The 230,686-nt window shown below is 48.2% G+C and carries 225 protein-coding genes, 5 tRNA genes, 2 other RNA genes and 1 pseudogene (2 of these 233 only partly in view); 71 read left to right on the forward strand and 162 right to left on the reverse strand.

The genetic code is table 11. The annotated features are described in order from the left end of the window. The 4 genes from HH196_RS05585 to nfuA all read right to left on the reverse strand — a co-directional run. Positions 1–631 carry the beginning of a SurA N-terminal domain-containing protein gene (locus HH196_RS05585; protein ID WP_169451174.1) on the reverse strand. It extends 1,223 nt beyond the left edge of the window, so only the first 631 of its 1,854 coding nucleotides appear in the window; it begins with the start codon at positions 629–631; its stop codon lies beyond the left edge, outside the window. Between the two features lie 109 nt (positions 632–740). Further along, positions 741–1,016 (reverse strand): HU family DNA-binding protein, encoded by a 276-nt coding sequence (locus HH196_RS05590; protein WP_248276826.1) that lies wholly within the window; start codon positions 1,014–1,016, stop codon positions 741–743. A gap of 125 nt (positions 1,017–1,141) precedes the next feature. Continuing rightward, a complete protein-coding gene (gene lon / locus HH196_RS05595) occupies positions 1,142–3,574 on the reverse strand; it encodes an endopeptidase La (protein WP_169451175.1) in 2,433 nt (810 codons plus the stop codon). Between the two features lie 128 nt (positions 3,575–3,702). Next, complete coding sequence (gene nfuA / locus HH196_RS05600; protein WP_169451176.1) at positions 3,703–4,299, reverse strand: Fe-S biogenesis protein NfuA; 597 nt, start codon at positions 4,297–4,299, stop codon at positions 3,703–3,705. Positions 4,300–4,435: 136 nt separating this feature from the next. On the opposite strand from nfuA, the gene HH196_RS05605 reads away from it, so the two are divergent. Genes HH196_RS05605 through HH196_RS05615 form a run of 3 tightly spaced genes read left to right on the forward strand, consistent with a single transcriptional unit; the run spans position 4,436 to position 7,593 of the window. Next, a complete protein-coding gene (locus HH196_RS05605; RefSeq protein ID WP_169451177.1) occupies positions 4,436–5,602 on the forward strand; it encodes a cation:proton antiporter in 1,167 nt (388 codons plus the stop codon). Positions 5,603–5,611: 9 nt separating this feature from the next. After that, positions 5,612–6,964, forward strand: a complete 1,353-nt coding sequence (rlmD, locus tag HH196_RS05610) for a 23S rRNA (uracil(1939)-C(5))-methyltransferase RlmD (RefSeq protein ID WP_169451178.1) — start codon at positions 5,612–5,614, stop codon at positions 6,962–6,964. Then, on the forward strand, positions 6,961–7,593 hold the full coding sequence (locus HH196_RS05615; RefSeq protein ID WP_169451179.1) for an RluA family pseudouridine synthase: 633 nt from the start codon (positions 6,961–6,963) through the stop codon (positions 7,591–7,593). Before rlmD ends, HH196_RS05615 begins: the two co-directional genes overlap by 4 nt. Before the next feature lie 89 nt (positions 7,594–7,682). Here the strand turns inward: HH196_RS05615 and purC are convergent, their stop codons facing one another. The 3 genes from purC to dapA are packed head-to-tail and all read right to left on the reverse strand — an operon-like array spanning position 7,683 to position 10,659. Next, positions 7,683–8,393, reverse strand: a complete 711-nt coding sequence (purC, locus tag HH196_RS05620) for a phosphoribosylaminoimidazolesuccinocarboxamide synthase (protein ID WP_169451180.1) — start codon at positions 8,391–8,393, stop codon at positions 7,683–7,685. 40 nt (positions 8,394–8,433) lie between these two features. After that, a complete protein-coding gene (bamC, locus tag HH196_RS05625) occupies positions 8,434–9,771 on the reverse strand; it encodes an outer membrane protein assembly factor BamC (protein ID WP_169451181.1) in 1,338 nt (445 codons plus the stop codon). 12 nt (positions 9,772–9,783) lie between these two features. After that, positions 9,784–10,659, reverse strand: a complete 876-nt coding sequence (gene dapA / locus HH196_RS05630) for a 4-hydroxy-tetrahydrodipicolinate synthase (RefSeq protein WP_169451182.1) — start codon at positions 10,657–10,659, stop codon at positions 9,784–9,786. Between the two features lie 155 nt (positions 10,660–10,814). On the opposite strand from dapA, the gene bcp reads away from it, so the two are divergent. Beyond that, a complete protein-coding gene (gene bcp / locus HH196_RS05635; RefSeq protein ID WP_371807835.1) occupies positions 10,815–11,264 on the forward strand; it encodes a thioredoxin-dependent thiol peroxidase in 450 nt (149 codons plus the stop codon). A 22-nt stretch (positions 11,265–11,286) separates the two neighbouring features. On the opposite strand, the gene HH196_RS05640 is transcribed toward bcp, so the two are convergent. Continuing rightward, positions 11,287–12,354: an AI-2E family transporter gene (locus HH196_RS05640; RefSeq protein ID WP_169451183.1), complete on the reverse strand. Its 1,068-nt coding sequence runs from the start codon at positions 12,352–12,354 to the stop codon at positions 11,287–11,289. Positions 12,355–12,357: 3 nt separating this feature from the next. After that, positions 12,358–12,597 carry a sulfurtransferase TusA family protein gene (locus tag HH196_RS05645; protein WP_169451184.1) on the reverse strand — a complete coding sequence of 80 codons (240 nt, stop codon included), beginning with the start codon at positions 12,595–12,597 and terminating at the stop codon, positions 12,358–12,360. 157 nt (positions 12,598–12,754) lie between these two features. On the opposite strand from HH196_RS05645, the gene HH196_RS05650 reads away from it, so the two are divergent. Next, positions 12,755–14,164 carry a M48 family metalloprotease gene (locus HH196_RS05650; RefSeq protein ID WP_169451185.1) on the forward strand — a complete coding sequence of 470 codons (1,410 nt, stop codon included), beginning with the start codon at positions 12,755–12,757 and terminating at the stop codon, positions 14,162–14,164. 14 nt (positions 14,165–14,178) lie between these two features. Here HH196_RS05650 and nadA read toward each other — a convergent pair whose 3' ends face one another. From nadA to HH196_RS05690, 8 genes are all read right to left on the reverse strand, one after another. Then, on the reverse strand, positions 14,179–15,189 hold the full coding sequence (nadA, locus tag HH196_RS05655) for a quinolinate synthase NadA (protein ID WP_371807852.1): 1,011 nt from the start codon (positions 15,187–15,189) through the stop codon (positions 14,179–14,181). Between the two features lie 116 nt (positions 15,190–15,305). Further along, entirely contained in the window at positions 15,306–15,989 is a 684-nt protein-coding gene (gene queC, locus HH196_RS05660) for a 7-cyano-7-deazaguanine synthase QueC (RefSeq protein WP_169451187.1), read from the reverse strand. Between the two features lie 21 nt (positions 15,990–16,010). After that, positions 16,011–16,811, reverse strand: coding sequence for a tol-pal system protein YbgF (ybgF, locus tag HH196_RS05665; protein ID WP_169451188.1), 801 nt, complete (start codon positions 16,809–16,811; stop codon positions 16,011–16,013). Further along, positions 16,811–17,323 carry a peptidoglycan-associated lipoprotein Pal gene (gene pal / locus HH196_RS05670; protein ID WP_169451189.1) on the reverse strand — a complete coding sequence of 171 codons (513 nt, stop codon included), beginning with the start codon at positions 17,321–17,323 and terminating at the stop codon, positions 16,811–16,813. Before pal ends, ybgF begins: the two co-directional genes overlap by 1 nt. A 130-nt stretch (positions 17,324–17,453) precedes the next feature. Further along, a complete protein-coding gene (locus HH196_RS05675) occupies positions 17,454–18,302 on the reverse strand; it encodes a Tim44 domain-containing protein (RefSeq protein ID WP_169451190.1) in 849 nt (282 codons plus the stop codon). A gap of 19 nt (positions 18,303–18,321) precedes the next feature. Further along, complete coding sequence (locus HH196_RS05680; RefSeq protein WP_169451191.1) at positions 18,322–19,224, reverse strand: DMT family transporter; 903 nt, start codon at positions 19,222–19,224, stop codon at positions 18,322–18,324. Positions 19,225–19,236: 12 nt separating this feature from the next. Further along, the gene (locus tag HH196_RS05685; protein ID WP_169451192.1) at positions 19,237–20,925 is read right to left on the reverse strand and encodes a TrkA family potassium uptake protein; all 1,689 of its coding nucleotides are present in this window, start codon (positions 20,923–20,925) and stop codon (positions 19,237–19,239) included. 3 nt (positions 20,926–20,928) lie between these two features. Continuing rightward, the gene (locus HH196_RS05690; protein ID WP_169451193.1) at positions 20,929–21,312 is read right to left on the reverse strand and encodes a DUF6394 family protein; all 384 of its coding nucleotides are present in this window, start codon (positions 21,310–21,312) and stop codon (positions 20,929–20,931) included. 157 nt (positions 21,313–21,469) lie between these two features. On the opposite strand from HH196_RS05690, the gene HH196_RS05695 reads away from it, so the two are divergent. Further along, positions 21,470–24,211 (forward strand): insulinase family protein, encoded by a 2,742-nt coding sequence (locus HH196_RS05695; RefSeq protein WP_169451194.1) that lies wholly within the window; start codon positions 21,470–21,472, stop codon positions 24,209–24,211. Between the two features lie 49 nt (positions 24,212–24,260). Here the strand turns inward: HH196_RS05695 and sbcB are convergent, their stop codons facing one another. Further along, a complete protein-coding gene (sbcB, locus tag HH196_RS05700; protein WP_169451195.1) occupies positions 24,261–25,706 on the reverse strand; it encodes an exodeoxyribonuclease I in 1,446 nt (481 codons plus the stop codon). 89 nt (positions 25,707–25,795) lie between these two features. Between sbcB and HH196_RS05705 the strand changes: the two genes are divergently transcribed. After that, complete coding sequence (locus HH196_RS05705; RefSeq protein WP_169451196.1) at positions 25,796–26,215, forward strand: YchJ family protein; 420 nt, start codon at positions 25,796–25,798, stop codon at positions 26,213–26,215. Between the two features lie 761 nt (positions 26,216–26,976). Here HH196_RS05705 and phbB read toward each other — a convergent pair. Together phbB and HH196_RS05715 are read right to left on the reverse strand one after the other, a co-directional pair. Then, entirely contained in the window at positions 26,977–27,726 is a 750-nt protein-coding gene (phbB, locus tag HH196_RS05710; protein WP_169451197.1) for an acetoacetyl-CoA reductase, read from the reverse strand. 252 nt (positions 27,727–27,978) lie between these two features. Beyond that, positions 27,979–29,313: an MATE family efflux transporter gene (locus tag HH196_RS05715; protein ID WP_248276827.1), complete on the reverse strand. Its 1,335-nt coding sequence runs from the start codon at positions 29,311–29,313 to the stop codon at positions 27,979–27,981. A gap of 90 nt (positions 29,314–29,403) precedes the next feature. On the opposite strand from HH196_RS05715, the gene HH196_RS05720 reads away from it, so the two are divergent. Beyond that, entirely contained in the window at positions 29,404–30,120 is a 717-nt protein-coding gene (locus tag HH196_RS05720) for a 16S rRNA (uracil(1498)-N(3))-methyltransferase (RefSeq protein ID WP_169451198.1), read from the forward strand. On the opposite strand, the gene ampD is transcribed toward HH196_RS05720, so the two are convergent. Beyond that, on the reverse strand, positions 30,091–30,696 hold the full coding sequence (gene ampD, locus HH196_RS05725; protein ID WP_169451199.1) for a 1,6-anhydro-N-acetylmuramyl-L-alanine amidase AmpD: 606 nt from the start codon (positions 30,694–30,696) through the stop codon (positions 30,091–30,093). The genes HH196_RS05720 and ampD overlap by 30 nt on opposite strands. Positions 30,697–30,762: 66 nt before the next feature. Here ampD and nadC point away from each other — a divergent pair, with 66 nt between their 5' ends. After that, a complete protein-coding gene (nadC, locus tag HH196_RS05730; protein ID WP_169451200.1) occupies positions 30,763–31,602 on the forward strand; it encodes a carboxylating nicotinate-nucleotide diphosphorylase in 840 nt (279 codons plus the stop codon). A 489-nt stretch (positions 31,603–32,091) separates the two neighbouring features. After that, a complete protein-coding gene (locus tag HH196_RS05735) occupies positions 32,092–32,268 on the forward strand; it encodes a hypothetical protein (RefSeq protein ID WP_169451201.1) in 177 nt (58 codons plus the stop codon). A gap of 189 nt (positions 32,269–32,457) precedes the next feature. Here the strand turns inward: HH196_RS05735 and HH196_RS05740 are convergent, their stop codons facing one another. Next, positions 32,458–32,811, reverse strand: a complete 354-nt coding sequence (locus HH196_RS05740; protein ID WP_169451202.1) for a hypothetical protein — start codon at positions 32,809–32,811, stop codon at positions 32,458–32,460. A gap of 330 nt (positions 32,812–33,141) precedes the next feature. After that, positions 33,142–33,253 (reverse strand): annotated as a pseudogene (locus tag HH196_RS11525) (prepilin-type N-terminal cleavage/methylation domain-containing protein); the annotation flags it as partial. Positions 33,254–33,527: 274 nt separating this feature from the next. On the opposite strand from HH196_RS11525, the gene pilB reads away from it, so the two are divergent. Both pilB and HH196_RS05755 read left to right on the forward strand, forming a co-directional pair. Then, complete coding sequence (pilB, locus tag HH196_RS05750; protein ID WP_169451203.1) at positions 33,528–35,255, forward strand: type IV-A pilus assembly ATPase PilB; 1,728 nt, start codon at positions 33,528–33,530, stop codon at positions 35,253–35,255. An 11-nt stretch (positions 35,256–35,266) separates the two neighbouring features. Next, positions 35,267–36,502: a type II secretion system F family protein gene (locus HH196_RS05755; protein ID WP_248276828.1), complete on the forward strand. Its 1,236-nt coding sequence runs from the start codon at positions 35,267–35,269 to the stop codon at positions 36,500–36,502. A gap of 64 nt (positions 36,503–36,566) precedes the next feature. On the opposite strand, the gene yacG is transcribed toward HH196_RS05755, so the two are convergent. The 23 genes from yacG to HH196_RS05870 all read right to left on the reverse strand — a co-directional run bounded on the left by yacG (position 36,567) and on the right by HH196_RS05870 (position 62,943). Continuing rightward, positions 36,567–36,773 (reverse strand): DNA gyrase inhibitor YacG, encoded by a 207-nt coding sequence (yacG, locus tag HH196_RS05760; RefSeq protein ID WP_169451204.1) that lies wholly within the window; start codon positions 36,771–36,773, stop codon positions 36,567–36,569. Between the two features lies 1 nt (position 36,774). Then, entirely contained in the window at positions 36,775–37,371 is a 597-nt protein-coding gene (gene coaE, locus HH196_RS05765; protein WP_169451205.1) for a dephospho-CoA kinase, read from the reverse strand. Then, positions 37,364–37,771 carry an 8-oxo-dGTP diphosphatase MutT gene (gene mutT, locus HH196_RS05770; protein ID WP_169451206.1) on the reverse strand — a complete coding sequence of 136 codons (408 nt, stop codon included), beginning with the start codon at positions 37,769–37,771 and terminating at the stop codon, positions 37,364–37,366. The genes coaE and mutT overlap by 8 nt, the downstream gene beginning before the upstream one ends. 25 nt (positions 37,772–37,796) lie before the next feature. Then, positions 37,797–39,011, reverse strand: coding sequence for a bifunctional glutamate N-acetyltransferase/amino-acid acetyltransferase ArgJ (argJ, locus tag HH196_RS05775; RefSeq protein ID WP_169451207.1), 1,215 nt, complete (start codon positions 39,009–39,011; stop codon positions 37,797–37,799). A gap of 785 nt (positions 39,012–39,796) precedes the next feature. Beyond that, positions 39,797–42,541 (reverse strand): preprotein translocase subunit SecA, encoded by a 2,745-nt coding sequence (gene secA / locus HH196_RS05780; protein WP_169451208.1) that lies wholly within the window; start codon positions 42,539–42,541, stop codon positions 39,797–39,799. 204 nt (positions 42,542–42,745) lie between these two features. After that, a complete protein-coding gene (gene lpxC / locus HH196_RS05785) occupies positions 42,746–43,660 on the reverse strand; it encodes a UDP-3-O-acyl-N-acetylglucosamine deacetylase (protein WP_169451209.1) in 915 nt (304 codons plus the stop codon). A 99-nt stretch (positions 43,661–43,759) separates the two neighbouring features. Next, positions 43,760–44,908, reverse strand: a complete 1,149-nt coding sequence (gene ftsZ / locus HH196_RS05790; protein WP_169451210.1) for a cell division protein FtsZ — start codon at positions 44,906–44,908, stop codon at positions 43,760–43,762. Between the two features lie 100 nt (positions 44,909–45,008). Next, on the reverse strand, positions 45,009–45,884 hold the full coding sequence (locus tag HH196_RS05795; protein ID WP_169451211.1) for a cell division protein FtsQ/DivIB: 876 nt from the start codon (positions 45,882–45,884) through the stop codon (positions 45,009–45,011). A gap of 27 nt (positions 45,885–45,911) precedes the next feature. Next, positions 45,912–46,859, reverse strand: a complete 948-nt coding sequence (locus HH196_RS05800; RefSeq protein WP_169452330.1) for a D-alanine--D-alanine ligase — start codon at positions 46,857–46,859, stop codon at positions 45,912–45,914. Then, positions 46,859–48,301 carry a UDP-N-acetylmuramate--L-alanine ligase gene (gene murC / locus HH196_RS05805; protein ID WP_169451212.1) on the reverse strand — a complete coding sequence of 481 codons (1,443 nt, stop codon included), beginning with the start codon at positions 48,299–48,301 and terminating at the stop codon, positions 46,859–46,861. Before murC ends, HH196_RS05800 begins: the two co-directional genes overlap by 1 nt. Next, positions 48,298–49,377, reverse strand: coding sequence for an undecaprenyldiphospho-muramoylpentapeptide beta-N-acetylglucosaminyltransferase (gene murG, locus HH196_RS05810; protein ID WP_169451213.1), 1,080 nt, complete (start codon positions 49,375–49,377; stop codon positions 48,298–48,300). The genes murC and murG overlap by 4 nt, the downstream gene beginning before the upstream one ends. Then, positions 49,370–50,611 (reverse strand): putative lipid II flippase FtsW, encoded by a 1,242-nt coding sequence (ftsW, locus tag HH196_RS05815; protein ID WP_169451214.1) that lies wholly within the window; start codon positions 50,609–50,611, stop codon positions 49,370–49,372. Before ftsW ends, murG begins: the two co-directional genes overlap by 8 nt. Continuing rightward, positions 50,608–51,963, reverse strand: a complete 1,356-nt coding sequence (gene murD / locus HH196_RS05820; protein WP_169451215.1) for a UDP-N-acetylmuramoyl-L-alanine--D-glutamate ligase — start codon at positions 51,961–51,963, stop codon at positions 50,608–50,610. The genes ftsW and murD overlap by 4 nt, the downstream gene beginning before the upstream one ends. A gap of 12 nt (positions 51,964–51,975) precedes the next feature. Then, complete coding sequence (mraY, locus tag HH196_RS05825; protein WP_169451216.1) at positions 51,976–53,058, reverse strand: phospho-N-acetylmuramoyl-pentapeptide-transferase; 1,083 nt, start codon at positions 53,056–53,058, stop codon at positions 51,976–51,978. Further along, complete coding sequence (gene murF / locus HH196_RS05830; RefSeq protein ID WP_211160755.1) at positions 53,052–54,422, reverse strand: UDP-N-acetylmuramoyl-tripeptide--D-alanyl-D-alanine ligase; 1,371 nt, start codon at positions 54,420–54,422, stop codon at positions 53,052–53,054. The genes mraY and murF overlap by 7 nt, the downstream gene beginning before the upstream one ends. Continuing rightward, on the reverse strand, positions 54,419–55,927 hold the full coding sequence (locus HH196_RS05835; protein ID WP_169451217.1) for a UDP-N-acetylmuramoyl-L-alanyl-D-glutamate--2,6-diaminopimelate ligase: 1,509 nt from the start codon (positions 55,925–55,927) through the stop codon (positions 54,419–54,421). Before HH196_RS05835 ends, murF begins: the two co-directional genes overlap by 4 nt. Then, a complete protein-coding gene (locus HH196_RS05840) occupies positions 55,924–57,633 on the reverse strand; it encodes a penicillin-binding protein 2 (RefSeq protein ID WP_169451218.1) in 1,710 nt (569 codons plus the stop codon). Before HH196_RS05840 ends, HH196_RS05835 begins: the two co-directional genes overlap by 4 nt. After that, on the reverse strand, positions 57,626–57,979 hold the full coding sequence (ftsL, locus tag HH196_RS05845) for a cell division protein FtsL (protein WP_169451219.1): 354 nt from the start codon (positions 57,977–57,979) through the stop codon (positions 57,626–57,628). Before ftsL ends, HH196_RS05840 begins: the two co-directional genes overlap by 8 nt. After that, positions 57,976–58,914: a 16S rRNA (cytosine(1402)-N(4))-methyltransferase RsmH gene (rsmH, locus tag HH196_RS05850; RefSeq protein WP_169451220.1), complete on the reverse strand. Its 939-nt coding sequence runs from the start codon at positions 58,912–58,914 to the stop codon at positions 57,976–57,978. The genes ftsL and rsmH overlap by 4 nt, the downstream gene beginning before the upstream one ends. A 10-nt stretch (positions 58,915–58,924) precedes the next feature. After that, complete coding sequence (gene mraZ / locus HH196_RS05855) at positions 58,925–59,380, reverse strand: division/cell wall cluster transcriptional repressor MraZ (RefSeq protein WP_169451221.1); 456 nt, start codon at positions 59,378–59,380, stop codon at positions 58,925–58,927. A gap of 423 nt (positions 59,381–59,803) precedes the next feature. Further along, on the reverse strand, positions 59,804–60,763 hold the full coding sequence (locus HH196_RS05860) for a D-2-hydroxyacid dehydrogenase (RefSeq protein ID WP_169451222.1): 960 nt from the start codon (positions 60,761–60,763) through the stop codon (positions 59,804–59,806). Positions 60,764–60,791: 28 nt separating this feature from the next. Beyond that, the gene (locus tag HH196_RS05865; RefSeq protein ID WP_169451223.1) at positions 60,792–61,943 is read right to left on the reverse strand and encodes an aldose 1-epimerase family protein; all 1,152 of its coding nucleotides are present in this window, start codon (positions 61,941–61,943) and stop codon (positions 60,792–60,794) included. Positions 61,944–61,956: 13 nt separating this feature from the next. Continuing rightward, positions 61,957–62,943: a 2-hydroxyacid dehydrogenase gene (locus tag HH196_RS05870; RefSeq protein ID WP_169451224.1), complete on the reverse strand. Its 987-nt coding sequence runs from the start codon at positions 62,941–62,943 to the stop codon at positions 61,957–61,959. A gap of 130 nt (positions 62,944–63,073) precedes the next feature. Between HH196_RS05870 and HH196_RS05875 the strand changes: the two genes are divergently transcribed. Next, entirely contained in the window at positions 63,074–64,711 is a 1,638-nt protein-coding gene (locus tag HH196_RS05875; protein ID WP_169451225.1) for a SulP family inorganic anion transporter, read from the forward strand. Between the two features lie 40 nt (positions 64,712–64,751). On the opposite strand, the gene rnpB is transcribed toward HH196_RS05875, so the two are convergent. Then, positions 64,752–65,106, reverse strand: an RNA gene (gene rnpB / locus HH196_RS05880) — RNase P RNA component class A. Between the two features lie 55 nt (positions 65,107–65,161). Then, positions 65,162–65,989, reverse strand: coding sequence for a 16S rRNA (cytidine(1402)-2'-O)-methyltransferase (gene rsmI, locus HH196_RS05885; RefSeq protein WP_169451226.1), 828 nt, complete (start codon positions 65,987–65,989; stop codon positions 65,162–65,164). A 42-nt stretch (positions 65,990–66,031) separates the two neighbouring features. Here rsmI and HH196_RS05890 point away from each other — a divergent pair, with 42 nt between their 5' ends. Genes HH196_RS05890 through HH196_RS05905 form a run of 4 tightly spaced genes read left to right on the forward strand, consistent with a single transcriptional unit; the run spans position 66,032 to position 69,470 of the window. After that, a complete protein-coding gene (locus HH196_RS05890; protein WP_169451227.1) occupies positions 66,032–67,906 on the forward strand; it encodes a penicillin-binding protein activator in 1,875 nt (624 codons plus the stop codon). A gap of 26 nt (positions 67,907–67,932) precedes the next feature. Then, on the forward strand, positions 67,933–68,295 hold the full coding sequence (locus HH196_RS05895; protein ID WP_169451228.1) for a YraN family protein: 363 nt from the start codon (positions 67,933–67,935) through the stop codon (positions 68,293–68,295). A gap of 9 nt (positions 68,296–68,304) precedes the next feature. Further along, positions 68,305–68,892, forward strand: a complete 588-nt coding sequence (locus HH196_RS05900) for an SIS domain-containing protein (protein WP_169451229.1) — start codon at positions 68,305–68,307, stop codon at positions 68,890–68,892. A 5-nt stretch (positions 68,893–68,897) separates the two neighbouring features. Then, on the forward strand, positions 68,898–69,470 hold the full coding sequence (locus tag HH196_RS05905; RefSeq protein WP_169451230.1) for a BON domain-containing protein: 573 nt from the start codon (positions 68,898–68,900) through the stop codon (positions 69,468–69,470). A 55-nt stretch (positions 69,471–69,525) separates the two neighbouring features. On the opposite strand, the gene HH196_RS05910 is transcribed toward HH196_RS05905, so the two are convergent. From HH196_RS05910 to aceE, 12 genes are all read right to left on the reverse strand, one after another. Next, on the reverse strand, positions 69,526–69,990 hold the full coding sequence (locus HH196_RS05910) for a ClpXP protease specificity-enhancing factor (RefSeq protein WP_169451231.1): 465 nt from the start codon (positions 69,988–69,990) through the stop codon (positions 69,526–69,528). Positions 69,991–69,993: 3 nt separating this feature from the next. Continuing rightward, entirely contained in the window at positions 69,994–70,626 is a 633-nt protein-coding gene (locus HH196_RS05915) for a glutathione S-transferase N-terminal domain-containing protein (protein WP_169451232.1), read from the reverse strand. Positions 70,627–70,721: 95 nt separating this feature from the next. Beyond that, on the reverse strand, positions 70,722–71,495 hold the full coding sequence (locus HH196_RS05920; protein ID WP_169451233.1) for a cytochrome c1: 774 nt from the start codon (positions 71,493–71,495) through the stop codon (positions 70,722–70,724). After that, positions 71,495–72,751 (reverse strand): cytochrome bc complex cytochrome b subunit, encoded by a 1,257-nt coding sequence (locus tag HH196_RS05925; RefSeq protein ID WP_169451234.1) that lies wholly within the window; start codon positions 72,749–72,751, stop codon positions 71,495–71,497. Before HH196_RS05925 ends, HH196_RS05920 begins: the two co-directional genes overlap by 1 nt. Then, positions 72,751–73,347 (reverse strand): ubiquinol-cytochrome c reductase iron-sulfur subunit, encoded by a 597-nt coding sequence (petA, locus tag HH196_RS05930; protein WP_169451235.1) that lies wholly within the window; start codon positions 73,345–73,347, stop codon positions 72,751–72,753. Before petA ends, HH196_RS05925 begins: the two co-directional genes overlap by 1 nt. Positions 73,348–73,638: 291 nt before the next feature. Next, a complete protein-coding gene (gene rpsI / locus HH196_RS05935) occupies positions 73,639–74,031 on the reverse strand; it encodes a 30S ribosomal protein S9 (protein WP_169451236.1) in 393 nt (130 codons plus the stop codon). Between the two features lie 14 nt (positions 74,032–74,045). Then, complete coding sequence (rplM, locus tag HH196_RS05940; RefSeq protein ID WP_169451237.1) at positions 74,046–74,477, reverse strand: 50S ribosomal protein L13; 432 nt, start codon at positions 74,475–74,477, stop codon at positions 74,046–74,048. Positions 74,478–74,773: 296 nt separating this feature from the next. Then, positions 74,774–75,883: a cell division protein ZapE gene (zapE, locus tag HH196_RS05945; protein WP_169451238.1), complete on the reverse strand. Its 1,110-nt coding sequence runs from the start codon at positions 75,881–75,883 to the stop codon at positions 74,774–74,776. 67 nt (positions 75,884–75,950) lie between these two features. After that, a complete protein-coding gene (locus tag HH196_RS05950) occupies positions 75,951–76,658 on the reverse strand; it encodes an LrgB family protein (RefSeq protein ID WP_169451239.1) in 708 nt (235 codons plus the stop codon). Between the two features lie 52 nt (positions 76,659–76,710). Further along, positions 76,711–77,055, reverse strand: a complete 345-nt coding sequence (locus HH196_RS05955; RefSeq protein ID WP_169451240.1) for a CidA/LrgA family protein — start codon at positions 77,053–77,055, stop codon at positions 76,711–76,713. A 172-nt stretch (positions 77,056–77,227) separates the two neighbouring features. Then, positions 77,228–79,168, reverse strand: coding sequence for a dihydrolipoyllysine-residue acetyltransferase (gene aceF, locus HH196_RS05960; RefSeq protein WP_169451241.1), 1,941 nt, complete (start codon positions 79,166–79,168; stop codon positions 77,228–77,230). A gap of 39 nt (positions 79,169–79,207) precedes the next feature. After that, a complete protein-coding gene (gene aceE, locus HH196_RS05965) occupies positions 79,208–81,865 on the reverse strand; it encodes a pyruvate dehydrogenase (acetyl-transferring), homodimeric type (protein ID WP_248276829.1) in 2,658 nt (885 codons plus the stop codon). A gap of 347 nt (positions 81,866–82,212) precedes the next feature. On the opposite strand from aceE, the gene HH196_RS05970 reads away from it, so the two are divergent. Next, complete coding sequence (locus tag HH196_RS05970; RefSeq protein WP_169451242.1) at positions 82,213–83,112, forward strand: AEC family transporter; 900 nt, start codon at positions 82,213–82,215, stop codon at positions 83,110–83,112. Between the two features lie 22 nt (positions 83,113–83,134). Further along, positions 83,135–84,391 carry a glycerate kinase gene (locus tag HH196_RS05975; protein ID WP_169451243.1) on the forward strand — a complete coding sequence of 419 codons (1,257 nt, stop codon included), beginning with the start codon at positions 83,135–83,137 and terminating at the stop codon, positions 84,389–84,391. Positions 84,392–84,501: 110 nt separating this feature from the next. Here HH196_RS05975 and HH196_RS05980 read toward each other — a convergent pair whose 3' ends face one another. The 12 genes from HH196_RS05980 to gyrA all read right to left on the reverse strand — a co-directional run bounded on the left by HH196_RS05980 (position 84,502) and on the right by gyrA (position 97,883). Then, positions 84,502–84,792, reverse strand: a complete 291-nt coding sequence (locus tag HH196_RS05980; protein WP_169451244.1) for a helix-hairpin-helix domain-containing protein — start codon at positions 84,790–84,792, stop codon at positions 84,502–84,504. Between the two features lie 213 nt (positions 84,793–85,005). Further along, positions 85,006–85,734 (reverse strand): orotidine-5'-phosphate decarboxylase, encoded by a 729-nt coding sequence (pyrF, locus tag HH196_RS05985; protein WP_169451245.1) that lies wholly within the window; start codon positions 85,732–85,734, stop codon positions 85,006–85,008. A 1-nt stretch (position 85,735) separates the two neighbouring features. Next, complete coding sequence (gene lapB / locus HH196_RS05990; protein WP_169451246.1) at positions 85,736–86,917, reverse strand: lipopolysaccharide assembly protein LapB; 1,182 nt, start codon at positions 86,915–86,917, stop codon at positions 85,736–85,738. Then, positions 86,917–87,219 carry a LapA family protein gene (locus HH196_RS05995; protein WP_169451247.1) on the reverse strand — a complete coding sequence of 101 codons (303 nt, stop codon included), beginning with the start codon at positions 87,217–87,219 and terminating at the stop codon, positions 86,917–86,919. Before HH196_RS05995 ends, lapB begins: the two co-directional genes overlap by 1 nt. 8 nt (positions 87,220–87,227) lie before the next feature. Continuing rightward, positions 87,228–87,524, reverse strand: a complete 297-nt coding sequence (locus HH196_RS06000) for an integration host factor subunit beta (protein WP_169451248.1) — start codon at positions 87,522–87,524, stop codon at positions 87,228–87,230. A gap of 58 nt (positions 87,525–87,582) precedes the next feature. After that, on the reverse strand, positions 87,583–89,265 hold the full coding sequence (gene rpsA, locus HH196_RS06005) for a 30S ribosomal protein S1 (protein ID WP_169451249.1): 1,683 nt from the start codon (positions 89,263–89,265) through the stop codon (positions 87,583–87,585). A 24-nt stretch (positions 89,266–89,289) separates the two neighbouring features. Then, positions 89,290–89,988, reverse strand: coding sequence for a (d)CMP kinase (cmk, locus tag HH196_RS06010; protein WP_169451250.1), 699 nt, complete (start codon positions 89,986–89,988; stop codon positions 89,290–89,292). A 3-nt stretch (positions 89,989–89,991) separates the two neighbouring features. Beyond that, on the reverse strand, positions 89,992–92,199 hold the full coding sequence (locus HH196_RS06015; RefSeq protein ID WP_169451251.1) for a prephenate dehydrogenase/arogenate dehydrogenase family protein: 2,208 nt from the start codon (positions 92,197–92,199) through the stop codon (positions 89,992–89,994). Next, positions 92,199–93,299 carry a histidinol-phosphate transaminase gene (hisC, locus tag HH196_RS06020; protein WP_169451252.1) on the reverse strand — a complete coding sequence of 367 codons (1,101 nt, stop codon included), beginning with the start codon at positions 93,297–93,299 and terminating at the stop codon, positions 92,199–92,201. The genes HH196_RS06015 and hisC overlap by 1 nt, the downstream gene beginning before the upstream one ends. A gap of 12 nt (positions 93,300–93,311) precedes the next feature. Next, positions 93,312–94,112, reverse strand: a complete 801-nt coding sequence (pheA, locus tag HH196_RS06025) for a chorismate mutase (protein ID WP_248276830.1) — start codon at positions 94,110–94,112, stop codon at positions 93,312–93,314. A gap of 2 nt (positions 94,113–94,114) precedes the next feature. Next, positions 94,115–95,194 (reverse strand): 3-phosphoserine/phosphohydroxythreonine transaminase, encoded by a 1,080-nt coding sequence (serC, locus tag HH196_RS06030; protein ID WP_169451253.1) that lies wholly within the window; start codon positions 95,192–95,194, stop codon positions 94,115–94,117. 25 nt (positions 95,195–95,219) lie between these two features. After that, positions 95,220–97,883, reverse strand: a complete 2,664-nt coding sequence (gene gyrA, locus HH196_RS06035; RefSeq protein WP_169451254.1) for a DNA gyrase subunit A — start codon at positions 97,881–97,883, stop codon at positions 95,220–95,222. 167 nt (positions 97,884–98,050) lie between these two features. Between gyrA and ubiG the strand changes: the two genes are divergently transcribed. From ubiG to HH196_RS06050, 3 genes are read left to right on the forward strand one after another with little or no spacing between them, the layout of a single operon-like run. After that, positions 98,051–98,767, forward strand: a complete 717-nt coding sequence (gene ubiG / locus HH196_RS06040; RefSeq protein WP_169451255.1) for a bifunctional 2-polyprenyl-6-hydroxyphenol methylase/3-demethylubiquinol 3-O-methyltransferase UbiG — start codon at positions 98,051–98,053, stop codon at positions 98,765–98,767. Next, positions 98,764–99,441, forward strand: coding sequence for an HAD family hydrolase (locus HH196_RS06045; protein WP_169451256.1), 678 nt, complete (start codon positions 98,764–98,766; stop codon positions 99,439–99,441). The genes ubiG and HH196_RS06045 overlap by 4 nt, the downstream gene beginning before the upstream one ends. After that, a complete protein-coding gene (locus HH196_RS06050; protein ID WP_169451257.1) occupies positions 99,434–100,198 on the forward strand; it encodes a YciK family oxidoreductase in 765 nt (254 codons plus the stop codon). The genes HH196_RS06045 and HH196_RS06050 overlap by 8 nt, the downstream gene beginning before the upstream one ends. An 87-nt stretch (positions 100,199–100,285) precedes the next feature. On the opposite strand, the gene HH196_RS06055 is transcribed toward HH196_RS06050, so the two are convergent. From HH196_RS06055 to HH196_RS06090, 8 genes are all read right to left on the reverse strand, one after another. Beyond that, entirely contained in the window at positions 100,286–100,726 is a 441-nt protein-coding gene (locus tag HH196_RS06055) for a YcgN family cysteine cluster protein (RefSeq protein WP_169451258.1), read from the reverse strand. Continuing rightward, positions 100,726–101,013, reverse strand: a complete 288-nt coding sequence (locus HH196_RS06060; RefSeq protein ID WP_169451259.1) for a YcgL domain-containing protein — start codon at positions 101,011–101,013, stop codon at positions 100,726–100,728. The genes HH196_RS06055 and HH196_RS06060 overlap by 1 nt, the downstream gene beginning before the upstream one ends. Then, the gene (gene rnd, locus HH196_RS06065; RefSeq protein WP_169451260.1) at positions 101,007–102,194 is read right to left on the reverse strand and encodes a ribonuclease D; all 1,188 of its coding nucleotides are present in this window, start codon (positions 102,192–102,194) and stop codon (positions 101,007–101,009) included. The genes HH196_RS06060 and rnd overlap by 7 nt, the downstream gene beginning before the upstream one ends. A gap of 1 nt (position 102,195) precedes the next feature. Further along, the gene (recR, locus tag HH196_RS06070) at positions 102,196–102,798 is read right to left on the reverse strand and encodes a recombination mediator RecR (protein WP_169451261.1); all 603 of its coding nucleotides are present in this window, start codon (positions 102,796–102,798) and stop codon (positions 102,196–102,198) included. Positions 102,799–102,800: 2 nt separating this feature from the next. Further along, on the reverse strand, positions 102,801–103,127 hold the full coding sequence (locus HH196_RS06075) for a YbaB/EbfC family nucleoid-associated protein (protein WP_169451262.1): 327 nt from the start codon (positions 103,125–103,127) through the stop codon (positions 102,801–102,803). A 28-nt stretch (positions 103,128–103,155) separates the two neighbouring features. Further along, positions 103,156–105,303 carry a DNA polymerase III subunit gamma/tau gene (gene dnaX, locus HH196_RS06080; protein WP_169451263.1) on the reverse strand — a complete coding sequence of 716 codons (2,148 nt, stop codon included), beginning with the start codon at positions 105,301–105,303 and terminating at the stop codon, positions 103,156–103,158. A gap of 99 nt (positions 105,304–105,402) precedes the next feature. After that, positions 105,403–105,499, reverse strand: an RNA gene (ffs, locus tag HH196_RS06085) — signal recognition particle sRNA small type. Positions 105,500–105,553: 54 nt separating this feature from the next. Then, positions 105,554–106,171, reverse strand: coding sequence for a LysE family translocator (locus HH196_RS06090; RefSeq protein ID WP_169451264.1), 618 nt, complete (start codon positions 106,169–106,171; stop codon positions 105,554–105,556). A 58-nt stretch (positions 106,172–106,229) separates the two neighbouring features. On the opposite strand from HH196_RS06090, the gene HH196_RS06095 reads away from it, so the two are divergent. Then, positions 106,230–106,769, forward strand: coding sequence for a DUF2058 domain-containing protein (locus HH196_RS06095; protein ID WP_169451265.1), 540 nt, complete (start codon positions 106,230–106,232; stop codon positions 106,767–106,769). Between the two features lie 6 nt (positions 106,770–106,775). Here HH196_RS06095 and alr read toward each other — a convergent pair whose 3' ends face one another. Together alr and HH196_RS06105 are read right to left on the reverse strand one after the other, a co-directional pair. Further along, positions 106,776–107,843 (reverse strand): alanine racemase, encoded by a 1,068-nt coding sequence (alr, locus tag HH196_RS06100; RefSeq protein WP_169451266.1) that lies wholly within the window; start codon positions 107,841–107,843, stop codon positions 106,776–106,778. 2 nt (positions 107,844–107,845) lie between these two features. Continuing rightward, positions 107,846–108,235 carry a RidA family protein gene (locus tag HH196_RS06105; protein ID WP_169451267.1) on the reverse strand — a complete coding sequence of 130 codons (390 nt, stop codon included), beginning with the start codon at positions 108,233–108,235 and terminating at the stop codon, positions 107,846–107,848. A gap of 102 nt (positions 108,236–108,337) precedes the next feature. Here HH196_RS06105 and HH196_RS06110 point away from each other — a divergent pair, with 102 nt between their 5' ends. Next, the gene (locus HH196_RS06110; protein WP_169451268.1) at positions 108,338–109,093 is read left to right on the forward strand and encodes a TlyA family RNA methyltransferase; all 756 of its coding nucleotides are present in this window, start codon (positions 108,338–108,340) and stop codon (positions 109,091–109,093) included. A 42-nt stretch (positions 109,094–109,135) separates the two neighbouring features. On the opposite strand, the gene ftsZ (HH196_RS06115) is transcribed toward HH196_RS06110, so the two are convergent. From ftsZ (HH196_RS06115) to HH196_RS06125, 3 genes are all read right to left on the reverse strand, one after another. Next, entirely contained in the window at positions 109,136–110,347 is a 1,212-nt protein-coding gene (gene ftsZ / locus HH196_RS06115) for a cell division protein FtsZ (RefSeq protein WP_169451269.1), read from the reverse strand. 66 nt (positions 110,348–110,413) lie between these two features. Beyond that, on the reverse strand, positions 110,414–111,694 hold the full coding sequence (ftsA, locus tag HH196_RS06120) for a cell division protein FtsA (RefSeq protein ID WP_169451270.1): 1,281 nt from the start codon (positions 111,692–111,694) through the stop codon (positions 110,414–110,416). Positions 111,695–112,261: 567 nt separating this feature from the next. Next, positions 112,262–112,618 (reverse strand): hypothetical protein, encoded by a 357-nt coding sequence (locus tag HH196_RS06125; protein WP_169451271.1) that lies wholly within the window; start codon positions 112,616–112,618, stop codon positions 112,262–112,264. Positions 112,619–112,678: 60 nt separating this feature from the next. On the opposite strand from HH196_RS06125, the gene HH196_RS06130 reads away from it, so the two are divergent. The 3 genes from HH196_RS06130 (at position 112,679) to HH196_RS06140 (ending at position 114,758) form a co-directional block, all read left to right on the forward strand. Beyond that, positions 112,679–112,990, forward strand: a complete 312-nt coding sequence (locus tag HH196_RS06130; protein WP_169451272.1) for a hypothetical protein — start codon at positions 112,679–112,681, stop codon at positions 112,988–112,990. Positions 112,991–113,037: 47 nt separating this feature from the next. Then, the gene (locus HH196_RS06135) at positions 113,038–113,688 is read left to right on the forward strand and encodes an O-methyltransferase (protein WP_169451273.1); all 651 of its coding nucleotides are present in this window, start codon (positions 113,038–113,040) and stop codon (positions 113,686–113,688) included. A gap of 110 nt (positions 113,689–113,798) precedes the next feature. Next, positions 113,799–114,758 carry a methylenetetrahydrofolate reductase gene (locus HH196_RS06140; RefSeq protein WP_169451274.1) on the forward strand — a complete coding sequence of 320 codons (960 nt, stop codon included), beginning with the start codon at positions 113,799–113,801 and terminating at the stop codon, positions 114,756–114,758. Here the strand turns inward: HH196_RS06140 and HH196_RS06145 are convergent. From HH196_RS06145 to HH196_RS06165, 5 genes are read right to left on the reverse strand one after another with little or no spacing between them, the layout of a single operon-like run. Further along, complete coding sequence (locus tag HH196_RS06145) at positions 114,755–115,129, reverse strand: translation initiation factor Sui1 (RefSeq protein WP_169451275.1); 375 nt, start codon at positions 115,127–115,129, stop codon at positions 114,755–114,757. The two genes, HH196_RS06140 and HH196_RS06145, sit on opposite strands and share 4 nt — an antisense overlap. A gap of 2 nt (positions 115,130–115,131) precedes the next feature. Further along, positions 115,132–116,451, reverse strand: coding sequence for a deoxyguanosinetriphosphate triphosphohydrolase (locus HH196_RS06150; RefSeq protein ID WP_169451276.1), 1,320 nt, complete (start codon positions 116,449–116,451; stop codon positions 115,132–115,134). A 58-nt stretch (positions 116,452–116,509) separates the two neighbouring features. Further along, entirely contained in the window at positions 116,510–117,895 is a 1,386-nt protein-coding gene (locus HH196_RS06155; RefSeq protein ID WP_169451277.1) for a deoxyribodipyrimidine photo-lyase, read from the reverse strand. Positions 117,896–117,936: 41 nt separating this feature from the next. Next, the gene (locus tag HH196_RS06160) at positions 117,937–118,581 is read right to left on the reverse strand and encodes a ChrR family anti-sigma-E factor (RefSeq protein ID WP_169451278.1); all 645 of its coding nucleotides are present in this window, start codon (positions 118,579–118,581) and stop codon (positions 117,937–117,939) included. Further along, entirely contained in the window at positions 118,578–119,186 is a 609-nt protein-coding gene (locus tag HH196_RS06165; protein ID WP_169451279.1) for a sigma-70 family RNA polymerase sigma factor, read from the reverse strand. The genes HH196_RS06160 and HH196_RS06165 overlap by 4 nt, the downstream gene beginning before the upstream one ends. Positions 119,187–119,324: 138 nt before the next feature. On the opposite strand from HH196_RS06165, the gene HH196_RS06170 reads away from it, so the two are divergent. The 4 genes from HH196_RS06170 (at position 119,325) to HH196_RS06185 (ending at position 123,331) form a co-directional block, all read left to right on the forward strand. Continuing rightward, entirely contained in the window at positions 119,325–120,671 is a 1,347-nt protein-coding gene (locus tag HH196_RS06170) for an NAD(P)/FAD-dependent oxidoreductase (protein ID WP_211160757.1), read from the forward strand. Beyond that, positions 120,668–121,462, forward strand: a complete 795-nt coding sequence (locus tag HH196_RS06175) for a DUF1365 domain-containing protein (RefSeq protein WP_169451280.1) — start codon at positions 120,668–120,670, stop codon at positions 121,460–121,462. Before HH196_RS06170 ends, HH196_RS06175 begins: the two co-directional genes overlap by 4 nt. After that, entirely contained in the window at positions 121,449–122,684 is a 1,236-nt protein-coding gene (locus tag HH196_RS06180) for a cyclopropane-fatty-acyl-phospholipid synthase family protein (protein WP_169451281.1), read from the forward strand. The genes HH196_RS06175 and HH196_RS06180 overlap by 14 nt, the downstream gene beginning before the upstream one ends. Before the next feature lie 74 nt (positions 122,685–122,758). Beyond that, complete coding sequence (locus tag HH196_RS06185; protein ID WP_169451282.1) at positions 122,759–123,331, forward strand: DUF3833 domain-containing protein; 573 nt, start codon at positions 122,759–122,761, stop codon at positions 123,329–123,331. Here HH196_RS06185 and HH196_RS06190 read toward each other — a convergent pair. Genes HH196_RS06190 through HH196_RS06200 form a run of 3 tightly spaced genes read right to left on the reverse strand, consistent with a single transcriptional unit; the run spans position 123,300 to position 125,127 of the window. Then, positions 123,300–123,719, reverse strand: coding sequence for a nuclear transport factor 2 family protein (locus HH196_RS06190; protein ID WP_169451283.1), 420 nt, complete (start codon positions 123,717–123,719; stop codon positions 123,300–123,302). The genes HH196_RS06185 and HH196_RS06190 overlap by 32 nt on opposite strands. Beyond that, the gene (locus HH196_RS06195) at positions 123,716–124,453 is read right to left on the reverse strand and encodes an SDR family NAD(P)-dependent oxidoreductase (protein ID WP_169451284.1); all 738 of its coding nucleotides are present in this window, start codon (positions 124,451–124,453) and stop codon (positions 123,716–123,718) included. The genes HH196_RS06190 and HH196_RS06195 overlap by 4 nt, the downstream gene beginning before the upstream one ends. Next, complete coding sequence (locus HH196_RS06200; RefSeq protein ID WP_169451285.1) at positions 124,450–125,127, reverse strand: DUF6134 family protein; 678 nt, start codon at positions 125,125–125,127, stop codon at positions 124,450–124,452. The genes HH196_RS06195 and HH196_RS06200 overlap by 4 nt, the downstream gene beginning before the upstream one ends. A gap of 77 nt (positions 125,128–125,204) precedes the next feature. On the opposite strand from HH196_RS06200, the gene HH196_RS06205 reads away from it, so the two are divergent. After that, on the forward strand, positions 125,205–125,753 hold the full coding sequence (locus HH196_RS06205) for a peptidylprolyl isomerase (RefSeq protein WP_169451286.1): 549 nt from the start codon (positions 125,205–125,207) through the stop codon (positions 125,751–125,753). Here the strand turns inward: HH196_RS06205 and HH196_RS06210 are convergent. Genes HH196_RS06210 through HH196_RS06235 form a run of 6 tightly spaced genes read right to left on the reverse strand, consistent with a single transcriptional unit; the run spans position 125,750 to position 131,516 of the window. Further along, complete coding sequence (locus tag HH196_RS06210; RefSeq protein ID WP_169451287.1) at positions 125,750–127,960, reverse strand: heavy metal translocating P-type ATPase; 2,211 nt, start codon at positions 127,958–127,960, stop codon at positions 125,750–125,752. The genes HH196_RS06205 and HH196_RS06210 overlap by 4 nt on opposite strands. Before the next feature lie 20 nt (positions 127,961–127,980). After that, positions 127,981–128,427 (reverse strand): YiiD C-terminal domain-containing protein, encoded by a 447-nt coding sequence (locus HH196_RS06215; RefSeq protein WP_169451288.1) that lies wholly within the window; start codon positions 128,425–128,427, stop codon positions 127,981–127,983. Beyond that, positions 128,420–128,980 carry a nitroreductase family protein gene (locus HH196_RS06220; protein ID WP_169451289.1) on the reverse strand — a complete coding sequence of 187 codons (561 nt, stop codon included), beginning with the start codon at positions 128,978–128,980 and terminating at the stop codon, positions 128,420–128,422. Before HH196_RS06220 ends, HH196_RS06215 begins: the two co-directional genes overlap by 8 nt. Positions 128,981–128,992: 12 nt before the next feature. Continuing rightward, positions 128,993–129,817, reverse strand: a complete 825-nt coding sequence (gene queF / locus HH196_RS06225; protein WP_169451290.1) for an NADPH-dependent 7-cyano-7-deazaguanine reductase QueF — start codon at positions 129,815–129,817, stop codon at positions 128,993–128,995. Beyond that, positions 129,817–130,590 (reverse strand): ABC transporter permease, encoded by a 774-nt coding sequence (locus tag HH196_RS06230; RefSeq protein ID WP_169451291.1) that lies wholly within the window; start codon positions 130,588–130,590, stop codon positions 129,817–129,819. Before HH196_RS06230 ends, queF begins: the two co-directional genes overlap by 1 nt. After that, positions 130,590–131,516: an ABC transporter ATP-binding protein gene (locus HH196_RS06235; protein WP_169451292.1), complete on the reverse strand. Its 927-nt coding sequence runs from the start codon at positions 131,514–131,516 to the stop codon at positions 130,590–130,592. The genes HH196_RS06230 and HH196_RS06235 overlap by 1 nt, the downstream gene beginning before the upstream one ends. A gap of 55 nt (positions 131,517–131,571) precedes the next feature. On the opposite strand from HH196_RS06235, the gene HH196_RS06240 reads away from it, so the two are divergent. Next, on the forward strand, positions 131,572–132,018 hold the full coding sequence (locus HH196_RS06240) for a PA2817 family protein (RefSeq protein WP_169451293.1): 447 nt from the start codon (positions 131,572–131,574) through the stop codon (positions 132,016–132,018). 39 nt (positions 132,019–132,057) lie between these two features. Here HH196_RS06240 and HH196_RS06245 read toward each other — a convergent pair. From HH196_RS06245 to HH196_RS06270, 6 genes are all read right to left on the reverse strand, one after another. Continuing rightward, positions 132,058–132,133 (reverse strand) — tRNA-Gly (locus HH196_RS06245). A gap of 4 nt (positions 132,134–132,137) precedes the next feature. Further along, positions 132,138–132,213, reverse strand: a tRNA-Glu gene (locus HH196_RS06250). 15 nt (positions 132,214–132,228) lie between these two features. Then, a tRNA-Gly gene (locus tag HH196_RS06255) sits at positions 132,229–132,304 on the reverse strand. 3 nt (positions 132,305–132,307) lie between these two features. Further along, positions 132,308–132,383 (reverse strand) — tRNA-Glu (locus HH196_RS06260). 149 nt (positions 132,384–132,532) lie between these two features. Then, positions 132,533–133,375 (reverse strand): pirin family protein, encoded by an 843-nt coding sequence (locus tag HH196_RS06265; protein ID WP_169451294.1) that lies wholly within the window; start codon positions 133,373–133,375, stop codon positions 132,533–132,535. A gap of 19 nt (positions 133,376–133,394) precedes the next feature. After that, the gene (locus HH196_RS06270) at positions 133,395–133,982 is read right to left on the reverse strand and encodes an FMN-dependent NADH-azoreductase (RefSeq protein WP_169451295.1); all 588 of its coding nucleotides are present in this window, start codon (positions 133,980–133,982) and stop codon (positions 133,395–133,397) included. 114 nt (positions 133,983–134,096) lie between these two features. Here HH196_RS06270 and HH196_RS06275 point away from each other — a divergent pair, with 114 nt between their 5' ends. Continuing rightward, complete coding sequence (locus HH196_RS06275) at positions 134,097–134,975, forward strand: LysR family transcriptional regulator (RefSeq protein ID WP_248276831.1); 879 nt, start codon at positions 134,097–134,099, stop codon at positions 134,973–134,975. On the opposite strand, the gene rmuC is transcribed toward HH196_RS06275, so the two are convergent. Then, complete coding sequence (gene rmuC, locus HH196_RS06280; protein WP_169451297.1) at positions 134,972–136,363, reverse strand: DNA recombination protein RmuC; 1,392 nt, start codon at positions 136,361–136,363, stop codon at positions 134,972–134,974. The two genes, HH196_RS06275 and rmuC, sit on opposite strands and share 4 nt — an antisense overlap. A 121-nt stretch (positions 136,364–136,484) precedes the next feature. Between rmuC and HH196_RS06285 the strand changes: the two genes are divergently transcribed. Continuing rightward, positions 136,485–137,510: a Gfo/Idh/MocA family oxidoreductase gene (locus HH196_RS06285; RefSeq protein WP_169451298.1), complete on the forward strand. Its 1,026-nt coding sequence runs from the start codon at positions 136,485–136,487 to the stop codon at positions 137,508–137,510. 21 nt (positions 137,511–137,531) lie between these two features. Here the strand turns inward: HH196_RS06285 and HH196_RS06290 are convergent, their stop codons facing one another. Both HH196_RS06290 and HH196_RS06295 read right to left on the reverse strand, forming a co-directional pair. After that, on the reverse strand, positions 137,532–138,149 hold the full coding sequence (locus tag HH196_RS06290) for an L-threonylcarbamoyladenylate synthase (protein ID WP_169451299.1): 618 nt from the start codon (positions 138,147–138,149) through the stop codon (positions 137,532–137,534). Between the two features lie 9 nt (positions 138,150–138,158). Continuing rightward, positions 138,159–139,004 carry a PHP domain-containing protein gene (locus HH196_RS06295; protein WP_169451300.1) on the reverse strand — a complete coding sequence of 282 codons (846 nt, stop codon included), beginning with the start codon at positions 139,002–139,004 and terminating at the stop codon, positions 138,159–138,161. 86 nt (positions 139,005–139,090) lie between these two features. Here HH196_RS06295 and HH196_RS06300 point away from each other — a divergent pair, with 86 nt between their 5' ends. The 4 genes from HH196_RS06300 (at position 139,091) to HH196_RS06315 (ending at position 141,219) form a co-directional block, all read left to right on the forward strand. Then, positions 139,091–139,642 (forward strand): septation protein A, encoded by a 552-nt coding sequence (locus HH196_RS06300; protein ID WP_169451301.1) that lies wholly within the window; start codon positions 139,091–139,093, stop codon positions 139,640–139,642. Between the two features lie 10 nt (positions 139,643–139,652). Next, positions 139,653–139,952, forward strand: coding sequence for a YciI family protein (locus HH196_RS06305; RefSeq protein WP_169451302.1), 300 nt, complete (start codon positions 139,653–139,655; stop codon positions 139,950–139,952). 153 nt (positions 139,953–140,105) lie between these two features. Continuing rightward, a complete protein-coding gene (locus HH196_RS06310) occupies positions 140,106–140,705 on the forward strand; it encodes an OmpA family protein (RefSeq protein WP_169451303.1) in 600 nt (199 codons plus the stop codon). Positions 140,706–140,793: 88 nt separating this feature from the next. Then, positions 140,794–141,219, forward strand: a complete 426-nt coding sequence (locus HH196_RS06315) for a DsrE family protein (protein ID WP_169451304.1) — start codon at positions 140,794–140,796, stop codon at positions 141,217–141,219. Positions 141,220–141,398: 179 nt separating this feature from the next. Here the strand turns inward: HH196_RS06315 and purL are convergent, their stop codons facing one another. Beyond that, a complete protein-coding gene (gene purL, locus HH196_RS06320) occupies positions 141,399–145,301 on the reverse strand; it encodes a phosphoribosylformylglycinamidine synthase (RefSeq protein WP_169451305.1) in 3,903 nt (1,300 codons plus the stop codon). 101 nt (positions 145,302–145,402) lie between these two features. Between purL and mltF the strand changes: the two genes are divergently transcribed. Further along, entirely contained in the window at positions 145,403–146,836 is a 1,434-nt protein-coding gene (mltF, locus tag HH196_RS06325) for a membrane-bound lytic murein transglycosylase MltF (RefSeq protein WP_169451306.1), read from the forward strand. Here the strand turns inward: mltF and tadA are convergent. The 7 genes from tadA to guaB form a co-directional block, all read right to left on the reverse strand. Further along, a complete protein-coding gene (gene tadA / locus HH196_RS06330; RefSeq protein ID WP_248276917.1) occupies positions 146,799–147,278 on the reverse strand; it encodes a tRNA adenosine(34) deaminase TadA in 480 nt (159 codons plus the stop codon). The genes mltF and tadA overlap by 38 nt on opposite strands. A gap of 110 nt (positions 147,279–147,388) precedes the next feature. Continuing rightward, entirely contained in the window at positions 147,389–147,691 is a 303-nt protein-coding gene (locus HH196_RS06335; RefSeq protein WP_169451308.1) for a hypothetical protein, read from the reverse strand. A 141-nt stretch (positions 147,692–147,832) separates the two neighbouring features. Further along, positions 147,833–148,321, reverse strand: coding sequence for a hypothetical protein (locus HH196_RS06340; RefSeq protein ID WP_169451309.1), 489 nt, complete (start codon positions 148,319–148,321; stop codon positions 147,833–147,835). A gap of 110 nt (positions 148,322–148,431) precedes the next feature. Continuing rightward, entirely contained in the window at positions 148,432–148,977 is a 546-nt protein-coding gene (locus HH196_RS06345) for an NnrU family protein (RefSeq protein WP_169451310.1), read from the reverse strand. Positions 148,978–149,026: 49 nt separating this feature from the next. After that, the gene (gene gndA, locus HH196_RS06350) at positions 149,027–150,547 is read right to left on the reverse strand and encodes an NADP-dependent phosphogluconate dehydrogenase (RefSeq protein ID WP_169451311.1); all 1,521 of its coding nucleotides are present in this window, start codon (positions 150,545–150,547) and stop codon (positions 149,027–149,029) included. 63 nt (positions 150,548–150,610) lie between these two features. Next, the gene (gene guaA, locus HH196_RS06355) at positions 150,611–152,191 is read right to left on the reverse strand and encodes a glutamine-hydrolyzing GMP synthase (protein WP_169451312.1); all 1,581 of its coding nucleotides are present in this window, start codon (positions 152,189–152,191) and stop codon (positions 150,611–150,613) included. 88 nt (positions 152,192–152,279) lie between these two features. After that, on the reverse strand, positions 152,280–153,749 hold the full coding sequence (gene guaB / locus HH196_RS06360; RefSeq protein ID WP_169451313.1) for an IMP dehydrogenase: 1,470 nt from the start codon (positions 153,747–153,749) through the stop codon (positions 152,280–152,282). Positions 153,750–153,907: 158 nt separating this feature from the next. On the opposite strand from guaB, the gene xseA reads away from it, so the two are divergent. Genes xseA through HH196_RS06380 form a run of 4 tightly spaced genes read left to right on the forward strand, consistent with a single transcriptional unit; the run spans position 153,908 to position 157,510 of the window. Beyond that, complete coding sequence (gene xseA, locus HH196_RS06365; protein ID WP_169451314.1) at positions 153,908–155,257, forward strand: exodeoxyribonuclease VII large subunit; 1,350 nt, start codon at positions 153,908–153,910, stop codon at positions 155,255–155,257. Beyond that, positions 155,254–156,078 (forward strand): M23 family metallopeptidase, encoded by an 825-nt coding sequence (locus HH196_RS06370; protein WP_169451315.1) that lies wholly within the window; start codon positions 155,254–155,256, stop codon positions 156,076–156,078. Before xseA ends, HH196_RS06370 begins: the two co-directional genes overlap by 4 nt. A 43-nt stretch (positions 156,079–156,121) precedes the next feature. Beyond that, on the forward strand, positions 156,122–156,739 hold the full coding sequence (locus tag HH196_RS06375; protein ID WP_169451316.1) for an FKBP-type peptidyl-prolyl cis-trans isomerase: 618 nt from the start codon (positions 156,122–156,124) through the stop codon (positions 156,737–156,739). After that, positions 156,740–157,510, forward strand: a complete 771-nt coding sequence (locus tag HH196_RS06380) for an alpha/beta fold hydrolase (protein ID WP_169451317.1) — start codon at positions 156,740–156,742, stop codon at positions 157,508–157,510. It begins immediately after the preceding gene. Between the two features lie 40 nt (positions 157,511–157,550). On the opposite strand, the gene bioD is transcribed toward HH196_RS06380, so the two are convergent. Genes bioD through bioB form a run of 5 tightly spaced genes read right to left on the reverse strand, consistent with a single transcriptional unit; the run spans position 157,551 to position 161,955 of the window. Further along, positions 157,551–158,231, reverse strand: a complete 681-nt coding sequence (bioD, locus tag HH196_RS06385) for a dethiobiotin synthase (RefSeq protein ID WP_169451318.1) — start codon at positions 158,229–158,231, stop codon at positions 157,551–157,553. After that, positions 158,228–158,995 carry a malonyl-ACP O-methyltransferase BioC gene (gene bioC, locus HH196_RS06390; RefSeq protein WP_169451319.1) on the reverse strand — a complete coding sequence of 256 codons (768 nt, stop codon included), beginning with the start codon at positions 158,993–158,995 and terminating at the stop codon, positions 158,228–158,230. Before bioC ends, bioD begins: the two co-directional genes overlap by 4 nt. Before the next feature lie 2 nt (positions 158,996–158,997). Continuing rightward, on the reverse strand, positions 158,998–159,702 hold the full coding sequence (locus HH196_RS06395) for an alpha/beta fold hydrolase (RefSeq protein WP_169451320.1): 705 nt from the start codon (positions 159,700–159,702) through the stop codon (positions 158,998–159,000). Beyond that, positions 159,695–160,903 carry an 8-amino-7-oxononanoate synthase gene (gene bioF, locus HH196_RS06400; RefSeq protein ID WP_169451321.1) on the reverse strand — a complete coding sequence of 403 codons (1,209 nt, stop codon included), beginning with the start codon at positions 160,901–160,903 and terminating at the stop codon, positions 159,695–159,697. Before bioF ends, HH196_RS06395 begins: the two co-directional genes overlap by 8 nt. A gap of 2 nt (positions 160,904–160,905) precedes the next feature. Next, positions 160,906–161,955, reverse strand: a complete 1,050-nt coding sequence (gene bioB / locus HH196_RS06405; protein ID WP_169451322.1) for a biotin synthase BioB — start codon at positions 161,953–161,955, stop codon at positions 160,906–160,908. Positions 161,956–162,048: 93 nt separating this feature from the next. On the opposite strand from bioB, the gene HH196_RS06410 reads away from it, so the two are divergent. The 7 genes from HH196_RS06410 to HH196_RS06440 all read left to right on the forward strand — a co-directional run bounded on the left by HH196_RS06410 (position 162,049) and on the right by HH196_RS06440 (position 167,862). Then, positions 162,049–162,741 carry a ComF family protein gene (locus tag HH196_RS06410; RefSeq protein ID WP_169451323.1) on the forward strand — a complete coding sequence of 231 codons (693 nt, stop codon included), beginning with the start codon at positions 162,049–162,051 and terminating at the stop codon, positions 162,739–162,741. 116 nt (positions 162,742–162,857) lie between these two features. Continuing rightward, positions 162,858–163,568 (forward strand): tRNA (N6-threonylcarbamoyladenosine(37)-N6)-methyltransferase TrmO, encoded by a 711-nt coding sequence (tsaA, locus tag HH196_RS06415; protein ID WP_169451324.1) that lies wholly within the window; start codon positions 162,858–162,860, stop codon positions 163,566–163,568. Positions 163,569–163,610: 42 nt separating this feature from the next. Next, positions 163,611–164,573 (forward strand): SLAC1 anion channel family protein, encoded by a 963-nt coding sequence (locus HH196_RS06420; protein WP_169451325.1) that lies wholly within the window; start codon positions 163,611–163,613, stop codon positions 164,571–164,573. A 49-nt stretch (positions 164,574–164,622) separates the two neighbouring features. Beyond that, the gene (locus HH196_RS06425) at positions 164,623–165,936 is read left to right on the forward strand and encodes a DASH family cryptochrome (protein ID WP_169451326.1); all 1,314 of its coding nucleotides are present in this window, start codon (positions 164,623–164,625) and stop codon (positions 165,934–165,936) included. Continuing rightward, positions 165,936–166,079 carry a DUF2256 domain-containing protein gene (locus tag HH196_RS06430; protein ID WP_169451327.1) on the forward strand — a complete coding sequence of 48 codons (144 nt, stop codon included), beginning with the start codon at positions 165,936–165,938 and terminating at the stop codon, positions 166,077–166,079. Before HH196_RS06425 ends, HH196_RS06430 begins: the two co-directional genes overlap by 1 nt. After that, a complete protein-coding gene (locus HH196_RS06435; RefSeq protein ID WP_169451328.1) occupies positions 166,076–167,620 on the forward strand; it encodes a cryptochrome/photolyase family protein in 1,545 nt (514 codons plus the stop codon). The genes HH196_RS06430 and HH196_RS06435 overlap by 4 nt, the downstream gene beginning before the upstream one ends. Positions 167,621–167,673: 53 nt before the next feature. After that, a complete protein-coding gene (locus tag HH196_RS06440; protein WP_169451329.1) occupies positions 167,674–167,862 on the forward strand; it encodes a hypothetical protein in 189 nt (62 codons plus the stop codon). Positions 167,863–167,884: 22 nt separating this feature from the next. Here the strand turns inward: HH196_RS06440 and HH196_RS06445 are convergent, their stop codons facing one another. Next, positions 167,885–168,829 carry a ketopantoate reductase family protein gene (locus HH196_RS06445; RefSeq protein WP_169451330.1) on the reverse strand — a complete coding sequence of 315 codons (945 nt, stop codon included), beginning with the start codon at positions 168,827–168,829 and terminating at the stop codon, positions 167,885–167,887. Between the two features lie 50 nt (positions 168,830–168,879). After that, positions 168,880–169,758 (reverse strand): LysR family transcriptional regulator, encoded by an 879-nt coding sequence (locus HH196_RS06450; protein WP_169451331.1) that lies wholly within the window; start codon positions 169,756–169,758, stop codon positions 168,880–168,882. 112 nt (positions 169,759–169,870) lie between these two features. On the opposite strand from HH196_RS06450, the gene HH196_RS06455 reads away from it, so the two are divergent. From HH196_RS06455 to HH196_RS06475, 5 genes are all read left to right on the forward strand, one after another. Then, a complete protein-coding gene (locus HH196_RS06455; RefSeq protein WP_169451332.1) occupies positions 169,871–171,370 on the forward strand; it encodes a CoA-acylating methylmalonate-semialdehyde dehydrogenase in 1,500 nt (499 codons plus the stop codon). 81 nt (positions 171,371–171,451) lie between these two features. Next, on the forward strand, positions 171,452–172,336 hold the full coding sequence (locus HH196_RS06460) for a DMT family transporter (RefSeq protein WP_169451333.1): 885 nt from the start codon (positions 171,452–171,454) through the stop codon (positions 172,334–172,336). Between the two features lie 477 nt (positions 172,337–172,813). After that, positions 172,814–173,743, forward strand: a complete 930-nt coding sequence (locus tag HH196_RS06465) for a TauD/TfdA family dioxygenase (protein WP_169451334.1) — start codon at positions 172,814–172,816, stop codon at positions 173,741–173,743. Further along, complete coding sequence (locus HH196_RS06470) at positions 173,740–174,210, forward strand: MarR family winged helix-turn-helix transcriptional regulator (protein ID WP_169451335.1); 471 nt, start codon at positions 173,740–173,742, stop codon at positions 174,208–174,210. Before HH196_RS06465 ends, HH196_RS06470 begins: the two co-directional genes overlap by 4 nt. Positions 174,211–174,244: 34 nt before the next feature. Beyond that, positions 174,245–175,030, forward strand: coding sequence for a class II aldolase/adducin family protein (locus HH196_RS06475; protein WP_169451336.1), 786 nt, complete (start codon positions 174,245–174,247; stop codon positions 175,028–175,030). Between the two features lie 79 nt (positions 175,031–175,109). Here the strand turns inward: HH196_RS06475 and HH196_RS06480 are convergent, their stop codons facing one another. The 4 genes from HH196_RS06480 to HH196_RS06495 form a co-directional block, all read right to left on the reverse strand. Beyond that, the gene (locus HH196_RS06480; protein WP_169451337.1) at positions 175,110–176,306 is read right to left on the reverse strand and encodes a CynX/NimT family MFS transporter; all 1,197 of its coding nucleotides are present in this window, start codon (positions 176,304–176,306) and stop codon (positions 175,110–175,112) included. A gap of 84 nt (positions 176,307–176,390) precedes the next feature. Continuing rightward, positions 176,391–177,602: a 4-hydroxybenzoate 3-monooxygenase gene (pobA, locus tag HH196_RS06485; protein ID WP_211160843.1), complete on the reverse strand. Its 1,212-nt coding sequence runs from the start codon at positions 177,600–177,602 to the stop codon at positions 176,391–176,393. Positions 177,603–177,718: 116 nt separating this feature from the next. Then, positions 177,719–178,609 carry a helix-turn-helix domain-containing protein gene (locus HH196_RS06490; RefSeq protein WP_169451339.1) on the reverse strand — a complete coding sequence of 297 codons (891 nt, stop codon included), beginning with the start codon at positions 178,607–178,609 and terminating at the stop codon, positions 177,719–177,721. Between the two features lie 33 nt (positions 178,610–178,642). Continuing rightward, on the reverse strand, positions 178,643–179,107 hold the full coding sequence (locus tag HH196_RS06495) for a MarR family winged helix-turn-helix transcriptional regulator (RefSeq protein WP_169451340.1): 465 nt from the start codon (positions 179,105–179,107) through the stop codon (positions 178,643–178,645). 245 nt (positions 179,108–179,352) lie between these two features. On the opposite strand from HH196_RS06495, the gene HH196_RS06500 reads away from it, so the two are divergent. Genes HH196_RS06500 through HH196_RS06520 form a run of 5 tightly spaced genes read left to right on the forward strand, consistent with a single transcriptional unit; the run spans position 179,353 to position 185,481 of the window. Then, entirely contained in the window at positions 179,353–180,123 is a 771-nt protein-coding gene (locus tag HH196_RS06500; protein WP_169451341.1) for a crotonase/enoyl-CoA hydratase family protein, read from the forward strand. Between the two features lie 16 nt (positions 180,124–180,139). After that, complete coding sequence (locus tag HH196_RS06505) at positions 180,140–180,907, forward strand: 3-hydroxyacyl-CoA dehydrogenase (protein WP_169451342.1); 768 nt, start codon at positions 180,140–180,142, stop codon at positions 180,905–180,907. Positions 180,908–180,931: 24 nt separating this feature from the next. Further along, the gene (locus HH196_RS06510) at positions 180,932–182,704 is read left to right on the forward strand and encodes an acyl-CoA dehydrogenase (protein WP_169451343.1); all 1,773 of its coding nucleotides are present in this window, start codon (positions 180,932–180,934) and stop codon (positions 182,702–182,704) included. A 33-nt stretch (positions 182,705–182,737) separates the two neighbouring features. Further along, entirely contained in the window at positions 182,738–184,588 is a 1,851-nt protein-coding gene (locus HH196_RS06515) for a feruloyl-CoA synthase (RefSeq protein ID WP_169451344.1), read from the forward strand. Between the two features lie 11 nt (positions 184,589–184,599). Beyond that, positions 184,600–185,481: an amidohydrolase family protein gene (locus HH196_RS06520; protein WP_211160758.1), complete on the forward strand. Its 882-nt coding sequence runs from the start codon at positions 184,600–184,602 to the stop codon at positions 185,479–185,481. 59 nt (positions 185,482–185,540) lie between these two features. Here the strand turns inward: HH196_RS06520 and HH196_RS06525 are convergent, their stop codons facing one another. The 5 genes from HH196_RS06525 to HH196_RS06545 all read right to left on the reverse strand — a co-directional run bounded on the left by HH196_RS06525 (position 185,541) and on the right by HH196_RS06545 (position 192,628). Continuing rightward, complete coding sequence (locus HH196_RS06525) at positions 185,541–187,145, reverse strand: ABC-F family ATPase (protein WP_169451345.1); 1,605 nt, start codon at positions 187,143–187,145, stop codon at positions 185,541–185,543. Between the two features lie 105 nt (positions 187,146–187,250). After that, the gene (locus HH196_RS06530; RefSeq protein ID WP_169451346.1) at positions 187,251–187,790 is read right to left on the reverse strand and encodes a DUF2889 domain-containing protein; all 540 of its coding nucleotides are present in this window, start codon (positions 187,788–187,790) and stop codon (positions 187,251–187,253) included. A 153-nt stretch (positions 187,791–187,943) separates the two neighbouring features. Further along, the gene (locus HH196_RS06535; RefSeq protein ID WP_211160759.1) at positions 187,944–188,939 is read right to left on the reverse strand and encodes an ATP-binding protein; all 996 of its coding nucleotides are present in this window, start codon (positions 188,937–188,939) and stop codon (positions 187,944–187,946) included. A 44-nt stretch (positions 188,940–188,983) separates the two neighbouring features. Next, on the reverse strand, positions 188,984–189,952 hold the full coding sequence (locus tag HH196_RS06540; protein ID WP_169451348.1) for a hypothetical protein: 969 nt from the start codon (positions 189,950–189,952) through the stop codon (positions 188,984–188,986). 168 nt (positions 189,953–190,120) lie between these two features. Then, positions 190,121–192,628: a PAS domain-containing sensor histidine kinase gene (locus tag HH196_RS06545; protein ID WP_169451349.1), complete on the reverse strand. Its 2,508-nt coding sequence runs from the start codon at positions 192,626–192,628 to the stop codon at positions 190,121–190,123. A 233-nt stretch (positions 192,629–192,861) separates the two neighbouring features. Between HH196_RS06545 and bioA the strand changes: the two genes are divergently transcribed. Next, positions 192,862–194,160 (forward strand): adenosylmethionine--8-amino-7-oxononanoate transaminase, encoded by a 1,299-nt coding sequence (gene bioA / locus HH196_RS06550; protein WP_169451350.1) that lies wholly within the window; start codon positions 192,862–192,864, stop codon positions 194,158–194,160. Positions 194,161–194,164: 4 nt separating this feature from the next. Here bioA and HH196_RS06555 read toward each other — a convergent pair whose 3' ends face one another. Beyond that, on the reverse strand, positions 194,165–195,337 hold the full coding sequence (locus HH196_RS06555) for an MFS transporter (protein WP_169451351.1): 1,173 nt from the start codon (positions 195,335–195,337) through the stop codon (positions 194,165–194,167). 100 nt (positions 195,338–195,437) lie between these two features. On the opposite strand from HH196_RS06555, the gene HH196_RS06560 reads away from it, so the two are divergent. Then, complete coding sequence (locus HH196_RS06560) at positions 195,438–195,869, forward strand: thioesterase family protein (protein ID WP_169451352.1); 432 nt, start codon at positions 195,438–195,440, stop codon at positions 195,867–195,869. 3 nt (positions 195,870–195,872) lie between these two features. Further along, positions 195,873–196,472, forward strand: coding sequence for a glutathione S-transferase N-terminal domain-containing protein (locus HH196_RS06565; RefSeq protein ID WP_169451353.1), 600 nt, complete (start codon positions 195,873–195,875; stop codon positions 196,470–196,472). A gap of 3 nt (positions 196,473–196,475) precedes the next feature. Here the strand turns inward: HH196_RS06565 and dnaB are convergent, their stop codons facing one another. The 12 genes from dnaB to HH196_RS06625 all read right to left on the reverse strand — a co-directional run bounded on the left by dnaB (position 196,476) and on the right by HH196_RS06625 (position 206,007). Continuing rightward, positions 196,476–197,852, reverse strand: a complete 1,377-nt coding sequence (gene dnaB, locus HH196_RS06570) for a replicative DNA helicase (RefSeq protein ID WP_169451354.1) — start codon at positions 197,850–197,852, stop codon at positions 196,476–196,478. A 430-nt stretch (positions 197,853–198,282) separates the two neighbouring features. Continuing rightward, positions 198,283–198,729 carry a 50S ribosomal protein L9 gene (rplI, locus tag HH196_RS06575; RefSeq protein WP_169451355.1) on the reverse strand — a complete coding sequence of 149 codons (447 nt, stop codon included), beginning with the start codon at positions 198,727–198,729 and terminating at the stop codon, positions 198,283–198,285. Positions 198,730–198,815: 86 nt separating this feature from the next. Next, the gene (gene rpsR / locus HH196_RS06580; RefSeq protein ID WP_169451356.1) at positions 198,816–199,046 is read right to left on the reverse strand and encodes a 30S ribosomal protein S18; all 231 of its coding nucleotides are present in this window, start codon (positions 199,044–199,046) and stop codon (positions 198,816–198,818) included. A gap of 23 nt (positions 199,047–199,069) precedes the next feature. Next, entirely contained in the window at positions 199,070–199,483 is a 414-nt protein-coding gene (gene rpsF / locus HH196_RS06585) for a 30S ribosomal protein S6 (RefSeq protein WP_169451357.1), read from the reverse strand. A gap of 137 nt (positions 199,484–199,620) precedes the next feature. After that, positions 199,621–200,028 (reverse strand): OsmC family protein, encoded by a 408-nt coding sequence (locus HH196_RS06590; protein WP_169451358.1) that lies wholly within the window; start codon positions 200,026–200,028, stop codon positions 199,621–199,623. A 10-nt stretch (positions 200,029–200,038) separates the two neighbouring features. Then, positions 200,039–200,848 (reverse strand): indole-3-glycerol phosphate synthase TrpC, encoded by an 810-nt coding sequence (gene trpC / locus HH196_RS06595; RefSeq protein WP_169451359.1) that lies wholly within the window; start codon positions 200,846–200,848, stop codon positions 200,039–200,041. Continuing rightward, positions 200,848–201,873, reverse strand: a complete 1,026-nt coding sequence (gene trpD / locus HH196_RS06600; RefSeq protein ID WP_169451360.1) for an anthranilate phosphoribosyltransferase — start codon at positions 201,871–201,873, stop codon at positions 200,848–200,850. Before trpD ends, trpC begins: the two co-directional genes overlap by 1 nt. Positions 201,874–202,076: 203 nt before the next feature. Then, entirely contained in the window at positions 202,077–202,742 is a 666-nt protein-coding gene (locus tag HH196_RS06605) for a phosphoglycolate phosphatase (RefSeq protein ID WP_169451361.1), read from the reverse strand. Further along, positions 202,742–203,416: a ribulose-phosphate 3-epimerase gene (gene rpe / locus HH196_RS06610; RefSeq protein ID WP_169451362.1), complete on the reverse strand. Its 675-nt coding sequence runs from the start codon at positions 203,414–203,416 to the stop codon at positions 202,742–202,744. The genes HH196_RS06605 and rpe overlap by 1 nt, the downstream gene beginning before the upstream one ends. A gap of 60 nt (positions 203,417–203,476) precedes the next feature. Next, on the reverse strand, positions 203,477–204,286 hold the full coding sequence (djlA, locus tag HH196_RS06615; RefSeq protein ID WP_169451363.1) for a co-chaperone DjlA: 810 nt from the start codon (positions 204,284–204,286) through the stop codon (positions 203,477–203,479). Further along, positions 204,287–204,970: an N-acetylmuramate alpha-1-phosphate uridylyltransferase MurU gene (gene murU, locus HH196_RS06620; RefSeq protein ID WP_169451364.1), complete on the reverse strand. Its 684-nt coding sequence runs from the start codon at positions 204,968–204,970 to the stop codon at positions 204,287–204,289. It lies immediately after the preceding gene. Then, complete coding sequence (locus tag HH196_RS06625) at positions 204,967–206,007, reverse strand: aminoglycoside phosphotransferase family protein (protein ID WP_169451365.1); 1,041 nt, start codon at positions 206,005–206,007, stop codon at positions 204,967–204,969. The genes murU and HH196_RS06625 overlap by 4 nt, the downstream gene beginning before the upstream one ends. 160 nt (positions 206,008–206,167) lie before the next feature. On the opposite strand from HH196_RS06625, the gene lptD reads away from it, so the two are divergent. The 5 genes from lptD to apaG are packed head-to-tail and all read left to right on the forward strand — an operon-like array spanning position 206,168 to position 212,316. Further along, positions 206,168–208,831 (forward strand): LPS assembly protein LptD, encoded by a 2,664-nt coding sequence (gene lptD / locus HH196_RS06630; RefSeq protein ID WP_169451366.1) that lies wholly within the window; start codon positions 206,168–206,170, stop codon positions 208,829–208,831. Continuing rightward, positions 208,818–210,113, forward strand: coding sequence for a peptidylprolyl isomerase (locus HH196_RS06635; protein WP_169451367.1), 1,296 nt, complete (start codon positions 208,818–208,820; stop codon positions 210,111–210,113). The genes lptD and HH196_RS06635 overlap by 14 nt, the downstream gene beginning before the upstream one ends. Continuing rightward, on the forward strand, positions 210,113–211,111 hold the full coding sequence (gene pdxA, locus HH196_RS06640; RefSeq protein ID WP_169451368.1) for a 4-hydroxythreonine-4-phosphate dehydrogenase PdxA: 999 nt from the start codon (positions 210,113–210,115) through the stop codon (positions 211,109–211,111). Before HH196_RS06635 ends, pdxA begins: the two co-directional genes overlap by 1 nt. Continuing rightward, the gene (gene rsmA, locus HH196_RS06645) at positions 211,108–211,917 is read left to right on the forward strand and encodes a 16S rRNA (adenine(1518)-N(6)/adenine(1519)-N(6))-dimethyltransferase RsmA (RefSeq protein WP_169451369.1); all 810 of its coding nucleotides are present in this window, start codon (positions 211,108–211,110) and stop codon (positions 211,915–211,917) included. The genes pdxA and rsmA overlap by 4 nt, the downstream gene beginning before the upstream one ends. Positions 211,918–211,929: 12 nt before the next feature. Beyond that, positions 211,930–212,316, forward strand: a complete 387-nt coding sequence (apaG, locus tag HH196_RS06650) for a Co2+/Mg2+ efflux protein ApaG (protein ID WP_169451370.1) — start codon at positions 211,930–211,932, stop codon at positions 212,314–212,316. Positions 212,317–212,375: 59 nt separating this feature from the next. Here apaG and HH196_RS06655 read toward each other — a convergent pair whose 3' ends face one another. Continuing rightward, positions 212,376–213,200: a DUF72 domain-containing protein gene (locus tag HH196_RS06655; RefSeq protein ID WP_371807836.1), complete on the reverse strand. Its 825-nt coding sequence runs from the start codon at positions 213,198–213,200 to the stop codon at positions 212,376–212,378. An 81-nt stretch (positions 213,201–213,281) separates the two neighbouring features. Here HH196_RS06655 and HH196_RS06660 point away from each other — a divergent pair. After that, a tRNA-Met gene (locus HH196_RS06660) sits at positions 213,282–213,358 on the forward strand. 460 nt (positions 213,359–213,818) lie between these two features. On the opposite strand, the gene HH196_RS06665 is transcribed toward HH196_RS06660, so the two are convergent. The 16 genes from HH196_RS06665 to paaX form a co-directional block, all read right to left on the reverse strand. Beyond that, on the reverse strand, positions 213,819–214,115 hold the full coding sequence (locus tag HH196_RS06665) for a hypothetical protein (RefSeq protein WP_169451372.1): 297 nt from the start codon (positions 214,113–214,115) through the stop codon (positions 213,819–213,821). Positions 214,116–214,117: 2 nt separating this feature from the next. Beyond that, the gene (locus HH196_RS06670; protein WP_169451373.1) at positions 214,118–214,378 is read right to left on the reverse strand and encodes a MoaD/ThiS family protein; all 261 of its coding nucleotides are present in this window, start codon (positions 214,376–214,378) and stop codon (positions 214,118–214,120) included. Then, the gene (locus HH196_RS06675; RefSeq protein WP_169451374.1) at positions 214,353–215,729 is read right to left on the reverse strand and encodes an NAD(P)/FAD-dependent oxidoreductase; all 1,377 of its coding nucleotides are present in this window, start codon (positions 215,727–215,729) and stop codon (positions 214,353–214,355) included. Before HH196_RS06675 ends, HH196_RS06670 begins: the two co-directional genes overlap by 26 nt. A 92-nt stretch (positions 215,730–215,821) precedes the next feature. Continuing rightward, positions 215,822–217,669 carry an aldehyde ferredoxin oxidoreductase family protein gene (locus HH196_RS06680; protein ID WP_169451375.1) on the reverse strand — a complete coding sequence of 616 codons (1,848 nt, stop codon included), beginning with the start codon at positions 217,667–217,669 and terminating at the stop codon, positions 215,822–215,824. Between the two features lie 11 nt (positions 217,670–217,680). Continuing rightward, entirely contained in the window at positions 217,681–218,151 is a 471-nt protein-coding gene (locus HH196_RS06685) for a 4Fe-4S dicluster domain-containing protein (RefSeq protein ID WP_169451376.1), read from the reverse strand. Between the two features lie 180 nt (positions 218,152–218,331). After that, positions 218,332–219,390: a peptidase M42 gene (locus HH196_RS06690; protein ID WP_169451377.1), complete on the reverse strand. Its 1,059-nt coding sequence runs from the start codon at positions 219,388–219,390 to the stop codon at positions 218,332–218,334. A 25-nt stretch (positions 219,391–219,415) separates the two neighbouring features. After that, a complete protein-coding gene (locus HH196_RS06695) occupies positions 219,416–219,682 on the reverse strand; it encodes a hypothetical protein (RefSeq protein ID WP_169451378.1) in 267 nt (88 codons plus the stop codon). Next, the gene (locus tag HH196_RS06700) at positions 219,679–220,467 is read right to left on the reverse strand and encodes a DUF3530 family protein (RefSeq protein ID WP_169451379.1); all 789 of its coding nucleotides are present in this window, start codon (positions 220,465–220,467) and stop codon (positions 219,679–219,681) included. The genes HH196_RS06695 and HH196_RS06700 overlap by 4 nt, the downstream gene beginning before the upstream one ends. A 102-nt stretch (positions 220,468–220,569) precedes the next feature. Continuing rightward, positions 220,570–223,857, reverse strand: a complete 3,288-nt coding sequence (locus tag HH196_RS06705; protein WP_169451380.1) for an ATP-binding protein — start codon at positions 223,855–223,857, stop codon at positions 220,570–220,572. Positions 223,858–223,933: 76 nt separating this feature from the next. After that, positions 223,934–224,566: a leucine efflux protein LeuE gene (leuE, locus tag HH196_RS06710; RefSeq protein WP_169451381.1), complete on the reverse strand. Its 633-nt coding sequence runs from the start codon at positions 224,564–224,566 to the stop codon at positions 223,934–223,936. Between the two features lie 18 nt (positions 224,567–224,584). Then, positions 224,585–225,349, reverse strand: a complete 765-nt coding sequence (locus HH196_RS06715; RefSeq protein WP_169451382.1) for an NRDE family protein — start codon at positions 225,347–225,349, stop codon at positions 224,585–224,587. Between the two features lie 23 nt (positions 225,350–225,372). Further along, positions 225,373–226,752, reverse strand: a complete 1,380-nt coding sequence (locus HH196_RS06720; protein WP_248276832.1) for a ribonuclease J — start codon at positions 226,750–226,752, stop codon at positions 225,373–225,375. Positions 226,753–226,761: 9 nt separating this feature from the next. Further along, on the reverse strand, positions 226,762–227,979 hold the full coding sequence (locus tag HH196_RS06725; protein WP_169451383.1) for a multidrug effflux MFS transporter: 1,218 nt from the start codon (positions 227,977–227,979) through the stop codon (positions 226,762–226,764). A 102-nt stretch (positions 227,980–228,081) separates the two neighbouring features. Beyond that, positions 228,082–228,552, reverse strand: coding sequence for a peptide-methionine (S)-S-oxide reductase MsrA (gene msrA / locus HH196_RS06730; protein WP_169451384.1), 471 nt, complete (start codon positions 228,550–228,552; stop codon positions 228,082–228,084). A 21-nt stretch (positions 228,553–228,573) separates the two neighbouring features. After that, positions 228,574–229,125 (reverse strand): DNA-deoxyinosine glycosylase, encoded by a 552-nt coding sequence (locus HH196_RS06735; protein ID WP_169451385.1) that lies wholly within the window; start codon positions 229,123–229,125, stop codon positions 228,574–228,576. Further along, positions 229,115–230,041 carry a phenylacetic acid degradation operon negative regulatory protein PaaX gene (gene paaX / locus HH196_RS06740; protein ID WP_169451386.1) on the reverse strand — a complete coding sequence of 309 codons (927 nt, stop codon included), beginning with the start codon at positions 230,039–230,041 and terminating at the stop codon, positions 229,115–229,117. The genes HH196_RS06735 and paaX overlap by 11 nt, the downstream gene beginning before the upstream one ends. Positions 230,042–230,217: 176 nt before the next feature. Between paaX and paaG the strand changes: the two genes are divergently transcribed. Beyond that, positions 230,218–230,686, forward strand: the 5' portion of a protein-coding gene (gene paaG / locus HH196_RS06745; protein ID WP_169451387.1) for a 2-(1,2-epoxy-1,2-dihydrophenyl)acetyl-CoA isomerase PaaG. 323 nt of this gene lie beyond the right edge of the window; 469 of the gene's 792 nt are visible here — the first part of the coding sequence; the start codon lies at positions 230,218–230,220; the stop codon falls past the right edge of the window.

The following is a 230,686-nucleotide window of genomic DNA, read 5'->3' on the forward strand; positions in this document are numbered from 1 at the left end:
CTTGAACATCTGAGTCAGCAATATCGACTTTTTGATCAGCAGCTAGCGTAATTACTCGTAGATCACGCGTTTGGGTATTAAGCGCAAGCAGACGATCTAGCTCAGCATCCGTCATAAACGATGATTCACTGTATGCGCCACGCACCTGGTTAACCATCGTTTCACTGCGCAGCAGTTCACGGTAGCTTAGTGGCGTAAAACCTGCACTACGAAGAGCCAATTCGAACTGATCGCGATCAAAACGGCCGTCGCGCTGAAAATCTTTTGTAGTCACAATAATCTGATCTAACAACTGATCAGAGACAAATAGCCCCTTCTCTTCAGCATCAGCGACCTGCAATGTGCGATCGATTAGATTTTCAAGAACAACTTTACGTAGAAGCACATCATCAAGCAGTGCTGGATCAGCTTTATCACCCATCTGTGATAGAACCTGACGACGTTGAAGTTCAACAGCACGGAAAAGCTCACCCTTCTCAACAGCCTTACCATTTACTTCGGCTGGAGGCGGTTCAGCGGTTGCTAAACCTACAAGTGAGTCGACACCCCATAGGGCAAATACAACAATAATTAAACCGACAAGAATCTTCGCGATGATACCCTGCGAATTGTCGCGCATAGATTGCAACATGAGTGGTTGTCCTTTGAATTAAAAAAAGCGCATTCGGTGAATGCGCTTTTTTTGTAAGGCTATCTCAGTGGATGTACGAGAACGTACGCGCCTTACTGAGTAAAACGTATTACTTATTTACTGCGTCTTTCAGAGCTTTACCTGGCTTGAAAGTTGGCAGAGTAGCCGCAGCGATCTGGATTGGTGCACCAGTCTGTGGGTTACGGCCAGTGCGTGCTGCACGTGATTTCACAGTGAAAGTACCGAAGCCAACTAAAGCAACTGAGTCGCCTTTAGCTAGTGCTGCAGTTACTGCTTCTAGTGCTGCATCAAGAGCACGACCAGCTGCTGCTTTTGGAAGATCTGCTGATGCTGCGATTGAATCGATTAGTTCAGATTTGTTCACGTTGTTCCCCTTTGGAAATATGTAGTGATATTTGTTCTTTTACTGGTTAAGCACCTGTGGAGTATTTATACCAACTGTATTTCCTAGGTGTCAACAACTGAAACCTAGAAAATACGCGGTTTCGACTAATGTGTACTGATTGACTCCCCAGTCAATTTCTCTTTTGTTGTTTCAGACGCAAGCTCTTTAACCTCACTTTCAGTTAAAGGCTTAGGTTGTTCAACTAGAGCTACACTCAAAACCTCATCAATCCATTTAACTGGAATTATGCTGAGATCTGCTTTGATATTGTCAGGAATCTCTTTTAAGTCGCGACGATTCTCTTCAGGAATCAATACAGTTTTAATGCCGCCACGGTGCGCTGCCAAGAGCTTCTCTTTCAAGCCTCCAATAGGTAAAACCTGGCCACGAAGAGTTATTTCGCCTGTCATTGCCACATCAGCTTTAACTGGAATTCCTGTAAGGGCAGAGACAAGAGCAGTACACATACCGATACCCGCACTTGGGCCATCTTTAGGGGTAGCCCCTTCAGGTACGTGAATGTGAATGTCACGCTTCTCATGGAAATCACTAGCAACCCCTAGGCTAGAAGCACGATTTCGTACCACTGTCAGAGCAGCCTGGATAGACTCTTTCATAACATCGCCCAGCGAACCAGTCAGAACCTGACGTCCTTTACCTGGCACAACTGCACTTTCAATCGTCAGGATGTCACCGCCAACTTGAGTCCAAGCAAGGCCTGTAACCTGGCCCACCTGGTTATGCTCTTCAGCACGACCGAAGTTAAATTTATGAACACCTAGGTAGTTCTCGAGGTTTTCTGAAGCAACCGAAACAGTTTTAGCTGCGATCTCTCCAAGAGAGATCTCTTTTACCACCTTACGGCAGATTTTAGAGATCTCACGTTCCAAGCCACGCACACCAGCTTCGCGAGTGTAATAGCGGATCATGTAGGTGATCGCGCTATCTTCGATCGTCAACTCACGCTCTTTCAAGCCATTCTGTTTGATCTGCTTAGGCACCAGGTAACGACGCGCAATATTATGCTTCTCGTCCTCGGTGTAGCCAGGAATACGGATAATCTCCATACGATCAAGAAGTGGGCCAGGAATATTCATCGAGTTAGAGGTACAGATAAAGAGTACTTCAGAGAGATCGTAATCAACCTCTAGGTAGTGGTCGTTAAAGGTACTGTTCTGCTCTGGGTCAAGCACTTCAAGTAGCGCTGAAGATGGATCACCACGGTGGTCCATACCCATCTTGTCGATCTCATCGAGCAAGAAGAGTGGGTTTTTCACCCCAACTTTAGCCATCTTTTGAACTAGCTTACCCGGCATAGATCCAATGTAGGTGCGGCGATGACCACGAATCTCTGACTCATCACGCACACCACCCAAGGCCATACGGATATATTCGCGATTCGTCGCTTTGGCGATTGAACGCCCTAGCGAGGTTTTACCCACACCTGGAGGCCCTACAAGACAAAGAATTGGCCCACGTAACTGGCGTACACGCTTCTGAACCGCTAAGTATTCGAGGATACGCTCTTTTACCTCTTCAAGACCGTAGTGGTCCTGATCAAGAATCGTGCGTGCACGCTTCATATCAAGACGCACTTTAGAGCGTTTATTCCAAGGTACCTGCAACATCCAATCGATGTAGCCACGAACAACGGTCGCCTCAGCGCTCATCGGTGACATCATCTTAAGTTTATTAAACTCTGCGCGCGTCTTATCAAGCGCATCAGCAGGCATACCAGCCTCTTCAATGCGACGAGAGAGCTCATCAAGATCGCTACCGCCAGACTCATCAAGATCACCTAGCTCTTTCTGAATCGCCTTCATCTGCTCATTCAGATAGTACTCACGCTGACTCTTCTCCATCTGCTTTTTGACACGAGAGCGAATCCGTTTTTCTACTTCAACAAGATCGATCTCAGACTCCATCAGTGACATCAGATGTTCGAGACGCACTTTAGCATCAAGCATCTCAAGAAGGGTCTGCTTCTGATCAAGTTTTAGGGACATGTGAGCGGCGATTGTGTCAGCCAAACGACCAGGCTCATCAATATTATTTAGAGAGGTCATCACCTCTTGAGGAATCTTCTTATTGACCTGGATGTAGCGCTCAAACTGCTCAAGCGCCGAGCGTTTGTAGACATCTGACTCTGCATTGTTAACCTCTTCGACATCCAGCACTCGAAGGTGAGCCGCGTAGTGCTCTGACTCTTCAAAAAAGCTATCTATCTGTGCACGGTACTCACCTTCGACAAGCACTTTTACGGTACCGTCAGGGAGTTTAAGCATCTGCAGTATTGTCGCCACTGTGCCTGTAGAGAAGAGATGATCGAGTTTAGGCTCATCTTCTGAAGCACTGCGCTGAGCCACTAACAGAATCTGCTTATCTCTTAGCATCGCTTCTTCAAGCGCTTGAATAGATTTTTGACGACCAACAAAGAGTGGGATAACCATATGTGGGTATACCACTACATCACGCAGCGGCAATACCGGTAAATCTATCACTCTGTTATCTGTGTTCTGATCTTGATTATGATCCATACAAGGCCCCTCAAAACTCTAAATAGGCTAATGCTTTAACTATGGGGTTAATTTGATTTATTACAAGCTTATTAATGACAATTTTTTGATCCCAAAAACAGATAACGCCTCATGTGAGGCGTTACTGACTATTTAAAGTAAGCGTTGTCTGTATGCGAATGGTCGGTAACATCTCGGACACCCACCAAGCCTGGCACTCGCTCTATTAGGGTCTTTTCAACACCATCTTTAAGTGTCATATCAACTGCACTACAACCCTGACAACCACCGCCAAATCGAAGAATTGCGATGTAGCCGTCATCAGTCTCAACCAGCTCCTCCAATTTCACCTCGCCACCATGTGATGCTAGACCAGGATTGATATCCGAGTAGAGAATGTAGTTAATCTGCTCATTCATTGGGCTGTCAGCAGAAACCTTAGGGACCTTTGCATTAGGTGCTTTAATCGTCAGCTGCCCCCCCATGCGATCAGTTGCATAGTCGATGAACGCTTCGTCTAAGTAAGGGATGCTATTTCGCTCGATGTAGAATTTGATCTGTTCAAAATCCATAATCTCATCTTCACCATTCACCTCTTCAGGTCGGCAGTAAGCAAGACAGGTTTCTGCGTAGCTTGTGCCTGGCTGAGTCACAAAAAGACGAACCGCCATGCCCTCAACATTCTGCTTAGCTAGTAACTCGGCAAGATAACCCTGCGCGCCCTCTGTCACATCGATATTTAACATTCTCAGATAACTCCAAAAAACACTTTTGACCTATGGAAGCTAGGATACCCTGTTCCTATTTCCGAGTAAAACACTCAATTATTAATATTGGTTCTATTTTTGCTACAATAGAGCCTTCTAAACCGAGGCATTTTTAATGTTTGAGCACAGCCTGTTTACCTCTTTCTTTTTGATCTTCTCTGGCGCGGCTGTACTTGCCTCTATCGCTCTATTTACGCGACAACCTCTACTTGTGGCATATATAGTCCTAGGTGCCCTATTTGGCCCTTATGGCCTTGAATTGGTCACCGATACCAACCTACTTTCGGATATCGCCCATATCGGCATCATCTTTCTGCTTTTCCTACTTGGCCTGGATATGCAACCTAGCCATCTCATTCATATGCTCAAGAAAGCGACACTTGTAGCAGTTGGCAGTTCAATAATCTTTCTAGGTCTTGGATTCGGCGTTGGCATAGGCTTTGGATTCACACAGTCTGAGTCGGTCATGATTGGCGCAGCAGTCATGTTTTCAAGCACCATCATAGGCATCAAGTTACTTCCAACGACTGTGTTACACCATCGGCACACAGGTGAACTAGTGGTAGGACTATTACTGCTTCAGGATGTCATCGCGATACTGGTGCTATTAATGCTCAACAGTGGCAGTGGCGGTGACCCTCTGATTAGCTTCGCGAAATCGGCTATTGCGCTTCCTGCTATGGTGATTCTTGCTTGGCTAGGTGTTCGTTACGTGATTCTGCCACTACTAATGAAGTTCGACCGTTTCCACGAGTATATCTTTCTAGTAGCTATCGGCTGGTGCTTGGGTATGGCCGAAGCGGCTCAACTAGGGGGACTATCAGCAGAGATGGGAGCATTTATTGCAGGTGTAACTCTCGCTACCAGCCCGATATCTCAATATATCGCCACTAGCTTAAAGCCCTTGCGCGACTTCTTCCTGATACTATTTTTCTTCTCAGTTGGCGCAAGTTTTAACTTAGAATTGATACCTCTTATTGCGATACCTGCCGTCGTTCTTACTTTGGCTATTCTAGGTGTTAAGCCAGTCGTCTTCTGGGGATTGCTACGTAAGATTAGTGAATCAAAAAATACCGGTTGGGAGATCGGTTTCAGACTTGGTCAGATATCAGAGTTCTCGCTACTCATCGCCTACCTCGCTTTTGACTCAAAGATGATTGGCATCGAAGCGTCCCACCTCATTCAAGCTACGGCTATTTTGAGCTTTTTGCTATCCACTTATATTGTGATTTTTAACTACCCTACCCCGATTGCCATCAAAGACGCTTTGAGACGCGATTAAGGACTCTTCATGAATCAAAGACGTATCCGTTATGGCGGCCTAAAAGCTAAGAGAACATCTTCTGTCACAAGCAACCTACCAGATCAGATAGAAATCAGTGGGCTCTCCATAGAGGGTCGTGGTACGGCACGAATCGATGGCAAGCTCATTTTTGTCAGTGGTGCCCTCCCTAACGAGACCGTTTCAGCAAGGCTTGAGAAATCAGACAAGCGCTTTGATGAGGCAGAGGTTGATGAGATTTTTACCGCATCAGACAATCGAGTAACGCCGATATGCAAACACTACGAGAACTGCGGCGGCTGTGACCTACAACATCTCGAGACACTAAAAGCGGTTGAGCTGAAACAGGAGCAGATTCTTTCAATCCTTGAACGCCAAGCGAACCTCACTCCTAAAACAGTTGATGCGCCGCTTCTCAGTACTAAAACATCTGGCTATCGCAGAAGCGCACGAGTAGGAATCAATCAACGTGAAACTGGCGAGTTACTGATAGGTTTTAGACGCGCTGCGAGTAACAAACTGGTCAACATCGACCAGTGTCCAGTTTTAACCGAGCGGATGAACGAATTTCTCTCTGCACTGCGAGAAACGCTTACCCCTTTCGACAAACTGAAGATGCTGACCCATATCGAGCTGGTCGATGGCGACACCGGGTTAAATGTTGAGATTAGAGCCACCAAAGGACTTAGCGATGAACTTCGCCTTGCACTCACAGAACTCGCCAAGTCAGCCCAAACCAACCTACGTATAGCGCTAGATAGCCAGACCGTCGAATTGAACCGTTGCTTCGAGCCTAGCTATCAACTGAATGAGCAGTCACTTAACCTTGAGTTTGATACCACTGACTTCCTGCAGGTGAATGCAGAGGTCAACCAACAGATGATCAATCGTGCATTGGAGTGGCTGAAACCAATAGACACTGACCAGGTGCTCGATCTCTTTTCAGGGTTAGGGAATTTCAGCCTGCCCTTAGCTCAGATCTGTGCTGGGGTTACGGCAGTAGAAGGTAGTGCCAAGATGGTAGAGCGATCTCTAAGCAATGCTCGCCTCAATGGCATCGATAACATTGAAGCCTACAAAGCAGACCTGAGTCAGGTTACACCTAGCGTGCATTGGTTAAAGAGGTCATATGACTTGATTGTTATAGACCCGCCAAGAACTGGCGCTGCAGCCATCATACCGGCGCTTGAACAGCAAAAACCGAGAGCGCTTCTATATGTTGCTTGTGACCCGATGTCATTAGTAAGAGACTCGCAGTTGCTTGTAGCACAAGGATACAAACTAAGTCGTTTAGCTGTTGCAGATATGTTCCCGAATACCCACCATATAGAGACTCTGGCGCTTTTTGAGGCGAACCGATGATCAAGGCGCACTTTGTCGATGAGTCGATGCTGATTCTAGAGAAGCCGGAGGGTATGCTATCTGTTCCAGGGCGAGGTGAAGATAAACAGGAGTGTCTCTGGAGTCATGCGTTAGAGCAGTGGCCAGATGCTCTGATTGTACATCGCCTAGATTGTGCCACCTCCGGCTTGATGGTTTTGGCACGCTCTAAAGAGGCACATAGAAACCTCAGCATACAGTTTCAAAACAGAGTCCCTTTTAAACGCTACGCGGCACTGTTAGATGGGGATTTAGGCAGAGAAGATGGCTGGGTAAATCAACCTATGCGCTGCGATTGGGAGCGTCGTCCTATTCAGATCATCGACCATGAACAGGGTAAAAACGCACTCACCTTCTATACAAATCAGGGGCTTGAGAACTATAAGGGTCGCACTGTGACCCGTGTATCACTCTACCCCATTACTGGTCGATCACACCAACTGCGTGTTCATGCACAATTTTTGGGGCATGCGATTATTGGGGATCACTTCTATGCACTAGAGGATGCAAAGCAGATCGCAAACCGACTCATGCTGCATGCTGATTTACTTGAACTAGAACATCCAGTCACTGGCGAGCGTTTAAGCTTCACCTCACCCGCCCCCTTTTAAACGCTAACTTTTAAAAACAAAACGGCGCTCAAGAGCGCCGTTTAGATGATTTTTAGCTATGGTCAGTAGCTACAAGTGGGTACTAAATCTTAGAACTGAATACCAAGACGACGACCCACCTCTTCGTAGGCTTCGATAACACCGCCTAAGCCTTGACGGAAACGGTCTTTATCCATCTTTTCACGAGTCTCTTTGTCCCATACACGGCAGCCATCCGGAGAGAACTCATCGCCAAGAACCACTTCGCCATTGAAGATACCAAACTCTAGTTTGTAGTCGACTAGCAACATTCCTGCATCAGCAAACATCTTCTTAAGGACTTCGTTCACCTTAAAGGTCAGCTCTTTAGCACGCGCCAACTGGTCTGGTTTAGCCCAACCAAAGGTCTCAACAAGAGACTCATTAACCATAGGATCGCCCAACGCATCATTCTTCAGGAAAAGCTCAAAGGTTGGTGGAGTTAACTCCATACCCTCTTCAACACCCAAACGACGCACAAGTGAGCCCGCTGCAATGTTACGAACAACACACTCAACCGGCATCATTTCAAGGCGCTTAACAACAGACTCATTATCAGAAACGAGCTTCACAAAGTGAGTTGGTATACCAGCATCTGCCAACTTCTGCATAATGAATGCGTTAAATTTGTTGTTGACCATACCTTTACGGTCCAACTGCTCCATCTTCTTGCCATCGAATGCCGAGGTATCATCTCGGAACTCCAATACCATTAGATCTGGATCGTCAGTTGTGAATACCGACTTCGCTTTCCCTGCGTATAGCTCTTGACGCTTTTCCATTTAAATCTCCAATCCGCCCATACTCTATAGGCTGAAATAACTATTTAAGGTGATCTTTGATCGCCCAAAGTAACTCTTCTGCACCCTGCGCATTTGCCGCTTCACCCTTTTCATCTTTAACAGACAAGAGAACCCCTGAGCGGGCGCGGTTGAAGTGCAACTGATAACGTTTGTAAGTATAGGTATCGCCATCGGCATTAGTGCGCTGCTGATTGTCTTGACCGAAGACATAGACAACTCGACCACCCATCCAAACTTTAAAGCCTTCCATATTCTGTAGCTCTTCTTGAGTTGGCTCAGCGCCCACAACTATAGCATCAGGATCGGAGCTATAAACTACATTCTCTTTAACCGCTTTTGGCTCTTCGCTACCAGGGAATTTAATCGTAATTGGGCCAGTCTCTCTCGCACGCAACCACTCTAGGAAACCCTTAGGCTCCTCTTTAATCACTGAGTGTTTGTAAGTGAGGTAGATAACACCACTCTCCTGATCACGAGTACCCACATCGATACCTGCAGTATCAAGTGAAGCATTAACAAGATCCCAAGCCTCATCACCCGATGCACGAACGTTCAACAGCGGCTGATTGCGTGAATCCATACCCATCTGAGCAGTTGGACCCTCACCCTTCTCGAACTTAGAGAGAGTAGGCGCAGTCGCACTAATATCGCCACGGCTAAGGTAGTTAAGCATCGCGAACATAATCTCGTTTGAGTAATCGAGTTCAGTTGCGTCCTTACTCCAGTTCACTTGATCTTTATCGCCACTCAATGGAATCTGCGCTTGTTGCAAACTGATTGCGGTTCTTGCGGTGTTTTCAGGATCAGGGCGCAAACGAACACGCAGTTTATTCAATGAGGGTTCATTAGCTTCAGAGTTGAACTTAAGATTATTGAGCAAACGTTGAAGGTAACTAAGATCTTCACCCTCTACGCGAATCCATTCAGACTCCATCACACCTTCACGTGGGTCTGAGGTCTCAAGTTTGATCTCTGCATCACTCCAGAATGGCTGTAGTTCACGCCAAACAAGATCAATAGGCTCATCAACGATGATGACACGATCACCCTCTAGCGGACGAATTGAAGCGCGATCATTACCTTCCGCTGCGAAGAAGAACTCTGGACGCGGAGCCTCTGGTACAAGTTCTGCAGAGGCAACAAGGGATTCATTGATCTGAGGTACAGTCAGGACATCCTGAGTAGACTTAGCATCTAACTCTGCTGGAATCTCAAGACGCTTACCAGCTTGCGCATACGCATACTCCTGACCACGGTCACGAATGACCCCATTCTCACCGTAGATTGGGTTATCTTTGACAGCACAACCTGTGGTAACAAGAATGGCAGTTGCCAGAATCGGAAACTTAAGTTTCATGGGCTCTCCCTATTAGAGTAGACCGGTAGCCTTTAGTGCTTCGATCACCACAGGGCGATTAGCTTCAGAAAGTGGCGTCAGTGGTAGACGGATGCCAGGACCAATTAGACCCATCTCATGCATCGCCCACTTCACTGGAATCGGATTCGACTCAACAAAGAATTTGGTGTGTAGTGGCATCAATTTTGCCTGCAGTGCACGTGCTTCATCGAAGTTCTTATCAAGACCTAGCTGACAAAGTTTGCTCATCTCTCCTGGAGCCGCGTTAGCAGTCACAGAGATATTACCGTGACCACCCAGAAGAATTAGCTCGATCGCAGTTGCATCGTCGCCAGAGTAGATAGCGAAGTCAGCAGGTGCGTTATCGATCAAGAATTTAGCGCGATCTAAATCACCCGTCGCCTCTTTGATGCCGACGATGTTTTTCACTTCAGCAAGACGCAGAGTCGTTTCAGGCAGCATGTCGCAGGCAGTACGGCCTGGCACGTTGTAGAGAATCTGCGGAATATCGACAGCTTCAGCAACCGCTTTGTAGTGAAGGTAGAGACCCTCTTGAGTCGGCTTGTTGTAGTAAGGCGTCACTAATAGACAAGCATCTGCTCCCGCCTCTTTTGCACCACGAGTCATCTCGATCGCTTCACGCGTTGAGTTAGCGCCAGTACCAGCAATAACAGGAATACGACCTGCACAACGTTTTACAACATGGCTTACCACTTCAAGGTGTTCATCGTAATCGAGTGTTGCTGATTCGCCAGAGGTACCCACCGCAACGATTGATGCAGTGCCCTGTTCAATGTGCATATCGACAATTCGGTCAAGTGCAGCCCAATCAACATCACCGTTGTCATGCATAGGTGTAACCAGTGCTACTAGACTTCCAAGAATCATTAAATCACCTTTTTAGGTAGAGCCAGCTAAGCGTCGTAATCGCGACATACCACTTGTTAGCTGATAATTAAAATTTCAAGCGAAACATTTTAAACGAATTAGGGTTAATATTCGTAGTAGTGAAGAGACTTTTTATCGATCTTTTAGGAGAAATTATGCTCGAGATAGGAAAACCCGCTCCAGATTTTGTTGCCAAGGATCAAAATGGTGAGCAGATCACACTGAGTCAGTTCAAAGGCAAAAAGGTGATTCTCTACTTCTACCCGCGTGACAACACACCTGGATGTACGGCACAAGCCTGTGATCTTAGGGATCACCAGACTGAATTAAATGCCAGCAACTATGTAGTTATTGGTGTGAGTACTGATTCAGAATCTAAGCATCGCAACTTTATCGAGAAGTACGATCTCCCTTTTCCACTGATTGCGGATACTGAAAATGCTGTTCATGAGCTCTATGGCACTTGGCAGCTGAAAAAGAACTATGGCAAAGAGTATATGGGAACGGTAAGAACCACCTTCGTCATTGATGAAGATGGCAACCTTGAGAGCATCATTGAGAAGGTTAAGACCAAAGAGCACAGCGCTCAGATTTTAGGGGCGTAAAGCCTCTCCCTCCAACCGCCTCTTATGCAAGAGGCGGTATATCCTCAGACTTAGGCCAAGCATTCACAATAGACTTAACAAGCGTCGCCAATGGAATAGCGAAGAAGACGCCCCAGAATCCCCAAAGACTGCCAAATACCAGTACAGAGACAATGATTGAAACTGGGTGCAAGTTAACCGCTTCCGAAAAGAGCAGTGGCACTATGACGTTGCCATCAATCGCCTGAATAATGGTGTAGGCCACCATCAGGTAGATAAATTGATCGCTCCATCCCCACTGAAAGAAGGCAATCAGTGCAACTGGCAAGGTAACTATCGCGGCGCCGATGTAAGGTATTAACACTGAAAGCCCTACAGCCAAAGCTAAAAGCGCTGCATAGTTAATATCTAGAATGACGAACGCGATGTAGGTTGCAACACCGACGATAACAATCTCTATCGCCTTGCCTCGGATATAGTTAGCCAACTGCATATCCATTTCCGCCCAGACTTGACGAATAACTGGACGATGATCAGGAAGGAAGGCTGTCCACCCTTTGATCAACTTGTCACCATCAAGCAGGAAGAAGAGAACCAACATGGGTACCAACACAAAGTAGATAAGAACAGTTAATACACCTGTTAAGGAGTTCAGTGAGAAGTTAAATACCCACTGACCAAGCTTACTCGCTTCACTAGCCGCACCACCGATGATGCTTCTAATCTGCTCTGCCGTAATAAATTGCGGATAGGCGTCAGGCAGTAACATCAATGTCTTTTGAAGCTGGCCAGCCATACGCGGCAACTCATTAAAGAGGTTGACCAACTGAGTCCATACAAGTGGCAGAATAATTAAAAACAGAGCAGCAACGACCCCTGTAAACAGAGCGAACACTATGAAAGCCGAGGTTTTATGGCCGACACCCAAGTCGCGCAACTTCTCCAAACCGCCCTGCATCATAAAGGCGAGAATTAGACTGGCAAATACTGGGATCAGCGCACTGCCGAGGTACCAAATCGTTAAGGCCGCAGTGAAAAGCAGAACAAATAGCAGGATAGCCTCTTCATTAGAGAAGTAGCGCTGTACCCACTTACTAAAAATTTTCTGCATCGATTAATCGCCTCTTCGCAGTAGGTGAATATAGACCTGATCGATCTCAACCGTAGAGATCAGTTCATGTGATGATAGATCAGCGTACGCCTTGAAGTCTCTGACAGAACCAGCGTCTGTTGCCCTAACTTCAAGAACTTGCCCAGGCTGTAGCGCATGAAGCGCCTGCTTTGCCTTCAACAATGGAAGAGGACAACTTAAACCCGTTGCATCTAGGCTTTTATCAATCTGAATCTCTGTCATACTTAGTTCAGGTATAAATCGTTAAATACTCGCCGCAATGTAACCGATTCAATCGATAAAGGCTAATTCAGCTAATATGCAGATTCTCCGAACATTTCTAAGCTGCAAGCAAATAGGTAGCGCACTATTCAATAGCACTCTATTAAGCAGAGCACTTTTGACTACAGTTCTAATTGCTGCGCCATCTAGCCAAGCACTAGACCTGCAACTCCCTGAGATCGGCAGCGCAAATAGTTCAGATATTCAATTTGAACAGGAGTATGAGCTTGGCCAAGCCTGGGTACGATTAATGCGAGCACAGGCTGACCTGCTCAATGAGCCGATCATCGAGAGTTACCTCCGCGATCAAGTGTGGAGCTTGGTTCCCTACTCAGAGTTACAAGATAAGCGCCTAGAACTGTTGGTAATTGATAACTCAGAGATCAACGCCTTCGCTGCCCCTGGAGGGATAGTAGGTATCAACGGCGGACTTCTATTGGCTGCACAACATGAAGCGCAACTGATGTCGGTGATTGCCCATGAGTTCGCCCACCTTAGCCAACGCCACTTTGCTCAACAACAGAGTGCTGCAGAAAAACGCCAACCTCTGGTTCTTGCTGGAATCGTTGGCAGCATCTTGCTATCAGGAATTAGTGCTGATGCCGGTGCGGCAATGTTGCATGGCACTGTTGGAGCTACCCAAAGCCTTGCTCTAGCCTACAGCCGACAGCACGAGACCGATGCGGATCAAACAGGCATGCGAACTCTGGCTAACGCTGGTTACGATCCACAGGCGATGCCACAAATGTTTGCTCTACTAGCGAGTGCGAATCGTTTTAGTAGCGATAACCTACCCGAATTTCTTCGTACCCACCCAGTGACACAAGCTCGCATAGCGGACTCAACCAACCGAGCACTTGCCTACCCTATTGCCAACTACAAACAGGAAGATAGTGATCGTTTTCTTATAGCAAGAGCACTCACCGCGATCTATTACCAGAGTGAAGAGCAACTCGTACTAGAGCAGGATAAGGGCGAGGATCCGAATAACTTTCAAGGGCTGATTCGTTTCTTTAAAGCGGTCAAAACTGGAGATAGTGAAGCTGCAGACCAACTATGGCAAAAGCTCGCGTCACAATGGAGTAGTCATCCCTGGGTAAAAATTGTTCGTATTGAACAGCTTTCAAACGAGAAGCGTTGGCAAGAAGCAGCGGTGATTAGTGAAGAGCTATTAGCACTCTATCCTGGTGACTATGCTGTGCGACGAGCTGCAGCGAAACTCGCATCAGATAACGGAGATCTTAGCCGTGCCACTCAGATTTACAGAGACCTGATTCGAGACGACCCAACTAATACACAGCTGTGGTACAACCTAGCCGAGCTATATGGGTTGCAGCAAAATCTGGTACAACTACACCGTGCGCGTATAGAGTTTTTTGCTCTGCGCGGCGAGTATGATTTAGCGCTTAGACAGATCGAGTTTGCCCGCCGTGACGCTCGACGCAACGAAGGACAACTCGGTTATCTGCAACAGCGCGAAGGTGAAATCAAAGAGCTACAGAAGCAGATGGATAAGCTGCTCAACTAACTCAACCTATATAACTAGCCAGCCTGAAAACTAAGCATGCGCTGCAGAGGACGCAGTGCATCGATACGTAACTGCTCGTCTACATGCACTTCATCCTTACCTTCACGAAGTGCAGAGAGAATATTCTCTAGTCCATTCATCGCCATCCACGGACAGTGTGCACAACTACGACAGGTTGCACCTGAACCACCCGTAGGCGCCTCAATAAACTGCTTACCCGGAGCTGCTTGCTGCATTTTATAGAAAATACCGCGATCAGTCGCAACGATGAAGGTAGAGTTTGGCAGAGTCTGCGCAGCTTTAATCAACTGACTTGTCGAGCCAACAGCGTCCGCAAGCGCCACGACCGATTCTGGAGACTCAGGGTGGACAAGAATTGCTGCATCAGGGTAGACCTGCTTAAGGTCCAACAAGCCTTTCGCTTTGAACTCTTCGTGGACAATACATGCGCCATCCCAAATCAGCATATCAGCGCCAGTCTCTTTTTGAACATAACCACCTAGGTGCTTGTCTGGTGCCCAGATAATCTTCTTATCTTGGTCTGCAAGATGCTCAACTACCTGCAGGGCAATACTCGAAGTCACTACCCAGTCAGCCCGCGCTTTAACGGCTGCAGATGTATTTGCGTAGACCACAACCTCATGATCCGGGTGAGCATCACAAAAAGCACTAAACTCTTCTACAGGACAACCAATATCCAGAGAACAAGTCGCCTCTAGGGTCGGCATAAGAATACGTTTCTCTGGACTCAATATTTTTGCAGTCTCGCCCATAAAACGAACACCCGCCACTACTAAAGTGGACGCAGAGTGGTTTGCACCAAAGCGCGCCATCTCAAGCGAGTCTGATACACACCCACCGGTCTTTTCAGCTAGCGCTTGAACCAGTGGATCTGTGTAGTAGTGGGCAACCAGACAGGCATCACGATCTTTAAGCTCTTGCGTAATCTGCTCTTCAAGATCAGCTATCTGGGCAGCACTTAAGTCAGTCGGCAAATGCTCCTGAGCAAAGTGTTCCTGAATCATAATTCGCTGTTCTAGATCGGCTTTAGTACGCATAACAACCTCAAAAATATTGAAGGCGCGATAATAGCACACCCTAAATTCATGAAAACAAAAAAGCGCCTTTCGGCGCCTTAAACTTAGTTCTGATAACGAGTTGGATCAGGCACGCCTGAATCAGCAAAGCCCTTAGCCCTTAGGCGACAACTGTCACATCGACCGCAAGCACGACCCTCTTCATCGGACTGATAGCAAGATACTGTTAGAGAGTAGTCCATACCCAATTTGTGGCCTGCTTCAATAATTTCAGCTTTGGTCAGATCGATAAGTGGCGTGACAATTTTGAATGGTTCACCCGTCACGCCATTGCGCGTTGCAAGATTAGCCATCTGCTCGTAGGCTGCAATGAATTCTGGGCGACAATCTGGGTAACCAGAGTAATCAACCGCATTGACACCAATAAAGATCGCATCAGCATGCAAAACCTCAGCCCAGGCCAACGCCATAGAGAGAAAGATCGTATTGCGGGCTGGTACATAGGTGATTGGCACACCCTCAGTTTCACCTTCTGGCACTTCAAGTGAGGCGTCTGTAAGAGCAGAACCACCAAATTGAGCCAGATCGAGATTAAAGACCCGGTGCTCTTTAACACCGATCGATTCACAAACTGCTTTAGCAGCATTCAATTCAGTTACGGCACGTTGGCCATAGTCGAAACTGAGTGCATAGCACTCGTAACCTTGAGATGCAGCAATCGCAACGACAGTTGCCGAATCAAGACCGCCCGAAAGCAGTACTACCGCTCGTTTGGTAGATGTACTCATATCAAAAAAGTTCGCTTGGGTTTAACGAGGTTTGTAGTTACGTGCCAGACCAGCTGCTGAGCTAGTTGGATACTCATCAAGCAACATCTGGAAAGCGAGCGCTTGACCAGTAGCATCACCACGACGATCCTTTACAACACCCAACTTGTAGAGTGCATCGGGACGTTTACGATGAGCGGGAAACTGGCTAACAACCGATTCAAAAGCGAGCTGAGCAGCTTCTAGCTCCTGCTGTGCCAATTTAACTTCACCAATCCAGTAATAGGCATTGGCTAGATTGTCACTCTCAGGGTAGAAACGAATAAACTCTTGAAAGGCAGCAATAGCTTCATCGAACTTGCGTTCACGCACCAAACCAAAAGCGTTCTGATATGCCGTCTTATCATCAACAGTAGGAACTGGCACAGGCTCAGGTTGCACAGGCTGTTGAGCAACAACCGGCTGATCAACCACCGCTTGGCCAATCTGCTGATCGGTAATTGGCTGTTCCGTGACTGATGTATCAGTTACACCTGTTACCGAAGACGGAGAGTCACTAGCGACTGCATCAGAAGGTGCCGAAATAGGCGAATCACCCTGCTGCAAAATCAACGCACTAAGACGACGATCAACATCACGGTAACGGTCCAACTGGTCTTTTTCCAAGTTTTGCAAACGATACTGCTGAGTTTCAATTTCGCCGCGTAACTGGCGAACTTCAGCCTGAAGCTGCTGAATTAACAGAACCAATTCACTGTTAGCTGACGCGCTGTGGTTAGCCGCAGAAACAGGACTGCTGGCAAAGCCAGCAGTCATTAGAGCGATTACAAGTGCTTTTTTCATTAGCGGCTTGTGTAGCTCAACTCAACGCGACGGTTAAGCGCCCACTCAGATTCAGTGTGACCAAGCATTGCTGGCTTCTCTTCACCGTAAGAGATAGTTTCGATCTGGCTGCTGCTAGCACCGTTAACCATCAGTAGACGAGCTACTGCATTAGCACGCGCTTCACCTAGAGCGATGTTGTACTCACGAGTACCGCGCTCATCAGCGTGACCTTCAAGACGAACAGTCGCACTTGGGTTATTAGCTAGGTATTTAGCGTGACCTTCAAGATCTGCGAAACCTTCCTGTTTAACAACAGACTGATCAAAGTCGAAGTAGAAAACAGTACGTAGCTTAGCAACATCAGACCATGCAGCGCCTGCAGCCACAGCTGAAGTGCCAGCGCCCTGTGCATTAGCACCATTTGCAGCGCCATCAGCACCACCGCCTGTTGTTGTGCTGGTAGAACTACAACCAGCAAGCGCTACTGCTGCAGCTAGAGCTGCTACTCGAGTCAATTCGATTGCGCGCATTTTCATACTCCTGAATTCGAAATTATTAGGTAAAAGTTACTTTAGAACTTAGTACGCTTAACCTATATGTAGTTGCGTGTAAATTCAAGGTAACGAATAAAAAAGTTATACATTTCAGTGATTTTAAGGATTAGTACTGCTCTATTCCGACAATAAACCAGTCCCCACCTACACTCTCCTTAGCTCGACATAGATGCCAAACCTCAGAAAATTCAGTCGCGTCTGATTTACCATCTTCACGAATCCAACCGTGAAACAGCATACTCACAACAAACTGATCTAAATCCTCTTGGAAGTTACCCAACTCCGCAATCACCGAAACGACCTCAGTATTCTGAACATCCGGCAACATTTCACGATTCTTTTTAAGTGAAACCAGCAGTTCTGGCGAAGTGTAACTTCCTATTTCACTCCAGTCCTGACGATCCCAAGCTGACTGTAGTGTTTTAAAGTGAGCCTCAGCACCAGCAACAAATGCTTTTGCGTCGAACCAATCTGGCGTCTCGATATCAACTTGCTGAAGACCTGCTGAAAGCCCACCCCAGCCATCTGAGGATAGAACTGCCTCACTGTTACGTGCCATCGGTATCTCTGGTGGTGCCTGATGTGCACCATATCCGCCCGCCATAGCAGGAGCTCTTCGCCCGCCAAAAATGCGAACTAGCATAAAGATCACGAGAGCAATTAATAGGATATCCATTAACTGGATCCCCTCAAAAGCGCCACCAAACAGCATTGCACCCAAAAGACCACCCGCTAGCATGCCACCCAGCAAGCCACCCATTGAAGGCTTAGCACCCTGCGTAGGTTTTGAGCTAGCTGTTGTTGCACTCTTAGATGGAGTTGGAGCTGGCGCCACTTTTTTCGGCATAGAGTAGCTTTTACCCAGACTAAAACCGCCTCCGAAGCGTTTTGCCTCTGCAAAGTTGGGTGCTGAAATGAGTGTGATCGCCATCAAGAGGCTGAGCAGATACTTCATCTGTTCTCCGTAGATAATTTTAGGTTTTGCTTGTTTGAGCTCTGGCAGCAAGTACGCGCGGTACTATAGCAAGCCAGATACCCAATATGATCATTGAAATTCCGACCAGATGGTACCCGTGAATCGACTCGTTTAAAACGATCACTGAGAGAATTGCACCAAATACCGGCATCAAGTAAATAAATAGCCCAGAGGTTGCCGCGCCTAGCTGCGCAACACCGCGATTCCAAAAGCTGAACGAGAGAATCGAAGGGAAGATTGCAATGTATACCATCAATCCCCAGATCGATGAGGTTAACTGTGGGATATGCAGCCCACCTTGCTCGACCAGCATGAAGGGGGCAATTGAGAGTGTACCTATCAAGACAGAGAGGCCAAAGAAGGTGAAAGGCTCCAACCCTTTCGGCATGTAGCGCAGGGTCACTGAGTAGATTGCCCAATCAGCGACAGCCACTAAAACCCACAGATCTCCGGGGTTTAGATGCAAAGTCATCAAACGTGCAGGCTCACCCTGAGTTATAAGTGCAACCACCCCTATAACCGATGAGATAATGCCTAGCCACTGCAGTGTAGAGACGCGCTCTTTAAAGAAGATACGGCTCAACAATAGAATCAACACTGGGATAAACGCATGAAGAAGCGTCACGTTAGTTGCCGTGGTTGTCTCAACAGCAAGGTAAATAAGCGTGTTAAAGGCGCCCACACCCGTGATCGATAGCCACAGAAGTATCGGAACATTTGACCGAATTATTGACCATTGACGCTTAGCTACCGGCAACCAAAAGGGCATCACGATCAAAAAGGCAAAACCCCAGCGCAAAAATGCGGTCATGAACGGGTCTGTCACATCAGCAACACCTCGCACCAGAACAGAGTTTGTCGCCCAAAAAAACGTTGTTAAAACCAATAATAGATAGGGCATCTGTCGCCTTAATTAACCTTTTAAAAGATTGAGTAGGAATCCCCTACTCGGTTCTGTGCCGTCAACTAGGTACTGCAACGAACGGCCGTTCTCGAATGCCCAACGCTGGTCTCGAATGGCATCCAGAGTTCCACAAAAAAGAATCTGATCTCCAGCACTAAGCTCAAGCAACTCGCCAGGTTCAAAGAAGAGCTCTTCACCACGTTTCACTAGCAGCGGTAAGAGACTTAACATCTTACTTCTATCCTCAGGCGATTTAGTGAGCGATCTAAGGTTCAAAGTACCACCCGTTTCCAAATACTTAATCACCGCTGGCGTCGACTCAACATCAAGGGTGACAGCCCGGCTTTCAACAACCTCATCGCCAACACAGTTAGCGATACGCTGAATTAATTCACGTGCATCCACCTCATCGAGCAGCATCGCCTGCTCAATAAACTCTGCAAGCATTGGGGTTCTCAGGTGCGCCAAAATACGTGTCGCAATAATACGCGCAGGCTGCATAACGAAATCACTTTTTGAGCGCTCGAATATAAGCTCATTGCTCGCAAGATTCTGCCTAACCACAGTCATCAGTTTTGGATTGAGCTCACGGGCAGTCATGATGATTGAGAGGTTATCCGCATCATTTCCGGTACCGGCGATAATACCCACGGCACTCTCAATACCTGCCGCTCGCAGTGTATCAGCCTCAGTCCCAACTCCGACAACACCCTTTGATTCCATATTGTGGTGTTCACCGATATGTGGGTCGACAATCGTTATTTCGGTCTCATTGCTGCGCATCGCATCAACAAGCGCACGCCTAAACCGACCATAGCCGCACAACACCCAACGGCCCTGCTGATGACGGTAAGCACTGGCTAGAGAGCGGTGTTCGGGATAGATCAACCAATCAACAATAAGATGTTTTTGTGGACTATGTGCTGCTAATCCAAGGTACTCTGCAAACTGTCTAAAGGGGTCGACTATAAGATCTGTACCAAAGGATGCGAGGTTAGCAGTCGTCGTATCATTTTCACTGCGACTTACCATCATACGGTTCGGGTGCAGCAACTTACTTGATATAGAGATTGCTAAGTTAACGTTATCATCATTCGTTAACGCTAATACCCCCTGACACTGGGGATGCTGTAATCCTGCCAGATCCAACGTATCGGGCAGAGAAGCATCTGCACAAAGACCCAATGCTGGCGTCACTAACTCCTCAAGCTCCAGACTGTCGATTCGCTCCTGATCTATATCAAGCACCACTGTTCTATAGCCTTGAGCCTCTAAACCTGCGACTACATCACGCCCGGTGACTCCATAACCACAGATGAGATAAAAGGGTTCTCTGATAGAGCGAACCTGGTGTGCAAAACGTCGCGCTCTGAGCAGGCGAATAAAACCCTGATCCTGCAAAACACTCAACATAGAGCCTATGGCATAGAGCCAAGCGATCACCGTGGCGTAGATACAGAACATCGTCCAAATACGCTGGGCATCAGTGAACGGATATGGAATCTCACCAAAGCCGATGGTAGAGCCCATGAATGAGACAAAGTAGAAGGCGTGGAAGAAGTCCATCTGCCAGGGGTTACCCTGATCATCCATACCTGGAATCAGCACAAATCCCAATACAGAGATAGCGTAAACCGCAATCAACACCAACAGCGGCATGCGCAGCCGCCTTAGCAGAATGTAGACTAGGGTATTCATCTCTTAGCGACGAACCGAAGCTGTCTCAACAACCAAGAGCACCACTGAAACCAAATTTGCGACCAGAGCTCCAGCTGCCAGAGAAACTACACTCGCCATCGTGTCACCAGTTAAACCCAAGGCAGATATTTGGCCAGCGTACCCCCACACAAGCGCTGCACCAATAAGCTGAAGATCCGCCACTAAACTTGTAGCCAACATTAGAGCACCCACATGACTGCGATCACCAAACTTCAAAACAGTACAGATTAGGCTAACTACAATCGCCAAAAACAGCTCAATCACCTCATGGTGATTTGGGTTATCGATATCCCCCATGACAAAGCCAACATTGAGAGTCAGCGCCAGCACTATAAAAAACCCAAAAATCACCTTATCGCGGTTCATTGATCTCTCCTAGGGGTCAATAAAATCTAAACTCTTGCCGGAAAATCCGGTTCTTGCTTAAGCTATTCGTCAGCTAACTAATAGAAGCTACCTTTACCAAGCTGCATATGCCAAGCTAACTACACTCAAGAGTATATTTCCAGAGGAATAGTCCCAAGTGATTAATAAATCGATTCAATCTTTGCTGTTTGTCATCGGTTTGCTGATTACCCCAAGCTTACTAGCCGATGTTATTAAAAGCGAAAATGACACACGCGAATACCGCGTAATTACACTAGATAACTCGCTACAAGCGCTCCTTATTTCAGACCTAGAGAGCGATAGAGGCGCCGCCTCGATGAACATTCAAGTAGGCAGTAATGCAAACCCTAAAGATCGTGAAGGGTTAGCCCACTTTCTAGAACATATGCTCTTTTTAGGGACAGAGAAGTACCCAGAGGCTGACAGTTACCCGAAGTTTATTGATGGCAATGGCGGAAGCCACAACGCCTTTACCGCCTATGAAAACACCAACTACTTTTTTGATGTCAAAGCGGATGTACTTCCTGAAGCTTTGGATCGTTTTTCACAATTTTTTATCGCCCCTCTTTTTACTCCCGATTATGCCGATCGCGAACGCAATGCCGTCCACTCTGAGTTTGAATCTAAGCGTCTTGAGGATGGCAGACGAATCTATGTAGCGAATAAGTTAGCGATGAATCCAGAGCACAACTGGACACAGTTCGCAGTCGGCAATTTAGAGACATTGCGTAACGACCCAAAAGACCCAATTGAATCTGACCTTATCGACTTCTTCGATCGGTACTACTCAGCCAACCTTATGACACTGGCTGTTTCAGCCCCAATGCCTCTGGATGAGATTGAAGCACTGGTGGTGAATAAATTTAGTGCTATTAAAAACAGCAACGCAACACCATTCCAAGATGGTGTGCCTCTCTACACAGCTAAACAACTCGGCAAACAGCTCGATGTCAAAACACTGAAAGAGCTGAACCAGTTACAACTGACCTTTGCTATCGATCCGCGCAAGAGTCAATGGCGAACCAAACCACTCTACTTCATCGCTAATCAATTGGGTTACGAGGGTAGTGGCTCTCTGCTTTCCTACCTTAAAGATCAAGGATGGGCGGAGTCACTGGGTGCCTATGTTGGTATGGATCAACCAGAGCAAGCCACTTTTGATATCAACCTAGCACTCACTCCAAAGGGGATGGCTGAGTATCAAACGGTGATCTCTTCTGTTTTTTCAGCGATTGAGCTAATTCGTCAGCAGGGCTTAAAACCTGAACTCTACTTAGAACAACAGAAGCTGGCAGAGATCGACTTTAGGTTTCAACAGGGGGGCGAACCTATCCACCAAGTGATGCGTCTATCACAGATGTTGGCAGAGTACCCCGAAGAGGAGTTGCTACGTGCACCCTACCTGTTTGAAAGGTTCGAAGCCGATCGTATTAACCACTATCTAAACCAACTCATTCCGGAAAATCTGCTTATTGGCCGTTACAGTAACTCGCTTGAGACTGACTCAATCGAGCCTCGCTACCAGATCGAGTATCAGATCAAAGATATTACAGATGAACAGAAAGCGTTATGGGGAAGTGCTGGACTGATTGATGAGTTGAGCATTAAACCTCTGAACCCCTATGTCGCGACCAACTTTGAGCTACTACCAGCTCAAGTCAGTGACAGTGAAATACCAGAGCTGATTATTGAAAATTCACTGATTAGCAGTTGGTACCTTCAAGATAATCAGTTTAAGCAGCCTCGAGGGGGCATCAACCTAGCCATTCTGTCACCAAATCCGATCAATTCAGCTAAAGCATCTGTCTCTAATAAACTTTTGACTGCAATGCTGAATGAGCAGTTGAATGAACCGCTTTACGATGCTGCCCTAGCGGGACTGGGTGCAGAGCTCTATAGCCATATGCGCGGATTGTCCGTCAAAGTTTCTGGGTACTCCGACAAACTGGATACTTTAATGGAAACAGTGGTTGATGCACTCAATTCACCGCTCAATGATGTGGCACTTTTTGATCGTCTAAAACGCGCAACCAAAGAGGAGCTCAGCAACTCTCTTAAAGATAAACCTTACAACCGAACCTTTGCTGCCCTATACCAAGAGCTGCTGCCCGGTTGGAGTGTTGAGGATCAACTCAGTGCGCTTGAAAAACTGACATTAAACGATGTGCTTGTTCAACGAGATAGTTTATTGAATGAAGGTGAGCTGCGCCTTCTCACTCACGGAAATTTAACGAAAGAGCAGGCTAACAGTTTAACCAAAAAGGTAATCAATGCCTTTACTTCAATGGAGTCGGTAAAGGTTGCGAGGTTAAGTGCAAAAACAGTTCCTGAAGGAGACCTATTCACACAAGTTGCGGTGAAGCACACAGACAGCGCTCTTTTGCTCTATTTGCAGAGCGACGACGACTCTTCGCGTGCAGACGCAGAGGTCATTCTCTTAAATGAGATTCTAAGCACACCCTTCTACACTCAGCTAAGAACAGAACAACAACTCGGCTACATTGTATTTAGCAATTATCTGCCTATCGCGGATCGCCCGGGAATAGCTTTGGTTGTTCAATCACCTACAGCCAATAGCGAAGAGCTACAAACAGCCTATAAGCAATTTATTGCAGAATGGCGCCAGCAACTACCCAGCAAACTTGAAGCTGAGATAGAGGATTTTAAAGCGAGTGTCAGAGCACGTATCGCGTCGCCTTCGAAGCGTTTAAGTGAAGAGACCGCCCGACTATGGCGTGAAATTGATCGGGACAACAGCCAGTTTGATAGCAAAGAGAAACTTCTTAAAGCAGTCAATCAGGTAAATAGTGAAGATTTGATCAAACGAATAGATCAGTTGCTCAACCACAAACTGTGGATAACGACGGTGTCATCTTAATATTTGAGCAGAATAGGTGTCTGGCATTAGCCTGACACCTAAAGAAGAGTTACATCTCCATCGGGTAGATAGATTCGGCATAGAGGGCGACCTCCTCTAGTAACAGCCTCTGATCATCAGTCGTCTCTGGCGACATACCGATACGGTTAAGCTCATCGTAGAGCGCCTCCATTGTTAGATGCCCGCCCTCACCTTTTATCAACTTAGCAAAGCGATACTCCTCCCAAGCAAGTTGCTCATCATCATTGAGCGTTTCAGGAAAGTTTCGAGCTTTGTAGCGAAGCAACATCTCCTCTAAACGAGGGTCTTGAAATGGCAACTGCAGATCGACAAGCTGTTCGCTTGAGGCTGTGCGCACACGCTCTATCAGCTTACGGTCCTCTGGAGAGAAGAAACCACCAGAGTAGATCTGTAAATCTGGGTCCGATTGCGATGGTGGATTATCGGTGTAGATCTCCATCAACTTGGCAACCAAGCCCGGTTCATTGCGCAATAGGGCTAAATGAGCTCGGCATAAGTCACCATCTATCTGGAATCGCTGCGGCTCATCACCGCGTAACATATTGGCAGGCGCGACAATGGGACAACGGTTAGCATGAATCAACTTCATACCTAATATAGGCGTGTTCTCATCTCGCTGATCACGTGGTAGATAGAGAAGCTCTTTAATCTGATCTGCAGAGAGATTAAAAAGCGGAGCCGGATCAACACGAAGATCCCAAACAATGGTCGCGTTCTTGTTGGTTGGGTGGGGAGCCAAAGGTGCAACAACCGCCATATTGCCCAATTCCACAGGATACTTAGAGGAGATATGTAAAACCGGCTTCATCGAGATTGTATCTAGCATCGCCTGTACAGACTGCTTAGAGCGGTTTTTCATCACATACTCAAAGAGTTTCGGTTGAGCCTCTTTTACCAGCTTCGCCATAGCAAGCGTTGCATAGACATCGGAGAGAGCATCATGAGCGTGGCCATGAGCGATCCCATTAGCTGCGGTAAGATCTTCCAAACGAAGGCTCGGCGTTCCATCCTCATACTCAGGCCAAACAATCCCCTCAGGACGCAAAGCACGCGTTAGACGCAACATATCGATAATATCCCAACGCGAACAGCCGTTTTGCCATTCGCGAGCATAGGGGTCATAAAAGTTGCGATAGAGAGTGTTACGCGTCACCTCATCATCAAATCGGATGGAGTTATAACCGACCCCACAGGTGCCAGGTCGTGAAAGTTCTGCGTGAATACGCGCAATAAATTCCGCTTCACTCACCCCCTCTTGAAGCGCTTTCTGCGGTGTAATTCCGGTAATCATGACAGCCATCGGATGCGGTATGACATCATCACTAAGGCGTGCGTAAAACATCACAGGCTCTTCAATAATATTGAAATCAGCATCTGTACGAACACCCGCAAACTGCAGAGGCCGATCTCGCTGAGGATCGGTTCCACTGGTTTCATAGTCGTGCCAAAAAAAAGTCTCTGCCTGCGCAGCCATGTTTCGCATCCTGAGCTTAAAAAAGGGATAATTCCTAAGATTAGCAGGCCAACTCAAGTATGGCTAAGTAAGTTATTAGGAATTTTCAAATGATCCACGACAATGTCGACACTCTCTGCCCATGCGGAAGCCAATCCAGCTACGCAACTTGCTGCCAGCCCTATCATGCTGGCATCGCTATTGCCCCTACCGCTGAAGCACTCATGCGCTCACGCTACAGCGCCTTTGCTGTAGGCGCAGTTGATTACCTAATCGACTCCCTAGCACCCGAACGTCGCTCACCCGGTGAGGCAAAAATGCTTGCCGCAGAGCTACGTTCAACTAACTGGGTGAAACTTGAGATCGTTGATACGGCTGATGGCAAGGAACAGGACCAGAGCGGTCAAGTGGAGTTCAACGCCCACTTCGAAACCTCCGATGGCCAAAAAGGGTGCATACACGAACGATCAAACTTCCGCCGTAATGATGGGAAATGGGTATATGTGGATGGGGATGTTGAGATCGTTTGATCTTCTCAAACTGATAAGATTTTTTGATCAAGAGAGAACATCCCGCATTAGCGGGACATTGTTACTTTTCGCTTGCCCGAAAAGTAACCAAAAGGGGCACCCCCGCTACTTCGGCCTTCGGCACGTTGCGCGCGAAGCGCTTTTCCTGAAGCCAATTCCATACTTCACAGAGTCGACATCCTGTCTCCGCTGCTCATCGCTGACTTCCTGTCAGCGCTGGAATTAACTTTTAACCGGAAAAGCACTCCGTGCTCACTCTCATCCGAAGGGGGATATTGGGACTCTGTAGATTCAATGTGCCGATTTTTGATTTTGTAGGAGGCTACCCGTAGGGTCGCCGACACTCTTGATCACCATCCCTTTGAGAAGGTTCCTAAAGGTAATAAATCGAATTACGCTGCAGATGTCCACGTCCGACTGAGAGCGAGCACGGTGCTATTTTTCGGTTAAGAGTTCATCAGGCTGAGGCCATGGACGGCCGAAGAGCACAACGGAGGCAGGATGCCGACTTTGTGCGATCCTGATGGGCTTCAGAAAAATAGTATCGAGCGCAGTATGCCGTAGGCCGAAGGAGCGTGGTCAGTTTTTGGGTACTTTTTGCTGACCAAAAAGTACCAATGGCCAGCTTTCAGCTGAGTATTCGCTCTTAAGCTCTTTGGCTCCTTGGCTCCTTGGCTCTTTGGCCTTTTAGCTTTCAATGCAAAAGAAACATAAACAAAAAAACGCACCAAAAGGTGCGTTCTTTAGAAAAGGCGAAAGCCTTAGTACATGTGTAGACCACCGTTTACAGAGAAGTCCGCACCGGTCATGTAACCAGACTCTTCATCTGCGATGAACGCTACTGTACGACCGATCTCATCCGGGGTACCGAAACGACCAACAGGGATAGTCGATGTAATCTTATCCTGAATAGCCTGATCGATTTTAGCAACCATCGGCGTGAAGATGTAACCAGGAGACACCGTGTTAACAGTAATACCCTTAGATGCTACTTCCTGCGCTAGCGCTTTAGTGAAACCGTGGATACCGGCTTTAGCAGCTGAGTAGTTAGCCTGACCAAACTGACCTTTCTGAGCGTTTACAGAAGAGATGTTGATGATACGACCGAAGCCTTTCTCAAGCATTGGGTTGATCACTAGACGAGTCATATGGAACATTGAGTCCAGGTTGGCAGAGAGTACTTCATCCCACTGTTCCCAAGACATTCGCTTGAATTGACCGTCGCGAGTAATACCTGCGTTGTTAACGAGTACGTCAACAGTACCACCAGTTAGACGTTCAACAGTATCGATACACTCTTTACACGACTCCGCATTCGTTACATCGCCGTAAGCCACTTCGAAGTTGTAACCATCTGCGCGCTGTTCTTCCTGCCAAGCTTTCGCTTTTTCATGGTTACCGCCTGAGTTGTAGCCTGCGACTACTTTAAAACCAGCATCCGCCAATTTACGACAGATACTTACACCCAAACCACCGGTACCACCTGTAACCAATGCGATCTTCTGTGTCATCTTTACCACCCTTGTAGTTGTATGCGGCCATCATGGCCTTCCCTTTCTTATAAAGCATTTAGCTTTGGCTATTTTGGATTTCTGCCAATTTAGATAAACACTTTTCTCGAGTTTCAACTCGGATAACCTTGTTTTACGCGCCTTTCCGACTTGTAACAATAGTCCAGAGGTCTAATAAGTACAGCAAAATAGGTCAAACCTCCTTAAAAGAGTGTTTAAACTTTAGAGAGTGTAGATGAAGATTTAGTGAAATCAGAGGCGTTTAAGCGTGCGAAGCACCCAAAACCACGCCAGCGCAGCGGTTAGCGCATTCGCAACAACGAGACCTACAAACATACCCTTCAACTCAAACATCTGACTGCCTAACCAGCCCAGCGGTACATAGAGAATGAATAGACGAACAATACTTATCCGCATCGCCCGATAGGGTTTATGAAGTGCATTGAAGGTTGAAGAGCTTAAGAAGGTGGTCGCCTGAAAACCGAAACCTAAGGGGACAATCAATAACCACAATACTAACCAGCGCCCTACTTCAGGATCTTCGGTAAAGAAGATCACAAGAGAACCTGCCGCCAAAGCTAAAACCAAATAGATCACGAACTGCCAGATCAACGCAAAGAGCACCGCATCGCCATAAGCACTGGTAACACGCTCGAATCTCTTTGCTCCAAAGTTTTGACTCACAAAAGGTGGCAAGGTCATGGATAGCGCTAAACAGACTAGCAGGGCTAGTGATTCTATTCGAGCACCAACCCCATAGGCTGCAACTGCTGCAGGACCATGTGTAGCAACAACAGAAGTCAGCACAGCATTTGCGACCGGTGTCATCATATTAGAGAGCGCCGCTGGGAGGCTTATGGTCAGCACTGATCGCCAGTTATTGATCAGCTCAGCAGGGTCTAACCAAGTCAGCAACAATAAACCTTTTTTGGATTTCAGTATCCAGAGTGATAAAGCGGCCGTGGCAGCCCAAGCCAAAAGACTCGCAACTGCAGCACCTTGGACTCCAAGCGCAGGGATCACTCCCCAACCAAAGATAAACAGTGGATCCAAGACGAAGTTGAGAATTGATGAACCCAGCATAATTGCAGCAGAGGTGCGGGTATCACCCAAGGCACGATAAGTACTGTTGCACACCATGTTGAGGACCATAAAGATCGAGGCAAAAAACCAGACCGCCATGTAGGAATCAATGAATGGCAGTAGGTACTCAGGCGCCCCCATCAGCGTCACGATGGGGATTAATAAAAACTGTCCGATTAATCCAACTATTGCAGTGATTAACACAGCCATTAGTAGGTTATCAGTCGCTAAACGTGGGACCCTCGCCTGTGCACCACTACCAATCAATCTAGCCAAAGTAGCGGAGGTACCCACACCCAAGCCGATTGCTAAGCTGGTAATGGCAAAGCTTATTGGGAAGGTAAAAGAGAGTGCTGCCAGCGGCCAGGTCCCAAGACGTGCCACAAACCAAGCATCCGCCAAGTTGAATAGCATCAAGCTAATCATGCCAAACATCATCGGTAGCGTCATACGTACCAAGGTTGGGCGAATAGGGTCGTTAATAAGATCGGCTGCTCGAGACATGGCCGAACTATACCCTAAAGTTAGGAATATGCCTGCTTGCCAACTCAATTATTGATAAACTTCACCGCAAATCGAGCATGAGCAGACACCTTGAACCTACTTCTGATAGAAGCAACCGACTACATCGATACCCATCAAGTTCGGATAACCGGGCGCAGACTTGCGCATATCCGAGATGTGCACCAAATTGAAGTTGGTCAGTCCTTGCGTGCCGGTGAGTTAAACGGTTTGATCGGAACTGCCCAGCTACAGAACATCGGTGAGCATGAGGCGATATTTAATCTAACCCTCACTGAACAGGCGCCTAAGGTGCTACCAGCGACGGTCATTTTAGCGATGCCAAGACCTAAGATGTTTAAACGAACGTTACAAACGATGGCTGCGATGGGAGTAAAAGAGATCTACCTGATTAACGCCTACCGTGTTGATAAGAGTTACTGGTCGACACCGCTCTTAAGCGAAAGTGCCATCCATGAACAGCTAACATTGGGCCTTGAGCAAGCGGGTGACACCCTACTTCCCAAGGTGCATATTCGTAAACGTTTCAAGCCGTTTGTAGAGGATGAACTACCTCAACTCATTAGCGGCAAGCGCGCATTAATAGCACACCCTTATAATGCAAAAGAGTGTCCAGAGCCATCATTGGAAGAGAGTGTTATAGCTATAGGGCCCGAGGGTGGCTTCATCCCCTACGAGGTCGATATGATGCAGCAGCAAGGGATGGAGCCTATTCACATTGGCCAACGGATCCTTAGAGTGGAGACCGCAGTGCCTGTTTTACTGAGCCGACTCTTTCCGATTCAGTAGCGGGGAACCTGCGAACATAGATCTCAAATAACCCCAATCAAAGAGTGGGCCAGGATCTGTCTTACGCCCTGGTGCAATGTCAGAATGGCCGGTAATGCGACTCGATGTGATCTCAGGATAACTGCGCATCAACGCCCGAACGATTGAAGCCAGCTGTTGATACTGAACCTCAGTGAATGGCTGACAATCGGTTCCTTCAAGCTCAATACCAATCGAGAAGTCGTTACAGTTCGCACGGCCATCAAAGGCAGAAACACCTGCGTGCCAAGCGCGCTTATCAAAAGGGACAAATTGCACTACCCGCCCGGTGCGTTCGATAAGCAGATGCGAAGAGACCTCAAGACTCTTAATCTCCTCAAAATAAGGGTGCTGGCTAGGGTCGAGCTGATTACAGAAAAATTGTTCGACACAACGACTATCAAACTCTCCCGGCGGCAAGCTGATGTTATGAATCACCAACAGAGAGATCTCTTGGGATGGCCGTTCATTAAAGTTTGGCGAATCTATCTGCTCAGCACCATTTAAACGGTGAGTAGATAGGTCGACTGAAAAAATGTTGTCGTTTGTGATCGCCATTTAACTTATCTGCATTTTTCGCTGTAGAATACACGCCACACAAATACTACCTGAGACCCTGCCACCATGCTAACGCTAGAGAGTTTAACTCCAATCATCGAAGCGAATGTCCGTAACGCACTTCTGGAAGATGTCGGCACGGGTGATGTAACAGCAGAGCTAATTCCGGCAACGAACCAAGCTAAAGCGCAGATCATTTCTCGCGATGAAGCAGTCATTGCAGGCATTGCATGGGTAAATGAGGTATTTGCTCAGGTCGATCCGTCGGTGGTTGTTACCTGGAAGGTGACCGATGGAGAAAGTGTAAAACCCAACACGGTCCTATTTACACTAGAGGGTCCTGCGCGCAGCCTTCTCACAGGAGAGCGCGCAGCGCTTAACTTCCTTCAAACACTCTCAGGCACTGCAACCATCGCAAAGAGCTATGCCGATAGGGTTGCAGACACCAACGTCCGCCTGCTAGATACACGCAAAACCATACCAGGCCTTCGCCTAGCGCAAAAGTACGCCGTAACCTGCGGCGGTTGCTATAACCACCGGATCGGCCTCTTTGATGCCTTTCTAATCAAAGAGAACCATATCCTTGCAGCAGGCGGCATCAACAACGCCATCTCTCAAGCGCGCTCCAACCACCCAGGCAAACCGGTCGAGGTTGAGGTAGAGAGCTTTGATGAACTGAACCAAGCACTAGAAGCAGGCGCGGATATCATCATGCTCGATAACTTCACACCCGAGTCGATGGTTGAGGCGGTGAAACACGTCAATGGACGAGCTAAGTTGGAAGCGTCAGGCAATATTACTGATGAGACGTTGCTGATGTATGCAGAGACAGGGGTTGATTACATTTCGATTGGTGCTCTGACTAAACATTGTCGGGCTATAGATCTATCAATGCGACTACTTTGAGTTACCCCCTAATGGGGGGCTGACCTGCGGTCTGACCCCACTTTATCTGCGTCTTCCAACATTTCTTTTTTACTCCTTCAAGATCAAAAGCGAATACCCCGCTTTTACGGGATATTGGTACTTTTTGGTCAGCAAAAAGTACCCAAAAACTGACCACGCTCCTTCGGCCTACGGCACACTGCGCTCGATACTATTTTTCTGAAGCCCATCAGGACCGCACAAAGTCGGCTTCCTGCCTCCGTTGTGCTCTTCGGCCGTCCATGGCCTCAACCTGATGAGCTCTTAACCGAAAAATAGCACCGTGCTCGTTCTCAGTCGGACGTGGACATCTGGCGCGTAATTCGAAATCGACACTCGTAACGATATATCTACAGAGTGCCAACATCCCCCTTCGGATGAGAGTGAGCACGGAGTGGTTTTCCGGTTAAAAGCTAATTCCAGCGCTGACAGGACGTCAGCGATGAACAGCGGAGACAGGATGTCGACTTAATGCCATGGATGGCATGTATTCCGTTAATGCAGGAGCAATTAACGGTCTATGAAGAATGGAATTGGCTTCAGGAAAAGCATTTCGCGCGCAACGTGCCGCAGGCCGAAGGAGCGTGGTCAGTTTTTATAACCATGGATGGTTGGTATACCGAAAATGCAGGACGCAATTTTCGGTGAGGTTACTTTTCGGGCAAGCGAAAAGTAACAATGGTCAGCCTTTGGCTGAGTATTCGCTTTTGATCTTAAAAAAGAATCTGGAACACGCTGGGAAACTTACAAATCACCTAAGTGATTTGATCGCGGCTTACCGCTACGCGTTAATTCGCTCCTACAGTCGAGCTACGTAGCCAGCTAATTGAGCAGTCATCAGTGGCTACAGATCGCACCACCGATTTGCACCCACTCATCATCATTCTGAATCTGCAGCACATCGAAGACTTGCACCTCAGCAGGAACGATATTGAAGCTATTGAGGATCTCACAAACCTTCATCGCATCGGCACCACGGTTCTCACCATTTGGTAAAACACCCACTGCAAGAATATGCCCCTTCTCCCACCAAACGGGTTTTACAGGAAAGGTTGGATCTTTGGCTAATTCAGCTTCAACTTGGGCACGAGTTTCAGGTGTCACTTCACTCTTTTTCGACTCAAGGTAGTAAGTCACGACAACAGAAAGGACAACAAGGATAAGAAAGGTTAAACGCTTAGAGAACTTCACAGAGATACCTCAAATCAAATTGAGGTGTGTTTGTAGCATTTGAGCGAGAAGTCGTAAAGACGACAAAAGAAAAAGGCCGCTTTCACGGCCTTTAAAAAAGAGGGGACTATCACTCATCCCACTTGGTAAGGGTACATGTACCTGAATCACCACAACTTACATTACCACCATCAGCAGTTGATACCGAGAAACTAGCTGTTGCAGATGAAACAGTGTCAGCTGCACAAGAACCCAAAGAAACAATCGCTGCTGATTCACCTTGTGAAACTTGTACCACTCGCACGTTAGCAGCTCCCTTAGACTCTGCCAAACATGCTGAATCATTACTATCTTTAACGTAATCCTGATAAGCCGGCAACGCGATTGCAGCCAAAATACCGATGATCGCAACAACAATCATCAACTCGATTAGGGTAAAGCCCTTTTGCATTTTCTTACTCATGTGTATATCTCCTGAGTGTGAAATTTTATCAGCGTCGATTCAGTCCCAATGCTTTAGCAACGCCTCTGCCCCCTAATCGGGAAACAGAACTCCTTTTCTTCGTATTAAGAATAGACGCAAATTTGGGTTTAGCAAGAAACAAATTAAAAAATGTGTAAAAGTTTAAGAAAACATTCAGAAACACCGGCTTAGCTCAATTTTTTGGTCTATAAATAGATGTAACAGAGTCAAAAATTTGCCATAGTGCAGATTATTATGTTTATCAATTTAGGAGATGGGCTTGCAAGCATCTCAGCCACTACTGAATGGACTCGCAAAAAGACTGGTGAATACCGGTGTTATTGATAGTGAAGCAACTAAACGTGCACTCAGTGAATCCCGTGCCGCGCAGAAGTCCTTTATATCCTATCTGATTGAGAAACGTCTTATCAGTGCCCGTCGAGCTGCTGTTGCGGCATCTGATGAGTTTGGCCTGCCGATTCTAGATCTAGACTCGTTTATGCTCGACGCCATTCCTAAAGAGTTGATCGACGCCAAACTTATCGCTAAGCATCAGGTTATTCCGCTCATTAAACGCGAAAACCGTCTCTATGTTGGCATCTCTGACCCAAGTAACATTCGCGCCCTCGATGAGCTTCGATTCAGTACTGGCATTCCAACTGAAGCCGTGATTGTTGAAGAGGATAAACTGACTCGAAAAATCGAGCTGTTGATCGACTCTCAGGATGATGGCACAGCAGCGCTTGGAGACCTTGCTGATAGCGATCTGGATAACCTCGAGCTGGGTGATACCGAGCGCCGCACTGAAGAGGATAGCGTTGCAGATGCTACCTCTGATGCGCCAATCGTTCGATTTGTTAATAAGGTGCTACTCGATGCAATCAAGAATGGGGCATCCGATATTCACTTTGAACCCTATGAGAAGAGCTATCGCGTACGTTGTCGTATCGATGGCATTCTGCAGGAGGTGAGTAACCCTCCTATCAATCTTGCTGCCCGCCTCTCTGCTCGTTTAAAGGTGATGTCGAACATGGACATTGCGGAGCGCCGTGTGCCGCAAGATGGACGTATCAAACTCAAAGTTTCCGCTAAACGCTCTATCGATTTTCGTGTGAATACACTTCCTACTCTATGGGGTGAGAAGATCGTACTTCGTATTCTTGATCCAACCAGTGCCACCATCGGGGTTGATGCGCTTGGCTTTGAGCCTGAGCAGCGCGAACTCTTTATGAGTGTACTGCGCCGCCCGCAGGGGATGGTGTTGGTTACGGGGCCTACCGGTTCAGGTAAAACGGTTACTCTCTATACTGGCCTAAATATCCTCAACGAAGAGGAGCGCAACATCTCCACCGCTGAGGATCCAGTAGAGATTAACATGGAGGGGGTAAACCAGGTCCATGTTAATCCAAAGGTTGGACTGACATTTGCTGAGGCCCTACGCGCCTTCTTGCGACAGGACCCTGACGTAGTCATGGTCGGAGAGATTCGTGACTTAGAGACCGCCGAGATTGCCATTAAAGCAGCGCAGACGGGCCACATGGTGTTATCTACTCTGCATACCAACAGCGCACCAGAGACACTGACGCGCCTTCGTAACATGGGTGTTGCCTCGTTTAACATCGCCACTTCCGTTACGCTGATCATTGCTCAGCGTCTGGCACGCCGTCTCTGTAGTAGCTGTAAAACTCAGGTTGACCTACCTCGCGCAACACTGCTTGAAGAGGGTTTCACAGAGGAGCAGCTAGAGAAACTGACGATCTTTGAACACAACCCTGAGGGGTGTCCTCGATGTAACCGCGGTTACCGAGGACGTGTCGGTATTTATGAGATGTTGAAGGTATCGCCAGAGATAGCCGAGTGCATCATGAACAACGGTAATGCTATCGAGATTTTAAAAGTCGCAAAATCTGAAGGCTTTGCTACTTTAAGAAGTGCAGGTCTTCGCAAGGTGGCAGCAGGTGTCACAAGCCTTGAAGAGATGAATCGAGTTATTAAAACCTAAGGTCTAAGCAGTTGGTATCAACTAAAGCGAAACGTAAAGAGCAGATCTATACCTTTAATTGGACCGGTAAAGACAAGGCCGGCAACCAGAGCAAAGGCAAGGTGGATGCTCGGGACATCTCAAGCGCAAAGGTCATTCTGCGCCAGCAAGGGATATTGCCCCAGAAGATCAGCAAAGAGAGTACATCGCTATTTTCTGCCAAAACCAAGCCTATAAAAGCTGTAGATATCGCCTTCTTTACACGCCAGATGGCTACTATGATGCGCTCTGGGGTACCGCTTCTTCAGGGGTTAGATATCGTCGCCCAAGGGAGCGAAAAAGATAAGCTTAAGAAGATGATTTACGATATACGCTCCGAGGTAAACGGCGGTATCGACCTATCTTCAGCGCTAGCCAAATATCCAGAGCACTTTGATGACCTCTATGTTTCATTAGTCGCGGCGGGTGAGCAGTCTGGTTCTTTGGAGGCTATGTTAGACCGACTCGCAACATACAAAGAGAAGACCGAAGCACTTAAAGCAAAAATTAAGAAAGCGCTCACCTACCCTACAGCAGTCGTTATCGTTGGCCTACTAGTTACAGCTATTCTTCTGGTGAAAGTCGTACCAGTATTTGAAAATGTCTTTGGTAGCTTTGGCGCAGAGTTACCTGCATTTACACTATTTGTCGTCAATCTCTCAGAAATTGCACAAACCTATTGGTTCTATGCTCTAGTGGCGATTATTGGTGGTGGGTTCCTATTTAAACGGCAAATGGTGAAGTCACAGAGTTTTAGAGAGTCTGTTGAGCGCATGAGCCTAAAGATCCCAGTGATCGGTGGCATCTTACACAATGCAGCAATCGCCCGCTTTACCAGGACACTCTCCACCACCTTTGCGGCAGGTGTACCACTGGTCCAGGCCCTTGAGTCCTGTGCCGGAGCATCAGGCAATGTGGTCTATCGCCAATCGATTATGCAGATTCGTAATGGTGTATCAGCGGGCCAATCACTTAAGAACGCAATCACCATGACAGGCGTCTATCCGATGATGGTAGTGCAGATGGTATCTATAGGTGAAGAAGCTGGCTCACTTGATCAGATGTTGGATAAGGTGGCTGAGTTCTATGAAGCGGCGGTAGATAACGCCGTGGACAATCTATCCAGCCTCCTAGAGCCCCTTATCATGGTGGTACTGGGAACCTTGGTTGGTGGACTCGTTATTGCGATGTATCTTCCTATCTTCCAACTAGGCAATGTAGTTGGCTAGCGGATCCGGGGTCAGAGTAGTCTAATACCTTCGGTATTAGACTACTCTGACCCCATATATTTATTTAATGCCGAGTCGGCGTATGCTCAAACTCATTAGGATCCATGCCTGAACTGTAGTCATCCAGTGTAGGTTCAACAGGCACCTTATACCCTTCAGATGCCCACTCACCGAGATCAATCAGCTTACAGCGTTCAGAACAAAATGGACGATAGGGATTATCTGTTGAGTAGGTTACTGACTTTTCACAAGTCGGACAGTTCACTTTCATCTTAAATCCTAGTCTGTAATTGTGTGTATAGATCACTGATCTTCTGCTGTAGATCCTCTAACGAACCACTGTTTTCAATGACATAATCGGCCTGAGCAAGTCGTGAGCTGCGCTCCATTTGGGCCGCTAAAATAGCTTCAACCTGTGCCGCACTCACCCCATCTCGGGCAAGCGTACGAGCACGCTGAACTTCCACAGGCACATCGATCACAAGGGTCGAATCGACGTTTTGGTATTGGCCAGATTCAAAAAGCAGGGGTACCACCAAGATAGCAATCTCATTTGGTGCCTTTTTAGCACGCGCTATGGCTGTCTCTCGGATAGCAGGGTGAAGTAACGACTCCAACCAGCGTCGCTCTTCTACATCAGCAAATACAAGTTCACGAAGTGCACTTCTATTGAGTGTATGGTCTGAATTGATAACATCTGGGCCAAAGTGCTTCTCGATTTCATCTAAAGCAGGGGTACCTGGCTCGACGACTTCACGGGAGATCTGATCGGTATCGATTACCGCCGCACCCAAGAGTGCAAAGGTATCAGCAGCGGCACTTTTTCCACTCGCTATACCGCCAGTTAAACCTAGAATAAACTTAGCCAAGGTTTTCACCTATGTAGTTTTTGAAGGCCTCAATAATTGGCAAATTTGCGGCAGGAAAGGTGTATGAGTCGATATCGGAGTGCACAATCCAACGTACCTCTTGACCCTCTCTACCCTCGGCTTTGCCACTAAATTCCGTGACTACCCAAACATCTAATACAACCGATTTATCTAAGTAATCGTGACTCACTTTAATCAGAGGTTTTGCCGCTAGAGTTTTAATACCAAGCTCTTCGAAAAGTTCTCTATCGAGCGCAGTAAGAATCTCTTCACCAGCTTCCACTTTGCCACCAGGAAACTCCCACAATCCGCCCTGATGTTTATCATCTGGACGCTTAGCGATGAGGAGTTCACCTTTGGAATTTAAAATAGCAGCAGCGGTAACGAGAACTTGTTTCAAACCCTAGCCTTGAATTAGATGGCGATTAAGAGCGGTAATCGGCGTTTATAGCGACATACTCTTTAGAGAGGTCTGTCGTCCATACCGTTTCAGAGACTGCACCACGATTCAGCACAACATGAATGAGGATATCCTCCTTATTCATCACAGCCTGCCCCTGCTCTTCAGTGTAGCTCTTAGCACGACCACCGTTCTCGACTATACATGTCTGATCTAAGTAGATTTTGAGTGCATTAAGATCAAGATTTTCGACCCCAGCACGGCCAACACAAGCAAGAATACGACCCCAGTTAGGGTCACTCGCAAAGAGTGCCGTTTTAACGAGCGGTGAATGTGCGATGGTGTAAGCAACATCCAGCGCTTCTTGCTGAGATGCAGCGCTGTCGACACGGATTTCGACAAACTTAGTCGCACCCTCACCATCACGGACAATCAGTTGAGCAAGCTGCAACATGATGCGATTTAGAGCAGCCTCAAACGCAACTGCTGCCTCTGATCCTTCAAGGATATCCACACCTGATGCTCCGGTTGCAACAAGTGTACAGCTATCATTGGTTGAAGTATCACCATCAACAGTAATACGGTTGAATGATTTTTCAGTCACCTCTGACATCCACTTCTGAAGAAGCGGCTGCGCAACTTTGGCATCTGTAGCAACATAACCCAACATAGTCGCCATGTTAGGTTTGATCATACCTGCACCTTTAGAGATACCGGTAATTGTGATGGTTTTACCGTCGATCTCAAGCTGCTCACAAGCCGCCTTAGCACGTGTATCAGTCGTCATGATGCCCCAGGCAGCGTCCATCCAGCTATCTTCTTTAAGGTCAGCTAGGGCGGCGTCAAGTGCACCAACAATCTTAGCCACCGGAAGTGGTTCTCCAATTACGCCGGTAGAGTAGGGCATTATCTGTTCTGCACTCACACCTGCGCGCTTTGCAAGCTCTTGCGTAGTTTCGATAGCATCAGCCATCCCCTGCTCACCAGTACCTGCATTGGCATTACCGGTATTGGTCAAAAGGTAACGGACGCCTCCTTTAGCCATATTCGCTTTAGCCAAATGGACAGGCGCTGCGCAGAACTGGTTCTTGGTGAATACACCCGCAACAGATGCCCCTTCAGGAATCTCCATAACAACAATATCACGACGCCCAGGACGCTTAATGCCCGCACTAGCGATACCAATTTTAAAACCAGCAACAGGATGAAGAGTAGGCAGAGTATCTGGACCGACAGCCATGGGAGAATCCTTAAAGATATGAAGTAATCTCGATATTTTAAGGGGTTTATGATGTTTTTCACAGAGCTATATCAGTCTAGATTTTGCGTTAATCTACGAATGCTTTTAGATGCGGAATTCTGATGAATTTTAAAAAGCGAATACCCAGCTAAAAGCTGGCAATTGGTACTTTTTGGTCAGCAAAAAGTACCCTCACCGAAAATTGCGTCCTGCATTTTCGGTATACCAACCATCCATGGTTATAAAAACTGACCACGCTCCTTCGGCCTGCTGCACACTGTGCTCTCTCTCAGTCGGACGTGGACATCTGGCGCGTAATTCGAAATCGACACTCGTAACGATATATCAACAGAGTGCCTATATCCCCCTTCGGATGAGAGTGAGCACGGAGTGGTTTTCCGGTTTAAAGTTAATTTCAGCGCTGACAGGACGTCAGCGATGAACAGCGGAGACAGGATGTCGACTTAATGCCATGGATGGCATGTATTCCGTTAATGCAGGAGCAATTAACGGTCTGTGAAGTATGGAATTGGCTTCAGGAAAAGCGCTTCGCGCGCAACGTGCCGAAGGCCGAAGGCCGAAGTAGCGGGGGTGCCACGCTGATGGCCATGGATGGCCGGAATACCGAAAATGCAGGACGCATTTTTCGGTGAGGTTACTTTTCGGGCAAGCGAAAAGTGACAATGTCCCGCTTTAGCGGGATATTCGCTCTAAAGCTCTAAAGCAATTATAAAAAGAGACAAAAAAGGCCGCAAAAATGCAGCCCTTTAGATCGTGTCAAAAACTTAACTTAGCTTCCCGTGACACGCTTTATACTTCTTACCTGAACCACAAGGACAAGGTTCGTTACGGCCTACTTTGTCGCCTTCACGAACGAAGGTCGCTGGCTGCTCTTCACCTTCAAGGCCTGAAGCATCCGACTCACCGCCCATTCCAGAGGCATCATCGTGTTTGAAGTCCATCGTCTGACTCGCAGCTGCTTGCTGGCGTTGACGCTCCATCTCTTCAACCTCTTCTGGCGAACGAACTTTAACGTGACTGATAATACGTACAACGTCGGTTTTGATGCTCTCAAGAAGATTCTGGAAGAGTTCAAACGATTCACGCTTGTACTCCTGTTTCGGGTTCTTCTGTGCGTAGCCACGTAGGTGAATACCACGACGAAGTAGATCCATTGTCTGTAGGTGCTCTTTCCAAAGCGAGTCTAGGACTTGAAGCATCACCTGCTTCTCGAATAGACGGAAAGATTCAGTGCCGACCATCGCCTCTTTCTCACGATAGAGGGCAACGATGTTCTCAAGAATTCGCTCACGAAGAGTCTCTTCGTATAGGCTCTGATCATCATCTAGCCACTTCTGAATCGGCATCTCAATCGCAAATTCACCCTGGATAGCCTCTTCAAGACCTGCAATATCCCACTGCTCGATCAGCGACTGTGGAGGGATGAAGGTACTGATGATGTTATCAACCACTTCAGCTCGAATTGCGTCAATCGTCTCTGATACATCATCAGAGGACATCAGTTCATTACGCTGATCATAGATCACGGTACGTTGATCGTTTGCGACATCATCGTACTCAAGGAGCTGTTTACGGATATCAAAGTTACGACCTTCAACCTTACGCTGCGCTTTCTCAATAGCGTTACTTACCATCTTATGCTCGATCGCTTCACCCTTCTCCATACCAAGCGCTTTCATCATGTTGCGAACACGATCCGACGCGAAGATACGCATAAGGTCATCTTCAAGCGATAGGAAAAAACGTGATGAACCTGGGTCACCCTGACGACCTGAACGACCACGAAGCTGGTTATCAATACGACGTGATTCATGACGCTCTGTACCGATAATGTGAAGACCACCCGCTTCGAGTACCGCTTCATGGCGCTGCTGCCAATCAGCTTTAGCTTCCGCAATCTGCGCTTCAGTTGCATCAGCGCCTAGAGCTTCAAGTTCAACCTCTAGTTTGCCGCCCAACATAATATCGGTACCACGACCTGCCATGTTGGTAGCAATAGTTACAGCACCTGGACGACCCGCTTCTGCGATAACACCCGCTTCGCGCTCATGCTGTTTAGCGTTCAATACGTTGTGCTTGATACCTGACTTCTCAAGCATCTGAGAGAGCATTTCAGAAGAGTTAACAGAGGCGGTACCCACAAGAATTGGGCGACCTGTCTCTTGGCAATGTTTCACCTCTTTCACAATCGCTTCGAACTTATCTTCGATTGAAAGGTATACAAGATCGTTGTAATCAATACGCTGAATTGGACGGTTAGTTGGAATAACCACAACATCTAGACCATAGATCTGACGAAGCTCGAACGCTTCAGTGTCAGCCGTACCGGTCATACCCGAAAGTTTATTATAGAGACGGAAGTAGTTCTGGAAGGTTGTAGATGCGAGCGTCTGGCTCTCCATCTGAATCTGAACGCCCTCTTTAGCCTCAACCGCTTGGTGAAGACCTTCTGACCAACGACGGCCAGGCATGATACGACCTGTGTGCTCATCGACAATTACGATTTGACCACCCTGAACGATATAATCGCGGTCACGAACAAATAGGTTGTGGGCACGCAGTGCAGCTAGGACATGATGCAGTAGTGTTAGGTTTGCTGCAGAGTAGAGGCTATCACCCTCAGTCAGAAGACCCGCTTCGATAAGCATCTCCTCTACTTTTTCGTGACCAGCTTCAGTCAATTCAACAGTACGGTTCTTCTCATCGACATGGAAGTGCTCTTCAATAACCTGTGACTCATCTTTGACATCAATCTCACCTTCAAACTGAGTCAGGTGTGGAATCAATGTATTGATAGCGAGATAGGTTTCAGAGCTGTCTTCAGCTGGACCTGAAATAATTAGCGGGGTACGTGCTTCATCGATAAGGATTGAGTCAACCTCATCGACTACAGCGAAGTTAAATTCACGCTGTACTTTGTCAGCCAAACTAAAGGCCATGTTGTCACGTAGATAGTCAAAGCCAAACTCGTTGTTAGTACCGTAGGTGATGTCACAGGCATAGGCTGCACGTTTCTCTTCACCGTTTTGGTTTGATACCACCACACCTACTGAAAGACCTAGTGCTTCATAGAGGGGACGCATCCACTCGGCGTCACGACTTGCCAGGTAATCGTTGACGGTAACGACGTGAACACCCTCACCCGGGATTGCATTGAGGTATACCGCAAGAGTTGCTACCAGTGTTTTACCCTCACCGGTGCGCATCTCGGCTACCTTGCCGTCATGCAGCGTCATACCACCGATCATCTGCACATCGAAGTGGCGCATTCCCATGACACGTTTAGATGCTTCACGACAGGTTGCAAAGGCTTCAGGAAGAAGCTGCTCCAACGACTCACCATTCTCATGGCGCTCACGGTACTCAAGCGTCTTTGCTTTGAGTTCGTCATCACTTAAAGCTTCTAACTGAGCTTCAAGTTCATTGATCTGTTTAACGACCCGCCCCATGCGTTTCAGTTCACGATCGTTTTTGCTTCCGAAGAGTTTTTTAAATATTGAGGTCAGCATGGTTTGGTCATCTACAGTAAAACGGTTCTATTCTTTATGGGGACGTTGAGGCATAAATCAACGGACAGCGTCCACTTTTTGTTTTTAAATTGATTGCCATTTTGTCGGTACATTCTAAATACAAACAGGTATAGCAGATCTAAATTCACACTAAAAAAAAGGGCCGATTCAAATCGGCCCTATCTTATACCACAGATCTTAAGATCAAACAGCCGCTGCAGGGCGTTGGTATGAAATTGGTGCTTTGTGCTCGTCAGTTTCAAAGGTCACGATCTCCCATGCGCTTTGATCTTCAAGCAGCGTACGTAGCAGGCGATTGTTCAGGAAGTGGCCTGATTTATCACCATAAAATTCACCGATGAGGCTTTTACCTAACAGATAAAGATCGCCAACAGCATCTAGAATCTTGTGTTTAACAAACTCATCTTCGTAGCGAAGACCATCTTCGTTAAGAATACGGTAGTCATCCACGACAATGGCGTTATCAAAGCTGCCACCTAGAGCCAGGTTTTGAGAGCGAAGGTATTCGATATCACGCATGAAGCCGAAAGTACGGGCACGCGCCACCTCTTTAACAAAAGAGGTACTAGAGAAATCAAGTGCTGCGTGCTGATTACGATCTTCAAATACTGGGTGGTTGAACTCGATCTGAAAGCCAACTTTAAAGCCATCAAAAGGTAAGAATTTTGCAGTTTTACCGTCGTGCTCAACCATCACCTCTTTAAGAATACGGATGAACTGTTTAGGCGCATCCTGTTCTTCAATACCTGCAGACTGCACGAGGAAGACAAAAGGAGCAGCACTACCATCCATGATAGGCACCTCTTCTGCGCTAAGCTCTACGTATGCATTATCGATACCTAAACCTGCAAGTGCAGATAGAAGGTGTTCTACGGTTGCAACACGAGCACCATCTTTAGAGATATTGGTAGAAAGAGTGGTATCCGAAACGTTATGCGCTAGAGCTTGGATCTCAACCACAGGATCTAAATCTACTCGGCGAAAAACAACACCCGTATTGATCGGGGCAGGACGCAAGGTTAGATATACCTTTTGACCTGAGTGAAGACCAATACCTGTAGCTTTAATACTGTTTTTGAGAGTGCGCTGCTTAATCATCCGCTGTGGTATTCCACTTATCATGGTTATTAACAGCACACTATAAAGCAAAAGCTAGGTTGTTCCTAGCTAATGCCTGAAAAAATATTCAGCTAGCGTTCAGCGTCTCGCATAGGTTGGGATATCAAGGTAATCAAGGTCCATATACGGATCTTCCTTAACCGGTTTATGCAGAAGAGCTTCAACACAACGCGGTTTTAGAATCTCTGGCAACTCAAGATTATCCAGGTTCAATTTAGGCTTAGCCTGTACATTGTCAACGACGACTGTCGGCTGTACCTGAATAGTTTCACGAGCACTCAAACCTGTCGCAACAACAGTCACTTTAACTCGATCTTCGAGGCTAGGATCTATCACCGTACCCACAACCACCGTGGCGTCATCGGCTGCATATTCAGCGATCAAATCCCCCACTTCGGCAAACTCTCCCAAACTTAGATCATCATTGGCTGCAATATTTACCAATACACCGCGTGCACCTTTAAGATCCACACCTTCTAAGAGAGGACTATTAATCGCTTGCTCGGTTGCAAGAGCCGCGCGGTTATCGCCTTTAGCAATTCCAGTACCCATCATCGATAGGCCCGACTCTGACATCACCGTGCGCACATCAGCGAAGTCGACGTTAATCATACCTGGACGAGTAATTAGGTCAGATATACCTGATACTGCACCGTTTAAAACTTCATTGGCAGCTGCAAAAGCTTTCAAAAGACTTGTTTTAGCACCAAGAACATCGAGCAATTTTGCGTTTGGCACGACAATCAACGAATCAACCACTTCACGCAATTCAGCAATACCCTGCTCCGCGATGGCCATTCGTTTCTTACCTTCAAATGGGAAAGGTTTGGTTACCACAGCCACAGCCAGTGCTCCCACCTCTTTTGCAACTTCAGCTACAATAGGTGCGGCACCCGTTCCAGTTCCACCACCCATACCAGCGGTGATGAAGACCATATCTGCTCCGTCAAGGGCTTCACGAATCGCTTCACGACTCTCCAGTGCTGCTTCACGGCCTACATCTGGATTAGCTCCAGCACCCAGACCATTGGTCGTATCACGTCCAATATGAAGTGGCGCACTTAAACCGGTTTTGGTTAGGGCCTGTGCATCGGTATTGGCACAGATAAACTCCACACCTTCCATAAAGCTCGTACGCATGTGCGCAACAGCGTTACCGCCACCGCCACCAACGCCGATCACTTTAATGCGAGCACCTTCTGCCGCTTGATCAATTAATTGAAACATCTTCTCTCCCCCTTCGGCTCGCCTCCCCAGGCAATCCGATTGAATATTTGCAATACACTCCCAGATTCTTATGACTGGGTCGTGCGAATTAACTTAGGATTTACGAAGCTTTAGCCCCGTTTCCCGAACTCTTTTTCCATTTAACTGCCACACCATTGGTGTAACGAATATCGACTTCATCTATCTCTTCAGCTCGGCTCATTAATTGCGCTTCATAGACCTGGATAAAGCGACGCAATCTCGGCATTAGATCATCACGACCCGCTACCACTTTGACACCGTTATTTAGCTTGAGTGTCCATGCACCACGAGGTTCTAACTCGAGTCCTGCTAACTGAATTCCTGATCGAATAAATAGCGAATTTAGATCTCTAAACTGTTGCATTACGCGAACCGTTTCGTGTGATGGCCCTGTCAGTACAGGTAGCGTTTGATACTCCTGCAAACGCTCTGGCCAGAAAATATCACCCTGATGGTTAAGCAATCCCCGCGTTCCCCAACGAGCAACCGGAACCTCTTCAACTAGATCGATTCGTAGTGCTGGCGGCCAAGTTCTAGTTACATGTGCATCGTTAATCCAAGGCTCCTCTAAAAGTCGCTCTTGAATCTGCTGTAGATCAAGATCTAGAAGTCTTGCATCAATATTTCCAGCCACCTGTGCAGCCACTGCATGCTTACTAATGTGTCGTGTTGCACCCTCTACAGCGACAGTTTGTATCGGCTGATTGATCCAACCGCGGTACTCACGCAATGCACTTAGCATCAGTGCCAAAATGACGCCACATACTGTAACAACCAACAATGGACGCCAGATCCACTCGCTCTCTAGAGCTACGTTAGCTTCTACAAAAATGTCAGCGCCTTCGAAGAGAATAGGCTCATTGGTTTTAACGCTTCTCTTGGACACGCGAGACTCGTCAACAGCAACTTCAGTTGCAGGTGCAGGCTCTTTTTTCCAAGGAAAGTTAAATTTCATCTATCAACTCTTACAAAAGCGCACTTATCAACATTCAGAGCTCTTTGAGCCCAACAAAATCTCGACACAGAGCTCGCTAAAACTTAGTCCTGTCGCTTTAGCAGCCATGGGTACCAAACTGTGGTCGGTCATACCAGGAGCTGTGTTCACCTCTAGCAACTGGAACTGACCTGCTTCATCCATCATAAGATCGATTCGACCCCAACCTTGGCAGCCAATTACTGCAAATGCCTCTTCAACTAGGCGCTGCATCGCCTCTACTTGCTCGGCAGTTAAGCCTGTATCAAAAAGGTATTGAGTATCATTCGCCTGATACTTGGCATCAAAATCGTAAAAGGCATGTGAGGTCACAAGGCGAATCACTGGCAGTGCACGCCCATTCAACATTGCCACTGTAAATTCAGGGCCATTCACCCACTGCTCGGCTATAACGCGGCTGTCGTAACGAGATGCCTCTTGAAAGGCCTTTTCTAACTGCTCAGCAGATGTCACACGGCTCATACCAATACTAGAGCCTTCATTAGCAGGCTTAACCATGAGTGGCAGCCCTAGATCCTCTGCGATCTGGGCAAAGTCGCTATCGGGGCAGAGTGATGCATAACCCGGTGTTGGAAGGCCTGCACCAATCCACAACTGTTTAGTACGCATCTTATCCATGCCCACGGCGGAGGCAGCCACACCACTTCCTGTGTAGGGTTTGTTTATAAGTTCGAGTGCTCCCTGTAACTGGCCATCTTCACCGCCAGGTCCATGCACAATCAAAAAGGCACGATCAAACTCTGTCTCAATAAGCTGTGACAAGGGGTTAGCACCCTCACCGGTCAGATCCAGTGCAAAGGCATCTACACCTGCCTCTAAAAGCCCTTTCAAAACTTCAGCACCGCTTCGAAGAGAGACCTCACGCTCAGCTGAGTTGCCGCCCATGATCACGGCCACTCGACCGAGGGATTTAATTTCGTTCAATTGGTAACGCATCATTCAGCTCCTTCTGAAATCCACTGTTCACGCAGTTGATGAGCAAGGGTGGTAATGTTACCTGCCCCCTGTGTCAGCAGTAGATCACCCGGCTTAAGAAGCGCTTTAAGCTCTGAGCCGATCATCTCGGTATTTTCCACAAAAATTGGCTCTTTACCTCGTTGGCGAAGACTGCGGCACAAAGAGCGCGTATCAGCACCAGGAATGGGATCTTCACCGGCTGCATACACATCCAGCAACAACAGCTGTTCTGGGCGCTGTAACACCTGTACAAAATCTTCGTAGAGATCACGTGTGCGTGTGTATCGATGTGGCTGATAGACCATCACCAATCGACGTCCAGGCCAACCCTCTTCAATCGCGCTTATAACCGCTTGCACCTCTCGAGGGTGATGTCCATAGTCATCAACAAGAGTCACTGAGCCACCCTCAACTGGCAGTTCACCCAACACCTGGAAGCGACGTCCTACACCTTCGAATTTTTCAAGGGCACGACAGATTGCACCATCATCAATCTCTTCGTCAGTAGCAACGGCAATAGCCGCTAAAGCATTAAGAACGTTATGACGGCCAGGCATATTCAGGCAGACATTTAATTCACTCAAACCATTAGGGCGACGCACTTTAAAACAACTCTGCAGGCCATTCTGTTTCAAATCGTAGGCAACAAAATCTGCATCCTCACTGAAACCATAAGTCAGCATCGGACGACCAATATCAGGCATTAACTCACGAACAACTGGGTCATCCGCACAGAGGACAGCCAATCCGTAAAATGGGAGGTTCTGGAGGAATCGTATAAATGTCTGCTTAAGCTTGCCGAAGTCACCTTCGTAGGTCTCCATATGATCGGCATCGATATTGGTGACAATTGCAACCATCGGCTGCAAGTGAAGGAATGAAGCATCAGACTCATCTGCTTCAGCCACCAGATAGCGACTACGGCCAAGCTGTGCATTGGTTCCGGCACTCGTCAAACGTCCGCCTATAACAAAAGTTGGGTCCTGGTTAGCTTCAGCCAAAATCGATGCAACCAGACTTGTCGTGGTCGTTTTACCGTGGGTACCAGCAACCGCGATACCATGACGGTAGCGCATCAACTCTGCCAACATCTCGGCACGGCGTACAATCGGAATCAGTAACTCTTTTGCACGTGCCACTTCTGGGTTGGTCTTATCCACTGCAGTTGATGTGACTAGTACATCGATTCCTTCAATATTCTCTTCAGCATGACCGATAAAGATTTTCGCACCGAGAGATTTGAGGCGATTCGTCACTGCTGATTCACGAATATCAGAACCAGAGATTGTATACCCTTGGTTTAAAAGTACCTCTGCGATACCGCACATACCGACACCGCCAATACCCACAAAGTGAATACTGCGAATGCGACGCATCTCTGGAACTTCGTACTCTGTACGGTGACCTGCTTTAGGGCTCATTTCGCCACCTCCACACAAATTCGAGCAACCTTTGCTGTTGCACTAGGCTTACCCTGCTCTCTAGCTCGCTCAGCCATAACAGCTAGATGCTCGCGAGAGCTATGTTTATCAATCCACTGAGCTAGACGCTCAGCGCTCAAATCTTTCTGTTGAATCAAATCTGCAGCACCCGCATCAACTAGGTACTGAGCATTAGCCGTTTGATGATCATCAACGGCATGTGGAAACGGAATAAACAGTGCTGGCACACCTGCAATCGCAATCTCTGAAACGGTCAAAGCTCCCGCTCTACAGATAACAAGGTCTGCCCAAGCGTAAGCCTCATCCATCTTCTCGATATAGGGAACAACACGCCCAGTTAAGCCAAGTCCCTCATATCTTTTAGCTGTCGCATCAAAATGGTTAGGGCCCGTTTGATGCCAAACCTCAGGACGTACTGACTGTTCAATTTGTGCAAGAGCTTGTGGCATCACTTCGTTAATTGCTTGGGCGCCCAGACTTCCACCAACCACAAGCACTTTAATTGCGCCAACATGCTGACTAAAACGCTCTTGAGGACTCTGCATCTGCAAAATAGGACCGCGTATTGGATTACCAACAATCTCCCCCTGAACCCCATCTTTAAAAGCATTCGGAAAAGCTTGCAGAATGCGTGACGCAAAGCGGCGCGACAGAGAGTTTGTCATTCCAGCAACAGCGTTTTGCTCATGTATGACGAGAGGGGTTTTTGTCAGCCAAGCTGCAAATGCGCCAGGCCCAGAGGCAAAGCCACCCATACCTAACACAACATCTGGCTTAACCTTACGAACAACTTTGAAAGCCTGCCAAATCGCTCGGGTCAAATTGATAGGAGCCATCAGAAGACTGAGCTTACCCTTACCTCGGAGCCCCTGAACTGCAATTGCGTGAAGTTTGATACCAGCTTCAGGAACGACACGATTCTCGATACCGCGAACGCTGCCGAGCCACTCCACAGCATGTTGTTGATCACTAAGTAGATCCGCTACTGCCAACGCAGGATATACATGGCCTCCAGTACCGCCGGCCATTATGAGAATACGCTTAATGTTAGACATTCAACGCTCCTCCACTCCAACGTGCCCAAAAGCGAGACCAACGAGTCACCTTAGGTTGCACACCTAGGCGTTCGCGCTTCAATTCAAGATCTACGCGTTGCACGATTGCAATCATGGCAGCGCAGATAACAAGTGAGGAGCCGCCGTAACTCATAAGCGGCAGTGTCAGACCCTTGGTTGGCAAAGCACCCACGTTCACACCGATATTAATCATCGCCTGGCCCGCCAAAATAAATGCAAAACCGTAAGAGATGTAACCCATGAAAAAGCGCTGTTGTTTCTCTGCCTGACGGCCGATCAAGAACATCCGTGCGATAAGAACCACGTAGAGCAGTACAACAATCATTGCACCAAACAACCCCAACTCCTCAGCCAATACTGAGTAGACGAAGTCCGTGTGTGCTTCAGGCAGATAGAATAGTTTTTGGATACTGTTACCTAACCCAGCACCAAACCACTCTCCACGACCGAAAGCGATTTGTGCTTGTGATAGCTGATATCCTGCCCCATAAGGGTCGGCCCAAGGGTCTAGGAAGTTTTGTAGACGCTTCAATCGATACTCTTGTGTAACCGCGAGCGCGCCTACTAGGGTAGTTACGATACTGACTACCGTTACAAGCTGGAGTAGACGCATACCGCCCAAGAAGATCATCCCCATCACAGTGGCTGTGATGACGACAATTGAACCGTAGTCAGGCTCTAGATAGAGAACAAACAGATAGAACGCCAAAGGAATAGCTGGTTTCACCACACCCGCCCAGGTAGAGCGCACTTCATGCAGACGGCGAACCAAGTACCCTGAAATGAACATCACCATACATACTTTGGCAACTTCCGATGCCTGCAGGTTAAAGCCACCTAGACCAATCCAGCGACGGCTACCATTTACCTCACGACCGATGCCAGGAATCAAAACCACAACCAAGAGCAGAAAACCGATCACAAGCAGCCAAACAGAGAATCGCTCCCAAATATGAATAGGAATACGAACAACGAACACGGCAACCGCGATAGCCAATAGAACGAAGAAGCCATGTCGGAAGATAAAGAAGAATGCACCACCAAAGTTCTCAGCGGCAACATCCATAGAAGCTGAAGAGATCATCACCAATCCAGTCAGCATAAGCGCCAACGTACTGATCAACAGCAATGGATCAAATGGCAGAGTTCCTTGCGGTACACGTAGTTCAGTTGGAAGCTCAAACTGCGGAAGTTTTGGGAGCGATAGCTTCATTTAGCCACCTCCGAGACAGCAGCAACATACTGTCGGCCGCGATCTTCAAAACCCTTGAACATGTCAAAACTTGCACAAGCTGGAGAGAGCAATACTAGATCTCCGGCACACGCTTGCTCGTTAGCAACTCTGACAGCATCTGTGATCGACTCTGCAAATAGAGTGTTTTCAAAAGCGAGGTCATTAGCAAGCAGGTTTGCATCTTCGCCAATTAAGATAAGTGATTTTAGGTAGCGATCTGTTGCCGCTTTGAGTTCTCCAAACTGCTGACCTTTCGCCTGCCCGCCTGCAATTAAAATCAACTTAGCGTCATCTACTAGAGTTTCACCCAAGCCTTGTACAGCGGCCAGAGTAGCTCCCAAGTTTGTCCCTTTAGAGTCGTTAAACCAGGCGACACCATCGGTTTCAGCTACCCACTGACAGCGATGTTCGAGACCAGCAAAATTGCGCAGCGTCGACAACATGGAGTCCAGATTGAAACCTTGCGAAGCACCTAAAGCCAAAGCGGCAAGCGCGTTGGCTTCATTGTGTGTACCACGCATCTTCATCTCAGATACCGCCATCAGAGGCTTTGCACCTAGCGCTAGATAACGCTCACCATCTCTCTCTAAAATTCCATATTGTTTAAGATCGGGCGCGCTCAAGCCGAAAGTGACAACTGTGGTAGTTGAAGGAACTAGCGGACGTGTCAAAGGATCATCACGATTAACTACCGCAGTGCTGCAGTGACGGTAGACACGCTGCTTAGCTTGGTGATAGTCAGCCATACCCTGATATCGATCCATATGATCTGCCGATAGATTCAATACCGTTGCAGCTGACGGTCGAAGATCGTGTGTCGTCTCAAGCTGGAAGCTCGAAAGTTCTAAAACGTAAAGTTGCGCTTCAGGTTTTGCCAACAGATCCAAAACTGGGATACCGATATTGCCGCCAATTTCACACTGAATACCTGCATCATTGGCCATCTGACCAACGAGAGTTGTCACTGTGCTTTTCCCGTTAGATCCCGTAATGGCAACGATTGGTGCTTTCACTTCACGCGCAAAGAGATCGATATCTCCAATCAAACGGGCGCCAGCATCCTGTGCACCTCGTATCGCAGGCTGATCTTTTGCAACACCGGGACTAATCACCAACTCGGTTGCCTGAGATAACCATGCGTTATCAAGCGGGCCAGTTTTGAGCTCAACCTCTGGGAACTCTGATCGGAATAGATCGAGTGCAGCACCCTCGAGACGCGTATCACAGGCAGCAAAAGACAAACCGCGCGATGTAAGATAGCGCGCAATGCTTTGGCCCGTTTGTCCAACACCAATAATGATGCGGAACTGATCGCTCGTAATGAGTGACACTCTCTCTATCTCCTATCGAATCTTCAACGACGCAAGGCCGATCAGAACAAGTACAAAAGTGATGATCCAGAAGCGGACAATGACACGCGGTTCCGGCCAACCTTTCAATTCAAAGTGGTGGTGAATAGGAGCCATTCTGAAGATACGACGACCCGTCAGTTTAAAAGATGCAACCTGCAAAATAACTGAGACGGTTTCCAACACGAAAATACCGCCCATGATGAATAGGATCAGCTCTTGGCGAACAATGACAGCCACCACACCCAGCGCTGCACCGAGAGCCAACGCACCTACATCCCCCATGAAAACCATCGCTGGGTAGGTATTGAACCAAAGGAAGCCAAGACCAGCACCGATGATTGCCCCTAGGAAGATAATCAGTTCACCGGAACCTGCGATGTAAGGGATATTTAGGTACTCAGCAAATTTCACGTGACCGGTTAGGTATGCAAAAATTGCCAGAGCACCAGCCACCATAACCGTTGGCAGAATAGCTAGCCCATCCAATCCATCCGTTAAGTTGACTGCGTTTGAGCTACCTACAATGACAAAGTAAACGAAAGGTATGAACAGAATACCTAGTGTAATGGCAGTATCTTTTACGAATGGAATAAGAAGCGCCGTCTCCTCTGGGGTATCAGCAACCCAATAGAGAGCAACTGCAGCCGCTGCACCACCCACTGATTGCCATAGATATTTCCAGCGAGCAGGTAGACCACGAGAGTCTTTTTCAACGACCTTGCGCCAATCATCAACCCAGCCCACAGCACCAAAGACCAGTAGCACAAAAAGAGTGATCCAAACATACGGGTTTGCAAGATCCGACCACAACAGTGTACTGGTTAGAATCGCAAGGATAATTAAACCACCACCCATGGTTGGAGTTCCAGCCTTACTGAGGTGCGATTCAGGACCATCATTGCGAACCGCTTGGCCAATCTGTTTTATCTGTAATTTTCTAATCAGATAAGGTCCCATCAGCAGAGCCATCGCCAAGGCCGTTAAGACTCCCATGATGCCGCGCAGTGTGATGTAACGGAAAACGTTAAAGCCACTGAAGTACTGAGACAGGTAGTCAGCTAAATAGATCAACATGCTGTTTCTTCCATATTAAGCAGAGCTGTAACGACACGATCCATCGCTGCGCTCCTTGAACCTTTTACTAGAATTGCGCTGTTCGGCGGAATATCAGCCAACAGCGCTCGAATTAACTCTTCCTGAGAGTCGTAGTGATTAGCACCAATACCAAAGGCATCAACGGCGTAGGCCATCAACCTGCCCACTGCGTAGAGCGATGAAACACCATGAGCTGCAGCGTATGCTCCGATCTGAGCATGTAGCGCTTTCTCTTTAGCGCCTAGCTCTGCCATATCCCCTAACACCAGCAAGGTGGCACCCTTTAGATTCTTAAGTGCATCAATTGCGGCACGCATGGATGAAGGGTTAGCGTTATAAGAATCATCAATCAGGCGCACACCATTCGAGAGCTGATGCACTTGCAAGCGACCCTTGAATCCACGATAGGTTTCAACCGCGGCGATACCCTTTTCAATCGGAAGCTCGAGTGCGTACCAAGCGGCAAGGGCGGCAAGGGCATTAGCGACCATGTGACGTCCCATCACGTTTAATGAGATTGGGTAGATTTGACCATCAACAGCAAGATCAAAACCAAAGCAGCCAGCAGCATTTGCCGATAGAATGCTCGCCTTCAAATCAGCATCTGCATCGATCGCAAACGTCACAGCGTCACGATTTAACTCTGATAACTTCTTGAGCCAAATTTCAGCAAAAGGCGAATCAGCATTAACAACTCCAGTACCACCTTCAACTAAGCCCTCAAAAATCTCGGACTTAGCTTGGACAATGTTCTCAAGTGAACCGAAGCCATCAAGATGCGCTTCAAGTGCATTATTAAGAATCGCAACCTGCGGCTGGGTAGCCGAAACAGTATGAGCGATCTCTCCGACAGCGCTCGCGCCTAACTCAATCACTGCATACTGATGAGCTGGAGTAATATCTAAAAGGGTTAATGGCGCACCAATATCGTTATTCAAGTTGCCTTGGGTAGCGAGTGTCTCCCCCAAGCCACCAAACATAACAGCAAGCATCTCTTTAACGCTGGTCTTGCCAGCACTTCCGGTCACTGCAACAACATTTCCAGCGAAGAGTGAACGATTAAACTGGCCTAATTTTGCTAGCGCTGCACGGGTATCAGTAACAACCAATTGCGATGCGCTTGTCGAAGATCGCGCTGACACAACTACTGCTTTGACACCAGATGAGACTACTTGGTCAACAAACTGATGCGCATCGAAACGCTCGCCCTTCAGAGCAACAAAAAGATCACCCTCTTTAGCGATGCGACTATCAGTGATAACACGATCAACTTGCTGATCCGAACCAACAAGTTCTGCACCAATGAAATCAGCTAACTCATTTAGAGAGAAGGTTCTAATCACAACCAACCTCCCGCCGCCAATGCACGTCTAGCTTGAGCCTGGTCAGAAAAAGGCAGGCGTTCGCCATTAATCTCTTGATACTCCTCATGCCCCTTACCAGCCAGCAGGACGATGTCACCCTCATTCGCTGCCGCAATTGCCAGGTCTATCGCATCGGCACGGCCGAGCACTTGCTTAACCGATTCCTGCGAAGCAAAACCAGTCATGATCTGATCGACGATAGCCTGCGGGTTTTCAGTACGTGGGTTATCACTGGTCACCCAGACTGAATCAGCATAAGAAGCGGCTACTTGTGCCATGAGGGGACGTTTACCCTGATCCCTATCGCCACCACAACCAAACAGCACACTAACAGCGCCATCTTTAAGATGCTCGCGACAGGCAAGCAAAGCCTTTTCAAGAGCATCTGGGGTGTGTGCGTAATCAACAATTACAATTGGTCCCTGCTTAACCTCTATCAACTCCATACGACCTGGAACCGATTTCAATTGAGTTGCAGCACGCTCAATATCACTGATTTCGAATCCAAGAAGTTTCAATGAGGCAACTGCCAACAGAAGATTGGCGACGTTAAAACTGCCCATGAGTGGAACATCCAAGCGTGCGATTTCACCCGCCAAATTGAACTCAAGAGATAGACCATCTGGACGAAAGGCATGGCTAGCCAGATGCGCCCAGGCGCTCTGATTCGTGGTTGAAAAACCCACTCGCTGCTGTTCAGTCGATTCATCTAACAGTGCCTGCGTAACCAGATCATCGGCATTTACTATTTGTAGTGGCACTGCATAGTCACGGAACAGCCTAGCTTTTGCTGCCGCGTACGCATCCATAGTGCCGTGGTAATCAAGGTGATCACGGGTAAGATTTGTGTAACCAACGAGATCAAACGCGACCTGATCGATACGCCCTTGTTCAATCGCGTGGCTAGAGACCTCCATCACCACATGAGTTGCACCTTCAGACCGAAGCGTTGCCAAGGTTCTCTGAAGGAGAACAGGCTCCAAGGTGGTATGTGAAGAGCTCTCTAGCTGACCTAAAAAGCCAATACCTATAGTGCCAAGCAATGCTGCTTTTTCACCCATAGCAGTCAGTAGTTGCACCATAAAATGAGCGGTAGACGTTTTACCATTGGTGCCTGTAACACCAACAACAACCATAGTTTGGGAGGGTGAGTGATAGAAACGATCAGCCAAAGCAGAGAGTGAAAGCGCTTCGTTATCCCATGCTATAACAGGGGTAAGGTAACCCTGCTCTTTTAACTCAGCCTCAAGCAGATTTGCACTCTCTTCATTACCCTCAAGCAGGATCGCCTTCGCGCCCTTGCTTGCAGCTTGCATCGCAAACTCTGAACCTGAGTATTTAGCACCCTGACGCGCAATAAACAGCGAGCCATCTTGTGATTCACGTGAGTCTTGTGAAAGCGCATTTACTTCAACGTCAAAACTCCTTAGGCCGAAAGGCGCAAGGAGCTCATTGATATTCCAGGTTAGATTCAAGTGACTCATTTTGCCGCCACCTGAAGATCTGTCTGTTGCCAATTATCTGGCGGTACGTTCATCAACCGCAACACACCACCCATTACCCTCGAGAACACTGGGGCCGCTACTGCACCACCGTAATACTCCTGTCCTTTAGGGTTATCGACCATTACTACCATAACAATACGTGGATCGCTGATCGGTGCGACTCCCGCAAAAACAGAGATATAGGCGTCATCATCATAACCACCTGCAACAGCCTTATGCGCAGTACCCGTTTTACCACCAACGCGATAACCTTCAACCGCCGCTTTTTGTGCAGTACCTATAGGACTAACAACGGTTTCCATCATCGCTAGCACATCATTAGCAACAGTTTCTGGCATTACGCGCTCACCACGCGGCGCCTCTTTTAACTTAAATAGGGAGACAGGGTATTTGATGCCACTATTGGCAAACGGAATGTAGGCCTGAGCCAACTGCAATGGAGTAACAGATAGACCATACCCATAAGATATAGTTGCACGCTCTACCATCTGCTTTTCACTAAGGTAAGGCAGCACACCCGAACGCTCACCTGGAAAGCTCGTATTAGTAGGCTGTCCAAGACCGAAGTTATACATAAGATTACGTACCGCATCAGGCTCCATTGAGAGAGCCAATTTGGTAACACCTACGTTGCTCGACTTGGTAATAATACCGGTCATATCTAGCTCACCGTAGTTTCGGTGGTCGCGAATAGAGGCACCCTTAACACGTATATAACCTGGTGATGTATCAAGCACATCATCAAGCTTGTACTGACCGCTCATGAGAGCCGCAGCAACGGTGATAGGCTTCATTGTTGAGCCAGGTTCAAAAATATCAGTCACTGCACGATTACGCAGGCCGTTCGGATCAAGATTGGCACGATCATTAGGGTTGTAAGATGGCTGATTAACCAGAGCCAAAACTTCACCCGTGCGGGCATCTAAAACAACCGCCGATGCCGCATCCGCTTTATGGGTTTGTACCGCATCTTTCAGCTCACGGTATGCAAGATACTGCAATCGCAAATCGATGCTTAGCTGCACTTCATCGCCAGGTGCTGCATCCTGCAATGACTGAAGGTGTTTAATCGTTCTACCCTTGCGATCCTGCAGTACTAGAGCACGACCTGGCTCACCATGCAGCGATTCATTCAACGCAAGCTCCAGCCCCTCTTGCCCCTCACCATCGACGTTCGTAAAACCCACAAGATGCGTAGTCACTTCACCTGCTGGGTAGAAGCGATGGAAGGTTTGATCAACATGAATACCGCGAATATTGAGTTCATCCACACGCTCTGCCAATTCAGGGGTCACCTTACGTTTTAAATACATAAAGCGACGCGTTGCGTTGTCACGCAAAGAGGCGTTCAAAGAGGCCGGGTTTATACTGAGGATTCTTGCTAATTGCTGAAGGTTTGCATCCTGTAGATCTGTCTCTTTAGGATCTGCCCAGATGGTGGCTACAGGCGCGCTTACCGCTAGCGGCTCACCGTTACGATCACTAATCAGACCACGATGTGCTGGAGTAAGGCGTGTACGAATCGAACGCGCATCACCCTGTTTCTGAAGGAATGCCTGTTCTGCTGTGTAGAGAGAGACCATTTTCGAGACAATCGCGCCAGAGACCAAAACCAAAGCCCCAAATACGATCCAGAGGCGCCAACCTTTTGCCGCCTGTGTCTGCACGATGGCCTCTTCACTCATGAATAGCCAACCTTATCTCTTTAGGCTGCGGTATCTTCATATCAAGCTTTTGGGCTGCCAAAACTTCGACACGGTTATTTGCACCCCACGCAGACTGCTCAAGGAGCAACTGCCCCCACTCAATTCGCATCTCATCACTTTGCCGCAGCAGTACTTGATACTGGTTGAATAGGCGTCGGTAGTCGTAGGCCGTATAAATAACAGCCATAGATGAGCTCAAAATAAATAGCGTTAGAAGAAACCCTGAAACCAGCGGTGCGAAGAGCTGCCCCATCTCAACCATGGGTAGATCAGCCTCAACTGACTTCTCAGCCGAGAACTTAGGAAGAGAAACACCCAATTTCATTTGAGCTTCTCCGCTACACGCATCACCGCAGAACGAGAACGCGGATTATCACCCACCTCCTCTTTACCTGCTTTAATTGCCTTACCAATCGCTTTCAAGCGCTGATTGAGCATATCTTGGGTAACAGGAATTCCTGGCGGAAGATGTTCATCCCCCTTAACGTAGGTACGGATGAATCGTTTAACAATGCGATCTTCTAGGGAGTGGAAGCTGATCACAGCTAAACGACCACCAACCGCAAGCACCTCAAGGCTTTGATCAAGCACCCGCTCGACATCCTCAAGCTCACGATTGATATGAATACGAATCCCTTGAAAGGCACGAGTGGCGGGGTTTTTGCCTTTCTCCCACTTAGGGTTCGCTTCAGCGATAATTGATGAGAGACGAGCTGTTGTGGTAATTGGGGTTTGCTCTCTCTCACGCACAATTGCAGCCGCCATGCGACGACCAAAACGCTCTTCACCATAGGTAAAAAGCACATCTGCAATCTCTTTCTCAGTAGCACTATTCACCCACTCAGCAGCACTCTGCCCCTGAGCAGTATTCATGCGCATATCTAGCGGGCCATCGTGCTGAAAACTAAAACCACGCTTAGGATCATCGATCTGGGGCGAACTCACACCCAAATCCATCAACACACCATCAATTTGACCAACTAGACCGCGCGCTTCAATAAACTGCTCTAGCTCCGCAAAAGATCCATGCTCAATTGAGAAACGCGGCTCATCTGCAAAGCGCTGATGAGCGAAGGCGATCGCCTCGGGATCTTTATCAATGGCAATCAAGCGTCCTTGCGGGCCGAGACGATCAAGAATAAGCGCACTATGGCCGCCGCGACCAAAGGTACAGTCAACATAGATTCCATTAGGATTTTGTACTAGAGAATCGACCGCCTCATTTAGGAGGACAGTGATGTGTTTGAACTGATCACTCACCGTACCGCTCCTATAGCGACAGGGTTAGCAGATCTTCCGGCAAAGCAACCGCTTCATCGTTCTCTGCAAGATAGAGATCACGAGCACTATTCCACTGCTCTTCACCCCAGATCTCAAACTTACGCCCCTGCCCAAGAAGCACCAACTTCTTGTCCATCTGAGCGTATTCACGAAGAGGTTGTGGTAACAATAGGCGGCCGCTCGAATCCAGATCAATATCAGTCGCATGACCAATCAAAAGACGCTGAATTCGGCGAGCCGCCGGGTTAAAGCTAGGTAAGGCATCAATCTTCTTCTCAATCGCTTCCCATTCAGGAAGAGGATAGAGAAGCAGACAACGAGTCTCTGTATCGATAGTAGCTACTAATTGATTCTCGCAGCAGTCTGCAATCTGATCGCGATAGCGTGCCGGCAAAGCCATGCGCCCTTTCGCATCCAGATTGATTTTATTGACTCCACGGAACATTCACTACCACTCCTGTCAGTGACGCCTCGGAGGGTGATCTATGCCACCACTCCCGTGAAGAACTTGCTCCCCCAGCTCATTCTCCACATTGACCCACTTTAACCCACTTTTTACCACTCATCGCCACTATAGCTCCACAAACAACAGTTTGCAACTATCGTTTTGTGGACTGAGCGCAGGTAGAAAGACGAATCAATCGCGGCTTAGCGATAACGCCAATGAGCTCATACCTTGGGACTACGGAACAAATTTAAAACGAAGCTCGACTGTAGGAGTGCATTACCCAAAGGGTAAGCCGCGACTAACTAGCCAAGGCGAGTTGCCTGTCTTGCAGCTTTTCCAGAGAATGATGTGACATATAAAGAAGATGGCAGACTTAAAGCCTGCCATCTTCTTCTACAAATTTGATATTAGAATCAGAGATCAACAAACCAAATTGCTTGGCTCACCTTTATTGAAGTTGTTGATATGAGAAATCACCTGATCCCAAAGCGTCTGCATAGCCTCTTCACTAGCCCAAGCAACATGAGGTGTCACTATGACATTTGGACGAGTCAGTATTTTATGGAACGGGTGATCATCACTAATCGGCTCACTGGTTAAACAGTCGAATCCAGCCGCTGCTATTTGATCGCTCTCAATCGCATCAACCAGCGCTTGCTCATTAACCAAACCGCCACGACCTGCATTTATAAGAATCGGCTTACGATCCATCTTAGCAAACTCGGTAGCTCCAATAAGATCACGAGTTTCCGGTGTTAATGGACAGTTGAGGGTAATGACATCACTCTCTTTTAAGAACTGTTCAAAAGCCACATACCCAGCAGGCGGGGTATCCATCCCTTTACGACCAGCATAGATGACACGCATACCCAACGCCTCACCCAAACGACCGATCGAACTACCAATAGCACCTCGCCCAACCACACCCAGAGTAGAACCGGACAAATCTTTAATTGGGTGATTAAAAAAACAGAATTGCGCAGCTTTTTGCCACTCGCCCGCGATCACATCTTCTCGATAGGGAACAATCGAACGACGCAGTGCAAACATCAACGCCAGCACATGCTCGGGAACTGTATTTACCGCGTAACCACGAACATTGGATACCACAACACCCAGCTCACGACAGGCCTCAACATCAATCACATCGTAACCAGTTGCAGCTACAGCTATCATTTTAAGATTTGGCAACCGCTCTAACGCTTCGCGCCTAACAGGCACCTTATTAGTGATCGCAATCGTAGCGCCAGCAAGGCGCTCTACCACCTGATCTTGCTGAGTACGATCATATTCAATCCAGTCATGATCAAATTCTGGACGAGTGATATTGACCGTTGGGCCCAGCGTCGATCGATCCAAAAAGACAACTCTAAAACTCATATCACCCCCTGACTCAAAAAATCTCAGTTCAACCTAAATCAACAATAGGATCCTGAAGCAGACGGGCTGTTCCAGTCGCCTGTAAGACCTCGATTTCAGAAATACCCTTAGAGACCGACTCTGAATCAACCAACATTTCAAAACGCAAAGAGAAGCGTTTAGTTTCGCCAGCAGCAATCGTTGGCACCAATCCTAACTCACGCTGCAAAGAACGGTTGTAAGCAAAACTTGTACCCGGCTCCAAACCAACTACATACCCCTCTTTTAAGGTATCGGTATTCTTCCAAAGGGTCATCACAGGAAGGGTTTCAGTATCAAAACCCACCTTAATAGCCTTATCCTTGGATGCACCGTGCAACATAGCCCAGCCCCACCCATCCTTATCAGAGAGAGGCTTGATATTGAAAACTTGCTCGCCAAAATCCAAGGTCGGCGCAGGCATATCACTCCAAGAATCCAAGCCCTCAGCCGCATCACGATTAAATGGTGACAGCTCCTCATGAGCAACAAGGACCTTAGCCCCCTCTTCCAGCAGAGGTGTACCAAAGTTGTTGTGATAGATAACCTGATATTCAGAGCTGTAATCACTGCGGTTCGTTAATTCATCAACAAGTTCTATGCAATTAGAGCCAGGCGTGATGTGCAGATGCATCCAAACTTCAAAATCAGTGCGCTTAAAACAACGCTCATCAACACGGCCTGACAAGGTCACCCGGTAAGGCGGAGTATCTTCCACATGCAACCTTACTATTGAGGCGGGAGTATTTTGAATGCGACCATGCAGAGTTAACATCTCACCCTGATCTGAACCACTGTGCCCGGCCCACTGGTAACCACAACGAGTTACCATCTCATTGAAACCTTCCAACCAACCAGTACCGTTAAATGCCTCAAGATTGATGAAAGCTGGGTTAACAATCTCTTTAACAGGGGAATCCCAACCGAAGCGAACCCCAGCATGACAAGCATCAATTACACCCATGCCCCGCGTTGGCGATACGCGCAACGAAGTTTGGCCAACTTGAATCAGAAGAAGCTCACTACCCTCCTGCTTTCCACCAACGAGAGCCAACTGATGAAAACTAAAGCGACCTGGAAAACCCGAAGGCAGATCCTTCTCTGTTAGCGTTAAATCTGTAAGTGCAAAATTCTCTTCAGAATTTCGAATCAGCCATTCCATTGCTTAAATGTTCCTAAAGACTATTGGGGCATTCATTACCCCCAAAAACAGCCTGAATATTAGACGCGCTTATTGATGCAATATTATGCAACGCCTCTTGAGTTAAAAATGCCTGATGGCCTGTAATAATCACATTGGGGAAGGTGGTCAGCCTCATCAGTTGATCATCGGTGATGATCTGGTCTGAAAAGTCCTCAAAGAAGAGATCGGCCTCCTCTTCGTAGACATCGATAGCCAAGCCCCCTAGACGTCCATCCTTTAGTGCACCGATGACAGCAGATGTATCTACAAGCCCACCTCGACTGGTATTGATAAGCATCGCTCCACCCTTGATATTGGCAAGAGCACTATGATCAATAATGTGATGCGTTTGCGGACTAAGCGGGCAGTGAAGTGAGATAAAATCAGACTCACTTATCAACACCGAGAGATCAACATACTCAACCCCAATATCCAGACACTCTGATGAAGGGACTGGATCATACGCGAGCACCCTACATCCAAACCCACTTAGTAGACGACAGAAGACAGTACCGATCTGCCCCGTTCCAATAACACCTACCGTTTTTCCATGTACGTCACGCCCAACTAATCCATCAAGTAGAAAATTACCTTCTCGGACACGGTTATAGGCTTTATGAAGGTGGCGATTTAGAGAGAGCATTAATGTTAGTGCGTGCTCAGCTACAGCGTAAGGTGAGTAGGCAGGCACGCGCACAATAGCAATACCTAGCTGATGCGCTACTTCCAGATCTACATTATTGAAGCCTGCACATCGAAGCGCCACAACCTTCACATCAAGAGCGACCAGCCGCTCTAAACATGCGCTATCGAGCGAATCATTTACAAAGGCTAAAACTGCAGCACTGCCTTTAGCTAGCTCAGCAGTTTTAACGTTTAGATGAACCTCTTCAAACGCCAGATCAATACCCGCATTAGTGAAAGCTTGCTCTAAATAGAGCCTCTCATCTTTACGGGTACTAAACACTGTCGCTTTCATTTTTATTCCTTAATGACTCTGCAAAGCTTAAGCGCAACCGAGACATTTCGCTACTAAAGATTCGTTGCGAATTGCAAAACCAAGGAGTAGCGTAACTCCACACAGAAAATAGGTAGTTAGAGCAATCAACATGCGCCTTAATTTCAACAACCTTCAATCAGACCTCTTCGGCGGTATCACTGCTGCTGTGGTAGCACTTCCGCTCGCACTCGCATTCGGCGTCTCATCAGGTGCAGGTCCACTTGCAGGTCTGTATGGCGCAATCTGTGTTGGTTTCTTTGCCGCACTCTTTGGTGGCACAGCGACGCAAGTATCAGGCCCAACCGGTCCAATGACTGTGGTTATGGCAGCCACGTTCACCCAATTTGCAGCATTGGATCCAGAGAATGGTATCAGTATGGCCTTCTCTGTCGTAATGCTTGGCGGCCTATTCCAGATACTTTTCGGCTACTTACGACTTGGCAACTATATAACGCTCGTGCCTTTCCCTGTGATCTCAGGATTTATGACCGGCATTGGCGCGATCATTATTTTGATTGAGCTTGGCCCCCTGCTCGGACATGAGAGCGCATCGAGCGTTAAAAGTGCGATCACTCACCTCCCGGAACAGATCGCATCACTAAATGGTTGGGCGTTACTTCTTGGCCTGGGGTCACTACTCATAATTTTTGGCTGCCCGAAATCGATTGGTAAACGCATACCACCAGCACTCCTAGCACTGATTTTGGGTTCAGTCGCATCAATACTTATGCCGGCTGACGCCCAACTCGCCGTCATCGGTGCAATCCCAACTGGGTTACCAGAGTTTCACTTACCTACCTGGCAGTTTGAACACCTTCAGGCAATGGTCTCAGCCGCAATTGTTCTGGCAGCACTGGGCTCTGTCGATTCACTTTTGACATCACTTGTAGCCGACAGCATGACCAAAACCCAACACAACTCTGACAAAGAGCTCATTGGTCAGGGGATAGGTAATCTAGTATCTGGTTTTGTTGGCGGGCTGCCTGGGGCTGGCGCCACTATGCGAACAGTAGTAAATATTCGCGCTGGCGGTAAAACCCCTATCTCAGGAGCGACTCACGCAGTCGTTCTACTGTTAATCGTCATGGGACTTGGCTCGCTTGCAGAGTCGATTCCTCACGCTGTATTGGCAGGCATATTACTCAAAGTCGGCATAGATATTATCGACTGGCCATTTATCGCTCGTCTGCATCGAGTACCACTACTGGTATCGTCACTGACACTTTTGGTGTTCGGTCTAACGGTATTCGTAGATCTCATTACCGCGGTACTGGTGGGGATGTTCATCGCCAATGTCATCACTGTAAAACGCTTAACAGAGATTCAAGTTGCCGGCATTCAAGATCTTTCAGAGCCCGAATTTGAACATACGCTTGGTCCTGTAGAACGCTATCTACTTAAACGCGAGCAAGGTCGCGTTGCACTTTATGCTTTCCACGGCCCTTTCAGCTACGCATCAAGCAAAGGGATTCGCATTCGCCTATCACGCAGGACAGATGCAGAGATCGTCATGCTCGACCTTACTGAAGTGCCGATGGTGGACGTTTCGACAGCGCTTGCAATTGAAGAGATCGTTACCGAACAACTTGGTCAGGGTCGTCAGGTTGTAATCATTGGAGCGAACAGCAGTGTTCGTAATGTCTTTGATCGACTCGACCTTCCAAAACGCCTAGGTGAAAATAGCATCTTTTCAACACGCCAAGATGCTCTTCGCGCTTACAGCGAAAAAGTAGACATTAGAAAGTAAAAAACCGCAGCTCGCAAAAGCTGCGGTTTTTTTTATTAATTAGATGAGCTCACCGGTAAGCCGGGTTCTGTCGTGGACAGTCATTCATCTAGGACTAGGATCACTCCTAGCCTCAAGCGACCTACCCGGACCTAGCGTGGGCCACGCCTAACAGGTCCCTATTTGGTCTTGCTCCGAGTGGGGTTTACCATCGCCGTGGAGTGTTGCCACCCACGCGGTGCGCTCTTACCGCACCATTTCAACCTTACCGGCAATCTTACGACTACTTAGGCGGTATACTTTCTGTTGCACTTTCCGTCGGCTCTCACCGCCCAGACGTTATCTGGCACTTTGCCCTATGGAGCCCGGACTTTCCTCCCCTTCACAAGTGAAGCGGCGACTGTCTAGTGAACTCGGCGAGAAGCATAGCACAGAGCAAATATCTCTACCTATGGTTAGTTACAGAAAGTTTTAGCCGATAAGATGTTGATAGAGCTCTTTTTTATTAGCGCCAGTAATATCAGCTGCCAACGCTGCCGCTTTTTTTGGCGGCAACTCCGCAGCTAACAACTCAAGAACACGGATTGCATCTTGCGTGAGAAGAGTCTCAACAGGTGCAGCACCCTCAACAATAACAACAAACTCACCTCGCTGCTGGTTAGCATCAGCCAACATCCACTCAATAACCGCACCAAGGGTATCGGTATGAATGGTCTCAAAGGTTTTAGTAAGCTCACGCGCTACACAGACACGACGCTGATCACCTAAAGCCTGCGCCATATCTTTTAGAGAGTCGACAATTCGGTGAGTAGACTCATAAAAAATAAGCGTCTCCTGACGATCTGCCAACGCCTCTAGCGCTTTAACCCTAGCGCCACTTTTTGCGGGCAAAAAACCGATGAATGAGAATCGATCAGAGGGCATCCCTGACGCACTTAGAGCTGCAACAAAGGCACAGCAGCCAGGAACTGGAGAAACCTCAAACCCAGCCTCTTTAACTGCGCGAACCAAAACAAATCCGGGGTCCGAAATAATTGGGGTGCCGGCATCAGAAACTAGCGCAACACTCTCACCTGCCGCCAGACGATCTATAATTAGCGAAGCACGTTGACGTTCATTGTGATCATGTACTGAAATCAGATTTGCTTTAATGTTAAAGTGCTGTAAGAGTTTACCTGAATGGCGAGTATCTTCAGCTGCGATTAAATCTACCTCTGCGAGTATCTGTTGTGCTCGCGGCGAGAGATCACCAAGATTTCCGATTGGTGTCGCTACTACATAAAGCCTAGGCGAAGACATATTGATATCCATCTGAAAAGTGTTAATTGCGTGAACTATAACATGAGCAAAGGGATCAAGCTGGTATCTGGTGTTGCGTTGCTATCTTTGGCAATTGCAGGTTGTACAGTCCAACCTAACAACACTACGAGCAACAGCACAAAAGAGGCATCGGTTACCCAACCAAAAAGTGCCGCAGATTATCTACTTCTCGCGATCCAAGAGAGAGGCAACAAAGCGGTAGAACTACGCCTAAAAGCTGCTGACATACTTATTCGCGAGAAACGTTTCACTGAAGCCGCAAACTCCTTAGCGGTTATCAATATTGCCGGCATTACACCAACACTCGCCTTCAACGTTGTGGCAACCCAAGCTAATTCACTACTCGAAAAAGGTGATGTGGTTGCAGCACTCAATCGCATGACAGACCCAGATCTACCCAAGCTATCAAATGCACAGAGTGCAGAGTTAGCGCTATTAAAAGCCAAAGCGTTTGAGCTACAAAAGAACCCACTTAGCGCAGCACTAGTATTAAGCGATACTGACAAGAATCTAGCCCTTGATCGGCAACATGATATCCACAATCGAATCTGGTCACTTTTAACCCAGGTCGACACAGAGACGCTGGTCGCCTCAAGTTTTGCAAACTATGGTTTCAACGCCCAAGGCTGGATAGAGCTAGCCTTAGCTATGCAACAAAATCACGACCTTGCCAGCCAGCAAGCGGCAATTGAAAAGTGGTTAACACTCTGGGCGACCCACCCGGCCAAGCTTAACCCACCCGATCTTTTAGCTGCTTTAATTAGTGCAGACTTAGTTACGGCAGAACGCATCTTGGTCGCACTCCCTTTCAGCGGCGCACTTAAAGAGCCAGCTCGCATCATAAGCGAAGGCATTATTGCCGAGTTGAAGTTACGCGAGAGCAAAGGGTTAACTGCTCCAGAGTTGCAGATGATTGATACGGAGCAGTTAAGCTCCGCAGATGATTTGGTCAAGCACGCCGAGGCGATGAAAGCAGATTTAGTCATTGGCCCCTTAAGGGGTAAATTGATCGATCAGCTCGCAAAACGAAATGATCTGGCAATCCCATTTATCAGTTTTAACCAAACTGATCTCACCACTGACAACCTTTTTGAGTTAGACCTAGGCTCCGACCAAGATATAAACGAGGTTGTTGCTCGCGCCTCGATCGAGGGACACAAACAGTTTGCGCTAATCACCCCTGCAGCAACCTGGGGCGCACGACTCGCCGATGATTACAAAGCAGCTATCGAAGCCTCTGGAGGAGAGATCATTACGGCCCTGAGTTACGAAGTTAACCCTGAACTCTCTAATCAGGTTTCAGCACTTCTAAATACCGATAAGAGTGCTGGACGACATAAAGCCATACGCGATGCGCTCGGTGAAAAAGTTGAATTTGATGAGCGCCCGCGCCGCGATATAGATGCGATACTCATCACAGCGCTACCTAGTGATGCACGCCAAATTGCACCAATGATCGCCTTTCACTTTGCCGGCGACTACCCGATCTACGCAAGCTCACATCTGTTTCAGGGTGATTTTAATCCAAGTCGTGATGTCGACCTAAACAATGTCCAATTTGCAGACATTCCTTGGTTAGTCAATCCAACCGGTGAACTGAATCGTTCACTAACACTGGAACGCCCAGACACAGCATCTCGTTTAGGACGCCTTTATGCGTTGGGATCTGACGCAGTTAGAGTCTACCCCTACCTAACGCAGCTTAAGAGCTCTCCATTAGTGACCATTCAAGGTGAAACAGGCGCATTGAGCTTAACTTCAACTAACCGTTTCAAACGTACACTCACCTGGGCAAAATTTGAGCAAGGCACTCCCCTATTACTAGGCGCCCCTAAAATACCCGTTGAGCCCCTTAGTCTTCAATCTGAGCAAACGAGTCAAACTGAACTAAACTGATATCCATAGCATTCAAGGAGGAGTGCATGGATAGAGCAAAAATTGGCAGCGAAGCCGAACATCAGGCTGAACACTTTCTTAAGGCACAAGGGCTTAAATTGATAGCTCGAAATAGCCGATCACGATTCGGTGAAATCGATCTGATTATGCAAGCCAACTCAACCCTAGTGTTCATCGAAGTTCGCAAGCGCACACACCGTAAATATGGCGGTGCAGCTGCATCGGTAGATTTTAGAAAACAGCGGAAATTGATCCAAACAGCAAGGTTTTGGTTAGCTAATAATTACCGATATCAAAACCACAACTGTCGCTTTGATGTGATTGCTATTGAATCTAATGGCGAGATCCCTCGCTGTATATGGTATAAAGACGCCTTCAGACCAGAATAGTCGATCAGTATGGAATTGGAAGAGCGCATCATTAACCAGTTGCACACCTCACTTGGTGTCAGCGCACAAACTATAGAGCACTATGCACCGATCATTGCCGATGCATCAGAGCTACTTATGCAGTGCTTAATGGCTGAAGGCAAAGTCCTTACAGCCGGCAATGGTGCTGGCCAGTCCCTAGCAAGCTACTTAACAACGCTTCTAATGCAGCGATTTCGCCATGAGCGCCCCGGCCTACCGGCCCTTACCCTAGGCTCAGACATGGGCCTTACTAGCGGTACTGCAGAGGAATCTGGTTTTGTAGCTTCCTACGCTCGACAGATACAGGCATTAGGCCAGCCGGGTGACCTACTGGTATTAATATCCTCTTCAGGTAAAGACCGTAACCTTGTTCAAGCTATTCAAGCTGCGCATGAACGTGAAATGTCTGTGATTGCGATTACAGCTCGAGATGGTGGCGACGTCACTTCCCTGCTTGTACCTCAAGAGATTGAGATATGCATACCCGCCGATGATGAACCAGCTATCCATCTAGCGCAGATGCTAACGATTCACTGTTTAATTGATCTTGTTGAATTCCAACTTTTCGGAGCCTAACCAGCATGAAAAAACTGTTTATTCCACTACTTGTTACCTCTACTCTTCTTACAGGCTGTTCACAAATTGTCAGCTCGGCACGCGAAGAGCCAATTCGTGAAGACTTAGGCAATCGCACCCTGGGTAATGTCATCGAAGATGAGGCGATTGAGCTTAAGGTCATGGTTAACATCAGCAAAGGCTCTGCACCACTTGCTCAATCACATATCAATGTAGATAGCTTCAATGGACAGGTACTGCTGACAGGCCAGGTTCCAAATGAGAACGTGCGCCAAGAAGCTGAACAGGTTGTAAGTCAGACCCGCGAAGTAAAACGCATTCATAACGAACTTGAAGTTGCAGGCCCTACATCAACCATCGTACGTAGCAACGATATCTATCTAACAAGCCGCGTTAAGCTAAAGCTACTCGCTGATAAGAGCGTAGAGGGCATTCGCATTAAAGTGACAACAGAGAACGGCGTTGTGTACTTGATGGGCTTAGTGGGCCAAGAAGAGGCAGATCGTGCAATTGAGTTGATTCGTGAAGTACCTGGCGTGCAGCGCATTGTTAAAGTGTTCGAATACGTACCACTTTAAATTCAACTCACTAAAAAAGGGCCTGACGGGCCCTTTCTTTATTTAAGTCAGAGTACTACTTCACTACTCGCAAACCCGGACGATTAAATGCTTTAGGCTTAGACTCAGTTTTAGAGTCAGAATTAGCCACAGTAGTTACACCTTCATCCCCATCACCGCCATTATGCGCGCGCTCAAGAGCTAAGTTTAATGGCTCAGCACCTGGCTCCATGCCGAATCCCATACCAACACCACTCTCTCTTGCGAATATTGCAAGGATGGAGGCCATCGGAAGATAGACTGCGGTTGGCTGACCCGCAAAGCGAGCATTAAAACTGATTGCTTCGTTATCAATGTGCAGATCACGAACAGCACCAGGGGCAATATTCAGGGTAATCTGACCATCGTTAACAAACTGCTGCGGCACATCGGTATCTTTAACCAACGAATCAACAGCAACATGAGGTGTGAGGTCATTATCCAAGAGCCACTCATAGAGGGCTCTTAGAAGGTATGCACGACTTGGCGTGATGTCTGACACGTCTTACTCGCGGATTTCGCGCTCAGCTTCAGAGAGCGACTCTTGGAATGCTTCACGATCAAATAGGCGATCCATGTAAGCCAGAAGGTGCTTACACTGCGCTTCTGGAAGCTCGATCCCCATCGCTGGCAAACGCCATAGAATTGGAGCAATGCAACAATCAACAAGAGAGAACTCTTCACTCATAAAGTAAGGCTTCTCTGCGAAGATTGGCGATACAGCTACAAGACTGTCACGAAGCTCTTTGCGAGATGTCTCAATCTCATCTTCAGATGCTTCGCCACGCAGAATAATATCTGCATGCTTAGACCAATCACGCTGAATACGGTAGATGTATAGACGGCTCTCCGCACGTGCTACAGGATAAACCGGTAGAAGTGGCGGATGAGGAAAACGCTCATCTAGGTACTCCATCATGACGCTAGGCTCAAAAAGCACAAGCTCACGATCAAGGAGGGTTGGAAGGCTGTTGTATGGATTCAGTGCAGCGACATCCTCTGGCAACTCTTCATCCTGACACTCTACGATATCAACCGCTACGCCCTTCTCAGCAAGAACGATGCGAACGCGATGACTGTATTGATCGCTACCATCAGAGAAAAAGGTCATTGAAGAACGTTTAGCAACCACGCCCATCTAGTACTCCCAAAATTTACTTATCTATAAACGAAAAAAATCTACGCGCCTCAACTGAAGCGCGTAGAAGTTGTAATGTAGCAGAAACGGTGCTTTTAGTGTACGTCTTTCCAATATTCTTTCTTCAGCGCGAATGCTACGAAGAAGAATAGGAATAGGAAAATAAGTACTTTAGTACCAAGACTTTCAGATTCAGCACGAGATGGCTCAGCCACGTAAGCCATGTAGTTCACGAGATCGTATACAACCTTATCGAACTCAGCTGGGTCAAGTGCGCCCGTACCCTTATCAACCGAAAGACAACCCGCTTTCTGTAAACCTGTCAGAGGATCGATGTCACCCGCTGTTCCCTTATGAAGAAGCTCTTCATGCGAACAACGAAGTGAAACCTTACCCTGAAGGTCTTCAAGAACGTTTGGCATACCAACGTCTTTGAACACAGCGTTGTTTACACCCCATGGACGCGAAGAGTCTTTGTAGAAACTGCGTAGGTACGTGTAAACCCAGTCTGCGCCACGAAGACGAGTTTCAAGAGTTAGATCTGGTGGTGGGTTACCGAAGAAAACTTTTGCATCAGCCGCTGGCATTGCAATAGTCATCTGTTCACCGATCTTCTTATCACCAAAGATAAGATTCTCTTCAACTAGGTTTGCTGGAATACCGATATCCGTAGCTGAACGCTCGTAACGCTGGTATTGAGCTGAGTGACAACCCATACAACGGTTCACGAATGTCGCCATACCACGCTGCAATGAAGCAGTGTTAGTGCGGTCCAACTCGATATGATCTAGAGGCATAGCTGCACCACCTGCTGCAAAAACAACAGACGGTACCAGTGCCAAAACGATAGCAATCAATGACTTTTTCATTAGCCTGTCACCCTTTCTGGAACTGGTTTAGTTTTCTCCATGCGTGTGTACCATGGCATCAACAGGAAGAATGCAAAGTAGAGCGCAGTACAGATCTGCGCCACAAGCGTACGACCTGGAGTTGCTGGAATAGCACCAAGCACACCAAGAATCACGAAACAGATCGCGAATACAAGCAACCAAACTTTAGACAACCAGCCTTTGTAGCGGATTGACTTAACTGGACTACGATCTAGCCAAGGCAGTACGAATAGGATTGCAATTGCCGCACCCATTGCTACTACACCCCAAAACTTAGCATCAAGACCAAATAGCGGGAATGTGATCGCACGAAGAATCGCGTAGAACGGCGTGAAGTACCATACCGGAGCGATGTGATCTGGTGTTTTCAGCGGGTTCGCAGGTTCAAAGTTTGGCTTCTCTAGGAAGTAACCACCACCCTCTGGGAAGAAGAATACAATCGTACAGAAGACAAAGAAGAAGACCACAACACCAACAATGTCTTTAACAGTGTAGTAAGGGTGGAATGGGATACCATCGAGTGGAATACCGTTCTCATCTTTCTTATCTTTGATCTCAACGCCATCTGGGTTGTTTGAACCCACTTCGTGAAGCGCGATGATGTGGAGAACCACAAGACCTAGAATCACGATAGGTAGCGCAACAACGTGCAGTGCAAAGAAACGGTTTAGCGTAATACCAGAGATCAGGAAGTCACCACGAATCCACTGCTGCAGATCTGGACCAATCACCGGAATTGCGCCGAAAAGCGATACAATTACCTGCGCACCCCAGTATGACATCTGCCCCCATGGAAGTAGGTATCCCATGAACGCTTCAGCCATTAGAGCTAGGTAAATTGTCATACCGAAAAGCCATACAAGCTCGCGCGGCTTACGGTACGAGCCGTACATCATGCCACGGAACATATGCAGGTAGACAACCACGAAGAAGGCAGATGCACCGGTAGAGTGTAGGTAGCGAAGTAGCCAGCCATACTCAACATCACGCATGATGTATTCAACAGATGCGAACGCACCCTCTGCAGATGGGTTGTAGCTCATTGTTAGCCAGATACCTGTTACGATCTGGTTAACCAGAACAAGTAGCGCTAGTGAGCCAAAGAAGTACCAAAAGTTAAAGTTTTTTGGTGCGTAGTATTTAGCAAGGTGATCGTCCCACATAGCGGTCGCTGGGAAACGATCATCGATCCAACCCATGAAACCTGGGTTACCCTTATTGCGTGAACCAGCCATTATGCAGTCTCCGTATCTACGCCGATAACAAGCGTGTTGTCGTCATCGTATTTGTGAGGCGGAATCACCAAGTTAGTTGGTGCAGGAACGCCTTTGAACACACGACCAGAAAGGTCGAAACGAGAACCGTGACATGGACAGAAGAAACCACCCAACCAATCAGCACCTAGATCTTCTGGAGCCACTTCTGGACGGTAAGATGGCGAACATCCCAAGTGAGTACAGATACCAACCATAACCATAAACTCTGGACGCAATGAGCGTGCAGCGCTTGATGGCACGTAATCCGGCTGCTGAGGTTTCTCAGAGCTTGGATCCGCTAGGCGATCGCTAAGTTTTTCTAGATTTGCCAGCGCTTCCGCAGTACGACGTACAACCCATACAGGTTTACCACGCCACTCTACGATCATCTGCTGACCAGGCTCGAGCTTACTGATATCCGCTTTTACAGGTGCGCCAGCAGCTTTTGCTTTTGCACTCGGATTCCAGGAAGCGACGAAAGGAACGGCTACTCCGACTGTACCCACTGCACCCATTGCAGATGTGGCACCAATCAGAAGCTTACGCCGGCCTTTATTCACGCCGTCATTGCTCATCAACTACTCTCCCTAATATCGCCCTTCAGAGGGATCACCTCATCGAGACGGAGCGAAATGAAACAGAACTTCCGTTTACGAAGGGTCTAAATCAATACAATTTAGCCCAGGTAATTGGCGCAGAATGATAAAGAAATAGCCCTATTTTTTCAATGTAGATAAGCTGATCTGAAGCAGCTAATAGTCTTACTTACTGTGAATTTACGATACCAATATCTCATAACGATATAACAAAAAAGCCCAGACTCTTTCGAGGCTGGGCTTTCTTTTGCTGCAATGCAGCGAAACGGATTAACGTTTCGAGAACTGTGGACGTTTACGTGCTTTACGTAGACCCACTTTCTTACGCTCAACTTCACGAGCGTCGCGAGTAACGAAACCAGCCTGACGTAGTGAAGGACGTAGAGTCTCATCGTACTCCATAAGAGCGCGAGTGATACCGTGACGAATCGCACCAGCCTGACCGAAGCCACCGCCGCCAGTTACAGTCACGTATACATCGAACTTCTCAGCAGTTTCAGTCAACTGAAGTGGCTGCATAACGATCATACGTGCAGTTTCACGACCGAAGTACTGCTCAAGAGTACGGTTGTTAATTGAGATAGAACCAGTGCCTGGACGTAGGAATACGCGAGCAGTGGAAGTTTTGCGACGGCCAGTGCCGTAGTACTGAGTAGAAGCCATTATTCGCTTTCCCCTTAGATAGTCAGTTCTTTAGGCTGCTGAGCAGTGTGCGGGTGGTTAGCACCAGCGTACACTTTCAGTTTGCCGTACATCGCGCGGCCTAGCGGGCCTTTTGGAAGCATGCCTTTAACAGCTAGCTCAATAGTGCGCTCAGGGAAAGTTTCGACCATCTTCTGGAAGTTAGCTTCCTTAAGACCGCCTGGGAAACCTGTGTGACGGTAGTACATTTTGTCGTTACGCTTGTTACCAGTTACAGCAACTTTTTCAGCGTTAACAACTACGATGTAGTCGCCAGTATCAACGTGCGGAGTGTATTCCGGCTTATGCTTGCCGCGTAGACGACGAGCGATTTCAGTTGCTAGACGACCAAGAGTTTTACCCTCTGCGTCAACAACGTACCAGTCGCGTTTTACTTCGGCTGGTTTAGCACTAACAGTGTATGACATTGTCTTTTTCCTACTATAAGTCTCGAATCAAAATCGAGGATGAATTCCGACTTACCTTATAATTATTCGTTGTGTGGTAATCACAACCTTCATTCCGCAATTAGCGGAGCGCGGATTATACAGGAAATTAAACGAGAAAAACCAGCTTAAATTTCAATTATTCCTGGGTAAATAGAAGCGTTGCTTTCAGCTCCGGAAAGACGCCAAGAGAGTCGTGTCAGGCTGAAGCCAGACACAGGGACAATGCAGATAGAACACACCGGTGACAGGCCTTCAGCCCCTCAACCGCTATAGAATTACGCTCGATGCTCGCGAGCAAGGTACTCAGTCGACTGCATCTCTAGCAGACGACTCTTAGTACGCTCGATCTCAAACTCGAGACGTCCCTCGGTGTATAGATCGTAGATAGAGACCTCCGCCGAGATGATCAACTTCACGCCACTGTCGTAAAATTCATCAACAAGGTTAATAAAACGACGAGTCGCATCATCTCGCGAGCGCCCTAGCTGCGGCACATTACTAATCAACACTGCATGGTAGAGCTTAGACAATTCAATGTAGTCGTTCTGTGAACGAGGACCTTCACACAACACAGAGAAGTCGAACCAGATCACATCTTCACACGCTTTGCGTGCGATTAGCATTCGGTTATTCACCTCGATAGCGATATTCTCTTCTAACTCTTCTAGATCAGGTGCCAAGCTATTAAAGCTGCGCTCCAACGAGAGGTCCGCCTCCGCATCTAGAGGATAGTGGTAGAGTTCAGCCTGCTCTAATGCACGAAGTCGGTAATCGATACCGCTATCAACATTAACCACTTCCGTAAAACGGTTAAGTAGCGCGATTGCGGGTAAGAAGCGAGCACGTTGCAAGCCATTCTCATATAACCCATCCGGAACAATATTCGATGTCGCCACCAAACTAACACCACGTTTAAACAGCTCTTGAAGCAGACTTCCCAATATCATCGCATCGGTAATATCAGTAACAAAGAACTCATCGAAACAGATAACCCGTGCCTCTTTTGAGTACTTTTCAGCAATCACAGGCAATGGGTTTTTTGTTCCATCCAATGCTTTCAGTTCAGCATGGACACGCTGCATAAAACGGTGAAAGTGGGTGCGCATTTTTCGTTCAAATGGCAGGGTGTCATAGAAGGTATCCATGAGGTAGGTCTTACCGCGACCAACACCACCCCAAAAGTAGAGACCTTTAACCGGCTCAACCTCAGTTTTAGAGATCTTCTCTTTAAGACGGCCAAATAGGCCTGCTGATGGCTTAGACTCAACGGCTACAAGCTCATCATAGAGACGCTGCAGATGGTTTACTGCCATCTCTTGCGTTGCATCATATGAGAAGTCGTCGCGTTCCAAGTCCTTTTTGTAGCGCGCTAATGGTGTGGTCATCTGAAACTACCCTAGATTAATCCCTCAGGAGGCGGGCACTTTACTTCTCTTAGCCAAGGATTTCAATTCACCCAACGCCTACCATTATCGGCAACAGGAATGCTGTAAATAGACCAGTCAGACCCATCGCCAGACCCGCAAATGCGCCAGCAACCGCACCCACCTCGAGCGCAACAGCCGTTCCAAAGCCATGCGAGGTAAGCCCAAGGACAAATCCTCGAGTCGCTTGGTCTTCAATTTTTAGATATTTCAAAACAACCGGCACCATCATAGATCCGCTCACACCAGTCACTAAAACCAATGCAGCAGAGAGCGACGGCAGCCCGCCAATTTTTTCAGCGATACCCAAAGCGATGGGTGAAGTCACAGATTTAGGCGCTACCGACATCATGGTCTCAAAGCGCGCACCAAGCAGCCAAGCTATCGTCACGGCCGATATTGAGGCCACTACCGCCCCAGTTGCACAGGAGAAGAGAATCGGAATCCAACGACGCTTAATCTCATCAAAGTGCTCATACATGGGAATTGCCAACGCCACGGTCGCAGGCCCAAGTAGAAAGTGAATAAACTGAGCACCCGAAAAGTATGTCTCATACTCAGTATCAGTGATCAGTAGCAGTGAAATAAGCACAACCATACTCAACATCACAGGATGCAAGACAGCAGCTCTATTTAAGCGCTGATAGATAGCATTACTGATTGTAAACACTGCCAGAGTTACAACAATCCAAAGCAGTGGACGGGCCGCAAAATAGACCCAAAAGTCAGTTGTCATTAACATACCTAAACCCTCTATGCCCTCTACACGTTCAACTTACCTGAGACTCTTAACGCTTTACCGCTCTCATTAACCAACGAAACATCAATGCAGTCACTACTGCCGCTAGCAAGGTACTGAAGATTAAAGCCAGTAAAATGATCCACCACTCCTTTGCTAGAAGATCAAAGTGCAGCACCAGCCCCACTCCTGCAGGTACAAACAACAGTGAAAGGTTAGTTAATAACCCACTAGAGACATTTCGAACTGAATCAGGAATACGCCCAATTAGAAGCAATCCAATCAACAGAAACACCAATCCAAGTACTGGCCCAGGTAGAGGAAGACCGAGCAACACAACAATCAACTCTCCTATCAACTGGCAGCCTAAAATAATTAGAAAACCCAGAATCATCACATCCCCCATTAAACTGTATAAAAATGACTTTAATAACTAACAACCTAAATATCAGCCTAACACAAAGGTTAAATCCAAATTGTGAAATGCATTTCGCATTACGAATCTTTAAGGCAATAAAAAACCCCGCTCGCTTTCGCAATACGGGGTTCTTAGTTCTAACAAATAGTTAGAGTAGAAGACGGCGAATGTCTGATAGAAGACCATTCAGCTCAGTCAGGAATCGACCCGCATCACCACCATTGATAGCACGGTGGTCGTACGACAAGCAGAGTGGAAGCATCAAGCGAGGCTCAAACTCTTTACCATTCCAACGAGGTTGAATATCCGCTTTAGAGACACCCAAAATAGCGACTTCAGGAGCATTAACGATTGGTGTAAAGCCTTTACCACCGATACCACCAAGACTTGAGATTGTAAAACACGCACCCTGCATCTCATTTGGTTTCAGCTTGCGATCCTTAGCCTTACCTGCCAACTCGTTTGCCTCATTAGAGATCTCATAAACGCTCTTCTTATCAGCATCTTTGATAACAGGCACCATCAGACCATTAGGCGTATCAACTGCAATACCGATATTCACATATTTCTTGAAGACAATATGCTCACCATCCGCATCAAGTGACGCATTAAACTTCTGGTGACGCGTTAAACAGATCGCCGCAGCTTTGATGAGGAATGGAAGCGGAGTGAGCTTAACGCCCTGCTTCGCTGCTTCATCTTTCATCTCTTTGCGGAATGCTTCAAGTTCAGTGATATCAGCATCATCAAATTGAGTAACGTGCGGAATGTTGAGCCAGCAACGAGACATATTGTCACGAGTAACCTTATCAATCTTGCTGAGCTTAACCTTCTCGATTTCACCAAACTTGCTGAAATCAACAGCAGGAATAGCTGGGATACCGCTACCACCTGTTACCGCACCAGAAGGTGCAGACTCAAGTTTCTGCAACGCACCCTTAACGTAGTTCTGCACATCCTGCTTGATGATACGACCCTTACGACCCGTACCTGGAACCTTAGCAAGATCAACACCAAACTCACGCGCGATAGCACGCACAGCCGGGCCTGCATGAGCTGATTTGTTGCGCTGATCCAACGCAACCAGATCCGCCACAGGGGCTGCCGCCTTAGCAGGAGCTGCTGCAGGTGCAGTAGGTGCAGCTGCCGCAGTAGCAGCCGCAACAGGTGCTGAAGCAGTAGCTGGAGCAGAACCTACAACTTCCAACTCAATAAGAAGATCGCCCTCATTCACCTTATCCCCCTCTTTAATGAGAAGAGATTTAATGACGCCACCCTTAGGTGCAGGCACTTCCATTGATGCTTTATCAGTCTCAAGAGCAATCAGACCATCGCCTTCTGCTATGGTATCACCCACTTTCACCATCACCTCAATGACATCAACATCCGTTGCGCCACTTAGGTCTGGAATAAGAACTTTCTCAACACCACCCGCTACAACAGGCGCTGCTGGTGCTGCACTAGCAGCAGGTGCAGATTCAGCTACCGGCGCAGCCGCATCCGCATCCGCAGCAGAACCCGCAACTTCTAGTTCAAGCAACAGATCACCCTCATTCACCTTATCTCCCTCTTTTATAGAGATCGATTTGATGACGCCAGTCGCTGATGAAGGAACCTCCATTGAGGCCTTATCAGTCTCTAGCGTAATGAGGCTATCGCCTTCTGATACGCTATCGCCAACCTTAACAAGCACTTCAATGACATCGACATCTGAAGCACCACTTAGGTCAGGAATAAGAACAGTTTCAATACCGCCAGACACTGCAGGGGCAGCAGCGACCTCAGTAACAACTGGCGCTGTTTCAGCGGCAGCAGGCGCAGCCGCTTCAGCAGGTGCTGGTGCAGCCGCATCGCTAGAGGTGATCTCCATTAGAAGATCACCTTCGTTAACAGTATCACCCTCTTTAATAGCAAAAGAGACGATAGTTCCACTGTACGGAGAAGGCACTTCCATAGAAGCCTTATCCGTTTCCAGTGTAATGAGGCTATCGCCCTCAGCTACGGTGTCACCAACTTTAACCAGCACCTCAATAACATCAACATCTGATGCACCGCTTAGGTCTGGGATCGTTACAGTAATTGTGCTCACGATTATCTCCTTACGAATCCTTCCGAGTTCTCAACCTGATTAGACAGTCCAAGGTGCTGGAGCATCTGGGTTGATGTTGAACTTCTGAATCGCATTCGCAACAACCGAAGCCTCTACTTTGCCCTCTTCTTGAAGGGCTTTAAGAGCTGCAACTGCAACGTAGTAACGGTTCACCTCAAAGAAACTACGAAGTTTTGCACGTGTATCTGAACGACCAAAGCCATCAGTACCCAAAACCTTATAGTTACGTGGAATGTAAGCACGTAGCTGCTCAGCATACATGCGCATGTAGTCCGTAGAAGCAATTACTGGACCTTCATGGCCTTTCAACTGCTGCTGCAGGAAGCTTTCACGTGGTTCTGCTTCAGGGTGAAGCATGTTCCAACGAGCAACCGCCATAGCATCACGTGTCAATTCGTTGATTGATGTTGTGCTCCAAATATCAGCTTCAACACCAAACTCTTCACGCAGTATTTCTGCACCAGCAATAACTTCATTCAGGATTGAGCCACAACCAAACAGCTGAACGCGTTTGTCAGACTTCTTACCTTCTTGGAACAGGTACATACCCTTAACGATACCCTCTTCAGCACCTACAGGCATTTCTGGGTGCTGGTAGTTTTCGTTAAGCGTTGTAACGTAGTAGAACATGTTCTCTTGATCCTGGTACATGCGACGCATACCGTCCTGTATGATCACTGCAACTTCATAACCAAAGGTTGGGTCATAAGAGATACAGTTAGGGATCATTTGAGCCATCAGATGGCTATGACCATCCTGGTGCTGCAGACCTTCACCGTTCAGTGTGGTACGGCCAGATGTTGCACCAATCAAGAAACCACGTGCCTGTGAGTCACCCGCAGCCCAAGTTAGGTCCATAACGCGCTGGAAGCCGAACATTGAGTAGAAGATGTAGAACGGCACCATGGTGCAGTTAGAGTTAGAGTAGGCAGTTGCACAAGCCAACCATGCAGAGAATGCACCTGACTCGTTAATACCCTCTTCAAGGATCTGACCTGATTTACTCTCTTTGTAGAACATGATCTGATCGTGATCGTGCGGTACGTACTTCTGACCTTCAGAGGTGTAGATACCCAACTGACGGAACATACCCTCCATACCGAAGGTACGTGCTTCATCAGGCACGATAGGAACAATACGCTCACCCACATTCTTGTCTTTAACAAGCGCACTCAACACACGGTTAAGTGACATCTGAGTTGAAAGCGAACGCTCGCCGCTTGATTTAAGCTGACCTGCAAATGCTTCAAGAGCAGGCACTTCAAGTTTTTCAAACTCAGTACGGCGTACTGGGTAGAAACCACCAAGACGTTTACGTGCATCAAGCATGTACTTCATCTCTGGCGAATCAGGAGCCGGACGGTAGTATGGAAGCTCTTTAAGCTGATCATCAGCAACAGGAAGATTGAAGCGATCACGGAAATCTTTAAGATCTTCTAGCGCCACCTTCTTCATAGAGTGGGTGTCGTTTTTCGCTTCGCCAGACTTACCAGTACCGTAACCTTTAACGGTCTGAGCAAGAATGACAGTAGGCTGACCTTTATGTTCAACAGCCGCTTTGTATGCTGCATATACTTTGTATGGGTCGTGGCCACCACGGTTAAGGTTCATGATGTCCTGATCAGACATATCCTTAACCATTTCAAGAAGCTCTGGGTATTTACCGAAGAAGTGTTCACGAGTATAAGCACCGCCGTTGGCCTTCATATTCTGAAGTTCACCATCGACGACCTCATCCATGCGCTTCTGAAGAAGACCATGAGTGTCACGCTCAAATAGTGGATCCCAATGACGGCCCCATAGACACTTGATTACGTTCCAACCCGCACCACGGAATACAGACTCAAGTTCCTGAACAATCTTACCGTTACCACGAACAGGGCCATCGAGGCGCTGTAGGTTACAGTTAACAACGAAGATAAGGTTCTCAAGACCTTCACGGCCTGCAAGAGAGATAGCACCTAGTGACTCTGGCTCGTCACACTCGCCATCACCCAGGAATGCCCAAACTTTACGATCACCACGCTTAACAAGATCGCGTGCCGATAGGTAGCGCATTACGTGCGCCTGGTAGATAGCCTGAATAGGACCAAGACCCATAGATACAGTTGGGAACTGCCAGAAATCGGGCATCAACCAAGGGTGTGGGTAAGAAGATAGACCATTACCATCCACTTCACGACGGAAGTTATCTAGCTGCTCTTCAGTTAAACGACCCTCAAGGTAGGCACGCGCATAAATACCTGGCGCAATGTGGCCTTGGAAGAAGACCATGTCAGCATCCTGCTCGCCTTCATTACCACGGAAGAAGTGGTTGAAACCGATATCGTAAAGCGTTGCAGATGATGAGAAAGAGGAGATGTGACCGCCCAATGCATCTTCATTGTCATTGGCACGCATAACCATCGCCATAGCATTCCAACGAATGAATGAACGCAGACGACGCTCCATAAAGAGATCGCCAGGAAGTGGCGCTTCATCTTTAGGTGAAATAGTGTTGCGGTATGGGGTAGTCAGTTCAGAACAGTTCTGCACACCTAACTCAGCCGCTTTAGCGCCAAGTTTTTTTAGAAGATAAGCAGCGCGTTCGCCACCCTCTTCACGTGCAACTGATTCAAGTGCCTGTAACCACTCATCCGTTTCAATTGGATCGATATCTTCAATGATGTCGTTCACGTCATCTCTCCCTATGTGCTCACCGGATCCGTCGGTGCCTAATCGTATGGAATTAAATTTGAGCTCTTCAATCGCCTTATGGGCAGAGAGCTTTCTACTACTTAAGTAGCTACACTACACAGACGCACCAATATAGTCCACAAATATTACACATTTATACGACAACAGTAGCACTATTACGACATTCGTGTAGTTTGACTACGGAATAGTGAAAGTTTTTACGCACATGCAAAAAGAATAAGCGTTGAAAACTAACTTAATTTTTCGTTATATGAAAAACCAAAGCTTTAAAGGCCACCCCGCTTCTCGTATGCTTACCCCATAAATCCATTTCCTTGGCCAACCTCATGACCGACAGCACTGTTCTTCTCTCATTAATGGATCGCGTATTTGCGACGGTATTCCCCATTATTGCCATCGTCACTGTCGGTTACCTATACGCAAGAAAGCATGCGCCAGATATGGCGGTGGCCAATCGTATCAATATGGACATTTTTCTACCTGCGCTGATTTTCAGTGTTATGGCGGGTAAGAATTTTGACCTTTACGCCCACCTTGATCTGGCACTAGGTTCGGCAGTCATGGTACTAGGTGCAGGCCTGGCCATGAAACCAATCGCTGGATTACTAGGTGTTCACCCTAAAACCTTTGTCCCACCGATGATGTTCAACAACTGTGGCAACCTCGGCCTACCGCTCGCATACCTTGCATTTGGTGATGCAGGACTCTCAGCTTTTGTGGTTATGTTCCTGGTCAGCAACCTCATGCACTTCAGCCTTGGCATTCACATAGTTAATGAGAATGCCAAACTAAGTTCACTTGCCAGCAACCCAATAGTAATAGCAACCTTTGTTGGTCTTGGCTGGGCTGTGCTTAAACTGCCACTGCCAAGCTGGCTTGCGACCCCCATAGACATGGTTGGGCAAATCTCAATCCCACTGATGCTGTTTGGACTTGGGGTTCGCATGATTACTGTCGACATGAGCAATTGGAAAATCGGGCTTTATGGCGCCATTTTCTCACCGCTGAGCAGTCTAATTTTCGCCCTACCTTTCGCTTACATTATGGATCTATCAGCTGAATACACCGCGTACATTGTGCTATTCAGCGTATTACCACCGGCTGTGCTTAACTACATGTTCTCAGAGCGATATAACCAAGAGCCGCAAGTCGTTGCTTCGATAGTATTAATTGGCAACATTGCTAGCCTGGTCATTATTCCAGCCACACTCTTCTTTATCCTGTAGCAAAGGTCATAAAGGGTAAATAATGGATACAAAGCAGTTTTTAACAGAGCTTTTCCGAGCTGCAGTGACCGCTGCGGATCCCATGCAGACCCTTGCATCGGCACTACCAGAAAAACCCAACAAGCGAATTTTGGTTATTGGCGCAGGCAAAGCGAGCGCTCGAATGGCTGAAGCGGTTGAAGCTCATTGGGGACCTTGTGAGGGGCTGGTGATTACACGATACGGATATGCACGCCCTTGCAAGGGTATTGAGATTGTTGAAGCTGCCCACCCTGTTCCAGATCTTGCAGGACTTAAAGCAACCAATCGTATTTTAGAGCTTGTAAAAAGTGCTGATGAGAACACCTATATCCTCGCTCTAATTTCAGGCGGCGCGTCCGCCCTTCTCACCTCTCCAGCAGGGAGAATCACACTTGAGGAAAAACAGAAACTCAATAGTGATCTACTCGCCAGCGGGGCCCCTATTACTCAGATGAATATCGTTAGAAAACATCTAAGTAATGTTAAGGGTGGACAACTCGCAGCTGCTAGCTACCCAGCTGAGCTACTTAGCCTGATGATCTCTGATATACCAGGCGATGACCCTGCATTCATAGGCTCCGGTCCAACTGTTGGAGATAACTCAACAGTTGAAGATGCAAGAGCGATACTTGAAAGGTATAAGATTGAGATACCAAGCTCAGTTGAAGTAGCGCTCTCAAAACCGAGTGGAGTCGTTAAAACTTCAGACAAGCGCCTTAGCAAAACAACCAACCTAATCTACGCAGCACCCTCACAATCTCTTGCCGCAGCCAAACAAGTTGCCGAGCAAGCGGGGTGTGAGGTCTCAGTATTAGGCGATGATCTTGAAGGCGAGGCACGTGAGCTTGCTATTGCACAGATCAAACTCGCCAAAGATGTGGCAGTAAAACCTATGACTCGCCCAGTGCTAATTCTTTCAGGTGGCGAAGTTACGGTCACTAAACGTGGAAGCGGCATCGGTGGCCCTAATGCAGAGTACACCTTAGCGGCGGCGATTGCGGCAGATGGTCACCCACAGATCCATGTACTTGCCTGTGATACCGACGGGGTTGATGGTGCTGCAGAAGTTGCTGGTGCATACGCTGGACCGGAGACCCTAGAGAAGGCCAGAAGTGCGGGGATTAGTGCAGAGCAGGCACTAAATAACAACGACGCACACACTTTTTTTGCCGCCATTCAGTCTCAGATAATCACAGGTCCAACTCTGACGAATGTGAACGACTTTAGAGCGATATTGGTTATGCCGAAGGGAGCATAAACCAGAGGTTGGAAGGTGCAAGACTGTAGGGTCAGACCGTTGGTCTGACCCTGGTAGTTGCTAGGTGGCTTAGAAATGGTGCCTGACTCCGGTCTGACACCTAATTCGCCTTAGTTAGCCTGACCGTTCTCTAGCATGATGTTTTCAAAATTCTTCTCAAGGGTCGCCAAGCCGATACCACGAACGGAGGTCAGTTGCTCCTTGGTCGCAAACGGCCCATTGGCATCTCGGTAGGCAACAATCGCTTCCGCTTTAGATTGACCGACACCATCCAGCGCCTGCGCAATCTCAACTGCGTCAGCACTATTAATATTTACAGGAAAGCCGGCCAAGGCAGAGATAGAAAATAGACCACCGATTGCAGCCGAAAGAAGTTTAGTCGTTAGGGTTTTGCTGTTCATAAATGAACCTCCATGTCTTATTAGAAATGAGAGCAATCCTTACTCTCACTATTCAAACTAGACCATAGATTCGAAATTCGCCAAAAAATATTTATATTTTTTTGTACGAAGCATCGAGTCTGGCTTCAGCCTGACACGACACTAGCAGCGGTTATTCGAGATATTTGTACTTAGAAAATGGTATCAGGCTGAAAGTCAGACCCTTAAGGGTGCTTAAAGAGAAGCAGTCAGCGCCGCATCCACCTCAGCCTGCACAGCAAGTGCTGCGGCTTTAGGATCGGTAGCACCCGTAATTGGACGACCAACAACCAGATAGGTACTACCGGCAGCGATTGCATCCGCAGGAGTCATAATACGACGCTGGTCGCCCACCTCTGATCCAGCAGGACGAATTCCTGGAGTGATGAGCTGGAAGTTATCACCAGCAAGCTGACGAATTGCAGAGGCCTCTTGAGCCGAGCAGACAACACCATCCAATCCAGAACGCTCAGTCAATGCCGCTAAACGCTTAACCTGTTCAATAGGCTCAATGTCCAATCCCATCTCAGCAAGATCTGATCGTTCCATACTAGTTAGAACCGTAACGGCTATCAGGGAGGTTCGCGCAGGTCCGACTGAGCGTTTCTCAACCTCTTCACGAGCAGCTTCCATCATACGACGACCACCACTTGCATGCACGTTCACCATCCACACACCTAGCTCAGCAGCAACACCACAGGCCTTGGCTACCGTGTTAGGTATATCGTGAAACTTAAGATCAAGAAACAACTCAAAACCTAGACCTTGAAGACGCTCTACGATCGATGGACCACAGCGAGTAAATAGCTCTTTACCGACCTTCACTCGTGAGATAGCTGGATCAAGACGCTGCGCCATAGCAATAGCAGAATCGGCATCTGGGTAATCTAGAGCCACAATCACGCGTTTATTATCTTCAATCATCTTACTCACCTTCTAAACCTTGAATCGGGCGGATACTACCCCATCGCTTACAGGATGGACACTGCCAAACTAAATTACGCCCTGAATAGCCACAATGGTGACAACGATAAACGGGTTTCGACATCTCAAGTTGCTGTGTCAAACTTCTGAGATTAAGTAGACTTTCCCGCGCGCTCGCTGAACCATGCTCAATATGCATATCAATAAGTCGGTTAAAACCCTTAACCGAAGGGCGCTGCTTAAGTGATTCAGTAATGAACAGACCCGCTGCAAACACACCTTCACGATCACGTTTAAGCTCAGCTAAAGCGAGCATCACACTTGTTGAGGGTGCTTTGCGCATCAAACCGCTTAGGTAACGTTGCAGATGAGACTCCTCGCCCAACGCTTCGTAACAGCGACGCAGTGGCGTAAGGGTCTCGGGAATAAACATCGCCTCTTGATCTGCGACAGACTGAAGCGCCTGAATTGCCTGGCGCCATTGCGCCTGCTGCATGTAGACACGCGCTAGCATCAAGTTTGCTCGAACACATTCACTATCCGTCGTAATTGCAGTCTCTAGCGCCTTTACAGCTGAATCAAAATCACTAGAAGCAAGATGTTGCATTGCAAGTTCACAATGGTAGTGAGCTAACTCAGTCGTCAATTGCTTACGCTCTTTGACTGGCAGAGTGTCTGCTGTAACGAGAGCCTGGCTCCATTCACCCTCTTGCTCGTAGAGTCGAATCAATAGAGTTAACGCACGAAATTTCAGCTCAGGATAATCACTTTGTAGCGCTAAAGGACGAGCCGCATCTTCTGCTCTATCGAGGAGGCCCAGTGCAAAGAAATCACGGGCAAGCGCCAATTTGACGCGCTGGCGATCATAAACACTTAGGTCTGATCGCTGCAGCATCTTCTCGTGGATACTCACTGCACGCTCTATATCACCTTTGCGGCGCAATAATTTTGCGAGCGCTATGTGTGCAGGGAGGTTATCAGAATTGACCTCTAGGGCCTGAATGAATGACTCAATCGCCTCCTCTGTACGGTTATCAATAAGGTGATCAAGACCTGAAAGATAAGCCGGAGGCAGCGATTGATTACGACGTAATTTACGGTAGTGACGAAAACTTAAGTACCATCCCAACGCGATGGCAACCAAGAAAAGCGCCAGAAGCATTAGCGAAGAGCTGGTGGACATCAGGTAACTTTGTGCGCCTCGTTCTGAAGCGTCTCCAGTTTTTGTTCAGCAATTCGTTGTTTACGGTTACTGCTCATCAAACGGGCACGCAAAGAGAGTGAACGCGCACTGGTCAGCACCATACCAATTAACACACCAACCACCAGAGTTGAGATAAGCCAGATAGATAGACTCGCTTCCGGTAATTTAATCCACACAAGATCGATGACGACAGGCGTTGTGTTGTGGATCGTGAATAGCACCCCTGTCAAAAGAACAGCAAGTGCCAAGAGGATGGTAATGAGGAGTTTAATTGCTCGCACACTAACCCCTAGCGTTCATCTTTGAGACTGGCATTAACCTGCTCACGCAGCTCTTTACCAGGCTTAAAATGGGGTACATATTTAGAACCTAAAGAGACAGACTCACCCGTTTTAGGGTTACGTCCCACTCGAGGTGCTCGGTAATGGAGAGAGAAACTTCCAAACCCACGAATTTCGATGCGTTCACCATCTGAGAGCGTGTCAGCCATGTGGTTTAGCATTATCTTCACGGCCAATTCCACATCCTTAACTGAAAGCTCAGGATGCCTCTCAATTAGGCGTTCGATTAACTCAGATTTTGTCATACCCTCTCCCATCCATTAGGAACTGAGAGATAGCAACGCTATCTCTCATATTTGAAGGTTAATCCTTCTTGCCCATCTGCTCTTTGATAAGATCACCGATGGTCGTTGGACCTGCAGTTTCTTCAGTCTGGTTCTGTTGAACCGCTTTCATAGCTGCTTGCTGCTCTTTAGCTTCCATCGCTTTGATCGACAGGAAGATAGAACGGTTACGACGGTCAACACTATGAACCATAGCCTCAACAGAATCACCAACAGAGAGCTCAGCACTTAGATCTTCTGTACGCTCACGCGCAAACTCAGAAACTTTCAGGATTGCCGTCAAACCCTCAGCAACTGAAATCTCAGCCTGGCGAGCATCAACAGCGACAACGTCACCTTTGATCACAGCACCCTTCGCATTCGACTCAGCGAAATTTGTGAATGGATCTGAAGCCAGAGCCTTAATACTCAAAGAGATACGCTCGCGCTCAGCGTCAACCGACTGAACAACCGCTTCAATGGTATCGCCCTTGTTGTAAGCCTTAACAGCCTCTTCACCCGCTACATCCCAAGAGATATCAGATAGGTGAACTAGGCCATCGATACCGCCATCTAGGCCGATAAAGATACCAAAGTCTGTGATTGAGCGGATGTTACCTGAAACCTTGTCACCTTTTTTGCAAGTAGATGCAAAAGCGTTCCATGGGTTTTCACGGCACTGTTTGATACCCAAGGAGATTCGACGACGCTGTTGATCAATATCCAGAACCTGAACTTCAATCTCTTCGCCAACCTGAACCACTTTAGATGGGTGGATGTTGCGGTTAGTCCAATCCATTTCAGAGACGTGAACTAGACCTTCAACACCAGGACCAATCTCAGCAAAACAGCCGTAATCAGCCAACTTAGTTACACGTGCCTGAACACGCTGACCCACTGCGAAGTTTTCAATTGCAGTTGTCCAAGGATCAGACTCAAGCTGTTTCATACCAAGAGATACGCGTTTCTTCTCTTGATCGTACTTAAGTACTTTGACATCGATCTCATCACCCACATTCAGTTTTTCGCTTGGGTGTTTAATACGCTGCCATGAGATGTCGGTAATGTGTAGAAGACCATCTACACCACCTAGATCGATGAAGGCACCGTAGTCTGTAAGGTTCTTGACGATACCTTTCAGAGTCATACCCTCTTCCATCTGTTCAAGAAGCTTATCGCGCTCTTCGCTGTTAGCCTCTTCGAGAACAGCTCGTCGCGATACTACGATATTGTTAGTACGCTCATCGATCTTAACAATTTTGATCTCGATGTCCTGACCTTCAAGGTGACTTGTGTCACGAAGAGGACGACTATCAACCAAAGAACCTGGTAGGAAGGCACTTAAACCGTTAACTGTAACTGTTAGACCACCACGAACTCGACCACTGACGCGACCAGAAATGATCTCGCCCGCTTCGAAGGCTTTCTCAAGCACAACCCAAGCTTCGGCACGTTTCGCTCGTTCACGCGAAAGTTTTGTCTCACCAAAACCGTCTTCCAACGACTCTAGTGCAACCTGTACTTCATCACCTACAGCAACCTCAAGTTCGCCCTTAGCGTTCTTGAACTGCTCAATAGGAATTACGCCATCCGATTTGAGACCGGCATTAACAACAACAAAGTCGTTTTCGATCCCAACAACAGTCCCGGTAATAATTGAACCCGGGTTCATGTTGACCTGTTCTAGACTCGCTTCAAACAGATCGGCAAAGCTTTCGCTCATGGTCTAAGCCTCAGTTAATGAGTATTAGCGCAAGCCTTTATGGCGTGCCTCTTCTAACACTCTGTTCAGTACCTCATCGATAGTCATCGCTGTACTATCGAGTATTATTGCGTCATCAGCAGGGCACAAAGGGGCAACTGCTCGATTCATATCGCGATCATCACGCGCACGGATGTCGCGCAAGATATCTTCAAGGCTAGCACTGAGCCCCTTATCTATCAACTGCTTATAGCGACGATCTGCACGCACCTCGGCAGAGGCGTCAAGATAGATCTTCAAATTTGCATCTGGAAACACCACTGTACCCATGTCGCGACCGTCGCCTATAAGACCTGGTGCGATCGCAAAATCTCGCTGTCTCTGCAGTAACGCTTCACGCACAGGACCGAGCGAGGCAACCTTGGATGCGTCGTTACCTACCTGCTCTGCACGAATTGCGTGAGTGACATCCTCACCCTCGAGAAGAATCATCCCTTCTGAATTTTGGTCACTCGCCACAAAGCGAACATCCAAATGAGCGGCAATGACCTGCAAGGCTTCAACATCATCCATTGGCACGCCATGGTGAGCTGCAGCTAGAGCTGTTAAGCGATATAGCGCTCCGCTATCAAGCAGACTCCATCCTAAACGCTGAGATAAGAGTCGACAGATAGTACCTTTACCCGATCCACTTGGGCCATCAACTGTAATCACTGGCACCTTGTTTTCACTCTGCAGGGTCATCCACTACTCCTTAATTAACCGTATTCCGACGCGTCGAGCCTGTTCTAGATGCTCAGGAAACGCCGTACTTAAACTGCGACAGCCGGAAATCTTCACGGAACGATCAAACTTTAAGCTCACCATCACAAGTGCAAGCGCTAAAATTGGATGCTCACCCGCATCAAGGTTGACTGCACTCCAGGCTTGAACCGGCGCTATGTTAACTTCTGATTCTGTCATTTCGATGTCAGCGCCAGCAGATCGCAATTGCTCGACTGTTATCTTCAGTAATTCCAACTGACGAACCGGTAAGCGATCGATACCCAATAGATGCGATTCACTCTGGGCGCAACACATCGCGACCATTAACAGCGGCAGCTCATCACCCACACCAGCCAACTCACTACTCAAGCAATCGATGCCTTGCAGTGTTGCTGAACGCACTTCAAGGTCAGCAACCGGCTCACCATTACTGTTGCGCTCATTGTGAGGGACAAGGTGCGCACCCATGCGTGACAAGAGTCGTACGGATGCCATTCGCGTAGGGTTAACGCCCGCGTTCTCAATCACAAGATCAGAACCCTCTGTGATTAAACCGCCAAGGGCAAATGCCAGCGCAAAACTTAAATCCGCAGGAATCTGGACACAACTGCCTAAAAGACGATTATTGATTGGCAGTGATAGGTTGCGACGATCACGCTCAAGCTTCACACCAAAACCCTCAAGCAGGCGTTCGGTGTGGTCGCGCGTTATGTTCGGCTCAATAATTTCAAGCGGCTGATTAGCTGACATCGCAGCCATAATCAACGAGGCCTTAACCTGCGCACTTGAGTGAATAGGTGCGAAGCTGAACGCCTTCAGCGTTTGATTGCCATTGATGTGAATAGGCAAACAACCCAGATTGGACTCAATGCTAGCTCCCATCTCTCTCAAGGGCTCAATCACGTCATTAAACTGCTGTTGAGAGAGGATCTCACTTCCAGTAATAACTGAATTAAATGGCTGCGCTGCCAAGAGACCAACAAACATACGAAGAGAAGTTGAAGAGTTACCAAAATAGAGCGGACCTGAAGGTGCCTGCAAACCGTGCAAACCTACACCATAGACACGAACACGCCCCTGATGCGGACCCTCTATGACAACACCCAGATCACGAAATACCTGAATTGTTGCCAAGCTATCTTCGCTCTCGATAAAACCATCAATATCAGAAACACCCTCAGCGATTGCAGCCAACATCACGGCACGATGGGATATAGATCTATCACCAGGTGTTCGAATAGAGCCCTGTAGCATCTGAGTCGGTGTCGTTGAAAAGGTCGCTGGTACATCGCCTTTTAACTCAGCATAGCCCGCGCGTTCAAGAACACGAGAGAAGTGCTCACGAGACACTTTGGCACGGGTAAATATTCCAGTAAGTGTCTGGCTATCGCCCTGGGCAACTGCTTCCCTTAACTGGGCGACACCCGCTGTAAAACGATCAATCTGCTCAAGTAACTGATCTTTATTTGCAAAGCAGACATCGTGCCACATGGTCGGGTCACTTGCTGCTATGCGAGTAAAGTCTCTAAAGCCGCCCGCTGCATAGCGAAATATATCGGTACTCTCAGCTTCAGCGGCTAGGGTATCCACTAGCGAGAAGGCCAAAAGATGAGGGAGATGACTGGTCGCCGCAAGCACCTGATCGTGACGCAGCGGGTCCATTTGAACCACCTCAGCACCCATCGACTGCCAAAGTCTTGCAAGCGCGATAGTCGCCTCTGAATCACTTCGTTCGGTGGGTGTCAGCAATACTTTACGATGATTAAACAGGTCTACGATTGAAGCGGCCACACCACTCTTCTCAGTTCCTGCAATCGGATGGCCTGGAACAAACCCAGCAGGCAAAACAGGCCAAATTTGACGAGCCGCATCTACGATATTGAGTTTAGTACTACCCACATCACTGAGAATTGTATCTTCACTCAACCAGGGCGAGATTTGAGCCATGACCGTCTCAATCGCTTTTACCGGCACGGCTAACATCACCAAATCAGCCGCCTTTACCCCTGACTCCAAGTCAGTCGCGACCTCATCTACAACCTCCAAAGCGAGTGCTAGATCACACTCCTCCTTATTGAGGTCAAAACCGATCACACGCTCTACCTGCGGCAAAAGGCGTGCAGCTCGAGCAAACGAGCCACCAATCAACCCTAAACCGACAACTAAAATAGTGCGTGTAGAGAAACTCATTAGCCCAACACCTTCTCCAGCGCCGTTAGGAATCGGTCATTTTCAGACTCCAATCCAACACTGACACGTAAATGGTTAGGCAACTTGTAGATACCAACAGGGCGCACGATGACACCCTCACGTAACAGAGCTTCATAAACAGGCATCGATGGCTGCTTAAGATCAATCGTAATGAAGTTGCCCTGGCTAGGTATAAACTCGATTCCCAACTTAGAAAGCCCAGCAGCTAACTGAATCAAGCCATCACTATTAACTTGGCGACTTTTAGCCAGGTATTCCGCATCATCCAGTACGGCCTCTGCAGCTGCTAACGCCGCAATATTGACGTTAAATGGCTGACGAACACGATTCAAAAGATCTGTAAGCTGTGTCGATGCATAGGCAAAACCTAAACGCAGACCCGCCAAACCCCATGCTTTGGAGAAGGTACGCGTCACGATCAAATTGCTAAACTTTGGAACAAGCTCAAGACCATCCGGCATGTTTTCAGCCGTTAAATACTCAGTGTACGCCTCATCCAATACCACTATCACCGACTCAGGAACCTTAGCCATAAACGCTAACAACTCAGACTTCGTAAAGACTGTACCGGTTGGGTTATTTGGGTTTGCGAGGTAGATCAGACGTGTCTTTTCATTGATCGCTGCCGCCATCGCATCCAGATCATGACCGTAGTTAATGGCAGGAGTAATCACTGCTTGCGCACAACACGCCTGCGTCACAAGCGGGTACACAATAAACGCATATTCAGAGAAGATAACCTGATCCCCTGGGCGAACAAAGACGCGCGCAATCAACTCAAGCAGGTCATTAGAACCATTGCCTAGGGTTAATTGGTCATTACTAAGGCCGTACTTAGCGGACAACACAGATTTCAACCGATGGCCCGATGCATCTGGGTATAGCGTCACTTCAGACAGTGCTTCTCGAGCTGCAGCTAGCGCTTTTGCACTTGGTCCCAGTGGGTTCTCATTACTAGCAAGCTTAATGCTATTCGTGATTCCCAATTCGCGCTCAAGCTCTTCAATTGGCTTACCCGCTTGGTAAGGGCTTAACTGCTGAACACCGGAAACCGCTAACTCAATTTGATCACAGGCCATAACAGATGCCCCTTAAATAACCGCTCGTGGAAATGAGCCTAAGAAATGGAAAGAGATATGATCACCTAAGTCTGCAAGCTTCGATGATAACGCCTGCTCAGTTAGGTAATTAGAAAACTCAATGTAAGTAAGATCACCAGTCGTGACATGTAGATCGAGATCATCCAGGTTCGACAACTCAATCGAGCTAATGCCACTTATAATCGCTGCACTCTTATCAACACCTGATGGGCTAATATCTTGCTGACCCAATACGCGATATTGGCGATCGGCCAATTCAACTTCACCGACAACATTAAAGGGATGGGCAGTTAGAAGAGCGAGGAGATTAGAGCTCTTATCAACACTTTCGCTAACTGAGCTTAACTCAACTAACGCATAGTGGAGTTCACCATCAGCCAATGCATTGAACATCACAGAGGCATTCGAAAATGAGATAGGAGTAACTGAATGACCAAACTGCTTGAGGGCAGCTGCTTCTGACTCACAAGCCAAAAAGCCGATATTCATGGGATGCTCATGTGCCAAACAGACTGACATCACCTCGCGAAATAGGCGAGCTATCTCTTTACCTGGCAACGGCCCCTCGTTACGCTCCATCGCGCGACGCAAAACCTGCGCCTCACGCTCTGGACGGTAAAATACTGGGGAGTCAGCGCCAAACGCATGTTTGATATCAGCCACACGCTGAGCACATTCAGCACGACGATTAAGCAGTGTTTGAATCTGCAGATCGATAGCGTCGATCTCAGCACGGACACGCCCAAGAGCTTGCTCTTGGGTATCTCCATCAAACAACTTAACAGAGCTCACTGTTAGCCTCGACGCTGCTCAAAGTCACGCATGAAGTCGATAAGTGCATCAACCGCGGCTTCAGGTACGGCGTTATAGATACTTGCACGCATACCACCCACAGAGCGATGGCCCTTAAGGTTGAGCAGACCAGCCGCTTCAGCTTCAACAAGGAAAGGCTTATCTAACTCAGCATCAGCCAAGGTAAATGGAACGTTCATGACCGAGCGGTTATTAATCGCCACTGGGTTAGCGAAGAAGTCACTCGCATCAATTGCAGCGTATAGTTTTGACGCTTTGCGACGGTTAACAACTTCAATCGCAGACAAACCACCCTGAGCTTTTAGCCACTTGAACACTAAGCCAGATAAGTACCATGCAAAGGTTGCCGGCGTATTGTGCATAGAATCTTCAGCAGCATGAACAGCGTAGTCATACATTGTAGGCGTGCCCGCTAGAGGAGCTCCAAGCAGATCTTTACGAACAATGACAACCGTAATACCAGCAGGACCAATATTTTTCTGGGCGCCGGCGTAGATCAAACCAAACTTAGAGACATCCACGGGTGCAGAAAGAATGTCTGATGACATATCAGCAACAAGTGGCACAGCACCTGTATTAGGAATGTAATCGAACTGTACACCACCGATAGTCTCATTGGTTGTGTAGTGCAGATATGCAGCACCGTTAGGTAATACGATATCCGACTGCTCTGGTGCACGAGTAAAATTACCCTCTTCAGTCGAGGCAACAACCTCTACATCCGCGAATAATTTTGCCTCTTTAATAGCCTTCTTAGACCAGACACCGGTATTGACGTATGCCGCTTTACCGCGTGAGGCCAAGTTCATTGGCACCATAGCAAATTGGCTAGTCGCACCACCCTGCAGGAACAGGACAGCGTAATCGTCGCTAATACCCATTAGCTCACGAAGATCCTGCTCAGCAGTTTCAGCAACACTAATAAATTCGGCACTACGATGGCTCATCTCCATAATAGAGAGACCTTTGTTGTGCCAATCAAGCATCTCTGCCTGAGCAATTTCCAACACTTCGGTTGGCAGCGCAGCTGGACCTGCGCTGAAGTTAAAAAGACGACTCATTTTCTAAATCAAATCCGCCTAATGATTACTCTTCTTCCGAATCATCAGCCGCGTCGTCTTCACCTTCGACCGCATCTGTTGCTTCTTCATTAACAACTGGAGCCTGTGCACCGTTATCGCCTTCACCCTGAGCTTCAGAACCTTCTAGCTCTTCATCCTCTTCAGGCTCCTCGATACGCGCCAAACCAATCAACTTCTCATCATCTGCAACCCGAATCAGACGAACACCTTGAGTGTTACGGCCAAGTGAAGAGATCTCAGATGTACGGGTACGAACCATGGTGCCCTGATCCGAGATCAGCATCACGTCGTCACCATCAAATACTTGAACAGCACCAGCCAGTGGACCGTTACGATCTGTGCACTGCATAGCAATGACACCCATACCGCCACGCCCACGAAGTGGGAAGTCTTCAGACTTGGTCTTCTTACCGTAACCCTTATCAGAGGCAGTAAGGATCGCACCATTCTCTTGCGGAATGATTAGCGAGATAACAGATGCTTCGCCATCGACCTTAATACCACGCACACCACGAGCTGTACGGCCCATTTCACGAACATCATTTTCATGGAAACGGATCGCTTTGCCAGCAGAGCTTACAAGCATGACGTAGTCGTCACCGTTTGTTAGCGCTGCACCGATCAGACGGTCACCTTCAATGATATCCAATGCAATAAGACCTGTGCTACGAGGACGTGCGAATGCAGACAGGCGAGTCTTCTTAACGGTACCGTTAGCTGTCGCCATGAAGATACAACGCTCATCATCAAACTCTTTAACCGGCAGGATAGTACTAATACGCTCACCTTCGGCCAACGGCAGAATATTCACCATTGGGCGGCCACGTGAAGTACGGCTCGCCTGCGGAATTTCGAACACACGCAACCAGTAAACTTTACCGAAGTTGGTGAAACAGAGGATGGTATCGTGACTATTGGTTACCAATAGGTGTTCAACAAAATCTTCCTCTTTGATCGAAGTCGCAGCTTTACCCTTACCACCACGACGCTGCGCTTGGTAAGCAGTCAACGGCTGGGTCTTAGCGTAGCCACCGTGAGAGATGGTCACAACCATCTCCTCTTCTGTGATCAGATCAGCGATTGTTAGATCCTGCATCGAAGCGATAATTTCAGTGCGACGATCATCAGCGTACTCAGCAACTAGCTCATTAAGCTCTTCGCGAATCACTTCCATTAGACGCTCGTGCGAACCAAGAATCTCTAATAGCTCAGCGATGCGATCGATCAGCTCACGGTACTCTTCAATCAGTTTTTCGTGTTCTAGACCGGTTAGACGGTGTAGACGCAACTCAAGAATTGCTTGAGCCTGTGCAGGTGATAGGTAGTAAGAACCTTCGCGCAGACCAAATTGAGCTTCAAGACCTTCTGGACGACAAGCATCTTCACCAGCACGCTCCAACATATCGAGCACCTGACCAGGCTGCCAAGCAGTCGCAATTAGCGCCTCTTTAGCATCTGCAGGCGTTGGAGAGCGTTTGATCAACTCGATTACAGGGTCGATATTCGCCAGCGCAATCGCCAAACCTTCCAAGATATGACCACGTTCACGAGCTTTACGAAGCAGGTAAACGGTACGACGAGTAACAACTTCACGACGGTGACGAATGAAACACTCGAGCGCAGATTTCAGATCAAGTAGACGCGGCTGTCCATCAACAAGAGCAACCATGTTGATACCAAACACGCTCTGCAATTGCGTCTGAGTAAATAGGTTATTAATTATGACATCCGGCACTTCACCACGGCGAAGTTCGATGACGATACGCATACCATCTTTATCGGACTCATCACGCAGCTCGCTGATACCTTCGATCTTCTTCTCTTTTACAAGCTCTGCGATCTTCTCAATCAGACGCGCTTTGTTAAGCTGGTAAGGAATCTCGGTGATAACAAGCATTGGACGACCCGTTTTAGGGTGGTCCTCGACATGGTGTTTAGCACGCACGTAGATACGGCCGCGACCTGTACGGTAAGCCTGCAGAATACCCGCACGACCATTAATAATACCGCCTGTTGGGAAATCTGGACCCGGGATAAACTCAAGCAGCTCATCAATCGTTATATCTGGATTGTCGATCATCGCCAGACAGCCACGTACCACTTCACCTAGGTTGTGCGGTGGGATGTTGGTGGCCATACCAACCGCAATACCCGCCGAACCATTCACCAAAAGGTTAGGTACACGCGTAGGCAATACCGCAGGAATTTTCTCAGTACCGTCGTAGTTATCAACGTAATCTACGGTCTCTTTATCGAGATCAGAAAGAAGCTCATGCGAGATCTTCTTCATACGGATCTCGGTGTAACGCATTGCTGCTGCAGAGTCACCGTCTACAGAACCGAAGTTACCTTGACCATCAACAAGCATGTAGCGCATCGAGAAATCTTGCGCCATACGTACGATGGTGTCGTAAACAGCACTATCACCGTGCGGGTGGTATTTACCGATTACATCACCCACCACACGTGCAGATTTTTTATAGGGTTTATTCCAGTCGTTGCCGAGCTCATTCATGGCAAAGAGCACACGGCGGTGCACCGGCTTCAAGCCATCTCGTGCATCTGGAAGCGCTCGCCCTACGATTACACTCATTGCGTAATCAAGGTACGACTGCTTCAGCTCGTCTTCAATGTTAACTGGAAGTACTTCTCTAGCTAGGTCACCCATTCGCTGGCGTTCCTTTTCGTCCGTAAATTGCACCGCCACCCGATGCAAAAAAATATCATGCAATCATAACACAAATTTTTGAATCAAATCAGCTTTTGGGGGTTATCCAAAGGGGTGATAAACTATTGAAAATTAAATAGCGCCAAACTTCATTTCGGTAGAGATTCATGACCCAAAACGCGAACCAAAATATCGACCCATCTGAGATCGCAAAATTTGAAGAACTTGCCTCACGTTGGTGGGATAAAGAGAGCGAATTCAAACCACTGCATGACATCAACCCACTGCGTGTTGGCTTCATCGATCGCTACGCAGATCTAGCTGGAAAAAAAGTTCTCGATGTTGGCTGTGGTGGCGGCATCCTCTCCGAAGCGATGGCACATCGTGGCGCCGAAGTTAGCGGCATCGACATGGGCGAAGCCCCACTTAAAGTAGCCAAACTGCATGGCTTAGAGTCTGGCGTAAAGGTAAATTACAGCCGCATCACCGCCGAAGAGTTTGCAGCAGAGAACCCAGAGAGCTTTGATGTTGTAACCTGCATGGAGATGCTAGAACACGTTCCAGATCCCGCTTCAGTCGTTCAGGCTGTTGCCGATCTAGTAAAACCCGGCGGCAAAGTCTTCTTCTCGACCATCAACCGCAACCCTAAAGCTTATCTATTTGCCATCTTAGGTGCTGAACGACTACTTAAACTGGTTCCACAAGGAACGCATGATTTCAAAAAGTTTATTCAACCGGCAGAGCTCGCTAACTACATGCGCGCTGCGGGTCTTGAGATTGATAAGCTGGCAGGCATGACCTACAACCCAATGACCAAGGTCTATGCACTGGATGATCACGATGTCAGCGTTAACTACCTGATAGCAGCGCATAAACCAGCATGAGATCTGCGCTATTTGATCTAGATGGAACCCTGTTAGACACAGCTCCTGATTTCTACAGAATAATTTGCGAGCTGGCTGAGCTGTATCAGCAACCGACACCCCTTTACCAGGAGATACGACAAGTTGCATCGAATGGCGGTCGTGCCATGTTGACGCAAGCCTTTGGCGATCAATTCTCACGAAATGAAGAGAGCTGGCTGAACGAGTTTTTGAACCGCTATCGCGAAAGCCCCGTGAAAGATGGCACCCTATTTGAAGGCTTCAAAGAGGCTCTCGAGTGGCTGGAAACCCAACAAATACCCTGGGGCGTAGTGACCAATAAGCCGCGCTCAATGACAGACAAGGTACTGGAGCAGTTAGGTCTTACCGAGCGCTGTTCTGTTTCGATTTGTCCTGATGAGGTAAAACTAGCTAAACCCGACCCTGAGGGAATCCTTCTAGCCATCGACAAAATTTCCGCATCTACAGCACAAACACTCTACTTCGGCGACCATGTTCGTGATATCGAAGCGGGACGCCGAGCAGGTGTAAAGACGGTCGCTTGCAGCTTTGGCTACCTCGCTGAAGGCGAAGATACAGCAAGCTGGAGTGCCGATTTCACTTTAGAAAAATCTGCCGATTTGAAAACCTTTTTAATCCAACATTTTGACCAACAAGGGAGTGCAGATGTTTAACTACACCGCCCCAAATGACCTACTTAAAGAGCGCATCATTCTAGTTACCGGTGCCGGTGATGGGATTGGTAGAGCAACCGCGCTAGCGTATGCAAAAACCGGCGCAACCGTCATTCTGCTCGGCCGCACTGAAGCCAAATTAGATGCTGTTTATGACGAGATTGAAGCTGCAGGCGGCGCACAACCAGCCATCATTCCAATGGACTTAGATAGTGCAACTGAACCAGACTATATCGAACTATCAAATACTCTCTTTGATACCTTTGGCCGCTTAGATGGTGTAGTCCACAACGCAGGGGTTTTAGGTGCTCGCACCTCAATTGAGAACTACGACCCAATTACTTGGGAGAAGGTGATGCGCATCAACCTGACCGCACCCTTCATCATGACCCAAACGTTGCTACCACTACTGCGACGCTCTGAAGATGCATCCATCATCTTCACCTCATCAGGTGTTGGCAGAAAAGGGCGTGCTTACTGGGGTGCTTACGCAGTATCTAAGTTCGCCACTGAAGGCTTGATGCAGACCCTTGCTGATGAGATTGAAAACGAGCCGAACCTGCGAGTTAACGCTATCAACCCAGGCGGTACTCGCACCCCAATGCGCGCATATGCCTACCCAGCCGAGGATCCATTCAAGCTTCCAACACCTGAAGAGATTCAGCCGGCCTACCTATTTCTAATGGGACCCGATAGTAAGCAAGTGAATGGCCAGTCGATCGATGCCCAGGGCGACATGTCAGCTTCACAACTCTAAAGCCCAAAAACAGAAGATCCCTCATCAAGAGGGATCTTCAAACTGTGCTTAAAGCACGCACTCAACCTGTAACACCCTATAAGCAGCTCAATCAGGCTCTACTACGTAATCGATCAACTCATCCTCTGTGATTTCGTTATCTTTCACTTCGTAGTAGTTCAACACTGAAGCGTCCGCTTCAATGACACTACGAGGATTTCCCGAGACAAGCGGATGCCATTGAGGTAGCTCATGCCCCTCAAACACCAAACGATAAGCACAACTTTCAGGCAACCAGTGAAAGGCCTCAACATCTTGCGGACGAAGCTTTACACAACTTGGCTGGCGGGTTGAACGATTCTCGTAATCGGTACATTGGCAGTTATCCGTATCTAAAAGATGACATACAACCGTGGTGTAGAAGACCTCTGCAGTGTCCTCATCTTCAACTTTGTGAAGACAACAGAGAGCACAGCCATCACAGAGAGATTCCCACTCGTCGTGACTCATCTGCTCTAACGACTTACTGCGCCAGAAAACTTCAGACATTAACGGACACCTGTCGAAGGACGGTTCACATGGATATCCAGCATATAGTCCTCTTTAGGTGGCGGCATTTGCAGGTAGAAACCGCGCTCTTGAATACCGTTCATCACCTTTTCGCTATCAGCACGCGCCAATTTACGCTCTGCTGTTAGCGGCATATCCATCACATGAGACGGTGTTCCAAACATCTCGCGCAACTCTTCAGGGACACGTTCTAAGCCATCACGCTTATCGACATAGAGATACATCTCATCTTTTTTAGGGCTTCGATAGATGGAGCAAATTAGCATTTCGACGTCTCGTCCATTTCATTAAAAATTTCAATCAATTTATCGCCAACCAGAGGTCTGCGCCAACCCATCAAAGTGGATGGCAACTCGTAAAAACCGGTCAACTTTTTAGAGCGAATTACCGCATCGATATCTCGTTTACGTATCAACAGATCCGGTAGGATATTCTGCTCTTCCGCTACTTGCGCACCTAGAGCACGAGCCGCTTTTGTATAGGGTTTCAGCCTTGGCGGAATCGGGTAATCGATTGGCTTTGGCGGCTCCATTCGCGCTAGTGCAGCGGCTTGTAATGTACAGCGCAGTATCTGCTGATCATGATGGATCATCACATACTTAGTAATACCTTTAATTTTAGCCAACTGACTTTTATTACGTGGCCAGTGGACAATCAAATCTTGCAGGACATCATTTGACATTAAGCGATTGCGTGGCATATCCATGATACGAGCTGTTTTTTCACGCCAGATGCAGAGCTCTCGCAGACCAGCGATCTGTACATTGTCAAAATGCGATAACTGGGTAAAGCGACGGTAGTACTCGCGAATAGCGGTATCGTCATCAGCGATAGCATTCAACTGCGCCACACTCTCCTCTTCCATCCACTCCAAACGACCCAACTTCTCTAGTTCACGATCTAAGATCTGAACCACCTCAGCGAGGTAGACCACATCATATGCAGCGTAGAGTTTTTGACTATCCGTCAGCGGACGTTGCAGCCAATCAGAACGGGTCTCCCCCTTATCTAGATCAACATCAATAGCGCGCTTAATAAGCTTCTGAAGACTCATTGTAAGCCCCCAACCCGCCAAAGCAGCTGCAATCTGGGTATCGTAAATACGAACAGGCTTAACATTTAAAAGTCTGATGAACAGCTCTAGGTCTTCACTTGGGGAGTGGAGGACTTTAATCACATCCTCCGAGGTCATTAGCTTCTTTAACGGGTACCAGATGCGAATGGCAGAGGGATCTATCAGATATGACCTCTCTTGATCCGCAACTTGAATAAGACCAGGATGCGCCCAGTAGGTCGTGGTTCTTACAAACTCTGTATCCATAACCACGAGGGGCAGTTTGCGCCAACGTGCACAGTGCTCTTGCAGCGCATCATCTGAATCAATCCAAATAGGATTTTTTGCTGATTCTCTTAGTTTTTCGAAGTTATATCCCTGTAGATCGATCAAACTATCGCTCCATCTGACGTCGCCCAGCTAGCGCATGCGCGAGCGTCCCGCCATCGACAAATTCTAACTCACCACCCACAGGTACACCGTGCGCTATGCGACTCACTTTAATATCCAGCGAGCGAAGCTGCTCCGCAATATAGTGAGCAGTAGCTTCACCCTCGACCGTTGGGTTGGTTGCAAGCACAAGCTCCTCAACCTCACCCTGAAACACACGATCAAGGAGCTGATCGATATTGAGGTCTTCTGGTCCGATACCGTCAATTGGTGAGAGGTGGCCTCCAAGAACAAAGTATAGACCGGAATATCCACCTGTTTGCTCAATTGCCATAAGATCGATTGGCGATTCAAGAACACAGAGCGTCTTTCTATCACGTGCAGCGTTATCACATATCTCGCAGACAGTCTCTTCAGAGAGGGAGTGACACTGTTCACACTCACCAATCCCAGTAGCCGCATCCGAAAGCGCACCACTTATTTGAAGCGCAGCATCACGGTCGCGCTCCAGTAAATGTAATGCCATGCGCTGTGCCGTTTTCGGGCCAACACCAGGTAGACGACGTAGCGCCTGTATTAGCGCTTCAAGCTTGGGAGTGAGTGACATAATTAGAACGGCATCTTAAAGCCAGGTGGCATACCCATACCCTGAGTAATCTTACCCATCTTATCTTGGGTGTTGCTCTCAACCTTACGCACTGCATCGTTAATAGCCGCAGCAATTAAGTCTTCAAGGATCTCTTTATCCTCTTCCATCAAAGAGTCATCAATCGAGACACGCTTAACATCGTGACGACCGTTCATAAGTATAGATACAAGACCTGCACCAGCTTCGCCAGTCACCTCAGCGCGAGCAACCTCCTCCTGCGCTTTTTGCATCTCTTCCTGCATCTTTTGGGCATGTTTCATGATATTGCCCATACCGCCTTTAAACATCTAACGATCTCCTAATAAAGTTGACCCATCATGGGGCCGATAAAATTGAACCTCGAGGCTCGACTGACAGCTCATCCAACTCACCATCAAAGGCCTCAATTAGCTCTTTGACTTTTGAATCTTGCTGCAAATGACGAACAGCCGCTATGCGTCGCTCCTCAGCACGTCGAATACGGTAGTTAACCGGCGTCTCACGGGACTGCTCAGCCAACTCAAATTGAACCACAACCGGCTCACCAAAGTAGCTATTCAGCGCATCACTGATACGCTGTTGATGACTCGCATTGAAAAGCGCCTCTTGCTCTGCTGTGTAGTGAAAACGCAGCTCATTACCTCGAATCGACTCCAGCGACATTGCCTTAGCCAAACTCTCTGTCATTCCAGTAAGACCCAGAGCACCTACTAACAGCACCCACTGATCTAATGCAAAGCTCGCAAGGGAGAACTGACTCTCCGCAACCACAGCATCTAAACGCTCACTTACCACCTCTTGATAAGGCTGGGCTTGCACCGGTTTTTCAACAGGGCGCTCAAAGGGAGCAGACACAAGAGACTGCTCAACCTCTTCAACTTCTGGCAGGTCATAGGTTGCAAGCGGGGTCTCTTCACCGAAAAGATCGACAGCGGTTTCAGACTCAACAACCTCAGTTTCCAACAGAGGCGTCTTGTCATTCACTGGCTCTTCAGGCTCAGAAGCAACAGCTTCTAGTGCAGCACTATCAACCTCTACTGGAGTAAGATCTTCATCGGACTCCAGCGAAGCCGATTCGGCCTCCTCTGAGTCAGCTTCAGACTTTTTTAGCGAATCTTCCTCATAGGCACTCGGCGGCACATCTTCCCAAGGTGGAGGGTCGTAAGGCGCCGAATCCATAGAAGCAGGCATGACCGACTGCTCACTTAGAGCATTAGTTACTGCAGTGTTCGCTTGCTGTAGCTCTGCATCAGGTTGCGCATTTGCAATAGGCTGTACAGACACAGCAGGCGCAGCTGTTTCGACTGGAGCTGGTGCTGGGGCAGAAGTTGCAACGACTGACTGAACGGCAGCCGAAGCTGAGTCAGCTGAACTTGGTGGTGGATCCAATGGACGCTGATCTGCAGGTCGGAAGGCCAGCATACGAAGAAGCGTCATCTCCAACGCTTCACGTGGATTAGGATTCATCGGTAGATCTTTGCGGCCCGTCAACGCAATCTGGTAGTAGAGCTGAATCTCTTCAGCACGGACTCGCTGCGCTAAAGACTGAACCTGCTGCTGATCGCCTAGACTGTTATCAATCGCTTCTGGCACAACCTGACAAACAGCAACACGATGCAGAATCGAGATCATCTCAGCCAGCACCCCACCGAAATCAGGCGAAAACTCGGCCATAGCTGCGATTCGATTAATAATGCCTTTACCATCTCCAGCAACCAACGAATCAAGCAACTCAAAGACCAAACGGTGATCGATGGTGCCTAACATAGCGCGCACATCATCTTCACGGAGCGAACCTGAACCAAAGGCGATAGCCTGATCTGTAAGACTCAATGCGTCACGCATCGAGCCCTCAGCAGAGCGCGCAATCAGCCACAGGGAAGCGTCATCGAATGGGATCTTCTCTTCACCTAAGACAAATTGAAGATGCGAGACGATCTTCTCAGGCGCCATATTCTTCAAGTTGAACTGCAGACAGCGACTTAGGATAGTGACCGGTAGTTTCTGCGGATCAGTTGTCGCCAGAAGGAATTTGATGTGCGGCGGCGGCTCTTCCAACGTCTTCAACAAGGCGTTGAATGACGAGGTCGAGAGCATATGCACCTCGTCTATCAGATAGACTTTGTAACGACCTTGGGTCGGAGCATATTGAACATTCTCAAGCAGCTCTCGAGTATCTTCTACCTTAGTGCGCGATGCTGCATCGACCTCAATCAGATCGACAAAACGTCCCTCAGCAATTTCGGTACAGGCACTACACTTACCACAGGGTTCAGAGCTAACACCCTCTTCACAGTTCAGCGCTTTTGCAAAGAGACGTGCGATCGACGTTTTACCGACACCACGTGTGCCAGTAAAAAGATATGCATGGTGCAAACGGTCTTCATCAAGAGCGTTAACCAACGCTTTAAGCACATGCTCCTGCCCCACCGTCTCAACAAATCGACGAGGGCGCCATTTACGTGCTAATACCTGATAACTCATCCTATCCCCAATGGTCGGAAAAATTTTAACCCGATACTAACATTTATCGCGTGACAGGGAGAGTCTAAGAGAGGGAAAAATTGCCAGAAATGGAGATGGCCCTACCAGCCACATCCCGGCACATGATTTGACTGCTGTGGCTGCTCCCTTCCGGGCCTGACCAGGTTCACAATCTATCATTGCGGGAGGACCAATAGAGCCACCACAAATAACCTCAAAGAGGAGCACGAAGTATAAGCACCCCAAGGCGCTATTGCAAACCTCCGTAGACCATAACAGCTGCCAATAACACCAAGGCGATCGCCATACCTCTATTCACCTGTCGCTCATATCGCTGCAACAGATCTAAGCTCTTTCTGGAGCTAAGCAGAAGCGAAACGATAATGTACCAACTGGTATCTGTCACCCAAGGGGTCACGACAAGAAGGGACTGAGTTGCAAAGTCTGCATTACTTCCGACAAATGGCGAGAAGATCGCGATAAAGAAGAGCATGAGCTTGGGGTTAAAGGTAGCAATGACTGCCCCATCTCGAATTGCCTGCCAATAGGTGGTTCTGGCACGCTGCTCTGGATCGATCTTCATCGTGCCACTTTGCCAAGCACCGCGTGCCATATTCAGCAAATAGAGGACAGCCACAACGGTTAACAACACCTCCATCCAAGGCAGGGCTGATAGAAGCTGACTCAACCCAATAACTGTGAGTAGCGCCCAGCCACCTACCATAGCACCATGAGAGATAGCCGTTAGTACGCCATGTACTCGCGACCCATTCAACGCCTGGTTAATAACCACCAGAAGACTAGGACCTGGCGACACCGCACCCAAGGTACAGACCAACGCCAATGTTAACCACTCAACTAAGCTCACACATACCTCACTCAAATGATAGAATCGCGCTAGTTTAAGTTTTATCAGAGCAGGTGTCATGGCAGGTTCACTAAAAGACCAACTTTTGAAAGCAGGTTTAGCCAATAAACAGCAGGCTAAAAAAGCTTCAATTGAGCAGCGCAAAGAGAAAAAAAATATTTCTCAGGTTTCACTGGAAAAAGCAGAAAGTGAAGCTAGACTAAAAAAACAGCGCGAAGAAAAAGCTGCTCAAGATCGTGCACTCAACCAAGCACGTGACACCGCGGCACACGAGCGCGCTATTGATGCCCAAGTAAAACAACTCATTGAGCATCACAAAATCAGAATTAGTGATAAGGCAGAAACGAAGTACCAGTTTGTCGACGGGACTGCCATCAAACAGATTTGGGTCGATTCGGCGCATGTAACACAACTCGTTCGATCTCAAATAAGAATCGCCAGGGACGGCGATCAATACTCACTGATTCCTGCCATCGTAGCGGCTCGTATTGAAGAGCGCCGCCCAGAGAGAGTTATTCCACTCTCCAGTGATCAACAGACTAGTGATGAAGATGACCCATATGCTGACTACGTCATACCTGATGACTTAATGTGGTGATTGGAATCAATCAAGATATTGCCGTGGCACTCGCGCGGTTAAACCTGCAAACAGGGTGTAATCAATGGTGCCACAGCATTGCGCTACTCGATCAGCGATTAACTCAGGTCCAAACATCACCGCTTCAGAGCCAATTTGAACATCTGAAATGTGAGTCACATCGGCTGTAATCATATCCATTGAAACTCGACCAACAATTGGAGCCTCCTGTCCATTAATAAGCACAGGAGTACCGGGGGCTGCATGACGAGGATAACCATCAGCGTAGCCTACAGCCAAAGTCGCTATTCGATGTGTACGTTCAGCAGTAAATGAAGCGCCATATCCAACCGACTCACCCGCCTCGATATCACGAAGCGCAATGACATCTGTACGCAGTCGCATTGCAGGCTGTAAATCACCTAAACCACGAACACTTGGGGTACCACCATAGAGAGCAATACCCAAACGCTGCCAGCTATTTTCAGGAGCAAGAGCTGTAAAAATTGCAGCAGAGTTAGAGAGACTCGTTAAACGAGATGACGGCAGATCAAAACGCTGTTTAGCCTCAAAATTCTCCTCTCGCTCTGGATCATCAGCACAAGCAAAATGAGTCATAACAACCACCTCCGGCATACCGGAGATCGACTCAATCCGCTGGATAAAAGAGGCAACATCAACAGGATTAACACCTAATCGATGCATACCTGTATCTACCTTTAGCCACACCAGTGGGCGATAGGAGCCTTGAAAATCAAATGAGCTCAACCAGGCAAGCTGATGTTCTGAGTGAATCACCATCCATAGTTGATGCTGCTCCACTAGGGCCAACTCAGATTGTTCAAACACTCCTTCCAATAGCAAGATCGGCAAATCAATACCTGCTAAACGAAGCTGAAGCGCCTCTTCAATAGAGGCAACACCTAGCGCATCTGCAAGACCCACTAGGCTGTTAGCCACCTCCACTGCACCATGTCCATAAGCATTCGCCTTAACAACCGCCATCGTCTTGGCAGCAGGATTCGCATGCCTAGCAAGGGCGAGATTATGGCGAATAGCCTTAAGATCTATCTGTGCAATTAGAGGTCTAGACATAGTTAGTCAGCAATCACCATGACACCATCAATTTCGATATCAACTGACTTAGGCAGCTCTTTTACAGCAAAGGCTGCACGTGCCGGATAGGGCTCATCAAAGTAACGCGCCATCACCTCATTAACCTTAGCGAAATGGCTCATATCTGAAAGAAGAATCGTTAGCTTCACTACATCGTTAAGATTACCACCCGCTGCGTCGGCTACAGCTTTAAGGTTTTCAAAAACACGTACAGCCTGCGCTTCAAAGCTCTCCGTCACCAACTCCATTGTTTCGGGGATCAAAGGAATTTGACCTGAAAGGTAGACGGTATTACCCACTTTCACAGCTTGCGAGTAGGTACCGATGGCTGCTGGAGCATTAGGTGTAGAGATAGTACTGCGGTTAGACATGCCTTATTCCTTAACAATGTGACATAAAAGATGTTTGCCATTATCGCAGTAATCTCGGCTCTGACAAGTTATCATTGCGACGGCTAATAGGAATCAAACGACATGAAACGTATCGACCAACTCCTCGTTGATAAAGGGCACTGCGCTAGCCGTGCACAGGCTCAACGCGTCCTTAAAGAGGGTCGCGTCTTAGTAGATGATTGCAACATCACTAAAGCAAGCACCAAAGTCAGCGAAGAGAGCAGCATTACGATAGCGTTTGATGAGAGCGATCAGTACGTGTCTCGCGGCGCATTGAAACTAAAAGGCGCCACGGAGATTGCACAGCTCGATTTTACCGACCTATGCGCAATTGATGTCGGGCAGTCCACCGGTGGTTTTACAGACTACCTATTGCAGCACGGAGCTCAGTTCGTGTTGGGTATTGAGGTAGGTCACGATCAACTAGCAACTTCACTTAAAGATGATCCACGCGTGCTATGTATAGAAGGCTATAACGCACGAAACCTTGAACCCAACCTGATAGAACACTCACCGACTAAGCGGTTTGATATTGCGGTAATGGATGTCTCATTCATCTCACAGAAACTGATACTACCCGGCCTATGCGCTCTGCTTGATAAAGGCGCTAGACTCATCACATTGGTAAAACCTCAGTTTGAGCTGGGCCCTGAACATATAGGAAAAGGCGGCATTGTTAGATCGACTAACTTATATGGGACGCTAGAGAGAGAATTCAAAACTCTCGTTAGTGAGCTTGGTATGCGTGTTGAGCACTATATCGAGAGCCCGATAAAGGGCGGGGATGGCAATATTGAGTTTCTACTCATTGCAATAAAAGACCCGCTACCCCACTAGGGGGAGCGGGAAACCTGGACGGTTTAAAAAGGTTTGCTAGGCTTAATCAGCCTGGCGACGAAGAAATGCTGGAATATCTAGGAACTCCATATCGTCTGTTCCGGTTTTCTTATGAACGACAACCTCTTCATCTTGAGCCATTTGCGCTTGTTGCGCCTGACGGTTACGGATAACCGTTGGAAGCTCTAGCTGCGAGAAGTCTGAAGGTGCTGGAGCAGGAGCAGTACGCACTTCGACCTGTGGCGAGCCAGTTGTCACATCAGAGTTCACAACGCGCGCGCCGCTCTCCATCTGCTGCGCTTTAGCAAGACCCGTAGCAACTACAGTCACTTTAAGCTCTTCAGTCATATCAGGGTCGATTACAGTACCAACAACGATGGTCGCATTTTCAGAGGCGTACTCTTCGACGATCTCACCCACTTCAGCAAACTCGCCTAGGCTCAGATCCATACCCGCTGTAATGTTTACCAGGATACCGCTCGCACCTTTAAGATCAACATCTTCAAGAAGTGGCGACTTAATTGCAGCTTCAGTCGCTTCACGAGCACGCTCATCACCGCGCGCGAAGCCTGTACCCATCATCGCCATACCCATCTCAGACATCACAGTACGAACGTCTGCAAAGTCGACGTTGATCATGCCTGGGCGGATAATGAGATCTGCAATACCTTGCACAGCCCCTTTAAGAACATCATTCGCCTCACCGAACGCCTTGATCAGACTGGTATTTTTGCCAAGTACTGGAAGCAGTTTTTCGTTTGGAATGATGATTAGAGAATCAACCTGTTCTTGAAGCTCACGGATACCCTCTTCCGCAATCTTCATACGTTTTTTACCTTCGAACGGGAAAGGCTTAGTCACGACAGCTACGGTAAGAATACCTAGCTCTTTAGCAACTTCTGCAACGATAGGTGCAGCACCCGTTCCAGTACCACCACCCATACCAGCGGTGATAAAGACCATATCAGCACCGCGTAACGAGTTAGCGATTTGATCACGATCTGACTGTGCAGCTGAGCGCCCTACATCTGGGTTAGCTCCAGCACCAAGACCTTTAGTCATGTCGCCGCCAATGTGAAGCACGCTACTGGCCGTCATACGACCAAGCGCCTGAGCATCTGTATTTGCACAGATAAACTCTACACCCTCAACATCAGAGGTCACCATGTGGCTAACAGCGTTACCGCCACCACCACCGACACCAACTACTTTAATTACTGCGTTTTCGTTTGTATTTTCTACTAACTCAAACATATCTTCCTCCAGGATTTTAATTCAGTAGGGCCGATCTACGCCGGTTACTACCACTTTGCCTCAGGGTTAAAAGTTACCCTTTAGCCAATTCTTAGATCGAGTAAACCAACTCTCTTGATCACTCTTCTTAGCTTTAATTCGTTTCTCAGGACGATGCTCGGTCAACTCGTCCTCATCTAGATCAAAATCATCTACTTGGCTTGGCTCAAACTGCTGGGTAAGTTCATTGTCAGCAGCGTACAGAAGCAGACCAATAGCTGTCGCATAGATTGGGTTTGATAAGAGATCATCCACTCCGCCAACTCCATCAGGGCGAGCCAAACGAACCGGCATGTGGAAAATCTCTTCAGCCAACTCAACAGCACCTTCCATCTTTGATGTACCGCCAGTCAAGACAATTCCCGCCGCTACAAGATCTTCATAACCACTACGACGAAGCTCAGCCTGCACCAATGTAAATAACTCTTCGTAGCGCGGCTCAACCACTTCAGCCAAGGCTTGGCGCGATAGATCACGGGCTGGACGGTCACCAACACTTGGGACCTTAATCATCTCTTCTGGCTTAGCTAACTGAGCCAGCGCACACGCGTATTTCATCTTGATTTGATCAGCGTGCTGCAAGGGAGTCCGAAGCGCCATAGCGATATCATTACTCACTTGATCGCCTGCGACTGGGATAACTGCGGTATGACGGATAGAGCCCTGAGTAAAGATAGCGATATCTGATGTACCACCACCGATATCAACCATGCAGACACCAAGATCTTTCTCATCATCAGTCAATACTGAGTAACCCGATGCAATCTGCTCTAACACAACAGCATCAATTTCAAGACCACATCGACGAACACACTTTTCAATGTTTTGTATCGCGTTGGTAGCACCTGTAATAAGGTGAACTTTAGCTTCGAGACGTACACCAGACATACCAAGCGGCTCTTTGATGCCCTCTTGGTTATCAATTAGGTACTCCTGCGGAAGAATGTGCAGCACGCGCTGATCTGCCGGAATCGCAACTGCCTGCGCCGCTTCAATGACACGTTCTAGGTCGCTATCTGTAACCTCACGACTCTGCAATGCAACAATACCGTGTGAGTTTTGACTTGCGATATGACTACCAGAGACACCCACACTAACAGAGTGAATCTTACAACCAGCCATCAACTCAGCTGCCTCAACAGCTCGCTGAATAGACTGTACGGTAGACTCAATGTTTACGACCACGCCGCGTTTCAGACCGCGAGAAGGATGCGAACCTACACCGATGACTTCAACGCCACCATCAACACCCACTTCAGCCACCATACAGACGACTTTTGATGTGCCGATATCCAGTGCGACGATCATTTTTGAATCCACGTAGGTGTCTCGCTCTTAACTTAGGCTATTTTTTAACCAGACCAACTAAAACACTATCTGATTTATTTTAATTACTAGATCAATTATTAACCATTTGGACAAATTAAATCAATAAAACTTTATAAAAAATAGGGATGTATTTTAAACACGAATAAATATAGATTATTCATTAAATATCAATATTTTAATCAACACAACATCATGTCAATTAAGAGTATTTTTAATTTAAAATTTTCAATTTTTCTGAACAAAAAATCAGCGATTAATCAAAATTAAATCTTGAATAAACAGGAAGCAATCAAAATTCAATTTTGAATAAACGCAATATGATCAATATTTAATTTTGATTATATTCACACATCAACAGCTGTGTAAATTTGGAGAGCGACTGACTGGATAGACCCAGCCACCGAACAATGAACTCAAACCGAAGTTACCGTAACAGGCTTTAGCCTGTTATCGGCTCTACAGAGCAACTTCCAGATATAAGAATAATATTAGAGTGCGGATGACTGGAAAGACCCAGTCACCGAATAATGAACTAATGACGGGCAATTATGGCCAGTAGTAGTAGAGTGATACTGCGGCGAAAATTGTAAGCGGCAATGTAAGAAGCAGTGATTTCACAGGACCTAAGATGCGCGCCAACAACAACTGATGCACAACAGGAAATGAGATGAAGATAGAGCTCAAGGGTATTGACCAGTGCAAGGTTAAGAAACCAAATGCCATAGCCCCAACCAGAGTAAGTGCAGCGATATTGCCCCCCATGATCATCATCACAAGGTTATTTCGCTTCTGAAGCCAGTCTGGGCGATCCTCTTCTGCCATCTTATTAATGGCCCCGACACTCAAAGCCGCAGACATTGAAACTAATCCTGAAAACAGAAAGATGTATAGCGCTTGGTTCATAGTTATAATCTCCTTTTCAATAATTGTACGAGTAGCTCTCCTTGAGCTCCAGAAAAGACGATGAAATTACGAAAATTTTCTGCAATTGCGATCGCTATAACCGCTCTTTCCAACTCAGCTCTAGCGCTTAGTGATGAAGGGGCGCATTGGGTTTGTGAAAGTGAAGAGCTCTATCGCCAGCTTTTAAGCAGTCGTCTCTACGGCGTTGGTAAAGAGCCTGAGAAAGGGTGTAGAACTCTCCCTACAGGTATTCAGATCAAAGAGTACTCTTGCGTGACCAAGGATCTTAAACTCTGCCAATACAGCTGGACAGAGAACGACGAACAGCTGCTCATGTGGGGCAGTGCAATTATTTCGACGCTAGATAAATAACGGACCTCTTAATACTTACGGAACTCTTGATAGATACGGAACTATACATGCCAGACTTTCTTGTAGACGAACAGGTTGAAGACTACGCCTTTCTGAACACCACCGCTGAACCAGAACTACTTCAGGAACTAATTGACCAAACCAACCTAAACATGGGTTGGCCCCAGAAGCTCTCAGGGCGATTAGTCGGCAGAACGCTCAAAATGCTTGCAGCGATTCACCAACCTAAACGCTGTTTAGAGATAGGTATGTTCACAGGATACTCTGCCCTCTCAATTGCAGAAGGTATGCCGGAAGATGGTAAGCTGGTCTGTTGCGAAACCAACCCTCGCGCCATCGAATTTGCCAAAACTTTTTATGAGCGCAGTAAACATGGCAGCAAGATTGAAGTTGTCTTTGGCCGTGCACTGGATACGCTAGAAGAGCTTGACAAATATATCGATGGCCCGCTCGACTTCACGTTTATTGATGCTGATAAGCGCAACTACTACAACTACTACACCAAAGTGAAAGAGCTCACCCGTCCTGGTGGATTAATTGTTCTAGACAATGTGCTCTGGTCAGGCAAAGTACTGCAACCCGAATCTGAGATTGATGATGCCTTGGTAGAAACTAACCTCCTGATCGCTGAAGACCCAGAAGTTGAGAACGTTTTTCTAACAGTTCGCGACGGGGTAAATGTCGTTCGAGTGCTGTAGTGAGTTGAACCTGCTGCAACTTTATATCAATTATTTTCACGACGAATTTCATTCTAATGAAATTCACTCATGTTTATAATAGATTCCTAACTTAAGAATATGGAACAACGATGACCTGCTCTCTTCACGACAAATTGATCGGTAAATCACAGGGTGTATATGTGATCGGCACCACTCCACCAAAAGTGGGAACTGAAGATGCCGTCATGTCTGATATCGCCGATAAATTGCTGCAACGCCTCGATAGCCTGGCACATGACGGCATTATCGTTTATGACATCCAGGATGAGAGCACGCGAATCGACACTCCACGCCCTTTCCCATTTGCTCAAACTCGCGATCCTCGTGAGTATGCAAAAATGCTTCATAGCAAAAGCGGCAGTAGCACCATCACCTACAACAGTGTTGCTCAATCAGATAGCGCAGAGTTTGCAGCCTGGCTAGCCGAGACAACTGATACCTACCATCAGAACAATATCGTTCTTGTTGGTAGCCCATCATCTGATGGCGACTATAAATTAAGCCTCAACGAAGCGTATGAAGTGCTTGCCAAGTCAGAGAAGGATTATGCTGTCGGCGGTGTATGTATTGCAGAACGCCACCTTAAAAAAGGTGACGAGCATGAGCGCATGATTGCTAAGCAGCAGGATGGTTGTAACTTCTTTATCTCGCAAGCAGTCTACAACGCACAAGCAACCATCGACATGCTTACCTCTTATGCTCGTCGCTGTAAGCAACTCAATATCGAGCCTGTGCGTATTGTTTTAACCTTCACACCTTGTGGAAGTGCTAAAACCTTAGATTTCATGAAATGGCTAGGAATTTCAGTACCTGAAGCTACAGGCTACCGTATTCTAGATGCGGACAATCCTCTTAAAGAGTCGATCAAGATCTGCTACTCAAACCTGCAGATGATTCTCGATTCATGCGTGCAACTTGACCTACCACTGGGACTCAACATCGAGAGTCTGACAAACCGTAAGGAGGAGATTGATGCAGCAGTTCAGCTCTACTCACTCCTGCGGGCTCGAATGGAACTAGCACTCTCAGAACGCGCTATTGGTCTTTAACCGCCAGCCAGCTTAACTGTAAAACCCTCTTTCTCTAGGAGGGTTTTTAGTTTGTCACGATGATCACCCTGGATCTCAATAACACCCTCTTTGAGGGCACCGCCCGTACCGCAAGCTTGCTTGAGCTTCTTCAGTAGCGATTTGAGTTCAGACTCTTTCAACGGAATCCCTGTTAAGGTTGTGACACCCTTCCCTTTGCGACCAGAGGTCTCACGACGAATTCGCACGACACCGTCCAGATGGCTGAGTCGGGACTCATCCTCTATCTCTTTACATCGACACTCTTGTAACGCCTCACCACAACCAGGACAGAGAGTCCCTTTATCTGTCGAATAGACGAGTCTTGATAGCTGATCTTGAAGTGATGCCATACCTAAACCTGAATTCCACCACCAATTTGGCGAGCTAAATAACTTGCATAGGAGTCTGTCATACCGCTGATAAAATCGAGCGCTCGCATGTACCCCTCATAGAGCGACTCATCTGGGCCTGGAGCATGAATACCCATAAGTCCAAGAATCTTCTCACTGCGGTAGCTCAAATCATCATCCTGTTTAGTGTGCTGTTCCCAGACCGCTTCAATAAAGGTCTCCACCAATACACCCAGGATTGTATAAGCACCCACCTCAAGCTCCGCTTTGCGATGGTCAGGAAATACACGCTCTTGAGCTATACGCTTGGCAGCGGCTAAGCCATCTCGCACCATTGGGTCGCCATCACTTAGAAGCTCTCCGGTATAACTTCCCGCCATTAAATCAGGAAGTTTTTTAGAAAAGACACCTACTGCCGAGTCGATCATGTTCTCCATCGCTCTACCACGCAAAGCTGATATCTTGCGACGTGCAGAAGCAGCTGTAGCAAAGACCGCATCATCGAAATTCAAGTCACCACAAAGCTGAAGCAGGATAGGTTTAACCTCCTCGAAGCTGAGCAGACCAAGCTCGATAGCATCCTCCAGATCCAGGATCGCGTAACAGATATCGTCTGCAGCCTCCATCAGAAAATTGAGCGGATGACGTACCCAGCGATCCTCATCAACTTGAGTTAATCCCAAATCTGAAGCGAGCGAACGAAGCAGATCTAATTCCGTCTGGTAACAACTAAACTTTCCTTTCTTGCCACCATGACGGGCTGTCCAGGGATATTTAAGAAGGGTACCTAGGGTTGGATAGGTAAGTCGAAGGCCACCATCAAAGAGATGGTTCTCGATTTTTGTAACGACGCGAAAGCCGTGCGCATTCCCCTCAAAGGTCTGCAGATCGCGATGTTCCTCTTCACTCAATGAAGCAAAACGAGGATCGGTTTTACGCTGGCGAAACCAGTCTCGGACTGCATATTCACCTGCGTGACCAAAGGGGGGATTACCAATATCGTGTGCCAGACAGGCCGATTGAATGATCGTGCCGATATCATCTGCGGAGATACCTTCCGGTAGTTGATCAGCGATCAACTCTCCAGCACGAATACCTAGACTGCGACCAATGCTACCAACCTCAATGGAGTGGGTAAGGCGCGTGTGGATATGATCATTAAGAGACATTGGATGGACCTGAGTCTTGCGACCCAAGCGACGAAAAGCACTACTAAAAATGATGCGATCATGATCTTTATGAAAATGGCTGCGCCCCTGCTCTTGCGTGGCAAGCATATCGTGACCATAACGCTTTCGAGTGAGTAGTTGCTCCCAATCCATTAGACATCTCCAAATTTGTTGGAGAGAAGTTTGCCAGATCAGCTAGGGATTACCACCCCTAACCCTCTTTATATGCATCTAAAGCGCGCTTTCGCTCCTTTGTGTAATCGATGATCGGTGCAGGACGACCATAGAACTGCCCAGCACCAGGTTTATGTCGCTCTTTAACAGGGACCATCTCTAGCTCAGGTAACCACTTCACAAGAAAATCTCCATGCGCATCAAATTTTTCACTTTGCGCTATCGGATTGAAAATTCGAAAGTAGGGAGCAGCATCAGCACCAACCGACGCAGACCACTGCCAGCCACCGTTGTTAGAGGCGAAATCAGCATCGATCAACTTGGACATAAAGAACTCTTCACCACGACGCCAATCAATACCCACTAGTTTGGTTAAAAAGCTCGCGACCACCATACGCAAGCGGTTATGCATCCATCCTGTAGCGAGTAACTGTTTCATCGCAGCATCAACAATAGGGAATCCGGTCTCACCCTGACACCAAGCTTGCCAAGCTGACTCTCTATCCAACCACTGGATGCGCGCTTCAGTTTCAGGACGAAACGGCTCTAACCTTGAAAGACCAGGGAAGGCCACCATTAGGTGACGATAGAACTCTCGCCAGATTAGCTCATTAAGCCAACTACTATTCAACCAGCCATCATGGCTGTACTCACTTCGCTGAACATGCAGAAGCTGCAATGGCGACACTGCACCTATGGTCAAATAGGGGGAGAGTTTTGAGGTGCCATTAACGGCAGGAAAATCACGTTTCTCTTTGTAGTCAGCCTCACGCTCTCGGATAAACTGATAAACCTGCTCTCGAATCGCATCTGAAGTTACTGGCCAGAGTTCTCTATTGTAGCTAAGGGACTGCCAACCTAAGTCTGAGGGCACTTCATCACTAGTGATGGAGTTAGCTGGAAACGGGCTCTTAATCGGACGTATCGGGTAATCAAACTTTACTAAGCGCTGGCGCCAGGCACGTGAGAATGGCGTGTAGACTTTAAAGTCGGTACCTGTTTGAGTTTTCACCTCACCTGGAGGAATGATCACCTCCCCGTGAAAACCGACACAGTGTACAGAACTCATTAAGGCATCACATACCGCTTGATCGCGATTCACCTCATTGAGTGGGTATTCGTAATTAAAGAGGAGATTTGTTGCACCTAGCTGCTCTGCAAGTTCACCAATGGCCGCCGGACAATCATCGAAGCTTTCGACCATTAGAATTTTCAAAGGAACATTGAGATCTTCAAGCTCTCTTTTCACCTCAAGCAGGCGATCATGCCAAAGCCCCATTCGAGCGGGAGACTCACAATGCTCGCTCCAGGTTTTTGGCGTGAGAGTTACAAACGCAGTTGTAGCCAACCCATTTTCATGAGCAGCTGCTAACGCAGGATTGGCCTGTACACGCAGGTCATTTCGAAACCAGATAAGATTCATCTAACACTCAAAAAAAAGGCCGGTTAAACCGGCCAGAAAAATCAAAGCCCAATAAACGGTTGGGCCAGTCGACCCATAATTCCGGTAAATTGGAGCGGCGCATCTGTCGCAATCAGACAGATACACTCATGCTCAGTATCTACGATTGGCTGATGCTTAACCTGATCATCTAGATCAGCAACATCACCTTTACAGAAGCGCCCGATATCATCGCTGTAAGAACCGCGAAGTATCATCGTAAGCTCGTTACCTTTATGTGTGTGATGCGGTACAGAGACGCCAGGTTTAATGCGCAACAAACGACAAGCCCCGGCTCCGCCAAGATTAAGATCGTATTGCTGAAGACCGATACCCATGCCACGCCAAGGCAAAGCATCGAGATCACCACCGATCAGCTGTGCAAGGGGCTCCGGAACCTCATCACTTCCAGAAACACGTGGCTTAAAGGTTGCAACGGGTGCATCCTCATCCAACAGAGCTAAGACCGAAGACAAACTATCCTCTAAAAGCTCAGCTGGAGTTAGTTGATCTAGCAGTTGTCCGCCAATTTGCTCAGCCTGCCAGGCACGCTCCTGACACTCTTTACACCAATGTAGATGGCTATCGATCAACAAAGACATGCCCTCTGACATCGCGCCAGCGGCACGCGCTACAAGTGTAGCGTCGTCAAAATGGTGACTAATCATTGATCCTGTTCTCCCCAGTAACTCTTCAACTTGGCAAATGCCAAACGCATTCTAGATTTAACACTTCCGAGCGGTATGCCTAACTGCTCGGATATCTCTGAGTGGCTTTTGCCCTCGTAATAGGACAGATACAAAACTTGAGCTTGCGCTTCAGGAAGCTGAGAAAAGGCCTTACTCATTCGATCTTCAAGGATTGCTTGCTCACCATAGTGACGCTGATCAGGATCGACCTCTTCCTCAGGCAACTCATACTCGACAGCCTTCTCACGGCGAAGACGGTCGATACAGAGATTTCTAGCCAGAGTGAAAATCCACGTACTCGCACTCGCTTTGCCGCGCGTATACATGTGTGCTTTGCGCCAAACCGCCAGCATAGACTCTTGGGTCAACTCTTCAGCAGCAGCGGGAGGCATACCAAAGCGAATGATGTATGCCTTAACACGCGGTGCGAAGTGCTTATACAGCAGAGCGAAATCACTTTTACTACGAGATTCAGCTAGGGTTGCGAGCAGATCGGACCAGCCATCACGCTCACGCTTCTTAGCTTCATCTTCAATTGCAGCTGCAGCGTTCACATCAACTCCCTCAGGTTGTTGTTCTGTCATGCATGCTCCTACGTTTATGATCCAGGGATGGATCACCTATTTAGATAAGATAACCTATGCATTTAGGTCGCACCAGACTGATCTAGCAAGTTAGACTGGGCGTAATAATTCACAATGTAAAAATTGTGGATACAAACCATGAACGTGAGACATCTTCATCCTATGAAAATAGCAGTTATCGGCTCGGGAATTTCCGGCCTCTCTAGCGCATGGCTTCTAAGCAAACGCCATAATGTGACGCTGTTCGAAAAGGATGACCGACTTGGCGGCCACTCCAACACTGTAGATGTAGAAACCAAGGATGGCATGATCGCGGTTGATACCGGCTTTATCGTATTCAACCCGGTCAACTATCCAAATCTAGTAGAGTTTTTCAAACACCTCAATGTTGAGAGCGTTGATACCAATATGACCTTTGGAGTCTCGCTTGAACGTGGTCAGCTTGAGTACAGTGGCTCTGGCCTCAAAGGCTTCTTTGCACAACGTAGCAACCTTATAAAACCACGCCACTGGAAACTACTGAGCGATATTCTGCGTTTTTACAAAGATTCAGAGCGACTCATGACCGACCCTTCATTAAGCGCACTTTCGCTGGGCGAGTTACTTAAACGTGAAGGCTACAGCAGACAATTTATAGACGAGCATCTACTCCCTATGAGTGCTGCCATCTGGTCTACTCCCATGGCAAAGATGCTGACCTACCCTGCTCAGACCTTTCTGCGATTTTGTATGAATCATGGACTGGTGCAAATCAAAGACCGCCCACAGTGGCGGACGGTGGTAGGCGGTAGCCGCAGTTATGTCTCTAAGGTAGGCGACGAACTTGCAGGGCAGATACGCCTCAATGCGAGGATTCATAAAGTATCGCGTGATGAGAGTGGTGTAACCCTCCACATGCTTCACGGAGAGTCTGAACGCTTTGATCAGGTTGTCTTTGCATGCCATGCAGACCAGGCTCTAGCGCTATTAGAAAATCCAAGCGAAGAGGAGCACCGACTACTAAGCGCTTTCCCATATCAAAGAAACCGTGCAATTTTGCACACCGACACCAACCAGATGCCAAGGCGAAAGAGCTCCTGGGCTGCTTGGAACTATCTAGCCAGTTCCGATCAGGAACAAGATATGCTCGCTGTCACTTACTGGATGAATGCACTTCAGCCTCTAAAGACTCAACAGGATCTGTTTGTCACTTTGAATCCAATAGACGAACCTGCAGAGGGATCAATCTTAGGCTCGTTCCTCTACGACCACCCTGTGTTTGACATGCGATCCATTGATGCGCAAAAAGAGTTGTGGTCACTGCAAGGCGTGCAGCGGAGTTGGTTCTGCGGAGCTTGGTTTGGATATGGATTCCATGAAGATGGCATTCAGTCTGGTCTTGCAGTAGCAGAGCAACTGGGTGGCGCGTTACGCCCCTGGAACATCAAGAACCCTAACAGCCGCATTCATGTTACTGAACAGAAGTCACTCCAGGAGAGCGCATGAGTAGTGCGGCTATCTATGAAGGCGAGGTAATGCACCATCGCTTCAAACCGCAGAGGCACCGTTTTATCTATTCGGTCGCATCAATGCTGTTTGACATAGACAGATTAGACGAACTATCAACAACGTCGCGACTCTTCTCATTCAATCGCTGGAATCTATTCAGCTTTAGATCTTCCGATCATGGAGATGGCTCAGCAACGCCCCTGAATGTCCAAATAAGGGCGTTACTTGCCAACAACCAACTCAATGAAGCTGGGCACAGTATCAAGCTACTCTGTTATCCACGGATGTTTGGTTACACCTTTAATCCTCTCAGTGTTTTCTACTGTTACGATGCAAACGGCACCCTAAGAGCTATGATCTACGAGGTGCACAACACATTTAAAGAGCGGCACAGCTACCTCATTCCTGTTAGCAATGAGGATAGCGTTATTCGCCAACAGGCAGAGAAAGGGTTTTATGTCTCACCCTTTATGCCGATGGTTGCGCCCTACCAATTTAGAATGCGTCCACCCGGGGAGAAGATAGCGGTATGTATCCATCAATCGGATGCTGAGGGCCCCTTGTTAAATGCCACATTCACCGGCAATTACCGCCCATTTAGTGACAAAAACTTAATACGAATACTGTTCAAATATCCGTTAATGACAATCAAAGTGATTCTAGGCATACACTGGGAGGCGCTCCGATTGTGGATTAAACGCGTACCACTCCAAAAAAGGGTCAAACGTTCTGGCCCAAGTGTCACCTTAATAACAGGAACGAGGAGCGAGAGTAATGCGACCTACTAATATCAGTACTAGCCCGTTAGCGTTGCAGACCAATACCGGTTGGTTCAATCGCCGCCTATTGGCACTTTTACACAGTAAATTTGATAAGCGCATAAAAGGACGCTTGCTGATTGAACTCCCTAACAAGCAACTTCTAGAGTTTGGTGAGCACGAAAGCAACGGCTACCAGGGACACATTCGTCTAAAGAGCTTCCGAGCGCTAAAGCGCCTTGTTCGCGGTGGCACGATAGGCTTTGCCGAAGGTTACATGGATGGCGACTGGAGCAGTTCTGATGAAGTAGCACTGATGCGTTGGGCACTACACAACGAAGCGCTCATCAAAGACCTCTTAAACGGCAGCCCACTATTAAGATTCATCAACAGGCTTTTCCACCTCGGAAAGGCCAACTCAAAACGAGGATCGCGCAAGAATATCTCCTACCATTACGATCTAGGAAATGAGTTCTATGCAACCTGGCTAGACCGCACATTTACCTACTCTTCGGCGCTCTTTAATTCACCTGATGATTCCCTCGAGCAAGCTCAACTCAATAAGTATCGGCGCATCTGTGAAATGATTGACCTGAAGCCTGGTCAGAGCGTCCTCGAGGTCGGATGTGGCTGGGGTGGGTTTGCAGAGTTAGCAGCGCGTGAATATGGCGCCAATGTTTATGGGATTACGCTTTCTAAAGAGCAACTTGCATTTGCAGAGAGTCGCATTAAAAACGCGGGTTTAGAGCAGCAGGTAACGCTTGAACTCATAGACTACCGAGACGTTGAGGGCAGTTTCGATCACATAGTTTCAATAGAGATGTTTGAAGCGGTAGGTGAAGAGAACTGGCCTACCTACTTCGAAATGCTCAAAGCCCGCCTTAAACCTGAAGGCAGAGCTGTACTCCAAATAATAAGCATTGATAACAAACGCTTCGATGCTTACCGCAAACGGACTGACTTTATTCAACGATACATATTCCCCGGCGGAATGCTGCCAAGCCCACAACGTCTTAGCGAGGAGATTAGGCTAGCGGACCTACGACTAGACGAGGAACAACTCTTTGGTCAGGACTATGCCAAGACCCTTCATATTTGGCGCGAGCAATTTGAAAATGCCTGGCCTAGCGTTCACAAACAGGGGTTCGATGAGCGATTTAAGCGAATGTGGATCTTCTATCTGACCTACTGTGAGGCTGGTTTTGCGGAAGAGAGCATCGATGTTGGCCTCTACTCGATCCGCCATGAATAAATGGCGCCCACAATGATCTAGTGAAAAGCCCGTACCGTAATAAAGATAACTTAGTTATTTCAGTGCGGGCCTCTATGCTCAAGATACTAACAGTACCCATTTTAGCGGCAGCACTACTTCTACTTGGCGGATGTAACACCATGAAAGTCGAAGAGATTAGCCAACCCAGCCCTGAATTAAAGATCGAACAATTTTTTGATGGCAAGGTCTACGCCTGGGGCTTATTTGAAGACCGCTTTGGACAGATTCGTCGTCAATTCATTGTCGAGATTGATGGCAACTGGGATGGCGAAACACTCACCCTAAATGAAAATTTTCTCTACGCTGATGGAGAAAAGGATCAGCGCATTTGGACAATCAAAAAAGAGCGACATGGTATCTACTCGGGTAGTGCTGCAGACATAGTGGGCCATGCATCAGGTGATAGTAATGGCAATACACTGAATTGGTTTTATGCACTTGATCTAAAGGTGGGTGATGGCACGTGGAGAGTCAACTTTGATGACTACATGATTCTGCAACCGGGTGGCGTTCTCATGAACCGCGCCTACGTGAAGAAGTGGGGCTTTACGATTGGCAGCGTAACTCTGAGCTTTATCCGTGGTGATCAGCTCACTAAGCCGCCATTCGAGATCGCAGCGCCTTAACCAAACGACCGATCAATGGTACACGCACATAGATAGGCGCACTGTCCCAGTAGTCGATATGCTCTGCTATCTTGCCATCATCCGCTAAGATCAAATGACTTACACCCAAGGTTTCAAAGCGACCAAGCACAGGCAAACCGGCCGTGAAGCGCCAGCGAACATATGCATTAACTCCACTCACCTGCCAATCCAAAACTACAAATTTTGGACTCTTAGTGCGCTTATACATATCGACAAATATTTCGCTCATTTCAGCAAAACCACGCACATCATTAAACGGATCAACAAAGTGAATGTCATCTGTAACTACCTGTCCTAACTCATCCAGCATCTCAGGTGCCAGACGCTCAAACATAGCTATGTAAGATTCAAGGTGTTGATAATTCATGCACGCGTTATCCGTTTAATGAGAGAAAGCTTGATTCGATAAGGGAGTAGACTAATGAAAGACATGATACGAGCAAAGCGCTTTGGAAAGCGAATTTCAAACGCTGTGCCACTTAACCCCTTCACAATCTCAGTTGCCGCCTGCTCTGCAGTAATTAAATCAGGCATCTTAAATTGGTTTTTATCGGTAAGCGGGGTTTTTACAAAACCTGGGTTGATTAAACGAAGATCCACAGATGTATCCAACAGCTCAAGCTTAAGGGATTCACAATAATTTATAACCGCTGCTTTACTCGCACCATATGCAGACGCCTTAGGCAAACCTGTGTATCCCGCAAGTGATGCAACTACAGCTATCTGACACCCCTGCTCCAAGCATTTAGGAAGCAGCGCACTCATCAGATTAACCACTCCTTGGTAGTTAACCTCCATCAAGTGTCGACTGATCTCGGGAGACAACTCTGATAGTGGCGTTTCTACATAGTCACCAGAGGAGATAACGATCAAACCTGGCACTCGATCTGCACTGATCTTTTGCCAAACAGTGTTAACCGATTCAACCTCAGTAACATCTAACACCTCACAGGTGACAGGGTTTAACATCCGCTGAGCGACACCCTCCAATTTTTCTGGAGATCGACCGCTTAATATTAAACGCACCCCTTGCCGACTTAATTTATCTGCCAGTGCAGCACCGATACCGCTCCCTGCGCCAATAATCCAAGCAGAGTTCACGATGACGACTCCATTCGCTCAGCACCCTGCCAAATCACTTCAACCTTGGAGCCATCTTTAGCTTTAAAACGCATACCCCTCCAAACACCCTGAGTGTCGTACCAGGACTGTGTATTCTCAAGATCACCACCCAAACGGTAGGCATTAACCAAAAGCTTTTCCCCAGAAACATTTAATAGAAATTGCTCATCGAGCATAGGTTCAATTTCAACTTCTTTGGCTTTAATAGTGTTAAAAACCCTCTTCTGTGAAAGGATCTTCGAGTACCAATGGTGTGTGGGTAAAAGATTGGAGTTAAAGATTTCTCTATGAATCTCATCAGCTGTATTAAGCTCATGATACTTTTCACTTACCCAGCTTCTCTGCTGTTGATCACCATTTTTATTTAAGCGCACATCAAGCGAGTAAAGTTCGTCCTCTACCCATCTCTCTATAGCAGAGTAACTGTAGTTGTAATTGAATAGTCCAAATACTTTAATGCTCAACTGCATACCAATATTGACCGTTAACTTTGCATCTTCCTCTTTAAACTCAACCCAATAGTCACCAACTCGCTCTCCATTACGAAGCATATCGAAGCGAGTTATTTGCGGGTACAAGGCAGCATGACTCTTTACGTCTGCTTGCGCTGCGTGAGTCAAGATAAATAGAAGAGACAAGATCACTGATTTCATGAAACAATTTACGTCTCAAAACGAGATACAGTTCTCATCATCTACTCTTTTAATAGTGCTATTTTTAAGGAGACTCTATGAAAAAGCTTTACGTAATGTTGGCCGCTACACTGCTTTCGTCAAATCTACTGGCGGGTCCTAAAGTGACACTCGAGACAACTCTTGGTGATATCCAACTCGAACTGGATGAAGAGAAGGCGCCGATTTCTACAGCCAACTTCTTAAACTATGTTGATAGTGGACAGTACAACGGATTGATATTCCACCGCGTAATTCCCGGTTTTATGGTACAGGCTGGTGGTATGGACGAGCAGATGAAAGAGCGCGCCACTGGAAAACCGATAAAGAATGAATCAGATAATGGTCTTAGTAACGCACGTGGAACTATTGCGATGGCGAGAACTCAAGCACCTAACAGTGCCACAGCGCAGTTTTACATCAACACGGTTAACAACAACTTTCTTGATGGTGCGCCAGGCCGTCCTGGCTATGCAGTTTTCGGCAAAGTCGTTGCGGGCATGGATACGGTAGACAAGATCTCGGCAGTGGAGACAGGATCTGTCAGCTACTACCGAGATGTACCCCTAGAACCGATCGTAATTAATCGCGCTGTTCGCAACGACTAATCTAATTTAGTGCTCGCCAATCGGCGAGCATTACTCACCACTGTCACTGAAGAGAGTGCCATAGCAGCACCAGCTATCATTGGGTTTAGTAACAGACCTAGTAACGGATAGAGCACACCTGCCGCAACTGGAATCGCTGCAACATTATAGAAGAAGGCACCAAACAGATTCTGTTTAATATTTCTCACTGTGGCCCGCGATAGACTGATTGCATTGGCGACAGAGTGAAGCGAGTTCTGCATAAGGGCGACATCAGCAGCAGCGATTGCCACATCTGTACCGCCGCCCATAGCGTAGCCGACTTCAGCCTGTGCCAAAGCCGGTGCATCATTTATACCGTCGCCGACCATTGCAACCACTTCACCTTTGAGCTGAAGATCTCGAATCACCGCCATTTTTCCTTCTGGAGAAATCCCCGCTATCACATCAGAGATACCTGCCGCCTGCCCCATCGCATCTGCAGCAAGTTGATGATCTCCAGACAACAGAATCACTTTAAGACCCATTTGCTGCATACGAGCGACCGCTGCAGCGCTATCCTCACGCAGTGGATCGGTAAAACCGTAGACTGCGATCGCTTCTTGGTCGGTGAACAACCAGACCAGAGATGCTCCCTGCTGACTTAGACTTCTAGCCTTGTCTGCAAGCATGCCCTGCGCCACACCACACTCTGCAAGCCAAGCACTACTGCCTAGAGAGTATTCGGAATCATACGAAGTCGCCGTAACACCCTGCCCAACTTTAGCTTTAAAACCATCTATCTCGACTGAAACAGTATTAGATAGACCAGAAACCAGCGCCTTCGATAGGGGGTGATCTGAGTGTGATGCCAACGCCTTAGCGACAGCATCAGAATGTTCGGAAGTAGTTTGAGATCCAATTAGGGTCGGATGTCCTTGCGTCAGGGTCCCTGTCTTATCGAGTACGACGCAGGTCAAATCCTGTGCACGCTGAAGTGCTTCACCGTTACGAATGAGGATACCCATTTTTGCTGCTCGCCCAACACCCACCATGACAGCCATGGGCGTTGCTAAACCCAGCGCACAGGGGCAAGCAACAATCAACACCGTCATCAACGCCAATACAGAATATGACCAAACAGGATCAGGACCTACAAACCACCAAACAGCGGCACTAAGCAGCGCAATAACAATGACAACTGGCACAAAAACCGCTGCGATTCGATCTGCTAAACGTCCAAGTTCTGGTTTAGCGTTTTGCGCAGTTCGAACAGCACTTAATATTTGAGATAGACGCGATTGACGTCCAACTTCTGTAGCTTTGATCACAAGTGAACCATCGCCGTTGCGAGTACCGCCAGTCACCTTTTCGCCAACCGAACGCAAAATCGGTACTGATTCACCCGTGAGCATCGACTCATCAACATAACTTGAACCACTCTCAACCAGAGCATCTGCAGGGATAGTTTCACCTGGACGTACACGGATAAGATCACCTGGAATCAGCATCTGAACAGAGATTTCACGCTCTTCATCACCGCGAATTCGCAGTGCAGTTTTAGGCTGAAGATTCATTAGCGATCGCAGTGCACCCGCCGTCTGTGAACGCCCTTTCGCTTCTAGCGCTTGTCCCAGCAAGATAAAGCCAATGATCATAACTGAAGCTTCATAGTAGAGGTGTCGAGCCACTTCAGGGATAACAGCAGGAGCGACAGAGACAATCAAAAGCAACAGAGTTGAGTAGATCCAAGCTGCTCCAGTACCGAGAGCAATCAATGTATCCATATTGAAATCTTTACGCTTGAAGCTTGTCCATGCACCACGATAGATGTGTCCCGCCGAAGAGTAGAGAACAAACGCTGTAATAGCGGCAGTCACTAGACCATTGATCAAGCCGACAGTTGTAACGATATCTGGCAGCCATCCTAGCAACATCTGAATCATCAGCAGGGAGCCCACAATCAATGCTACCCAAGCTTTTTTAAATGTGGTGGCAAGCTCATGTGCGGCCTGTTGATCACGAGCAACGAGATCAGTTTCATCCTCAATGAGTGCAGCCCCGTAGCCTGCATCGGTAATCACTTTAATCACCTGATCAGCGTCTAAAGATGCATCAATGGTGGCACTTCTATCGGCAAAATTGATGACGTAATCATCTATACCCTCAGCTGCCGTTAGCGCTTTTTCTATGCTGCGCACACAGCCAGCACAAGTGACTTTATAGAGTGAAAACTGATGAATAGTCATAATAATTCACCGACTTTAAATTAACGGGTTCGCTCAATAGCGGCGTAGTCCCCAAAGAGTTCAAGCTTAACTTCAGCACCCCCAACGGTAACCGAAATAGGCAGTCGGGCGCGCCGCTTATCTTGAAAACGATCCCAAAACTGCTGCACTACAGAGTCTTCCGGTAAGCGTGCTTCAGCGACCAAACGCTCGGTAACGGGAGCTAAAAAACGCTGCTCACTTTTTGCAATCATGACATCCGCTTCTACTCCGCGCTGACGAAGCCAAAGGGTTAACAACGTCCAGCCACAGAGTGTCGCCAGTCCCGCAATTGAACCCGCAAAGCCTGTACCCTTGTCATTGATATTGGGCGCAAGGGGCGCGCTCAAACGCACGGAGTAGCCTGTATATTCTAGCTCGTCAATCTGCATCGCTTCCGTCAATGGAATCGCTTGATGCAGCCAAGCAAGAAACTCCGCGTTATTCACCTGCCCACTCCGCCGTGAACAGATCTACATTCGCAACTGGAGCTTCACGATCACGCATAGGCTGGCCAAGATAGATAAATCCAACCATCTTCTCGTTATCTGCAAGACCTAGACCTTTTTCAACGAGCGCGTCAAACATGAGATCACCCGAGCGCCAAATAGCACCTAAGCCTTGCGCATAGGCTGCTTGAACCACAGCCTGTGCAGCACATCCAGCAGTAATAATCTGCTCAAACTCTGGTACTTTAGGGTGGGCTTGAGTCACAGCTATCGCGACAATGATCATCGGAGCACGCCGCGGCATGTTCAGAAAACGATTACGAGCAGCATCATCTAATTCACTATCTTTAGCCAACGCAGCCTGAAGATAGAGTTCGCCTAAACGATCCAAACCCTCACCTTGAATAGTGAGAAAACGGTAAGGACGAAGCAGACCATGATCTGGTGCTCGCGCTGCCGCTTCAAACATAACCTGCAGCTGTTTAGCTGTTGGCGCAGCCCCCTCAAGAGCTGGCGTTGATGTGCGTTGAGTAAGTAGTTCTATAGCATCCATTGAGAGCTCCTCTTATTGACGACTTAGGCGCATATTCACAGGGCGCTCATCTTTGGAGCTACGAAACGGATTGATATCCAGCCCACCGCGACGAACATATCGCGCATAGACTGACAGCTGCTCAGGTTTACACTGCTGCCAAATATCCATGAAGATCGTCTCTACGCACTGCTCATGGAAATCGCCATGCTCACGGTAGGATATGAGATACCCCAGCAGACCCTCTTGATCAATTTTAGCGCCGGTATAGGTAATCTGAACGCTTGCCCAATCGGGCTGCCCTGTTACTGGACAGTTCGACTTCAATAGATGAGAAACCAGCGCTTCAGACACCACTTCACCCTTGGCAGATAGCAACTCTGGCGCGGGCTCATAGTGGCTCACTTCGATATCCAGCTCATCAATACACTCGCCTGTAAAGTTCTCTACTGCGACAGCATCTTCAGGTGATGTAAGTAATACACGCACATCACCACCGGCCGCCTTCGACAGGTCCTTCTCCATCTGCGCAACAACCTGAGCGGCATCATCAAAACGCGTCAAATTATAGGAGTTGAGATAGAGTTTGAACGACTTAGATTCAATGATATGCGAAGAGGTCGCCGGTATATGAAACTCAGCCAAAGCAACAATGGGCTTACCCTTAGCGTTTAGCCAACTGATCTCGTAGGAGTTCCAAATATCTTCACCAAAAAATGGCAGAGTGGTTCTTTCGACACCTCGCGCCTGCCAATTGATATCTCGCTCAATCGGGTAAAGCAGTGACGAATCATACTGATTAGCGTAGACCGTCTCTTTACCGAGTGGCGAATGGAGTACTTTTTCTGGCTCATTCATTAGCTACGAATTCCTTTACCACTGTTTAGCAGGTGCAGTGCAAAACCACCGAGTACCATGACAAACAGAATAATCATCCCAAAGGCAAATGCGACATTGATATCACTTACGCCCAAAATACCGTAACGGAAAGTGTTAACCATGTAGAGGATCGGGTTTAACTGCGATACACCTTGCCAAAAATCAGGCAGCATTGAGATCGAGTAGAAGACCCCTCCAAGGTAAGTTAAGGGTGTCAAAATAAAAGTGGGCACCACAGCGATATCATCAAAGCTATTCGCGTAGATTGCATTGATAAAGCCGCCCAAAGAGAAGACAACGGCCGTTAAAAAGACAATCGCAAGCGTGATAAATGGGTGCGCCAGCGTTAAATCGGTAAAAAAGAGCGACAACAACGTCACGATAAATCCAACGGCTAGACCACGCGCGACACCACCAATCACATAACCGGACAAAATCACCCAATTAGGGACAGGTGCGACCAGCAGCTCTTCAATATGGCGTTGAAACTTAGTACCAAAAAAAGATGAGACAACATTGCCATATGAGTTGGTAATCACCGACATCATGATGAGGCCAGGCACAATGTACTGCATGTAATCGAAGCCACCCATCTGACCGATACGTGCACCCACTAAATTACCGAAAATAATGAAGTAGAGGGTCATGGTAATCGCTGGAGGGATCAGAGTCTGAACCCAAATACGGGTAAAGCGGCGAACCTCTTTAACAACGATCGTCGAGAAAGCGACCCAAAGAAGATTGCTATTCACTATTTTGACTCCTTTTTATGTTCGACAAGTGAGACAAAAAGCTCCTCAAGACGGTTCGCTTTATTACGCATACTCAACACATTGACCCCCTGCTCGGTCAACTTACCAAACAGACAATTCAAGCCACTCTCCTTAGGTACATCAACCTCAAGAGTATGACCATCTGTTAGACGCCCTACTAAACCACCTAGGTCCGGTAACAGGTCAACATCCTCTGCAAGATCTAAAATAACGGTCTCTACATTTAACTTAGCTAGCAGCGATTTCATCGAGCTATTCTGGATAATCTCACCCTGATCAATAATCGCAATATTACGACAGAGAGACTCCGCCTCTTCGAGATAGTGAGTGGTCAGAATAATGGTGGTCCCTTCTGCATTAATCTTCTTCAAGAACTCCCACATCGAGCGGCGCAACTCAATATCGACACCTGCTGTTGGTTCATCAAGAATAAGCAATTTAGGGTTATGAACGAGCGCACGAGCAATCATCAGACGGCGTTTCATACCACCCGATAACTGGCGAGCGCGATTATCACGCTTATCCCAAAGCCCTAGTGCTTTTAGATAGTGCTCTGCTCGCTCTTTAGCAACCGCAGCAGGAATACCGTAGTAACCCGCCTGAGTAATCACGATATCTTCCACTTTTTCAAAAAAGTTGAAGTTAAACTCCTGGGGAACAATACCCATGCACAACTTAGCCTGAGTCAGATGGGTATCTATATCGTGACCGAAGACAGAGACCTGACCACTGCTCTTATTCACTAACGAAGTAACAATCCCCAGCGTGGTCGACTTACCAGCACCGTTAGGTCCTAATAGCGCGAAAAAATCGCCCTGTTTTACTTCGAGATCAATACCTTTCAGCGCTTCAAAGCCATTTCCATAGGTCTTCTTAAGCGCGGTAATTTTAAGTGCGAGTTCCATTAATCCTTAACCTTTGCGACAATTTGTGTCACGGGCATTTTTTAACGAGCCCATAATGCGAGAAATTATACAGCCAAGGACCACTCCTTTGACCGACTTTCACCAATTTCATTTAAATCTTCTCAAAATTGGCTACAACAACCTCATTAAACAACCCATGTTTCACGATGATGAGGAGTATTCAGATACCGCTGAGGAGCTTTTGAGCCTCTACCGAGACACAGTTGAAGCTTACGAGTCCCATACGGACGAAGCGTATGAATTGGGTCAACGCTTAATGACGCGTATCGTAGGTACCTTTCCTCAGTTCCTGCCATTAATCTCGCGCGATCTACTCTGGTTATTTGGAGGCGACTGTATCGCATACCTAAGTGATGAAGAGATTGATCAATACACAGCACTGGATGAGGCGCGCTATGAGCAAGAACAACAGGACGCTAGCTTAGATTACCTTCAGCTACGCAATATGATGCTAACAGCAGGCGACGAAACACAACACTGATCGCGTTGAGACAAAAATAAAGAGAGTGTAAAGAGAGAGTGGAGCGGGAAACGAGGCTCGAACTCGCGACCTCAACCTTGGCAAGGTTGCGCTCTACCAACTGAGCTATTCCCGCATGATGGCGTCCCATAGGGGGTTCGAACCCCTGTTACCGCCGTGAAAGGGCGGTGTCCTAGGCCACTAGACGAATGGGACGTCTTGGTTATACGTTGGAGCGGGAAACGAGGCTCGAACTCGCGACCTCAACCTTGGCAAGGTTGCGCTCTACCAACTGAGCTATTCCCGCGGATGGCGTCCCATAGGGGGTTCGAACCCCTGTTACCGCCGTGAAAGGGCGGTGTCCTAGGCCACTAGACGAATGGGACAACACTAACGTATTGCTTCCTCTGTGAGGAGGCGCAAATAATACGGAGCGCCCTATTGGCCGTCAACCCCTGATATCGAAAAAAATGTAAAAAACCAGGAATTTATCCCCTATTTTTTCGATCGAGATTGCTCTCTGTTCAAACAATAATCAATCCGTCAGTCTATTTGCTCGATAATCACTAATCGCCTGCTCAATCTCATCCATAGTATTCATTACAAATGGACCGTACTGAGCGATTGGTTCGTTGATAGCTTGACCTGCGATCAACATAAATCGAGCACCTGTCTCACCTGCAGAGACGCGAATCCTATCACCTTCAGAGAGCTCAGCCGCCTCATGAATCGCAAGGGTCTCTTCACCCAGCTCTGCTGTCCCTTCAAAGAGGTATACAAAACCAGAAAGTACCTTGGCGACTGGCAGCTCGATCGCTTCTCCAGAGTTCAGGCGAACCTCCATAAAGATAGGTTGTCGACTGATTCCAGAGACAGGCCCCTCGTAATGCAACCCACCAATATCGAGTGAACCAGCAACAAGCCTAATGAGACCCTGCTCAAGAGAGATCTCTGTGATCTCTTCAGGTTCGATATTCTGATAGGCAGCCGGTTTCATCTTTTCACTCGCCGGGAGGTTGACCCACAATTGAAAACCACGCATCAAGCCATTCTCTTGCTGCGGCATCTCTTCATGGATAACACCACGACCAGCAGTCATCCACTGAACACTGCCAGGTCTTAGAATCCCCTCATTACCCATATGGTCACGGTGTTTCATTAGCCCATCAAGCATATAGGTAACTGTTTCAAAGCCACGATGCGGGTGTGCAGGAAAACCAGCAATGTAGTCATCTGGATCATCCGATGAGAAGCAATCCAGCATCAAGAAGGGATCGATTCGGGCGAACTGGCTTTTGCCGACACTACGGCGAATTCGTACCCCTGCGCCATCCATGCTATCCACACCTGGAACACGTCGTTTGATTGCTCTCATCATAGCGATTACCTCTTAGAACTTATTGAAACGCTGCACGCGCTTTTTCAAGAGAAAGGTCACGATGGCTATCCATAGCCAAACCTTCCGCCAACACCACACGTGTATCCTTAAGTCCAATGAAACCTAAGAACTGCTTCACGAAATCAACTTGGAAATCCTGCCCCTGCTCTGCATATAGGCCGCCACGTGTAGCTACAAGATAGACAGGCTTATCTTCAATCATCCCAACTGGACCCTGCTCAGTGTATTGGAATGTAACACCAGCACGTGCCAAGTGGTCAAACCAAGACTTTAACTGAGATGGAATATTGAAGTTATACATTGGCAGACCAATCACCAAAGTATCTGCTGCCTTTACCTCAGCAAGCAGTGCATCTGCATACTCAACAACTGCAGCCTGCTCAGCATCACGCGCTTCACTTGGCGTGTTCAGTGCGGTCACACGAAACGCATCAAGATGCGGAGCTGGATCCTTGGCAAGGTCACGCTCAATAACCACTGCACCTGGGTTTTCAACTTTCCACTTATCAACAAAACTCTTTGCCAACTGTGCCGACTGTCCATTCTCGCCAAACAGAGAGGTTTTAACATGTAGAAGTGTAGCCATATCGATCTCCTTTCGATCACATATATATTTGATAATGCGATCTTCTCATCTACAATTTAGATATTAAATAGCAAAAATTAGTTTATATTTATCGAAATACCTGATGGATTAGTGATGATTTCTCTCGAACACTGGCAGGCGCTCATAGCGGTCGCCGATAGCGAAACCTTTGCCAAGGCAGCAGAAGCGATTGATAAGAGCCAATCGACGCTGAGCTATGCGGTAAAGCAGATCGAGAACAGCACCGGTCTGAAACTTTTCACGACGCAGGGTCGGCGTGCAGTTTTAACCATTGAGGGCGAACAGCTTGTCGTTCACGCCAGAGAACTCGTCGCTCGCGCCAACCGAATCGAAACTCTAGCGACTCAATTCGCCCTGGGTGCCGAAGCAAAAATCAAACTATGCATTGAAGCGATCTATCCAAGCCAGATCATTTTGGAAGCACTAAACCGCTTCTCTACTCTACAGCCTCAAACTAAGATCGATTATCAACGTTCAGTGTTAAGCGGCTCTGAGCAAGCACTACTTGAACGTAGTGCGGACATAGTGATTGGCGGCAGAATTCCTCCAGGCTTCATGGGAGAGAGTCTTGGGCGTTTTAGATTTATCGCCGCGGCCGCACCCTCTCACCCTTTGCATCAGCTCGACGCACCCATCAGCTTAGAGATGCTTGAGGAGCATCGCCAGCTAGTAGTAAGAGATACCGGCATTCGAAATATCGATGCAGGCTGGCTTGGAGCTAATCAGCGTTGGACACTCGACTCCCCTGACCTATCGATAGAGGCCGCTATTCAGGGGCTTGGATTTGCTTGGTATGCAGAGGCTTTGATTGCGCCACATCTTCAAAGCGGTGCACTAAAGCCACTAAATTTACTGGAGGGTAACGAGCGATTTGCCGAGCTTTATATCATCCTGACACATGGTGAAACATCAACACCCGGCGTTAAAGAGCTGGCCCGCCTGATAAAAACGGTCCAATCAGAGCGCTGCTAGCTATCGCTACTATATTCGCCACTGCGATTTTCGTCACTCTCAATTTCACGCAGCGTTGGCAGCTCCAGTTCGAGTGAGGCTCTCTCTACGAGATCTTCAGGCAGCTCCTTCTGCACAGAGACACCCAACTCTTTGAACTCGGCTGCTTGTTTAATCAAGTTACCCTTACCCGAGTAGAGCTGACCTAGCGCCTTATCATAGCTGGTACGTGCGCTATCAAGTTTGCGACCCACATCCTGCATACTCACCAAGAAGGAGCTTAGTTTGGTGTAGACCTTTTCGGCACGGTCAGCTAACTGAGCACTGTGCTTACTTTGGTCCTCAAAGCGCCATAACTGACGGACAATATTTAGAGCGGTTAGCAGCGTCGTCGGAGTTGCAACTAGCACCTGCTTCTCGATCGCCTCTTGGAAGAGCGTCTCGTTAAACTTCAGCGCCTCCACATAAGCTGACTCTATCGGCACAAACATCACCACTACTTCTGGCGAATTAAGGCCATTAAGTTTGTAGTAGCGTTTATCAGCTAACTCTTTGATGCGCGCCTGCATCGCATCAGCATGTTCTTTAAGAGCTTGTGCTCGCTCTGTTGGATCCTCTGCATTCACGTAGCGTGTGTAGGCGGCAAGTGAAGTTTTTGCATCAATGACCAGATGCTTACTCTGCGGCAAGTAGACGACCACATCAGGACGCATACGCCCCTCTTCGGTATCGATACTCACCTCACGTTTATAGTCCTTATCACGACGCAGGCCACTGGAATCGAGAACATTCTCAAGCATCAACTCACCCCAGTTACCCTGCATCTTCTTCTGCCCTTGCAGTGCAGAACTTAGACGTTCAGCCTCAGTAGTGATTTTTACGTTCAAATCCTTAAGGTGCTGCAGCTCGGTGGTCAGCTTGGTTCTCTGTTCGTTATCAAACTGATGAATAGACTCGATACGCTCTTTAAAGCCCTTAAGTTCGGTTGCCATAGGCTTTAGCAAAGCATCAAGACGCTGCTGGCTCTGCTCTTGAAAGCTTTTACCCTTAGCTTCCAGTATCTCTTGCGCCAGGGCTTCAAACTCACGTTTTAAGGTCGCTTTACTCTCTTCCAACTGTTTAAGCTGCACAGCAAAGCTTCGCTCCTTCTCTGCCACCTCAGACTCAATTCGAGCACGCGCCTCACTGAGTTGGGCATTTTGTGCTCTCAACTGCTGAAGTGATTCACGATCACTCTGCAGCTCTGCTTCTGCTCTCTGTAGCTGTTGATGCGAGGAGTCTAGCTGCGCCTCTAAACGCACCAAACTCTCACGCTGCTCAGCCACCGCACGAGCAACAGCGGCACGTTGCCAAGCAACACTGACTGCAACAATGACAAGAACAAAACCGAGCGCAACTAATAACTCCACCGGAGCACCTCAAAGCAAAACATATTGAGCAGAGAGTACCATTTTTACCTGCTACGAATCACGACACTTGCGCAGTTAATAGAATATTCCTAGGATCACTATCCCAGTTAAGGATAACAACATGAGTATCAAAACCGCGATCATCGGCTACGGATTTGCAGCCAAAACGTTTCAAGAACCGTTCCTACGTCATCTCGACGAGTTTGAACTAGTTGCTGCAAGCGGATCATCGGCATCTGAAGCCAAGCTCCATTGGCCCACAATGACCAGCTTCAAAGATGCGCAATTAATGATCGCCGAGGTGGAAGCCGACCTCTTTATCATCGCAACACCCAACGATACTCACTTTGAACTAACCAAAGCTGTGTTAGCCAGAGGTGCCAGCGTTTTGCTCGACAAGCCCGCCTGCACATCCAGCGATGAGATGCAGGCACTGCTTGATATTGAAGCAAGTTCGAAAGGTTCTATCACCGTGTTTCAAAACCGCCGCTGGGATGGTGACTTCCTAACGCTTAAACAGCTTATTAAGCAGGGTCGCCTTGGCGACATTAAACGTTTTGAGAGCCACTTCGATAGAGCCCGCCCAACACCGAAACAGCGCTGGCGCGAGCAGATTGGCGCCGGTGCCGGCATCTGGTTTGATCTTGGACCACACCTCATCGATCAGGTGCTGCAGCTGTTTGGCAAGCCGGAAGATGTCCAAGCCGATATCAGAACCCTGCGCGACGGTGCCGAGGTTGATGATCTCTTCTCAGTTCAACTTGGCTACCAAGATAAGCAGGTTACGCTTCACAGCTCACCCTTCGCTTTTGGCCGTCCACTGAGATTCGATGTGCAAGGGAGTAAAGGACGATTTGTGAAATACGCACTCGATCCTCAAGAGGCGCAGCTTATTGCTGGCAAAGCCTTCACCATCCCAAGCTGGAGCGCTGATGAGTTTGCCAACTACGGTCGGCTGCACACTGAGAGTGGCGACGAGCGCATAACAACCGAGCTAGGCAATTACCAATCGCTATTTACTCAACTGGCTAAATTTCTGAAAGGTGATGGGGAGAATCCTGTCAGCCTTGCTAGTACAGCTGACCAGATCCGGATAATTGAAGCTGGGTTTGAGTCTGCCCAACAGGGCAAACGAATCACCCTGTAAAGCTGCTGGATTTATAGTTTCCTAGAAAGTGGCAGTAGAACCTGCACCTTCACGGACAACGACGACTTCATCATCAGTGAGATCAACCACTGTAGTCGCTTCCATACCGCAGTAACCTCCATCAATAACAAGATCGACGGCATGTTCTAAAAGATCACGAATATCATAGGGGTCCGTCATAGGCAGATCTTCGCCTGGCATGATCAGAGTGGTGCTCATGATCGGCTCACCCAGAGCCTCGGCGATCGCTAATGCAATCTTATTATCAGGAATACGAATGCCGATTGTGCGTCGTTTTGGATGCATCAATCGGCGCGGCACTTCCGTCGTTGCATTCAGAATAAATGTGTATGCACCGGGTGTATGTGACTTAATAAATCGAAACATACTGTTACCCAATTTTGCATAGGTACCAATCTCCGAAAGATCTCGACAGACAAGAGTAAAGTTGTGTTTATCGTCCAATCGACGAATACGCTGGATACGCTCCATCGCCGATTTATCCCCTAAGTGGCATCCGAGCGCATACGCTGAATCTGTTGGGTAGATAATTACCCCGCCTTTGTTAAGGATATCAACGGCCTGCTGAACTAAACGCTGCTGTGGATTATCTGGATGGATCTGAAAAAATTGACTCATAGGAGACTCCTAAGCGCACAGGCGCTCAACAACAACGCGTTCTGCATCAAATAGTGGATAACGACCCAGCGATGTCCAGCGCTGATCCGGTGAGTGGAAATCACTTCCAGCAGAGACCCAACACTCAGAGCGAGTCGCAAGCTTGAGTAACTCATGCTGATGACCTGGTGTAACACCCGGATAGGCCACCTCTAAACCATCACCGCCAGCATCTAACAGATCACTCATCAATTCACGGAGCTTGGTAAAGGTCATATTGTACTTCGTGGGGTGGGCAAGAATCGCCATACCGCCAGCAGCTTTAATTAACTGCACTCCTTGTTCGAGAGTTGGCCACTCAGCCTTAACATCCCCGGGACAACCCTGCCCCAGGTAATTGTCAAAAGCCTCCTGCATAGAGGTCACTTTACCCAACTCTATGAGTGCTTGCGCAAAGTGGGGACGACCAATCTGCCCCTCCCCTGCAAACCGTTTAGCTGTCTCAAGAATCTCTTTTGCGACCCCTTTCTTCTCAAGACGCTCAGCAATTTTCTCAGCACGCTTGTAACGAAGATCAATCAGGTGCTGCATGTATGCAGGAAATGCAGGGTGGTTCTCATCAAAACCGAGACCCACAAGATGGATCATTCGACCATTCCAATCACAGGTCAGCTCAACACCAGACACTAAAGCGATTCCCTGTCGATCAGCTTCTGCACGCGCCTCTGACAAACCGGCAATAGTGTCGTGATCAGTCAGTGCCATCACTTTAACGCCCGCCTTCGCGACACGTTGCACCAGATCTGAAGGCGCAAGCGTGCCATCCGAAAAGTGGCTATGCATGTGAAGATCAAACTCACCGATTGCTGGAATCATAGTTTTAATAAACTCTTACAAACTCTTATACTGTGCCCACATTGCTACCGTATAACAGATAAGACTCTATAAAGTAGGCACCCTTGATGAAGATATTACTCGATTTTCTCCCAGTTATCGTTTTTTTCGCGGTTTATAAGTTTACCGGGGATATTTTGACTGCAACTGCGGTACTCATTCCAGCCACGATCCTGCAGATGGCTTACTCGTGGAAAACTCAGGGTAAGATCGAAATGATGCAGATCGTCACCCTTGTGCTGGTTGTTCTGCTTGGGGGCGCAACGCTCGCCTTCCAAGACAAAGCCTTTATCCAATGGAAGCCGACCATTGTGAATTGGCTCTTCGCAGTGGGTTTCCTAGCAACGCAATTCATAGGCAACAAAACCGTTGTAGAGCGTTTGATGGGCGGATCAGTCGAGTTACCAAAAGCGATCTGGAGTCGCCTAAACGCCGTCTGGGTACTCTTCTTTATTATTGTTGGCTTCGTGAATCTCTATGTTGCGTACAACTTCAGTGAAGAGATTTGGGTAGACTTCAAACTGTTCGGTATGTTGGGACTGACTTTAGTATTTATCATCGTTCAAGGGATCTACATTGCGCGCCATGCCAAAGAGATCGAATCAACCAACACTAAGTGAGACTAAGATTATGTTCTACGCAATCATCTCTGAAGACGTTCCAAACTCTCTTGAGAAACGTTTAGCAGCCCGACCTGCTCACCTCGCTCGCCTACAGACGCTAGCGAACGAAGGGCGACTTCTTGTGGCTGGCCCACACCCTGCAATTGATAGCGAAGATCCAGGTGAAGCGGGATTCTCAGGAAGTCTCGTTATTGCAGAATTTGCATCACTTGCTGAAGCGCAAAACTGGGCAGACCAAGACCCATACATCGAAGCGGGTGTCTACGCTGATGTAAAAGTAAAACCGTACAAAAAAGTGCTGCCATAAATTTTTTTAAAAAATTACGCAAAACTTCAAAAGCTAGTCTACTGTTTAATCAGGGTTAAGGTGCGCTCATGTAAAGTGCGCTTAACGTAAGCAACTATCTGTTTACGCCTTTGGTTAAACAGTTTCTCTCTAGAATTAGAGAAGGATTAGAAAATGAAAAAACTCGCACTCACTGCTGGCATCATCCTTTCAATCACTAGCGGTGCGGCTATGGCGCACGGCGAATTTACTGGCTACCTGCTATCAGCAACTGACGGTTCGCTTGTTCGTGATGGAAATGGCAACTGCATCAAAACACCAAACTCAACAATTGGCTTCGATGCAACCGAATGTACTGGACAAATGGCTGCTGCCCCAGCGGCACCGGCTGAACCTAAAGAGGTTACCCGCCCAGTATTTAAGAAATTCGCCCTCTACTTCGACTTCAACAGCTCTGAAGTTGGCGGCCTAGCTAACATCGTTGACTACATCAAATCACTCTCTTACCTAGAGGGCGTTAAACTTGTAGGCCACGCTGACCCAATCGGTTCAGACGAGTACAACCAAGCCCTATCGCTTAAACGTGCTCAGAACACAGCTGCTGCTCTTAAAGAAGCTGGCGTGACTGACTGGAAACTGGGTGTAGATGCCCAGGGCGAAAAAGCACCGATGGCTAACTGTACTGGCAAAGGCGCTCAGTTGATCGCCTGCCTTCGTCCAGACCGCCGTGTAGATGTTGAAGTTACAGGTGAAATCACCGAAAAGCAGATGTAACCTATAAGGGTTAAGTTTGTTGACTAAAGAAGCCGACTTAATGTCGGCTTTTTTATTGCCATTACATCGTTTCAACAAGGTACCAGGAATGCTAAAACATCTTGCGATTGCACTGTTCACACTTCTCCCAAGCCTCGTCTTTGCGGGCAACTACGAACCACAAAAAGTGGTTTACCACATCAACTATGGTGATGAATCACGTATCGGCCATACCTTTTCAAACATGGCGAACCATGTAAATGAACTGGGCGAAGAGAATGTTGATATCAAGGCAGTCGTTCACGGAGAGGCGATCGAATACTTTATGTCAGCTGTCGAAGACCCAGCTAAACAAGGAGCTATCGATACCTTGAAGTTTATGGGGGTCGACTTCGTTATCTGTGGTAACTCTCTCACCGGTTACAAAATCACCTATAAAGATCTCTACGATGTAGAACAAGATGATGTTGTTAAAGCGGGACTACCGGAGATTGTCAGACTTCAACAGCAGGGCTACATTTACGTAAGGCCGTAAATAGTCGCACGAAAACTGCTACGAAGCCGCAGTGACTGGCCTTTAGCCTGTCATCTGCTCTTTATTTACACTTCACTCTCTGGAAGACGCTGATATAGCGGATGACAGGCTGAAGGCCAGTCGCCGAAGCAATAAAAAACCAGGCGGCAGCCTGGTTTTTTGTCTCAACGAATCGGTTTTTAACCCACCCACTTACGCGCATTGCGGAACATGCGCATCCACGCACCATCTTCAGACCACTCATCCGGCGCCCATGAGTTTTGAACTGCACGGAATACACGCTCTGGGTGCGGCATCATGATAGTGACACGGCCATCAGCGTTAGTGACACCGGTAATACCCGCTGGTGAACCGTTCGGGTTCGCTGGGTACGACTCAGTCAAATGACCACGGTTGTCTACAAAGCGAAGCGCAACTGAGCCTGAGCTATCTAGGTTGGCAAAGTGTGACTGATCTGCAAACTCTGCACGACCTTCACCATGTGCCACAGCGATTGGCATACGTGAGCCCTCCATACCAGCAAGGAATAGAGAGTTCGACTTCTGCACCTCAACCATAGCCACACGCGCTTCAAACTGCTCTGACATGTTACGCACGAAGTGCGGCCACAACTCAGTACCAGGAATGAGTTCATGCAAGTTAGAGAGCATCTGACAACCGTTACAAACACCGAGAGCAAAGCTGTCAGCACGCGTAAAGAATGCCGAGAACTGATCGCGAGCACGGCTATTAAACAACGCTGATTTCGCCCAACCCTCACCTGCACCGAGAACGTCACCGTAAGAGAAACCACCACAAGCAACCAAGCCTTTGAAACGGTCCAGTTCAATACGACCAGAGAGGATGTCACTCATGTGAACATCCACTGTATTGAAGCCAGCACGGTCAAACGCTGCGGCCATCTCGATCTGACCGTTAACACCCTGCTCACGCAGAATAGCCATCTCAGGACGAACACCAGTACTGATGAATGGTGCAGCAACATCTTCGTTGATATCGAAGTTCAGCTCTGCATTTAGACCTGGATCTTCAACATCAAGCAACGTATCAAACTCTTGCTGAGCGCACTCCGAGTTGTCACGCAGTGACTGGATACGGAAAGAGGTCTCTGCCCACCAGCGCTGCAGTGTTGCACGGCGCTCTGAGTAGATCTCTTCGTCATCAAAACTAATAGTGAGCAGGTCATCTGGGTTTGGAGAACCGATCACCATTGCTAGCTCGCCGATACCTGCAGCGTTAAGCTCGGTAAGTACCTGCTCGGTATTTTCACGTTTAACCTGGATGACCGCACCTAGCTCTTCAGAGAAGAGTGCAGCAGTAATCTCTTCAGCATTAGACGCTAGCAGATCCATAGAGAGATCCACACCGGTACGACCGGCAAAGGCCATCTCAGTCACGGTTGCCAATAGACCACCGTCTGAACGGTCATGATAGGCAAGCAGAAGTCCCTGCTCATTCAGACCCTGCATAGCCGCAAAGAAGGTAGCGAACGTAGCGGCATCATCAAGATCAGGAACATCTTTACCGACTTCGTTGTAAACCTGCGCAAGCGCAGATAGACCCAAACGATTTTTACCTTCGCCTAGGTCAATCAAGATCAGATCAGTTTCACCCTGGTCAGTGCGTAGCTGCGGTGTAAGTACTTTGCGTACATCTGTAACTGGGGCAAAGCCCGAGATCACAAGTGACAATGGCGCAGTAACAGATTTTTGCTCATCACCGTCCTGCCATACAGTACGCATGGACATTGAGTCTTTACCCACTGGAATCGTAATACCAAGCTCAGGACACAACTCCATGCCCACGGCACGAACTGTATCGTAAAGCTTCTCATCTTCACCTGGGTGGCCCGCAGCACACATCCAGTTTGCAGAGAGTTTAATATCGTTGATCGCTGCAATTGGGGTACCTGCCATGTTGGTCAGCGTCTCACCAATCGCCATACGACCTGAAGCTGGAGCATCGATTAGCGCAATTGGGGTACGCTCACCCATCGCCATTGCTTCCCCGGTGTATCCTTGGAAACCTGTCGAAGTAACTGCACAGTCGGCAACAGGTACCTGCCAAGGTCCTACCATCTGATCACGCACTACCTGACCGGTAATAGAACGGTCGCCGATAGTGATAAGGAAAGATTTAGAGGCCACTGCAGGAAGCTTAAGAACACGCTCAATTGCATCAGCCAACTGAATTTTATCTGTGTTGAATTCAGCTACTTCGTAAGCGGTACGGGTTACGCTACGGTGCATCTTTGGTGGTTTACCAAAGAGAACACTCATAGGAAGATCAACCGGCTTGTTTTCAAAATGCTTGTCGTTAAGTGTTAGGTGATGCTCTTCAGTCGACTCACCAACGATTGCATATGGGCAACGCTCACGCTCACAAATCGCTTCAAAACGAGCAAGATCAGCGGGTTTCACAGCAAGCACGTAACGCTCTTGCGCTTCGTTACACCAGATCTCAAGTGGCGCCATACCAGGCTCATCGTTATTGACGTTGCGTAGCTCGAAGTTACCGCCACGGCCACCATCTTTAACTAGTTCTGGGAATGCATTCGATAGACCACCAGCACCGACATCGTGAATAAACTCAATCGGGTTCGCTTCACCTAGCTGCCAACAACGGTCAATAACCTCCTGACAACGACGTTCCATCTCTGGGTTACCACGCTGAACAGAGGCAAAATCTAGGTCAGCTGAAGAGCTACCCGACGCCATAGAAGAGGCAGCGCCGCCCCCCAAACCGATCAACATCGCTGGGCCACCCAAGCAGATCAGTTTAGAACCCACTTCGATACTATCTTTCTCTACGTGATCTGCACGGATATTACCCATACCACCAGCCAGCATGATTGGCTTGTGGTAACCACGCACCTCTTCACCAGCGGCGCCGTTTACTTTCTGTTCGAAAGTACGGAAGTAACCATTGAGGTTAGGACGACCAAATTCATTGTTAAATGCTGCACCACCGATAGGACCTTCGATCATGATATCGAGTGGCGATACGATACGCTCTGGCTTACCGTACTTAGATTCCCAAGGCTGTTCGAAGCCTGGGATGTTTAGATCTGAAACAGTAAAGCCCGTTAGACCCGCTTTTGGTTTCGCACCACGACCGGTTGCGCCCTCATCACGAATCTCACCACCAGAACCAGTAGCCGCACCAGAGAATGGCGCAATTGCTGTTGGGTGGTTGTGTGTCTCAACCTTCATCAGAATATGAACAGGCTCTTCAGAGTAGCCATACTGCTGGTTAGCAGGATTCGGATAGAAACGTGCTGCTGTCGAACCCTCGATAACCGCAGCATTATCTTTATAGGCCGAAAGGACCTTATCACCGGCCAACTCGTAGGTGTTTTTAATCATGCCGAACAGCGATTTCTGCTGCGCTTCACCATCAATATCCCAAGAGGCGTTAAAGATCTTGTGACGACAGTGCTCCGAGTTCGCCTGGGCAAACATCATCAACTCAACATCTACAGGGTTACGACCAAGCTCAGCAAAGGCTTCAACTAGGTAATCGATCTCATCATCTGCAAGCGCAAGACCCAAACGCTGGTTCGCTTCAACCAGCGCAGGACGGCCGCCACCAAGTGTATCAACACGGCCCATCTCACGTGGTTGTTCGTGACTGAATAGCGACTCAGCCTCTTCAATGTTTGCAAGTACCGACTCCACCATACGGTCATGGATTTCAGCTTCAACAAGCGAAAGCTCATTCGCACTAAGTGCAGCCGAGGTCGTTAAATAATATGCAACGCCACGCTCAATTCTTGATATTTCTGACAAACCACAGTTATGCACGATATCGGTCGCTTTAGAGGACCAAGGTGAAATCGTACCCGGACGAGGTACAACCAACATCGGCTGACTCGCTGGAGTCTGGACATCGGCTTTCGGTCCGTAGCGAAGGATTCGCTCTAGAACAGCGACCTGTTCTGCATTCAATTCAGTCGATAGATCTGCGAAATGAACAAACTCTGCATAGATATCAGTCACCGCTGGAACACGCGCAGTAATTGACGAAAGTAGTTTGTCGTGACGGAAAGCAGAAAGAGCTGGAGCTCCGCGCATAACGAGCATGGACAAGGGCCTCTTGGTGGTCCTGTAAATCAGGCGTTGGAAAACACCGAATTTTATCGCAAACTGGACCAATTAGGGAGAGCAAAAGCAGTGTAAATCAGATGTTTATTCTCAGAGCAGCACCAAGATTACGACCATACATCTACATCGGCGGGATACTCTTCCTCGCTGTATGGGTAGTACTGTCTGGAATTAACCGAAAAACCGTCGTTCAACAGGTTGAGAAACGTGATTCGCTTCGTGTTGTAACACTTGCCACCCCACTCTCTATGCATCAAGAGGATGGAGAAAATTATGGCTACGAATATCAGCTAACAAAGGAGTTTGCCGAGTTCTTAGGCGTTAAGTTGAAAATAGTCTATGCCGAAGATCGCACTCAACTTTTCCAAATCCTCGCATCACGAAACGTCGACCTTGCAGCTGCCGCTCTTCATCACCATCCAGCGCGAACTATAGGAAAAGTCAGCAGTATCCAAATTAAAGCAACACCCGGATATCGAGATAGCAAAACCCTGGTTATCTACCGCAAAACCCAAGGATTGAAACCTGCTCGCAAAGCCAGTGATCTAACAGATAGCTTAGTGATCGCCCTTCAGGATAGCGCTGAATCTTTACAGTTATCAGGCTTAAAAGAGAGGGCAAATATCAAAACAGATCTATTCGATGAGATCAATCATCTAGACCTCATGACACTACTGCAGAATCGTGAAGCGAATTACGCTCTAGTTCCAGAAGATCTCTTCTTGAGAGTTAGAAGTTACCACCCCGAACTCGCCATCGCCTTCAAGATAGAAGAGCCACTTCCTGCTGTCTGGTACTTCCGTGATCAGCCGGACAAGTCTCTCGAACAGAAACTTGTTCAATTTTTTGCAAGGCCGGCAACCAAGGCACTCATCAGCAAGCTTGATAAGGATTCAACCCCAGCCAAAAATCCACTCAATTTTATTGAGAGCCACGCGTTTAGAACCGCTATAGAAGAGCGTTATGAAGAACTTGCCCCCTACTTTAAAGAGGCTGAATTAGAGAGTGGACTTGATGACCTTCTACTCGCTGCTGTTGGATATCAAGAGTCCCATTGGCGGGAGGATGCAAAATCACATACCGGCGTTCGCGGGATCATGATGCTAACTAAAGTCACAGCAGCCGAAGTCGGAATTGATGATCGAACAGATGCTCGAGAAAGCATCTTAGGGGGCGCTCGCTACCTTGTTAAGGTCGAACAAAAAATTCCCGACAGGATACCTGAACCCGACCGTTTCTGGCTAGCCATGGCTGGATATAACATAGGATTTGGGCATCTTGAAGATGCCAGAAAGCTTGCCCAAAGAGCAGGACTAAATCCCGACAAATGGAGCGATGTCGCCAAACACCTACCGCGGTTAGAGGATAAAAAAGTAGCCGCCAAAACCACCTACGGCGAGGCGAGAGGTAGTGAAGCAGTCACCTATGTCAGCAACATCCAGCACTACCTAACTGCAATAGATACTTACATCAAACTTAATCAATTGCGCTCGATTCACCTAGAGCCGCTTTAGCTTGACGCTTCTGCTCACGGCGCATCTTAAAGAAGTTACTGAGTAGCTCACTGGATTCATCCGCTAAGACACCAGCGGTTACTTCTGCTCTATGATTTAACCAAGGCTGAGAAAAGAATTGATCTCGACTCTCCGCTACCCCTGCCTTAGGCTCAGTAGCACCGTAAACAACTCGACCAACACGTGCGTGAATCATCGCACCAGAGCACATCGAGCAAGGCTCCAAGGTGACATATAACGTTGCATCCACTAGCCGGTAATTGTTCAGCGTACGACTCGCCTCTCGCATAGCCACTATCTCTGCATGCGCGGTTGCATCCTGAGTCGTAATAGGCTGATTATACCCGCGACCTACAATCTCATTTTGATAGACAACCACCGCACCCACTGGCACCTCACCAACAGCCGCAGCTTGCTGAGCCAGTAACAGCGCTTCGCGCATCCAGTGTTCGTCAGAGTAGTCCAAACTTTTAATCCTCAACTCAATCACGACAGTCTACCATTTGGACATAAAAAAACCGCACAGCGTGCGGTTCTCTTAGTCAGCACTAATTACTCAGCTTTGAGCTGGTAAGTAGAGCTACGTGGACCATCAATACGCTTAATCAACGCAAGATCTTCAAGCTTCTTCAGCGACTTGAAGAATTGTGAGCGTGATACAATAATCCCTTTTCTGTCGATCATGTCAGCAAAGGTCTCATAGCTAAGCGATGAGCGCGCTGTGTTTTGATCGGCAACTTCCCAAAGCATGTTAAGAACCTGACGGTCTGACTCGGTCAGACTGTCTAAGCCAAGCTCACGCGAGGTTGAATCGATAAGTTTAATTAAACCTAAGTAAAATTTTAGAGTGCTCATAGCCGCTCCTTTTGAATTTTTCATATTCTAGCCTAGTACATATTAATGAAATTGCTAGTTCATGAAGCAATATTAGTATAATCCGATAGAATACCCAAGAAATTAACCAACTAATTTAATCGGATTTGACGTTTTAGTCAGTTAATCCACGATACCGGCTTTGCGTGACACATACCTTAAAACAGATTGCCTAAATATCATCAGTATCGCCAAGGCAAGCAAGGTGCCCAACATATCACCTAACACATAGCGAAAAGCTAGTAGGGACACCCCATTACCTTCGTGATACACAGCATTAACTAGTCCATTCAACATAGAGCTCACCAATGCGACCGCAATCACCAAGCGCACCATACTGAGACGATAGTCATCGTTAAGGGATATTGATGAGAGTAGTTGGCGACCCATCAGAAAGTTAAATACCAGCAACGGCAGCAACATCACGATAGAGCCTGAAAAAGCGGACCAAAGCGCTCTTTCGATTGGAAGTGAGAGGAACATATCAGTGGCAAAGTGCGCCAGGGCGATAGCAAAGAGTGCCGGCAGTCCACCAATCACGACGGCGATCGCTTTAATACCGTGCGGGATGAAGAGCAAACTGACCGACCCGACATCTAAGTTTTCTAACAAATAAGACTCAGCAGGCCAAATAAGCTGAAATTGAATTAAGAAAGCGATGATCAAAATAGAGAAAACAAAACTAAAAATATGCACAACCTAGCCCTCAATTAGCCACTTAATCAACCAAAGACTGGGTAGCCCATCTGAAGGTGCAGCCATGCCACAGCACCAAAGGCCCCAACAGCTAAGAGAATAGCGGCAATCTCTTTAAACCAAGAGAATTGAACAACTGGCTTTTCAGGTTTGGCCGTGCGATTGATCACTATTACGCTGATCAGCGCCCAAGCAAACAGTCCACCAAAGAGCACGAAAGAGGCGACATCGCCGTTTACCAACAGGTGTGCAATCGCCCAGGTTTTAACCGCAGTGAAAACTAGATGGCGCATCTTTCCAGCTAAGGCACTTCGCACTAGCGCAACCGACATCAGATAGAACGCAAGCAGCACTAGCAGGTTATTGATACCTACGAGCGCTGGCGAGCGACCCCAAAAGACCGTATTTTCAGCTGAAGAGTAGCCAATCGTCATCATTGTGATTGAGATCACAACGGCTATTCCTACAATCGCACGTCCAACCCAGCCTAGGGATGCACGGAAATTAGGAGCTACTCGTCTAAAGAGGTGAGCAACAATCCACAACACAACACCTGCAACTAACAAAAACATAAATTACTCCAATTCTTTCTATTCACGCTTTAACAACAATCTAAAACAATTAAACCTTCACCATCGGACGACCCGGCTCACTCCACTTAACGTGGTATTTACCATCCTGACGATCTACACGCTCAAAAGTGTGTGCACCAAAGAAATCTCGTTGCCCTTGCAGAAGATTTGCCGGCAACACCTCTGTGCGGTAAGAGTCATAGTAGGCAAGTGCAGAGCTAATAGCGCCTGCAGGAATACCCGCCAATACTGCCTGCGCAACTACAGAGCGCCAGTTAGACTGATACTGCCCAACCTGTTCAGCAAAGAACGGATCCATAAGCAGGCTGTGCAAATTTGGATTGCGCTCAAAAGCATCTGCAATCGGCTGCAAAAAGACCGCACGGATAATACAGCCTGCACGCCAAATCTTAGCGATAGAGGAGAAGTTGAGATTCCAACCATGCTCTTTGGCGGCCATCTGCATAAGCTGAAAACCCTGTGCATAGGCACAAATTTTCGCGCAATAGAGTGCGTCGTGAAGTTGCTCTACCATCTCGGCACGGCTAGCCGTAATGCCATTACCAGCAGGCCCTGGAAGGAGTTTAGAAGCCTCAAGACGGACATCTTTCAAAGTCGAAAGTGCACGAGCGAATACGGCGTTAGTTATGGTCGGTGCTGGTGTTCCAATCTGCAAACTACTTACAGCAGTCCAAAGCCCGGTACCCTTCTGACCCGCCTTATCAAGAATAATATCAACGAGCGGCAGACCCGTCTCTTGATCTACTTCATCAAGCACTTCTGCACTTATTTCAATTAGGTAGGAGTGCAAAGGACCGCTATTCCAATCTCTGAAGACTGCAGCGATCTCAGCTGGCGTCATCGACATCGCGTGACGCATAAGATGGTACACCTCACAGATGAGCTGCATATCTGCGTACTCAATGCCATTGTGAACCATTTTCACATAGTGGCCAGAGCCTGAGTCACCAATATAGGCAGCACAGGGCTCACCCTCTTTAACTGGATTTCCAGGTTCGCGACGTTCAATCGGCAATCCTGTCGCTGTATCAACTTTTGCTGCGATCGATTCAAGCACAGGGCGCAGACGCGTCCACGCATAGGGGTCACCTGATGGCATTAGCGCAGGACCAAAGCGCGCACCCTCTTCACCACCAGAGACAGCAGTCGAGAAGAAGATAAAGCTGCCGGCGTAGTTTTTCTCACGATCGCGAGTATCGGTCCAAAGCGAGTTACCTGTATCAACCACGATATCATCTGCACTAATACCGGCATCAATCAGCTTATGACAGACATGATCAACAGGATCGCCCGCAGGCACAGAGACAAAGATAATTCGCGGAGAAACGGTATGCGCTAGAAGTTCTGTGTAAGAGGAGCAGCCCTGAATGCGCGGTTCACCCTTAGGGTTTTCTGCACGATCCTGCGCAATCGCATCATTCACCTTGCCACTATCAAGATCGAATACAGCAAGGTTGTAGCCGTTATCAGCAAGGTTTAGGGCTAGGTTTTTACCCATTACACCCATACCGATAAAACCTAAATGCGCTAATGACTTTTCAACAGACATAAAAGAGCCCCATTAGAATCGTAAAATGCCCGCAATAGCGGGCATTTGAAAGAAGTTAAAGCGTTATTCCCACTCAATGGTAGCAGGTGGTTTGCTTGATACGTCATAGGTCACACGCGATACCTGTGGAATCTCGTTTATGATTCGACCAGATACAGTTTCAAGTAACTCGTACGGCAGGTGAGCCCAACGCGCGGTCATGAAGTCAATTGTTTCAACGGCACGCAGTGCGATAACCCACTCATAACGACGACCATCACCAACTACACCTACAGATTTAACCGGTAGGAACACAGCAAATGCCTGGCTTGTTTTATGGTACCAATCCGCTTTGTGAAGCTCTTCAATAAAGATTGCATCCGCTTCACGCAGAATATCAGCGTACTCTTTCTTGATTTCGCCGAGGATACGCACACCCAGACCAGGGCCTGGGAATGGGTGACGGTAAACCATGTCGTATGGGAGCCCAAGCTCAAGACCAATTTTACGCACTTCATCTTTGAAAAGTTCACGCAGTGGCTCAACCAATTCAAAAGCCATATCTTCAGGAAGACCACCTACGTTATGGTGAGATTTGATAACGTGTGCTTTACCTGTTTTAGATGCCGCAGATTCGATTACGTCTGGGTAGATAGTACCCTGTGCAAGGAAGGTACAGTCCGTTAGCTTAGAGGCCTCTTCATCAAATACTTCAATGAAGGTGTTACCGATAATCTTACGTTTTTTCTCTGGGTCAGACTCATCTTTAAGACGACCAAGGAATAGCTCTTCAGAGTCAGCACGGATAACACGAACACCCATGTTATCTGCGAACATCTTCATCACCTGATCACCTTCGTTCTTACGAAGCAGACCGTTATCAACGAATACACATGTCAACTGATCGCCAATTGCTTTATGAAGAAGCGCTGCAACAACAGATGAGTCAACACCGCCAGATAGACCAAGAAGAACCTTCTTATTACCCACCTGAGCCTGAACACGCTCAGTCATATCTTTAATGATATTTGCAGCAGTCCAAAGTGCTTCAGTACCACAAATTTCACGCACAAAACGCTCAAGCACACGCAGACCTTGTTTAGTATGAGTCACTTCTGGGTGGAACTGAACGCCGTAAAGGTTACGCGATGGATCACACATTGCAGCAATAGGAGCAGAGTCTGTTGCAGCGATGATGCTAAAGCCGTTTGGCAACTCAACCACCTTGTCACCGTGGCTCATCCAAACATCCATCGACATCACGCCGTTATTGGCGATGTGATCTTCAATACCTTCAAGAAGACGACTTGGGCTATCCGCTAAACGAACACGTGCATAACCAAACTCACGCTCATCTGAGCTAGCAACCTTACCACCAAGCTGCTCTGCCATAGTCTGCATGCCGTAACAGATACCCAGTACCGGCACACCCATCTCAAAAACACACTGTGGTGCACGTGGTGAATCGAGTTCAGTCACAGACTCAGGACCACCCGCAAGGATGATACCTTTAGGGTTAAATGCGCGAATTTCCGCTTCATCCATATCCCATGCATAGATCTCAGAGTAGACACCGATCTCACGAACACGACGAGCAATTAGCTGCGTGTACTGAGAACCGAAATCTAAAATCAAAATACGTTGTGAATGAATATCTTGGCTCATGCTCTGTGGCTCCGATGGGCTATGCCCTAAAAACAAAAAATGGGACGACCTGAATCATCCCACTTATCTTACTTAAATTCTTTCCAAATTAACCGAGACGGTAGTTTGGCGCCTCTTTAGTGATGCTTACATCGTGCACGTGGCTCTCGTTGATACCTGCAGATGTGATGCGAACAAACTTAGGTTTAGTACGCATAGTATCGATATCAGCTGAACCAGTGTAACCCATTGATGCACGCAGACCGCCCATCAACTGGTGCACAACACCTGCAAGAGGACCCTTGCTTGGTACGCGACCTTCGATACCCTCTGGCACCAACTTATCTTCACCCGCTTTAGCATCTTGGAAGTAACGGTCTGAAGAGCCAGTAGAACCCGACATCGCACCCAGTGAACCCATACCGCGGTATGATTTGAATGCACGACCCTGATAAAGCTCAACTTCACCTGGTGCTTCATCGGTACCCGCTAGCATAGAGCCCACCATACATGCAGATGCGCCCGCTGCGATCGCTTTCGCAATATCGCCAGAGAAGCGGATACCACCGTCTGCAATTAGAGGCACGCCACGCTCTGCCATAGCTGCAGAAACGTTAGCTACAGCACTGATCTGCGGAACACCGATACCGGCAACGATACGAGTCGTACAGATAGAACCAGGACCGATACCCACTTTAACGCCATCTGCGCCAGCATCAGCCAGAGCGATTGCCGCTTCAGCAGTTGCGATGTTACCACCAACAACCTGAACCTGCGGGAAGGTCTCTTTAACCCAACGCACACGATCAATTACACCCTTAGAGTGACCGTGCGCTGTATCGACAACAATCAGATCCACACCCGCATTTACAAGAGCTTCGACGCGCTGCTCAGTATCAGCACCGGTACCTACCGCTGCACCCACTAGTAGGCGACCTTTAGAGTCTTTAGCAGCGTTAGGGTATTTCTGAGCTTTGTTCATATCTTTAACGGTCACCATACCCACAAGCTGGTAGGCATCGTTAACCATTAGGAGTTTCTCGATACGGTGTTTGCGAAGTAGATCCGCAATAACCTGGTTTGATTCGTTTTCACGAACAGTCACTAGGCGATCTTTAGGAGTCATGATCTCAGATACAGGCGTATCTAAATTCTCTTCAAAACGGACATCACGGCTAGTCACGATACCCACTAGGTTTCCGCCATCGACAACTGGGAAGCCAGAGAAGCCAACTTCACGAGACAGCGCAAGAATTTCACGAACAGTAGTTGACGATGAGCAGGTCACTGGATCGCTAACAATACCCGATTCATATTTTTTAACGCGACGAACGTTGTCAGCCTGCTGCTCAATAGTGAGGTTTTTGTGGACGATACCGATACCACCCACCTGCGCCATTGCGATTGCTAAACGACTCTCTGTCACTGTATCCATCGCAGCAGAAACAAGCGGAATATTCAGCTCGATACCTTTAGTAAGACGCGTCTTTAGCTCTACCGCGTTTGGCAAAACCTCAGAATACGCTGGAACTAGCAATACATCATCAAACGTCAAAGCGTCTTCAACTATCCGCAACATCTCGAAAAACCTGTCTAAATGGGCAAAAAATTAGCCCAACATAATACTAAAAAGTGCACTTTTTATCAATCGAAAGTCGCATACTAAATACTCCTTTTTCGGCAACGTAAAAATGATTTTCTCTGTTCAAAAATAGCGACAAACGATAGGATTAAGTCATGAACTTTTCGGCCCCACAACGCAGTAACGCAATCGCAGTTAGCGAACTCAACCGTCAGGTTAAATCTCTACTTGAGAGCTCATTCCTATCCATTCGAGTTGTCGGTGAAATTAGCAATCTAGCGCGCCCATCTTCCGGCCATTGGTACTTCACACTGAAAGACCAAAACGCCCAGGTGCGCTGCGCCATGTTTCGTGGCAACAATCTACGAGTAGGATTCAGTCCCAAAGAGGGTGACCAAGTCGTTATCACCGCTAAGGTGAGTCTTTTTGAAGGTCGTGGTGACTACCAACTCATCTGTAGCGCTATGGAGCAAGATGGCGCGGGCCAGTTGCAACTGCTGTTTGAGCAGTTAAAAGCTAAACTCCAAGCTGAGGGTCTATTTGCCCCAGAGCGCAAACAACCCATCCCAAAGCACCCTAAAGCTATTGGCGTAGTCACCTCTCCAACCGGGGCTGCCGTACATGACATTCTCTCCGTACTAAAACGCCGCTACCCAGGCCTTCCTGTTCGCATCTATCCAACAGCTGTCCAGGGTGCAGAAGCTGCAGAACAGATCTGCCGTGCTATTGAGCTGGCTCATCGTGACAATCAAGTGGATGTTCTCATCGTAGGTCGCGGGGGCGGTTCGCTCGAGGATCTTTGGCCATTCAACGAAGAGAGTGTTGCACGCGCAATTGCTAACGCTAGGTTGCCGATCGTTTCAGCAGTTGGACATGAGGTGGACTACTCGATTGCCGACCTAGTCGCTGATCTACGTGCACCCACCCCCTCTGCAGCAGCAGAGCTGTTAAGCCAAAATGGAGAAGAGATCCTCGCTCAACTCAATCGCGCCGAACGCTCACTACTACAACGCATTCAATGGCAGTTAGATCGCCAGCTACAAGCAGTAAGACATCTGAGTCAGCGCTTGCGTCACCCAGGTGAACGCTTAAGAGAGCAAGCTCAGCGACTCGATCAATTAGAGATGCGAACGACTGCAGCTATCAAAAGGCAATTTCGCGATGAACGATATGAGACAGCGCAATTAATCCAGAGACTCCTCAAAGCCAACCCTTCACGGCGAATTCAGGATAACCAGGATAGAGTGGAACGGATTTGTCAGCAGATCACCCGCACAGCTAACGAGCTGATAGAGCGCAAACGTCTGCTACTGGCTAAACAGGTAGCACAATTGGATGCCATAAGCCCCCTAGCAACCTTGCAGCGCGGCTATGCCCTAGTGACAACTGAGTCCGGTGAAGTTGTCAGAGATAGCAGCCAATTAACGGTGGACCAAAACGTCAAAGTACAAGTTAAAAACGGTCGTTTCAGTGCGACCGTGATTGAAACGGAGCAGTCCGAATGAATCTTACTCATTTAACCAAGTCACTAACCCTAGCGTTAACACTTAGCTACAGCATTAACACCCTTGCCCTCCCCTCAGAGTCACGAGTACCGGGCGGCATTGCGATTATTGAACTGGATAAAGTGACTAGCACTCAAGCCCCGGAAGCCACGCTCAACGGCCAACGTGTCATGGTGACTCAAGAGAGTGGAAAATGGCTCGCCATCGTTGGTATCCCGCTTAAGGCCAAAATCGATGAAGCTCTGACTGTAAAAGCCGCAGGCAAAAGCTACAGCTTCAATATCAGTGATAACGACTATCCTGAACAGCGTTTGACTGGCATTCCTAGCAAGTATGTAGAGCCAGACCCTAAGCAGGTGGCACGCTGGCGCGAGGAGTCGAAGGTTCAAAATACCGCTTACAAAACTTGGAGCGAGCCCAATGCACCGGTACTTGAACTTGCCATGCCGGCACAGGGCCCCTACTCAAGCGCTTTTGGTCTGAAGCGCTTCTTCAATGACCAACCACGTGCGCCGCACTCTGGTTTGGATATTGCAGCACCCGACAAATCACCTATTAAGGTGGCAGCCGCAGGAAAAGTCACTGCAGTGGGCGAGTACTTCTTCAACGGCAATACTGTCATTGTCGATCACGGCCACGGTTTATCAACGATGTACTGTCACATGAGCCGAATTGATGTGAAGGTCGGCGACCAACTTGAGCTAGGTGAACAGATCGGCCTAGTTGGTAAAACTGGTCGAGTAACAGGCCCACACCTTCACTGGGGAGTCAGCCTAAACAACACACGCGTAGACCCATTACTGTTTGTTAAAGCGCAATAATGGTAGGCTTCGCGCCAAATTAACTATCGAATAGGAAACAAGCATGAAACTTGAAACGATCGAACAGCGCGCAAGTTACGGCATCGGCCGTCAGATGGGCGACCAGTTGGCACAAAATGGATTCAAAGGTGTCGATATCGAAGCCGCAGCGTTTGGTCTTAAAGCTTCATTCAACGGTGAAGAGCTACACGTAAACCCAGAAGATCTTCAAGAAGCGTTTAACGAGCTAACTAAGCGCCTTCGTGAAGAGCAGGAAAAAATGGCTGAAGAGCAGGCTGCTGAAGGCAAAAAATTCCTTGAAGAGAATGGTAAGCGCGACGGTGTAACCACGACTGAGTCTGGTCTTCAGTATGAAGTAATAACTGCAGGCGCAGCTGACGGTGCTAAACCTACAACTGCAAACAAGGTTCGCACTCACTACCACGGTACGTTCATTGACGGCAAAGTGTTCGACAGCTCTGTTGAGCGTGGCCAGCCAATCGAATTCCCTGTAACAGGTGTCATCGCAGGCTGGACTGAAGCACTTCAGCTCATGACTGTCGGTTCTAAATGGAAACTATTCATTCCATACAACCTTGCTTACGGTGCACAGGGCTCACCAGGCGGTATCCCTCCGTACTCAACACTTGTATTTGAAGTTGAACTGATCGACGTTCTGTAAGTGTCCTCTCTCTTCTTCCATCGTGGCGGTTCAGGTGAGCCGCTATTTGTACTGCATGGACTGTTCGGAACTTGGGAAAACCTAGGGGCGGCCATTAAAGAGCTGGAGAGCCAGTTCGATGTCATTGCCCCTGATATGCTCAATCACGGACGCTCACCTCATGTAGTGCCATTTAGTTATACATCGATGGCAGGAGCGGTGCTTGAACTGGCCGATCAACTTGGTATCGACCAGTTCAATATTCTTGGCCACTCAATGGGTGGCAAAATTGCAATGCAGCTGGCCCTGACTCACCCTGAGCGAATCAAAAAGCTGATCGTGGTCGATATTGCACCCGTTAAATATCCACCGCACCATACGCAGGTATTTGCAGGTCTAAATGAGGTTCCGCTCGATCAGATCAAGAGTCGTAATGAAGCAGACCAATACCTCGCGCAAAAAATTGACTCACCGGCCATTCGTGCTTTTCTATTAAAGAATCTTTACCGATTGGAGTCTGGTGGTTTTGCGTGGCGCATGAATCTACAAGCGCTAGAAGAGCACTACGATGAGATTGCTGCACCTATGATTGAGGCGCAATTTCAGAAGCCTACGCTTTTCATCAAAGGGAGCGAGTCAGACTACCTACTGCCGAAGTACACTGATGAGGTAAAAACGCGTTTCCCGAACCTAACCTTGCGAGTTATCGAAGGGGCAGGTCACTGGCCACACGCTGAGAAACCTGCAACCTTTAATCGAATCGTCACGCGCTTTCTTGAAGCGGGCGAGTAAGTTCATCGATTCATCCGAACTAGCTAGCCCTTCAATCAACTCAATCTAGCAGCGTAATATCCAGATGCGCAGCCGCCTCTGACGCTAGCGGCTCTGATAGATGGGGAATCACGCCCAGACACGGCGCCGGCATCACTTGCGTTAACCATGCCAAGTTACGATCAAATTCAGACATCTCTGGATCTATAGTGTTGGCAACCCAACCGGCTATCTGCAGACCATCTCGACGTATCGCTTCAACGGTTAACAGCGCGTGATTGATACAGCCAAGCTTCATTCCAACAACGACAATCACCGGGAACTGCAGTAACTGAGCAAGGGTCGCTAGGGATTCACGATCATTCAATGGAACCCGCCATCCGCCAGCACCTTCAACAAGCGCAAAATCATATTTACGCATTAGTGCACCATTGATGTATGCCTGCAGGCGATCTGCTGAGATTCGAACACCCGCATCCACAGCAGCGATATGCGGTGCGATAGGCGGCTCTAGAGCAATAGGATTTACTTGCGAGTAGCTCAACTCAATCGATGACTCAGCCATCAAGGCTAGCGCATCAGCATTTCGAAGTTCACCCTCAATTAATTCACAACCGGCAGCTACGGGTTTAAGCCCTATAGTCCCTTTACCTGAAGCAGTAGCGAGATGAAGCAGTGCACTGCTAACCAGTGTTTTTCCCGCATCAGTATCGGTACCAGTTACGAAGAAGCGCTGTTTCATCGACGTCTTAACTCCATATAGTGAACTTCATAAGTCGCAGGCAACTTACCATTGCCCTTACGCATAGCCTCATAGGCCGCATACATTGCTCGTAATGAACTCTGACCACCAAGGCCAGGACGACGCTCGGGATTGACATTATGAGCACCAAGATCGCGCAACTCACGAAGTAGCTGACGCAGCTCCTGATACTCTTCAACCTCATCAACCTGTTCATGGCGAACCAGATCAAAACCTTCGGCCAGCTTTAGCCAGTGGTCAATGTCTGCAAATTGATTAACATGTTGATGCTTATCAGCCTGCAGCCATGCAGCACGCAACTCATGTAAGGTCTGAGGCCCCAGAGTCGCAATAAGTATTCGCGCTCCAGGCTTAGTCACTCGATACAACTCACTGAACAGTTTTTCAGGCTGTTCACTCCACTGAAGCGCAAGGCTCGACCAGATCAGATCAACTGAGTTCGAAGCCAACGGCAATTGCTCAGCATCACCCGCGACAAATAACCCTCGGTTCGATTGTGATTTTGCGAAGTGCAACATCCCTTCAGCAAGATCTAGGTTGACCAGGAGTTTTGCCAACGGGTTCAACCAGCTATTGGCATAACCGGTACCGGAACCCAGATCGACAACCAGATTGTGATTTTCATCAGTAAGCCAATTGCGAAGCCGGTCGGCAATACGTCGCTGTAACCCCGCAACCTGATCATAGCTCGAGGCAGCACGACTAAACGAGGCGGCAACTAGACGTTTGTCACGATAAGGCATTATTAATACAACGCCTCCGCAGCGAGCCAATCATCAACTGCCACCTGACACAAATCCGGCTGATCGACAAAAAGAAGATGGGATGAATCCGCAATCAGCGTACCCGAACAAAGCTTTGAAACCTGACTAGGAACCAACGCATCACCTGCAGCAAACAGCATTAAATGTGGTTTTACAAGGGCGGCAAACTCAGCTCGACGATCTCGAGCCAACTCAGCAAGCAACTGCCCCAAAAGCTCAGTTGGCTCCTCGAGACTATCTTTCACAATTCGGAGCAAGGCTCTGGGATCTTGACTACCTGCCACCTGCAGCGAAGCAAAGCGCTGCAGCGTTTTGGCACTATTCTGCTGGTAACTCTCAACAAACTGAGTAAAAGTCTCTTGAGGCATACCTGGCCAATCGGCCTGCTCAACAAAGAGTGGATTACTGGCAAGGAGTACCATCCCCTTAACAGCGTTTGGTTGAAAGGTTTCAAGGTCAAGCAAGAACTCACCACCCAATGACCAGCCAACCCAGATCGCAGGAGCTGAAACGTGCTGGGCAAGCAATTCAGAACGTTCGTCAGGTGTCAGCAACCGTTGAGCTTCGAGATCTGGCACATTGACTGGACAAAGATCGAAGCGATCAGAGAAACACTCAAGCCAGCGACCTAAAAGATCCCCACGCACGCCCCAACCTGTGAGGTAGGCTAAAACCGGTTTAGACACTCGCAGACCTCTGCAGTTTTTGAGTATTTAATCCATCCAACAAACCTCGGTGCTTCTCCAAGGCAGCAAGAAGTCGATCAACCTGCGCTTCGGTGTGGGCTGCAGAGAGTGTAATGCGCAGGCGCGCAGTCCCTTGTGGAACCGTCGGCGGTCGAATCGCCCCAACAAACAGCCCCTCACCTTCAAGTGCGCGACTCAGTGACATGGCCAGCGCAGATTCACCGATCTGGATTGGCTGAATCGCTGTATCTGAATCCATCAAGTTGTAGCCAAGTGCTGAAACACCTTCACGAAAACGCGTAATCAAACTCTTAAGGTGTTCACGACGCCAGCTCTCTGACTCGATAATTTTAAGACTCTCAAGCGTTGCTGCAGCAACAGCAGGCGGCATCGCTGTGGTGTAAATATAGGGACGTGCGAATTGAATCAGATACTCAATTAACGTCTCACTGCCCGCCACAAAGGCGCCAGCGGTCCCAGCTGCTTTACCCAGCGTTCCGATTAATACAGGAACCTGCTGCTGTGATAGTCCAAACTGCTCCACACAACCAGCACCTTTCGCACCCAAACAGCCAAAACCGTGTGCATCATCAACTACTAAATGTGCGTTCTGTTTTTGACAGAGTTCAGCAAGTTCCGGAAGGGGCGCGATATCGCCATCCATACTGAAAACACCATCAGTCACGAGAATTCGACGACCACTATCATCACTTGTCAGCTGTTGTTCTGCAGAGGCGACATCAGCATGCTGAAAACGTTTAAATTTAGCACCGCTGAGCAGACCACCATCCAAAAGAGAGGCATGATTAAGGCGATCTTCCAACACCAAATCACCACGATCAACCAGTGCACTGAGTGCGCCAAGGTTGGCCATGTAGCCTGTTGAGAAGAGCAGAACACGATCGCGACCGGTCATTTCAGCAAGGGCATCTTCAAGTTGATGGTGTGCAGCCGAGTGACCCAATACGAGATGCGATGCGCCACTGCCATTACCAAATTTTTCCACGCCTGCGATGAACGCTTTGGATATACGCGGGTCAGCCGCCAGACCAAGATAGTCGTTAGAACAAAATCCCAAATAGGACTTACCCTCAACAACCACCTCAGGGCCCTGAGTTGATTCAATAACTCGGCGACGACGATAGAGTGATGCCGCTTCTCGCTCTTGCAGCGCCGGCTGCAAGAGTTGGTCTAGCATCATACTCAGTGACTCGCGTCGTAAAACTTCTGATTATCTTGGTGATTCTGAATCTTCTGCTGAAGATGTGCAGCCTGGCTTGAATCATCCTCTTCTATACGCTGTTCCGGACGAAGACCCAGACGTTTGAAGAGCTGAAGATCACGGTGAGCTTCTGGGTTTGGTGTCGTCAGTAGACACTCACCGTAGAAAATCGAGTTTGCACCGGCAAAGAACGCCATCGCTTGCAACTCATCACTCATACTCTCACGACCAGCAGATAGACGTACGTGAGATTTTGACATCAGGATACGCGCGACCGCGATGTTGCGAACAAACTCAAGTGGATCCAAATCCTCCACCTCGGCAAGCGGTGTCCCATCAACCTTAACAAGCATATTAATAGGCACAGACTCTGGCGGCACTGGCAAGTTAGCAAGCTGCTGAAGCAGACCAATACGGTCGTTAACCGTTTCACCCATGCCTAGGATACCGCCGCTACAGATTTTCATACCTGAGTCACGCACATGCTGGAGCGTATCTAGACGATCTTGGTAGCTGCGCGTTGTGATAATTTTGTCGTAGAACTCAGGCGAGGTATCAAGATTATGGTTGTAGTAATCTAGACCCGCCTCAGCCAGTTCATCGGCCTGTTCTGGCTTCAACATCCCCAACGTCATGCAGGTCTCAAGACCCATCTCACGAACACCGCGAACCATCTGAAGGATATATGGCATGTCGCGATCAGTAGGATGTTTCCAAGCAGCGCCCATACAGAAACGGGTCGCACCTGTCTCTTTAGCCTGTTTCGCTTTATTGAGGACAGCCTCTACTTCCATCAGTCGCTGTTTTTCAAGACCCGTATCGTAATGCGCACTCTGCGGGCAGTACTTACAATCTTCTGGACAAGATCCCGTTTTGATAGAGAGTAGCGTGCTGACCTGAACCTCATTCGGGTTGAAGTTTTCACGGTGCACCGTCTGCGCCTTGAATAGGAGATCATTAAAAGGGAGGTCAAATAACGCCTGAATCTCCTCTTTAGACCAAACCTTTTTCTCATTCACAACATTTTGCATTTTTTGGGTCTCTATCTAGACTGAATCTTGAGGCTACAGGAAGTAGCAAAAACGATGTGCGCATCTTAACTCAGCAGGGAATGCTGTCAACTTATGAATATATCCGACGTTTACAAGTGGTTACTAAACAACCAATTCTGTCCGCTCTGTGATCTCCCTAAAGAGGATGGATCACCAATCTGTTCAAGCTGTAATAGCAACCTACACCGCAACGCTAAACAGTGCAGACGCTGTGCAATACCCCTGACAACAGACGCAAGCACATGCGATAGCTGCAAAAATCAATCACCGGTATTTGATCAAGCATTTGCTCCACTACTCTATCGCTTCCCACTTCCCAGTCTATTTCATCAAATTAAACAGGGTAAAAACCCGGAGCAGTTGAACTGGATGGGAGAACTACTAGCCGACGAGTTTCTATCCAGATGGGAGTTAGATAATCGGTTTACTATCATGGCGATCCCAATGCACCCGATAGACCAGGTGATTAGGGGATTCAATCAGACAGAGATCTTCGTCAAAAAACTCGCGCAAAAGAGTGGCCTTGGGATCAGCAGAGCACTAAAGAAGCCGATTAAAACAAAACACCAAGCGGGCCTTAAACGCACCGAGCGACTCAAGAACTTGGAGCTACCCTATCAGGTATGCGGAACAGTCCCTGAACGCGTGATTCTGATTGACGACATCCACACCACCGGAGCCACGCTAAACGCTGCAAGCAGGGCTTTAAAATTAGCGGGGAGTAAGGAGATTATCGCCCTGACACTCTGCCGTACGCCTTACTAAAACCCCTTCACAGTCAAATCCAAACACTGACAATCCTAAACACTGACAATCCTAAACACTGACAAATCGGGACGAAGCGGCCATAATCGAATCACTAAGATCTGATATAGACCGCCATGCTCGAAATTGAACCTATTGGATACATACAAAGCCCGTTTGGTGAGAAGTTTGGTGCGCCACGCCAACCAGGGCTTGCCCCCTCAGTTCGCTCATACATTGAGCTGGTAGAGCCCTATAACGACCCCGACGCGCTGCGCGGAATAGTGCAGTGCTCACATCTCTGGCTGATCTTTCACTTTAGCGAAACGGCAAAAGCTGGCTGGAAACCTCTCACTCGCCCACCACGCCTTGGTGGCAATGAGAAGCTTGGCGTCTATGCAACTCGCTCTACACATCGGCCCAATGCACTTGGTTTATCCGCAGTGAAACTCGAATCGGTTGAGACCATAGGCACCAAAAGACGCTTGGTGATCTCTGGAGCAGATCTAATCAACGGCACCCCGATTATCGATATCAAGCCCTACATCCCCTATGCGGATTGTATTGCAGAGGCGCAATACCCAGGTATGGAGCAGCCACACGCCCTGAACCTGCCCGTCAATTTTTTGGATCAGGCCCAGCGATTTATTACCAGCTTAGAAAAGCGGGTAGCTGATGAGTTGTCCTCTCTGATTAGCGAGGTGCTAAAGCAGGATCCTCGTCCAGCCTATCAACGCGATGAGCTTCGCATTTACGGTGTTGAGCTCGCCTCTCACAATGTGAAATTTAGAATCAGCGAGGTCGCTATCGAAGTGATAGATATCAAGCCCATCGCGCGATCGCTCTGATATGATCTACCCACTCAGAAAAACCACTGGAGATACTTAAGCATGAGTAGTGACATCCAATCTCGCCTTGCACACATGCCTGTTGCACTATTTGCGACAGTGATGGGGCTTGCAGGTCTTACCCTAGCTTGGCGAAAAGCGACGGAAGCACTAGGCGTTTCAGATATTGTTTGGCAGGTGCTACTGGTATTCACTGCTGTGACACTCGCCAGCCTTGCGATTAGCTATCTACTCAAAATGCGTCGCCATCCAAATGAGGTGATCGCTGAGTTTATGCACCCTATTAAGATCAGCTTCTTTCCCGCCTTCTCAATCGGTTTAATGTTAATTGCGGTAGCCATTGCAGACAGTATGACCCAGTTGGCAACCTTTATCTGGGGACTTGGAGCGCTAATTCAGATCACCCTCACTCTATATCTAATGAATCAGTGGATTAACCACTCTCGTTGGCAAGTACAACACACCACGCCGGCTTGGTTCATTCCAATTGTGGGTAACATCATCGCACCCATTGCAGGCGTTGAACTTGGCTTTACCGAGGTGAGTTGGTTCTTTTTCTCAGTCGGCATCTTCTACTGGGTTATTTTGAAAGCCTTAGTCTTCAACCGAATTATTTTCCACGATGCTATCCCTGAGCGCTTACAGCCAACGCTATTTATAATGATTGCACCGCCTGCTGTCGGATTTGTGGCTTATGTAAAACTGAATGGTGGCATCGATAACTTTGCACACATTCTCTACTACTCATCGCTCTTCCTTATTCTACTGATGATTGTGCAGTTACCGCGCTTTAGAAAACTGCCATTCTTTGTGAGCTGGTGGGCCTACTCATTCCCCTTAGCTGCTTTTACGATCGGTACTGAGATGATGCTACTGCACAGTAACTCTCTCTTCTTCCACACGCTCAGTCTATTCTCACTCACTGTGCTTTCACTGTTGCTAGCTCTGCTGGTATTTAAAACCATTCGTGGTTTGATCACAGGGGCACTTCTACAGCCGGAATGATCGAATCGGCCAACTTTTCCGTAACAGGGACATAGTTAAGGAATTACCTGTGTCCCAATCTTCTCTGCTCTGGTTTAGCAATAATCTTCGACTCGACGATAACGCTGTTTTCAAAGCGGTCGAAGATGACTCCAAGCTTCACTGCATCTACATTCAAGACCCAAAAACCGAGCACTTCTTTCATCTTGGCGAGAAGCAATTGGGCACACATCGAGCTAGGTTTTTAGAGCAGACAATCACGACGCTCGACCAACAGCTATCGACACTTGGCCAATGCCTTCACTCTATTGAAGGCGACTACTTAGAGTCCCTAACCCAGCTGGTTCAGCAACACTCAATCGATAAAATTGTCACCTCAAGGCATACAGGCATTTATGAACAACAGGCGATCAAGGAGATCGCATCACGTTTCCCTCATCTTCAGATAGTCGTGATTGAGACAGCCACACTCTTTAGTGAGGCGCAGCTACCCTTTGCTATCACCGATATTGATAAGAGTTTTACGCCATTTAGAAAGCGAGTTGAGGAGCTGGCCATCGATCTACCGATTAGTGCACCCTCTCTCTTGCCACCACCTATCTACCATAAAGATAGAATCACACCGGTAGAGCCCTCAGAAGGTTTTCACGGGGGCGAAGTTGCAGCATTAGCTCACCTAGAGAGCTATTTGAGTAGCGATGCACCGCTGAGTTACAAAGAGACCAGAAACGCTCTCGATGATTGGCCAAGTTCAACAAAACTAAGCCCTTGGTTAGCTACCGGCGCCCTCTCATGCAGACGCGTCATAGCAAGACTCCGCGAGTATGAATCCCAAAACGGGGCCAACGAATCGACCTACTGGATTAAATTCGAGCTCCTATGGCGTGAGTACTTTCAGTGGTATGCACACCGATGGGGCAAGCGCCTGTACGCATTTAAAGGACCACACAATCGCAACCCACTCACCAGTTATTATACCCAGCGATTTCGCTCTTGGCGTGAGGGGCACACACCCTACCCGATCATTAATGCGGCAATGAAACAGCTTAAGGCAACAGGCTATATGTCAAACCGTGCTCGCCAACTTGTAGCTAGTTGCCTTGTGCATGAACTTGCTATCGATTGGCGCTATGGGGCTGAGTATTTTGAACAACAGTTACTCGATTTCGATATCGCAAGTAACTGGGGAAATTGGCAGTACCTCGCCGGTGTCGGAGCAGACCCTCGAGGTCATAGACAGTTTAATCTGGAAAAGCAGACCGAAATTTACGATCCCGAACACCTATTTATCGAGACCTGGCAAGGCAATAAGGATTGTCAGAGCACAGATCAGTTTGACTACTACGGCGATCCAATCTGGCCCACGCAAGAGGGAGGTCGTTGATGCATCATAAACAGACGCTCCCATCAAAAGAGTGTGAACATTGCCAACGCCCCTTCAATTGGCGCAAAAAGTGGGCTCGTGATTGGGTTCAGGTACGATACTGTTCTGAACGCTGTAAACGCGAGGCGAAAAAGAGTCGATGAGAACACTGCGACTGATTCTGGGTGACCAACTCAATGCTCAACATAGCTGGTACCGAGAGAGAAACAGCGACCACCTCTATTTGATCGCTGAACTGCATCAAGAGCAACGCTATGTGAAGCACCACGTGCAGAAAATTGTCGCCTTCTTTATTTCGATGCAACGCTTTGCTGAAGCACTTAGCGATGCTGGGCACCAGGTTGTTCACCTAACCCTGGATGAAACAGCAGAGTTCGAATCCCTTGAACAACTCATTCTTGCTCTCTGCCAACAACACCAGATTGAACAGATAGAGTTTCAACGCCCCGATGAGATTCGACTTTTGGAGCAGTTGCGAAATCTTAAAGCGCCTGCAGGTGTTGGGCTTCGTGAGGTGGACACAGAACACTTCCTACTCCCCTTTGACGAGATCAGCAAAGAGTTTAAGCCGCAACGCTCTCTTAGGATGGAGGCGTTCTATCGCCGCATGCGCCAGCGCTACGGCTACCTCATGCACAACGGTGAGCCCGAAGGCGAGCGCTGGAATTTCGATAGTGAAAATCGCAAAGCACTTAAAGCGGCAGATTTGGAGAAGATCCCTCAACCGCTCTGCTTCAGCCAATCGACTCGGGTTGTACTAGAGCGGTTAGCACGACACAAGATTAGCCATTTTGGTGAAATCGGCGATCAGCTGGTCTGGCCCACCTCCCGTAAAGAGGCGCTGCAACTGCTCGAGTTTTTCTGCACCCACTGCTTACCCCTGTTTGGGCAGTTCCAAGATGCAATGACAGCCAATTCTGAGCATAAATGGAGTCTCTACCACTCAAGACTCTCGTTTGCGCTAAACGCTAAAATGATCTCACCAGCACAGGTAATAGAGCGATCTATAGCGGAGTTCCGTGCTCACCCAGAGTTGATAGACCTAGCTCAAATAGAGGGTTTTGTTCGTCAGATATTAGGGTGGCGAGAGTTTGTTCGCGGTATCTACTGGATCAACCTGCCCGAGTATCCAACCCTCAACGCCCTTGAGGCTGATAGAGATCTACCGGACTACTTCTGGAGTGGTAAAACCAAGATGCGCTGTATGGAGCAGAGTCTTGGCCAATCGCTAGATTACGCTTACGCACACCATATTCAGCGCCTGATGGTGATAGGCAACTTCACCCTACTCGCCGGCATAGATCCAGACCAGGTCGATGCATGGTATCTAGGGGTCTACATAGATGCCATTGAATGGGTTGAGATGCCAAACACCCGTGGCATGAGCCAATTTGCTGATGGCGGCCTGCTCGCGTCTAAACCCTATTCAGGTTCTGGCCAATATATCAGCCGTATGAGCGACTACTGCAAAAGCTGCTTTTATGATGTAAAACTGCGCGCTGGCAATCGAAGCTGCCCTTTCAATTCACTCTACTGGCACTTTCATGAGCGCCATAAAGGGCGTTTTGCAAATAATCCTCGCACGGCCATGGTCTACAGAAACTGGGACAAGAAACCTGAAGCTGAACGCGCCGCAATAATGCAGCAGGCCGCAAACTATCTTGATACGCTCAACGAACTGTAGCGCCGTTTGAAAAGCCGATATACTTCGACTTTACCTCAAAGATAGACAAAACAATGATTAAAGATTCAGATCTAGAGTTTTTCAAAAGCCCACTGCGCCGCTATCTCACAGTAGGCTTCTGTTTTGGTTGGACACTGCTAGAGTGGTTTGTCTGGAATGGGGGTATTTGGAGCGTGGTTGCCACTGCTCTGTTTGCCTACACCCTCTGGCGTCTAATAATCACCTTCCCGAAACAACTGTAACCTTTTTGTGCAGAGTGCGAGTTTAGTTACCCTGCGTTTGCCAAAACTCCGGAGCGTACTGACGACCTAACAAGAGACCGGTCATCAATTCGTTTTTCGGTACCGCAAGGTTAAGCACCTGAGCTCGTTCCACGATAAAGCCATTCAATGAGTCAACCTCCGTTAGCCGCTGAGCGCGGATATCCTGCAACATCGAAGGCTGATGGAAACGATGGGCAGCACAGGCTGTATCAATCAAATTGTGAAGCGCCTCTTCGTCAATGGTTATCGACAAAGCTTTTGCAACACTTGCGGCCTCATCAGCCAAAGCGTGGGCCTGCGCCTTTAGGTAGGGAGTGTCGTGTACCAGACCTGGGCCGCCATCCGAGAGTGCACAGATGCCATTCATCGCGACATTGAAGCACGCCTTCTGCCAAATTTTCGCCAACGGATCAGCCACTTTTTCAGCGCTAATCTGCGCTTTCACCAGCATCTCGGCCAGTGTTTGCGCCGCACTTTCAGCTAACGGATTACTCGAATCTAAAGCACCCAACCAGGTGTCAGTAAAGCCTTTCGAGCGAACATACCCTGGTTGCACCAAGGTAGCTGGAATCATAGTTACACCGTGCACAACGGGCAGGTCCGCAATGCCGGCCAGCCGTTCACCATTACCCAAACCGTTTTGTAATGAGACCAGCACGGTATCTTTCTGAAGAACTGGCAATATAGAACGAAGTGCTTCTTCACTCTGGTAGGTTTTAGTAAACACCATGACATAACGCGCTGGCGTTGCATTCTCGGCAGTCACAGCATCTGGAAAAACGGTAACCGGGGCGCCCTCAGCCTCTATAGTGACACCCTCGAGCTTCACCTTAAGCGCACTGCTTGCAGAGCGATAGAGCAACTGAACGGCGAAGCCCGCCTCAGCCAAGCGAGCCCCCACAAAGGTTCCTAAGGCACCGGCACCAACAATCATCACATCATTCATATCAGACTCCAAAAACAGTCAATCGCAACTCAAACATATACTGAGACCACTTACTCAGTCGTCAACTGCGAGAGAAAATCGATCGCAGCACGAATACGTGGAATACGCTCTGTACTCTGATGGTATACCAGATAGAACTCACGCTCACGATCCGCTTCCGGTAGAAGGTGCACTAGATTGTGATCGGGCGCCAGCAAAAAACGATGCAACATCCCGATACCAAGTCCTGCTTTTACAGCCTCGACCTGCCCAATCGGCGAATAGATAGCAGTTTGCGACTGCCAGCCATTAAAAACAGCCTTAGGTATGTTGAGCTTCTCTGAAAAGAGCAGATCTTCGACATAGCCCACCAGACGATGTGCTCCTAACTCCTCTATCGAAGCGGGTGCGCCCCACCTATCAAGGTACTCTTGAGATGCAAACAACCCTAGGGAATAGCTACCTAATCTCTGCGCATCCAACTTCGGCTCACTAGGCTTACCTACCATCACGGCGATATCCGCCTCACGTCTTGAGAGAGAGAATCCTCGTGACTGTGGAACTATCTCAACACGTAAGTCAGGGTGTAACTCCGACAATAACCTCAGCTTGGGTGTCAGGACTCGAATCGCAAATCCTTCTGGCGCTGCGATTCGCACCGTACCGGTAACAGAGCTAGAATCAGAGCCAAAGATCTCCCCGGCGGCTTCAATCTCCGCTTCAGCACGCTCAAGATACTCCATAAGACGCCCACCCTCATCGGTTAGAGTTAACCCCTTGGAGTGTCGAACAAAGAGTGCACTACCTGTTCTCTGCTGCAAGTAAGAGAGGTGGCGAGAGAGCGTAATGGTCGAGACATTAAGCTGCTCAGCTGCGCGACCCAAGGTACCACTTCGCGCAACGGCTAAGAAGTATCGCGCATCTTCCCAGTTGAATGTTTTTTGCCCCATAGGTTTCACCTGTTTGATATATCAATTTTGATACATCATACATTAAATATTTTATCTTGTTGCTTCAATTTTGATCTGGCCTAATAGCACCATACAAATAAGGAGATATCTTATGTCTATCGTTGGTAACTACATCGGCGGCCAGCACGTCGCTTCAAACTCAGGTCGTACAGCACCTGTATACAACCCAGCTACTGGTGCACAATCTAAAGAGGTTGCGCTATCAACTGCAGATGAGACTCGCGCAGCGATTGCCAATGCTCAAGAAGCGTTCAAAACCTGGAGCAAAGTAACTCCACTTAACCGCGCACGTATCATGTTCAAATTCAAAGAGCTGATCGAAGCAAACGCTGACGAACTTGCTGAGCTAATCGTCTCTGAGCACGGCAAAGTCTTCTCTGACGCTAAAGGCGAGCTAACTCGCGGTCTTGAAGTTGTTGAGTTTGCTTGTGGTATCCCTCACCTTCAGAAAGGCGAGCACAGCCTAAACGTAGGTCGTGGCGTAGACAGCTACAGCCAGATGATGCCGATGGGTGTGTGTGCGGGTATCAGCCCATTCAACTTCCCAGCAATGGTTCCAATGTGGATGTTCCCAGTCGCTATCGCTTGCGGTAACACCTTCGTAATGAAACCATCTGAAAAAGATCCTACTACCACTATGCGTCTTGCTGAGCTTCTAACTGAAGCGGGTCTTCCAGACGGTGTATTCAACATCGTAAACGGTGACAAAGAGGCAGTAGACGTTCTTCTTACTGATGAAGCAGTACAGGCCGTTAGCTTCGTAGGCTCTACGCCAATCGCTGAGTACATCTACTCAACTGCAAGTGCACACGGCAAACGTGTTCAGGCTCTTGGCGGCGCTAAGAACCACATGATCGTAATGCCAGATGCTGAACCATCACAGGTTGTTAGCTCTCTAATGGGTGCCGCATACGGTTCTGCAGGCGAGCGCTGTATGGCTATTTCTGTAGCTGTATGTGTGGGCGACGCGGTTGCTGACCACCTTATCAAAGATATGACTGCAGAGATCGAGAAGATGTCTGTAGGCAACGGTATGTCTTCACCAGAGCCACACATGGGCCCTCTAGTTAGCCGTGTACACGCTGACAAAGTATTGGGTTACATCGATTCAGGTGTAGAGGAGGGTGCAACGCTTGTTGTTGATGGCCGTAACTTCAAAGTTGTTGATCACGACAATGGCTACTTCGTTGGCCCAACGCTGTTCGATAACGTTAAGCCTGGCATGCGTATCTACAACGAAGAGATCTTTGGCCCAGTACTAGCGGTTGTTCGTGTGAACAGCTACGAAGAAGCTCTTAAACTGATCAACGATCACGAGTACGGTAACGGTACTGCTATCTTCACACGTGACGGTGACACTGCTCGCAACTTCTGTGAAAACGTGCAGGTCGGCATGGTTGGTGTAAACGTGCCAATCCCAGTACCAATGGCCTTCCACAGCTTCGGCGGCTGGAAACGTTCACTATTCGGCCCACTACACATGCACGGTCCAGATGGCGTTCGCTTCTACACTCGCATGAAGACGATCACTGCACGCTGGCCAACCGGCCTAAGCGCAGGCCCAGAGTTCACAATGCCTACAATGAAGTAATCTTCATTAGCGCAATAAAAAGACGACCCTCGGGTCGTCTTTTTTGTTTATGCTATCGACTCACACTCACGAGACCAAACCTTGACTAACCAATACCTAAAATCAGATCTACTCATGCTTCTTGCCTCACTTTTGGCAGCCATTAGCTGGATATTCTCTAAAGAGGTACTGCTAGGTATTGAACCCATTCTATTTATGGGTTGTCGATTTATGCTGGCAGGACTTTTAATTGCCCTATTTGCTCGCAGTGAGTTGTTACTTTTCACACTCCGTGATCTTACACGGGTCACCTTGGTAGGCGTGGTATTTGCTGCGGGGTTAGGGTTTTGGATTTTGGGGCTATTCCATGGCAGCCATATTGGTATTGGTTCATTTCTAACCAGCTTAGGTGCTATCTTCGCACCCTTGTTGTCGCCCCTATTTGGCGATCACCCCTCACGCCTTGCTTGGTATGCAGTTCCCGTTGCTGTTATTGGCGCAGGGTTTCTAACCTTAACCTCTGATTTCGTGTTTGGATTGGGTGAGTTGTACTATCTAGCTTCGGCCCTCTCCTTTGCAATCTACCTTAACATCAACAGCCGAGCAGCCGGCCGAACACCTCTAAAGGCTCTCACATCAGTTCAACTTATGACAGCCGGCGCCACTCTTTTGCCGGTTTCATTTCTAATCGAAAGTTGGAGCATAAACGCAGAGGTATCAATTCTAGGTTGGTTTATAGCGAGTGTCTTAATTGGCACCAGTCTTCGCTTTTTTGTTCAGACCTACTCACTAAAACTGGGTCCTGCTAGTAGAGGGGCACTGATCCTCACAATGGAGCCAGTCTGGGTGGCGATCCTTGGCATGATATGGCTGGATGAAACAATGGCGGCATCTCAACTTCTCGGTTGTACTTTGATTCTGCTCGCAGTTTTTATATCCAGAGCAGACCTCTTTATAAAGGGCTTTCTCTCACTAAAAACACGATAACAGGCTCATCCACTCGGGGTCTTCCACCTGGGGTCAGAGTAGTCTTATTAGACTACTCTGACCCCATAAATCCAAAAAATTCCATAAATTACAGTTTTTTGCATAATTTTCATTTAATGAAATTATTGCAATCCATCTCTTTTTTAAGTAGATTGAGGACATCTGGATTTAGCATAGTTTGTCCAGACCTTTAAAAGCATCGTATTTCAGATACCTGCTAGCCCAGAGAATTAAAACTCCTCTGGGCTTTTTTTTGCTTTGCACCAACTGCATCGGGGTCAGAGTAGTCTAATAAGACTACTCTGACCCCGGGTATGACCCCGGGTAGGCGTGACCCCGGGTAGGCGTGACCCCGGGTAGGTGGCCCCGGGTGGAATAGCTCTGGTCGAAGCCCCTTATCAAAAGTTGACCAGTCAACCTTTTGAGGAGTACTATCTCGAAATCATAATAAAGCGACTCTTTACAGAGGATAGAAAAATGTCACTAGAGACCGATCAGGTTCATCTTGAACAGCCATACCGCAACACACCTTTTACTGGCCAGCAGATTAAAACCCTGCCGCTTGCATCCTCTATGGGTGCTGAGGTACTTAATGTTCAACTTAAAGATCTTGATGACGACGCCTTTGAAGAGCTAAAAGAGGCGCTTTGGCACCACAAAATGCTGTTCCTCCGTAAACAGAATTTAACGCCAGCCGATCAACTCGCCTTCACTAAACGCTTTGGCGAACTGGGTACCGATGCATACACCAAAGGACTTCCTGGCTTCCCTGATGTACAACCAGTTCTGAAGGAAGCTGAGACTAAGTCAAAAATCATCTTTGGCGGCGGCCACCACACTGACTCTGCATTCTTAGAGCGCCCACCATCAGTAAGCGTACTCCACGGCGTTGATATTCCTCCTTATGGCGGCGATACAATCTGGTACAACGCGGTTATGGCCTATGAAAGTCTCTCGCCAACGATGCGCGAGATGTTAAAACCACTTAAGGTACATATGGCTGCCGAGCGAATCATCGCTGGAATTAAAGACTCTATAGAGCAGACCAACAACGGGAAAACGATGACCGATATCGAGCTAGAACTTGATGTCGAGAAGATGCTCAAAGGCAACTTCCACCCGCTAGTGCGTAAACATCCGGAATCTGGCCAGCTCTCGCTCTACGTAGATGGAGTCTATGCAGTAAATATTGAAGGAATGGAGCGCCGAGAGTCCAAGCCTCTTCTAGAGTTTCTTCATGCTCATGCAACTCAAGAGTTCTTCGCTTGCCGCCTACGCTGGGAGAATGACACCGTCGCGATATGGGATAACCGTATCTGCTTGCACCGAGCATTTAACGACTACGACGGTTTCCGTCGCGAACTGCACCGCACCACAGTGATGGGTGAGAGACCGCAACCAGCATGATGAAAATTACCGCCCTGCGTAACGATGTTGAAGTGATCGATTATGAGCACTACACCCAACATCTAGCGACAGTATTCCACAACCGGATAATGGCGCTATCCTCCAATGAGTACCTAACCATCTTTGGTGTGGGTACAGTTGAGATTCGCGTCTTGGCTGCCATAGCGAGTCACCCTCTGCACAAAGCTGCTGATATTGGCGCCTTAATTTCCATTGATAAAGGCGCGGTAAGCCGAGCCATTACCAAACTTGAGAGTGCCGGCTCGATTAGAGGGTCGACCGATAAACCGGAAGGGAAGCAGAAGCGTTGGGAACTCACCGAGCAGGGCTGGCAAATTCATAGTCAGTTTATAAATGTCGTAAAACGTCGCCATGAGCGAGTGACCGACGGCATTGAAGAGAGCGAACTTGATGCATTCAATAAAACACTGCACAAACTGATCTCTAATGTTGATAAGATCTCTTAAATAAGAAACATATAAAAATTAGGAAATACCCAAGATGACGGATCCACGTTTTCAAGTCGAACTTCCGCCAGCCCCTGCAGGGATGAGTGATAATGAGTGGCAAGCGCGCCTTGAACTAGCTGCAACCTACCGCATGGTGGACCACTTTGGCTGGACATTTATTGTTTATAACCACATCAGCCTCCGCATTCCTGGTACGGATGAGTTCCTAATCAACCCATTCGGCGTTCGCTATGATGAGATGCGTGCCACGGATCTCATCAAAATAGATATTGATGGCAACCCACTTTCAGAGAGCGAATGGAATGTGAACAAAGCGGGATATACCATCCACTCTACGATTCACAAAGCACGCCCAGATCTGCACTGTATCCTGCATACGCATGAGCCTATCTCGCAGGCGCTCTGTGCAATTGACTCACCACTGATACCTGTGACTCAAGAGGGGTGCCAATTCTTCGAACGCACCGCTTACCATGATTTCGAAGGGATCGTACTGGATGGATCAGAGGGCCCTCGCCTGCAAGCTGCACTTGGCGAAACCAACCATACATTAGTATTGAAAAACCACGGCCTGCTGACTGCCGGACCTACAGCAACCTGGGCGTTTGTTCGTCACTACGCATTTATTCGCAATGCGGAAGTACAACTCAAAGCGATGGCAGCAGATAAACTCAATCTAATCCCTGAAGAGATTATGCGTAAAACTCGCCAGCAGTTTGAAGGGGGTGATGCGCAGGCCAATGCAAAAGTTCGTCACCCAGAGTGGCCAGCTTTAATGCGCTTAATCGATCAGAAAGATCCCAGCTGGAAGCTCTAAAACCACAGCATCCATAGGAAAAAGCCCTCTCATCGAGGGCTTCTTTTTGTCTGGGTGACACCTACTTTCCTGCAAAAATCTAGCGAGAGAGTGAGGAGAGCCTAACAGCCAGGACCACACCCAAGAGTGACAATGAGACTGTCATCCACCAAGTGAAGCTCCAACCGCCCACCTGCACAGCTACCCATGCAAATAGCGGTGGCGTACTCAACTGGCCTAAGGCGGACATCTGCTGTACCCAGCCGATGGTAGTAGGCACCAGATCAGGTCGGGGTGCACGTTGAACTGCAACAGCAAACAATACCGCTGGGATAATCCCCCCGACAGCAGAGAAGAGCATGACCGCTAAAATTTGCAGCCAAATGAACTCTGCAAAAAGCGTTGAGTAGGTTATCCAAGTCATTAAGCCCATCAGGCCGAACACAATAATGAGCAGTCTCTCAGCACTTAATCCTTTATGAAGCAGTCGCCCACCCATCACATTCCCGCCAGCATTAACGAGGGCAACCAACGCGGTTAACAGAGCTACGATAAAACCTGAGATACCTGCATTGGTATAGATGGTTGGTAGAAATCCAATCACAGCCAACCACTGCCCTGAATAAGCTGCAAACATTACCGCTACCAGCCAGGGCCCCTCTTTTCGCAGTACCTGTGAGAGATTATCGGAGAGACTAGCTAACAGGGGTGTCTTAGCCACCGCGCCCTGCTGATCTACAGAACCATCAATCACAGCTATAACGACAAATAGAGTGCCCAAAGTTAGTAGAGCACTGCTCCACCACCAGCCATGCCAGCTTAGCTGTTCCATAAATAGAGGCCCTAGGAACATTGCACTGCCGGCACCAAGCCCCATAAATGTACCCCACCAACCGATGCTCAAGTTGAGACGTTCTGGCGGTACGATGGCACGCATCAATCCAGGCCCTGATAGCGCAACCAGTACAAATCCCATCCCTTCCAATGCACGCAATAGCAGAAGTTGGGCTGCGCTCTGTGCAAACCCACCGAGCAGACTGACAACTGTTAATAGTGAAAGCCCCATGAGTACAGATCGACGCAAACCAATACGCCCAACTGCAAAGCCCCAAAACACTCCACTACTCATCCCGACAAATTGCACCAAAGAGAGAAGCAAACCACCCTCTACCAGCGATATACCCATCTCGGCCTGCAGTACAGGAATAGCAGGCGCTAGTTTGCCGACATGAAAAGCCGCGACGATTCCGGCAAAAAGGACAATCCACTCAGGTGCGATTGAAAGAAGTCGTTTCATTCCTTGAAGCTCTTAACATGGGGTAAAAACAAAAACGCCACGCTGCAACCAAGCAGCATGGCGTTTTAAGCAGATGGTTAGAAGTTACTCTTTAACCTCTTCATATGGAAGACCAACGTACTGCTCTGCAATGACGCGGCGACCATTTTCATAGTTCATGAAGTAGCTAAGTTCTGAATCCATGAAGCGCTGACGCATCTCTGGATCAGTACCAGCATCCGCCACCTCAGTGCCGAAATCGTGGAGCATATTGGTCATCATCCAGCTGAAACGCTCACCGTGCCATACACGTCGTAGTGCGATTTCAGAGTACTGTTCGATGTACTTACGGTTACCTGTTTCGTACACCTTGGTCATAATCTTGTAGAGGGTCGCCACATCAGACGCCGCAAGGTTAAGCCCTTTTGCCCCTGTTGGTGGCACGATGTGTGCAGCATCACCGACCAGGAAAAGATTACCGTACTGCATAGGCTCACATACGAATGAACGCAGTGGCGCGATCGACTTCTCAAGCGCAGGACCAGTCACCACATTCGCTGCAGCTTCAGCTGGAAGACGCTTCTTCAACTCTTCCCAGAACGCCTCATCTGACCAATCTTCAACTTTGTCAGTGAGCGGAACCTGAATGTAGTAACGTGAACGCGTTGGTGAACGCTGCGATGCAAGTGCAAAGCCACGCTCTGATTTCGCGTAGATCAACTCATCATGACAAGGCGGCACATCTGCCAGCAGACCCAACCAACCGAATGGGTATACACGCTCGTGCTCAGTACGTAGCTCTTCAGGGATAGTCTGACGAGAAACACCATGGAAACCATCACAACCTGCAATGAAGTCACAATCTAGACGGTACTCCTCACCACCGTGAGTAAAGGTGATGTATGGGGTATCGCTCTTAACATCGTGCGGTTGCACATCAGACGCTTCGTAGTAGGTATCCAAACCTTCTGTAGCTTCACGCGCTTCCATAAGATCCTGCGTGATATCTACCTGGCCATAACATACAACGACATCACCACCAGTAAGACCCTTGAGGTCGATACGGTGATTTTCACCATTCACAGCGATCACGACACCTTCATGTACATGGCCGCACTTGTCCATGTTTTCAGCAACACCCGCTTCACGAACAAGGTCAGCAAAACCTTGCTCAAGGATACCGGCACGAATACGGCCCAACACGTAATCACCTGTCACTCGTTCAAGGATAACGTTCGAAATACCTTTCTTGTGAAGCAGTTGGCCTAGCAACAGACCTGATGGGCCAGCACCAATAATTGCAACCTGTGTCTTAATCGTTTTCATCGTGAAACCTTTGATATGTTCTTTTAGTCGAACAAGTATCAACTGAATAGGAAAGTCACAACAGGAAGTTTTTCAATGAATTATTGTACTTTTCCGATATACAAAGATTAGTACGTATCGAAATTATTGTTCTTACGAAAGCTAGCAGGCGTCTCACCTGTCGCCTGTTTGAAGAAACGAGAGAAGTAGGCAGCATCTTTAAAACCTAGACCAAATGCGAGCTCCTCAACACTCCCACGGGTGTAGATGAGTCGACGTTTAGCCTCCAATAGAAGACGCTCTTGCACTATCGCCTTAGCCGTCTTACCCACCTCTGCCTTGCATAAACGGTTTAAGTGGTCCGCGGAGATCGATAGTGCATCAGCGTACTGTTCAACACTCCAGTGCTGTAAAAGATGCGACTCAATCAATTTGCGGTATTGAACAACAGGCGTCGTTGAGACCTCAACGCCCTGCTCCTCACTTTCGAGCATCAGCCGGCGTAGCAACATCAAAACAGAGCGGGATAGCCACTCAGTAATCAGTTTATGGCCCAAATGGACAGCTCGCAGTTCCGCTTCGATCTGTTTTAGATAACCAGCCAACATCTCCTGCACAACACTCCGCCCCTCCAAACTGAAGAGACGTGCCTTAGCGAACAGTGGCCCAAAATAGGGTTCACACCGGATATAGGACTCATTGGTGAGCAGAGGTTCCGCCAAGGTGAGAACAGCACCCTCAGTTTCAGGAGAGAATTTAAAGCCATGCACAACACCGGCGGGCAGCGTGATAACACAAGGTGCTTTGAGCGATGAGTACTCCTCATCAATAGTGATATCGAGATGTCCGTCAAAAACAAACAGCAGTTGAAACATACGACCGTGCCGGTGGGGCTTAATTAGCCATCCATTCTCACGACTTCGACTAGCGATATTTTCAATATGAACGAGGGCGGGGTCATCAACAACTGCCTCGCCGTAGAGACCGAATTGAGGGATGTTTGCATTTAACTCAGCCATGCTCTAACTCAGCCATTCCCAGCCCCGCTGAGGCTATTTAATCTTACTTGGTCGTTCAGCAAGACGCGCCAGCATATCGAGAAGCTGCTCTCGCTCGCCCGGCTTAAGCAGGTCATAAAACTCTTGCTCGTGCTCGTAGAGACGACGCTCTGCCTCTACATACCACTGTGCACCCTTCTCGGTTAACTGCAACGCATAGGAGCGGCGATCATTCTTTGCTGCACAGCGTTCAATGAGCTCTAGGCGCTCCAGCTTATCGACTGCGGCAACCATTGCAGATCGGTCTGTACCTAGGCTTTTAGCAACAGCGGTTTGAGTAAGACCAGGATTACGATGCACGATCTCGATAACAGCAAATAGACCAGGACTTACCCCCAGCTCTGCGCAGGTTTCTGAGAACGCACTAAAAAAAGCCAATTGAGCTCGGCGCAAACGGTAACCTAAAAGGTCTCCCAAGATACCGATATCAACTGAATCCTTTTGTCTCTTCTTACTCATCACACAATCCAAATCTAGGCCCTATCTATATCCATCTATAAACAGAGCCCAATAAATACATATATTTAAACTGTAGTAGACCACAACAATTTAAAACTAACCACAAAATGGCGATAAAAAATTGTTTATCATCTAAACAGTTTTGATAACAAACTTTAATTGATAGGTAGCTTAATTGTTTATATGATAAACAAATATTAAACAGACATTGTGCCGATGTGCGCACCAACAGAAAGAGGCCTCTCATGAGCAACTACAAATACATCAAGTTCGACGTTAACAACGGTATCGGTCACCTTCACCTAAACCGTCCTGAAAAGAAAAACGCGATCAATGACGAACTTTGTCTAGAGATCGAACAGGTGTTTATCACTATGCCTGAAGATGTGCGTGTAGTTATCTTCTCTGGCGAGGGCCCAGAGTTCTGTTCTGGTCTAGACCTAGCTGAGCACAAAGCGCGCCAGGGTCTTGATGTTGTTAAGCACTCAAACATGTGGCACCGCACTTTCGGTCACATTCAGAACTCGGGTCTGCCAGTGGTTGCTGCAATGCAGGGCGCTGTTATTGGTGGCGGTCTTGAGCTAGCGACTTGTGCGCACGTTCGCGTATCTGAAAAAGGCACTTACTACCGTCTACCAGAAGGTCGTCACGGTATCTTCGTTGGTGGTGGTGCATCACGTAACGTTGCACGCGTAATCGGCGCTGGCCGCATGACTGAGATGATGCTAACGGGTCGTGACGTAGACTCTGAAGAGGGTTACCGCCTAGGTCTTTCACACTACGTGGTAGAGAACGGTCAGGCTCTTGCTAAAGCGACTGAACTTGCTGAGCACATCGCGACAAACTCTCCATACTCTAACTGGGCCATGACTACAGGCCTTCGTCACATCGACAGCATGTCACACGACGATGGCATGTACACTGAGTCTCTTCTTTGTGGTATCACACAGACTCACCCAGATGTAGTTGCACGTCTTGAGAAGTTCCTAAACCGTAAAAAACAGCCACAGCAGTAAATAGCCGGAGCTAATTATGCAGATTCAGGACAAACTATTTCTAGTCACTGGCGCTGGCTCAGGCCTAGGCGAAGCAGTTGCACGTCGTCTAAGTGCGATGGGTGGCAAAGTATGTATTGCTGATATAAACGAAGCGGGCGGTAACCGAGTTGCAGCAGACCTTGGTGACTCAGCGATCTTTTGCAAAACTGACGTTTCAGATGAAGCCTCTGTGACAGCCTGTATTGAAGCCGCTACAGCTAAGTTTGGTGCACTAGCAGGTGTTGTTCACTGTGCAGGCGTTGGCGGTGCTAAACGTCTAGTTGGCCGTGATGGCCCTCACGATCTTGCAAGCTTCCAGCGCATTGTAAACATCAACCTAGTTGGCACATTCAATATTGCACGTCTTGCAGCAAACGTTATGCAGAATAACGAGCCAGGCGAGTCAGGCGAGCGCGGTGTAATTGTTAACACTGCATCTGTTGCTGCCTTTGATGGTCAGATTGGTCAGGCTGCATACTCGGCGTCTAAAGCGGGTGTTGCTGCAATGACGCTACCACTTGCACGCGAGCTTGCAAAACTTGGCATCCGTATTATGACGGTTGCACCAGGCCTATTCCGCACACCATTGATGGATGAGCTACCAGAAGAGGTGCAGGCTGCTCTTGGTGCATCTGTACCCTTCCCATCACGTCTTGGTAACCCAGATGAGTTTGCTATGCTTGCTCAGCAGATTATTGAGAACCAGATGCTAAATGGTGAAGTGATCCGTCTTGATGGCGCGATCCGCATGGCCGCTAAATAAGTAGAGAAGCAGAGGAAGTTAACGATGAGTGATTATCAAGCTCCCCTAAAAGAGATGCAGTTTCTTGTTCAGCACGCCGTTGAGAAGACTGGCCTGAACAGTAACGAAGCGCTAGTCGATTTTGATGCAGACACAGTGGCTGCCATCCTAGAAGCAGCTAGCGAACTTGCCGGCAAATCACTTTCGCCAATGAACGCTGTAGGCGATAACGAAGGTTGTCGTTTTGAGGACGGTAAAGTCTCAATGCCGACAGGCTGGAAAGCGGCGTTCGATCAATTCGCACAGGATGGTTGGATGGGCCTTGCCCTACCAATGGAGTTTGGTGGCCAAGAGCTTCCTAAGTTCATTGCGCAGCCAGTCAACGAGATGTGGCACAGCGCTAACCTATCATTTGTGATGTTCCATGCAGTGATTCAGGGCTGTAGCGAAATCCTAATGAAGTTCGGTACAGAAGAGCAGAAAGCGCGCTACATTGAGAAGTTCATCACCGGTGAATGGACAGCAGCGATGGCTCTAACTGAGCCAAGCGCAGGTACTGACCTAGGTGAGCTTAAAACCAAAGCGATTCCACAAGAGAATGGCCAGTACCTCATCAAAGGTCAGAAGATATTCATCACCTACGGTGAGCACGACATGACTCAGAACAAGGTTCACTTTGTTCTAGCGCGCACACCCGATGCTCCTGAGGGAAGCCGCGGCATCTCTCTATTCGCAGTTCCAACATACCGCATCAACGATGATGGCTCACTGGGCGAATTTAACGATGTGTTATGTACCGGCATCGAACACAAAACAGGTCTGCACGGCAGTCCAACCTGTTCAATGAGCTACGGTGACAACGACAACTGTTTCGGTGAACTGATAGGTACAGAGAACAAAGGCCTGATGGCAATGTTCATTCTAATGAACGAAGCGCGTCTATCGGTTGGCGTACAGGGTGTAGCCCTAAGCCAAATCGCGTACCAGCAAGCTGCAGAGTATGCACTTGAGCGCCCACAGGGTCGCCACTTCGCTACTGGCGAGCGTCGCGTACCAATCGCTCAGCACCCAGATGTTGCACGCATGCTGATGACTATGAAGTCTTTCGCAACAGGTCAGCGCTCACTCGGTTACCTGATTGCGGCACTTTTTGATAAGTCAGAGCACGCAACAGATGCAGCAGAGAAAGCCGCTGCTGAATCACGTATCGCATTACTCACGCCTATCTTCAAAGCGTTTGCGACTGAACAAGCCAACCTAATGACCGGTACCGGTATTCAGGTATTTGGTGGCATGGGCTTTGTAGAAGAGACAGGCGTTGCCCAGTATATGCGCGATGCTCGCATCACAACCATCTACGAAGGCACCACCGGTGTTCAGGGTAGCGATCTGCTATTCCGTAAGATCCGCGGTGACCAGGGTGCAGCGCTGAATGACCTACTCGCTGATATTAAAGCTGTAGCCGCTTCACTCGAAGCGAACAGTAAACTGGCAAAACTAGGTTCAGAACTAGCAGGCGCAGTAGCAGCTGTTGAAGCAGTAACACCTGCTCTCATTAAAGAGGATGCAGATCTACTCCAGCTAAATGCAGGTAGCGTGCCGATGCTAGATGCACTTGGTTACCTACTGACATCTTGGCAATTGGGTGAGCTTGCACTTAAAGCCGATGCAGCGCTGGATTCAGACCCAGAGTTTTTCACCAACATGATTGCTCTGGCTAAGTTCTACAGTGCCCATCAGTTACCGCAAGTGGCTGCTCGCATTGCGACCTTTAACTCAGCAGCTGACGGTATTGCTGAATACAAATTTGATGCCTAACGGAACGGAATCCTTAGGATCTTGGAGAAGAGTATGAGTACAGAATTTCATGCAGTAAATATCAACGACTTCGGCGTCACCATTGAGAAGACGGCCGAGGGCGTGCAATACGTTACTAGCGCTGAACCACTAAGCGACTACCCAGTCAAACTGACTGACAAACTTGTGCACTGGGCAAACGAGACACCGGACACTGTGCTTATCAGCCAGCGTGGTGAGAGTGGAGCGTGGGAATCACTAACCTTCGCTCAGACATTGGAGCGCGTGCGCTCAATTGCTAGCTGGATGCTGACACAGAACCTGAGCAACGATCGCCCAGTGGTTATCCTGTCAGGTAACTCAACAGAGCACCTACTGATTGCTTTGGCATCGATGTACATCGGCGTACCTTTCTCGCCAATCTCTACCGCTTATTCGTTGATCTCAAGCGACTACGGCAAACTGCGTCACGTCTTTGACACATTGACGCCGGGTCTAATCTTTACCGATAACCTAGGCCCATACCGTGATGCCATTGATGCCGTTAACGCTGACAAAGCACCAGTGCTTACCTGCTCAGCAGATCACGCGACAGATGGACTAACTTACACAGTAACAAACCTTAGCGTAGCGCTTAACTGTGCAGCATCGCCAGAGGCAGATGCCGCCCACGCAGCGCTTACAGGTGATGCTATTGCTAAGTTCCTTTGGACCTCTGGCTCTACTGGCATGCCGAAAGCGGTTATCAATACTCAGCAGATGATCTGTGCTAACCAAGAGATGGTGCGCTCGGTCTACGCATTCTTGAAAGATGAGAAACCTGTCATTCTTGATTGGCTTCCATGGAACCACACCTTTGGTGGTAACCAGAACATCGGCATGGCGATTTACAACGGCGGTACCTTCTACATTGACGAAGGTAAACCTGTGCCTAAGATGATTCACCACACCATGGAGAATCTAAAAGAGATATCACCAACCATCTACTTCAACGTACCTAAGGGTTACGAGTTGATGGCGAAAGAGCTTAAAGCGAACCCTGAGATCGCTAAATCACTCTTCAAAAACCTTAAGATGTTCTTCTTCGCAGGTGCAGGCCTAGCTCAGCACGTGTGGGATCAACTAGATGAGCTATCTGTTCAACACACAGGTAAGAAAGTACCTATGGTGACAGGTCTTGGCGCAACCGAGACTGCACCCTCTGTACTATTCGCTTCGGTTGAAGAGTCTGCATCAGGCGTTGTTGGCAGCCCTGCACCTGGTATCACGCTTAAGCTCATCCCTAACGGTGACAAGACTGAGATTCGCGTAAAAGCGGTGACGATTACTCCAGGATACTGGCGTAATGAAGAGCAGACTAAGAAAGCCTACGATGAAGAGGGCTTCTACTGTCTAGGTGATGCAGTTAAATGGATCGATGAGAATGAGCCAAACCGTGGCCTGCTATTTGATGGCCGCGTCTCTGAAGATTTCAAACTTGATACCGGTACATGGGTAAGTGTTGGCAGCCTACGCGCCTCTCTAATTCACCATTTCGCACCTTACGTACAGGATGCCGTCATTTGTGGCCGCGACCGTGGTTACATTGCAGCGATGATCTTCCCAGACTGGGCGCACCTGCAAGCTCTTGTACCTGGCGGTAAAGATATGGACAACGAAACCTTGGTTGCTCAGTCTCACGTCAAGGAAGTGATGGCAGAGCGCCTAGAGCAGATGGCTGCAACCAGCACCGGAAGTTCGACTCGCGTTAAACGCCTAACGATTCTAACTGAACTCCCATCGATTGATGGTAACGAGATCACTGATAAGGGCTCTATTAACCAGCGTGCTGTAATGTCTCGCCGCGCTGATATCATGGAATCACTCTACGTTGAGTCGCCAGCCGACCACGTGATTTCACTTTAAGAGGATAGATAATGATTAATCTAGACGAAATTATTGCCATCGACTTTCACACCCATGCTGAAGAGCCATGTTCGTGTGAGCGTGATGACGGTTACTTTGAGTTCCAAGAAGCATTCGCGAAATACTTCAAGAACCCAGCTGGCCACAACATGATGCCATCTCCTGATGAGACTGCTGCTTACTACCGTGAGCGCAAAATCGCATCGGTCATCTTTCCAGTAGACGCAGAGCGCAACACTGGCTTCAAGCGTTACGAAAACGAAGAGGTTGCGCGTATCTGTGCAGAGAACGACGACATCCTTATCCCATTCGCATCGATCGACCCTGCTAAAGGCCGCATGGGTGCACGCGAAGCGCGTCGCCTAGTGCGTGAGTTCGGTGTTAAGGGCTTTAAGTTCCACCCGACCATGCAGGGTTTCTACCCGAACGACCGTTCTGCGTACGTACTTTACGAAGCGATCGCTGAAGAGGGTGCTATCGCCCTATTCCACACGGGTCAGACGGGTGTAGGTGCAGGTGCGCCAGGCGGCATGAACATGCGTCTTAAGTACTCACAGCCAATCTACCTAGATGACGTAGCTGCTGACTTCCCAACCATGCCGATCGTTATGGCACACCCTGCATTCCCATGGCAGGAGGAGCAGCTTTCAGTGCTGACTCACAAACCAAACGTCTACATGGATCTTTCAGGTTGGTCTCCGAAGTACTTCTCACCTATCCTGCTTCAGTACATGAACAGCATCCTTAAGAAGAAGATGCTCTTTGGATCTGACTGGCCAGTGATCACACCAGATCGCTGGATTGAAGACTTCAACAAGCTCGATGTGAAAGAGGAAGTTAAACCTCTAATCATGAAAGAGAACGCTATCCGCATTCTTGGCTTGAACAAGTAAGCAGACCCAAACAAAAAACGGACCTCAAAGGTCCGTTTTTTTTTATTCTCAAATCAGCATTAAGCGACTTTCGCGTTGCGTGCCTGATCCGTAAGGTAATCCTCATAGGTGCCTTGGAAATCGACAACTCGATCAGATTTAATCTCCAGAACACGGGTCGCCAAAGAGGAGACAAACTCACGGTCGTGGCTCACGAAGATCAGCGTACCATCCCAACCTAACAGCGCTTTGTTTAGCGCTTCGATGGACTCCATATCCAAGTGGTTGGTCGGCTCATCCATGATAAGAACGTTAATCTCCATCATCATCAGCTTAGCAAACAGGAGACGGTTCTTCTCACCACCGGAGCAGACACGTACTTTTTTGTTCATGTCATCAGCTGTGAAAAGTATACGCCCCAAGAAACCACGCACAGCAAGGTCATCATGCTTAGGTGTGCGCCACTGTGACATCCACTCAAACAGAGTCATGTCATTATCAAACTCTGGCCCAGTATCCTGCGGACAGTAGCCAAAAACCGCATTTTCAGACCACTTAATAACGCCAGCCTGGGGTGCAATCTGATTTACCAAACAACGTAGGAAAGTACTCTTACCGGCACCGTTTTCACCGATTACCGCCATACGCGATCCCGCCTCAAGGATCATATCGATCTCATTGAATAAAGGCTCCTCTTCAAAGCCGTGGGTTAACCCCTCTAACACCAACGCCTGTCGATGTAACTTCTTAGACTGCTTGTAACGCAGGGATGGGTAGCGACGACTTGAAGCTTTCACCTCAGCCAGTTCAATCTTCTCCATACGTTTAGCTCGCGAGCTCGCCTGCTTAGCTTTAGAAGCGTTAGCACCAAAACGGTTAACGAAATCCTGTAGCTCTTCAATCTCAGCGCTCTTCTTCGCATTCTCGCTAAGCAACTGCTCCTGCACCAGAGTTGACGCCTTCACATAAGCGTCGTAGTTACCTGGGTAGATACGCAACTCACCATAGTCGATATCGGCCATGTGCGTACAAACAGAGTTTAGGAAGTGGCGGTCGTGAGAGATGATCACCATCGTACATTTACGTTGATTCAGTACATCAGCCAACCAGCTAATGGTATCGATATCCAAGTTGTTGGTTGGCTCATCGAGGAGCAACACATCAGGATCTGAAAATAGCGCCTGTGCAAGCAACACACGCACCTTAAGACCGGGCGCTACCTGCGACATCAAACCGAAGTGGTACTCCTCTGGAATACCCGCCTCGAGCAGAATCTCACCTGCACGACTCTCTGCTGTGTAACCATCAAGCTCGGCAAACTCAACCTCAAGATGCGCAACTTCCATCCCCTCCTCTTCACTCATCTCTGGAAGTGAGTAGATACGGTCACGCTCCTGTTTAACGCGCCAAAGCTCTTTATTACCCTGAATGACTGCATCCACAACCGTGAACTGCTCAAAAGCGAACTGGTCCTGACTCAGCGTACCCAGAGTACAACCCGGCGAGTAAGAGACGTTGCCAGAGCTTGGCGCCAAGGCACCGCTGAGGATTTTCATGAAGGTCGACTTTCCGCAACCATTAGCACCGATCAAACCAAAACGGTGACCATTACCAAATTTTGCAGAGATATTTTCAAACAGTGGCTCAGGGCCAAATTGCATGGTGATGTTAGCAGCAGTAATCAAAGTGGTGTTCCGACGCTAAGCGTCATTAAATCAACGGCACCAGATCGAAAAACCTGGCGAAAAGAGGCGCGAATTATAGGGGCGTGATGAACTTCAGTCTATAAATTACTGCTCTTCATCAGGCCATAGAGCAATCTGTGCTCTTCCGCCATGACGGAAGCCATAACAGCTATTGAGCATCAACTCTTTGCCCTTTCGAGCCATTTTATTTTCTCTGTCCTGCTGGATTTGGTAACCGCGAATCGTTTGAATAACCGCAGTCGCCATAGCAGGAAGGAGTTCTGTCAGGTGCGTACAACCGGTCTGCTTACCTATCACCTGCTTAGCCTCTTCGAGCCAACCAGAGCGAATACGCAGCCCTATAAGCTCTTTGTATTGGCGTTGGGCACCGTTGCAATCTGGGTATGGCGTTGCCAACATTTCTGCACGCGTATCAATAATCTCTAGCGACTCATTAACAACAAGTACGAAACGCATGTGGTGCAGAAAACCACCAACTGGCACCCTGCCACGCTCCATCAAGTCGATCTCGTAGGTTTTAGTATCTTGAAGCTCAGCTTCAACCTCCCAGAGCCCATCACTTCTGAGATAGCCCTGCAGGTCAATTAGGCGCCGATGCATCGGCTCACGGGTAATTTCAGTCACTCGATTGTCACTTAAGTTGTCGTCTGAAGGGAGAAGTTATAGGCGGTGAATATAACAGGACCTAAACGCTAAGCGCAAAACCGGATTTGCTAGCTTTTCTATTATTCACTCAGCGGCGCACTCACCTAAAGCGAGAATGTGCTACTTATATTTTTACCTACTAAAGTTGGCCAGCCATTTGCAAACTTCTTTGATGTTCATCGGTTTTGACATAACGACATCTGCGCCTGCAGCAAGCATCTGCTCCGTCTCTTCGCCGATGGTAGCTGCTGTAAGTCCAATAATGGGCAAACGGCAATCGCGTTTACGAAGCTCCGAGACAAACTCATAGCCGTTCATCTCCGGCATAAATATGTCAGAGAGAATCAAATCAAATTGCCCCGCTTGATATTTCACCAGTCCATCCAATCCCTGGTCTGCAACCTCGACTCTAGCACCCTGTTTAGTGAGTAGTTTCTCTGTGAGGAGCTGCAGTGTTTTGTTGTCTTCAACAAGAAGGATACTTTTACCCGCCAGCAAAGGGGTCTCTTCATCGATGACTTCATTTGCCGATTCATCAGCAAGATCAACTGTTAGGTCGATCTCAAAACAGGAACCTCCACCAGGGTTATCCAAGTAACGCAGCGTCCCACCCATATTTTCGATCAAATCTTTACAAATATAGAGCCCCAAGCCTGTGCCATCGGCATGGGTAGCACCCCTAGCGAAAGGTTTGAACAATGTTTCTAGGGTCTCTTGCGGAATGCCCGAACCATTATCCAACACTCGAATCAAGAGATGCTTTTTACGCTCTGGTAACAGCTCTGCGCGAGCCTGCAGAGTGATGTCAGAGGCCCCGGAGTGGATTAGTGCATTCTTTATGAGATTAGAGACAACCTGTCGAACTAAGGTGCTCTGAATACGCACAGGGTGAACTGTTAGGCCCTCAAAATCCTCATGCAGCCTTACCTTAGTTTGTTGAGCCATGGGTTCAAAGTTCTCTAACTGATGCGCTAGCAACTCATCCATTAAGACATCGTAGTAGATCCCTTTTACACTCTTTTCTGGCTGCGCCACTGCACGCAGCGTATCGATAACTGATATAAGCTGCTGCAAATTAGCTTGTATCAGCGCTTTGTTAAGCTCCTCTTGTTCATCTTGCGTATCCAAGATCATCTGCAAACTAGCAGCCGGGGTCCTTAATTCGTGCCCAATCACGGCATACATCTGCTTTTGACGATCAAGCAGTGATTGTAATTCCGCCCCTCTCTGCTCACCCTGCTCTTTAGCAGCGACCAACTCATCGACAATGATTCTATAAATAGAACGGTAAGATTTTCCATCACGCTGATACTCTTCCGTAAACCAACTTTAGCCCAGTGATCAGGCTCACCATTGACGTTCGCACGAAGAACTAACGACTGACCCGGTGTATTGAATAGATCTCTAATTTTCTGTGCAGAGCCTTCCCCATACACTGAATTGTAGAAGTCCCAAAAATTAGCGCCCTGATCGAAAAGAGTCTTATTCGGACTCTGGCCAGCAATTAATCTAAGCCTTTCACTCTCCACATCCAGCTCAGCAACAGCGAGATCCATGACAGAATAGGAGAGATCAAGAAGGCGCTCTTTTTCCAGCGATAGGTTGAGCGCGCTCTCAGCAACATCACGCTGCTCCTCTGTATGTCCAATGACATAACAAAAGGTACTGGTCACAACATAGACAACGGCCAAACTTCCAGAGGTGATAATAATAATGATTAATGTCGGTGCATCCGTTGCTAAAAATGCCACTCCACCTAATCCTAGTATCGGTAGCATCGCCAAATAGGGGGCTATTCGACGATTAAAATAGAGCGGCAAAACAGAGGCACCAAGTACACCAAAGGTTTGCGCAAATCCTAGATCCTGATTGCGGAAAAGAACACCAAGGGCAATCAACAAAATAACCATCGAAACAGCCGCTAAACGCAGATTCGGTCTTACTTTTTGAAACCACCCCATCGCTGCAAGAAACAGAATAAGTGCTGTGTAGTAAACCGCAGTAACTAGATTTAACTCCACGATGAGATTACGGTACATAGAAAGCACGTAAGCTGGCAGCAGAACCAAAGTAAGTGCTTTGGCAGCCTTCAAACCTGCCCAAGTTCTTAGCTCATGTTGATGGGAGATTTTTTCTAACATTTTAACTCTCAAACTGAGTGACTTTGTATTTAACCTGACTGCAACCTGTGTACGAGCGCATTCACGCGGTGTGACGCCGCAAAGAGATTACTACACAGTGAGTTAAGCAAGCTTCGTGCCAACATAAGGCTTTATTATCGCGGCTTCCCTCTTTGAGGGAATTCGCGCCTACACTTTAAAGCTCGCTACCAGCTTAGTGAGCTCTTTGATATTGACCGGTTTCGATAATACTGCATTGGCACCTGCAGCTAGCATTTTATCGGTCTCTTCACCGATGGTTGCGGCGGTTAAACCGATGACTGGGGTATCTATGCCCTGCTGACGAAGTCCTTCAACAAATTTATAACCATTCATTTTCGGCATGAATATATCGGAGAGAATCAGGTCGAAACTCTGCTCTTGTACTTTGAGCAGCGCCTCTTCGCCATTATTAGCCACGACTGGGTGTGCACCCTTCTGCTCCAACATACGTTTGGTCAGCATTTGTATAGTTGGGTTATCCTCAGCCAATAGAACAGCGAGTCCGCGCAGCGCCTCAGTATCAGCATCAGTATCAGTATCAGTATCAGTATCAGTATCAGTATCAGTATCAGTGGCAAGCTTTGAAAGCTTTGCGTCAAAGCGCAACACAAAACGGGACCCACCCTCTAATCCGGGTTCGTAGGTAAGATCCCCACCCATGGCTGCTGCAATTTCACGACAGACATAGAGCCCAAGACCAGTACCTTCTGCATCACTAGAGCCGCGCGAAAATGCACTAAATAGATTCTCAATCTGCTCTGCAGGGATACCCACACCATTATCAGCAACCACAAGGGTGACAGACTTAACTCCGTCATTAACAATGGCCTCAGCCTCTATGCGAACCTCACTCCCTTTCGAGTGGATAATCGCATTTTTAGTCAAGTTAGAGACCAGCTGTTTTAGCAGATGCGCCTCGATATCTATTCGTTCGGAGGTTAACCCATCGAAGCCAACCTTAAGGGTTACGCCGCTCTGTTTAGCGATTGGGGTTAATATCTGTAACTGATCATTCAGAAGGTCTGCAAGTACAACAGAATTAATACTTGCTTGGCTCATCTTCTCAGGCTGCGCAACGGTACGAAGCGTATCGATTACACCCAAGAGTTGATCGATGGTGGAAGAGAATAGCGCTGTGTTAATCTGACCATCGCCCTGCTGCGCATCGTCGAGAATCATCTTCAAAGATGCCGTTGGGGTACGTAGCTCATGCCCAATCACAGCATACATCTGTGCTTGACGATCCTGCTCTTGCACTAGTTTTGTTAATGCCTGCTGAAGCTGATCGGCCTGCTGTTCAGCCTGTTCCCTAGCCTGCACCTCATCAGTTATATCCAGGGAAAGGCCCAAGAAACTTGTGCGACCATCTGCATCTCGCTTTACGCGAGATACTCTCATGTAGTGCAGCTCACCATTAGCAAGGTAAAAAGGATGCACAAAAGATTGCAGCTCGCCATTTTGTGACTCGTCCATGGCCTTTTTAGGGGTTAAAAACAGAGCACGGGTCTCATCCGTTTGGTATGCATAGAAGAGCTCTATGTCGCGTTCTTCATCGGTATGACCTAGACCCAGGCGGTTAGAGACTTCAGCATTACATTTGAATGTACGTGAATCTGGGAAGAATTCGATTAGACCAATACCACCTGAGTTAGATACAAGCTCAATAAGATCAGAAAACTCGTGTGCTTGCTTTAACGCATGAGTCTCTTCTGTGATATCAATGGAAGATCCAAAGAAAACCAGCGAACCCTCACGCTGTATGTTTGCACCTGTCACTCGCATGGTGCGTAACTCGCCATCAATCCATTGGTCATGAACGAAGGTACGTTCTGTCCCTACAGGCATCAAGGACAACTCCAAGATTTCACCTGAGATGAGCGCAAGACTCTCCTCAGGGAAACTATCTGCACGCTCTAAAAGCGTAATCGGGCCGTCTGATTCTGAACGACCATAACGACGCTGCAGTTGAGCGTCGCCATCAATAAGCCCAGTTGTGAAGTCATACTCAAAAAAAGCGATGTTTGCGGCTTTAGCCACCTGGCTTTGACGAGACTGTTGCAGATCTCTAATGCGCAACGTCTTAGCAAGATCAGATTGAGCCTCAGAGAGTTGCTCGGCAATGTCAGCATATTCATCACGCTGTTGAGTTGCTCTATTTAAAACAGCACTGAGAATATAGATTGAACTCCAGGTCATGCCTGAAAACCCCATAAAGTGCGAAATCCCCTGAACAGCCCCCTCGAAGCCGGCATTTACTGCATAGAGAAGAAGAAACCCATAGCCGAGCGCAGGTATTAAATATCGACTTACTCCGGCAAGAATGACTGATAGAAATATGAAGCCGAGCCAGAAGTAGGCAAAACCAATAAAAATTGTATGATTACGCGCAACTCCAGCAATACCTATCACGAAAGCTACAAAAGCAATCATTAGAATTCGCGCCTTGAAGTTAATTGGTAACTGCGGGAGCGCTGCAGCAGCTATCATGAGATACAAAACAGATTGAATCGCAATAATTGCGTAGGCACCATCTAGAGTAAATGCTCGATAGATACTCATAAAAAGTGCGGGTGACATGCAAACCAAAAGTATTTGCACGGCACGAATAACCGTTCGATTTAAAAAATCACTCTCAGCGCTGGTCATACTTTTCATCTAAAACACCTATTCTCAAATTGATTCGCATTATGCAACGCAATTTGATTTAACCAATAAATTCAGCATTTAACGCCCCTACATGAGTCTAAAATTCGCATTTAGGGCGCTTGTGACAGTTAAGACATAACCAAGCAATTTACGTGCCAACTCAACACTTTCACTTTTAATACCTTCACGTCCCAGACGTTAACAGATCTGATAAACTACCGCGAACAGATTTCGGAGCCATCATGAGCATCACTCAAGAACAACTCAAATTCGACAAAGAGCATATCTGGCACCCCTACTCATCGATGATCAATCCACCACCGATGACACCGGTCGTTTCAGCAAACGGTACACGCCTTAAGCTCAATGATGGTCGTGAATTGATTGATGGCATGTCCTCTTGGTGGTCTACCATTCATGGCTACAACCACCCTCAGTTAAACCAAGCAGCCACAGAGCAGATCAGCAAGATGTCGCACGTCATGTTTGGCGGAATCACTCATGAGCCAGCGATTGAGCTAGCGCAAAAATTGGTTGATTTAACACCTGCAGGATTGGAAAAGGTCTTTATTGCTGATTCAGGTTCTGTCTCTGTTGAGGTCGCTATCAAAATGGCACTGCAATACTGGCAGAGCCAAGGCCTTGGCAATAAACACAAGCTGGCAACCCTAAGGGGCGGCTACCATGGCGACACCTTTGGCGCGATGTCCGTATGCGACCCAGTCACCGGTATGCATGAGATATTCACGGGTGTTCTGCCTAAGCACCACTTCGTTCCACGCCCAACTTCAAAGTTTGGTGAATCACTTGCAGAGGGTGACATCGACGCTTTGGAAGCTATTCTGATGGATGAGGGTTCTGAAATAGCCGCCCTGATATTAGAGCCTATCGTGCAGGGTGCCGGCGGTATGTATTTCTACAGCGCTGAATATCTTAAGCGAGCAAGGGAACTTTGCGACCAATATGATGTACTGTTAATTGCAGACGAGATCGCGACAGGATTTGGCCGCACCGGTGAACTATTCGCCTGCGATCATGCAGGCATCACCCCTGACATTCTCTGTGTAGGCAAAGCTCTAACAGGCGGATATATGACACTCGCCGCCACACTCACCACCACAAAAATCGCAGAGACCATCTCGAGCGGTGGCGCCGGCTGTTTCATGCACGGCCCTACCTTTATGGGTAACCCGCTAGCCTGCGCCGTAGCGAACGCAAGCCTTGGCATCATTCAAACAGGTGAGTGGCGCACACAGGTTGAGCGTATCTCAGGCGAGTTAGCATCAGGCCTTGCGCCCGCACGCGATTTACAATCGGTTGCTGATGTCCGCATCCTTGGAGCGATTGGCGTTGTGGAGCGCAAAGAGCCTGTAACGCTTTCTGAGGTACAACCGATGTTTATTGAAGAGGGCATTTGGGTTCGCCCGTTCGGCAAACTTGTCTACCTAATGCCACCTTACATCAGCAGCTCTGAAGATATCGAAGCACTCACTGCTGGAGTGCTTCGAGTATTGAAACGGCTCGATAAACTCCTAAAGTAAGCGGTTAAACAGCACTCTTGTTTGAACGACGCTGATTAAAGAGCATTAGCGCCAAGACAAATGCGACGATTGGGAAAATCACCAGATTAAGCATCTGCCAACCCTGTGAGTTCAACAATAGACCTGACATAAAAGAGCCGACCGCAACAATCGAGAAGATAAGGAAGTCATTAAAGCCTTGAGCAACACTCTTCTCCTCATCTGAAGCACTCTCTGCCACCAATGCAGTCGCTCCAATGAAGCCAAAGTTCCAACCGATACCCAGAAGAATCAACGAGCCCCAGAAATGGGTTAACTCCAACCCAACCAGAGCGATAACACCTGAGACTGCAATCAATAGTAGACCGATTGAGGTGATTCGCGCCTTACCGTATTTAGCCATCAACTTACCGGTAAAGAAGCTAGGGGCAAACATCGCCAACACATGCCACTGAATACCCAGCGCTGCCTGATGCACTTCATGACCGTGGGAGACCATCGCTATCGGCGCAGCCGTCATAACAAATGCCATCAAACCATAAGAGACCACACCCGCAGCAACAGCAGTGACATACTTAGGCCTTGTTAGTAGGTCCAGCAAGCGCACATCACTCTTCGCTTTCTGCTTAGCCCCTTTGGCTTCGCTACTCGGGAGTGTTGCCAAGACCAGCAACGCCAGCACCGCCAATACCGATAAACCAAAGAAACTACCGGCATACTTCGCATCCATGGCACCCTGAGTCCAGACAACAACCTGGGGACCTATGACAGCCGCTGCCAAGCCACCAATCATCACTCGCGAAATCGCCTTACCCTGCTCAGGACCTTGCAATCCCTCAGCAATAGCGAAACGGTAACTCTGCACATGGGCTGCATAAAAACCGACCAGCAGCGTACCAACACAGAACCAGACAAACGACTGGTTAATGATCGATGTTGCAGCAATCACGCCGGCAATCATCGCCACCACAGCAGCAAACATATAAGCCGCTTTTCGCCCAAACTGGGAGACTAAAAATGCCGCTGGGAGAGTAGAGAGCGCCACGCCCAAGTTGAATAGAAAGACCGGCATAGTCATCAGCTCTTGCGGAGCATTAAGGGACATACTGACCAATCCACCCAAGGAGATAATGATAGGTGGAGATGCCGCGCCTAGGGCTTGCGCGACAGGATAGAGCTGTACATTTCTATTCGACATAAACTTTTTCTTCTCTTTTAAGCCGCTAAAGCTAGCGAAAGCGAACGGGACGCAGTAAGTTCTCATATAGATACAAGCAGTACAAGTAAGGATATTTAAAATGGCACGTATCAAAATCGATATGCCCGATAACTACCTCTTCTCGACAACGCTGGATGTACGAATCAGCGATATCAACTATGCAAACCACCTTAGCAATGACAGCGTTTTAAGTTTTGTTCATGAGTCTCGCGTACGCTTCTTGCGTCAATATGGTTACACCGAGCTCGACGTTGAAGGCCTTGGGATAATCATGACTGACAGCGCGATCGTCTACAAAGCGGAAGGTTTCTACGGCGACCAGGTACAGGTCGACATTACTGTCGGCGATTTCAACAAATATGGCTGCGACATCTTCTACCTAATGACCAACAAAGCGACAGCCGTTGAGATTGCCCACGTTAAAACTGGCATCGTCTTTTTTGACTACGAGACTCGCAAAGTTGTCACACTGCCCGAAGGGTTTAGAGCCAACCTATTGAAGGATGCATAAATCATGCAACTGATGCTAACCCCAACCTCACCCTACGCACGCATTGTGCGTGTAGCCCTAATGCTGAAAGGGCTAGACAGTGAGTGTGCTATGCACTGGGTTGACCCACCCTCGGATACACCAGAGCTGGTTAACGCCAACCCGATCTCTCGTGTACCGGTTCTGGTGTTAGATGATGGCACGGCGATCTCTGAAACCCTACTCATTATTCACTACCTAGAGCGACGCAAACCGGACCCATCACTTCTGCCTTCAGCGCGTCTCTATAAAGAGCTATCTTTAGCCGGTAAAGCGATGGGTTTAGTAGATGCAGCGTTCTGGATCGTCTTCAACCGACGCTTTGGTGGCAAAAATGCCGACGAAGGGAACACCCTAGAGGAGCGCCGCATCAATGCGATTAAACGCACCCTTGAGGAGCTGAAAAAGAACCCACCGCATGCGGTTAAAGGGTTACCAGGACTTGGGCAACTGGCACTTGAGGTGGCACTAGAGTATATCGAGTTTCGACTACCTGAGTTTAATGCGTTCGAGAGCGGTCATTTAACCCAATGGAGCAAACCGCTGCGTCAGATGGAAGCGTTTCACCTGACGGAGTTTCATTAAGCGTTACTCGTCTTGATACTCGTAACTGTGGGCGAGGTTTTCGAAGCGAGTGTATTTACCGATAAAGGCTAGACGCGTGGTACCGATTGGGCCGTTACGCTGCTTACCGATGATGATCTCGGCTACACCCTTCTCTGGCGAATCTTCGTTGTAGACCTCATCACGGTAGATAAACATGATAACGTCAGCATCCTGCTCGATAGCGCCGGATTCACGAAGATCCGAGTTAACTGGACGCTTGTTAGGACGCTGCTCAAGCGAGCGGTTTAGCTGCGATAGCGCCACAACCGGACAATCCATCTCTTTCGCCAAGGCTTTAAGTGAGCGAGAGATCTCTGAGATCTCTGCGGTACGGCCTTCGCTCTTACCGGTCTTAATCTGCATCAGCTGAAGGTAGTCGACCATGATCATGCCGATCTCACCATGCTCACGCACAATGCGACGGGCACGGGTACGCATCTCGTTAGGGCTGATACCCGGCTGATCATCAATGTAGAGTGGTTTGTTCTTCAGCATGTTGACCGCTGCAGTCAGCTTCGGCCAATCATCATCTTCCAACTGACCGTTACGAACACGGGTCTGGTTGATGCGACCGAGCGATGACAACATACGCGTCATCAACTGTGTCGCAGGCATCTCAAGACTGAACACCAGAACCGGTTTATTGGCACCCATCAGGGCGTTCTCGACCAGGTTCATCGCAAAGGTGGTTTTACCCATCGACGGACGCGCTGCAACGATCACCAAGTCAGATGGTTGCAGACCACCGGTACGATCATCAAGATCATCAAAGCCGGTAGTCAGACCTGTCAGCGTATCGCCGTTGCTGAATAGCTCGTCGATACGTTCAACAGCTGCCTTTAGAAGTGGGTTAACCGACTGAGGACCGTTCTGGTTTGGACGGTTCTCAGCGATCTGGAAGATCTTAGTTTCTGCTTCGTTTAGCACCTCATCTGCAGAGCGCCCCTCAGGGAAGAAAGCAGCACCTGAGATCTCATTCGAGATACTGATCATCTGACGCAGAAGTGCACGGTCTCGAACGATCTCTGAGTAGGCACGAATATTTGAGGTACTCGGCGTGTTACGTGCAAGGTCAACAAGATACTCTAGGCCACCGGCACGATCTAGCTCACCAATACGATCCAGCTCTTCAGAGATAGTCACCACGTCGATAGGGCGACCGAGGTCGATCAGCTTCTGCATGGTACGGAACATCCCGCGATGCCCAGCTGTGTAGAAGTGCTGCTCTAGCACAATCTCCGAGACGACATCCCAGGCATTGTTATCTAGCATTAAGCCACCCAACACAGATTGCTCCGCCTCTATCGAGTGCGGCGGAATCTTCGCGAGGGCGAGATCTTCATCTTGGATATCGAGCATTTATCTAACTGCAGAAACTAAAAAATATTTGAGCAGGTAACTATACCTGCTCAGAGATATGAGTTGAATTAAAAAATGGAGTAGGAGCGCATTCCCTCAAAGAGGGAAGCCGCGAAAGCAAGAATATAGTCTGGCGCGAGATTTGCATCCCATGTCGGGGTCGCCCTTCGGGCCGATCCCTCCTACATCAGAGCTTTGTTCAAAGTCCGATCATATCCGGGGTCAGAGTAGTCTTATAAGACTACTCTGACCCCAATGTATTTGACGCCAATGTATGGTCATCGCCGCTCCTGCGCATCCCTGCGCCCGCGGCATACCGTCCATCCATGGACATAGCCGCTCATGCGCATCCCTGCGCTCGCGGCATACCGTCCATCCATGGACATAAAAAAACCGCGCCGAGGCGCGGTTTTCTTTGGACTGTAGCTGATTACTCAGCAACAACCTTAAGGTTTACAGTCGCAGTAACTTCTGCGTGAAGCTGAACGTCGATTTCGTATTCGCCGATGTTACGTAGAACACCGTTTGGAAGACGAACTTCGCTCTTATCAACTTCAGTACCAGCTGCTGTGATCGCGTCAGCGATGTCACGGCTACCGATAGAACCGAAAAGTTTACCTTCGTCACCAGCAGTCGCTGCGATAGTGAACTCTTTACCTTCTAGTGCAGCAGCACGTGAAGTAGCAGCAGCTAGCTTCTCAGCAGCAGCAGCTTCAAGTTCAGCACGACGCTCTTCAAAACGAGCAACGTTAGCAGCAGTAGCTGCAACAGCTTTACCCTGTGGGATTAGGTAGTTACGACCGAAACCAGCCTTAACATTTACTTTGTCGCCTAGCGCGCCAAGTTTACCGATCTTCTCGAGGAGGATAACTTCCATCTCTCAAACCTCATTTAGGCTGCAGGTATACCTGCAGTACAAATTAAACAATCACCCAATAGCAGCCATAGGCTGCTAGAGCACTATTAACGGTCGTGACCGTCAGTGTATGGCAGTAGAGCTGCGTAACGAGCGCGTTTGATAGCAACTGCTAGCTGACGCTGGTATTTAGCTTTAGTGCCAGTGATACGGCTAGGTACGATCTTGCCAGTTTCAGTGATGTAACCTTTAAGAACGTCGAGATCTTTGTAATCGATCTCAGTAACGTTTTCTGCTGTGAAACGGCAGAACTTACGACGACGGAAAAAACGTGCCATCTGATATTCTCCTAATCTTTAACTTATTCTTCAGAATCTGCAGCAGGTGCAGCTTCTTCAGTTTGTGCTTCAGCAGCTGGCTGACGCTCTTCACGACGTGGCTTGCGCTCTTCGCGTGCTTCAGCAGCTTTGATTGGAGACACTTCAGTGATTGCACCTTTAGTGCGGATAACCATGTTACGTAGCACTGCATCGTTGTAACGGAATAGGCTATCTAGCTCATCCATTATAGCCTGAGTAGCTTCAACGTTCATAAGAACGTAGTGTGCTTTGTGAACATTGTTGATTGAGTAAGCCAACTGACGACGGCCCCAGTCTTCTAGACGGTGGATTTTGCCGTTATCGCCTTCGATCAGCGCAGTGTAACGCTCGATCATCGCTGGAACCTGCTCGCTCTGATTCGGGTGAACCATGAACAGTATTTCGTAGTGACGCATTGTAGCTCCTTACGGTTTAGCAGCTTTTGAGTTAATTGAATTCGACCCCTATTCGTCGAACTCCCCAAAAGCAAGGAGGTTGATATAAAAAAGGACGCGAAATTCTAATGAATTAGGCGTCCTATTGCAATAGCAGTTTACTCGGCTTCACTCACTTCAACACTGTGGGTAATCTCTACACCGCCACCCTCAAGCATCTTCGATACCGAGCAGTACTGCTCTGCTGAGAGACGCGCTGCGCGCTCCACTGCAGACATTTTCAGACCACGACCTGACACCTTAAAGGTGATGTGAATCTTAGTGAAAACCGCAGGCACTGCATCTGCGCGCTCGGCATCAATCTCTGCGACACAGCTCACTACATCCTGACGTGCCTTCTTAAGAATGCTCATCACATCCACGCTAGCACAGCCTCCCAGACCTACAAGGATATACTCCATAGGGCGAGGACCTGTCACAAGATCACGGTCGATGTGCGTTTCAAACTTAGAGTCAGTGATCGCCTTAAAGCGCTCTTCACTATCCCAATGAACTTCTACATGCATTGCAGTGTCCTTAATTAAAAAGTTCAGCCAAACGCTGACCTGGATTGTCGGCACGCATAAACGCCTCACCGACAAGGAAAGAATTCACCTGATGTTGGCGCATTAATGCCACATCTTCAGGCGCTAAAATACCACTCTCGGTAACCACAATGCGATCTTCTGGAATCTGATCCAACAGATCAATAGTTGCCTGCAAGGTCACATCGAAGGTGTGAAGGTTGCGGTTATTAATACCGACCAGGGTATTACCCAGCGGCAGTGAACGCTGAAGCTCATCAGCATCATGAACCTCAATCAAGACATCCATACCCAACGAGACTGCCAAATCATTCAGCTCTGCCATCTTCGCATCTTCAAGCGCAGAGACAATCAACAAAATACAGTCGGCACCCATAGCGCGCGCTTCATAGACCTGATATTCATCGACGATAAAGTCTTTGCGAATAATCGGCAGTGCACAGGCAGCACGTGCCTGCTGCAGATACTCTGTAGAGCCTTGGAAGAAATCCACATCAGTCAAAACAGATAGACAGCTAGCACCACCCTGCTGATATGAGAGAGCGATCTCTGCTGGCTGGAAATTCTCACGGAGCACCCCTTTCGATGGGCTCGCTTTTTTTACTTCAGCGATGACCGCTGAACGACCTTCAGCAAGGGCACGCTGCATCGACGCTACAAAACCTCGCGGATCAGTCGCCGTACCTTTTTGCGCTTCAATCTGCGCTTTAAGATCTTCAATTGAGACAGTTGCAGAGCGCTCTGCAATCTCTTCGAACTTACGGTCGATTATTCGCGTAAGAACCGTAGGTACCTTTGACATTAGTTATCCTTAAACGCTTGGCTAAATCGCGCCAGCTCATCCATCTTCGAAAGTGCCGCACCTGAGGCGATTGCTGCCAACGCCATCTGCACACCCGCCTTAAGAGTTTCTGCTTTATCAGCCGCGTACAGTGCAGCACCAGCATTAAGCGCTACCATATCAGCCGCTTTCGGGTTACCACCACTCAGTGCTGAGCGAATCAACGATAGACTCGCTGCTGCATCCACAACCTGAAGACCTTCAAGTGTTTGAGACTCAAGGCCAGCCGCCTCAGCAGTAATTTCGTATTCAGTCACTTCACCATCTTTAAGCTCAGCAACACTGGTTGGCACGGCAAGACTGATCTCATCCAAGCCATCATTTGAGTGCACCACCAAAGCATGTTTAGCACCCAAACCACGCAGTGCCTCTGCCATTGGACGACACAACTCTTTTGAGAAGACCCCCATTAGATAGTGCTTAGCACCGGCTGGGTTAGTGAGCGGACCCAAGACATTAAATAGCGTTCGCATCGCCAACTCTTTACGAGGCCCGATCGCATATTTCATTGCACTGTGGTGCGCAGGGGCAAACATAAAACCGACACCCACTTCATCGATACAACGTGCAACTTGTACGGGGTTCAAAGCGAGATGAATACCAGCCGCTTCGAGTAGATCTGCCGCACCCGATTTTGAAGAGACTGAACGGTTACCATGCTTAGCAACTGTGCCACCCGCTGCCGCTACAACAAAGGAAGTAGCGCTGGATACGTTAAATAGGTTTGAACCATCACCACCGGTGCCGACAATATCCACTGCATTTGGGTTAGCAACACGCACTGGCGTTGCCAAGGCGCGCATAACATCAGCTGCAGCCGTGATTTCAGCAACCGTTTCACCTTTGATACGCATCGCTGTTAAGAAGCCGCCGATCTGAGCATCAGTCGCTTCACCCGTCATAATTTGTCGCATAACGGCTGACATCTGCTCACGCGTCAGGTCAGTTCCAGCGACAACAATGGCTAAAGCCTCTTTGATATCCATTACGACTCCTTTGAATAGCGATTCTCAATGCGCTATCGGGCAATTTTCCTGCATCATACTTTTAGCTCTGGAGCTAATTTGCAGAACGATTTTTAAACTAGGCAGGGATAATACACCAGCTAAAAGTGAATTTGGACTCGCTTACAGAGAAAGCCCAAATGAAAAGAGCCTGCAGGCGCGGACTCTTTCAACATGAGATGAGATCAGTAGACAAGCTCATCGAGTGAATCGAATAGCTTATCAGGGGAACTATTCTTAATAGGCTCACCATGGTTGTAACCATAGGTGACCGCATAGACAGGAACTTTTGCTGCTCGAGCTGCGTTTATGTCGTGTGCTGAGTCACCGATCATCACCGTATTCTCAACCGAGCTTCCCGCTTGCTCCATAAGGTAGAGCAACTGACCCGGGTCCGGCTTTTTAACGGGCAAGGTATCGCCACCAACAACGTGACTGACGAACGGTGCGATACCAAGACGTTCCAGTAGAGGTAAGGTAAAACGGATCGGTTTATTGGTTACCACACCCAGCTCAATACCCTGCTCCGACCAACGCTGTAGCGATGAAGCAACGCCGGAATAGAGCTTCGCAAAATGACCATTGGTTTGATCGTAATGACCACTAAAAGAGTCTAATGCCTTTTGGTAGATAGGCTGATCCATGGCGTCATCAGGGTATTTGATTGCGCCAGCCAGCGCACGAGCAACCAATACCTGAACACCATTTCCGACCCAGTTGCGCACTTCGGCTTCAACAACCGGCTCACGACCAAGATCGGCCATCATGCGATTGAGTGCTTGGTATAGATCTGGAACAGAATCAACTAGCGTGCCATCCAGATCTAACATGATCAGCTTGGGAGCAGACATTAGCGTTTCACACCTGCTAGCTCTGCGCGCATCTTATCGATAGTCGCTTTGTAGTCATCAGTATTAAAAATTGCTGACCCAGCAACGAATGTATCCGCACCCGCCTCTGCAATCTGCGCGATATTATCTACCGTTACACCACCATCTATCTCAAGACGAATATCACGACCTGATGCATCAATCATACGACGCGCTTCACGAAGTTTATCTAGCGTGCCCTGGATAAACTTCTGACCGCCAAAGCCTGGGTTAACAGACATTAGCAGCACCATATCCACCTTATCCATCACATACTCAAGATGATGCAGCGGCGTTGCTGGATTGAATACAAGACCCGACTTACAACCACCATCACGAATCATCTGCAAAGAGCGATCGATATGCTCTGACGCCTCTGGGTGGAAGGTGATAAATCCAGCACCCGCTTCAATAAAGTCACCTATTAGGCGATCAACCGGTTTCACCATAAGGTGCACATCGATTGGTGCTTTAATACCGTGCTTAACCAATGCCTTGCAGACCATCGGCCCGATGGTGAGGTTAGGCACGTAGTGGTTATCCATTACGTCGAAGTGCACGATATCAGCCCCCGCCTCTAGGACATTCTCAACCTCCTCACCCAAACGAGCAAAATCAGCGGAGAGAATCGACGGTGCGATCAAAAAATCTTTCATCTACTTATACCTGAAAAATATTTATATATTCCAAAGCCTACCAGAAGCAGCCAGAAATTATCATTTAGACTTTCTTACCTCACGGATAAGATCATATGCAGCTTGAATCTCTTGCGCCTTCTCTTTGGCGATCACCATCATCTCTTCTGGCAACCCTTTAGAGACCAATTTATCGGGATGGTGCTGGCTCATCAGTTTACGCCACGCACGTTTAACCTCGGCATCTGAGGCAGACTCAGTCACCCCAAGCACACCGTAGGCCTGATTCACTTTATCCTGTGTAGGCGCACCACCGGCTTTCCACTGCTGATAGAAACCACGCTCAGCCTGTACGCGACGAATCAATACATCTATCGCATCAGCCTTCATCCCTAGACGATGACAGATATTCACAATGACGCTGCGCTCGGCATCACTGATCTCGCCATCCGCCATGGCAGCGGCCATCTGCATTTCAAAGAAGATCATGCGAAGGTCGTTACGGTACCTAAAGAGACTAGCCAGTGGACGCAGCAGAGGCTCTAAATCAAAATCAGCTGACTTACCCTGTGAGAAGAAGTCGATCGCTTCACGGCGCTTCTCTTCATTCAGTTGCATCTGCGCCATGACTGAGCGGGCATAGGCGATCTCATCTTCAGTGACACGACCATCTGCTTTAGCTACACGCCCCATTACCGCAAAGGTTGCCTGGAAGAATATCTGTTGTGGCGATAGCTGTTTGGCCGAGCGGAACATGCGCTCTAGCTGGTAACCTAAAAAGCCACCAAAAATTGCACCCCAGGGACCACCACTAAACAGTCCCACCATCGTACCGAGCACGATGCCGGTTCGATACTTATAAACCTCTGCGCCAAAGGATTGGGCACTCATCTATCGACTCTCCAAAATAAACGACTCGACATCGGCTAACCGCTCAGGCGTACCAACATCATTCCAATAACTTGTAAGCTGTTCGCCCACGACCCGGTTTTGCACCATCGCCGCCTTCAGAAGCGGAGCAAGCGGTGCTGATTCACCCTTAACCAAACCGGCAAAGAGTGAGGGGCGCAGCAGACTAATTCCTGCGAAGGTAAGTTTATTCTCCCCTTCAACACTGACACTACCGCCACTGAGCGCGAAGTCGCCCTGCGGATGCCAAGCCTGATTCTCAACCAGCCATAGTTTAGCCTGCTGATCTGACGCCAAGGTTAAGTCGAGATCTGCATACTCCTGCGTGGTAAACACATCACCATTCACCAGCATAAAGGGAGTTTCGCCCCCCTCATCCAAAAGCGCCATGGCATTGACGATCCCACCCGCCGTTTCAAGAGGCTCCTGCTCTGCCGAGTAGCGAATCGCACACCCGTAATCGCCACCCTCACCCAGATAAGCTACTATCTGCTCACCTAACCAGGCGTGATTGATCACTATCTCTGTAATACCCGCTCGCACTAGGTTTTCGATCTGGTAGACGATCAATGGCTTATCGGCAACAGGCAAAAGAGGCTTCGGGGTTGTCAGCGTCAATGGACGCATCCGCTGACCCAGACCTGCCGCTAGGATCATCGCCCTCATCGAGTCACCCAAGGGGCAAGCGGATATCGATTGAGATCCTCATTCGCCTTCATTAAGGGAATTAGTGCCTCTAGTGCCTGACTTAACTCGGCAAACTCTGGGTATCTTTTTGCAGCATTTAGCAGGTAACCAAAGGTGCGCGGAATATCTTTAAGGTACCCCTCTTTACCATCACGCAACCAAAGACGCGAGAAGATACCGACCACTTTCAATTGGCGCTGCATCCCCATCAGGTCAAACTGCTTTAGAAACTCTGAGTCACTTGGCAATGCAAAGCCTGTATCGAGCATTTGCATGCGGTAGTTCTCTACCCAATCTGCCACCTGCTCATCAGACCAATCGATATAGCTATCACGCAATAGCGAGACTAAGTCATAGGTAATTGGGCCGATCAGTGCGTCTTGGAAATCGATAATGCCAAGCCCACCATCCGCCAAAGGCATAAGGTTGCGCGAGTGGTAGTCACGATGGACACAGACCTGCGGCTGATTTAAGGCAGATTGGATGAGCAGCTCATAGGTTTTATCAAGTAGTGGACGCCATTGAGTCGCGATCTGCTCATCACTCATACCTAGCAAAGATCCCAAGAACCACTCCGGGAATAGCTCCATCTCGCGTGTCAGAACTGCGCTATCGTATGGCGGCAATCCAACAGCAGGCAGCATCTGAATACCCACAAGGGACTGCAACGCCTGCTGGTAGGGTGTATCACTAGCATCCTGTTCAAGAATAGGAAGCAGTTGCTGATCGGCGAAGTCCTCTAGCAGCATAAAACCGAGTTCAAGATCGTCTGCAATCACCTGCGGAACACGAATCCCTTTCGCGAACCACTCCGTGGCAATACGCACAAAAGGTTCTGAATTCTCTTTATCAGGCGGCGCATCGACTCCGATTAGCGCTCGCTGGCCGTCGTCGAGGCGAAAATATCGTCTAAAGCTCGCATCACCACTGACTGGTGTGATCTCGACAGCATCACGTTCAGCGTAGGGCCAAACCTGTTTTACCCATGATTTTAGTTGCGCTTGGCGCGTTCCCATTTACTCTAACCTCTGGCACTCAAGCACGGTAATGCTTATCATTCTGGATCTAGGATTCTGCAGATCGGTAGATTACTTTGTTAACCTGCAGAAACGTAAGATATTACTCGACTTTTGAGGCTGCATAAACGTCGTCTCGGTAGCCAGCGGATCGCATTTGATGCACTTCGAAAAAAACGAAATTACAAAAATCATTCTTGGCTTGGTTGTCGCCAGCAGCAGTAGCTCAGTTTTTGCTGCTAGCGCATGGGACTGCCAGGAGACCGATAAGGGCTGGAGCTGTGCCGCAGCACCGGACTACAAACCAGAGCCAGTGCCACTAACGCGCATCTCTGCACCGACTGAGAGCTACCGCACTAGTGACACTGATACGCTAGTTAGCAGTAAACCAGAGCCAACGCCTGAACCTGCTCCAGTCAAAAATCCAACAGTAGCTGCTAAACCTGCAACTGTGCAGAAAGCTGCGCAGCCTGAGCCTATTAAACAGCCTGAGCCGGTTAAACAGCCTGAGCCAATCAAACAGCCAGAGCCTGTGGTGACTGCGCCGGTTATTGCCCAAGCTACTGAAGCAGTTAAAACATCTGAAGCACCAAAACCACCTCAGGCTCCAATCAAAGAGGAGCCAGTACTCTACGTAGCACGCGACCCTAGCGATGATCGCCGCGATCAGAACTTGGACTGGGTTCGATACGCACCGTTAGACGCTGAAGGCCTTGTTTGCAAAGGGCGCTACCAAGAGCCCGATATTTGGGTCGGTGACCTAGCACCCTCTGATAAACCAAGCAGCACTGTAGTCAATACAGACAGTTCGGATGCTGAGCTCAATGGTCTATCAATCATGCGCGGCAATGTCGTTATTGAAGAGGCAGGGCGTCAGGTTAAATCTGAATATGCCGAATTTGAATCGAACAGCCGCCAAGGCCTGCTCAGAAGTGATGTTCGTTACCGCGAACCTAACTTTTTGATGACAGCAGATGCCATCAGCACTGATTTTGAGAACAAGGTTGCTATCGCGAATGACGCACGCTTTGTTATTCACGATCAACACATGCGCGGTGATGCCGAGTCGATGACCCGTTTTGGGGATCAGCGCGTTGAAGCGGAAAACACTCTAATCACATACTGTGAACCTGGTAGTAATGACTGGGGTATCCGTGCCGGTGAGATGGAGCTGCACACTGCAGAGGGTTATGGTGAAGCGTGGAATACTCGCTTTGAAGTAGCTGGTGTACCGGTCTTCTACCTACCCTACTTCTACTGGCCGCTTGATGATACGCGCCGCACAGGTCTACTCTACCCATCGTTCAGCAGCAGCGAACAGGATGGCTATGACCTCTCATTACCTTACTACTTCAACATTGCGCCGAATGTCGATGACACGCTAACTACACGCATTATTGAACAGCGCGGTATTTTGCTAGAGAACGAAGCACGCTATTTGAACAGCTTCAGTATGAACACTCTGAACACCAGTTGGATTCCTGATGATGACCTGCAGGGCAGCGAGCGCTGGTTGTTCGACTTTAAACACAACGGAACACCTGCGCCGGGCTACACCAGCAATATCGAAGTGACGCGTGTTAGCGATAACACCTATTTCGATGATCTGACGCCTGTGACCTTACGCGTACCAGCTGCGGATGACCTTAGTCAGAAAGCACAAATCGCATACAGCGGTGATAGTTGGAGTGCGAGTGCGTTAGTTCATGACTACCAGTCACTCGACAACACACACCCATACGCTCGTCTACCACAGCTAAACTTCAGTACGGCACAGACGCTAAACAACACCACACTGAACCTGCAGGCGCAGTACACAAACTTCGATAAACCAAACTCAACTGATGATGGCGAACGAATTCATGCTCGTCAGTCGATTGGTTACAACGCACAAACCACTTGGGGCTACCTACGACCAGAAGCGGGCGTTTGGTACAGCCAGTATGACCTGAACAACAACACCTCAGCACAGCACACCAATACCTATGCAGCGCTAGACTCTGGACTTATCTTTGAGCGCCAGGGTGAAATCAGCACACAAACATTAGAGCCACGTGTGAAACTTATCTCTGTAGATGGTGATGACGCAAACGGCCTACCCAACTTTGACTCAGGCGCACTTGGCTTCAACTATGCCAACCTGTTCGATACTTTAGGGTACTCAGGTAATGACCGTGTAAGCCACACGCAACAAGCGACACTTGGACTTGAGAGCAAGGTCTACTCTGTCAGCGGCCGCGAAGTTGTGACGCTGGGTATAGCTCAGGCTCACTACTTTGATGACCATGATGCACGCCCTGGTGATAGCACCGGCACTGCAAACCAATCTGACTTTGCAGCCCTTGCATCTTGGCGTCCATCAGAGGTACTGACACTGAGTCACGACAGCCGTATCGATAAGGATACCGGCACGCTACTGACTGAGAACTACCGTGCGTACTACCGCCCGGATGTAGACCGCCTACTCTACGGTAATCTTCGCAAGACCACTCAAGCTGATGGCACACGTACATTCAACCAGCTTGATCTTGCAGGCCGCTGGCCAATCACGACAGGCTGGAGCGGCGTGTTCCGCTATACTCAAGATATCAAAGAGTCTGAGAACCTAGAGTCCTTAGCCGGTATCGAGTATGAGAACTGCTGTTGGAAAGTTCGCCTAACCGGACAGCGCCAAATTATTGATGGCTCAAGCAGTTTTGAGCGTGAAAACAAAATTTACCTTCAGTTCATCCTTCGCGGCCTAGGTGCCTTTGGCCAGGGTGAAGGACGACAGTTCCTTGAAGATCTAACGGGTTACAACGAGGACGATAATGCAAACTTTTAAACACCTATGCGCGGCACTGATTATTGGCATCACATCTATCACGCCTATTGCCGCACACGCAGAACCGATACCACTTGATCGTGTCGCTGTGGTCGTGAACGACAGTATCATCATGAACTCTGAGGTAGACCAGCGCGTTCGTGATATCAAATTGCAGCTGACGAGCCGAAATGCGGCGTTGCCTGCCGATGAGGTACTGCGTGGCCAGGTACAGGAGCAGCTCATTCTTGAGAGCATCCAGTTGCAGCTTGCTGAGAAGCAGGGTCTGCGCGTTAGCGATCAAGAGCTGAATCAGACCATGGAGCGCATCGCGTCGCAGAATAACCTCTCACTGGCAGATTTCCGCAAGGCGCTTCTAAACGAAGGCCGTGACTACCAGCAGGTACGTGATCAGGTGCGTCGTGAGATGCTGATCTCGCGTGTCCAACAGAATAATGTAAACCGTCGTGTCTCTGTCACTGACCAAGAGGTGCAGAACTACCTCAATTCGGATCTCGCTAAACAGCAGGACAGCACCGAGTTCTTACTTAACAATATTCTGATCTCTGTTCCATCGCCTGCATCACCACAGCAGATTCAAGATGCCAAAGCGCGTGCCGAGCAGATCCAAGCGGAGCTTACTAACGGTGCCAACTTCCTCGATATCGCTGTGCGTGCATCTGATGCACCTAACGCACTTAACGGTGGCGATCTAGGCTGGCGTAAAGCGACTGAACTACCAAGTTCAGTGTTCAGTGCAGTAGCTGGTCTAAAGGTCGGTGAAGTCTCTGAGATTGTGCGTACGCCCTCTGGTTTCAATCTGCTTTTCCTTCGCGATCGCCGCGGTGAACAAGCGACCATCGTGACCGAAACTCGTGCCCGTCATATTCTAGTAGCGCCTTCTGAGATTCGCTCAGGCGACCAAGCTAAAGCCTTTGCTGAAGAGATTTATGGTCGCATTAAAGAGGGCGAACCTTTCGATGAGCTTGCGCGTCGTTACAGTGACGACCCAGGTAGCGGCTCACTAGGTGGCGAACTAGGCTGGATTCAGCCTGGCAAGATGGTTGCAGAGTTTGAACAGCAGATGGATAAGCTAGGTATCAACGAAGTCAGCCTACCTTTCAAATCACGCTTTGGCTGGCACATTGTCCAGGTTCAAGAGCGTCGTCAGCAGGACTTCTCTACCGAAATGCGTGAAAACAAAGCACGCACAGAGATTCGTAAGCGTAAATATGACGAAGCACTCTCTGTATGGCTACGCGAGCAACGCTCTGAAGCTTACATCGATGTTAAGGCGAATTAATGGCCTACCGATTAGCGATTACCCCGGGCGAACCGGCGGGCATTGGTCCTGACCTATGCATTCAGATTGCTCAAAAAGGATCTGAGCATCAACTGGTAGTGATCTGTGATCCAGACATTATGGTCGACCGCGCCAAGCTACTTGGCCTGCCGATTAAATTGCACGAGTATGATCCAGACCAACCACGCGTCGGCTGCAAACCGGGTGAACTCTTCTATATGGGCACTCCATCCAATGCCGACGTAGTGCCAGGCCAGCTTGATAAAGACAATGCGGTCTATGTCCTTAACACCCTGCGCCTTGCCATTGATGGTACACAGTGCGGCATGTTCGATGCGATTGTCACTGCGCCTGTACATAAAGGGATCATCAACGATGCGGGCATTGCATTCAGTGGCCACACCGAGTTTTTAGAGTCTCGCTGCAATGCCGACAAAGTTGTGATGATGCTTGCAACTGAAGGGCTGCGCGTAGCGCTTGCTACGACCCACCTGCCTCTTCAAGATGTACCTAAAACGATCACCAAAGAGCTACTGCACTCTGTCATCGATATTCTCCTCAATGATCTGCACAGCCACTTTGGTATCGCTAAGCCGCGCGTTCTGGTTGCCGGCCTTAATCCACATGCTGGTGAAGGTGGTCACATGGGGCGTGAAGAGATCGACACCATTACACCGGTGCTTGAAACCTATCGTGCACAAGGGGTGGATCTAGTCGGCCCACTCCCTGCAGACACTCTATTTACAGATCATCTACTCAAAGATGCTGATGCGGTCCTTGCGATGTATCACGACCAGGGATTACCGGTACTCAAGTACAAAGGCTTTGGTAAGGCAGTTAACATCACGCTTGGCCTACCGATCATCCGCACTTCAGTAGATCACGGTACCGCACTCGATTTAGCAGGCAGTGGCAAAGCGGACGCTGGATCTTTGGAGACTGCGATCAATTACGCCGCTTCGATGGTAAGCGCAAAACAGGGAGCTTTAGCGGGATGAGCAAACAGAACCCAGGCCATGTTGCGCGCAAGCGTTTTGGACAGAACTTTCTTCACGATCCAACCATCATTGGCCGCATTATTTCAGCTATCAATCCAAAGCCAGATCAGCACCTTGTTGAGATCGGCCCAGGCTTAGGTGCGCTGACAGAAGAGATCCTTCTAGAGGCGGGTGCATTAGAGGCGGTCGAACTGGACCGCGACCTAATACCGGTTTTACGTACCAAGTTTTTCCGTTACGAAGGCAAGTTCACAATACATGAGGCGGATGCCCTTAAGTTCGATTTCGCTTCACTTCAGAACGATGAGCGCCCGCTGCGTGTTGTTGGTAACCTACCCTACAACATCTCGACACCTCTTATTTTTCACCTATTGAGCTTCTCTGGCCTTATCAGCGACATGCACTTTATGTTGCAGAAAGAGGTGGTGGAGCGCCTAGCAGCCCAGCCGGGCGAAGATCACTATGGCCGTTTGGGCATCATGGCGCAGTACTACTGCAAAGTAGAAAAACTCTTCATCGTACCACCAGGAGCATTTAATCCAGCACCTAAGGTCGACTCGGCAATTGTGCGTTTGATTCCGCACACCACCCTACCGATTGAAGCAAAAGATCCAAATCTACTGGCCGATGTTGTGCGTACTGCCTTTGGTCAGCGGCGTAAAACCCTGCGTAACAACATGAAAGGGTTAATTACAGGTGAGCAACTAGAAGCACTTGGCATAGACCCAGGCCTGCGCCCTGAACGTCTATCACTGGCACAATTTATTGCCATTAGTGATGCAATCCACAGCCTGCGTAACGAGTAATACTGAGAGAACATGGACGAACAAGATCTATCCAACAACGTAAGCGTTGATGTGACCACCCAGTACCTTAACGAGCAATCAGATCCTGAGACGCATCGTTTCGTCTTCTCGTACCACATCACCATTACCAACCATAACCCGATCCCTGTTCAGCTTCTGAGCCGTCGTTGGTTAATCACGGATGGTAATGAGCAGACTCAAGAGGTGATTGGTGAGGGCGTGGTTGGCGAACAGCCTACAATTGAACCAGGCAAAAGTTACAGCTACACCAGCGGTACAGTGCTAGCGACTGAAGTAGGCGCCATGCAGGGCCACTACGACATGATCACCGACGAGAACGAAGCCTTCCAAGCGGAGATCAAACCCTTCACTTTGGCACAGACCAACGCTCTTCACTAAGCCATCTTTCAGCTAAGACTTTCAAGTTAAAAAAGCGCATCCTGCTCAATAGTTAAAAGTTAAGGAACCGATCCCCTGAGTGTTGGGCACTGCGCTTTTAACTTAGCAACAAAACGCGCAGCCAACTCAGGTGCATAGCCACAATCAGGCGTGTGAAAAAATAGATAGGGCGTTCGCCCTTCTGCTATCCATGCAGCCACCTTTGCCACCCACTGATCGAGATAGTGATCCGCCTCAAACCACTCCATGGTAGAGATAAAACGCACCTGTGGATTCTGTCCCGTTGCCAATACATGTAACGGCACCTTAGGTTTCTTCTGCTGCGCTTCAAGTGTGTGGGCATCTTTAGCGACAGAGGCAAAGATGGGGCGGGTATCAAACATAACCCGATTAACCCCAGTCTCAATCAACATCTGGTTCAACTCCCGCTCAGCATCTCCCTTAGCAAAGAATTCTGAGTGGCGAACCTCCAACGAGTAGGCACATCGCTCCGGCAAAGATAAAAAGAAGCGATAGAGATGCTCTAAACCATCCGGCCCATAACTTTGCGGCAGTTGCAGATTGAGCATACCCAGCTTCTCACCCAGCGGTTCCAACAATTTAAACTGCTCAGAGACCTTAGGATTGGCAAACTCCAAGGCACTGCGATGCGATAGATCCTGATGAAACTTAAAGCAGAATCGAAAATCATCTGGCGTCTCATCACTCCAACGCTTGACCGTATCGGGCTTAGGTAACCCATAGAAGGTGGTATTCCCCTCCACAGACGAGAACTGCCGAGCATACCGAAACAACGCAGAACCCCGCCCAGAAAGAGAACCTCCTTCCCAAGTAGGATGCTGCCACTGCGGTAAACCCAAGTAGTAATCGTGCTGCAAAATCACCTCAATATGCAAAAAACTAAAATAAAACCAGCAAGTTACTTGACATAATACCGCAACCGCGTAGAATTCGCGCCACGTTGATGCGGGGTGGAGCAGCCTGGTAGCTCGTCGGGCTCATAACCCGAAGGTCGTCAGTTCAAATCTGGCCCCCGCTACCAAACGTAAAAAGAGGTATAGGCCCGCAGGGTTTATACCTCTTTTTTCGTTTGTGGGGGCAAAAAATGAGCACTGACGAAGTCAGTTCACAAAAAATGCATGGATAGCATTTTTTGAACATCGCCTCCGGCGATGGCCCCGAAGGGTGAAACTACAGGAAGTAGTTTCATAAATCTGGCCTCAGACTCATAAATCTGGCAAAACCCAGAAGCAAAACAGCTCGTTGGGCTCACTCTTCATAAGCTCCGCGGTGAAGGTCATCAGCTCAAACCAGGCCCCCGCTACCAACGTAAAAAAGGGAAGTGTACTGTCAAGTTCACTTCCCTTTTTTGCGTCTGGGGGACTGATGCAGAACTGACGACAAATAATGCAGGACAGCATTATTTGGACAGCTGAAAGCTGGTCCGAAGGATCACTTCACAGGAAGTGAAGTGACAACTCGGTTCACAAAAAACCCAACAACTACCCCCCACCCCTCTTCATAGACCAATCAATCCGCTTCAACAGATCAGCTTTCGCTTCATCTGAACCAGAAACAAAATGCCAGGTCGCTTTAAGACGTGGAAGGCGCATCAGCGCGATAACAAGATCAGGATGAGACTCGATATCAATTCGGATTTCGACCTCACCCTCGGTGAGAAAGAAGAAGTCAGGCCCACCACTTACGCCGCCCGGAAGCGCCTGTTTCAATCCCTGCTCATACTCTTTACGAGTTGCAGATACGATACGCTCAAGTGTGGTAAGTGATGTAGCCTGCATGATTAGCCGCCTGCAACAGGGGGCCAAATAGCAAGGGTTTCACCCGCTTTTAGGAGACGTGAAGCACGATCCTCAGGTGCAATATAAACCCCATCAACCAGCACTAGATGAACCAGCCTTGCAGGCAGATCATAACGCTCAATAATTGAAGCGACAGAGTCATCTGCTGCCAATTCAACTTTTGCTATGTTATCAACCGCACCCGCAGGCAAATACTGGCCTAGGCTGGCGTAGAGTTTAAGCGTTAAGAGATCGGTCGGCATTGGCCAATACACCTGGTTTCTGTGAACAAGCTAGATACGCTTCAGTTGCACGAAGTGGATCGTTCATCAGGATCTCTTTCCAGTGACCAAGCTTCACCTTACCCTGAATCAAGCCACGCAACACACCAACATGCTGAGTCAGACCGACAGAGGTAGCACCCACCAATACATCACCTTTGAATTGCAGGCTGATGTACTTGTGCGCTTTAGCTTCGGCATACTCGACGCCTTCACCGCCCTCAACACCTTCCCAAGCACCAAATGAGCTTGAGATAAGACCCAGTGTATCCAGTACGTTTATAGCCAAGATACCCGAATGTGCAACAGGACGACCTGCCATATTCAGGGCGGCAATACGCGCAGTGTCAGCAGCATTTGGCTGAATAGCGGAAACCATCGGTGCACCCGTGAACATATCTGGCGCCTCTACGACGTCACCCGCAGCATAGACATCCTGCGCCGAGGTCTGCATGTGAAGATCGGTCAGAATACCGTTGCCAGACTTAATACCAGAGCCCTCAAGGAAGGCTGTGTTTGGTCGCACACCGGCAGACATAATCACTAGGTCACAAGCGATCTTTTCACCGGTAGAGAGGGTAACCACCATCTCATCGCCGCTCTGTGTAGCAGCAGCCGAAGCAGACTCGCCAGCACCGAATATAGTTTTAATTGCGCCAAGGATACCACCGCCCGATTGCGTAGGGGCTTCAGAACCAGCACCATCAATACGCTCAACCTTAGCTTCGGTGACAACGCGGACGCCCTTGTTCTCTACCCAGCTCTTAATCATGCCGCCCGCTTCACCGGTCATCATGCGCGGAACCATGCGGTCACCAAGCTCAACAACAGTTAGATCGACGCCACGCTTAGCAAGTGCTTCGAGAATAATACAACCGATAAAGCCCGCACCAACCTGAACAACTCGCTTGCCTGGACCTACAGAGGCGGCAATTGCACGCGCATCATTGAGCGTCCAACAGGTGTGAACATTCGGCAGATCAATACCAGGAATCGGTGGACGAATAGGGTGAGAGCCCGTTGCGATCAACAGTTTGTCATAGCTCTCAACTGAACCATCAGCAAGGGTCACCTGTTTCGCTTCAGTATCAACGGACTGCGCCATGCCCTGCTTGTTGGTGATGTTCTTAGTGGTGTAGTGACCATCATCTTTACGCAGGTAGGTACCAGACTCGTCAATATTACCTTCCAGAAGGTAGGGAATGGCCATGCGTGAGTATGGTGGTTCTGCCTCTGCGCCCACCATCGTGATGTCACAGTTTGGATCAGCTTTACGCAATGTCTCTGCGGCAATAACACCGGCAGGACCGTTACCAAGGATAAGATGTTTCATGAAAGACCCCAGGTTTTTTATAGTTGTTTTTAACAAAAAACCCCTTTCCCTACACGGAAAAGGGGTTTGTTTAACGACCCGCTAATTCGCCATTAAAGGCCTAGGCGATCGAGAGTATCACGTGTTGGTACACCTTCCGCATCCCAACCACGAATCTCGTAGTACTCAGGAAGCATTTCAGGCACACCTGCCACCAAGCCTTTCGCTGGACCCTCTTGTGCAGGTTCAGTCGTTAGGCGTTTAGGAAGTTGGTCATCTGCTTTGGTGAAACCAGCTTCTAGGTTGAAGAGTTTCTCCATGTTCCAGATACGCTCACCTACGGCACTGAGTTTCTCCATCGACCAGTCGCCTTCACAGGCAGCATCGATCTGCGGCTGAATATCACCTAGAGACCATGCAAAGCTGGTGAAGATACAAAGGCCAGAGGCGTCAAAGGCTGCTGTCGCATCCTGGAATGCCATTACTAGACCTGGCTTACCTTCAGTCACTAGTGGGTCAGTCTTAACTGGGATACCCAGTACTTCAGATGCCACAGTGTATGAGCGAAGGTGACATGCACCACGGTTAGATGTTGCGTAAGTAAGACCCATACCCTGGATACCACGAGAGTCGTAAGCAGGGAACTCCTGACCTTTAACACTCATTGATAGTTCTGGCTGGCCATATTTTTCACATAGGCGTTTTGAACCAAGACCGATCTCAGCACCAAAACCTTCACCGCTCGCTGTCATATCAACAAGCTGGCAAAGCGCCTCTGCAGAACCGAATGGTGCTTTAAGACCAATCTGTGCTTCAGAAAGTGTGCCGTTCTCGTACATCTCCATCACTGCACCAATGGTTGCACCGAAAGAGATTGGGTCCATACCCTGTTCGTTACAGATCAAGTTAGCGTACTGAAGCGCCTCTAGATCCCCGACACCGTTTGCCGCACCCAATGCCCAAGCTGCCTCATACTCGAGACCGCCTGATGCGCCGTGGTACTGTGGTTTGTTCTCAACTGAGAAGTGCTTCTCATCAATCTTAGAGATACGACCACACGCGATGGTACAGCCGAAACAAGCTTGGTTTGTCACTAGGTGAGGCTTACCGTCTGATTCACGTGGCTTCGCCATCGCTTCTGCAGAGATATCACCCGCCTGTTCAAATTTAACAGTCTGGTGGTTGCGCGTTGGTAGTGCACCCATCTCATTGATGACGTTCATCAAGACCTGAGTACCGTAAGTTGGTAGACCTTCACCTGTTACAGCGTTTTCCGCAAGAATCTGTTTCTTCTCTGCAGTCACTTTTGCGAATTCAGGGAAGTTATTGATGCCAGCAAGGCCTTTAGTACCACGAATCGCTACAGCTTTAAGGTTCTTAGAACCCATGACTGCGCCAACACCTGAACGGCCAGCCGCACGGTGGAGATCGTTCACTACACAAGAGTAGAGAACGCCATTCTCACCCGCTTTGCCGATAGAGGAGATACGAATCTGAGGATCTTGGTGATCCTTCTTAATCTGCTCTTCAGTGTGCCAAGTAGAGGTGCCCCAAAGGTGAGAAGCATCAAGCAACTCAGCTTTGTCGTTTTCAATCATTAGGTAGACAGGCTTAGGCGATTTACCTTCGAAGATCACCATATCCCAGCCCGCGAACTTCATCTCAGCGCCGAAGTAGCCGCCTGAGTTAGAACACGCTATTGCGCCAGTCAGTGGCCCTTTAGTGACCACCGTATAACGACCACCGGTCGATGCCATGGTCCCTGTCAAAGGTCCGGTCGCCATAATCATCTTGTTCTCAGGAGAGAGCGGATCTACTTTCGCATCGATCTCTTCAACAAGATATTTAGTCGCCAAACCACGCGAACCCAGATAATCTTGAGCCCACTCCATATTCAAATCTTCTGATTTACATGTGCCTTCGGAGAGATTTACTCGAAGGATTTTTCTAGTCCAACCCATGTCTCTTCTCCTTACAAACTAGCGTCGTTAGCTTTAGCAGCCCATTTGCGCATGCGCTCTAGGCCGGTCCAGTTGCTGTCCACGAAGGTGATCGCTTCAGTCGGACATGCAGTCGCACATGCAGGATCGCCAGCACAGAGGTCACACTTAGCAACCTTGCCAGTCTCAGCTACATAGTTGATGGTTCCGAATGGACAAGAGATGGTACAAACCTTACAGCCCACACAGGTGTCTTCGTTGACAACTTTAGCACCCAACACTTTGTCGAGTTTAATCGCATCCGTTGGACAAGATTGCATACACCAAGCTTCATCACACTGTGTACAGGTGTATGGAACTTTGCGACCTTCATGTTCAAAGCTAAACACTTTGATACGAGAGAGTGAGGGGTTAATGGTGCCGGTATGTTCGTATGAACAGGCCATTTCACACTGGAGACAGCCCGTACACTTTTCAGGATTGATATACAGTGACTTTTGCATAGTTTGTCCTTTTATTATTTTTGTTTGCGTGAAATCAGCCAGAAACTAAGAATCGACTCTTAAAATCTCACGCCCATAATTCCGCATATCCAAACTTATGCCAACTTAAATTGTTTGTCTACCTTATACCTACAAAAATCATGTCTTTTATTGATCAGTTTGAATTGAAATAACAACCACTTACAAGGCTGTATGGGTAGCCAAACGACTCAACACCTGTATGAACGCAGCGACCGCGTCCCAAGAGGCAGACTCCTCCATCGTGTGGTATCCGGTGGTCGGAATCTGAATGGTTGAACCATCGACCAAACCGTTAGAACTGGCAATTATGCGACCCAGCTCAGTACTACCAATGGACCTAGGTTTTTCACCTTGAGCGATCAGTTGCTGGTTTGCATCTTCAACATAACGATCCTTGAAGATGTAACTCAACCCCTCTTCTCTACAGATTGCCTCTACGATCTGAGTCGCTTCTGCATTGAAGGCAGCGTTGGCATCCTTAGTACGTAACACGAGCTTCTGCTGGTTGGCACTATCGACATCAGGAAATGGACTAGTATCAACCACGAATAGTCGGTTGGTTGAACCACCAAACCGACGGAACCACTCAAGCAGGTAGCGCCAGCTTTTACCGGCCTCCTCCTGCGCGGTAAAGAATACAGTCCCCTGAAAGCCTAACGAGAAGAGGTGCACCAACGCCGCTGCTGACAATACGTTGTCTAACTGCCCATAGATACGATCATCATCCTGTACCAACTTATCTTTGAACGCGACGGGCGTGCCAGCAACCACACTCTCTAGACCATCAATCTCAAAAATCAGGTTGTTGCGATATTCGCAGATATAGGTGTTCTTTATCGTGCCATTGCCGCGGTAGGCACCCGACCAAGGCTCATACGCAAATACCGGCTTAGCTTGAAAACGCTCGGTAATCTTGCTCATCAGCTCTTCTGAAACTGAGTTGTTTAGCAGATCAGTACGGTTACCGGCAATAAAAGCGGAGTACTGAAACTCATTCGGACCGGTACAAATTAGACCATGGCGATCGATGTGTGCAGAGAACATGACACTCAACGGGTCACTACCCTGTGCAACCAAGACACCCTCGTACCAAGTCACTTTTGCTCCTCGCTCCTCCAGCTCACGCTGCAAAACACGAAAGAATGAGTGCTCAGCACCGACCACACTCGGCTGCCTGATCAAGGTTTTCAGAAGATCAACAAAATCACTACTGACCATAAAGTTTCCTTAGATAAAGGGAGGGCTATTTAACGCGAATCCAATCGAACACCTTTCTACCCTTCCTCAGAAGAATATCGAAGGCGGTCTCATCACCAAACCACTTAGGATTACGCAGCAGCAACAGCGCCATCATAAAGACCCAAACCAAGGTATTGATGATGACCCAGTCGGCATTTTGTTGAAATGCCAGCTCACTGTTCTCCTCGCCAATCAGGTACATGAATGGCACCACTATGCCAATAAATGAGATCAGCGAAACTGCTAACCGTATTTTTCGAGAACTGTTCAAAGTTTATCCAACCACTCTGCTACTGCATTAACCATTAACTGTGCTTGCCCTTTCCCCTTGTAGTAGTGATCCGCTTTTGGAATGACCACCTGTGCCGATAGCACATGACCAGCTTGTTGCATCATAGCCAAACGTTCTGGCGCTTTTCGAAGTACGGCAGGAAAGTCCTCAGCGCCGTATAGATCAAGGATTGGCATCGGCATCTTATCTAACTGAAACGGTTCAACCATTGGCTGCTTGTAATCCGTTGCCCCCATACCGATGCCAACATAGGCATCAAATTGGGTCACCGCTGCGTCGGTGAAATTTTTAATCCAACGCTGCGCCATATGCGAACCACAACTGTGTGCAAGCAACACGACCTTGCCAGCATCTTGTTGGTGCGCAAACTCCAGAGCAGTCTCGATACGCGGCCCAGCTAAATCAAAAAGGTCAACGTAGTCAAAGTACTTAGCTGATTTCTCCAATACCGGGAGCTGAATACTTAGGGTGTTCCACCCCTGTTCGACCAAACCAACACGCAGAGGCGACACGACATTTTCCCAATCCGGGTGATAACCGCGACCGTGCAAAAGGACGACAGTCCCTTTAGGCTCCTCGGCCTCAGTAAAAATGGTTAAAAAATTTCGTCCCTGCGCAACTAACTCAACGGGCTCACCCTCAAAAAGTAGATCGACAATCTCAGCTGCCATTCGCTCTTCTCGCGCATAATTTGGTTCTGCAGCATGTACAGATTGCAAAGACGATACAAGTAGAATTAGCGGAAGCAAAAAAGCGAGCAACATGAATTCTCCTTGTCTGAGTTTATTGAAGAGACGTTGAGGGAAGAATGACACGAAGACAAACATAATGAAAAGCAAAATCAACGCTGCTGGTTTTCAAAGAGATCAAACTTGCAGAGAGTGTTTAGCCTCTCGTTGAGTTTCAGTCCAAACAGCTACCAAATTGAAAACCTCAACTGCCGATACACTCTGTCTATTACGAAGTTGAACCTCTAGAAGCGAAAGAGCATCCGTCAACTTTGGCATCCCCAGTAGGCTAGTAGCACCCTTAATTTTATGGACAAACTCATAGTTTAATTCAGCTGAGCCAACATCCAGCGACTCTAAAATCTCTCCGTACTGTTCAATAAATGACAATACGTACTTCTTAACCATCTCATCACTACTCCAATAATCCCTAGCCAATAGACGATCAAAGTAGCAATTAAGTTGCTCTGGAGCACGTTTATTTTCACCCGTTGAGGAGCTCTCCTCATCACTTGAATCGAGCGAGAGAAGTTCAACTATCTTGGATATTGCACTATCGATATCGACAGGTTTCGTGATGTAAGCATTCATACCCGCATTGAGTGCAACCTCAATATCTTGAGGATATGCGCCAGCCGAAAGACCTACGATGGGCAACTGCTTAAAGCGAGTCATCGCACGCAGGCGCTGTGTTGCTTCAATGCCATCCATGACCGGCATTTGAACATCCATAAAGACTAGATCAATTGCAGTCCCAGCTGCACGTAAGATTTTAATCGCCTCACTGCCATTATTTGCAACCTTCACAGAGGAACCGGCTGCTTCCAAAAACTCACGAGCCGCATCGCAGTTGAATTGATTATCGTCTACGACTAAAAGCGAGACACCCTCCAGTCGATGAGTCTGGAGAGAGGGTGTCTCTTCGCCAGTTCTAGCGACGCTAATATGTCTCAACGCAGCAGGTGTCACTGGCTCTTGTAAAGATTCACTCGGCGAGCTTTCAGCATCATCTATGGAGTCAATAGGGCTATCAACCGAGACGAAACGACCATGCCACTCAAGACCCAAACTTTCCAACTCATCACGAACAAATGATTCCAGATGTTGCTTTCCACGGCCGGAGATCTCGCCATCATAAAGCACCAAATCAAAGAAGCGCTCTTCCTTGATTGCACTTACCAAGGTATGAACAACGAAACGTTCTGTCTGACCCACCTCATAATTCAGCCCCACTGAATCTGCGACTGCTGCTAGGGAATTACGTGTAAAAGGATTTTTACACGCAATCAGTAGCCAACTTTCAGCAACAGGGGTTGTCGCAACCACTTCTATCGGGAAAGCGATTTCAAACGATACGGTGGTACCACGAAACTCCTTAGACTCTATGTTCAACTCACCACTCATCATTGAGAGCAGTTGCTGGGTAATTGTAAGTCCCAAACCGGTGCCGCCAAACTTGCGCGTAATACTGCCATCACCCTGTTCAAACGGGTTAAAAATCCTAGCTAATACAGACTCATTCATTCCGATACCGGTATCACGAACAGAAAAACGGAGGCGTGACACAGGCTCTACATCCACCAGTTCAATGGTCAATTCAACATAGCCACTTGAGGTGAATTTAATTGCGTTACTTATCAAGTTAATAAGGATCTGTTCCAGACGTTGCTGATCTCCCGACAACTTGATATCGCCTCGATACTTTGGCGTAATTGCGAGGTGAATACTCTTATCTTTTGCTGCACTCGACATCAGAATTGCGAGCGTCTCTAATAGATCCGATAGATAGAAATCTGAGATAACCAGCTTGAGCTTACCGCTCTCAATTTTTGAGAAATCTAGAATATCATCTAACAAATTTTGTAGTGATTGACCGGCCCTTAGAATCTTACCCGCCTGCATCACTGTTTTTTCATTGCTCTCCCTAGAGCTCGCTAATGTTTTAGCCAGTGTCAATACTGCATTCATTGGCGTACGGATCTCGTGACTCATATTGGCTAAGAACTCACTTTTAATCCTTGAAAGCCTTACCGCCTCTTCCGCCTTTTCCGTTAACGCCTGTCGTAAGGCCAGCTCTTCGGATACATCACGCATCAACCGAATAGTATGTGCCTCCTCTCCATCCTTAGCGGGTCGATAGATAAGACATATCTCCCCTACTTTTGCATCTATACCGGGTGAGGGACGAAGCTGTCTTTGGATGCGGATAGCAATCCCTTTACGTTTCGCTTCAAGATGAAACTCGCGAGCAAACTCTGGCGATATATCCATTAAGTCAGGCACTGTTCTGCCTATAACCTCTTGGGCAGAATTGTAGCCCCACCATTGTGCAGTCATATCGTCAGCGTCAATAACCTTAAGGCTATCAACTCCTATCACTGCAAACATATTCCCCATCTGTTTAAGGGCTCTTAAATAATCTTGGGATAGCTTTTCTGTCGATTGATTTTGGGCAACCTGTGAAGCATAGGCCCGGTTAACCCTCTCTAGCTCTAGCCGCTCTCCCTCTAACTGTTCATTGATGCGTGCAATTTTGGCACTCTGTTCCGATAAGAGCCGGTAGCGATAGAAGAGCAGCAGCAACATTCCAAAAGTAACTATCAGAACATACAAAAGATTTTTGAGACTTTTGGATGTTGAAAGATCCATATGTTGATATGGCACCATGCCCCACAACTCTTGCAGCGCTTGAATGTCATCCTGCGAGATGCTGGCATAGGCTTTATCAAAAATGGCACTTAACATTGGATCTTGCTGATTGAAGGCAAAGTGCATATTGAGTTTAAGCCTGGACTCGGACTCTAGTAGTCTGACTTGTAGATCATCATTAAAGGTGTGGGTTACATTGATCAGATAGTTGGCAATCGAATAGTTCTCTACAAAAAGATCGATTTTACCGTTGAGGAGAGCAGCCATCATATCATTCAATGAGAGGTACTCTTGATAGGTCACGTTGGGGTACTGATTCTTAAAGTAACCTTCAAAAACCGAGTCCTTTTGAATACCCACACTTACACCAGTCAGATCTTTGAATTGGGTATACCCCTTCAGACTGATCAAGCCCGTCAATAATTCCAGAGTCGGCTGCTCACTGAAAAGAAAATGCTTTTGTCGCTCTTCAGTTAAGACCATGTTTCCAATCACATCTATCTGGCCATCTGCCAATTTCTCCATGTGCTGCGACCAATCAAAGCCGTTCACAAAGCGCAGTTCCAAGCCCAGCTTCTGGCTAATTTGTCGAGTGAGATCGATCAGGTAACCCTTCGGTTGGCCAGCTTCTAAGTAGTTAAATGGACGCCAGTTACTGTATGTTGGCATCCAAATGACCTGTTTATTCTTAAGATACTCTCTCTGCTCTTGACTCAATTGCGCCAGCAGCTCTCCATCCGCAGCGGATGCTAACGGGAGCTGTAGAATCAAGCTCATAAGAAAAAGAGTTTTCAACAAAGACTTCAGCACGGGCCTTGAAAAAACAAGACTGATCATAGATCTACGCTCGGTTTTAGTTGCTAGATAACGCAAGCTTTAGACCATAACCGATAAAGAGCGAACCCGCACAGGCTTTGGTTATCCGCGCCAAAACTCCACCTTCAGCAAACAAACCTTTGAAGTAGATAGTGGTGATAATCAATGCAGCTAGATAGATTTGTGAACAGATCTGAACAACAACGCCAAGGATTGCAAAAGATAGAAGAGGCGTCTCGTAAGTAGGATCAACGAACTGAATAAAAAACGATATAAAAAACAGAATCGCTTTCGGATTTAAGAGACTGATGGTAAGAGCTATACGATAGGGGTGCTTTGAATCTTTTGGCACATCGACCTGCTCTTCATCGACCTTTTTTTGCCACAGTGATCTAACCAATCCGACACCGAGCCACATCAAGTAGGCGCCGCCTGCATACTTCAACAGGGTAAAGACGATCGGGGTGGTTTGTACAATCGACGCGACACCACCGACCGATAGTGTCATAAGAATCAAATCACCTGTAAAGATACCGGCCGCACCTTGAAACGCGGGGAGAAAACCGCGACGACCTGCCACGGTGGCAACATACATGGAGTTTGGGCCAGGTAACAGCACAATAATGATTGTTCCAATCAGGAAGGTGTAAAAATCGATAATGCCAAACATTTAGACTCCAGTACCCCATCAAAGTGACCAGGTGAATCGACGATCTTCGGCCACTTCACCCAGAGAATCAAGCTGTTGTTCTATAACATCGATGCCTGATCGATTTGCAACCAGCCAACAACGAGAGCGCGTCGCATAAGTCGAAGATAGGATGGTTTGTGCAGAGAGTAAACGTTCCCATTCAATTGGAACGCCTGTCTCAGGGAGTTGTTCATCGGGCGCTACAGCCCTATCTGTCAAAATTTCTAGCTCGCCAAAATCCGATTCAAACCGGGCGAGCGATTCACTCATCTGCTGGCGCGCCTTAATCACTTTAGGCCAGGGGGTATTCAAGGCTTGGTTGCTAAGTATGTGTATGCCAGACTTTAATAAGTGCGGTGTTGGATGTTCGTTACTAAACCAAACCAGCTCCTTGCCATCACCAATCAACATATTAAAACCGCCGAAGTCAGCAATCGTATCCTGAAGCGACCCAATAAAAGCTTCAGCAGACATCGTTGACTCTACAAATCTAACAGCCAACTCGCCTCGACTGCGACTGGCACTCTTACCTACATAACCGTTGCGAATATTGGTAAGCAGAGCAATACGTCCCCGCCTATCAAGCGCCAACCAAGTACCACCAGCACGAAGGTCTTTTCCCGCAAGCAGACCATACTCAGAGGTCGATTCAGGCCACCAACTCATAGGTGCAGTGGGTCGATCGAGAAACTCATCTCTGTTGGCAACCAGCCTTAACGTGAAATCCTCTGATGGCTGCCAATCCAATGCGACTAGACACATACTCCTATCGACTCCATGGTTTATCACTCAACGAGTGGGATGCGACCCGTGGTGACTTTGGCGTAATGGATTCGTTGCCGCGGGGCCAACTCATAAAGATCACCATTCTCACCAATTAGTTGAACTGGTACACCAAAACGTTTTGCTACACCTGCATTAGCCGCGAGATGTTCAGCTTCGCCATGTAAAGGGACGGCAACTAAGGGTTGCACCCAGGTGTACATATCGGCCAATTCAGCCTGACAGGGGTGTCCGGATGCATGGATAGGTGTATCACTCTGAGCAGACTCAATCACTGAGATATTCCGCGCTTTGAATCGATCCAACATCCGCTCTACTAGACGTTCGTTGCCAGGAATTAGAAAAGAGCTCATGACAATACGATCACCTCTCTCTAATGAAAGAGCAGGATAGGTATCTAAGGAGAGTCGATTCAGCGCTGCCCGCTCCTCTCCCTGACTCCCTGTAGCGATAGCAAAGACCTCATTCGCAGGTAGATAGCCAAGATGCTGCTCATCTATAGGTACCAACTCTTCAGGCCAATATCCGGTCTGTTTAGCGATAGCATACATATTGCGAAGGGAACGCCCAAGAAGAGCAAAACGGCGACCAATAGCCTCTGCAACTCGCGCAACTGTGATTAAACGAGCTAGGTTAGAACTAAAGCAGCTCACCACTATGCGTCCTTCAACGGCGTCGACCTGACGCAAAATACCCCGATAACAGATTGACTCTGAGAGGGATGCACCCGGTTTCAATGCATTCGTGGAGTCACACAGTAGCGCCAAAATATTCTCTTTAGCGAGCCCCTGATAGAGACCCTCATCGAAAGGTTCTCCAACAACAGGATCATGATCGATTTTCCAATCTGCAGTGTGGAGCAATTTCCCGACAGAGGTTTCAATCAGAAGTGACTGCGCCTCAGGAATAGAGTGGGTGATCGGCAAAAATTCAAGGGTAAAGGCACCCACTGTAAATCGCTCTCTAAGAGCGATCACATTAATCGGCACCTTTGACTCTAATCCATGCTGACTGAGTTTTCGGCGCAACACCTCAGCTGCAAAAGGTGATGCATAAACAGGTGCTTTAAGTCTTGGCCAAAGAAATGGTAATGCCCCCAGATGATCTTCATGGGCGTGCGTAATAATAATCGCTTTAAGCGACTCACGCTGGCGAGAGATAAACTTAGGATCCGCGGCAACGACCGAAAAGGTTTTGTGAGTATCAGGTGAGAGGGTCTCATCAAAAGTGACGCCACAATCGACCATGATCCAATCACCTGCATGACCTAGCAGGTTCATGTTCATGCCAATCTCACCCGTACCCCCTAGGGGCAAAAACCAGAGATCGCCATCTCCAGGAGTAAGTTTTTCAACATTATTTGACTGATCTAATTGCGCCACGCTGCTACATCACCCTGCCACTGAGGCATTTTTGACCCTGCTTTCAGAGAAGAGAACAACCAACAATAGCGCCAGAGACGAAGCAACCCCAAAACCAATCAGCATTGGCAAAATGGTTCCATCAAAACTTAAGCCAATAAAGGTGCCTACTAAGACACCAAGCATCATGGTTAACGCACCTATGGTGCCACTCGCCACGCCTGCAATTTTCCCAAAAGGGGCCATAGAGAGTGCGTTCAAGTTTCCAAAAAGCAACCCAAAACAGAAGGTTGTCACGATCATCATCGCGATAAACCCAAAAAGTGACACCTCTATACCGATCACTCCAACAAAAAAGGCCTCAAGCAATGAAACTGACGCACTGAAGGCCATCACCGTCATAACCAACTTTCGCAGATCAAAGCGGTAGACCAATTTAGAGTTCATGAATGAGGAGAAACCCACACCCAACGCCATCATCGCAAAATAGACTGGGAACATAGCTCCCGTCTCATAAATACCATGCAGCACACCCTGGATAGAGAGTAAAAAGCCAATTAAAGAGCCGTGAATCAAACCCGCCGCTAGGGTATAGATGAGCCCCACTCGAGTTGTGATCACTTGACGCATCGCTTTTAACACAGGCACAAAGGAGAGAGGGGCGCGATTAGCCGGATCAAGGGTCTCCTCCTGACGCAGAACAAACCAGATCCAAGTCGCAGTCGATAGAACAATCAACATTCCAAAAATTGCGCGCCAACCCGCAAAAAGCAGCACCAGTTGACCAAGCATAGGTGCAACAACAGGACTAAAAATAAAGATAGTCATGATCAGCGACATGATGCGAGCCATATCAGGACCAACATGTTTATCTCTGACAATCGCCATACAGATAACACGAGGACCCGCTGCGCCTAGACCCTGGAGCACACGCCCCGCTAACATCACCTCAAAGGTTTGCGCAAACAGCGAAATGAGTGTGCCTATAATCATCAATGCAAAACCAAGGTTCACTGCTGGCTTGCGGCCCCAAGCATCGGCAAGAGGGCCATAGAAGAACTGCCCCAAACCCATTCCCAACATGACACTGCTGATCACAAATTGGTAACGGTTGTTGTCGAGCGCATCAAGATCAGAGCCAATCTGATGCAGCGATGGCAGCATAGTATCTACATAGAGGGCCATGAGACACTGCAAGGCAGCCATCAACAACAGAAACTCAATTCGAACCGGTGATTTGGTGTGCATATTCATCCTAATGCAATAACGACAAAGACTTGGACATTGCCAGTCGAGCGCGGGCTACCTGCCCCAGAGATTTGTAGCGTTATGATACAGCAAATTAAACGCTTAAATGTGACAAGATGACATGCCACGTTTTTTTAGATAATCCTGATGGTACTCTTCAGCTCGCCAAAAAGTTGCTGCCGGCTCGAGAGTGGTTACTAAAGGATTCGCAAAAAGAGCTAATTGCGTGATTTCCTCCATGCTCTGCTGTGCCAAAAGCTTTTGTGCATCAGAGTGATAAAAAATGGCCGAGCGGTATTGGCTGCCAACATCCGGACCTTGTCGATTAAGCGTGGTTGGATCGTGCCACTGCCAAAAACAATTTAATAGCTGTTCATAATTTACTTTAGTGGGATCGAAAGTGATCTGAACCACTTCGGCATGCCCTGTTGAATCAGTACAAACCTGCTGATAACTTGGCTCATCGAGATGTCCCCCCATATAACCCACGTCGGTCGCAACAACCCCATCCAATTCTGAAAAACGGAGCTCAATACCCCAAAAGCAGCCTGCACCAAATGTAGCTAATTCCATGAACGACTCCTTATAAACTTATCAGCGTGATATACGCTTTGCATCCTGAGATAGAGCTTTATCAATGACCCGCTGCCACTGAGCCGCCTTCATCTCATAGGAGAGTGCTGCATGTGCGGGGCTTGTAGAGGGAAGATGCTCTACTGCCACACCTAACGAGCTGCAGAACTCATCAAAGCCGGCCTGTTTAAAATAACGCATTGCCGCACTACCGTTGAGAATAACCGTGTTCAATTGAGGTAGGTTAGCGATCAAATCAGGAATTGGATTTACCTGCACACTGCCTCTTTCGATAGAGCTATCGAGTGACCCTGGACGCTGCGCACTGGCCATGACATCCCAGAGAGCAATCTTGGTATCTAAAGCAGCCTGTAATCTATCACAGTAATCATCATCTGCAGCTATACCGATGTATGACGACAATATCTGCCAAAACAGATTTCGAGGATGACCATAGTACTGGCTCTGCGCGATAGAGCGCTTGCCTGGTAGAGAACCGAGAACTAAAAGCTTTGCATCATTTCGGTAGGCTGGCGGAAAACCGATATCCAACCTATAAAATTCACCACCCATCAGAGCGCAAAAAACGGTTTCTATAGGTGTCACTCACCTCTAAATGGGTTCCATCTTCACCTTCAAGATGCGAAGCAAGCCAACGATCAGCAGAACTAGAGAGCTGCTCATAGATTAACGCACAGAGCTCACGCGCCGAGTGACCTGGCCAATCTTTAGGAAGCAATTGATCAGGTAATAACGGGTCCCTTAAAACCAGTTTTCGGTACTCATGGATCAACAGCGTTCTGGCAATAAAAGCGGATTGCGGATCGACTGCACTCTTTCCCTCAAGCTCAGTTAGCAGCGGTTGAAACAGTGTAATAAACGAAGTGTATGCAGTCGCAAGACCATCCAAACTCCAGGCATCAACAACCAAAGTCTCAAGGGCCGCATCAGCAGCCAGTGGCTCTGATGATTGAAAACAGACAACGGAATCGGCAAAGCGACTCTCAGTTAATTTCTGCTCAACCTTTTCTAAATCAGCGACTGGACTGATCAGAAGGGAGTTACCCAAAACACCAAACCGCATATCACTTAATGCGAGCTGTAGTTCACGACGCTGCTCGTTATTTAGCTTATGGACCGATAGCAGCGTCCATACACCCTGCCACCCTACTCTTTGTGCAGAGTAGACTCGTCGAAAGGCCTGAGCAAAACGCTGCTTTCCAGATTCAGTGAGTGCATAGAAACTTTTTCGCCCAACCTTCGTGCTAGATAGCCAGCCATCCTGCGCGAGGCGGAAAACAGAGGTGCGCATCAGTCGCTCATTGACACCGAAAGGCTCAAGAAGATTGATTAAACCACCCAACCAAGCACGGCCACCTCGAGGCTCAACCGCATCACCCCAGACACTTATAATCAGCGAAGGCGCTCGGAGAGGTGTCTGCGCTTTAAAGTGCTCAAGAATTATTTCTAGGGTCTTCGGTTTGTACATAGTGATATGTGCTATAAATTGATGATGAAATGAGTCTACCGATAAAAGCGATACAAAAAAAGAATATTTTTTTATTGATCTGTATCTATTAATCAGGCATTTTTAAAAAAGAGCATCGCGCATTGCTACCAAAACCGAATCAACCAAAAATATAAAATGTTCGGAGCCTATTAGGGATGGAATTCAAGCATCTACTGTTACAGATTGAGTCAGGTGTAGCTAAACTCAGCTTGAACAGACCAGAAACACTCAACAGCTTTAATGAAGCGATGCATCTTGAGATGCATGCCGCGCTTGACGCCATCGCTAATGACAAAAGCATTCGAGCACTTCTACTAACGGGTGAAGGTAGGGGCTTCTGTGCCGGACAGGACCTATCAGACCCACTAGTTAAACCGGCAGAGCCAATGCCAGACCTAGGTGAAGTGATTGGTCGTTACTACAACCCAATGCTCACTAAACTAAGTCAAATGGCGATACCAACTATCTGTGCAGTGAATGGTATCGCGGCAGGTGCCGGCGCAAATATTCCATTAGCTTGCGACTTCGTCATTGCAGCTCGTTCAGCAAAGTTCATTCAAGCATTCTGCAAAATCGGACTAATTCCAGACTCAGGTGGCACCTGGTTCTTACCACGCCTTGTTG

It is taken from the genome of Marinobacterium sp. LSUCC0821 (genome assembly GCF_012848475.1).
GTDB lineage: Bacteria > Pseudomonadota > Gammaproteobacteria > Pseudomonadales > Balneatricaceae > Marinobacterium_E.

Bases quoted from the DNA above. Each gene is read 5' to 3' on its own strand.
- HH196_RS05875 (WP_169451225.1), top strand. From the start codon at position 63,074: ATGCGCCTTAATTTCAACAACCTTCAATCAGACCTCTTCGGCGGTATC.
- nfuA (WP_169451176.1), bottom strand. From the start codon at position 4,299: ATGTTAAATATCGATGTGACAGAGGGCGCGCAGGGTTATCTTGCCGAG.
- gndA (WP_169451311.1), bottom strand. From the start codon at position 150,547: ATGTCTGTTGAAAAGTCATTAGCGCATTTAGGTTTTATCGGTATGGGT.
- dnaX (WP_169451263.1), bottom strand. From the start codon at position 105,303: ATGAGTTATCAGGTATTAGCACGTAAATGGCGCCCTCGTCGATTTGTT.
- purC (WP_169451180.1), bottom strand. From the start codon at position 8,393: ATGGAAAAGCGTCAAGAGCTATACGCAGGGAAAGCGAAGTCGGTATTC.
- HH196_RS05680 (WP_169451191.1), bottom strand. From the start codon at position 19,224: ATGCCCTATCTATTATTGGTTTTAACAACGTTTTTTTGGGCGACAAAC.
- HH196_RS06240 (WP_169451293.1), top strand. From the start codon at position 131,572: ATGCGAGAAATTATACAGCCAAGGACCACTCCTTTGACCGACTTTCAC.
- HH196_RS05895 (WP_169451228.1), top strand. From the start codon at position 67,933: ATGGATAGAGCAAAAATTGGCAGCGAAGCCGAACATCAGGCTGAACAC.
- HH196_RS06095 (WP_169451265.1), top strand. From the start codon at position 106,230: ATGGCAGGTTCACTAAAAGACCAACTTTTGAAAGCAGGTTTAGCCAAT.
- nadA (WP_371807852.1), bottom strand. From the start codon at position 15,189: ATGATTCAGGAACACTTTGCTCAGGAGCATTTGCCGACTGACTTAAGT.
- HH196_RS06560 (WP_169451352.1), top strand. From the start codon at position 195,438: ATGGCACGTATCAAAATCGATATGCCCGATAACTACCTCTTCTCGACA.
- HH196_RS05860 (WP_169451222.1), bottom strand. From the start codon at position 60,763: ATGAGTTTTAGAGTTGTCTTTTTGGATCGATCGACGCTGGGCCCAACG.
- HH196_RS05890 (WP_169451227.1), top strand. From the start codon at position 66,032: ATGAGCAAAGGGATCAAGCTGGTATCTGGTGTTGCGTTGCTATCTTTG.
- dapA (WP_169451182.1), bottom strand. From the start codon at position 10,659: ATGATTCTTGGAAGTCTAGTAGCACTGGTTACACCTATGCATGACAAC.
- ybgF (WP_169451188.1), bottom strand. From the start codon at position 16,811: ATGAAAAAAGCACTTGTAATCGCTCTAATGACTGCTGGCTTTGCCAGC.
- HH196_RS05795 (WP_169451211.1), bottom strand. From the start codon at position 45,884: ATGAAATTTAACTTTCCTTGGAAAAAAGAGCCTGCACCTGCAACTGAA.
- HH196_RS06510 (WP_169451343.1), top strand. From the start codon at position 180,932: ATGAGTGATTATCAAGCTCCCCTAAAAGAGATGCAGTTTCTTGTTCAG.
- HH196_RS06175 (WP_169451280.1), top strand. From the start codon at position 120,668: ATGAGTAGTGCGGCTATCTATGAAGGCGAGGTAATGCACCATCGCTTC.
- HH196_RS06430 (WP_169451327.1), top strand. From the start codon at position 165,936: ATGCATCATAAACAGACGCTCCCATCAAAAGAGTGTGAACATTGCCAA.
- pal (WP_169451189.1), bottom strand. From the start codon at position 17,323: ATGCGCGCAATCGAATTGACTCGAGTAGCAGCTCTAGCTGCAGCAGTA.
- HH196_RS06665 (WP_169451372.1), bottom strand. From the start codon at position 214,115: ATGCAGGCTACATCACTTACCACACTTGAGCGTATCGTATCTGCAACT.
- trpD (WP_169451360.1), bottom strand. From the start codon at position 201,873: ATGGATATCAAAGAGGCTTTAGCCATTGTTGTCGCTGGAACTGACCTG.
- bcp (WP_371807835.1), top strand. From the start codon at position 10,815: ATGCTCGAGATAGGAAAACCCGCTCCAGATTTTGTTGCCAAGGATCAA.
- HH196_RS06205 (WP_169451286.1), top strand. From the start codon at position 125,205: ATGAAAAAGCTTTACGTAATGTTGGCCGCTACACTGCTTTCGTCAAAT.
- tsaA (WP_169451324.1), top strand. From the start codon at position 162,858: ATGCTCGAAATTGAACCTATTGGATACATACAAAGCCCGTTTGGTGAG.
- HH196_RS06235 (WP_169451292.1), bottom strand. From the start codon at position 131,516: ATGGAACTCGCACTTAAAATTACCGCGCTTAAGAAGACCTATGGAAAT.
- HH196_RS05950 (WP_169451239.1), bottom strand. From the start codon at position 76,658: ATGACAACTGACTTTTGGGTCTATTTTGCGGCCCGTCCACTGCTTTGG.
- HH196_RS06605 (WP_169451361.1), bottom strand. From the start codon at position 202,742: ATGTCTGCTCCCAAGCTGATCATGTTAGATCTGGATGGCACGCTAGTT.
- HH196_RS05975 (WP_169451243.1), top strand. From the start codon at position 83,135: ATGGATACAAAGCAGTTTTTAACAGAGCTTTTCCGAGCTGCAGTGACC.
- HH196_RS05615 (WP_169451179.1), top strand. From the start codon at position 6,961: ATGATCAAGGCGCACTTTGTCGATGAGTCGATGCTGATTCTAGAGAAG.
- HH196_RS06440 (WP_169451329.1), top strand. From the start codon at position 167,674: ATGATTAAAGATTCAGATCTAGAGTTTTTCAAAAGCCCACTGCGCCGC.
- yacG (WP_169451204.1), bottom strand. From the start codon at position 36,773: ATGAAAGTGAACTGTCCGACTTGTGAAAAGTCAGTAACCTACTCAACA.
- HH196_RS05980 (WP_169451244.1), bottom strand. From the start codon at position 84,792: ATGAACAGCAAAACCCTAACGACTAAACTTCTTTCGGCTGCAATCGGT.
- HH196_RS06470 (WP_169451335.1), top strand. From the start codon at position 173,740: ATGATGAAAATTACCGCCCTGCGTAACGATGTTGAAGTGATCGATTAT.
- HH196_RS05800 (WP_169452330.1), bottom strand. From the start codon at position 46,859: ATGCGTTACCAATTGAACGAAATTAAATCCCTCGGTCGAGTGGCCGTG.
- lpxC (WP_169451209.1), bottom strand. From the start codon at position 43,660: ATGATTAAGCAGCGCACTCTCAAAAACAGTATTAAAGCTACAGGTATT.
- HH196_RS06735 (WP_169451385.1), bottom strand. From the start codon at position 229,125: ATGGGTGGTGAATTTTATAGGTTGGATATCGGTTTTCCGCCAGCCTAC.
- ftsZ (WP_169451210.1), bottom strand. From the start codon at position 44,908: ATGTTTCAATTAATTGATCAAGCGGCAGAAGGTGCTCGCATTAAAGTG.
- ampD (WP_169451199.1), bottom strand. From the start codon at position 30,696: ATGGCGATCACAAACGACAACATTTTTTCAGTCGACCTATCTACTCAC.
- HH196_RS06540 (WP_169451348.1), bottom strand. From the start codon at position 189,952: ATGTTAGAAAAAATCTCCCATCAACATGAGCTAAGAACTTGGGCAGGT.
- HH196_RS06335 (WP_169451308.1), bottom strand. From the start codon at position 147,691: ATGAGCACTCTAAAATTTTACTTAGGTTTAATTAAACTTATCGATTCA.
- HH196_RS06300 (WP_169451301.1), top strand. From the start codon at position 139,091: ATGAAGATATTACTCGATTTTCTCCCAGTTATCGTTTTTTTCGCGGTT.
- HH196_RS06590 (WP_169451358.1), bottom strand. From the start codon at position 200,028: ATGCATGTAGAAGTTCATTGGGATAGTGAAGAGCGCTTTAAGGCGATC.
- HH196_RS06670 (WP_169451373.1), bottom strand. From the start codon at position 214,378: ATGCCGACCGATCTCTTAACGCTTAAACTCTACGCCAGCCTAGGCCAG.
- HH196_RS06105 (WP_169451267.1), bottom strand. From the start codon at position 108,235: ATGTCTAACCGCAGTACTATCTCTACACCTAATGCTCCAGCAGCCATC.
- HH196_RS06505 (WP_169451342.1), top strand. From the start codon at position 180,140: ATGCAGATTCAGGACAAACTATTTCTAGTCACTGGCGCTGGCTCAGGC.
- pyrF (WP_169451245.1), bottom strand. From the start codon at position 85,734: ATGATTGAAGATAATAAACGCGTGATTGTGGCTCTAGATTACCCAGAT.
- HH196_RS06555 (WP_169451351.1), bottom strand. From the start codon at position 195,337: ATGTCGAATAGAAATGTACAGCTCTATCCTGTCGCGCAAGCCCTAGGC.
- HH196_RS06480 (WP_169451337.1), bottom strand. From the start codon at position 176,306: ATGAAACGACTTCTTTCAATCGCACCTGAGTGGATTGTCCTTTTTGCC.
- HH196_RS06705 (WP_169451380.1), bottom strand. From the start codon at position 223,857: ATGAGCTTGATTCTACAGCTCCCGTTAGCATCCGCTGCGGATGGAGAG.
- HH196_RS06130 (WP_169451272.1), top strand. From the start codon at position 112,679: ATGAAATTACGAAAATTTTCTGCAATTGCGATCGCTATAACCGCTCTT.
- HH196_RS05920 (WP_169451233.1), bottom strand. From the start codon at position 71,495: ATGAAAAAGTCATTGATTGCTATCGTTTTGGCACTGGTACCGTCTGTT.
- HH196_RS06265 (WP_169451294.1), bottom strand. From the start codon at position 133,375: ATGATGAGAGCAATCAAACGACGTGTTCCAGGTGTGGATAGCATGGAT.
- HH196_RS06200 (WP_169451285.1), bottom strand. From the start codon at position 125,127: ATGAAATCAGTGATCTTGTCTCTTCTATTTATCTTGACTCACGCAGCG.
- HH196_RS06180 (WP_169451281.1), top strand. From the start codon at position 121,449: ATGCGACCTACTAATATCAGTACTAGCCCGTTAGCGTTGCAGACCAAT.
- ftsW (WP_169451214.1), bottom strand. From the start codon at position 50,611: ATGAAGCTATCGCTCCCAAAACTTCCGCAGTTTGAGCTTCCAACTGAA.
- nadC (WP_169451200.1), top strand. From the start codon at position 30,763: ATGCTAACGCTAGAGAGTTTAACTCCAATCATCGAAGCGAATGTCCGT.
- murG (WP_169451213.1), bottom strand. From the start codon at position 49,377: ATGTCTAACATTAAGCGTATTCTCATAATGGCCGGCGGTACTGGAGGC.
- HH196_RS06165 (WP_169451279.1), bottom strand. From the start codon at position 119,186: ATGACAGAACAACAACCTGAGGGAGTTGATGTGAACGCTGCAGCTGCA.
- HH196_RS06435 (WP_169451328.1), top strand. From the start codon at position 166,076: ATGAGAACACTGCGACTGATTCTGGGTGACCAACTCAATGCTCAACAT.
- pdxA (WP_169451368.1), top strand. From the start codon at position 210,113: ATGGCCTACCGATTAGCGATTACCCCGGGCGAACCGGCGGGCATTGGT.
- HH196_RS06495 (WP_169451340.1), bottom strand. From the start codon at position 179,107: ATGAGTAAGAAGAGACAAAAGGATTCAGTTGATATCGGTATCTTGGGA.
- HH196_RS06490 (WP_169451339.1), bottom strand. From the start codon at position 178,609: ATGGCTGAGTTAAATGCAAACATCCCTCAATTCGGTCTCTACGGCGAG.
- lapB (WP_169451246.1), bottom strand. From the start codon at position 86,917: ATGTCCACCAGCTCTTCGCTAATGCTTCTGGCGCTTTTCTTGGTTGCC.
- HH196_RS06185 (WP_169451282.1), top strand. From the start codon at position 122,759: ATGCTCAAGATACTAACAGTACCCATTTTAGCGGCAGCACTACTTCTA.
- msrA (WP_169451384.1), bottom strand. From the start codon at position 228,552: ATGGAATTAGCTACATTTGGTGCAGGCTGCTTTTGGGGTATTGAGCTC.
- HH196_RS06285 (WP_169451298.1), top strand. From the start codon at position 136,485: ATGAGTATCAAAACCGCGATCATCGGCTACGGATTTGCAGCCAAAACG.
- HH196_RS06455 (WP_169451332.1), top strand. From the start codon at position 169,871: ATGTCTATCGTTGGTAACTACATCGGCGGCCAGCACGTCGCTTCAAAC.
- gyrA (WP_169451254.1), bottom strand. From the start codon at position 97,883: ATGGGTGACCTAGCTAGAGAAGTACTTCCAGTTAACATTGAAGACGAG.
- HH196_RS06125 (WP_169451271.1), bottom strand. From the start codon at position 112,618: ATGAACCAAGCGCTATACATCTTTCTGTTTTCAGGATTAGTTTCAATG.
- HH196_RS05605 (WP_169451177.1), top strand. From the start codon at position 4,436: ATGTTTGAGCACAGCCTGTTTACCTCTTTCTTTTTGATCTTCTCTGGC.
- xseA (WP_169451314.1), top strand. From the start codon at position 153,908: ATGAACTTTTCGGCCCCACAACGCAGTAACGCAATCGCAGTTAGCGAA.
- trpC (WP_169451359.1), bottom strand. From the start codon at position 200,848: ATGTCAAAGGTACCTACGGTTCTTACGCGAATAATCGACCGTAAGTTC.
- HH196_RS06685 (WP_169451376.1), bottom strand. From the start codon at position 218,151: ATGCAAAAGTCACTGTATATCAATCCTGAAAAGTGTACGGGCTGTCTC.
- pilB (WP_169451203.1), top strand. From the start codon at position 33,528: ATGGGCTTGCAAGCATCTCAGCCACTACTGAATGGACTCGCAAAAAGA.
- petA (WP_169451235.1), bottom strand. From the start codon at position 73,347: ATGAGCAATGACGGCGTGAATAAAGGCCGGCGTAAGCTTCTGATTGGT.
- HH196_RS06055 (WP_169451258.1), bottom strand. From the start codon at position 100,726: ATGTCTGAAGTTTTCTGGCGCAGTAAGTCGTTAGAGCAGATGAGTCAC.
- HH196_RS05870 (WP_169451224.1), bottom strand. From the start codon at position 62,943: ATGAAAGCGACAGTGTTTAGTACCCGTAAAGATGAGAGGCTCTATTTA.
- HH196_RS05905 (WP_169451230.1), top strand. From the start codon at position 68,898: ATGAAAAAACTGTTTATTCCACTACTTGTTACCTCTACTCTTCTTACA.
- rpsR (WP_169451356.1), bottom strand. From the start codon at position 199,046: ATGGCACGTTTTTTCCGTCGTCGTAAGTTCTGCCGTTTCACAGCAGAA.
- HH196_RS05970 (WP_169451242.1), top strand. From the start codon at position 82,213: ATGACCGACAGCACTGTTCTTCTCTCATTAATGGATCGCGTATTTGCG.
- HH196_RS06545 (WP_169451349.1), bottom strand. From the start codon at position 192,628: ATGAAAAGTATGACCAGCGCTGAGAGTGATTTTTTAAATCGAACGGTT.
- HH196_RS05690 (WP_169451193.1), bottom strand. From the start codon at position 21,312: ATGAACCGCGATAAGGTGATTTTTGGGTTTTTTATAGTGCTGGCGCTG.
- bioF (WP_169451321.1), bottom strand. From the start codon at position 160,903: ATGATGCTAGACCAACTCTTGCAGCCGGCGCTGCAAGAGCGAGAAGCG.
- zapE (WP_169451238.1), bottom strand. From the start codon at position 75,883: ATGACCACACCATTAGCGCGCTACAAAAAGGACTTGGAACGCGACGAC.
- HH196_RS06000 (WP_169451248.1), bottom strand. From the start codon at position 87,524: ATGACAAAATCTGAGTTAATCGAACGCCTAATTGAGAGGCATCCTGAG.
- djlA (WP_169451363.1), bottom strand. From the start codon at position 204,286: ATGAGTGCCCAATCCTTTGGCGCAGAGGTTTATAAGTATCGAACCGGC.
- murC (WP_169451212.1), bottom strand. From the start codon at position 48,301: ATGAGCCCTAAAGCAGGTCACCGTACAGAGTACGAAGTTCCAGAGATG.
- HH196_RS05925 (WP_169451234.1), bottom strand. From the start codon at position 72,751: ATGGCTGGTTCACGCAATAAGGGTAACCCAGGTTTCATGGGTTGGATC.
- paaX (WP_169451386.1), bottom strand. From the start codon at position 230,041: ATGTACAAACCGAAGACCCTAGAAATAATTCTTGAGCACTTTAAAGCG.
- HH196_RS06145 (WP_169451275.1), bottom strand. From the start codon at position 115,129: ATGGCATCACTTCAAGATCAGCTATCAAGACTCGTCTATTCGACAGAT.
- tadA (WP_248276917.1), bottom strand. From the start codon at position 147,278: ATGCGCGAAGCGCTGTTACTGGCTCAGCAAGCTGCGGCTGTTGGTGAG.
- HH196_RS06565 (WP_169451353.1), top strand. From the start codon at position 195,873: ATGCAACTGATGCTAACCCCAACCTCACCCTACGCACGCATTGTGCGT.
- bamC (WP_169451181.1), bottom strand. From the start codon at position 9,771: ATGAAACTTAAGTTTCCGATTCTGGCAACTGCCATTCTTGTTACCACA.
- HH196_RS06700 (WP_169451379.1), bottom strand. From the start codon at position 220,467: ATGTTGCTCGCTTTTTTGCTTCCGCTAATTCTACTTGTATCGTCTTTG.
- mltF (WP_169451306.1), top strand. From the start codon at position 145,403: ATGTTTATTCTCAGAGCAGCACCAAGATTACGACCATACATCTACATC.
- HH196_RS05675 (WP_169451190.1), bottom strand. From the start codon at position 18,302: ATGAAGTATCTGCTCAGCCTCTTGATGGCGATCACACTCATTTCAGCA.
- queF (WP_169451290.1), bottom strand. From the start codon at position 129,817: ATGAATGAGCCAGAAAAAGTACTCCATTCGCCACTCGGTAAAGAGACG.
- HH196_RS06445 (WP_169451330.1), bottom strand. From the start codon at position 168,829: ATGAATGATGTGATGATTGTTGGTGCCGGTGCCTTAGGAACCTTTGTG.
- HH196_RS06075 (WP_169451262.1), bottom strand. From the start codon at position 103,127: ATGTTTAAAGGCGGTATGGGCAATATCATGAAACATGCCCAAAAGATG.
- HH196_RS05645 (WP_169451184.1), bottom strand. From the start codon at position 12,597: ATGACAGAGATTCAGATTGATAAAAGCCTAGATGCAACGGGTTTAAGT.
- purL (WP_169451305.1), bottom strand. From the start codon at position 145,301: ATGCTCGTTATGCGCGGAGCTCCAGCTCTTTCTGCTTTCCGTCACGAC.
- HH196_RS06625 (WP_169451365.1), bottom strand. From the start codon at position 206,007: ATGGGAACGCGCCAAGCGCAACTAAAATCATGGGTAAAACAGGTTTGG.
- bioC (WP_169451319.1), bottom strand. From the start codon at position 158,995: ATGCCTTATCGTGACAAACGTCTAGTTGCCGCCTCGTTTAGTCGTGCT.
- HH196_RS06465 (WP_169451334.1), top strand. From the start codon at position 172,814: ATGTCACTAGAGACCGATCAGGTTCATCTTGAACAGCCATACCGCAAC.
- secA (WP_169451208.1), bottom strand. From the start codon at position 42,541: ATGCTGACCTCAATATTTAAAAAACTCTTCGGAAGCAAAAACGATCGT.
- recR (WP_169451261.1), bottom strand. From the start codon at position 102,798: ATGTCACTCACTCCCAAGCTTGAAGCGCTAATACAGGCGCTACGTCGT.
- dnaB (WP_169451354.1), bottom strand. From the start codon at position 197,852: ATGCTCGATATCCAAGATGAAGATCTCGCCCTCGCGAAGATTCCGCCG.
- sbcB (WP_169451195.1), bottom strand. From the start codon at position 25,706: ATGGCTGCGCAGGCAGAGACTTTTTTTTGGCACGACTATGAAACCAGT.
- apaG (WP_169451370.1), top strand. From the start codon at position 211,930: ATGGACGAACAAGATCTATCCAACAACGTAAGCGTTGATGTGACCACC.
- HH196_RS06690 (WP_169451377.1), bottom strand. From the start codon at position 219,390: ATGGTCAGTAGTGATTTTGTTGATCTTCTGAAAACCTTGATCAGGCAG.
- HH196_RS05865 (WP_169451223.1), bottom strand. From the start codon at position 61,943: ATGGAATGGCTGATTCGAAATTCTGAAGAGAATTTTGCACTTACAGAT.
- bioD (WP_169451318.1), bottom strand. From the start codon at position 158,231: ATGAAACAGCGCTTCTTCGTAACTGGTACCGATACTGATGCGGGAAAA.
- hisC (WP_169451252.1), bottom strand. From the start codon at position 93,299: ATGGCCTGTGATCAAATTGAGTTAGCGGTTTCCGGTGTTCAGCAGTTA.
- HH196_RS06725 (WP_169451383.1), bottom strand. From the start codon at position 227,979: ATGCACACCAAATCACCGGTTCGAATTGAGTTTCTGTTGTTGATGGCT.
- mraY (WP_169451216.1), bottom strand. From the start codon at position 53,058: ATGTTGATCTATTTAGCTGACTACCTGTCTCAGTACTTCAGTGGCTTT.
- HH196_RS06315 (WP_169451304.1), top strand. From the start codon at position 140,794: ATGCTAAAACATCTTGCGATTGCACTGTTCACACTTCTCCCAAGCCTC.
- HH196_RS06715 (WP_169451382.1), bottom strand. From the start codon at position 225,349: ATGTGTCTAGTCGCATTGGATTGGCAGCCATCAGAGGATTTCACGTTA.
- HH196_RS06515 (WP_169451344.1), top strand. From the start codon at position 182,738: ATGAGTACAGAATTTCATGCAGTAAATATCAACGACTTCGGCGTCACC.
- HH196_RS06450 (WP_169451331.1), bottom strand. From the start codon at position 169,758: ATGGGGCAAAAAACATTCAACTGGGAAGATGCGCGATACTTCTTAGCC.
- HH196_RS06310 (WP_169451303.1), top strand. From the start codon at position 140,106: ATGAAAAAACTCGCACTCACTGCTGGCATCATCCTTTCAATCACTAGC.
- rplM (WP_169451237.1), bottom strand. From the start codon at position 74,477: ATGTCATACACTGTTAGTGCTAAACCAGCCGAAGTAAAACGCGACTGG.
- HH196_RS06375 (WP_169451316.1), top strand. From the start codon at position 156,122: ATGAAACTTGAAACGATCGAACAGCGCGCAAGTTACGGCATCGGCCGT.
- rsmA (WP_169451369.1), top strand. From the start codon at position 211,108: ATGAGCAAACAGAACCCAGGCCATGTTGCGCGCAAGCGTTTTGGACAG.
- HH196_RS06410 (WP_169451323.1), top strand. From the start codon at position 162,049: ATGAATATATCCGACGTTTACAAGTGGTTACTAAACAACCAATTCTGT.
- HH196_RS06275 (WP_248276831.1), top strand. From the start codon at position 134,097: ATGATTTCTCTCGAACACTGGCAGGCGCTCATAGCGGTCGCCGATAGC.
- lon (WP_169451175.1), bottom strand. From the start codon at position 3,574: ATGGATCATAATCAAGATCAGAACACAGATAACAGAGTGATAGATTTA.
- HH196_RS06050 (WP_169451257.1), top strand. From the start codon at position 99,434: ATGTTTAACTACACCGCCCCAAATGACCTACTTAAAGAGCGCATCATT.
- HH196_RS05840 (WP_169451218.1), bottom strand. From the start codon at position 57,633: ATGAGTGAAGAGGCCATCGTGCAGACACAGGCGGCAAAAGGTTGGCGC.
- phbB (WP_169451197.1), bottom strand. From the start codon at position 27,726: ATGACACAGAAGATCGCATTGGTTACAGGTGGTACCGGTGGTTTGGGT.
- mraZ (WP_169451221.1), bottom strand. From the start codon at position 59,380: ATGTTCCGTGGAGTCAATAAAATCAATCTGGATGCGAAAGGGCGCATG.
- leuE (WP_169451381.1), bottom strand. From the start codon at position 224,566: ATGTTTGGCATTATCGATTTTTACACCTTCCTGATTGGAACAATCATT.
- HH196_RS05735 (WP_169451201.1), top strand. From the start codon at position 32,092: ATGCCATGGATGGCATGTATTCCGTTAATGCAGGAGCAATTAACGGTC.
- bioB (WP_169451322.1), bottom strand. From the start codon at position 161,955: ATGCAAAATGTTGTGAATGAGAAAAAGGTTTGGTCTAAAGAGGAGATT.
- HH196_RS05640 (WP_169451183.1), bottom strand. From the start codon at position 12,354: ATGCAGAAAATTTTTAGTAAGTGGGTACAGCGCTACTTCTCTAATGAA.
- rlmD (WP_169451178.1), top strand. From the start codon at position 5,612: ATGAATCAAAGACGTATCCGTTATGGCGGCCTAAAAGCTAAGAGAACA.
- HH196_RS05715 (WP_248276827.1), bottom strand. From the start codon at position 29,313: ATGTCTCGAGCAGCCGATCTTATTAACGACCCTATTCGCCCAACCTTG.
- HH196_RS06270 (WP_169451295.1), bottom strand. From the start codon at position 133,982: ATGGCTACACTTCTACATGTTAAAACCTCTCTGTTTGGCGAGAATGGA.
- rplI (WP_169451355.1), bottom strand. From the start codon at position 198,729: ATGGAAGTTATCCTCCTCGAGAAGATCGGTAAACTTGGCGCGCTAGGC.
- HH196_RS05955 (WP_169451240.1), bottom strand. From the start codon at position 77,055: ATGATTCTGGGTTTTCTAATTATTTTAGGCTGCCAGTTGATAGGAGAG.
- HH196_RS05705 (WP_169451196.1), top strand. From the start codon at position 25,796: ATGATCCACGACAATGTCGACACTCTCTGCCCATGCGGAAGCCAATCC.
- HH196_RS06220 (WP_169451289.1), bottom strand. From the start codon at position 128,980: ATGGATGCTATAGAACTACTTACTCAACGCACATCAACGCCAGCTCTT.
- murU (WP_169451364.1), bottom strand. From the start codon at position 204,970: ATGAGGGCGATGATCCTAGCGGCAGGTCTGGGTCAGCGGATGCGTCCA.
- HH196_RS05915 (WP_169451232.1), bottom strand. From the start codon at position 70,626: ATGGGCGTGGTTGCTAAACGTTCTTCAATGACCTTTTTCTCTGATGGT.
- argJ (WP_169451207.1), bottom strand. From the start codon at position 39,011: ATGGCTGTCGGTCCAGATACTCTGCCTACTCTTCATCCTGTTGCTGGT.
- HH196_RS06060 (WP_169451259.1), bottom strand. From the start codon at position 101,013: ATGCTAATTTGCTCCATCTATCGAAGCCCTAAAAAAGATGAGATGTAT.
- rpe (WP_169451362.1), bottom strand. From the start codon at position 203,416: ATGAAAGATTTTTTGATCGCACCGTCGATTCTCTCCGCTGATTTTGCT.
- HH196_RS05835 (WP_169451217.1), bottom strand. From the start codon at position 55,927: ATGAGTCACTTGAATCTAACCTGGAATATCAATGAGCTCCTTGCGCCT.
- HH196_RS06155 (WP_169451277.1), bottom strand. From the start codon at position 117,895: ATGAATCTTATCTGGTTTCGAAATGACCTGCGTGTACAGGCCAATCCT.
- HH196_RS06170 (WP_211160757.1), top strand. From the start codon at position 119,325: ATGAACGTGAGACATCTTCATCCTATGAAAATAGCAGTTATCGGCTCG.
- HH196_RS06045 (WP_169451256.1), top strand. From the start codon at position 98,764: ATGAGATCTGCGCTATTTGATCTAGATGGAACCCTGTTAGACACAGCT.
- HH196_RS06475 (WP_169451336.1), top strand. From the start codon at position 174,245: ATGACGGATCCACGTTTTCAAGTCGAACTTCCGCCAGCCCCTGCAGGG.
- cmk (WP_169451250.1), bottom strand. From the start codon at position 89,988: ATGACCCTGCAGAGTGAAAACAAGGTGCCAGTGATTACAGTTGATGGC.
- HH196_RS06500 (WP_169451341.1), top strand. From the start codon at position 179,353: ATGAGCAACTACAAATACATCAAGTTCGACGTTAACAACGGTATCGGT.
- HH196_RS06190 (WP_169451283.1), bottom strand. From the start codon at position 123,719: ATGAATTATCAACACCTTGAATCTTACATAGCTATGTTTGAGCGTCTG.
- HH196_RS06635 (WP_169451367.1), top strand. From the start codon at position 208,818: ATGCAAACTTTTAAACACCTATGCGCGGCACTGATTATTGGCATCACA.
- rpsF (WP_169451357.1), bottom strand. From the start codon at position 199,483: ATGCGTCACTACGAAATACTGTTCATGGTTCACCCGAATCAGAGCGAG.
- HH196_RS06680 (WP_169451375.1), bottom strand. From the start codon at position 217,669: ATGGGTTGGACTAGAAAAATCCTTCGAGTAAATCTCTCCGAAGGCACA.
- ftsZ (WP_169451269.1), bottom strand. From the start codon at position 110,347: ATGTTTGAGTTAGTAGAAAATACAAACGAAAACGCAGTAATTAAAGTA.
- HH196_RS06305 (WP_169451302.1), top strand. From the start codon at position 139,653: ATGTTCTACGCAATCATCTCTGAAGACGTTCCAAACTCTCTTGAGAAA.
- guaA (WP_169451312.1), bottom strand. From the start codon at position 152,191: ATGAGCCAAGATATTCATTCACAACGTATTTTGATTTTAGATTTCGGT.
- rpsI (WP_169451236.1), bottom strand. From the start codon at position 74,031: ATGGCTTCTACTCAGTACTACGGCACTGGCCGTCGCAAAACTTCCACT.
- serC (WP_169451253.1), bottom strand. From the start codon at position 95,194: ATGAGTCGTCTTTTTAACTTCAGCGCAGGTCCAGCTGCGCTGCCAACC.
- bioA (WP_169451350.1), top strand. From the start codon at position 192,862: ATGAGCATCACTCAAGAACAACTCAAATTCGACAAAGAGCATATCTGG.
- HH196_RS06150 (WP_169451276.1), bottom strand. From the start codon at position 116,451: ATGGATTGGGAGCAACTACTCACTCGAAAGCGTTATGGTCACGATATG.
- queC (WP_169451187.1), bottom strand. From the start codon at position 15,989: ATGAGTACATCTACCAAACGAGCGGTAGTACTGCTTTCGGGCGGTCTT.
- lptD (WP_169451366.1), top strand. From the start codon at position 206,168: ATGCACTTCGAAAAAAACGAAATTACAAAAATCATTCTTGGCTTGGTT.
- HH196_RS06420 (WP_169451325.1), top strand. From the start codon at position 163,611: ATGAGTAGTGACATCCAATCTCGCCTTGCACACATGCCTGTTGCACTA.
- ftsL (WP_169451219.1), bottom strand. From the start codon at position 57,979: ATGAAATTGGGTGTTTCTCTTCCTAAGTTCTCGGCTGAGAAGTCAGTT.
- HH196_RS06210 (WP_169451287.1), bottom strand. From the start codon at position 127,960: ATGACTATTCATCAGTTTTCACTCTATAAAGTCACTTGTGCTGGCTGT.
- guaB (WP_169451313.1), bottom strand. From the start codon at position 153,749: ATGTTGCGGATAGTTGAAGACGCTTTGACGTTTGATGATGTATTGCTA.
- HH196_RS06290 (WP_169451299.1), bottom strand. From the start codon at position 138,149: ATGAGTCAATTTTTTCAGATCCATCCAGATAATCCACAGCAGCGTTTA.
- rsmI (WP_169451226.1), bottom strand. From the start codon at position 65,989: ATGTCTTCGCCTAGGCTTTATGTAGTAGCGACACCAATCGGAAATCTT.
- HH196_RS06110 (WP_169451268.1), top strand. From the start codon at position 108,338: ATGAAACGTATCGACCAACTCCTCGTTGATAAAGGGCACTGCGCTAGC.
- HH196_RS06140 (WP_169451274.1), top strand. From the start codon at position 113,799: ATGACCTGCTCTCTTCACGACAAATTGATCGGTAAATCACAGGGTGTA.
- HH196_RS06520 (WP_211160758.1), top strand. From the start codon at position 184,600: ATGATTAATCTAGACGAAATTATTGCCATCGACTTTCACACCCATGCT.
- HH196_RS06160 (WP_169451278.1), bottom strand. From the start codon at position 118,581: ATGATTAGTCACCATTTTGACGACGCTACACTTGTAGCGCGTGCCGCT.
- HH196_RS06015 (WP_169451251.1), bottom strand. From the start codon at position 92,199: ATGAGTTTCTCTACACGCACTATTTTAGTTGTCGGTTTAGGGTTGATT.
- ubiG (WP_169451255.1), top strand. From the start codon at position 98,051: ATGACCCAAAACGCGAACCAAAATATCGACCCATCTGAGATCGCAAAA.
- alr (WP_169451266.1), bottom strand. From the start codon at position 107,843: ATGTCTAGACCTCTAATTGCACAGATAGATCTTAAGGCTATTCGCCAT.
- HH196_RS06135 (WP_169451273.1), top strand. From the start codon at position 113,038: ATGCCAGACTTTCTTGTAGACGAACAGGTTGAAGACTACGCCTTTCTG.
- rpsA (WP_169451249.1), bottom strand. From the start codon at position 89,265: ATGAGCGAAAGCTTTGCCGATCTGTTTGAAGCGAGTCTAGAACAGGTC.
- HH196_RS06370 (WP_169451315.1), top strand. From the start codon at position 155,254: ATGAATCTTACTCATTTAACCAAGTCACTAACCCTAGCGTTAACACTT.
- ftsA (WP_169451270.1), bottom strand. From the start codon at position 111,694: ATGATCGTCGCACTGGATATCGGCACATCAAAAGTCGTCTGTATGGTG.
- HH196_RS05685 (WP_169451192.1), bottom strand. From the start codon at position 20,925: ATGAATACCCTAGTCTACATTCTGCTAAGGCGGCTGCGCATGCCGCTG.
- HH196_RS05900 (WP_169451229.1), top strand. From the start codon at position 68,305: ATGGAATTGGAAGAGCGCATCATTAACCAGTTGCACACCTCACTTGGT.
- HH196_RS06345 (WP_169451310.1), bottom strand. From the start codon at position 148,977: ATGTTTTTGTTAGTTGCAGGTGTTGTGTTGTGGATTGTTGCTCACCTC.
- HH196_RS06675 (WP_169451374.1), bottom strand. From the start codon at position 215,729: ATGAAACATCTTATCCTTGGTAACGGTCCTGCCGGTGTTATTGCCGCA.
- HH196_RS06295 (WP_169451300.1), bottom strand. From the start codon at position 139,004: ATGATTCCAGCAATCGGTGAGTTTGATCTTCACATGCATAGCCACTTT.